Below are 230,686 nucleotides of genomic sequence, written 5' to 3'. Positions count from 1 at the left end.
AAGTATTCTATGAAAGTAGCAAGAAGTTACGGGAATAATACAATTTATTTTTATGTCATTAATATTGTTAAAATAAATAGCACTCTTAACTGTTTGGGTTTTAATACTAAGGGTAGGAGGGTTTGAAAAATACAAATGCTTAGAAGATGGGCAATTTAGAATTATGTCTTAGTTTTGCGGAATGCTTGAAGGTGACGAGCGGTAGCCAAATATTATTTGGTTGCCAAAAGTGCAAAATAACATCCTGCTTTTTGGGTTCATTCACGACCTATATTACTCGACTAACCAGTCATTTGAGTATGTTATAATCAAGTAAAAATTTATTAACCAAATATTTGAATAGTTTAATGGAAGAACGTCAAAAAATAATCCTTGAAGCCTGGGATAACAGAGAATTATTAAAGAGTGAGCATGTAATTACTGCCATTAATGATGTAGTGGAAGCGGTAGATAAAGGAGAGTTAAGGGTAGCGGAACCATTAGAAGATGGTTCTTGGCAAACCAATGAGTGGGTAAAAAAAGCAATTATTCTTTATTTCCCTCTGAGAAAGATGGTTCCTACAGAGGTTGGAATATTTGAATTCCATGATAAAATGGATTTAAAAACGAATTATGCTGAATTGGGTGTAAGGGTTGTTCCTCCGGCGGTTGCTAGATATGGTGCTTATTTAGCCCCTGGTGTAATTTTAATGCCTTCTTATGTCAATATTGGAGCATTTGTAGACTCTGGAACCATGGTGGATACCTGGGCCACAGTGGGTAGCTGTGCTCAAATTGGTAAGAATGTTCATTTGAGCGGTGGAGTTGGCATAGGAGGAGTTTTAGAGCCTGCTCAGGCATCGCCAGTTATTATTGAGGATGGTGCTTTTATTGGCTCTAGGTGTATTGTAGTAGAAGGTGTTCATATTGGTAAACGTGCTGTCCTAGGAGCTGGAGTAACCATTACTAAAAGCTCAAAGATAATAGATGTTACTGGGGATGAACCCGTTATTTATAAAGGTTATGTTCCTGCAGATTCTGTGGTTATTCCTGGGACTCAGGTTAAGTCATTCCCTGCCGGTGATTACAGTGTCCCTTGTGCTTTAATTATTGGTAAAAGAAAGGCCAGTACCGACTTAAAGACATCTCTCAACGATGCACTTCGAGAGAATGACGTAGCGGTTTAAGATGTAGAAAGGAACCTAGAATGATAAAAAGCAAATAGCCACACTTTAAAAAGTGTGGCTATTTTATTTTAAGACAATCTCAAAGGATTAACGTCTTAAAGTTTTATTTATATTATTGGAAAGTTACACGTAGTCGGAATCTCTTTTCGCGACTTATTATATTCAAAGGTAGCATATAATAAATGTTAATTCCAAAGACTATTTCATTTATTTTTGAAAATTTATGAAATGCTATGAGTCGCCAAACCTTCTTTTCTCTCACAAATATTTTGATATAACTACTTAGTATAGAAGAAAGTCTGAATTTACAATCATAAACACCCAACAACAGAAATGTAAATTTACTAAGTTTAGTAATGTAAGTTGACTATTTGGAAATGTAAACCAATTGACATATATTTGTAAACGATGAATTGATATTTCTATAAGAGAACGATTATAATAAGATGACTTTAAACCAGAAAATTGAAATAATTATTAAAGAGCTAGGCTTTAGTAGTTCTAAATTTGCTGATCATATTGGTGTTAGTAGGCCCATCATTAGCCATATTATTGCCGGAAGAAATAGGCCAAGTTTAGAAATTATTCAAAAAATTCTTATGCAATTTCCACAATTGGGTGTGCAATGGACTTTTGATGAGCATGCGTTGAATCTAGATTTGTTAAAAATAATAGCAGAAGACGCTCATACAGAAAATGAGGATATAAAAGAAGCACAAGCGGATCTATTCTCAGCGAATGCTGCTTCAGCAGGTGAGAAAGAGATAGTGAAGATAGTCGTCTTTTACGATGATAATTCTTTCACTGATTTTAAGTCGTCTAATGTTGGGGCAGCTATGGCTTCAAATTCGGTGTCTTCGTCTTTAAACAACGATGCTAAATATGTTCATCAGAAAATGATTAGTAAAATTGTTCTATTCTATAACGATAATTCTTTTTCTGACTTTAAACCTGCCTAAAAGCATTCTTTCTATGAGTACTAGAAAATTAGCATACTTCTATTTACCAATCTTGGCCATTCTCTTAATTCTTGTGGCCACAAGCCTGGATTATTATTATGGAAGACCTATTCGTGTCTTAGGAGTTGTTTTTGTAGGTTTTATGGGCCTTTTGCTGATAGTTGGTATAAGAAATAAGGTTTGGCGGGATTAAACCCGGTTTATGCCTTGGAGAATCGCAAAGAGTTTTAAGTGGAATAAATCAGACATTTAAACGAGATAAGCATAGCAGTTTGCCCTGAGCTTTTTGTCGAAGGGTTCTGGTGATTAAGTTTAATTGAGTTTACGAACTGATTTAAGGCAATTTAGCTAGGGTATTGATAAAATCGGGAGATTTTCTAATGAATAAAGCGTGTTAAATGCTAACTATTATGGGTTAGAAACCTCCAGGGCTCACCGTTCTTGGTTTGGATAAACGGCCTTCGTATATAAAGGTTAGTTAAATCAAGAACTTTAACCATGCTTTGTAATTTAACTGCTAATAGGATTATCAAATGTAAAAGGTTGTTTTAAAGGCGGAATTCTGAGTTGTGAATATGTTATATAATATATATTATGTTAAATAGGGTTCTGTAAATTAAGGCCATTCTTTCAAATGGCCCTAAATTATAAAGTATGAAGTCTACTTACACTGACTTAAAATATTGGTAAGACTTTTTAGGTTTTCTTCAATTTCAGGCTCGCCTGGCTTAATTCTAGAACATGCTTGGAAATAAGGCTGAGAACTTCTGAATTTTTCACATGCTTTGGCTTCAATAGCAGCACCTTCTTTTTGGTAGGTCTTCATATCCATGGCGTCTACTTCTTTCTTAATTTGTACAGCATCGTTGAAATAGAATACTGCCAAGTTAAAGTTACAGTCATAGTTATCAGGATCCATTTTCAAGACACGCTTATAAATTTCTAAAGCTTTCTCTTTTTCGCCTTGATTATCGTAAAGGATACCAAGGTTTAAAAGATTATTGGTATTCGTAGGATCCGAGTCTACTAACTTTTCCATATCACCTACGGCATCACCTAGCATATCGTTATTGATATATGTATTGATCAATTCTCCTTGAAGATCTTTATCTCCAGTATCTACTACACCTTTTTTCAACCATTTGATGGATTCGTTCAAATCTCCTTTTTCTTTTGCAATAGTACTTAGGGTGTAGTAAGAGGCTGCGTCTCTCCCACCTGCTACTTCAATATATTGCTGAAAAGCTTTTGCTGCATCGTCAAAATTACCCAATTGGTTAGAAACGATTCCTGCATAGAATGTAGCCAAGGTATCTGTAGGTATTACTTCTGTACCTATTATAAATAACTTAACAGCTTCTTCTAAGCTTCCCACATTATAGTGAGCCACGCCTTGATTCATCACTGCACTGTACATTAATTCACCGTTCTTCACCGCTTTAATGTCTTCTGCAGATTCACCATCCGTGTCTAATTCTACGGCTTTATTAATCGCATTCCAGGCTTTTAAAGCAGAGGTTGAATCTTTACCACAAGATGTGGTATAATTAGCATATCCTTCCGCTAGTTTTATCCATGTACTAGCTTTAATACCTCTTTTCGCATGTTCAGAGTTCTTTATCATTGGTTTTAAAAGACTCTCTTGCGTTTGGCACTGTGCGTCATTTGCTAAATCTAAAACACTCTGACTCATGGAGAGCTGAGCGGTTAGTAAAAACGATAATGCAAAAACTACTTTTTTCATTTAGGTCTATTTTTGTTTATTTATTACTGAAACTATTTGGCCTTTTGACTACAAAATCCAAAGGATGTTTGGTTTACAATAGGCAATTAACACCAATTTAACATTTATTCTTCCGTAGTAGGTTCATTTTCAGCACCTTCAGTTAACTCGTCACCTTCTATGGGCTCTACTTCATCATCCTTAACCACTTGAGTTACTGAAGCAATGGCATCATTCCCACTGAGTTTAATAAGCCTTACACCTTGAGTCGCTCTTCCCATTACTCTCAGATCTGCTACATTCATTCTAATGGCAATACCTTTGATGGTAATAATCATTAAATCATCTTCATCAGAAACCTCTTTGATAGCCACTAACTTACCAGTTTTCTCCGTAATATTTAAGGCTTTCACACCTTTAGCACCTCTAGAAGTAATTCTATATTCGTCAATGTTAGAACGTTTGCCATAACCATTTTCAGAAACCACCATTAACTGGGTATCTTCTCTACTCACGCATACCATGCCTATGGCATGATCGTTTTCTGCTAACTTTATTCCCCTTACACCGCTGGCACCTCTACCCATGGCTCTAGCAGCAGATTCATGGAATCTGACAGCTTTCCCAGCACTTGCTGCGATAATGATATAATCATTTCCGTTTGTTAGAGAAACATCTAACAGCTGATCACCATCCTTGATGTTAATTGCAATAATACCATTAACCCTAGGTCTAGAATAAGCCTCAAGTAATGTCTTTTTAACCGTACCGTTTTTGGTACACATGATGATATAATTATTATTTATATAATCTTCATCTGTTAAAGTTTTAACATTGAGAACGGCTCTAATTCGATCGTCGGATTCGAGGTTGATTAAATTCTGTATGGCTCTTCCTTTGGCCGTTTTGCTTCCTTCTGGCACTTCAAAAACTCTTAACCAGAAAAGCTTTCCTTTTTCTGTGAAGAACAAAAGGTAATTATGGTTGGTTGCAGAGAAAAGATGCTCCGTGTAGTCGGTATCTTTAGTTTTCACTGCTCTAGAGCCCACTCCTCCTCTATTCTGAGATCTATACTCTTGAAGAGCGGTTCTTTTTACGTATCCTTCATTTGAAACCGTAACTAGCATTTCATCATCAGGGATCATATCCTCAATATTGAAATCACCACCAGCCATTTCTATCTTAGATCTACGCTCATCACCATATTTGGCTTTGATATCATCCAGATCTTCTATTACTAATTCTTCCTTAATAGTTTCAGACGCAAGAATTTCTCTTAGCCTGTCCATCAATTTCTTGATTTCTTCGTATTCTGTAATAATCTTATCTCTCTCAAGTCCCGTAAGACGTTGAAGCCTCATATCCAAAATAGCCCTAGCTTGAATTTCGGATAGTTCAAATTGGGTCATAAGACCACTTCTAGCTTCATCTGGGTCTTTAGACCCTCTAATTAAAGCAATAACGGCATCTAGATTATCTAGAGCAATCAATAAACCCTCTAAGATGTGGGCTCTTTTTTCAGCTTCTTTTAGGTCGTACTCTGTTCTTCTTGTGATAACCTCAATTCTATGTGCCACATAGTGCACAATCATATCTTTAAGGTTAAGCGTATAAGGGCGACCCTTTACCAAGGCCACGTTGTTTACACTGAAAGAAGACTGTAATTGCGTATACTTGTAAAGATTATTAAGAACTACATTAGGTACCGCATCTCTTTTTAAGTCATATACGACACGAAGCCCGTCTCTATCAGATTCGTCCCTTAGGTCAGAAATACCCTCAATTTTCTTGTCGTTAATTAGAGCTGCAGTTTTTTCAACCATGTTGGCCTTATTGACCATATATGGAATTTCTGTAATTACAATCTGCTCTTTTCCAGTTTTTGTTTGTTCAAAACTAGCGACAGAACGAATGACTATTCTTCCACGCCCAGTTTCAAAAGCAGATTTTACGCCAGAATAACCATAGATTATTCCACCTGTAGGGAAATCAGGAGCTTTTATAAACTCCATTAAACCTTCGATGTCGATGTCTTTATTTGCGATGTAGGCTTTTATACCATCTACCACCTCTGTTAAATTATGAGGGGCCATGTTAGTGGCCATACCTACTGCAATTCCAGAAGTACCGTTTAACAGTAAATTAGGGATTCTTGCTGGAAGTACGGATGGCTCTTGAAGAGAATCATCAAAGTTCGGCTGATAGTCAACCGTTTCTTTGTTAATATCTGCCAACATTTCTTCGGCAATACGCTTCAAACGGGCCTCCGTATAACGCATTGCTGCTGGAGAGTCACCATCCACTGAACCGAAGTTTCCTTGGCCATCTACTAATGGATATCTTAATGACCATTCCTGAGCCATACGCACCATTGTGTCGTAAACAGATGAGTCACCGTGAGGGTGATACTTACCTAGAACCTCCCCCACAATACGGGCAGATTTCTTATGGGCTCTGTTATGATAAACACCTAATTCTGACATGCCGTAAAGCACGCGTCGGTGAACTGGTTTAAAACCGTCTCTTACATCGGGAAGTGCACGTGAAATGATAACAGACATTGAATAATCAATGTATGCACTACGCATTTCATCTTCAATATTGATTGGAATAATGTTCCCGGATGGACTTGATTCAGGTATTGGATTATCGTTTTCCTCTGCCATAAATTAGTTTGAGAAGAAGATTAAGTTTAATAGATTTTAAAAGTGAACTTTTCACTCTTTTATAAGTTCAAAAATAGCTTTTTTTAGCCTCTTTTACAATGTTTTCTTCCATAAATCTGGCCTCCTTTCCTTGGTGCGTTCCAGAGCTTTTTCGCTACGCCAGTCTTCTATTTTTTTGAAATTACCTGAAAGTAAAATTTCAGGAACCTTAAGTCCTTGAAAATCAGCAGGTCGAGTGTATACAGGAGGAGATAATAAGCCGTCTTGAAAGGAATCTGTAAGGGCCGAGGTTTCATCATTCATGGCTCCCGGAACGAGTCTAATAATGGCATCTGTAAGAACTGCGGCTGGTATCTCTCCCCCACTCAAAACATAATCTCCAATAGATATCTCTCTGGTAATGTATTTTTCTCTTACTCGCTCGTCGATTCCCTTATAATGTCCACAGATTATAAGCAAGTTTTCTGTCAAAGAAAACCTATTTGTGCTTTGCTGATTCAATAATTCACCGTCGGGAGTCATGTAAATGATTTCGTCATAAACACGTTCTTTTTTGTAGTGCTCAATGGCATTTACCAACGGTTCCATCATCATAACCATTCCTGCTCCACCACCAAAGGCGTAGTCATCAATTTGTCGGCTCTTGCCCACACCAAAATCCCTAAGGTCAATGATGTTAACTTCAACTGTTCCGGCATCCATGGCCCTTTTAACTATAGACTGAGAAAAAAAGCCTTCGAGCAGCCCAGGCAAGCAAGTAATAATATCAATTCTCATATAATGAGTTTCAATTAATTTTCAGTATAAATTTCAATCAGTCCCTCTGGCAGATTTACATTCAGGATATTATTATCTCGTTCGATGTCTTTTACAATATCGTCTGAAATAGGAATTAATATCTCAATTTCATTGAGATTAAAAGCAATTAAATCTTGTCCAGCACCTTCGTAAACCTTCGTGACTATACCGATAATTTCTCCCGTCTTTTCTTCCTTTAATTGATATCCTGGGAGTTCATGATAGTAAAAGGTTTTGGTATCAAGTTTTGGTAAATTATCAATAGGTAAGAAAACTTCACAGTTGATAATTCCTTCTGTTTCTTCTATGCTCTCAATATCTTCAAACTTGGCAATAGATTTTTTGCCTCTTATTTGAAGTTCTTCAAAAAAGTAAGGTACTAATTCGCCTTTAATGTCTAAAAAAACAGAATCCAGCTCTTTATATAGCTCTGGTTCATCTACATCCATCCATAATGTAACCTCGCCTTTTAAGCCGTGAGGTTTTGTTATTTTACCAAGAAAGTAACACTCTTCTTTCGTCATGATTCATTTGTTGAGTTCCATTTTTATGAATTTTCTAAACGCAAACATTCATAATGTTCAAAGGTATTGAATTGATGGAATATTATTAAAAGGCATTTAAACAAAAAAACCCCACTTTGAATAAAGTGAGGTTTTTTTAGAAACTATAATAAATTATTCTGCAGCAGGAGTCTCTTCAGTAGCATCTGCTTCTGGAGCAACTTCTTCAGTAGCATCTTGAACCACTGGCTGAGAAGCAGCTAACTTTAATGCAGCTTCTGCGTCAGCAGCAGCTATAAGAGCTTGTTCTGCTTCTACTTTCTTAGCTATTACACCTTCTTTTTTCTTAGTTTCAGCCGCTAATGCAGCTTTCTTGATGTCTGCTTTACTTAAAGCTAATTTAGAAATTCTTTCTTCTCTAGCTTTAGCTTTGTTATCTAACCAAGTTTGGTGCTTAGCATCTGCATCTTCTTGAGAGATAGCACCTTTAACCACTCCAACTTGAAGGTGTTTTTGGAACATCAAACCTTCAACAGATAAGATTTTTCTTGTCGTATCAGTAGGCAATGCTCCTACCATTAACCAATGTAAAGCTCTTTCGTTATTAAGAACTAAACCTGCAGGAGTTGAATTTGGATTGTATTGTCCTAATTTCTCGATGAACTTACCATCACGTGGTGCTCTTGCGTCTGCTACAACGATGTCGTAAATTGCTCTTTTCTTACGACCATGTCTAGCTAATCTGATTTTAACAGCCATTATTTAAATGTTTGTGAGGGAACCCGTCCCTCGGTTATTTTTGGACTGCAAAAGTACGTCTTTTTAAATACAAAGACTAAAACATTTTAAAATTAAAAAAGAAATAAGCCTATAAGCCGAATTCTGTATTCCAAATACATGGAACTCTTATCATTTATCTAGGATTTCAATCACTCGAAACCTCTATCGATTTACCCATCCTGACCACCCGTAGGTATTTCACCGAGCAAGTGAAAATTCAGAACTTATTTAATCTTTCAGCTCATGAGGTTTACATTGCCATTGACATCGCTGCCAATGCGGTGAGCCCTTACCTCACCTTTTCACCCTTACCTTTTATTACCCTAAAGAACAAATGGCGGTATATTTTCTGTTGCACCGGCTGTAAGCAAACGGTCACCCATTTACTCCCTACCCGTTAGGTAGCATGATGCTCTATGCTGTTCGGACTTTCCTCTCCCTTATTCTAGGCAGCGATAAGACAGCTTATTTCTTTGGCACAAAACTACTCAATTTTACTTCTAAATCTCCTTTTGCTTTCACAGTTGTCATTAATCCTTCCGCTTTTAAATAAACTTCGCCAGGAGTCAGTTCTTGTAATTTTCCTTTTAAGCTTATTCCACTTTTAAAATCTGAATTAAGAAAACCATCTATAGAGGATATGGCACCTTTAAAAATAGGATCTACAGGTAGTCCAAAATTGTTTTCTACTTGGCGTGTAAGGCTGCCTGACATCATCCAGGCTGCGGTTTTCATGAGTAAACTTTTCGTTTTTACGTCAAAATCTACATTTTTTAAGACTATTTCGCGTCTTTTTGTATCGTAGACAGGATCGCCCTTTAAAAAGATTACACCGTTTAAATCACCGCTGGTGTTGACTTGGATAATGACTTTGTTGTTTTCTCCACCATATATTTTCATGCCCATAATTTCAATTTCCTTCCCGCTTCCAAGAGCCATCTTTTGCCCCAGAAACATTCCTTTGGCTATTTTCTCAGCTTCACTGAAAGTAACCAAATTGTAGAGATGAATCTCAAAACCTTTGGGAAGATAGTTTGCAAATTTTATTGGGGGCAAATGTGTAGAAATTTTCACTGGAACATTTATTTTACCCACACTAGAATTAACGAAAGCCTTGATGGCTACAGAAGTTTTGATATTATAATTATCAAACTTCAATTCAGTCATTAAAATGTCTTGGGGAATGGCCCTCACCCATAAATTATACTCTGTAGAAATATTTACAGGTTCTTTAATGCTATTCCATATTTTTAATACCGGATTTATCAGATCTATTTCATCAGATATTTTATCGTCTATTAGTCTGGCAATACTGGTTTGATAATTATCAATGATGCCGCCTATAATGCTGGAGACAGGAATTGAAAAACCAGCAAAACTTAGTTTAGGCTGACTTACCCACTCGAAACCTTCGGCGTTCGTAACCGTTTTAAGTTTCCAATCGGAAGATATAAAAGGTTTAGAGGAAAAGTTCGCGACTATCTCAAACTCGGTAGAAGGTGTTTTGGTCATACCTAAAACCGTAACTTTTTTCTCAACCCATATTTTTAAAGGCACCTTAAATTCAAATACTCCCCCACCTCTGTGTTTAAATTTAAGATCGGTGTTTTTCCAGATTTTATATTTTAGATCGTCTTCATTGAAGGTTGTATCCGAATAAATCAAGCCCTTGAAGTTTTGATTTATTTGACGCTCAATCTCCCTGATATCAATGTTCAAAGGCACAGTGATATAAGAGACCTTATTGGTAAGGCTATCTAAACCTGCCGTGCTATAAGACTCCGAAGGGGCTTCTGCTGTATACTTTTTACTACAACTTAAAGAAGTTGCTAAAATGCTAAGGCTTAAAATGAACAAGTGTGGCACCGTAGCCAAACTTCTCTTTCTGAGCCTCTTTAAACCATTCCACATGATCATGCGATGCTAAATATTTATGAATGAAGTTTTTAAGATGTCCGTTTCCAACGCCGTGAATAAGAGTTAACTCCATCACGCTTCCGGCCACAGATGTATCTATTTCGTTTATGAAGTAACTCTTTTGCATGTCAAATATTACATCGGTGTTTTTAGTAGTAATACCAATTTTATCTGCATGCAGGTCTACCGTCTTGGTTTTATTGAACGCATAGATATCTACGAATGGGCTTTCTATTTTTTCCTTAGCTTGATTCATGTCCTCAGGCTTAGCGTCTAAGGATAAGGTTCTTAAAAATCCAGAACGTTCAGAAAAAGGAAATTCTATTTTGCTTTTGAATAGGTTTGCCGCCTTTAATTTAAACTCTATGGTTCGTAGCGGTTGATTGGGTTTATCTTTTTCAAAGAAAATCAAATCTATCTTCCACTTTGACCAAGAATCAAATTCCTCTTTCTTTAAATCCTCATATATCCTTGCTTCTGTTTCTGAAGGAGCTTGTCCAGAAACAAAATTTATAAAAGCTCCATTTTTAAAGACAGAAAGGACAAAAGAGACCTCTTTAGACGTTTCATTGATAAAATATGGTCTAAATAAATAATCGTTGATTTGATCAAAAGCCAGCGAAATTTGATTCTTAGCAATTTTCTTACTCTCTAAAATCTTATCTAAAGCCTCGGCAGACTTTTTACTTTCTGCTACGTTGAAATATTGTTTTTCCGCTTCTGAGATCCGGACCAATTCCGAAGCCATTGTAGGTAAATCAAACCCATCTGTAGTTTCAATATCAATAAAATCTCCTTTGACCTTTACAACCACACCCTCTTCTGAAGAACGGAGCATTCTTACCTTATCCCCTACTTTAAATATTGACATTCTTGCTTGTTCTTTAGTTTGTTTTAGGAAATCTATTTCTTAAAATGAACATCCTTGAAGATGCTCGATTTTTTCAAGTTGATTAAATTTTAAGCCCCGACCTTTTAAAAATTTATCCACCACTTGGCTACGTCTATTTGGCTTGACTTTAAAAGTATCGACTTCATCTTTTAACTTCCATATAAAACCCTTGCTTTGTTCCGCTAGTTCATTTGTTTGCTGGAACCGCCATCATTATCGGGTCTCCCCTTATTACGCCTACATTTAGATCTCGGCCATTTAGAACTCCTTATCAAGATTTCTTACAGAAACCTAATAATGGATTAGTAAGTACCAAAATACTTTCTGAAAGCCCATTCTAAGGAAGCCAATAATAGTAAAAGAGGTAATAACCATTTTAAATTAATGATTTCTCTCAGATCTTCGGTATTCACAAGTTTTGACGGGGCTTTGGCATCTTTAAGTTTTTGTGCTAATAAACCAAATTCATCTGAATGATAGAATTGCCCACCATTTTTGGAGGCGAGCGTTCTTAAAAAGTCAAAGTCAGCCGTGGTACTGAGGAATTCAAGGTCTTTATCTTTAATGACAAACTGTCCTGCACTGGATTGTGATTTTCCTAAGACTATTCCTTCTGCCTTATAATTATAAACACCCGGCTCTAAACTAGAAATTTCAAAAGTGTTGCTTTGCTCGCTCACTTCATAATTGAAAGTTTTAGCATAACCTCCTGGACCACTAATAGCGAGGTTAACCTTTACATTTTTAATTCTTTCATACAAATCGTCATAGGCTTCAGTAATAAAAACGACAGATTCATCTATGTCTATTTCATTTTGACTGGTATAGACCCTAAGTTTTTCTTTGTCTGCCTTTACAGAAATTAACTGTAATGACTTTAAGATGAAGTCGTCTACGGCTTCGTGGTTGTCGTTTATATAGTATTCTTCCATCCTCCACTGCCAAATACCCTCTGCAGAAAATACGGCTGCCTTTCTGTTGGCATTGGTGTTGACTGCTAGTAATGGTCTATCAGTAAGTACGCTACCCACTTTTTGGTAAAGTATGATATCAGAGCCAGGAAAGCTTCTGTATTCTCCAAATGGAACAATAACTGGAGGCAACTTGGCGATAATATTCCGTAAATTTTCTTCAGATATAAACCTTGCAAAAGAGGCATTATAAGCGGCTGTTACTTGGTCTGTTTTTCCTGCTTGACCAGCGATGCCCAAAACTTCTTGCATGCCATTAAAGCGACTAATGTCAGTTTGAGCACCTAAGACAAAGAATGTTGGTTTCATCTTGGCCAGCAACCTTGATGTTAAATCCACATATTCTGCCTTAGAGTCTGGCAGCTGATGTAAAATGAGAATATCAAAATTTTTGGCTAGAATGTCACTGGCTTTATCGGTTTGGACAATATCAACGTCCAATTCGAACAGGGGATTTTTTTCAATGATAGATTTCAAAGCCTTAATATCTGGATGCGGAGCCAATCCTACTAAAAGGATCTTTTCTTTTCCATCTACCACATCTATCACTAAATCTCTGTAATTGTTTCTTGTATTGCTCTCTCCTTCTAAGGGTAAAAGCAGGATGGTGTATCTTTGCTTCCCAATATCCTTAGCGTTTAATTGAAAAGAGATGGTTTTGAAGTCGTCGTCAGAATTAAATGCTACTATTTTTCTTTCTATAACCTCGTCTTCTCTCTTAATTAAAACTGTGGTTTGCTTTCCATTATAAAGCTTAGCCAGAATATCTACTTGTACAGGAAATGAGTTTCCTAGATAGGCTAGTTTATTAGCTGTTAACCCTTTAATAGATAAATCTCTCTTAATGGTACTGTCGCCCAAACCTATCGTTTCAATCTCAAAAGGAAATGGTCGAAGAAGTGGAGAAAGACCGGAATTGGCAATTCCATCAGATATCAACACTACTTTTTTGAGGTTTTCACCACTGAATTCTTCATTCAGATTTCTAAAAAACGAGCCAAAGTCTGTTTTCTTCGACTTAAAAGTAAGAGAATCTATAGCATTGAAAGACTTTTCCGTATTTAACAAACGTATTTCAGTTTGATAATCAGAATCTGTCAATTCATTATAAAAAGCTTCTAAATTTCTTTTAAGTGTTGCTATTCCATCTTTTCCAAGCTCAGAAATGGAGCCAGAATCATCTATTCCTATAACCAAAATAGGTTTAAGTGTTCTGACGGTGTTGGATCTTAAAAGAGGGTTTAACAGTAAAAAACAGACTAAGGCTACTATGATGGCTCGTACTCCAGCTAGGATGGCATTATTTCTTTTATTCAGCGTAGTTTTTTTTGAATATAGCAGCCAAGCATAAGCTATACCAATAACTATACACCATAAAACAAGCCAAGAAGAGTTCTGAAAAACGAGTTTAGAATTCATTAATTATTATTAATTACATCACCATTCCACCGTCCACCACCAAGGTTTGACCCGTAATGTAAGTAGACATATCAGAACCTAAGAATACGCAGGCATTAGCGATGTCGGTGCCTTGGCCAGCTCTTTTTAATGGAATTCCTGATAGCCATGTTTTCAAACTATCTTCATCTAAAGCATGTGTCATTTCTGTTTCGATAAAACCAGGGGCAATGGCATTGCATCTTATACCTCTAGAGCCTAGCTCCTTAGCTACCGATTTAGTCAATCCAAGGATACCTGCTTTAGAAGCAGAGTAGTTTACTTGACCTGCATTTCCTGTAAGACCTACAACGGAAGTCATATTTATGATAGAACCACTTCTGGCTTTAAGCATAGGTCTGGTAATGGCTTTGGTTAAATTGAAAATAGATTTCAGATTAACTCTGATAACCTCATCCCAATTGTCCTCACTCATTCTCATAAGCAGGTTATCTCTGGTGATTCCTGCATTATTTATTAAAATATCTACTTTACCAAAATCCTCTAACACATTCTTAATAAGCTCTTCAGCTGCATTGAAATCTGAGGCGTCAGATTGGTATCCTTTAACTTTTATGCCTTCAGCGGCTAGTTCTTTTTCTAAAGCTTCACCCTTTTCTACACTAGATAGGTATGTAAAAGCAATGTCTGCACCTTGTTTCACAAATTCTCTTGCAATGCTATTTCCGATTCCGCGTGAAGCACCAGTTATAAGGGCTACTTTTCCTTTTAATAAACTCATTTAGATTTTTTTCTATTAGTTCCGTCTATAATAATAACTATCTCTCCTTTTATGGAGCGTTCAGCAAAATTAGCAAGAATTTCGGATAAAGTGCCACGCACATTCTCTTCATGAATCTTGGTCAATTCTCTTGATACGCAAGCTCTTCTGTCAGAGCCAAATAACTCAATAAATTCCGCTAGAGCTTTTAGCAGCCTATGTGGAGATTCATAAAATATCATGGTTCTGGTTTCCTCCTGAAGACTTTCTAGTTTAGTTTTTCTTCCTTTTTTTGGCGGTAAAAAACCTTCAAAAACAAAGGAATCTGAGGGCAAACCAGAATTAACAAGAGCGGGCACAAAAGCCGTAGCTCCAGGTAAACATTCTACATCAACCTCATTTTCAATACATTCTCTAACCAGCAAGAAACCAGGGTCCGAAATGGCCGGAGTGCCGGCATCAGAAACCAATGATATCACACTGCCGCTTTTAAGCATTTCAATGATATTTTTCAATTGCTTATGCTCATTAAAGATATGGAAGCTTCGCATTGGTTTCTTAATTTCCAAATGCTTCAAAAGTATGCCTGTTTTTCTGGTATCTTCCGCCAAAATCAAATCAGAACCTTCTAATACTTTAATGGCTCTTAAGGTTATGTCATCCAAATTTCCGATAGGTGTCGGTACTATTTTCAAAGACATATTCTTGTTTTTTTCAAATTATCTAAAATATTTTAAGCGATTTTATCAAAAAAACGCTTTTAGGCAGAGTTTTTGGTGAATCGATGTTATAACTAATCTCAATTTATAAAAGCCATGATAATAATTACTTTAACCACTGTTGCATTGATTCTTATACTTTTATCTAAAATTCAAGAAGAGGATGTGTTAAAGGCTCCGAAGAGCTACGTAACAAAATTAAGAAGCCGTCCGAGATCAACAAACTATTAGTGTTTATCAGGGCATAATTGTGGATAAAGATGATTTAGTTCCTGCTACTTGATTTAGAATAAGTCAAAATTTAGCATAACAGCCTATTAAACTTTAAAAAGCATGATTATAGTCGCTCGTTGCTTAGCTTTTAAAAGAAGCTTTTTTTCAGGGAGGATATAAACATTAAATTCTCTTTATCAACAATTTACCGCTAAAGCAACTTGTCAATGGCCTCGGCAAGTTTTCTGTCCTTTTCCGTTACAGTATTACCTTCGCTATGCGTTGATAGTTTTATTTCCACCTTATTCCATTCGTTATTCCATGACGGATGATGATTTTGCTTTTCTGCCAAAAGTGCTACTCTTGACATGAAGGCAAATGCCTCACTGAAGTCTTTAAATGTGAATGTTCTGCTGAGTGTATCATTTTTCTCTTCCCACATAATATTTTTTTTCTAAAGTTAGAATAAAAATTGGACAAGAAAAAAGCCTTCCCAGTTTCCTGAGAAGGCTTTTTCAGCAGAGGGAGAGGGATTCGAACCCCCGGACCTGTAACAGTCAATAGTTTTCAAGACTACCGCATTCGACCGCTCTGCCATCCCTCTGTTTTAACTTTGAATGTTCGTGTTATTCAAAATCGAGGTGCAAAGGTATTCTACTTATTTGAATTGTCAAGGCTTTGACTAAAGTTTTTTCATGTTTTTTTCTGCTGTTATTCTTCTAAGTTTTCATGCTTAATTATAAAGGCATGATTACGAATTAGTTGCACAATATCGCTCTTGATATTTAGAAAGTGGATGGCTCAAAAAAAAACTATTATCTGTTACAAATGGTTTTGAAAGAACAGTATTCACAGTTTTTTAAGTCTTCTGTTTGACTAAAAGGAATGTCTATATCTAGTATTTCTTTCACCAATGTATCTAGAGCTTCCTCGGTTTGGCTTAGGAGTTCTTCCTTACCAAAAGATTCTTGCTGTAAGAACTCCGATAGGTCTCTGAAAGAATACATTCCCGAAATGACCTCGGCATGCTCTGGAACGACAAAGCCTTTTACTTCACCAAAACTAAATATATGATTATAAATGAGGTATTTGTAAATAATTAACTGCCTGAATTTGGCTTTATTGGCATTAGAAAATGTTTCTAGGAAATTTGATCTGCTAGAAATATTTAAATCACTGGAGCTTACTTGACCCGTTTTAAAGTCAATCAAGTACAAAGCATTTTCGGTAAACTCAATGCTGTCAATAAGTCCCGCTATTTTGTATTCAATTTTCTCTTCACCAAGAAAGGTGTAAAGCTCTTTGAAAAATTTATCTTCCACAGACACTATTTGCCTTTCTTTACCATCAAAAATGCATTTTTCGTAATACTGCTTTAAAAGCTTTTCAGCCATTTTCCTATAAATAAGGTTAATGCCTCTATCTACCTGATAACCTTCAAAGTGCTCTTGAAAAACGCGATCTAAAACCCACGGAATGGCGGCTAAAACATTGGGCTGTGTTTCTGGTTTTATGGCCATTTGTAAGCCTATAGTTTCTTTGGATACTATTTCAATGCTTTCGTGAATCCAGTTACCAAAAACATCCGCTCCAAAGGTTTCCTCAATTTCATCAGCCTCTTTTAAGCCTAGAATTTTGGAATAATAAAATTGTAAGGTACAATTATAGTATTGGGAAATAGAGGAAGCAGACAAGCCCCTATTTTTCAAATAAGTCTTGATTTTTTCTTTAAGCTCTGGTTCTTTAAAGATGACAATTTCATCTAATTTCCGGTCTAAACTTTCTTTCGGGAAATCAATGAGCTTTTCTTCTATTTTGATCAGAGGGTTTTCTTTGGCAAGTCCATTAATAAGCTGAAGTACAAAACGGCTGGCGTCTTTACTCCCTCCTATTCCCGTAGATTTGGCATTGGTAAAAATGATATCGACTTTCTTTGCTCTCATCAGCAAACGATAAAAGTGATAGGCCATAATGGAATCTTGGTCAGAAAACACAGGAATACCATAGGCCCTGCAGGCTTCAAAAGGTATAAGAGAATTATTCTTGTTTGACGATGGGATAACCCCTTCATTGAAGGAGAAAAGCACCACATGTTCAAAATCCAAACATCGGGTTTCGAGCAAACTCATGATTTGTAAAGGAGCAATAGGCTCCCCAGTAAAAGGTACTCTTTCGAGTTTAGATAGCTCTTTGAAAAGTAACTTTATGGCAAGTAGGCTGAGTTGTGAATGTTTTCCCAATTCATCTTGAATCCTATTTAAAACAGAATAAAACAACATAAAGAACTCCTTCTCCATACTGTCTAAATCTTCGAATATTTGCTCTCTTAAAATCTCTGTTACCGTTTTTAAGGCTCTGACTGCTTTAGCGGCGTCGCCATTCCAAGAGGTGAAAAGTGGCACAAGTAGTGCTTCGTTAGGTATAAAATCTGTCATTTCTCGCTCAGAAATGAAGACCTTGTTTTTGAGAATTATATCTTGTTTTTTAAATGTGAAAGGTTGCTCTGATTCGTAAACTTTTACTTCATATTTTTTAAGAAGTGGATCGGTTAAGATCTTTTGAACGAAAGCGTGGCTATAGCGTGTCCCTTGTTGATTTTTTAAAGAGCCTATACCTTGTAGTTCAAATATGGTGCTGATAAGCGACGACAGTTTAGACTGGGCCATTCCTAAACCCATCGTAATGTTATAATCTTCTACCTCCTGTCCTAAAGAGAATAATAGAGGCTGAATGAGGTTTTCATCAGGCACTACAAAAACGGTATTGTCTTTGGTTAAAAACTGTGCTCCTACTTTGGTTTGTAAGGAGTTAAATGGACTTTCATAAATGTTAACTTCTTTCTCAGATGTGGATAAGAGGGTTTTGGGTTCGTTCCACTCTCCAAATAAATGTGTCTTTCTATATCTTCTTAAAACATCTCCGGCTTGATGGTTGGTATTCATAAACCATGTGTCGGTATCCCAAAGGCAAGTGGCTGTTTTAGCTTTTACTAAAGTGCTTATAATTTTCTCCTCAGATTTACTAAGAGCATTTAATCCTATGAAATAGAAGTGCTTATAAGTCATATCTTCCAACACTATTTGTTCCAGATCTTCAGCGAGTAAGCGATACGCCATCCCTCTATATGCTTTGTTTGCATCTCCTAGCTGCTTCCTAAACTCGAAATAAACCTTGGATAGGTTTTCGTATAAATCGAAATAGGAATGTGTGTGTGCTGTTGACTCAATGGTTTTATGGCTATCTGGCTCCCATCTTTTTAAAGCCTCGGCTTCACTCATGTAGTTAAACAAGGCTTTAGGGTCTTCTACTAAGTATTGATCAATTAAATCGAAATCTTTAAGAACCGTAGGAGACCAAGAAATAAAATCTTCGAAATTTATAGCCTTGTCAATTTTCTTATAACATTCATAAAGATCAAAAATTAAGGATACCTGATCCGAAATCTGGAGACCAGAGAGCTTACAAACGAAATCGTCGATAGCAAAAACCTCTGGGGAGACGAAAGGGATTTCTGATAATTCAGAAAGCTCCTTCTTAAAGAAAAAGGAAGCCCTCCTACTCGGTAATACGACGCATACATCTCTTAGTTCTTTTAAGGAATGTTTTCCAAAAACTGTTGAAGCGGCGTCTGCTAAAAAAGTTGTCATTGATTTCAATTGATTATTATCGAAGATAGCGGATTTAATATTTTAATCCTTTTAGGATTTCAAAGATGGGTTAAGAATCATTTTTATGGAACAAAACCTAAGTTTATAATTCAAATTCTATCATCCTTTATATTTTTGCATCAAAATAGGAATTATGGCATACCGTTCGGAAATAAAAGTTGGGATATTAGGTGGTGGACAGTTGGGCAGAATGCTCATCCAGTCGGCTATAGATTTTGACATAAAAATCAAAACTTTAGATCCGGATAAAAACGCTCCTTGTAAGGCCATTTCTCATGTTTTTGTTCATGGAGATTTTAAAGATTATGAAACGGTTTTGGCTTTTGGTCAAGATTGTGATGTCATCACGATTGAAATTGAAAATGTCAATCTAGAAGCCTTGGAAGAATTGGAAAATCTAGGCAAAAAAGTTTTCCCTCAACCAAGTATTCTTAGAAAAATTAAGAATAAAAGAGTTCAGAAACAGTTTTTTAAAGATAATAACCTTCCTACTGCTGATTTTAAATTGACAGATAACCCTACAGCGGTTAAAAACGCTGGCTGGAAACTACCATTTGTTAATAAAGTAGGTGAAGGCGGTTATGACGGAAAGGGCGTTCAGATCATAAAAACGGAAGGGGATTATAACAAATCCTTTACCGAGCCCTCTTTAATAGAGGAATTGGTTGATTTTGAAAAAGAACTAGCCGTGGTGGTGGCAAGGTCAGAAAACGGTGAGGTAAAATGTTTTCCTGTAGTGGAAATGGTTTTTCACCCAGAGGCCAATTTGGTTGAGTATTTATTCTCTCCTGCTCACATAAATGAAGAAGTTACGGCTAAGGCATTTGATTTGGCGGAAAGAACAGTGAATTGTTTCGGAATCGTGGGTTTGTTGGCTGTAGAGATGTTTTTAACAAAAGATGGCGAGATACTTATTAACGAAGTGGCACCAAGACCTCATAATAGCGGTCACCATACCATAAAAGCTAACCTAGTTTCACAGTTTGAACAGCATTTGAGAGCAATTCTTAATTTACCATTGGGAGACACCGAGCAGATAGCTCCAGCTGCTATGGTTAATATTCTGGGTGCAGAAGGATATGAAGGAATGGCAATTTATGAAGGCATGGAAAAGTTGCTTTCAGAAGAAGGTATACATCCTTTTTTATATGGAAAGGCCATCACTAAGCCTTTCAGAAAAATGGGACATGTGACTGTGATAGAAAAGGATTTTGATAAATTGATAGAAAAGGTGAATTTTGTAAAAAAGAGCTTAGTCGTAAAAGCAGATTAAGTTTAAAACCACAGTAAATGATAGGAATCATAATGGGTTCTAGCTCGGACCTGAAAGTAATGCAGGGAGCTATAGATATTTTAGAAGAATTTGGAATTCCTTGCGACATAGATGTGGTTTCTGCACATAGAACACCGCAAAAAATGATCAGCTATGCCGAAAATGCCAGAAAAAATGGTCTTAAGGTGATTATTGCTGGTGCTGGCGGAGCGGCACATTTACCGGGAATGGTGGCTTCTTGTACCTCTTTACCCGTTATAGGTGTACCTGTAAAGTCTAGTAATTCAATAGATGGGTGGGATTCTATTTTGTCTATATTACAAATGCCAAATGGGGTACCTGTAGCCACTGTGGCTCTTAACGCCAGTCAAAATGCGGGCCTGTTGGCTATTCAAATATTAGGCACTTCAGATGCCAATATTGCGGAGCAGTTAGATATTTATAAGGAAAAATTAAAAGAAAAAGTGGCTAAAATGAGCCACGATGTACGTGCTAAATAATAAAAACTATGGAATTCGAAGACAGAAACAAAAAACCAGAAGAACCTGCTAAAAACCTTCCTATGGCAGTGCTGATCACTCTTGTTGGGGTGGTTTGTTTATTACTTTATGTGGGTTGGCAAATGATTTCGGATGATGCTTCCAATGTGAGTGACCTCACACCACAGACAGAGATTATTGCAGAGCCAGAAAAAATAAGTGCGGAAGAATTTGAAGAAGCTACTCAGATAATTGAAGAAGAAAGTATTCCTGACGTGGCGGTTGCGGTGACTGAACCTGCAAAGAAAGAAACGGCTAAAGAAGTAGAGATTCCTGCTGGAGGAAAAACAGCCTCTCACGCTATTGCCAAAGGTGAAACGCTTTTTTCTATAGCCAACAGATATAATCTATCGCTGAATACTTTAAAAGCAGCAAATCCAAATACAAGTGCAGAGAGTTTGAAAGAAGGAGCAAAACTCAATATTCCAGTATTAGCTATTCACACCGTAGGCCCAGGAGATATTTTAAGAGTAGTTGGTGGAAAATATGGTGTTACCGTTAAAGCTATTATGGCCGCAAACGGCAAAACCAAGAACTATGCTGCAAGAGGTGAAAAGTTAATTATCCCTTTTAAAGAGACTAAGTAAATTCTTACTTAGATCCGTAAACATATACCATTAGGCCAATGGCCAAAACACTCAGGGCTAGTAAAATATAGCTCTGAGTTTTTTTTGTTCTATCAGATGTTATAAAAAGAACATACACCTGTAGCAAAACAGAAATCCCACCTGTTATAGCGATTATAATCTTTTGAATAAATGGAAAGGCTATTTGTGCTGGTAAGAATATCATGACAAAAGTCAATATGATTATGGAAGCACTTATTCCTTTAATTTTTTTATCTGTAGTTGTCATTTGTTGTCAGTCAAAGAGTCAATTATTTCTGAATTATTTGTTTCCTCAAGCTCAGGGCCGTTGGAATGGTTTTCTATTGTATTATCAATAAAAGATTTTTGGAAAATTAAAATGGCTACAACACCGCAGAAAATACAGGCATCTGCAAAATTGAAAATCGGTGTATTATTATATGTGCCACCAAGAACAGGAATCCAATCTGGCCAATATCCGTCTAAACCGTAAGCGTAAAACATGTCAATCACTTGACCATGAAACCAAGGTGTGGAAGCGTCAAAAGGTGCATTGTTTAAGAAAACACCATAGAACGTACTATCTAGAACATTTCCTATAGCTCCAGCAAGAATAGCCGCTAGGCACCATAATAAACCTTGGTGCGTATTTTTCTTAGATAATTGTGCCAAATACCAAGCAATGACACCCATCGCTACCAATCTGAACAAGGTTAAAGCAAGTTTGCCATATTCTCCTCCTAATTCCATTCCAAAAGCCATGCCTTTGTTTGTAATGTAGTGAAGTTTAAAAAATCCAGGAATGATGTCAATCTCACCGAAATGATTTGGAATGACCTCAAAATGCATCCAAAGCTTAATGGCTTGATCTACAATAATGAGAATAAATGCGAATAAAAAGTACTTTAATGCTGATTTCATGTATTGCTTATAATCCGTGATTCCATGCTTTTCTTTAAAACAAACGCAAAATAAATGTTTTTCCTGCTAGTAACATAGTTTTTTGAATTGCATTAGGATTTATTTTGGTTTTAATATCTTAACTTTACGACCTTAAAATTGATAGAGACAGAAATATACTCTGTTGGTTATAATAGGAATCTAGATAAGCGTAAGCTTGACAAACGAAAAATGAACGTAAAATTAAACACCGAGCCTCTAGAAAGTTGGATTGACACTGGAGGGAAACCATTAATTATTGCTGGACCTTGTAGTGCTGAAACTGAAGAACAATATCTTCAAACGGCAAGAGAGATTGCAAAAGAAGGCTATGCCCATGTTTTAAGAGCAGGCGTATGGAAACCACGTACACGTCCAGGTTCTTTTGAAGGCGTAGGTGAGGCCGCTTTACCTTGGTTGCAACAAGCAAAAAAGGAAACTGGGATGAAAACAGCTATTGAAGTAGCTACTCCAGAACACATTGAATTAGCATTGAAATATGATGTTGATATTCTTTGGTTGGGAGCAAGAACGACAGTAAACCCTTTTAACGTACAAGCTTTAGCGGATGCTTTGAAAGGAGTAGATGTACCTGTACTGATCAAAAACCCTATCAATCCAGATTTGGCTTTATGGGTTGGTGCTTTTGAGCGTATCAATGGTGCAGGTATTACTAAATTAGGTGCCATTCACAGAGGTTTTTCTAATGCTCAGGAAACGAAATATAGAAACTCTCCAATGTGGCAAATAGCGGTAGAATTTAAGTCTATTTTCCCTGACATTCCAATGATTGGTGACCCTAGTCATATTGCGGGTAAGCGTTCTTTATTGGCTGAAATTACACAGCGTTCTATGGATTTGAACTATGACGGTCTTATTATAGAGTCTCATAGAAATCCGGATGAGGCGTGGTCTGATGCTTCTCAGCAGCTTACTCCTGCAGCTTTGGGCGAAATGCTTAAAGGAATTGAATTTAGAAATGCTACTTACGGTGCAGATTTTCAAGATCAATTGGAAACACTTAGAGGTAGATTAGATAATATAGACAGAGAACTTTTAGAGGTTTTAGCTTCTAGAATGGCTGTAGTAGAGCAATTAGGAGATTACAAAAGAGAAAACAACACTGCTGTTCTTCAGTTAGACCGTTGGAACCAAGTTCATGATTCTCGTGCTAAATGGGGAAAAGCTTTAAATCTTTATCCAGAAACGGTTGAAGAACTTTTCAAATTGATTCACATGGAGTCTATTAGAAAGCAAACGGAAGTAATGAATCAAACTGCGGTTTAATTCATCCGTTTTTAAGAAATATAAAAGGCTGCCTCATTTTGAGACAGCCTTTTGCTTTTTAAGAAGATTAGTTTAGGGCTTAGGCCCTTAATATTCGCTTAAAAGTTTGTTAAAATCTTCTGCCATTTCTTTAAAACGTTGAATAACGCTGGCATAAAAGGCATCTGTCAACATGGAAAGAACCTCTTCATCTCCACTGACATCCATTTCAGACACTTTAAATACCTGCTCTAAAAGGCCAGCTTCAAACTTTATAATATATTTGTTGTTAAACACATAAAGGGAAGTTTTACAATAGGAATTCGGTATATCTTTTACAAATCTCATAATATGAATTGGTTTCAAAAGAGCCTGAGAACAGGCACTTTATTAATTATATTAGGCTCCATTTTAGCCTGTGGCAACAAAAATAAGACAGAAGCCTCGGAGTTTTTTGAACGCGGCAATTTTCATTTCAAAAAAAATGAAACAGAAAGAGCTTTAGAGCTATTTACAGAGGCCATAGAAAAAGTCCCTGATTTTGCAGATGCATATAATAATCGTGGCTTATGTTTTGAAAAACTAGGGAATATAGAAAAGGCTAGAAATGATTATAGGAAAGCAGTAGAATTAGATGATACCTTTTCACAAGCCAAATTAAACTTGGCTGCTGCACAAATTAATTTAGGTGAACTGAAGGAGAGTGAGCAGATACTGCAAAATCTGGCTCCCTCCTATGCAGATTCCTCAAAGTTTTATGATTTAAGAGGCAAGTATTATATTCAGGCTTATAACCCTGATGCCGCGATTAATGATTTTCAGAAATCTTTAGAATTGAGTCCTTTTAATTTTGAAACATTAACTAATCTAGGTTACGCGTTCTATCAGAAAAGAGATTTTGATAACGCCAAAGAGGCTTTTATTTCCGTCATTTCTGAGCAGCCAGATTTTGCGTTTGCTTTAAATAATCTCAGTGCCACTTTTGCTCAATTAGCCGACTGGGATGAAGCCTTAGTTTACTCTCAAAAAGCCATTAATCTTCAAGCCAACGAAGTTACATTTATCAATACGCATGCATTAAACTTATTAGAAAATAATAAAGTGAAAGATGCTGCTGCTTTTGTGGAACAGGCTTTGAAGCTTCAGCCAGACAATGCCTATTCTTTGCGTAATTCAGCAATATTGGATATTAAAACGGAAAACTTAAGCAAAGCCAAGACCATTTTAACTTCCGTTGAAAAAAGTAATCCTGAAGTTGAGTTTCTTTATTATTATCTAGGGATCTTGGAAGATAAGATGGGAAATAAAAGTGCAGCTTGCTCCTTTTTTAAAAGAGGAGCTCTATTAGGAGATCTAAGATCAGAAAATGAATACAAGCGTTGTCCTTAAACCCGCTTTATGCATTAAGCAATCTCCTGATTTTATCGGGACCGGAGCTAAATTGCTTCAAATTAGTATACTTTGTCAGGCTCAGCACAGGCTACACCCATTTAAACTCAATCACCATAGCCCTTCGACATTAGCTCAGGGTAAACGCTATGCTAATTACCTTTAATTATCTGATTTATTGTACTTTAAATACTAATAACGATTCCCCAACGCATAATCCAGGTTAAAATTAGCTTTTACTCAATATCTTTTCTTGTTCCACCACTTTTATGAGCCAGAAAGATAGCATAACAGTCAGAAGGCCTAAGGCACTTATGATACCGAAATTTATGGCGTAGCCATATCTGGAAACCATGTCTAAGCCAAGTTTTGGACTTATTATATGTGCTAATGCAAACGACATAGAATATAGAGCCATGTATCTGCCTTCGTTTCCTTTCTTGGCTCTTTTCATGGCAAAGGCGTTGGTGTAAGGAAATCCTATCATTTCTCCGAGCGTAATCAAAATCATACTTATCACCAATATTCCTGCCCAAGCTTTTACCAAAAGTACCAGGAAACTCAGCATAACCAGGATAGCACTGATATAAATGAGTTTAGTTTCTGGAATTTTCCTTTTTTCAATCCAATTTACCATAGGCATTTCAAATAGCACTATCAGGAGTCCGTTTAGGAAAAACAATAAGCCGGTATCAAACTCCGTAAGGTTAAACTGCTCTTTATGGTAGAGTGGCATGGTGGTGAAAATTTGAAAAAAGATAACACCGATTAGAAAGCTAATACTTAGAAAAATCCAATAAGGCTTATCTTTATAAACGGCTGCTTCGATGTCTAGAAGCTTAATTTCTTCTTTGGTTTTTCTTCTCCCCACCTTTTCTTTAACCAATATCCTGAACAGAACGATAGATACAATGCATGTAAGCCCGTCTATCCAGAAGAGCATATCATATCCACTGGCAATAATGATAATACCGGCCATGGTTGGACCAATTACAAAACCCAAATTAATGGCTAGTCGTATTAAAGTCAAAGAGCGTGTACGGTTTTCAGGTTTACTGTAAGTATTTAGCGAAACAAACATGGCAGGCCTAAACATATCGGCTACGCTCATCACCAAGAAAATACTAGCACATAAACCCCAAAATGAATCAACAAACTGAAGGAAAATAAATAGAACTCCAGAGATGAGTAAACTCCAGATCATAACTTTATAGAAACCAATTCGGTCTGTTAATTTACCTCCAAGCCATGCTCCTACAAAAGAACCAATACCAAAGCAGACCATAATCCATCCTACTTCTCCATAAGAAAAATGCAAATCTTCTTTTAAGTATTTTGAAAGGAAAGGTAAAATCATGGTACCTGCTCTATTGATAAAAGTTACCAAAGCCAGCCACCATACCTCTTTAGACAATCCTTTAAATGCTTCTAGATATAAATCCGTCGTTTTCTTTAACATGGTATTAAACTAAAAAATCCAGCTGTGAGCTGGAATACATAAAAACAAATACAATATTTTTAATATCATCCTCGCATATAGTTATCCCTAATATTCTTGACAGAATATTTTTTGCAGGTCTCCATAAGTTTAGATTGATTTTTCACGCTTCAAAGCTAAAGGAATTTAATAGACTAAATGAAAGGTTTAGCTGAAAAGTTTATAGGGGAGGGAATTACAATGCAGCATCCAATTTCCCATAAAAGATTTAGTCTTGCTGGAACAACTATTTTCTACTTTTAAGCATCCTTATAAAAACAACACAAGCACATGAAATCACTCCTTATCGTACTACTTGGAATTCTAAGCACTTCATCTTTATTTTCACAGGATCTGCTTGTGAAAGAAAAACCATCCCAGATTTTAAGTTTTCAGCCTATTGTTATTGGTGCGTATGCAGAGGATGGCGTCATGGGAATTGGCGTTTCCTATGAAAGGGAAATTACTTCTAAAATGGCATGGCAACTGCCCATTCAATATTATTTTGCAGAAGTTGGCTATGAAGGATTTGGTATCTCCCCTACTTTAAAACTTTATCCATTTGGAATGGATAGAACGGTTTCTTGGAGTATTGGACCTGGTTTAAGATATTCTTTGGTGAAGGGCAACTATTATTATTATGATGGATATTATGATCCAAATTATCCTCCTTCTTATCAGTCAGACGATTATCAGAGCGTTTTTGGTTTTGAGGTTCAAAGTGGACTAGGTATTAATATTGACCGCTTTAACTTTGGTATAAACTCTTCTTTAGGCCTGAATTATACGCAAGGTATTACAGGGACTTTTATCAATACCATGACTTTGGGTATTAGGTTTTAATTATAGTACTCTTCGTATAAAAAGGAAAGACTTCTAGAAATGGAGGTCTTTTTTTGTTCCAATGCATAAACCGGGATTAAAATAGAGCATTTACGGATTTTTTGATGTGTTACAATCTCTAATTTGAATTTAATTAAAAAAAGATTTAAAAACCTTCACATTGTTATCATAATCCGTAAAAACCTCCAAAATAGATGTATCTTTTGTATTCAAGAATTCAGAAAGCTTCAAGGCTATTTCTTCTTGATTTTTGATACTGAAATAAGTTAAACCGTATTCTTCTGCTATTAAATCAGCCTTGTTTGGTTGTTCCGTTCTGAAAAAGTCTTTAAAAGCGTCTTGCTTTTGAGGTCCATCTATCATGTTGAAGATAATTCCTCCAGCATTATTAAGGATGATGATTTTAAGATTCACTGGCAAATACCTGTTCCACAGAGCATTTTTGTCGTATTGAAAGCTTAAGTCGCCCAAAATACAATAAACGTTTTTATCTGTAGTCAAAGCCTGCCCTACTGCGGTGCTTAAAGAGCCGTCTATGCCGCTTGTCCCTCGGTTACAGTAAATCATAACACTTGGGTCTATAAATGTCTGTAAAGCATTAATATAGCGTATACTCATGCTGTTTCCAGCGTGGATAACGCTTCCTTCTGGAATTTGGGCTAAGACTTCTTTTAATACATGAAATTCAGAGAATACAGGCTTTTCGAAAAAGGACTTGATATCCGTATTGGCCTTATTTTCTAAGGTGTGCCAAGCGTTTTGATAAGAGTTATCTACTGCAACGAATGGACTTAAGGACAATTGTTCAAAAAATGTCTGAGGAGCCATTTCAACTTTCTTCGTCAGAGACCTAAAGGGATCAATAAAAGCAGGATTATCCTGAATATGCCAGTGTTCCTTTATTTCTCCGTTTCTTAAAAGCAATTTCAAAGATTTTGAAATCAAAGACATATCAGTACTTAAAAGTAAATCGGGTGCTAGGTGCTCCTTTTCAGCATGCTTTAAAAATTGATCATGATTTTTAATTCCATCATCTACATTGGCAATGGTGTCTGCCACTAAAACAAAACCAAACTTTTCTGCAAAAGCTACCGCCTGCTTTTTTACAGTTTCATTATGCTGCTGGCCTATAACTAAAAGTCTCTTCGGATACTTTAATAAAGTTTCCGTAAAATTCGGCAAGTCTATGGTATTATTTGATTTTAAAGCTGGGCTTAGCTCCCATTCTTGTTTTATTTCGGAAATGGAATCTGGATAAAATGGCTCCCGAATAGGAATATTGATATGAACAGGACCCAGTGGCCTAGACTGACAAATGTTTATAGCCCTATTACTGATTTTTGCGGCTGCAGTCAATGCTTCTTCATTTTGGTCGGGAGACCATGAAAAAGAACCTTTAACATGCTTTCCGTACAAGTTTTCTTGAAAAATAGTCTGCCCATCGTATTGATGCACCCATTCTGGTGGTCTATCAGCCGTGAGTACCAATAAAGGAATTTCTTGAAAATAGGACTCTGCCACGGAGGGGGCAAAATTTAATGCGGCTGTTCCAGAAGTACAAATGATGATACTCGGCTTTCCCGATTGTAAAGCCATCCCCAAGGCAATATAGCCCGCAGAACGTTCGTCTGAAATACTGTAACATTTTAGACCTTTTTGCTTGGTAAAAGCTATGGTAAGAGCGGCGTTCCTGCTGCCTGGACAAATGATTACGTTTTCTATGCCTTTCTGAAGGCATAATCTAGCGAGCTGCTGAAAAGGTTCTAGTTTGGTCATAAAAAAAAGGCACTCGAAACGAGTGCCTTCAAATTTAGCTATTATGTTACTTAGACCGAAGATTGATTATAAAATCTTTAATCTCGAGTCTTTTGTCTTTAGGTTTAATTAACCCAAATAGGCTTTTAAAGCTTTACTTCTAGAAGTTTGTCTTAAACGTCTGATGGCTTTTTCTTTGATCTGACGAACACGCTCACGAGTTAAATTGAATTTTTCACCAATTTCCTCAAGCGTCATCGCCTGCTCACCATTCAGTCCGAAATAATACATAATTACTTCTGCTTCTCTCTGCGTAAGTGTAGAAAGGGCTCTTAAAACCTCCCTTCTTAAAGAATCTGCCATTAGTTCAGAATCCGGCTTTTCCTCCATATCATTCTCCAATACGTCTAAAAGGCTATTTTCTTCACCTTGAACGAATGGAGCATCTACTGATACGTGTCTACCAGAAATCTTCATGGTATCTACCACTTCTTTGGCAGTAATCTCTAAAACTTCAGCCAATTCTTCTGGAGAAGGCTCTCTTTCGAAGTGTTGCTCTAGTTCAGAGTACTTCTTAGAGATTTTGTTCAATGAACCTACACGGTTCAAAGGCAAACGAACAATACGAGATTGTTCTGCCAAAGCCTGAAGGATAGACTGACGAATCCACCATACAGCGTAAGAAATAAATTTGAAACCTCTTGTTTCATCGAATCTTTGGGCTGCTTTTATTAAGCCTAAGTTACCTTCATTAATCAAATCGCCTAATGAAAGGCCTTGATTTTGGTACTGTTTTGCCACCGAGACAACGAAACGCAAGTTTGCTTTAGTAAGCCTTTCAAGAGACAGTTGATCACCTTCACGAATTTTCTGAGCCAGCGTTACTTCCTCATCAGGAGTAAGCAAGTCCACTTTACCAATTTCTTGTAAATACTTATCAAGAGATTGGCTCTCGCGATTGGTAATCTGTTTACTGATTTTTAGTTGTCTCATATTGCTTTATTTGTTTCAATCCTACTTATATATTTAGCGATTGTATAAAAGAACAACACTAATTGCCCTTTTATTGTTCGCTTAATTTTTGCTATTTAGATTCAGCTCTTTCTGGTCTAGGAAGTAAAACCTTTCTAGAGAGTCTGTACTTACCTGTTTTTCTGTCTACTTCTGTAAGCTTAACCTGAATTTCTTCGCCAGACTCCAAAACACCATCCATAGAAGGAAGACGCTCCCAAGAAATCTCAGAAATATGTAGTAAACCTTCTTTACCAGGTAAGAACTCCACAAAAGCACCAAATGGCTGAATAGATTTAACTTTAGCATCATAAACTGTACCAACCTCAGGTACCGCTACTATGCCTTTAATTCTATTTACCGCATCGTTCATGCTATCTCCACTTGTCGCGAAAATAGAAATGACACCTTGGTTACCTACTTCTTCAATATTGATAGTAGCACCCGTTTCACGCTGCATTTCTTGAATCACTTTTCCACCAGGTCCGATAATGGCACCGATAAATTCTCTATCGATAGTCATTTTATGAGCACGAGGAGCATGAGATTTCATCTCTTCTCTTACGCCACCCATAGCTTCTTTCATCTTTCCTAAGATATGAAGTCTACCGTCTTTGGCTTGAGCCAATGCTTGCTCTACGATTTCAAAAGAAAGACCTTCTACTTTAATGTCCATTTGACAAGCCACGATACCTTTTTCAGTACCTGTAACTTTAAAGTCCATGTCTCCTAAATGATCTTCATCACCTAAAATATCAGATAAAACCGCCCATTTTCCAGAAGCCGTATCTGTAATAAGACCCATGGCAATACCAGAAACTGGAGCCTTAATCTTAATACCAGCGTCCATAAGCGATAAACATCCAGCACATACCGTTGCCATAGAAGAAGAACCATTAGATTCTAATATGTCTGAAACGATACGAACAGTGTATGGGTTTTCCTCTTCAGAAGGCATTACTTTAGCCAATGAACGTTGAGCCAAGTTACCATGACCAATTTCACGACGAGATGCTCCTCTGTTTGGTTTTACTTCACCTGTAGAGAAACCTGGGAAGTTATAATGTAAATAGAACTTAGAATAACCAGAAAACATGGTCTGGTCAATCAACTGCTCATCTAATTTTGTTCCTACTGTAGTGGTAGAAAGAGATTGAGTTTCTCCTCTAGTGAAAAGAGCAGAACCATGAGCACCCGGAAGGTAATCTACCTCACACTCAATAGGTCTAATTTCAGTTAAAGCTCTTCCGTCTAATCTTTTTCTCTCGTTTAATACAAGGTCTCTAGACGCTTTGTACTTAACTTCAGAGAAATATTTTCCAACTAAGTCTAAATTAACTTCTTCTTCTGCCTCTTCAAATTTGGCGATATAAGCATCCAAAATAGCTTTATAGCCATCTCTTCTACCATCTTTTCCTGTTCCTAAAGCTCCTACAGCATAAACCTGATCATAAAGGTCTGCCATTACTTTGGCTTCTAGAGCTTCATCGTTAGTCTCATGAGAGTATTCTCTTTTAACTGTGGCACCTACGGCTGCAGCTAAGGCAATTTGAGATGCACAATGAACTTTGATAGCATCGTGGCCTACTTTGATGGCTTCAATCATTTCAAGTTCTGAAACTTCGTCAGCTTCTCCCTCTACCATGTTGATATTATCTGCAGTACCTGCAATAATCAAATCCAAAGTAGCACCTTTTAATGCAGAAATATCAGGATTGATAACATAAGCACCATTGATTTTCGCAACTCTTACTTCAGATACAGGACCATTAAATGGAATGTCTGAAACAGAAAGTGCTGCAGAGGCTGCTAAAGCCGCTAAAGCATCAGGAGATACTTCAGGATCCGAAGAAATCATAGAGATCATTACTTGAACGTCTGCATGATAATCTTTCGGGAATATTGGACGTAAAGCCCTATCTACTAATCTACAAATAAGTATTTCATTATCTGAAAGTCTTCCTTCTCTTCTTTGGAAGCTACCTGGAATTTTACCAGCAGCGGCAAACTTCTCTTGATAATCTACAGATAATGGGAGGAAATCTACGCCTTCTTTAGCCTCTTTTTTTGCAACTACAGTGGCTAGAAGCATGGCATTTCCACAACGTAAAACTACGGAACCGTCTGCTTGACGAGCTAATTTCCCTGTTTCGATTGTGATGTCTTTACTACCCGGCAATTGGATAGTTTGAGAATGTATTTTAAACATCTATTAATTTTTATATCGCATTTTCCGCTTTCTGATGCGATGATTTTATCCTATTCGTATTCCGCGGGGATAGTTAACACGTGTTAAAACAAAAAATGGGGAACCCCAATATAATTGGAGCCCCCTATTTTTTTTACTTACGAATTCCTAATTCAGCTATTATCGTTCTGTAACGATTGATATCTTTTTTCATAAGATACTTCAAAAGGCTACGACGCTTACCTACTAAGCCTAATAAGCCTTTCTGAGTGGAGTAATCCTTTTTGTGTTTCTTAAGATGCTCTGTTAAATGAGCGATTCTGTAAGTGAATAATGCAATTTGAGATTCCGCAGAACCAGTATCATTGCTTTTCTTTTGGAAACCTTTCGATTCGAAAATTCCCTCTTTCTTCTCCGAAGTTAAATACATAAGATGTTAACCTAGATTTAATGGTAATAAATAAAACAGCCGCAAAGATAGGCATTTTTTCACTTTAACCCGCTGATGGATTCGCTTTTATTTTATTTCTTCCGAATGCCAAATATGGTTTCAGTTTATCCCAATACTGTCTATATATATCTGAATCAAAGAGTCTTGCATCTTTGGTGGCTTTATTGAGCAGAAATAGACCCATTGTCATGAGGACCGCATCTGGTATCCATACCGCTATCACAACGGGCATTAGACCTTCTTTTGCATTTTTATCGGTAACCTGCATCATCACATAATAGAAAATGAAAAAGCTGATAGCAATAAGAACGGGCACACCAAAACCTCCTTTTTTAATAATGGTTCCTAAGGAAGCACCAATCAAAAACATGGCTAGACAAGCCACTGCAAAAGTGTAATTATGCCATCGCTCCACATCTGCACTGTACATCTCTCGCCTTTTTGAGCTTAACATAGCCGAATTGGTAGACAACTGGCTTTTGAAGCTTCTGGCAGAAGAAATGGCCACCGACCAGATTTCATTCATCCTGTTTCCGCTCTCTAGGGCTTTTATTTTTTCATCTATCCAAGGACCAGGAATTATCACTTTCAAGGTACTATCCCCAGAAACAGAATCTATATCATATTTAGCGGGGATTTTTTTAAACTGATAGTTGCTAAGGTTTTTAACCGAGGCAACTTGTGTTATGCTTTGCTTTTCAATTAATAATTTTGTGGAATCTATTTGCTCTTCAAGTTCCCTGACATTTTTCATGTAAGCGTGATACTTGAACTGATTTTCACTGGTTCTCTTCAAGTTGAAAGACTCCATGGAGAAAACCATCCTGTTTTTCTTGAATTTGTTCTTCATGAATGGCGTGTCGTTCATGCTTTGATCGCTCTTTTGCTCAGAATAGTTATAGCCATCATAAAGTTCTAAAACCAGATAAGATTCATCATGCATCATGTACATTCTACCAGAATCTGCCGTTGTAACGTTTTTGTTGCCATTTCTATCGGAGTGATCGTAAATGATTAAACCTTTCAAGGTTTCATTGTCCGGAAATTTTTCTTTGGCTTTAATGCTATAACCCGGTATTTCTCTATAAAAAATACCCTCTTGGATATTTAAAGCCACTTTCGTAGTTCTAATATCCCAAAGCAAAGAATAACCTTTTAGATTGGCCCATGGGGTCATTCTGTCGTTATAGAAGAAAGAAAAGATAGAAATCCCTACGGTGAAAACAAAAACAGGAAGTATAATCCTAGAAACAGGTACTCCAGCAGATTTTAAGGCAGTGAGTTCGGTATGCTCTCCCAAGTTCCCAAAGCTCATTAAAGCAGCCAGAAGGATAGAAAGAGGAAGTGCTGTGGGTACCGTAATTAAAGAAAAATAGGTGAAAAGTTTTCCAAAAGTGCTCATTTCTAGGTCTTTTCCTACAAAATCCTCAAAATATAGCATAAGAAACCTAAGCAAAAAAATAAACACTACTATTAGGGTGGTGAGTATAAATGGCCCAAGGAAATTCTTGATTACGAGTTTATCTATTTTAGTCATTCAAAACTTTCTAGATCTCAAAAGTCCGATAGAAAAACAGCACCTACAAGTCAATTTTGATTTTTTAAGAATATCAACCGCCAACGATGTCTTTTAAGTCTGCAATAAGACCGTCCCAAAGCTCCTGAAGCTCTTCCTCGTCTTCATTGTCTGACGTATCCGTTACTTCCAAATAGGTAGACCCATCCATTTCTCCCAAAACAAGCTTTAGCTCTAGGGAGTTGCCTTCATCATTTCCTAAGAAGTCGTATCTAGCAGATTTGTTTAACTTTTTATTTACTTGAGCAACATGTTTTACCCCGTCCCATACAATAATAAAGTTATGATTGGAGTCAATGGAAACATTGGTCGCAAACCACTGCTGCAACCCACCAGGAGTGCTGATATAGTTATAAATTACTTTTGGAGAAGTCTTAAAGGAGAATTCCGCGACAAACTTGTGTTTCGACATATGACACTCATATTTAATTTTTGACTAGTTAGCTTTTTAACATTAAGAATACAAGTTTCACAGGTTTTTTTTCTTTTTAAGATTTATTTCCAAAAGGTTTTGGTGGTAAAAAATCATTTCCTACATTTGCAGCCGGATTTGAAATGGCGGGGTAGCTCAGTTGGTTAGAGCGTCGGATTCATAACCCGGAGGTCAGGAGTTCAACTCTCCTTCCCGCTACAAAAAAAGCTTCCAAATTTTGGAAGCTTTTTCTTTTAATAAAGTATCTCATTTATTAAATCTTTATAGAGATCATCTGCCGTCTTTGTACCTACTTCAATCCCCTTAGAATACTTGTCTGCATTTCTTAAAGCAGCGATAATTTGCATCAATTTCCAGACAGGATAATTTTGGGCCGCTGTGGAGTAATCCTTTACAAAATAAGGATTTACCTTTAAAATCGTGGCTAAATTTGTCCCAGGTACAGTCTTACTTCCATGCACTAAAAGCACCTTGGAAAAGAAGTTATAAAGGATTAAAATAACCGGCTGTATAGGGTGATCTTTGGTGTTAGCAGAGAAGTAATTTACGATCTGAAAACTTTTTTTGACGTCCTTTATGGTGAGCGATTTTTGCAGCTCAAAGACATTATAATCCTTACTGATGCCTACATATTTCTCAATGGCATTGCCATCAATTTCTGCCCCTGCAGGTAAATTGATCAGCATCTTTTCTATCTCTTTTACTATCGCTTCGAGGTTATTGCCGATATGTTCAAAAAGTAATTGGGCTGCTTTTGGAGAAATTTTGTGTTTTTTTTCATTACAAATACCCTGGATAAAGTCGGGAACTTGGTTGTCGTAGAGCTTTTTAGCATTGACCATAAGACCATTTTTCTCAAAAGCTTTAACAAAAGCTTTCCTAACGTCCATGGCTTTCCCAAAAACCAACACTAAAATGGTACTCTTAAGCGGCTCGTTGGCATAGCTAGTGAGCATAGCCTGGGCGTCTTTATTTCCTATATCTTGAATTTGATCGGCATCTTTTATTAAAACCAGCTGCCTTTCTGCCATCATAGGAAATCTCCGGGCATTATTAAGTACCGCACCTACGGTTAGTTCTTTTCCAAAAAGTACAAATTCGTTAAAACCCTTTTCGTGCTCTGGAATAGCGACCTCAGAAATACGTTTGGCAATGGCATTGGGATAATAGGATTCTGCACCGTGCAGAAAATAAAGCGGTTGAAGATTTTCTGATTTGATATCAGCAAGTTCTTGTGAAAGTGATTTGGCCAAGGTTATGAATGACTGGTAATGTAATTTTGACAATAAATCTGCATGATGCTAAAAAAATCTTTGAATTTACCATCCAAGAAATCATAGTTTTCATGCATTAAAGGAATGCTCTTTAACATATCTGGACCCGATTTAATTCTAGCATTAAGCCCAGAGAATGATTTTTCTAAACCTTCATCAAATTCGTAACATTTTAACCAATCATGTTTTACCATGGAGTTAAAAAGCTGAATAAGATTTGGAGGCATAGCCGTTCTATACTTTTCAAGACTCAGATACACACGTTTTCTGAACAATTCAAAATCTTCGTCTGTAAACAGCTTCCAATTTTTTATCAAGAAATGGTCAAAAAGCACATCGACTACGATAGAAGCATATTTACCAAATTCCGGGTAGAAAAGGCTTTTACAGTCTTTAACAAGCTCATGTGTATCTGTTAAAGTGTCTATTCTTCTGTGAAGTTTAATGCCCACCTTAACGCGTTCGGAAAGGTGATTGTTTCTAGGGTGCTCCACCCTACCATGCATAAAGTCTTCTAATAAATTTCCAAAAAGTATGTCTTCGTCTTCTCCTGATAAAAATAAATGAGCTAGATAGTTCATGCGGCCTTAGGACTGTACTTCACTACTTCAATACCAAATTTTCTTAGAAACTCCACACCCTCATCTTCAGGAATGCCTTTGTATTCGGCATAAGAATCTAAGAAAAACACTTTCTTGATTTTCATGGAATAAATCACTCGGGCACAGGCAATGCAGGGAGATAGCGTAACATACATGGTAGCTCCTTCTACTTTTGCTCCATTTTTGGCAGCATAAAGAATGGCGTTCTGCTCTGCGTGCAATGCCAAAGAGCAGCTTCCCTTGGAGTCTCTTGGGCAGCCTTCGTCACCAAAGTCAGTATCGCAATTATGGGTTCCACTCGGAGGACCATTATACCCAATAGATATAATTCTGGTCTCATTGGTTAAGACGGCACCTACTTGTGCTTTCACGCAATGCGACCTTTGAGCCAAATTAATGGCCAATTCCATAAATATATCGTCAAAGTCTGGTTTAATTCTTCCTTTCATTCTAAAACACCATTATTCGTTTTATAATCTCTGTATTGGTAGACGTCATTTTCAGAATGAGCGTCCCCTTGGGTAAGTTAAGATCAGAAGCCCGCACTACGGTACTGGGATAATCTTTAAATGTCTTTGTCACTACCTGCCTTCCAAAAAAATCGTAAAAGCTTAAAGTGAAATCTTGGAAATCTGGTAGAAGAATTTGAAAAGCCATATCTTCTCTGGTTCCTGGGTTGCTCAATACATTAAGAGCTACCACGTCATTATTGGGCAGGAGAAATTGACTATTTAAAATTAACCTCCTTCTTCTTGGACTGAGCTCTAAAACCGCCCTTACTCTGGCCTTTTGGTCTTTGGTAAACACATTCATGCAGGAGTCTGGCGTGTAGTCCATATAATTCTCTATCATATTTCTAGAGCTTATGCCCGAACATCTCGAATAGATATCCCTACAGGTCTCCGAGTCATTTTCTTTTTCGGCTTGAGGTGTGTCAGCACAGTAATCATCTCCGCATCTTTCGTCTCCCCAAGTATGAATCAAGCCTAACCAATGCCCCAACTCATGTGTGAGTGTTCTGCCATAGGAATAGATTCCTGAATCGGCGGTTCCTATTCTTTTTCCAAAAACTTTATAGTCCACATATATACCATCTGTTCTAGCAGGTGGATCTGTTAATTCTAAACCGTCTATAGCCCCTCCTGGAAACTCACCGTACCCAAGATAAACGCCAGCCAAATCCACTACCCATATATTGAGGTATTTGTTGGAATCCCAATAAGCTAAACTTGAAATAAAGTCTAAGTCTCTAAAGACACTATAAGATGGTCTGTTCTGGTAAGTTCTGGTGATTCCAGAGCTGGGGTTTCCAAACTCATCTTCCTGAGCTAAAAAGAATTCGATTTCCATATCTGCTCCTACCTCAAAGGTATTAAAACCCATGGTTCCGGCAGCCCTTCTAAAGTCTTCATTCAGCACTTTTATTTGGCTGAAGATCTGCTGGTCAGATATGTTGGTGCTTCCAGAGGCTCCTATTTCTCCATCTAATTGATTATGGATAACGTGTACTACTACAGGTATCTTGATGATTTCATCGTGAACTTTGAATTTTGCCCCACCTTCCTTCTGATAGTTCTCTAAAACTTTTTGAAAGTCATCATGCCTTTGCTTTAATTCTGGACTGGCCAATACGCCAACCGCACATCGCTGTGAAAGGGCAGGGAAGAAAATTAAACAAAACAAAATACTATTTACTAGCCTCATCATAAGCTTTTAGGATATCTACCACTAAAGGATGGCGTACAACGTCGCGGGCATCCAATTCTATAAACTTAATTCCTTTTATTTTACTGAGTTTCTGAATGGCATCTTCTAAACCAGATTTTTGTCTTGCAGGTAGATCTATCTGGGTAATGTCTCCTGTTATGACAATTTTAGAATTAGGTCCCATTCTGGTAAGAAACATTTTCAACTGCATGGGTGTGGTGTTTTGAGCCTCATCCAAGATGATAAATGCATTATTTAACGTCCTACCTCGCATATATGCCAATGGAGCTATTTCTATGGCATTTCTCTCTTGGTAGTCTTTCAATTTCTCTGAATGTATCATATCATTCAAAGCATCATAAATAGGCATTAAATAAGGATCGATTTTCTCCTTTAGATCTCCTGGAAGGAAACCAAGGTTCTCTCCTGCTTCTACCGCCGGTCTAGTGATAATGATTTTCTTTACCAGTTTTTCTTTCATGGCTTTTACTGCCAAAGCCACGGCTGTGTAGGTTTTACCCGTTCCGGCCGGACCAACTGCAAAAACGATATCATGTGTAAAACTGGCTTCTACTAGTTTTTTTTGGTTCATGGTTTTGGCTTTTACCACCAAACCCCTGTTGCCATGAACGAGTACATCATCTGGAAGAGAAAGGCTTTCTTTGATTTCCTGCTCATTTTCAAGGAAATTCTTGACCAACTCCGGCGTAAGCTTTCCAAATTTATGATGATGCTCTAAAAGATTTTCTAAAAAATCACTCAATCTAAGGACTTCTTCTGCCGGCCCTCTTAGATGTATCTCATTACCACGAGAAACTAACTTACAAGTTGGGAAGAACTTAGCCACTTCCTTGATGTTTTTATTTTGAACCCCCAAAAAATCTAATAGAGATACGCCCTCTAGCTTTATTATTTTCTCAGTCAAACGCGGTATATTTTTATGTTCATCAAAAATCAAGAAAATTATTCACAACTACACCGAATTAGTTCACAAAAAGTATCAAAACAATTCACATTTGATTGACAAATAGTTCAGATATTACTTTTAAAAGGCAGTAAAAAAGAAGAGCTTTGTATCGCGTTTTTTTATATCAATTTTGAATGGTAGCATTGCATATTGCAACCTAAAAATATGATGAAAGTTTTATAATTCTGAATGAACCTAAACCAGACACTTGTTAGACCGAATACTTCTTCCACTAGGATGGAAAATGGTAAAATATTGCCATATTCTACGGAAATGGAAGCTGCCGTTCTTGGGGCTATATTGATAGACAAAGATGCTCTAGCAAGAATCAAAGACCTGATTAAGCCTAGGTCGTTTTATTCGGAATCTCATAAGCTTATTTATGGAGCTATGATGAGCATGTACGAAGCATCAGAACTCATTGATTTAATGACCATTACGAGGTATTTGAGAAACCAAAATAATATACGTGAGGTAGGCGGAACTAAATACTTGGCTCAGCTTATGGGTAAGGTCAATTCCGCATCAAATATTGAGTATCACGCTTTAATAATGTCTCAGCTGAGCATTAAGAGAGAGATGATAGATGCGTCTGAAAAGCTTATGAAGGATGCTTTTGAAGAGTCTAATGACATCTTCTCTGTTTTGGATAGAACAGAGCAATATTTCTTCGAAATTTCAGAGCAAAGCATAAAAAAGAACTACCAAAGTTCTGCTGAAATTATGCGAGCCACGATAGATGAGTTGGAGCATAAAAAATTGAATAATGGGGACGGAATTACGGGCGTTCCTAGTGGGTTTAAAGATCTGGATGACTTAACTGGTGGATGGCAGAAAACGGAATTGACCATTATTGCGGCTAGACCGGGTATGGGAAAGACGGCTTTTGTGGTTTCTTCTATGCGAAATGCCGCCGTAGACCATGGTGCAGCCGTAGCCATGTTTTCTTTAGAGATGTCTGCCACCCAACTGATGCTTAGGATGATTTCTGCAGAAGTGGAGATTGAAAGTAAGAAATTAAGAAAAGGAATTTTAGAGCCACACGAGTGGCAGCAGCTGCATACCCGATTAGATAAACTATCTGCGGCTCCTATTTTTATTGACGATACTCCTGCCCTATCTGTATTGGAATTAAGGGCAAAATGTAGACGTTTAAAAGCCCAGCACGACATTCAAATGGTCATTATTGATTATTTGCAGCTGATGAGTGGTGATGATGGCTCTGGCGTAAATACGAACCGAGAGCAGGAGATTGCCACCATTTCCAGGTCCTTAAAGAATCTTTCTAAAGAACTGGATGTACCTGTAATTGCTTTGTCACAGTTATCAAGAGCGGTAGAAACCAGAGGTGGCGATAAGAAACCACAGCTGTCAGATTTGAGAGAGTCTGGATCTATCGAGCAAGATGCAGATATGGTTATGTTTCTTTATAGACCTGAATATTATAAGATTACCGAAGACGAGAATGGTAACTCTACAGAAGGGTTAGGTGAATTAATAGTAGCTAAAAACCGTGCGGGTACTTTGAAATCTATCATGCTACAGTTTCATGGTGCATATACCAAATTCACCGATGTAAACACTTTAGGAGGAAATCTTACCGATTATGGGAAAATAACGCTTCCTGGAGGTGCTGGAGACACCAGTCATTTTGATAGCTGGTCTCCTCCAACCATGTTAAGTAAGGCTAATGAGCTTTCAAAAGACGATCCATTGAAAAAAGTTGGGCCAGATGATGACGTACCTTTCTAAAATTAAGGCCTTCATTTAGAACGATTTACTTAAAAACACCTATGTGGATACCTCATTTGTGGGTAAACTACGTATATACCTTAGATTTCAGGCAAAAGATGGAACTTATCCACTGTGGATTAACACTATTTTATCTGTCCGTTTTCTGGAATTAGCTGAGTTCAACTTAGAGGATATAGTTGAACCTTTATGCACCAATACTTTAAGTAATCGTTAGTCTTGATTTTGCTTTAAAATCAAGACCAACGAATTTTAGCTGGGAGCAACTAAGAGATTTCTTATACCTAGGTTATGCGTTGGGGAATTATTATAAATAGTTTAATTGGGTTTACGCCTACATTGAGCTTGCCGATAGGAAGCAATATAGCTACTACGGTCCCGATAAAATCGAGAGATTGCCTAATGCATAAAGCAAGTTCACACCAAAAATCTATTTTCTTAAAGTAAGCTTGATGATATTCTCCACGTGATGGGTATGCGGAAACATATCTACAGGCTGAACCACGGCTACATCGTACTTTTCTGATAAAAGCTGTACGTCTCTGGCCTGTGTAGCTGCATTGCAACTCACATAAACGATTCTGTCTGCTGCTATACGTAATAAAGTTTCCACCACCTCTTTATCCATTCCTGCTCTTGGTGGATCTGTGATGACAACGCTAGGCAATCCCTCTTTTTTAATAAAGGCCTCATTAAGAACGTCTTTCATGTTTCCTGCATAGAAAACTGTATTTCCTATGCCATTTTCACGAGAATTAACTTCGGCATCTTTGATGGCATCTTCTACATACTCCACACCTACCACTTTCTTAGCGTTTTTGGCTACGAAGTTGGCTATCGTGCCCGTTCCGGTATAAAGATCATAAACCACGTCTTCTGGGCCTATATCGGCAAAAGTCCTTGTGGCTTTATAAAGCTCGTAGGCTTGCTCTGAATTGGTCTGATAAAAAGATTTCACGCCTATTCTAAACCTCAAGCCCTCCATCTCTTCTTCTATGTATGGCTTTCCGTAGAAAAATACAGCGTCCAAGTCTTGGTAACTGTCGTTTCTTTTCTGGTTGATGAAATAGTTGACAGAAGTTAAATTTGGGAATTTCTCTACCAGAGCTGCTAAGCAGGCTTCTATTAAACTGACATCGTCTTTGGCAAACTGCATTACCACCATGGTTTCTCCGGTAGATGATGTTCTTATCATCAAAGTTCTGAAAAAGCCCTCATGCTTGACATGATCATAGAAGGCCTCATCGCTGTTTCTGGCGTATTCGTCAAAAAAGCGTCTGATGTCGTTAGAAGGGTCATCTTGTAGATAACAAGTATCTATTGGTAAAACCTTGTCGAAACGCTTAGGGATATGGAAGCCAAGGGCGTCTCTATTGCCTAAATCGTTGCTAGAACTTATTTCATTAGCCGTTAACCACCTGGTATTGGAAAACGTAAATTCTAATTTATTTCTATAAAAACGGGTTTTTTCTGAAGCTAAGATCGGTTTGAAGTTAGAGACGTCAATTTTACCGAGCCTAACCAGCTGATCTTTAACCTGTTTTTCCTTTTGGGCAAGCTGAGCCTCATAAGGGATATGTTGCCATTTGCAGCCGCCACAAACTCCAAAGTGAGAGCAAAACGGTTCAATACGTCCAGGAGAGTCTTTGATTCTCTCCAGCACGATGGCTTCCGAAAATGACTTTCTTTTTCTGTTAACCTGAAGTTTAACAATGTCTCCAGGGGCTACATTGGGCGTGGTTATAAATATGACCTCACCATCGTGTTTGGTAAGACATTTTCCTTCCGCTGCGAAATCGAGAACTTCAATTTCGTTAATGACTTTTCTTGTTTTCTTTCTTGCCATAACTTAAAGTGCTATATAACAAAAAAAGCCACCGAAATGGTGGCTTTTGTGATCCCGCTGGGGCTCGAACCCAGGACCCATACATTAAAAGTGTATTGCTCTACCAACTGAGCTACGGAATCAATTTTTTCTCTTTACATTTGCAGAATCTCATACCGTTTCCCTCAAATGCGATGCAAAAGTATAACGTTCTGTTTAAACATCCAAGTCCGTCTGTGAAATATTTCATACTTTTTTTTATACTCATAATACAAGTGGCTGACAGTAAAGGACAAGGGCAATTTACAAAGAAAGCAGATTCATTATTTAAGAATAAAAACTACGATGAGGCTGCTATCCTTTATGAAGAGTTATTGGCCAAACATTCCATAAACAGGAGCAATTGTTTCTTAAAACTGGCATTCATTAACGAGCAAAAAGGAGATTTTCCAAGGGCCATCTATTATTTAAGCGAATATTTTCACCTGAACCCGTCGGAAAATACTTTTTCTAAAATAAATAAAATGGCGGAAGAAAACTCTTTTAATGGTTATGGAAGAAGCGATCTTAATTTTATCTTACTCATTTATGAAAGATACTATTTATGGATCAGCATGGCCTTTATATTGATAGTGAGTTACAGTTTTTATGTATTGCTGCTGAAAAGATTTAAAGGAGAAGAAACCGCTTTAAGACATAAATTGAGCTTCGTCTTTTTGGTCTTTGGGAGCTTTGCCATTCTAAACTTAGACGGCTACTTTAGACATGGTATCGTGAAACACCAAAACATTTACTTGCGGGAGGCTCCATCTGCGGGTGCAGACGTGAGCTCCAACCTGGCAGAAGGCAGTAGAGTAAATGTGATAGGAGAAAAGGATATTTGGTTGAGATTATTGATCAACGGGAAAATACAATTCGGCAAAAAGAGTGATTTTTGGATAATTGATAAGAATTGATAGAAAACTTATTAAATGATTTTTTAGATTTGCAGCCTCTTCGGCGATGTGGTGGAATTGGTAGACACGCCAGCTTGAGGGGCTGGTGGGCTTAGCCCATAGGAGTTCGACTCTCCTCATCGTCACAAAATCCCGTATGTTCTTGATATTCAAGAAATACGGGCTTTTTTATGCCCATTTGATAAAGTACATTTCAAATGAATCAGAGCTCTCGAATGCTAGCGGCGTAGTTTAAGGCTTTCAAACCTCTGGTTTGAAAGAATGTTCTTTTTGTCAAATTAAGGCTGATGAACATTCCTGCTAAGTTAAAAGCCGAGCCAAGTGAGATTTAATATAAATGTGATGCCGCTGGGGCTCCAAACCAGGACCCATACATTAATAGTGTTTTCCAGCTCTTTTTACTTCCGTCTTTTCAGCCAATCTTTCAAACTAAAACTACTTTCTTGAAGAACAGGGCAGTCCATAAGTTTGTTTTTAGGACGTTTATGACCTAAAAATAGGCTTAATCCAGCATGTACAGAAAGGCCTCGAGGTTTTCCTAAACCCAAGACACCTGTCACATTATCAAAACCAAAGAACAAGGGTCCTGCTCTCAGTGAAGCTCCAAAATTGAAGTTTTGGTAGTCGTTATCTAAGGATACAGGAAAACTGACTTCGAGGTTTTTCTTTTCAAAACGAGGAATGATACTTAAGCCAGAAAACCCCACAGGGCCTAGCTTGCTTTTACCCAGAAGAAACTGCCGTAAAACAGCACTGACATAAAATCCTTCTCTCACTAGATAGTCGCCATGAATAACCAGAGTAGCGGGCATAAAAATCCGGTAAGAATTCAAGTAGGTAGATGGGTCTAGTGAGTACACTTCTTCTAAGTCTTGGATAAACTCGTCTGTAGAAGTTAGTTGATAAAAAGTAGCCGGCGGAATAAAGTCATTTTGGCTGTCTACCTGCCCTACCTGCACCAGTTGTGGGTCGGCATATTTTACAAAACCGATGTCCTGAAGTGCTACCCCTATTTTATAACTGTATTTATTGATGTTTGGGTCTGGAATGTAAGCCCGCTTGTACTTATATCTTTGTCTGGAATAATTCGGTCTTTTTTCAAAAACAAAACCAATATCACCCGCAAAACCAGCTCCTACTCCATTGAGCGAGGTCATTTCGTTCAGCATCCAAGAAAAAGACGGAACGGCATTTTGCGAGGCATGGAAAAATGTCCCCTTGGTTTTATCTACCGTAATATTTTGATATTTATTACTCGGTGGAGCAGGCTCAATCAAATAATCCACGCCTTCGCCCACCAGATTTAAGCTTAGGTTACTGGTGACCCTTTTAAGGGTAGCTCCTACTTTAAGAAAATTCTCATTATCCTGTCTTATGACTTTACCAAGACTCACAAAGAACTCATTAAAAGCCCCTACGTTCATTTGAAAGGTCTCATTACGGAACGTCTGGTTGTGCAAGACTGGATTTTTAGTTCCTGTTAAAATGGCTGTGGCAATGTTCGTCGAAGTATTTCCAAAGGAATTTAGGAGTCTAAACCGTACGCCAGCGGCTATACCTACACCGTGTTTTGGCGAACTAAACTGAATAGCAGGCCCGCGTATCTCGGTATTGATATAAGCTTTGGCACTATTGGCTTTGGTGAATTTATAATAGTCTGGTCGCCAGATGGGTTTACCAGAAATATCAGAGCGGTATTTGGCATTCACCGTTCCGCTACTTAACCTAAATAAGGAATAGGGAGCGTTCCATCTGGCATAGTTATTATGTATTTCTGTACCCGCGGCTGCCAGGTTGATATAGACCTGATATCTGGAATCTACGGCATTGGCGGGATTTAACATCACGCCATGCGTTCCAGCATAATTGCTAGAACCAATGCCTAAAAAGTTCTGAGCTTTAAGTTGCTCAAAAGAAGTTAGGAGAATAAAAAGAGCATAGAATTGTTTCGACAAAGCTTCTCTCAATGAGTTTGATTACAAATATAATTAAATGCCTCTAGCTTGAATACTTGATTTCTCATAATACAAGTACTATTTTTGTGCAAACGTGAATAATGATGAAAAATAAACAACTTATTATAACTGCTATTTGTTTGGTGGTGTTTGCAGCCCTATCAAGATTGGTGTCTCATCCAATGAATTTTACTCCTATAACGGCTGTAATACTATTTTCTGTATTTGCCTTTGAGGGTAAATGGAAGATAATTGTTCCTTTGATAGCGATTGTTTCTAGTGATGCCCTTATTCACCTGAATACAGGATACGGCTTTCATTCTGGTACTTGGTTAGTTTATTCTGGTTATTTATGCATTGCTTTAATAGGGTTTGCTCTTTTAAAGAAGATATCCTTACTAAAGATTGTATTTAGTTCTGTAGCTGGTGCCGTTGCATTCTTTTTACTAACCAATTTCGCTTTTTTCTATCCTGTGGCTAGTGCCGCAAACGATTTTCAAGGATACACGCATAATATGACGGGTATTTTGGCTTCTTATACCGCTGGAATTCCTTTCTTCAGAAACATGCTGTTTGGTGACATTTTATACACTTGTATTCTTTTTGGTGCGTATTTCACTGCGGAGCATATTATTCTTAAGCCAGCTCCAATCAAATAATATCATTGATTTTATCAAGTTTTACTTTTAGCGTAGAGTATTCACATGCTCTTTTGTTTGAGCGTAGCTTAAAACAAGATGTTATCCCTTTCTTATTAGAGATAGAGGGTGTTAATGATGTGAAAGCATTCAAACTTATTTCAGAGATAGAGACTGGAGGACAGAATATTTCCGTTCAAATATTCCTTAAGGATATGGATATCCATAACGGTATAGAAGAGCAGCATAAAATCAAATTTCTAAGCTTGCTAGATGCTAAGTATGCTGGTCAATATCTTTACTTTCAATCTCTGTTAGAAGAAATTTAGTCGAACAGCGGCCAATCTACTTTTATAAAGAAGGTTCTGGCCATGGCCAAATAATCTGGACTGGTATAAAAGCCATTATTAGGCAGCCCCTGGTTAATGAAATTAAAGCTAAAGGCCAACTTAACTCTTTTTACTACGAAATTGGTATAGATATCTGCCACGGGCACGCCCCAAACTGGCTGCGTATCTTGCAGATAAAAGCCTCTTAAAGTCGGCGAATAAGCATCTCCTTTATAAGCAGAACGATAATATATATCAGACCCTAGATACACATGTAGTACATTGGCGTAAAAAAGATGAAATTCCAGATTGGTGTTATTGATGACACTTGGAATTCTGAACACATCCTTATTATCTGCTTGAGAAAGAATAATTTTGTTGGATACCTTGAAGTTGTTTAACTGAATACCTGCCGCCAGACTTAAGCTATATATGAAAGCCTCAGAAGACAGCTGTTTAGGGCTTAAATTTTGGTCAAAGTACAAATGATTACTCACCAGATTTATCTTGGCACTGGGTTCAAACCATGCTTTCTCGCCTTTGAAAAGGTATTTCCCTGAAGCCTCTGTATGTGTTACGTTTTTAAAATCGCTGTTTTCCCAAGACAGCATAGGGCTGCTAAAGTTCTGATAAAATAGGTATGCGGGTTTTGTGATAAATTTAAAACCCAAGTCAAATCCTTTGAATCTAAGTTTTGAGTGTAAGTAAATATTAGGTTTATCACCAAAACCCAAATAGAAATCTGTATTTAGATAATTGCTACTGTCTGCAAACCAGTATCCTGCGTTTCCGCCCACCAAAAACTCGGTTTGAGGCTCCGCCTTATCCCCATTATGCAGGGCGGCATAACTATAAATTCTGTTTGTAATGCCTACATTGTATTTAAAACCTTTGTAAAAGCCCTTAAAGCCAAACCTGTTTTGAATATTATTGAACAGGTAGTAGGTTCTGCTCTTTTCTGCTAAAACGGTGTCTGGATAAAGACCCGCTTCATAATTTTGACTAATCAGCGTATCTGAATGAAAGTATTTCTGCCTTTCTAAGTCAAAGGTGTGAAAGACCTGAATTTCCTTAGAAAGCTTGTACTGGTGATAAACATGATAGTTATTCCATCTTTCACGAGACTCCACACCACTTAAAAGCTGCTGATAACTGGTATTATAATTTCTGTCCAAGTTAGACTTGTCAATAAAATCTACGCCGTCACGGGGCTGAATACCACCTTGCTCTTTTTGTTTGTGGTTAAAATGAATAAAGGCACCTAGAAAGGTATACTTTTTATTTTCTGAGGTATAATTGGTACTAAAGGTAACATCCCAGTGGTCTATCAGCCTATCTTCACTGGTGCTGGCAGAATACTGCTTGGAAGACGCTATTCTATGAGAGCTTAAGGCGAGGTTCCAGTTTGGTTTAATATTTTGAGTATGTGTAAAGCCTACATTCATAAGCCCGTTAGAGCTTTGAAGGTACGCCATATCGGTGTATGGAGATCTGGTATTATAATATTTTATTTCCGAGACCTTTGGGGCATAAAAATCACTAAAAGCTTTTAAACCCGTTTCTGTGAAGGCATTGGTAGGCGATACGAATAACATGGATCTTGCTGCGGTGCCTTCGTTTCCAAGGTCCTGCCATAAAAAGCCATTGGCCTTATTGATGGTCATGAACCTAAATCCATCTATTAAGGTATCTGGATGAATAAGAGTGGTATCGTCTGCAAGAAAGTTTCTTTCAAACAAATAACCGGTGCTCGTTGGTCCGTAAACCTGTTTGGTACTATCATCCAAAATTTGTGAATGTCCTAAAGCAGGAATTAAAAGCCCAAGAAACAAAAGAATGCGACTGCTATTCATTAAGTATTATTGATTTCGAGGCAAATTTAGCCATTATTTAAAGAACCCTTTCTGTCTTGAAAGCTTTTAAAATCTGTCATAATTTTTCTTAAAAACTCAGATTCTTTTTCAGAAAACTTTGAAGTAAGTTTCAAAACATAAAATAATGCTAATTGTTCCACCGATAAGAGGAATTTGATTTTGACGAAATCCTTTTCTGTAGTGACAATAGGCATAGACGGTTCGGCATGAAGAATAGCCAGTATTTCCCCTTTTTGATAATGATGATGATCAGCATAGAAGTGTTTTTCTGCTAGCTGATACTGTTTACTCAGTTCAAAAGCGAAAGATTCATTGTCGGCGATTCCTGATATAACCTTCACATTTTCACCGCTTTTTAGCTTTTTGTCGAAAATGTTAGACGGAGCGTCAAATGCTTGATAATTAAAATATACAGGGGTATGTTCTGGAATAAATTGGACGATTTTCTGCTCAAAGCCTTTTTTTGTTTCAGTATCAGCCCGTTGCGATTTGGTCACCACCACCAGATCTGCTCGTCTTGCTCCTTTTCTAGCCTCTCTTAATCTACCAAAAGGCAGGAGGTAATCTTTAAAAAATGGGGCGGCGTAGGTGGTTAATAATATGAGTAATTGTGGACTTACATGCCTGTGTTGGAAGACGTCATCAAAAAGAATAATTTTTGTATCTGGATAGGCGGCGAGTAAGTTTTCTACGCCCGTTTTTCTGTTTTCACAAACAAAGAACCTGGCCGCACTTTGATGCTTTTGAAAGAGCATGTACATTTCGTCTCCCACGGTATCTGGAGTGGCCTCTTTATTTATGGCGAGGTAGCCTTTGGTGTTTCTTCCATAACCGCGACTAAGCACCGCTATTTTTTGTCCCTCAAAGGCCTCAATTAAAAAAGAAATGAAAGGCGTTTTCCCTGTGCCGCCAACGCTTAGGTTTCCAACTCCTAAACTGAAAACTGGAGGCACATAAGTTTTGAATAATCCTTGATCGAAAAGAAAATTTCTGATTCTGGTGATGACATCATAAAGAATGGCAAATGGGAACAAGAAAGTCTTAAAAAACCTTTTCAATTATGTAATTTCGATTTTTGATAAAATATGACACTCAAAGCCAGCTATTGCAAACATACGTTAAATTTTAAATTTGACGCCGGTACTTCTCGTGGTATTCTTAAGACCAAGGATACTTACTTTATAAAATTGTTTGATGAAAGCAATCCAGAAATATTTGGTTTAGGCGAAGCAGCACCTTTGCAGGGTCTCTCGGTAGATTATAAACCGCAGTTTGAGGATTATCTTAAAATCTTTATAGATAAGTTTAATGGCGAAAGCCTTACAGAAAAAGAGCTTATAGAAGCCATTCATTCGGAGTTATTTCATCGCTGGCCTTCTATAAGGTTTGCTTTTGAAATGGCCCTTTATGATTTAAGAAACGGTGGTAAACGCTTACTTTTTGACAATGCTTTCAGTCAGGGTAAAAGCGACTTAGAAATAAATGGGCTTATTTGGATGGGTGATGAGGCTTTTATGAGTCAGCAGATAGTGTCAAAGCTTAAAGCAGGCTTTAGAACCCTAAAAATGAAGATTGGTGCCATTGACTTTGATACGGAGTATAAACTCCTTCAAAGTATCCGTTCCAACTTCCCCAAAGACGAGTTGACCTTAAGGGTGGATGCCAACGGCGGTTTTGAAGAAAGTGAAGCACATGAAGTTTTAAAAGTCCTGTCGAAACTCGATATCCATTCCATAGAACAACCTATAAAAGCCAATCAATGGGAAAAAATGGCTGCCTTATGTGGTTCTACGCCTGTTCCAATAGCCTTAGACGAAGAACTTATTGGCATAAATGGAAATTCTAGAAATGAGTTATTAAACTTGATAAAGCCTCAGTTTCTGATTTTTAAACCGACCTTATTAGGAGGATTTAGAAATACTGATGAATGGATGGGGCTTTGTGAAAAGAAAAACATTGGTTGGTGGATTACATCTGCTTTAGAGTCCAATGTAGGCTTAAACGCCATAGCTCAATATACCGCGACCAAAGACAGTCTTTTACCTCAAGGCTTAGGCACTGGGCAGTTATTTCATAATAACATAGAAAGCCCTTTATCAATAGAAAAGGGCTTTCTTTATTTAGCACCCAGCCAAAGCTGGGATTTGTCTGCTTTAAACTTTAATTGAGTTGCTTATACCCAGTTGATACCTTTTTTTAAGGCGTTCAGTGTTAACTCTTCATGAGATCCACTTTCTACTTCATGGCAATACTCCCAATTGGCTTGCGGTGGAAGGCTCATTAATATGGATTCTGTTCTGCCTCCGGTCACTAAACCAAATTTGGTGCCTCTGTCCCACACAAGATTAAACTCTACATACCTACCACGACGTAAGTATTGCCAGTCTTTGTTTTTCTGGGTAAAGGTCTTTTCGGCGTTCATGGCCATGAGATGTGTGTATATAGGAGCAAAAATGCGTCCCACATCCTTTACAAATTTGAATATCTGCTCTTTACTCATCGCTAGACTTTTTTCGTTGAGATGGTCAAAGAAAATACCTCCAACGCCTCTGGTTTCTTCTCTATGAGATAAATAGAAGTAGTCGTCGGCTCTATTTTTAAAGTCTGCGTAAAAGTTTAGGTCGTGCTTATCACAAACTGTTTTTAGCTGCTCGTGAAACCATTTGGCTTGGTCGGCATCTAAATAATGTGGTGTCAGGTCTATCCCCCCACCAAACCAGTATGTTCCGTTAGAAAGTTCAAAGTACCTTACATTCATGTGAATGATGGGAACCATAGGGCTGTTAGGATGCTGTACGATGGAAACGCCAGTTGCAAAGAAGTCGGCGTCATCTTCTATTTTTAAGGCCTTTTTCATATCCTCCCCCAGTGGTCCTTCAACGGCCGAAAAGTTAACGCCCCCTTTTTCTAAAATATGACCGTTCTGAATTAAGCGAGTTCTTCCTCCCCCACCCGTTTTATGGCTCCAAATGTCTTCTTGAAACTTCGCTTTTCCATCCGTTTTTTCTAAAGATTGACATATTTCGTCCTGTAAATCTTTAAAAAAGTCCTCTATTTCTTTTCTATCCATCATTGTCAGTATTTTTGCAGCACAAAATTAGAAAAAGAATTCACAGGGCTTTGTATGTTTGCACATGATGTTTGTCACGCTCGAGTTATGAGCATAATCATTTAATATGTCGATAATAAATCTTTTGGTAAGAAAGCACCTTTTAGAGCTTAAACCGTACAGTTCTGCACGAGATGAGTATACAGGAAAGGAAGGTATTTTTCTTGATGCCAATGAAAATCCATATGGTTCGGTGGCTGGTAAAAACCTAAATAGGTATCCAGATCCTTATCAAAGGGAAATTAAAGTAAAATTGGGTAGGCTTAAAGGAGCCAGACCTGAGCAAATATTTCTAGGAAATGGCTCCGATGAGGCCATAGACCTTATTATTAAAACTGTTTGCGAGCCGAAAGAAGATAATATTTTGCTGCTACCGCCTACCTATGGTATGTACCAAGTATGTGCAGATATTCAGCAAGTAGAGGCTCGAAAAAGTAATTTAACGCCAGACTTTCAGTTAGATTTGGAGGATATTGCTTCCAAAGTAGATGATAAAACCAAAGCCATATGGGTTTGTTCGCCTAATAATCCAACGGGCAATCTTATTAATGTCAGTGCTATTGAAAGCCTTTTAAGAGCTTATCCAAAATGTCTGGTGATCATAGATGAGGCCTATATCGATTTCTCTACGCAGCCATCTTTTATTGGACGCCTAGGTGAGTTTGAGAATCTGGTCGTACTCCAAACTTTCTCAAAAGCCTGGGGCATGGCTGGATTAAGGGTAGGAATGGCTTTTGCTCACGAAGATCTTATTAAGATTTTAAATAAGATTAAATATCCTTATAACTTAAACTTAGTATCTCAAAAACTTATTTTAGAGGTTTTAGATAACGAAAGCAAAAAAGATAAGTTTGTAGAGAAAATACTAGAAGAGCGATTTAAACTCTACAAGAAATTGATAGAGTTGGAGTCTGTAAGACATATTTATCCATCAGATTCAAACCAATTGCTCGTTAAATTTAAGGATGCAAAATCTATCTTTAACTATCTGATTGAGAAAAAGATAATTGTTAGAGACAGAACAAATGTGGTACTCTGCGATGACTGTTTAAGAATAACCGTAGGGAAAGGAAAAGAGAACAATGCTTTAATTGAGCAATTACAGGCCTATAGATAGGTTAAAAAAGCAGGTCTCATCTAAAATGGGACCTGCCTTTTTTAATCTGACATTTCTCAATTGGGCGTCAAAATGGCATACTTGCTTTCAAAAGTAGGTTTGTATGTTTTCTCTAAAATCAAAATCTTGTCGTATTCATAAGCTGTAAAACGTAAAAATTCCGTTACCGAGGTTTCAAAACACGTATCTAGCGTTCCGTTTTTACCTGAAACTTCGTTCTTATTATTAATGCTCACGGAGTGCACCAGTGAATTATCTAAATAGAGCAGTAAGGCATCACAGTTGTTATTTTCTGGATTGAATTCGGAATATTTATACTCCTCATTTACTATCTGTTCCACCATCTCTGGTTTATCTAGCCAAAATTCTGAATCACAAAAGGTTTTACCGTGACAGTTAAAAGAGAAATGCCTGTTTTGCGGTATTTCGTCAAACTCATAGTCGACAAAATTCTTGTAGACCAAATCACCACCCTTTTTTGAATCCATTTCTAAATAAAGGGCATTGCTCTCCACATACTTTAAAGCTTCTATTTCGGTGCCTTTGTCGGTATAAAGTGTTACTATTTCATAAGGCACAAAAAACGTGTCTACCCGAGATGGAGAACTCAGGTCGTGCTGAAGCAGTTTAAATTTACTATTCGAAGTAAAAATTAGCGAACCGTCTTTGTTTCTTTTCATAGGGATGTCGGTGAAGTTACTATTCCTGATTTACTATCATTATAGTTATAACGAAACAATAGGCTATATTAAAAAAAAACTCACCACGAATTAACCATGGTGAGAATAAAAAAAAATCACGCTGACCAGGTCATAGGTGATAGGTGTGGAGAATACAGGAATCGAACCTGCGACCTTTTGACTGCCAGTCAAACGCTCTAGCCAACTGAGCTAATTCCCCAAATATGTGTCAAACGCCTGCCTCCCGATAACTATCGGGAGAGCTAATTCCCCAAATATGTGTCAAACGCCTGCCTCCCGATAACTATCGGGAGAGCTAATTCCCCAAATATGTGTCAAACGCCTGCCTCCCGATAACTATCGGGAGAGCTAATTCCCCAAATATGTGTCAAACGCCTGCCTCCCGATAACTATCGGGAGAGCTAATTCCCTTTTAAAACGACACTTTCTAAATCTTTAAAAGAGTAGTTTCTCTATTACGGTCGCAAATATAATAGAACTTTTAAAATTACCATCCAGGAATCATAAAGTTTACTCCAGTAACGACAGGTTTTTTTCCGCCATTATAAAATGGTAAAGCAAAATAAGGTTCAAGAATGAGATAACCCAAGACGTTAATTCTTAAACTAAGTCCCGTGGTTACGATTAAGTCGTTCTTAAAATCTATGACGGAGTTTCCTATGGTTGGGAATGTGCTGACCTCTCCTATTTTCTTTTCTTTGGACCAAACCATTCCAGCATCCATAAAGAAGTTTAAATCGCTAGGAACAAAATTGAACGGGATTAAGGCAATTTGCTCAGGTCCTGTAAATGGTAGTCTAATTTCAAAGTTAGCGACGGCCAGTTGCTCCCCAGAAAGTGCTTGTTGGGTAATTTGGCCGTCTGCCTGCTGTTTTGAAAAGGCTTTACCATAAAACCCATGCATGTACCATGGATAGCCCAGATACAGTGGATTTATTTGATTTAGTAAATCGAGATTATTGGGGTTCAATCTTCCGTTATATTGAAACTTCGCCGCTAATGTTACTGGTTTCAGGAACTGATATTTTCTAGCGTCAATGAGTACATCTGTGTAACTGGTAGAACCAAAATACTGCCCAACCTGAAATCTATATCTATGTCCATTAAGTGGAGCAACTGTCCCGAAAGTGGCATTATCTCCTACAAAAGCAGCGTATACACTATTTAAATTAAATGGCTCAAACTGAAAATTGTCGGGATATTCTGACCTATTTAGTTTTACCGGTCTATCGGACCCTAAAGAGTAATAATCAGCTAAATAACCTGTTGGGCTTAAACCTATCCTGGCATATTCTGGATATTCTTTAACACTGGCAGAATAGAATGCCACTGAGCCCCCTATTTCTAACCTTTTTGTTTTACTTAAAGGTCTAAAAGCGAAAACAGAAAAATCATCAATGAATATTCGGGCTATTTGCCTATTTAATATGGCGTTATAGTAATCTATGTTTCCACTTTGTCCTAACGTATCCAAAATCTCAGTTTCATATCCTATCAAAAACTGATAAGGAATGTGTGATACAGAAGCTCCAAATTGTAAAGGATTTTTCTGGTTCAAATAGAAAAACTGCCCTCCAAAGTCTTGTATTTCTCCATTGAGAGCTACGGTGGCAGAAAGTTGGTTATTGTTTAGCATATCACTGAAAAGGGCGGTAATTCCGCCTCCAACTCCCGTACCAAATCTTGATGTAGAAACCCCAAGACCAGAATTGGCCAAATAATCGAGCTTGAAATATGGCTTGTAGGATTTCTCAAGAAGCGTACTTGTTCTTGTCCTCGAAACCAAACCCTGTTTGTTCAGATTCGTTTGAACCAAGTCTCTCCCATCTTTCCAATCTAAAGGTGCCAACTTTCCCGCCAGTTTGTTAACCGTATTTTCAACTGGTTCATTGAGCAAATCGCTAGGTTTGGCTTTTAAAATGCTGTAAGAGCCATCTAAGAAGTAAGAATAGGCAATATCGCCATTTTCGGAGGCCATGCTTAAAGCAGGCGAAAACATGGTGATACCACTAACGCCCGTATAGAAATTAGTAAGCTTAGTCAGATTTCTAGAGGCAATATTGTACTTATATAAGTTCCTAAAACCATCTCTGTCGGATAAGAAAACAATGTTTTCGCCGGTGGGGTCAGAAACTGGATTGAAATTATCTGCTCCTTTAAAAATGTCGAAATTTTCCACTTTTCTTGTGGACATTTCAATTCTATTAATGCTTAGGTTGGCTTTCTCTAATCTTATATATCCATCATTTCTGTCAGAAACGAAATAAACGTATCTTCCATCTGCCGACCAGCTGGGTTGAATATCTGAAAACTCGTCATTGGTCAGATTTACCACTTCTTTAGATTTCAGATTAAATGAATATAAATCTGAATTACCTTCTACTAGACCAGAAACCACGATGGTATTTCCGTCTGGAGACCACGCTGGATTAGAAAAGGCGTCTACCCCTTTAATGCCATAGGTCTTTTTGCTCCCGTTAGCAGCATTTATAATACTCAGTTTATTTTGCCCTTTGGATTGAACTACGATAGCCAAGTTTTTACTATCTGGTGACCATGTTCCGGCTGTTTCTATAAAACTGTAAGAATCTACATGACCAGCAAAAGAGTTCGAAGAGATTTTCTTAATGGTTTTGCCCGTTTCAGCATCCACTATAAAAATGTCTAGGGAAAGTACATTTTTAGAAGAAATATAAGCAATATACTTGCCGTCAGGGCTTATGGTAGGAGAAACGTTCATTTCACCTCCCGTTTTTTCTGAGGCTAAAACGGTTCCCCTAGGTGCTATCTCTGTTCCTTCTCTAAGGGGTTTGTAAGCATCGATTAAAGACTGCTTAAACTTGGCAGAGAACCTGTCTAAGTCCATACTGAGCGTTCTTTTAAAAGCGGTCTCAATACCATAGATAGCTGTTTCTTTAAACAATGGTCTGATGATATCATCTCCGTAAGTGGCTGTTACATACGCCCAAAATGCCTGACCCCATCTATAAGGGAAATACTTATACTGTTTGGTAACTAATTCTTCAATAGTCGGAATGTCGCCACTTTCTACGGCATCCCTCATCCACATAGCGGTATGGGAGTCGTCTCTACCAATAGACATATACTCTGCCAGACCTTCTACCATAAATAAAGGTAAATTTCCGATGCTGGACAATGAGGTGGAATCAGAGCCATAGGTCATGGTCTTATACTGAAAAGCATGAACCAACTCATGTCCTAAAACATGATCCGTTTGTCTTTTGGTATACATCATGGGCATGACAACCCGGTTTCTCAAACCCTCTGTAACACCACCAGTCCCCTCGCCTATTTGTCCGCCAATGGCAGTTGTTTCCTGGAAATCAGGATGATTCTTGTATATTATCAAGGGATTAGGCTCAATAAAAGCCAGTTTGAAAACCTCTTGATGCAGTTTATACCAATGCTCAGAGTTTATCATCAATTGATTCGCCTGCTCTTTATCATCAAAATAATGGTAAAGCTCGTAATGTGGACTTTGAAGAACTCTAAAATCTATTTTCTTGTAGCGTGGCTTATTCTGACCAAAATACTGCGACTGTGCAAATGCACCATAAGACAATAAAGTGAGGACTAGGCCTATTTTTACTCTTTTAATCATTGGTTAAAGTTTGATAAACATCTCACATCTGATGGTACCTATTTCGAATATTCAATGGGTCGGGTGATCTTAACAAATTTAGGTTCCCAATATTTGGAACGCAAATTATCTATTCTCACCCCACCAGAAGTGGATGCATGTAAAAACATCAACTTCTTTTTACCCCTTTTCTTAATCACCACGCCGGTATGATTTATTCTACTTCCTGCGGTTTTGAAGTAGAGCAAATCTCCTTTTCTAGCTCTATTAAGCTTTATGGTTCTAAAAACTTCTGCCTGCTGATAGGATACCCTAGGGAAAGAAACGTCTAAAGCGGTAAAAGCATTGTGAATTACTCCTGAACAATCTATACCACGTTTATCATTACCTCCAAATTTGTAGGGCGTTCCTTTATATCTCTTACATTCCTTAACGAAAGTTCTGGGTGAAAAGTTGGTTTGGGCCAAGCAGCAATTGGCCATTAAAATAGCAGAAAGCAGTAATATCTTTTTCAATTCAAGTTATGGTTAGTATCAGTTCTTAGAAAAAATGGTTTCCAGTTGTTTAATTAATCCTCTTCCCTCATCAAAAGAAGGCTCTATAAGTTTGTCCTCCGACCAGTTTCCATTTTGGTCAATTAATACATAACTAGGAATGGTATTAATGCCGTAGTTTTTAAGAAAAACACTGTTAGGGTTTACTCTGGTGGTTCTGCTTGCGGCTTTTCCTTTTGAAACCACAAGGGCAAAATCTTCTGGTGTATCCACAGCAATATTTAACAAACTCAAATTTTTTCGGTCTTTAAAATAATTTTCTACAATGGGTAAGTATGTCAGATCTTTGAGGCAAGGATCACACCATGAAGCCCAAAAGACCATTAATAGGTTTTTTCCTTTATAATCCTTCAACGAAAAATTTTGCCCATCAGTATCTGTCAAAGTAAAATCTGGGGCAGGGCCTCCCAAAGCTTTGCCTTTAAAAATTGACATTTTATTAGATAGGAATTTTTGGTATATCTCAATTTTTCCAAATCCCAAAAAATCTCTAAGGGCAGTCTCGTTTTCAGTGGTATAACCATTGATATCTAAATCTGCATTTATTTTATGGGCAATGAGCCTTTCGGCAATGGGCTTACCTATTAAATCCTTGGTAAAAGAGTACTTCAAAAAAGTATAGTCGTTTAGGATGCCATCATCCTGTTTACTATTTATACTTATCTTATAAGCTTCTAAAAGACTTTCAACAAAAAAGCCATATTCGAAAGACTTGTTTTGCAGATCTTGGTTGATGGTTTTTAATTCAAAATTATTCATGACCATATTGAGCATGTCATTTGAAATGAGGTAGTCTAAATAAAATTGGTCTATCCTGCCCGTTATATCCGCCCTTCTAAGCCTGAAAAAGTCCTCTGATATATTCGGTCTAAAATTATCTAGTAGGGCTAACTGCTCTCGCTGAAGCTTTTTAAGCTTACCACCATAGACTTCTGGACCTTCTTTTAGGTATGAATACAATTCTTTCTCAGCGTCGGTTACTAATTCAAATTTTTTCCGATGGTTCAAATAATACATCCATTTACCACTTCCAACTCCTGAGGGTAAAAAAGTCTCGTAGAAATCTTGAGCATCGCATTCTATTAAAATTTCATCTCCAGGCTCTATCACTTGAAACAACACCCCGTTTAAGCCGTAGTTTATGTCTATATAGGCCATTTCACTCAAAACCATTTCAAAAGAAAATCGATTATTTTCGTCAAGAATGAGATTATAATCTTCTGGGTCTTCTACCCAATTTCTATAAACGGTAAGCACCACCTTTCGCTCGTTGGGGTTTGTTATCTCTCCTTTGAGCTTAAAGGATTGTTGTGATTTTGAACCCAATGGAATAAGTAAAAGTGCTAAAAGAAATATTCTCATATAGTATTGTCCTCTGTGAACTCAAATGTAAAGTAATTACTGCTCAAAATCCACCAAGAGAGCACAGAAATGGAAACAGCAAAACATATGATGGGTACTTTAAAGGTTATTAGCATACAAATGGCAATAGCTCCAAAATAGATGCCTTTCATAGGCGTGTCTTCAAAAGCTCTGGGAGCATAATTATAGATAAGCCAAAAGAGCATACTAGACCAAATAAAAAAGACAGAAGAAATCAGGTGAATTGAGTCAACTTTATCATACCAGTAATACCCAAGAAATAACGAGTCAATAATAATTAAGCTACTTGCAGTCCAGATTCTTTGTGTAAGCAAGTTTGAAATATTGAAGGGCATGTTCCGCTCAAAAGGCATATAATTGGCTGAGAACAGCCCAAACTCCTTACCTAAAGGAAATTGACCTGCCACGGTGATTAAGCAACAAATGAATAGTAGTCTTTCGTCGTATTCGTCGCTAAAGTATAGTTTAGCTCCGCCAATGATGAAGAACAAACCATACAACTTAGTACTAAAGAATAAGATGGGTTGTTTCAGTAATAGATGCCTTAAAAAGTAAAGGACGGGCCAGTTAGGGAAAATGCTTCTGCTGCTAGCAAGTGCATCTATCTTGAAGTCGAAAATGAAATGGTGCAATCTATAATACTTTAGAGCAATGGGTAATACAAGTAAAATCAGATTGGCTACTGTCACAGCTATAATTCCTAAAAAAGCTCCTTCTTTTAATGCCACAGCCACCATAAAACAAGAATACGCTATGAATGGAGCGTTTAAGTTTAGCTGTAAAATTGATAGGTTAAAGAGCTTTTTAGACTTAGGCAAGAGGGTGAAATCTTGCAAAAAAGCATATTCAGGAAGTTTTAAAGTCCGATGAAAGAAAAGACTGGTTTTTACAACATGAAGTAGCCAGAAAAGGCTAGCCCATAAAAGTAAAATGGCATTGCCCATAAAGAGTTTAGCAAAAGCTACATGCTCGGTTCCTCTCAAGAAACCAAAGGCAAAGAGCAAGATGAACAGGTAAAACGCAATGTTTTGCTTGAAGTATTGTTTTGATATGGTTTTTAGGAGTATCAATTATTTTTCTGTCTGGTGTTTGTTGTCAGATGCTCGATGTCTGTTTTTTTTGCAATGTTTTAGCTCCAGAGGAGCGATATGTTAATAATAATAGAGGAATACACCATTTGTTTTCGTTTGGCGGGGTTTTGGATTTTCAAAAATCATGACAAACGTTTCTTTATAATTCTTAGTTTTTGCAATTACTAATTCTTGTTCTTCCGTTGCTCCTGCCGCCTGCCTGTCCTCCTTACGGCAGATAAATCAGCAGACAGGGGTGGGCCTGTCTTTTTGTTTGGGCAAAAACCCGAAACGTCGGACCGAATCAAAAACCATGTACCAAAATAAACATGCACAATGAAAATTCTTTATCTTCTTGAGGTTGTATTAAATCATCGGTTTTAATGAGTTTTCATCGTGCTTCAGGCAGTATTTGGGTGATAAGGTTTATTAATTTTGCTTTATAATCGTTTGACTTTCTACTAAAAAATGATGTTCCACTTTAAGGTCGCTTTCTGGTAGCTTATGGTGGGAGGCTATTAGGATGTTGACTTCTTGGCTTACTTTCTTGGCCAGAATCTCTAATAATTTCTCTTGCGATTCTTTGTCTATGGTGGTTAGTGGCTCGTCTAGGGTTAAAATCTTGGCTTCGCCAATTAATGCGGCTATCAGGCTTATTTTCTTCAACATACCACTAGAATACGTTCCTATGGCTGTTTTGTAGAATGCTGCCACACCAAACAGCTCGACCAATTCCTCTATTTCTGAACTATCTGGTTTGTAGATTTTCTGATAATAGTCTAAAATGTCTTTTCCAGACAAATAATCAGGAAAACGGGGTTCTGCGAAGCTATAATTGATAATTCGACGGAATGCTACGGGAGACTTCTGTAAATCTAAATGACCATCAAAAACCACGGCTCCTTCAAAAGGAATAATACCCGAAATGGCTTTAAAGAAAGTTGACTTCCCAGAACCATTCACACCCTGAAACCAGGAAACGCCTTCAGGAATATCTAAAGAAGGAATATCAAGAATCAAATGACCCTTATATTCCTTCTTGAAGCTTTTAATTTGAAGCATGTGCAAATATAGATTCGATATTGAATATTAAAACTACAAATCCATAGCTGGTGATGCAGAAAGATGGGTGGTGCAAAGAGTTAATGCTTTTAAAATAGATTGTTGAATGGTAATCTTGCTATAATTAAACTATAAGGTCAAATTATACGAATTGAACTCATGAAAAATATCATTACGCTAAGTCTTTTTTTACTAATACCTTTTCCACTTCATGCTCAAATTGGGCTGGAAGATAAGCTAATAGGCATATGGAAAGTAGTAGAAGTACGTTCTACTTTAGAAAGCTTTGATGACCTAGATGAAAAAGAAATAGAAGAGGCAAAAGCAGCACTAGAAGCCTTTGAAGAAAGTGTATTTCACTTTGATTTGAATAATTCTTTTCATTTAGATATCGAATATCCAGAATTTAATAGTCAAAATTTAAAATGGGAGTTGGATAAATTAAAGGGCCGCATCATTATAGAAGATGTAATTGATTTAAAGAACGCTATCTACATAGAAATAGAGTTCATGGAGAAAGAGGAAGACTTATTTTTTAGAATTTTGGATACCCCTATTAACTTAAGGCTTCGGAAAGAAATGCACAAGTAACATTTTTACAAGATACATTTACAAAAGAAACCTCTCAGTAAAGATTAAACTTCACTAAGAGGTTTCTCATTTTTCGTAAATATCTTAGTCTACCTAACCCTCAAAACCCCCTGCATCAGCGTATAATGCCCTGGGAAGGTACAGACAAAAGTATAATCTCCTTTTTCTAAAGGTGCCGTGAAATAGATACTTTCTGAGCTTTCTGGTTGCATTAAACCTGTATGGTAAAGCACATTGTCAGAGTCTGGGATATAGCCTTTATTTGCACCATCAAGTCCCATGTTTTGAGCACTCTGCCCCACTAAATCCACCGTATTTGGTTTCACTATCACCAAGTTGTGCAGCATGTCATCATTATTATTGAAGGTAATTTTGACCGTACTTCCAGCTTTAACTTGAATTTTGGTTTGGTCAAACTTTAAACCTGGTTTAGTGCCCAAAGTAATGTTTACATCGGCTTTGCCATTCCAGCTTAGAGGCATTGTATTTACGCGTTTCTCAGAAATTATCTCCACCACCTTAGTCGGCATATCCATTTTGTGATGCTCATGACTAGTAACGGCGTATTTGCTTAAATCTAAAGCAGCAACAGCCTTGTTTACCGAATTAAGTGTAAAGTAGCCTACCTTGTGCAATAGTTCTTCTTGTGCCACACTTTCTAAGCCAGCGGCAGTTATGCCAAATATGTAACCCAAACGCATAGAATCTACAGCCACATGAACCGACTTACCATCATCAGCAAGTGAAATTCCTTTAATGTTTACCTGTCTTTGATTGATTATTGGGCTTCCGTATGTGTGATGATACTTATAATTAAAGCTTTTTATATCGTAAGAGGCAGGGTTTAAAGCTGCTGATTTATTGGCTTCTTTAGTGAATTCAATAATGAATCCGTCCGATGCTGACTTAATGGCTTTAATTTCAAAAGGCACCTCGCCAGACCAAACTAGTCTTTGTAATCCAAATTTCGATTTCCCAGTGCTTGACCATCCACGGCTTGTCATTCCTACAAACATTGAATTATCTAGTCCCCATCGCATTCTTAAAATACCCGACATAAAACCTTCTACAAAAGGAAAACAAGCTCCTTGATAGACACCATTCACTTTTTCCATGGCCACTCGCATGATGGTAGAATGCCCTTGGTCACCCACAAAATATTGTCCTTCAAAGGGTCCAAATTTGCCTTTAGATACATCTTGAACAATATCTGAAGTAGAAATCCCCATCAATGTATGCGGAAACCAAACAGCCGGCGGTTTAATACCAGGCACACGCTGAGCTACATCAAATAATGGTTCTCCAGTATCAGGAATATCCTCCGGCTTTAATTTTACAGGAGAATTAGGCTCTCCAGACCAAACAAGACTCTCTGGGTTACCCGCAAAGTCTCCTTTTTCTAAATGTGTCATTCTGCCTGAACCTACCCAGTCACCTTGATTTTCGGCATAAAAAATATCGCCAACATCATTTACCATGTAACCAGCTGGAGACCTTAATCCTGCAGCCCAAGGTTCCATTTTTCCATTCTCGTCTAATGTCAGCATCCAGCCTCTCCATTTAGATTGTGAGGAACCATGCCCTATCCAGTCTAGATTTAATGTAAAAAGTTTTTTGCCATCTGGCATCAAAACAGGACCGTAAGAATATTGATGATAATTTCCTGAAAGCGGCCATTGATAGTATGATTGATAGACATCTGCACGGTCGTCTCCGTCCACATCTTCCAAAATAGTCACTTCTCCTCTTTGCGTCACCCAAAGCTTATTATCAATAAAATTCATGCCCAGTGGTTCGTGAAGACCTTCGGCATATTTGCTAAAAGTAGGCCGCGTGTTATTAATCATATATGGATTGTTTATCATCCATACATCGCCTCTTCTGGTGGTGGTTGCCAATCTTCCGTCTGGTAAAACGGTCATCCCTCCTACTTCCATTTCTAATCCTTCCGGAGTAGGAATGTTTTCTATCCTATAATAATCTTCTTCTGTTTTTAGAACTCCTTGAGCTATTGTTTGAGAAACAGAGCAAAAGAGCAGAAGAATTAAGCCTATATTTTTTATATACAATTTCATTTTTTTACCAGATTAATTTGAATGATTCAATAGCACTTGCCTTTCCAGAAAGTGAACTAATTCCATTTTCTGTTTTAATTTCTAAGGCAACCTTCTTTGCCAATTGAATGTAATAGTCATCTATTCTATACAGGGTATCTCCTACTTTCTCTACTTTTTTACCCATTCCCAGTAAGTAGTTGACATCCTTGTTATCCGCCGAAATAGTGTATTCGAAGCCATTTTTCACAGGCTCTATTTTTTGGCTTACAGCCGAACCATTTAAAGTATGTAGGTAAGTGGGTAGGTTTCTATCGTCAATAAAGTATTCTTTGAAAAGAACGACATCATTTTTACCCAGGAAGAAACTTGGCTTTCCTGATAAAGTAACTACCTGGCCTAAAGGTTTTAATAATTGAGGTTCACCTCTGTTAAACCACATTTCTGTTACATCAGCAAAATCTCCTTTCCAAACATAAAGCATAGAAGCATCTACCAAGTCAATAGAATAGTTTTTCTTTTCTGCTGTGCCAATAGAGAGTGTTGTGGTTTTCTTTTCCCCTTTGAAATCCATAAACGAGCGAATCATTTGAGCTCGTGTTCCAGTTGGGTTTTCAAAAATTCCTCCTGGAAGTTGTGGTGCAGGCAAGCTTTTGTAAGGATGAAGTCCATAAGGTTTAAAATCGCTACCTGAAACATAAAGTCCGAAAGCTGGTTTTTGCCATGTTCTTCTGTAGAAATACTCAAAGCTGTGCTTTCCTTTTTCCAATTCAACTAAAGCGGTTAAAGGCTGACGATTCACCATACCATCCGCTCCTAGCACTTTTTTCCCATCAATTTTCAAATAACCAAATCCTGAGTATTCTATGGTAATGGCATATTTATCTGTTTGGGCTACATCAATATCGCCAGTATAGTCTATTGAAAACCATCTGAAATCATGAGGAATATCAATACGTAACCCCTCCGATTTTCCTTTTATTGGGGCCGTTTCCGTTGGGCTCCACTCCTTTTCCCATCCATTTGTTTCTTGCAGCGTATAATTCAAATTAGATATGCTGATAGGTGTTCTGTACCCTAATTCTATGTACTTAATATTTTTAACTGCCAGCAATCCATTGGAAACGTCAAAGGCAATAGAGGTAGGTTCCAAGATTGGATTTTGAACAATATAATTTTCAAAAACTATAACATCATTTAAAACCACTTTTTCGAGTACGGCCAAGCCACCATTTATTGGTGAAGTATAGGCTAGTTCAATTTTTTGCCATAATCCGGGTAATTTACTTACTTCCTGTTTTGGCTTTTGCACTGTATTATTTGTAGTAATAATGCTCCCAAATTTGCCATTCTTTTCGTTGGCAGATTGGTCTAGATTAAGTTTTAAGCCATTTCCTAAAATAAAGGAGGCCTTTGTCTCTGGGTTTTGTAAAATCTCAAATTCAATTTTATAATCATTGAACTTTTTCTTTGATTTCAACACAGATTTACCATTCACAAATAAGATACCTGTGCCATTGGTCAGCTCCATTTTGTCTTCAAAAGGATGTACTGAAATGGCAAGTGCATCACGCCATTGAGCACCAGTAGCCTCCCAATCTGATTTATTCATGGAAGTGGCGGGGAAGTCTTGGGCATGCAAACCCACAAAAGGAAGCAGAAGGAATATCAGCTTCCAATAGGATAATTTCATAGTAGGGAATTAGATTAATTGTTTCAAATTTATAGAAGTCCGTTCTAGATTTCTATTTTTGCGTCACAATTTACGAAACCAAGAATGAGCAAACCAACTTTATTGATTTTAGCTGCTGGAATGGGTAGCAGATATGGTGGAATTAAGCAACTGGACCAATTTGGACCTTCTGGCGAGACCATTATAGATTATTCACTTTATGATGCCATCAGAGCTGGTTTTGGTAAAGTAGTCTTTATAATCAGAGAGGAACTAAGAGAAGATTTCGAGAAGACCTTCGGTCCAAAATTGACTGGTAAAATTGAATATGACTACGCTATTCAAGGCTTCCAGAGTTATGTTCCAGAATCTTTAGGAAATGTAGAACGAGCCAAACCATGGGGTACGGGTCATGCTATGCTTTGTGCATGGGAACAAACCGAAACGCCATTTGCGGTTATAAATGCAGATGATTTTTACGGAGCGGAAGCTTATAAAACAATGGCTAATTTCTTATCTACCAATACAGAACAAAACGTTCATGCGATGGTAGGTTATCAGGTTAAAAATACACTTTCTGAAAACGGAACGGTTTCTAGAGGTGTATGCGAAAAAGATGGAGACGGATTCTTAACCTCTGTGGTAGAAAGAACAAAAATATTAAGAAACGAAGCGGGTCAAATAGAATTTTTAGATAACGGTGAACCGGAAGCTTTAGGAGAAAATACACCTGTTTCTATGAATTTCTGGGGTTTTATGCCAAGTGCATTTGCCAAGACGAAAGAATACTTTGAAACATATGCCAAAGAAAATTACGATGCTCCAAAGGCAGAGTTTTATATTCCTACTATCATGAGTCAAATGATGGGTGAAGGCGTAGGAAAATGTATGGTTTTTGATACAGCTTCTGATTGGTTTGGAGTAACTTATCCAGAAGATAAGCCAGACGTTCAGGCTTCTATTCAGAAATTAGTGAATGATGGAGCTTACCCTTTGAAGCTTTGGGAGTAGGTTTTGTTCTTGATAGCACACTAGCTTAAGACCTTTCTGCCCTTAGGCAGAGATTAGACACGGATATTTTTGTCCGTGTCTTTTTTTGTTTCATTTCAACCCTTTCAAGGTTGTGACCATTACTTCGATTTTGCATTCTATTTACTTTTAACCCCTCTGGGGTTTCCTTACTTCGGATATTATTGCTTTTTGGTATGCCCGAATGGGCTAGAATATGAGTAGAAAACAAATAGATGAAGATTTTTGGAAGCCTGCAGGGCTTCAATATCCTTTTCGTCGAAATTCACATTCAACCCTTTCTGGGTTGTGACTATTACTTCGATTTTTAATTCTATTCACTTTTAACCCTTCTGGGGTTTCCTTACTTCGGATATTATTGCTTTTTGGCAAGCCCGAATGGGCTAGAATATGCATAGAAATAACAGCTTCTTTATCTTAGAAGCCTTGAGGGCTTCAACGTTCTTTTCTATTAATTTTAACCCCTCTGGGTTACTCTACTTCCGATACTATCAAATAAGCCCGAATGGGCTTGAATATGAATAGGAAGAATAGCTTTTTTATCCCAAAAGCCTGGAGGGCTTCAAGATTAAACAGACCAGACAAAAAAGACACGGATACTATTAATAATATCCGTGTCATAATATGTTCTCCAAATCTATAAAAGAGATATTACCCCTTCTTCACTTCCTCAATAACCCTAATCTGCTCTGCTATTTCTTCTGGTTTAATGATGGCTTCGGCCCCGTTTAGAATAACATCAGCTAAGTTATTATAGAGCTGCATCCAGTCGCCACCAAAAGTATCAATTTCGCCTTTCATCTCCATTCCAGCAAGATTAGCGGTTAGTTGACCATTATATTCTATCGCCTCAAAACCAAAGTCAGGATCAACACCAGGAAGCATTCCTGCTTTCAAATGGTCTTCTTGAGGGTCTAAACCGTATTTGATAAAAGAACCATTTGTGCCATGAACTACATATCTAGGCTCGGCTTCTTTCACCATCAAACTAGCACTCAGTTTGACTTTAACCTTGCCATAATCCATACTCATGTTAAAGGCATCGTCTATATTACTGTTTTCTCTTTGAATAAAAACATCACCACCTACGCCTTCTGGGTTACCGAATAAATAGATAGCTTGGTCAATCAAATGAGCTCCTAAATCATAAATTATTCCGTTGGCAGGCGTCACCGCTTCTTTCCAAGGTTTTTTATTCAAGATTGGATTATAACGGTGCCATCTTGCTTCATAAGAAAGTACTTCACCCAAAACACCAGATTCAATCACTCTTTTTACGGTCATAAAATCACCATCAAAACGTCTGTTCTGATAAACCATCAAAGTTTTGTTCACCTTTTTACAAAGTTCCACCAATTCCTTAGCCTCGTCATAGGTAGCCGTCATTGGTTTTTCTACCAAAACATGCTTTCCTGCATTTAAAGCTCTTTTACAATAGTCGAAATGCGTACTGCTAGGTGAACAAATAGAAATAAGGTCAATCTCAGGGTCGGCAATAAGTTGGTCTAAATTAGCTGCTTTTTCGGTCCCCTTAAAGAGGTCTTGTCCAATGTCCTGAGAAGTAACAATGTACTTCAATTGGAAATTTGGGTTTAATACAAAAAATGGTGCTTGTAACCATCTACCTGAGAGTCCGAATCCTACTAATCCTACTTTTATCATTTTAAATTGCTTAGTGCTATTAGCTTTGAGCCTTTAGCCTATTTTTGGTTGAATACTATTATAAAATCTTGTCACAAGGTAATACCTTTTAGACAATTGTTTGATGCTTGACGGTAGGTGTTAGATGATTTTTTCAGCTTTACTGATTTCTTCTTTCGATGAACAAAACACCGTTCATCTAACACCAATCATCTGACTTTCATTAGTCCAACTCCACCTCTATCTGATGTCTCAAAATATCTTCGAGCGTTTCTCTTTCTCTAATTAAATGCGTGTTTTGGTTATAAACTAGTATTTCCGCAGGTTTTGTTCTAGAATTATAGTTGGATGCCATGCTAAAACAGTAAGCTCCTGCATTTTTCATCGCGATGATATCTCCTGGATTAACCACTGGAAGTGTTCTGTCTTTTCCTAAGGTATCTGTTTCACAAATATATCCTACGATATCGTAAGTTTCTTTTTTAGAATCATCCAGATTGCTCACATTAAGTATCTCTTGGTAAGCATCATACATCATAGGTCTAATCAAATGATTTAGACCAGAATCAACGTGAACGAAGTTCCTAGCAGGGTTATGTTTAACCACGTTGCAGGTCATTAAAAACGTACCACTTTCACTTACCAAATATTTACCAGGCTCAAACCATAGCTGAACTGGTTTGCCATATCTTTTCTCAAATGACAAAAACTCTTTCACCACTTCCTTTCCAATCTCTTTCATTTCCGTAATGACGTCATCGGAGTGATATGCCACTTTAAAACCAGAACCCATGTCTATAAACTCTAGGTTGGGGAAATGCTTTTCGGCCACTTCAAAAGACTTTTTCATCGCCTTTATGATGACAGAACCATCTTTAAAATCGGAACCATTATGCTGATGAATACCTACTATTTTAAGCTTATAAGTATTAACCAGTGCTATCACCCTGTCAATATAATCTATTGGAATCCCAAATTTAGAATCGGCATGTCCTGTAGAAATCTTCAAATTCCCACCAGCCATTATCGCAGGATTTAACCTAATCGCAATGGGATGGGCGTTGCCATACTTTTTTCCGTATTCCTCTAAAAGGTTTAAACTGTCGATATTAAGTCTAATGCCAAGAGTAAGAGCATTTTCAATTTCAGAAAAGGCTACACCGCTGGGTGTGTATTGAATTTGTGAAGGATTATAACCCGCTTTTAAGGCTAATTGTATCTCTTCAATAGATACTACATCTATATCTACGCCATTTTTTAACATCAATTTAAGTATACTGATGTTGGTTAATGCTTTGCACGCATATTTAAGTTTGACCGTAACACCTTCAAAAGCATCTCTCATTTTTAAGATTTGCTCTTCTATTTTGTTTCCATCATAAACATAAAGTGGTGAACCAAATTCTGCTATTAAATCTGAGGGTTCACGATGCTGAATGAGATATTTCCCGTTTTCTAAAGTTATCAATGTGCCTGTAAATTAAATTTTGGCAAAGATATGGAAAGCATTGAAAGTCTATAAGTATATGTTTTAACTTTGAGAAAGGATTTCAATGTAATCCTTTAAATATCTTCTTAAACAGTTTGTTTTGCTGTTTAAACAAGAATTTCTTCAACGATTAAAAATCAAAAAATGCTAAAAAAACTATTACCCTTTGTACTATTATTTGCTTCACTGAATTCGTGGGCTCAAATAGTAGCGGGTCCCATGCTGGGTTATTCTGAAATGAGAGAGGTTATGCTCTGGGTACAAACGGAGGCATCTTCTGTGGTGAAATACAATTACTGGGTTAAAGGTGGAGATGGAACAAAATTCTCTACGGAGCCAATAATCACCCAAAAAGACAACTATTTCATTGCAAAGGCAATTGCTGAAGAAGTATTGCCAGGCAATAAGTACGAATACGAACTTATTATTGATGGCGTAACACAGAGCTTTGATTATCCATTAGCATTTCAAAGTCAAACGCTTTGGCAATATAGAACTGACCCTCCAGCCTTCAAATTTGCGGTTGGAAGTTGTGTTTATACCAATGAGCCTGCCTTTGATAGACCTGGTCGTGGATATGGTTATACCTTTGATATTTTCAATAAAATTTACGATACTAAACCAAACTTTATGGTTTGGGGTGGAGATAATATTTATCTAAGAGAAGCGGATTGGAATACTAGAAGTGGTGTTTACAAAAGATACATCGACTTTAAGAAACAACCAGAACTTCAAAAATTATTTGCCAATACACATCATTATGCCACATTGGATGACCATGATTTTGGGCCAAATGATGCAGATAGGTCTTATTGGGGTAAGTCTTGGACTTTGGATGCCTTTGAGCAAAACTGGGGAAACCCTAACTATATTTTTCCAGGAGAATCAGTAACAGGTACTTTTTTCTGGGAAGATGTACAGTTTTTCATGATGGATAATCGCTCTTTCCGAGCTCCAAATTATCTGAATGATGATGCGAAAGATTACTTTGGTGAAAAACAATTAAACTGGCTTATAGATGCCTTGACACATAGTAGAGCACCTTTCAAATTTGTGGTTACCGGTGGGCAAGTGTTAAACAAAGCTGCCGTCTTTGAAAACATGTCAACCTTTCCGGTGGAGCAAAAGAAATTGCTTGATGCCATTGAGAAGAATAACATCAGCGGCGTTATATTTATTACGGGTGATAGACACCATACTTCTCTTAGAAAAATGGAGAGAGCGGGAAATTACCCACTTTATGATTTAACTATTTCTTCTTTAACTTCTGGTATGGCAAAACCAATGGATATGGAAAGAACCGATCCTGATTTAATTCCGAATTCCATAGTGGAAGATCTTCAGAATTTCGGCATATTAGAAGTGTCTGGCGAAAGAACCAACCGTGTCTTAAAAATAAATATTATTGACAACACGGGTAAGGACAGATGGAAATATGAAATAAAAGCGAATGATTTAAGAAAGCCTAAGAAGTAGGATTTTGAATCATTGATAATCCTATTTTGAATCAATCTCGTAAGTGTAATAAAATGAAATTATGAAAAATATAATAATGGCCATTTTGGCTTTAACCATGTTTAGTTGCACGTCAAAAGCCCAAGTTCAAAACACCGATTGTCAACTAGAAAAAGTGAAGAAATCTGACAAAGAATGGAAGTCACAGCTGACAAACACGCAATATTATGTTGCCAGAAAGTCTGGAACTGAAAGAGCGTTTTCTGGGATATATTGGGACAATAAAAAGGATGGCGTTTATAAGTGTATCGGATGTGGATTGCCACTGTACTCTTCTAAAACGAAATTTAAATCTGGCACGGGTTGGCCTTCCTTTTATGAAGCGGTGGATCCATGCAATGTGAAGGAAATAAAAGATTCTTCTCTTGGAATGGTTAGAATTGAAGTAGTATGTGCTAGGTGTGAATCTCATTTAGGGCATGTTTTCAATGATGGTCCTAAACCCACTGGATTGCGTCACTGTATAAATTCTGCCAGTTTAGATTTTGAAGAAAAGATTTAAATGATTTAAGAAATCATAAAGTAATATATTTTACAATAATTTTAAATAGGGTTTGGTTTTCTTACTAGAGAGCCAAACCCTATTTTTGCTTTTAGACATATATCCAATTAAGATCAAATGGAAAAAAACATAGAATTTCTTTACGAATACCTCAATAATGCCTCTCCTACTGGCTTTGAACATCCCGGCCAACAGATTTGGTTAGATTATATCAGACCATTTATAGATGAGACTATTATTGACAGTTACGGTACGGCTGTAGGGGTTATTAATCCCGGACAAGATTACAGTGTGGCTATCGAAGCTCATGCAGATGAAATCTCGTGGTTCGTAAATTATATTACACCAGAAGGATACATATACGTTATCAGAAATGGTGGTTCCGACCATCAGATAGCTCCTTCTATGAGAGTTAACCTGCATACCCGTCATAATGGCTTAGTAAAAGGTATCTTTGGCTGGCCTGCCATCCATGTTAGAGGTGGAGAAAAGGAAGAAGCACCATCTTTAAAGAATATTTTTATAGACGTGGGAGCTTCTACGGCAGAAGAAGTGCTAGAAATGGGCATTCATGTAGGTACGGTAATTACATTTGAAGATGGTCTTACAGAACTTAATAATAAATATTACACCGGTCGAGCTTTAGACAACAGGATGGGCGGTTATGTGATAGCGGAAGTGGCTAGAAAACTGCATGAGAATAAAGTGAAGCTACCGTTTACGCTTTATATCGTTAATGCTGTTCAGGAGGAGATTGGCCTTAGGGGTGCAGAAATGATCAGTAGAAGGTTAAAGCCCAATGTGGCCATTATAACAGATGTAACCCACGACACACAATCTCCAATGTATGACAAAAAGAAGTCTGGAGATGTGGCTTGTGGTAAAGGTCCGACAGTTTGTTATGGTCCAGCGGTTCAAAACAACCTTCTGAACTTCATTATAGACACGGCAGAAGAAAAAGGAATTCCGATTCAACGTCAGGCCACTAGCCGCTCTACGGGTACAGATACGGATGCGTTTGCTTATTCTGGAGAAGGTGTTCCTTCTGCATTAATGTCACTTCCTTTGAAGTATATGCATACTACGGTAGAAACATGTTCTAAAGAAGATATTCAGGCCTGCATAAATTTGTACTATGAATTATTATTGAAATTAGAATCAGGTCAAGACTTTAAGTACATAAAATAGTCAAAAAAAACTGATTTACGATTACCCCAAGGACAGGTGTTCTTGGGGTTTCTTTTTATCTTGTGATTGAGATAAAAAAAAGAATATATCAAACCCAAACCCTATTGGATGATTCCTCGTATTTCAAACAACTCTAACTAATAGCCTCAATGCATATAGCCATCATCGGAAATGGTATAAGTGGTATTACTGCCGCCAGACACATTAGAAAGCTGTCTGACCATAAAATTACCGTTATTTCATCTGAAACCGAACATTTCTATTCCAGAACAGCCCTTATGTATATTTACATGGGACACATGAAATACGAACACACTAAGGGCTACGAAGATTGGTTTTGGGAGAAAAATAGAATTGACTTGGTTTTTAATCATGTCAGTTCCATCGACTTTGATTCTAAAAATTTGACATTCTCAAATAGATCTCAATCTTTGACATATGATAAATTAGTAATAGCCACAGGCTCTGCACCTAATAAATTCGGTTGGCCGGGTCAGGATTTAAATGGCGTTCAAGGGCTTTATTCCATGCAAGACTTGGAGAAATTAGAAGAGCTCTCGCCAAAAATAGAACATGCTGTGATAGTGGGTGGTGGTTTAATCGGTCTTGAATTAGCAGAAATGCTCAAATCCAGAAATAAAAAGGTAACCATGTTAGTGAGAGAATCTTCTTTTTGGAATGGTATTCTACCCGAGGCAGAGTCTGAAATGCTTAACGAGCATATTAAAGAGCATCATATAGATTTAAGACTTAATACCGAACTATCAGAAATTAAAGATGATGGAGAAGGTAATGCCGATGGTGTTGTCCTTAAAAATAAAGAGATTTTGGAATGTCAATTTGTAGGGCTCACGGTAGGGGTTAGTGCCAATATCTCGTTTTTAAAAGAAACAGGTTTAGAAATAGATAAGGGCATTTTAATCAATGAATATTTAGAGACCAATATATCAGATGTATATGCTATTGGAGACTGCTGTCAGCATAAAAACCCTCCTCCAGGGAGAAGGCCAACAGAGCAAATCTGGTACACAGGGAAGATTATGGGTGAAACTTTGGCAAAAAGTCTATGCGGGCAAAGAACTAAGTATGAGCCTGGTGTATTTTACAACTCGGCAAAATTCTTAGATATAGAGTACCAGACTTATGGAAATATACTGGCAAAACCTGAAGAAGATGTGGAGAGCTTTCATTGGAAGCATCCAGAAAAACACGTTTTAGTAAGGTTAAACTTTGAAAAATCAAGTAAATCCATCATCGGTGTAAACACCTTCGGTATTAGAATGCGGCACGAAGTATGGGATAAATGGCTCACAGACAAAACCCACGTAGAAGATATTTTAGTAGACCTCTCAAAAGCCAATTTTGACCCTGAATTCTATGCCACTTACGAGGCAGACATCGTTTCTCATTATAATCAGACTTACGGCACCCATTTAAAACTGAAAAAGCCTAAGAAGAGCTTTTTCTCAAAACTATTCAAATGAACATAAATCAAGTAAAAAATATAGGAACAGTAATCATCCTGAGTGCCCTTACGCTTTGGATAGGTGTGCTATTTGGGAATAGTTTTCAGCTAGATGAAGCTACCTTTAATGATACGGTATCTAGCGAACACCGTGTTTTGCTTAAAGAGAAATTAGCCCCACAGTTTGAATCAGAATCATCTAATGTTTTTTCTTTTAATAATGCCATAGAAGCTGCAGAAGCCGAGGTAAACAAATCGCTAGAAAACGAAGGAAAAGGGGATTTGAAAATCTCGAATTCCTATCAAATGTCCCTCACCAAGGCATCTGGAGTAGGCTTTGTCTCAAAATACAATACACTACTTTTCTTTTTGGTATTTGGCATGCTAATTTTTGGGACCATGCTGTTTGTCCTTCCTGATTTAAAAAAGCTTCCAGGCATCAAAAACAACGGTATTTTTACACATCCTGTCAATAGAGGAAAGGTGCTAGGTATTATTTTGGGAAGTTTATTTATATCTTTTTATATACTGCTTTACTTTTTCCCTCAATATATAGTTAACTGGCTTATCGTTTTAGACCCTTTAAGTAAGGTTATGAATGGTGGTTTGGCTAGCCAGTGGTTTTTATATGGTTTCCTTTACACGGTCGCTGTATTAACGATGGGCGTAAGAATGCTTATCAAATACCGACATAGCAAGTATCAAATGGTAAGAACTTGCTCAGTGATGTTCTTTCAGCTGATTTTTGCTTTTATGATTCCAGAAATACTCTCAAAACTGAATTTGCCATCGGCAGATTTAAAAAACATGTGGCCGCTGGACTATTCGTTTTTCTTCGATTATAGGATTGATCAAAAAATAGAGGCAGGAACTTTAGGAACCTTTATGTTCGTATGGGGAATTGTTCTTTTTGCCGTAGGTGTACCGGTCTTGACTTATTTCTTTGGAAAAAGATGGTATTGTAGCTGGGTTTGTGGCTGTGGCGGTTTAGCAGAGACTTTAGGTGACCCTTTCCGTCAGTTGTCTAACAAGAAAATCAAGGCTTGGAGATTTGAAAGGTATTCCATCCATATTGTTTTAGTCTTCGCTGTAGTAATGACTGCAGGCGTTTTGTACACTTATTTTACCGGTGAGCCAAAAGTAATGGGAGTTTTGGATACGGGAACCCTACGCTATTACTATGGCTTCGGAATAGGTGCTATATTTTCAGGTGTTGTAGGCACAGGCTTCTATCCTGTCATGGGAAACAGGGTTTGGTGTAGATTTGGCTGCCCATTAGCAGCTTATTTAGGCCTAGTACAACGTTTCAAAAGTAGATTTAGAATTACCACCAATGGAGGCCAATGTATCTCTTGCGGAAACTGTTCTACTTACTGCGAGCAAGGTATTGATGTGAAATGGTATGCACAGAGAGGACAAGACATTGTAAGGTCTTCATGTGTGGGCTGCGGGGTGTGTTCAGCAGTATGCCCTAGAGGAGTTTTAAATCTAGAAAATCTTCCAATAGTCACAAGAAAAATCTAAGTAAATCGCCTTTATGTTATAATGGCTTCTTAAAAACAAAAGTAATTCAAGTTAACACTTAGGATAAAAAACTAATCGACTTTCAAATACGTTAACACACATAGTTTTGACTACTATATGCAAATTAAAAATAAGTGAAAAAGTCGTTGTTTTTGTCCATCATAATTGGTCTATTTTCTCCAGTTATTTTGGCTCAAAGTATAAATATTAAGGGGAAAGTTTTTGACAATGTAACTAAAGAGCCCTTGCCTTTTACTTCCATTAGTTTAAAAGGAACTACGGTAGGTACTAATTCAGATTTTGAAGGTAATTTTTCGCTAAGTTTTGAAGATATTTCCCCAGATTCTCTTCAGCTGAGCAGCATGGGATATGAGACGCTGTTTTTCCCTTTAAAGAAAGACTCCTCAGGAATCGTCATGAAGGACCAATTTCTCAAAATATCTTTAAATCCAGGTGTTATTCAGTTAGCAGAAGTGGTGGTTTATGGCGGTGAAAACCCTGCTTGGCGAATTTTACGCAAAGTGGTGGACAATAGAGATGCCAACAATTTCAAGAAGCTAGATGGTTATGAGCACGGCAGTTATAATAAAGTAGAAATTGATGTCAATAAAGTGGGTTCTAATCTAGAAAAAAGAAAGATTACCCAGAAAATAAATGCTGCTATAGAAACCGTAGGAACACTTACTGATGATGATGGCGAAAAACTGCTTCCAATGTTTATCTCCGAATCAATTTCGGACTACTACTTTCTGAATAAACCCAGATTATCTAAGGAGGTTATTAAGAAAACCAATATTAAAGGTATCGCCGTAACCGATGGGAGCCTTACTTCTCAGCTTATAGGTTCCACCTTTCAGCAGTATAACTTTTACGATAATCAGTTGAATGTTCTTCAAAAGAATTTCACCTCTCCTATTGGTAATGACTGGAAATCGGCATACGAGTATTATTTAGTAGACAGTTTTGAGGTAGAAGATGGTGACTTCTATTATGAAATTCAGTTTGAACCTAAACGAAAACAAGATTTAGTTTTCACGGGTTATATGTGGCTGAGTAAGGCTAAAAGTGCTTTAGTGATGATAGATGCTACCATTACCAAAGATGCCAATTTGAATTTTATAGAAAGAATTAAAATTCAGCAAGAGTTAGAACAAGTGGAAGAGGTCTATTTTCCCATAAAAAATCGTGTGGTGGTGGATGTTTCTGAAATCACCAGCAAGTCTCCCGGACTTTTACTAAAGTTCACCAGCTATAACCAAGACATAAAAATTAATCAACCCCGTGATTTAGCTTTTTTCAAAAGTGGTGCAATAGAGCTTTCGGACAACTACAATGAAAGAAGCATGGATTATTGGCAGTCTGTAAGACCAGAACCATTTTCTGCGGACGAAAAGATGGCTTACATGATGATTGACAGCATGAAGCAGGTTCCGGTGGTAAAAAGAATTACGGGATTAATTAATTTGGCTTCTACCGGGTATGGTAAGCTATTTCATGGTGTAGATGTAGGGCCACTGATTCATTCAGCTGCTTTGAACGATTATGAAGGTTTAAGATTACGTTTTGGACTAAGGACTAATATTGATTTTAGCAAGAAATGGATTCTTCAAGGTTACGCCGCTTACGGCTTTAAAGATGAGGGCTGGAAAGGTGGGGCTAGTGTCACTAGAATTCTTACAAAAAACCCATGGACCACCATTAAAATGGGTTATGACAAAGATATAGAACAAGTGGGTTTTAGTACGGATGATATAGGTTCCAGCACCCTTTACTCGGCTGCAGTTAGATTTGGAACATTAAGAAGACCTTACTATCAGAAAAACGCCTACGCTCAGTTTCAAACCGATATCTCTAAAGGTGTAACAGCTAGAGTTAGTCTTCAGAATAAAACATTTGACCCCTTATATAACTTTGTTTACCTAGACGATTTAAGAGACGTTTCTTCTACTAGAAGCTCTTTCATAACTTCAAATATAAAAACAGAATTAGTTTTTGCTCGTGATCAACTTTCTGTAGTGAGCGATAACGACCGTCTGGATTTTGGAACAGTGAAATCTCCTACGGTTACATTGTCTTACGAGTTAGGTTTAAAAGGGGTGCTTAATAGTGATTTCAAATATCAAACAGTAGGTATTAAATATAAGCATCAGTTGAATTTTGGATATTTTGGTAAAACCTATTACAGAGCAGAAGTCAGTAAAATATTTGGCACTCTGCCCTATCCCTTATTGAAAAACCATTTGGGTAATGAAACCATTATTTCGGTTTCCAACTCTTTTAACCTGATGAATAATTCGGAATTCTTGAGTGATGAATTTGCCTATGCTCGTTATTATCACGATTTCGAAGGCTTATTATTCAATCGCTTTCCACTTATTAAAAAGTTGAAATGGAGAACTTTCACAACTGGTAAGTTCTTAATTGGTAATTTAACAGATAGAAACCTAGAAATGTCTATGCCTACAGCCGAAGAGGGTTTTATACCTTTTAAAAGTTTGAATCCTTCTAAGCCATACATAGAGTTGGGCTATGGTATTAGTAATATTTTTAGGGTATTTAGGGTGGAAGCCGTACATAGGCTTACTTATTTAGAAAATCCTAACACTAAGAGATTTGGCGTTAAGATTGCTGCAGAAATTACGCTATAATGACTTAAACCCGCTTTATGCATTGGCAATCTCCCGATAGTTATCGGGACCGTAGCTTAATTGCTTCAAATCAGTTCGTAAACCCATTTAAACTCAATCACCAGAGCGGTCTATGCTAATCTCGTTTAAATGTCTGATTTATTACACTTTAGCTACTCATTACAATTCTCCAATGCATAAGCCGGGTTTAATTGTCTGATTTATTGTATTTTATATCTCATAACGATTTTCCAACGCATATTCCGAGTTAAAATATTAGAATTGTTTTTCAAGAAGTTGTGGTTCAAATTGGTCTAAGCTTTAGTTTATCTATAATTTTAGGATATGAATTTACATGTAATAGACGCTGGAAATTTCAAATTAGATGGTGGTGCCATGTTTGGGGTTGTGCCTAAACAACTATGGTCAAAGAAGATACCCGCGGATGAACTCAATCTTTGTAGTTGGAAAATGCGATGCCTGCTCATAGAAGATGGCGATAGGCTAACGCTTGTAGATACAGGTATGGGAGACAAACAGTCTGAAAAGTGGCTTTCATACTACTATAGACATGGTGATGGCGACTTGATTAAATCAATTAGGGCAAAGGGATTTCATGAAAATCAAATTACGGATGTAATTCTGAGTCATTTGCATTTTGACCATGCTGGAGGTGCAGTGAAATGGAATTCTTCAAGAGATAAACTAGAACTTACCTTCCCTAATGCTAAATATTGGACCCATTCTGCACATTGGCAATGGGCCAATAACCCGAACGATAGAGAGGCTGCAACCTTCTTAAAAGAAAATCTTGGTCCCATTGAAGATTTAGGTCATTTGAACTTTATAGATAAGACAAAGAATGCTTTTGGGTCTAACTATGAGTTTCTTTATGCCAACGGTCATACTGAAAAAATGATTATGCCTGTCGTCAATTTAAATGGACAAAAAGTAATTTTTATAGCAGATACTGTTCCTTCTCATGCTCATATTCACGTGCCTTGGGTTATGGGATATGATGTAAGGCCCTTAGAAACCATGAGAGAAAAGGATTTTCTTTTGAACAGGATAATAGAGGAAAACATGCTGGTTTATTTTGACCACGACCCATTTTACGAAGTATGCAGCATTCAGAATACCGAAAAAGGATTTAAACCAGATTATACGGGAAACCTAGCCGACTATCTATGATTCAAACCGCAAGTCGCTTTTTAAACCTTCCTATAAACATTGACCCATCTATGTTATAAATAGGTGGCGAAGCTATGATTCAAAAAAACAATAAAAAGATAGGTTTATGCCTTTCAGGCGGTGGAGCTAGAGGTTTTGCTCATTTAGGTGTATTGGAGGCTGTAAATGAGTTAAATATTAAACTGGATATGATATCTGGCTCAAGTGCAGGTTCTTTTGCGGCCGCATTATATGCCGAAGGTCATCAGCCACATTTTATAATGGAGCAGATTTTGAAAAAGAAACTTTGGCAGTATCTTAAGTTTTCGCCCAACAGGTATGGATTTATGAAGTTAGACAATACTGCAAAGATTCTGCTGGACCTGCTGCCTCATAATTCTTTTGAAGGGTTAAAGATGCCCATTTCTATATGTGCCACTAACATTAGCCAAGGAATCCCGAATTATTTTACATCCGGAGAACTTATCAACCCTTTATTGGCTTCTTCAGCCATTCCTGTCGCTTTTAGACCTATCATTATTAACGGAGACAAGTTTTTGGACGGAGGTTTGAGCAATAATTTGCCCTTAGAACCTCTCATGGAAATGGATTATAAAATTGCCGTGAATGTCACACCTTTTAAAAAAAGATTGCCCGTAAGAAATATGAAGGATGTGATTCTGAAAACAGTCTATATTTCTGTAGACAATCAAACTCGTCAGAAAAGCCTTTTGGCAGATTTAACCATTGAGCCCGAGGGAATTATGAAGTTTGATGGATTTAAGCTTAAGAATGCCGACAAAATGTTTGAAGTAGGATATAAATCTGCTATCCTAGCTCTGCAGCATCTTTCCATTTCGTGATATTTGAGGGATAGCAGTTATTAAATATCATTTTGTCTCCTTATTGGCATTAAATTGGATAATTTTGATTTGAAATCTGCGTTTTTATTAAAAAATCGACTTACAATTTGAGAAAATTACTTCTCCTTGTTTTGATAGGCTTATTTGTGGCCTCTTGCTCTCAGTTTAGCAAATCCCCAACAAGCAAAGCTTGGCATAATATGAATGCTAAGTTCAATGCCTCTATAGATGCCCATGATTATTTTGATTGGGCTATGCACAAGATTGATTCCACCAGAACAGAAGATTTTTCTAGAATCTTACCTATTCTAGTAAAAATAGATTCCAATGAAACGATGGTTTCTAAGCCAGAATTAGACGAAGTGATAAGACTGACATCATTGGTGGCAGAAAGGCATTCAAATTCGAAACATTTAGATGATTCCTATCTTTTATTGGGTAAGGCTAGGCTTTTCAAAGGTGATTTTATCAACGCTACCGAGGTTTTCAAATACTTAAACTCCAATAACAAATCTGACGAAGCAAAAGGAAGGGCATTGATATGGCTAATGCGTTCCTATTTGGAATCGAAAGATATGGCAAAAGCCGACGAAGTTTCCAAGCTTATTCAAGGCTTAAAACTTTCTAAAAAGGACAAAGCTGACTTTTACGAGATAAAAGCCGCTTACCATCAAAAAAACGGAGAATTGGCATTGGCTGCCGTATTTTTAGAGGAATCTATAAAGTCAATGAAGAAGTCTACCCGTAAGGCCAGGGCTCACTTTATAACGGGTCAGCTCTATGCGACACTGCAGAGGGGCTCATTGGCTAGAAAGAATTGGAAGGCGGTCGTGAAAAATAGACCTACCTATGAACTAGAGTTTAATGCAGGAATAGAGCTTTTGATGCTGGGTAGCGGTTTAGGAGATAATGCCAACGCGAATTTCTTAAAAATGCTAGAAGATCGTAAAAACGTGGATTTAAAAGATAAAATCTACTATAAAATGGCCGAAAGTAAGGCTAAGAAAGGTAACTATCAAAACGCTATAAAAGACTTTAGTAAATCTATTCAATTAGCCGCTAATAAGACTTCAAAAGCCAGTGCTTATTTACAAATAGCAGAAATATACTATTCCAATCTTCAGAACTACGAATTGGCTAGTAAATACTACGACAGCACGCTTTCAAATATGAACGAGCGTTCGCCTAATTTTACGGAAATTTCTGAGAAATCTAATTCCCTTGCCAATTTTGTAAAATACCAGACCATCATACACATGGAAGACAGTCTGCAGGCATTGGCAGCCATGAATCCACTGGCATTAGAAACAAAAGTAGAGAAAATTTTGAAGGATGAAGATGATAAAAAAGTAAAGGAAATCGAAGAAGCGGCTAAACTGGAAAAAAGCCGAGCGGTTTCTGGAAATTCTGGTTCATCCAACCCTAATAAATGGTTTTTTTATGATCAAGTCTCATTAACTCGAAGTAGAGCAGCTTTTATCAGAACATGGGGCAGTAGGCCGCTAGAAGATGATTGGAGAAGAAAAGATAAAGAAATAGGAAGCATAAGTTTTGCCATTGAAAGAGGTATTGTAGGTCAGGAAGAAGTGGTGGTGGATCCGACTATTGCCGAAAAGGAAAAGGAGAATGTCAGAAAAATGGCGGAATTAGAGAAACAGGCCATGTTAAATAAAATTCCGGACACGCCTGAGAAACTAAAAGCCTCTAAGAAAAGGCAAGAAGAGGCCTATTATGAATTGGGTAAGATTTATCGTTTACAATTTAATGAGATAGAAAACGCTAGAAATACTTTTACCACATTGCTTCAAAGATTCCCAAATACAGTTTATGAGCAAGAGGTGCTTTATTTTTTAGCTTTGATGGCAGAAAATAAAAATAACAACGCTTTTAAAGCGGCTTTAATCGCCAAATATCCACTTTCTACCTACGCAAGACAGCTTAAAAGAGGGACTTTTGAGATAAATGCGGATACGGAAAGCAACGCAGAGAAAGATTATGCAGTCTTATATGAGGAATTTAAAAACGGTAACGTGGCAGTGGCATTGCAAAAAGCAGAAAAGGGATTAGATAGTTATACGGGCACCAGCTTAGAAGACAAGTATGCTATGCTGAGAATCATGCTTTTAGCTAAAACCAATAATACTGCCAACTACCGCATAGCTTTGATGGATTTTGTTAGAAGTTACCCTTCTAGCAATTTGCTCCCTCAAGTGAACAAAATGCTCACTACCCTTTCAAAAAATTAAAAATATGCCAGAAGAAAAACCACCCATTTTAGGTACTTGGAAAAACTTATACATGCTTGTTATAGGCGTATTACTTTTCCTTATTGTGGTTTTTTATTTTTTGACTAAAACTTTCTCATGACTACTTTAGACTGGATTTTTCTTTCTGCCACCATGGCATTTGTTATTCTATATGGCATTTTTAAAAACAGAAAGAACAGTAATAGTAATATTGACGGATTCTTCCTTGGAAATAAATCCCTGCCTTGGTATCATGTAGGACTTTCTGTAATGGCTACTCAGGCTAGTGCCATTACTTTTTTATCAGCACCAGGACAGGCTTTCACAGACGGTATGGGTTTTATACAGTTTTACTTTGGTTTGCCACTAGCCATGGTTGTTTTAAGTATTACTTTCATCCCTATTTTTCATAGACTTAAGGTTTATACGGCTTATGAGTACCTAGAAGGAAGGTTTGACGAAAGAGTACGCGTTTTCACCGCTTTACTTTTTCTGGTTCAAAGAGGTCTTTCTACTGGTATTTCTATTTATGCTCCCTCTATTATCCTTTCCACCATTTTTGGTTGGGACATATTTTGGACTAATGCCTTTATGGGTGGAGCAGTGCTTACTTATACCTTAATAGGTGGCACCAGAGCCATTTCTCATACGCACATACAGCAAATGATAATTGTCACCGCTGCCATGGTTTTTGCAGGGATTATGGTTGTTCAACTTTTACCTCAAGATATTGGATTGATGGATGCCGTGAAGGTGGCAGGAAAGGCTGGCAAGGTAAATATTATTAATCTGGAGTTTAATCCTAAAGAAAAATACAACGTTTGGTCGGGTCTTTTGGCCGGTTTTTTCTTGCAGCTTTCTTATTTTGGTACAGATCAATCTCAAGTGGGCAGGTATTTAACAGCCAAAAATATTACCCAGAGCAGATTAGGTTTACTTTTTAATGGTCTCCTAAAAATTCCGATGCAATTCGGTATTTTGTTTATTGGTGTTTTGGTTTTTGTTTTTTATCAATTCAATACTTCTCCCCTATTTTTTAATACGGTAGAAACAGATAAGTTACTTAAAAGCACTTATGCGAATGAATACAGGGCTTTGGAAATAGAACATAAAGCCAATGCGGAAGTTAAAAAGGCTGAAATGTACAAACTTCATGAAGCCATCCAATCTGGCAATGAAGGTCAAATAAGTGCAGCTCAAGAGGCTATAGCCATTGGCGAAGCCAAATTCAAAGCCTTAAAAGCTAAGGTAAGCGGGCTCATAAAGAAGAGCAATCCAGAAGGAGACCCTGGCGATATCAATTACATTTTCATTAGGTTTATTTTAGACCATTTACCTCATGGCTTTATTGGCTTATTGATTGCCGTTATTTTCTCAGCTTCAATGGGTTCGGTGGCCTCAGCATATAATTCATTGGCTGCCTGTACGGTGGTAGATGTATTGAAGAAGAGAAAGTCTTGGACACAGTCGGAATCTAAGGAATTGATGCTCTCAAAACTTATCACGGTCTTTTGGGCTATTTTCTGTATCGTGGTGGCTTTCTTTGCCAATAAGCTTGGCAGCAGTATGATAGAACTTGTGAATATACTTGGTTCATGGTTTTATGGTATCATTCTTGGTATTTTCTTAGTCGCGTTTTATTATAAAAAAATAGGTGCACAGGCTATTTTTTACAGTGCCATCATTTCTCAGGTTCTTATTATTCTCACTTGGAAATTCGATTTAGTAGCCTACCTTTGGTTAAATCCAATTGGCTGTGCCTTAGTATTCTCTTTTGCTTGGGTGTTTCAGCAGTTTTTGAATCTTAGAAAGTGAATAAAAACATCCTAATAGTAGAAGACGACGAGCGTATCGCCAAGACTATAAGCAAAGGCTTAGAAGAAGTGGGATTTGCTACTACTATCGCTTTCGATGGTAAAATTGGCTTAAAACTAGCTTTAAGCTCCTCTTTTGACTTGATTCTTCTTGACCTGAATTTACCCGAACTAAACGGATATCAGGTTGCGGAAGGTGTAAGAGAGGCAGGGCTAGAAACCCCAATTTTAATGTTGACGGCCTTGGGCGAAACGGACGACAAGATTGAAGGTTTTGAAAAAGGAGCAGACGATTACCTGGTTAAACCTTTTGACTTTAGAGAGCTGGTAGCTAGAATTAATGCTTTGCTCAAAAGAGCTGTTAACAGCACCTCCAACGAACTTTTAGTGGCCAATTTAAGGGTAGACTTAGATGCCAAATTAGTTTATAGAGGTGAGCAATCCATTCAGTTAACGCCAAAAGAATTTGGATTGCTAGAGTTTCTTATTCAAAATAAAGGACGCGTGGTGTCCAAAGAGGAAATTGCGGCAGCTATATGGGACCAAAACCCCGGGAAAAGCTTAAATGTAATTGAGGTTTATATCAATTTCTTGAGAAAGAAAATCGACAAAGATTTTGAACCTAAATTGATTAAGACAAAGTCTGGAATGGGCTATGTTCTTAGAGAAAAGTAATTTACACCTTGCTTTCATCATAATAATCAAATAGTCTCTTGACGATTAGAACCAAAATAGCTGTTCAATTCTCTGTGATAGTGGCTGCTATCCTAGCTATATTTTCTATTACCATCTACTATTTATCGGAGAATTATAGGCAACAGGAATTCTATAATAGCCTTAGAGATAGAGCTGTAACTACCGCAAGGCTTCTAATTAAAGAGCCACAAATAGATAAACAATTATTAAAGGTTATTGATAAAAATACCCTCAGTACGCTTTATCCTGCTCAGGTTTTGGTCTTTAATGATTCCAATGAAGTGGCCTATTATAACTATGAGGCGGATACCATTTACTATAGCCCAGAATTACTCAATAAACTAAGAGAAAAAAGGTATCTGGAAACCACTTTTGGGAATAGTCAAGTGGTGGGTACCATGTACAGCGATACACTTAATAAAACCTACGCCGTACTGGCACAGGCAGAAGATACCTATGGTAAACAGAAATTACTGAACATTCGGGAAACCATGTATACGGGATACTTCTCCGCCATTATTTTAACCGTATTATTAGGTTTTCTTTTTGCGGGGCAATCCCTTAAACCCATTTCAAAAATAAACGAAGAAATATCACAAATTACGGCATCGAGTTTAAGAAAGAAACTAGGCACAGGAAATAATACAGATGAAATAGCCACGCTGGCAGTCAATTTTAATAAGATGCTTTCTAGGTTAGATTCTTCTTTTGAACTTCAAAAAAGCTTTGTTTCCAATGCTTCTCACGAGCTGCGTACACCTTTGGCGGCGGTTAAATCTGAGATTCAAGTGGCTTTACAAAAGGAAAGAACGCCAGAGCAATATAAAAGTATATTGAACAGCCTGCTTAATGATAACCAAAGACTTATTAAACTTACCAATAGTATGCTTCAGCTGGCTAAGTCTGAAGAACTAGAGCATGGCGTGAATTTGAGACCTGTCAGAATTGATGAAATTCTGTTTGCTGTACAAGACGAGGTACTCTACTTAAATCCTGATTATGAAATAAACATTGATTTTGAAGATATCCCAGACGATATCCACTGGGTTACCATAAATGGCAAAGAAGCCTTGTTAAAAACACTTTTTACCAACCTCATAGATAACGCCTGTAAGTATTCCCAAAACCACAAAGCCGATGTTAAAATCAAAGCCAATAAAGATAACTGTTTGATATCTGTAAGTGATAGTGGCATAGGCATAAAAGAAGAAGAACAAGAACATGTATTTCAGCCCTTCTATAGAAGTAAAAGAGCCGCTTCTTATAAGGGTTCGGGTATTGGTCTATCTATTTGTAAACGTATTGTTGATTTACACCAAGGACGGCTGTCTTTAAAGAGTGAAGTAGACAAAGGGAGTTTGTTTGTGGTTGTTTTACCACATTCATAACGCTAAGAACCCGGAGGTTTGACGAAGTTGATGTTGCGAGACAAACCTTCCATTTTTGTTCGCTTTAAGGCGGATTTGCGAAAAACTTCCCTAAAGACCTCTGCGGTTATTTCCTCCCAATCATTATTCGAGAAGCCTTCCAGAGCGGGTTTTAGATTAAATTCAGTCGTTTGATGAGGTTTTGAAAATTTATTCCAAGGACAAACGTCCTGACAGATATCACAGCCAAAAATCCAGTTATCCATTTTGCCCTTTACCTCTTCAGGAATGGCAGCTTTAAGTTCAATGGTGTAATAGGAAATACACTTGCTTCCATCCACCACATAAGGCTCCACTATGGCGTCTGTAGGGCAAGCATCTAGGCAAGCTGTGCAGGTGCCGCAATGGTCTTTCACAGGTCCATCCGATGCTAATTCTAGGTCGCAGATTATCTCGCCAAGAAAAAAGAAAGAACCCGTTTGTCTGTTCAAAAGATTGCTATGTTTGCCTATCCAACCGAGGCCACTTTTGGCCGCCCAAGCTTTATCCATTACGGGTGCCGAATCCACAAATATTCTTCCCTCTACCGCTCCTATTTCTTCATGGATATAGTTAAAGAGCGTTTTCATTTTGTCTTTTAAAACTAAATGATAGTCTTGCCCATAAGCGTATTTAGAAATTTTGTAGTCTGCTTCACCTTCTGGAAGTCTTTTAGAAGGATAATAATTAAGCATGAGAGAAATGACAGATTTAGCCCCAGGAACTAGTTTTGTAGGATCAAGGCGTTTATCGAAATGATTGGCCATCCAAGCCATTTCTCCATGATAGTTTTTACTGAGCCATTGGTCTAAACGAGGGGCTTCTTCCTCTAAAAAACCAGCTTTAGATATACCACAAAAGTCAAACCCTAGTTCAGCGGCTTTTAACTTAATTTGTGCAGCGTATTTACTTGTACTGATCTCCATTGGCACAAAGTACCTTGTTTTCTTAAAAAGAAGTGGCATTGTCAGTCATCTTTTAGTTTAATTTCCTCTAAATGTGACATAATGACAGCCTTTGTGCACATGGTTTAATTATTGATTCAAATACATGCGTTGAATAAAATGATAGAACATGTCAAAAAATAATATAAAAGAAGAGAACGCTGAAGAATTGGCAGAAGACAACCTGACAAATCAAGAAGTTGAAGAAACTGTGGAACTGACAGAAGAAGAGCGTTTGACACAAGAGCTGGCAGAACAAAAAGATAAGTTTGTTAGACTTTATTCTGAATTCGAAAACTTTAGAAGAAGAAGTGCTAAAGAAAAGATAGACACGATTTTAAATGCTTCGTCAGGATTAATTAAAGAATTACTTCCTGTTTTGGATGATTTCGAAAGAGCTCAAGGTGCCTTTGATACAACCACAGATGTAGAAGTCTTAAAAGAAGGTGTAGAACTGGTGGTTTCTAAACTGAGGAAGACGCTAGAGTCTAAAGGTCTTAAGCCAATGGATTCTAATGAGGAAGAGTTTGATGTAGAATTGCATGAGTGTATTACTCAATTTGATGGAGGAGCTGACAAAAAAGGTAAGGTTATAGATACCGTAGAAAAAGGTTATTACCTTAACGATAAGGTATTAAGATATGCAAAGGTAGTGGTAGGAAGCTAAATTGCTAAAAAATAATAGGGCATTAGCTCAAAATCATTTTCAGAAAGCTCAAGGTCATTAGGACTCAAAGCAGAAATAAAAAACATGGCAAATAAGAGAGATTTTTACGAGGTTTTAGGTGTATCAAAAGATGCAACACCAGAGGAACTGAAAAAAGCCTATAGAAAATTGGCAATTAAGTTTCACCCAGATAAAAACCCTGACGATAAAGCAGCCGAAGATAAGTTTAAAGAAATAGCAGAAGCTTACTCTGTGCTTTCCGATGTACAGAAAAAAGCAAGATATGACCAGTTTGGTCATGCTGGTATGGGTGGTCAAGGATATGGAGGTGGTCAGGGAGGATTTACCGTGGATGACATCTTTAGTCAGTTTGGTGATATTTTTGGTGATGGTAGCCCTTTTGGTAGCTTCTTTGGAGGTAGCAGAGGTGGCGGCGGTCAGCGAATTAGAAAAGGTTCAGATTTAAGAATCAAGCTAACGCTAACCCTAACGGATATTGCCAAAGGCGTAGAAAAGAAAATAAAAGTTAAGAGATATACTTCTTGTAACACTTGTACTGGAAACGGCTCTAAAAATGGGACTTCATTAACCACTTGTGGTACCTGTAATGGTCAAGGTCAGGTAAAAAGAGTACAGCAGACCATGCTTGGGCAGATGGTTTCTACCAGTACCTGCCCTACTTGTAGTGGAGAAGGTAAAATGGTCTCTGAAAGATGTGAGACCTGTTTTGGAGAAGGAAGACAGCTAACAGAAGACCAAATCAATATTAAAATACCTGCTGGTGTTTCCGAAGGTATGCAATTATCTATGAGTGGTAAAGGAAACGTACCTGTGAGAGGTGGTGTGGCCGGAGACTTATTAATTGCGATTGAAGAAGAAGAGCATCCAGATCTTAAAAGAGATGGTCAAAACATCCTTTTTGATTTACCTGTAAACTTTGTGGATGCCGTTTTGGGTAAGGATTTAGAAATTCCAACGGTAGATGGTAAGGTGAAAATCAAATTAAAGCCAGGAACTCAAGCAGGTGAAGTTTTAAGACTTAGAGGTAAAGGTCTTCCAAACGTAAACGGATATGGCACTGGTGACCAACTGGTTCATGTTAATATATATACCCCGAGCACAGTTTCTTCTGAAGAAGAGAAAATGCTTTTTCAGCTTAGAGATTCTCCAAATTTTGCTCCGAGAAAAGGTGGAAATAGCAAGACCATTTTTGATAAAATGAAAGACTTTTTCCAAGGCTAATTTGGAAATAGCATGATAAAAAGAGCCTCATTATTAATTTAATGAGGCTCTTTTGTTTTAACCCGCTTTATGCATAAGGCAATCTCCCGATTTTATCGGGACCATTACTAAATTGCTTCCTATCGGCAAGCTCAGGATAAACTGCTATGTTAATCTCGTATAAATGTCTGATTTAATGCATTTTAAAACTCATTACGATTCTCCAATGCATAAACCGGGTTTAAAACTTATAACTAATTCTCAGGTTAATACTTCTTCCTAATTCGTCTGCAAAATACCTTTGTCTGTTCAAATAATCTCTGTAAATGGTGTTTAAGAGGTTTTCAGCTTTTAAACCTAATCCTAAGACATTGCTCTTTAATTGATAGGAAGTATTGAAAGACAGATTCCATAATTGATAAGTATCAGGAGGTGCTAAAAAATCTTGTTCTTCCAATAGATTATTCTGCTTGAAAACCACCTGATGCTCTAGGGAAATTGACATGGTTTTCCAATTCGGGGTATCGGTGAAGGAATAATTCAAGGTATTGCTCCAATTGTTAGATGGCATATATACCAATGGTTTATCATTGGCCACATCCATTCCTTTTAATATTGCTGCTTTACTAATCAGTCTTAAGTGTGTGGTAGGTTCAAAAGAAAGTAAAAAGTCAGCTCCAACGAGCCTTGCATCTGTTTGCTCGTAATTGAATATTGGAAAAGCTCCTCTAATGGTTAGTGTATTCTCTGTCTGAGCTTGTAAATAAATGAAATCCGAAATGTTTTGATAATAGGTTAAGACCTGAAAAAACAGCTTTTTTTGAAGAGCAATGTCTAATGCTGCGGTAAATTTCAAGGATTTTTCAGCATTTAAATCTACATTCCCTACTTCAATACTGCTCACACCTTGGTGTAAACCAAAGCTATAAAGCTCGTTGACTGCCGGTGCTCTGAGGGTGTATCCCGCATTGAGATTAATTTTAAACTCTCTGGATAAATTATACCTCAAACCAGAGGACAGACTGTAATTTTCAAAAGTACGATTATACCTTACTATTTTTCTTGGCAAATCTCGGCTAATCGTAGCGGCGTTTAATTGATGAAGGTCAAACCTTCCCCCAAATTCATAAAATATCTTGTCAATCCCTTTTTGGTAAAGGGCAAATCCAGAACCCGTTAAAGAAATATAATCTGGAATAAGCGGTAAAATACCCGTTTCAGGATTATTGGTATTGTCTTTAAAATCAAACTGTAATCCGCTTTTAAAAAAAGCACTATTCTTCAGACTTGTACTGTAATTACCCTCCAAAAAATGACTGTGCTGAAACAGACTCAAAGCCGCCTGATCTGACCTTCCTGCCCTTCTTACGTCAAACTCTTTTCTGTCGTCAATTTGACCGGCATACTGGAATGTTAAAATTGAGGATTGAGCGAAAGTCTTTGAAGTTTTAAGTTTTAACAAATGGTGATTTACCGTCTGAGAGGGAGCATTTATCTGATAAGAAAAGTTTTCTGAAGTGAAAAATGGCTCTTCTCTGTCAAAAGCTGTTTCAAGATCTGTCAAATTTCCAATATGAGCACCTCTTAAAATACCTATTTCTGTGTTGAAAGTGCTAAAGTATAAACTGCTCTTCCATTCCTTTATTTGCTTTTCCAATTGCAATGAACCGTTAGCCTCTCTCCTTCCTGAATTGGTTAGATAGTAGCTGGGGCTATGTTGATCTCCCACTCCTTTTAAGCTTGCATTTACCCGCCAACTTAGTTTTTCATTATACTTGGTCAGTTCGGTATTGAGTGTATGTCCTAGGCCGTTGCTCTGAAAAACATAATTTATTTTGCCATGTAGATGAGGCTCGTGCTTAATTTCATCAGGTTCTATTAAAACCACGCCGCCCAAAGAGCTTCCTGAAAACTCTAAAGCACTTACTCCTTTTATAACCGAAATGTGATCAGCCGAGAAAGGGTCAATTTCTGGGGCATGGTCGTTACCCCACTGCTGCCCTGACTGAGCTATTCCATTATTTAAGAGTGTAATTCTGTTACCGTAAAGGCCGTCAATAATAGGTTTTGAGATACCAGAACCTGTTTTTAAAGAACTCACACCACTGATGGTTTGAAGCAATTCTCCAAGGTTTTTGTTGCTCTCTTTGGCTATTAAATCTTTATCGATCGTATTGCTATTTTGAGTACTTAAATCACTTCTGCTACCATGAACCAGCACTTCATTCATAAGTTCTTCATGATGGTGCAAATAGAGGGTTAAAACGGTATCTTTGCTAAAAACGATGTATTGTTTTAAGGGGTCACAACTGACATGGCTAATTCTTATGTGTGTTCCACCTGCACATATGCCTTGCAATTCAAAATTACCATCGGCATCTGCAGAAACGCCCTTAGCTGCATTTTCTACATAAATGGAAGCAAATGGCAAAGTTTCACCGGTGACTTCATCAAAAACTTTTCCCTTTACTTTTATCTGGCAGTTTTGACCAGATAAAAGAAAGGGAAAGGCACTTAGTGCCATAAATAAGAATAGGCTATTTAATCTCAACATTAAAAGATACTTCTATGTCTGTTTCTCCTCCTGCGTTTGCTATTAAGCCTTCTGCTACACCCATAGCAGACTTATTAGGCTCATGTCTTAAAGTTATCATTAATTGGCCGCTAGAAGCCGCACCAGTGGTTAATTTAGAAACCAAACCAATGGCATTTCCGCTGGCGTCTTTGTCAGCATAACTAACGAGAACATTTAAACCTCCTAAACCTGAAAAGAAAAACTGATGTTCCTCTCCTTCTTCAGAAATTTCTGTAGTGATATTTTGCGAAGGGCTTACAGATTCATTCATAATACTTAGCTGACCTGTGTAAGTTGTATTTGCTAAAAGAATTCCTTCAGAAATTACGGGAGCTGTACCACCATCGCCATCAATGTCTTTAAAATTTAAAGTAACCATTTGTCCCCCACTTTCTGGCGTCAGGGTATATGTTAAAGTCGTAATCAATTCTTCTTCATTTGGAATGATAGGGTCACTTTTTTCGCAGGATAAAATTGGGAGTGCTAAAGCAAATAATAATGAAATGCTCTTAAAATTCATTTTTGGGATAGTTTTATGTGCAACAATGTTGCAAGTATACATATTAAATTGATTGCAACATTGTTGCAAGTATTAAAAAAACTAAAAAAATACCCGTCAATTTTGACGGGTATTCTTATCTATCTCATTTACAGCCTACTGAATAGACGTAATGTGTTTATCGTACACTGCCTTATATTTCGCTGCCAGAACCTGATCGTTTTGTTCGGTTATATTCGCTATCATATTTAAGTCTCTCAGATTGCTTTGAATAAAGTTTTGAACGTTATCCATTCCCCATTCTTTTACTTCACCGGTTCGCTGCTTTTTAATAAAATAAGTTAATTCCTCGTCAGCTCTTTTAACTATCACATCAGAGATTTCCTGTGCTTTTTCAGATTCGCCTATGGCATAATAGAAAGTCGCAAAATTGGCAGCGAGTTGGTCGTAAGGAATAGACTCGTTTGGCATAACCTCCATGGCCCTGTCTAAAACTTTCTTCGCTCTTTTATTATCTCCTTCTCTTACCAGCTGGTCTGCCAACCTTAAGAAAGCGAACCTGGCCGTAATAATCGGTACTTTTAGGTAAGTTTCAGAGTCATAGTAGATGTCAGGATTGTTTAAGTTTCTCCACTCAAACTTATTCATAACATTGTCATACATCACCTCTGTGTTTACTACACCATCTCTTGCACCCTGAACTTTCACAGGCATTAATCGGTATGCGTAACCTTCTAGTGCTAAGAATTCTTTAAGATTAAGATAAGAAGTTGGAGATAAAGTACCTCCAAAGTAAATAGGCCTTTCCCAGTTATTCTGAGCAATGATGTCTAAGACCATCAAATCGTTTTTCAACAGGTCTCTTTCACCAATATTCCATCTCATTTCACCAGATAAACCACCCACATATTCGCTAGGAACAAAGCCTTTAGCCTTTACAGCTTCTGGATCATAATCCAAAAATAGATTGCTAGAAGGAAGCGTATTTATCAATTCACCCGTGGAAACAGCCATTTGGATAGCTCTTTCATTATTTCTAACCAGGTTAAGGTATTGTTTCAAGTTAATACCTGCTTTAACCTGCTCATTAGGATTTTCTACATAAGGAATTTGATCGTTAATACCTTTAAGTGTTTGATCTTTAGAGAAAGATATTGGCAATGGCATAGACTCGTAAGTCTGACGTTTCATTTGGTCAATGTACCAGTCTGTACCTAATAGACTCAAGTTACAAACCCTAACGTCTGTTCTTATACCTTCTACTTCCTGTGCATACCAAAGTGGGAAAGTATCGTTATCACCACCGGTAAATAATATAGCATTAGGAGCTACAGAATTTAAAAGGTTCTTAGCAAAATCTATCTGGTGATATCTATCAGAACGGTCATGACCCTTCCAGGTTTGAGTAACCATTTGAACAGGTACCACTAAACCAATGGCTACGGCTGCAACAGACTTGGCGTTATTATTTTTTATGACTTTCAATACAAAGTCGGCTATCGCCATAACTCCTAATCCCGCCCATATGGCGAAAATATAGAAAGATCCTACATAAATATAATCCCTTTCTCTCGGTTCTACTGGCGGAGAATTCAAGTAGACCACAAGGCCTAAACCCGTTAAGACAAATAACAAAAATGTGACTAAGAAATCTTTGTCCCTTTTGAGGTATTGATAAAGCAAACCTAAGATTCCCAAAATTAATGGTAGAGCAAAGAAGTTTGTTCTGCCGCCATTGCTTCTAAGTGAACTTGGCAAATCGGCATTTGCCTCAAATATATCTGTGGCACTGGATCCTTCAATGTCTGATGCCCTACCCCAGAAATTCCACAAGAAATAACGCCAATACATATGACCAAACTGATGACTGAACATGAAGCTCAGGTTCTCGCCCATTTTAGGTTCTTGAGTCTCGTTTAATCCAAGTTTACTTTTATACAAGCTGACATGACGTGGGTCTTGACTCCAGATTCTTGGCAGAAGCATATTCCCACCCCAAACGTACTCTGGAGAGTAGTCATATATTTCATATTTATCTTCACCCATTTTATAATTAGGTGTTCCTTTATTTATGGCAGTAAGTCTTGAAGTATATATAGGACCATATGTCAATGGTCTGCTACCATACTGCTCTCTTTTAAGATAATAAGTAAAGCTTAATACATCAGAAGGGTCGTTCTCATTTATAGGAGGGTTATAATTTGATCTAATCAAGGCCAAAGAATAAGTAGAATATCCTACCAAAATAAAGGCAAATGAGAGCAAAGCTGTATTGACCCAAACTTTACTGTTTTTGCCAGACCAAATGATGCCGTAAACCAATGCCGCTATCAGAGCCAAGACAAAGAAAATCATTCCAGAACCAAATGGTAAACCGAAGGAATTGACAAATAACTTCTCGAAGAAAAAGCTGAAAGAAGGAATTCCGGTAATTACCCCTACCATGATGACTCCTAAAATGACTAAGCCAATTATTAGAGCCGAGATAATCCCTCTAAGGCTTACTTTTTTAGTCCTTTTGTAATAAACCCAAAGTCCTAAAGCAGGAATAGTAACTAAGTTCAAAAGGTGAACTCCTATAGATAGACCTACCAGATAAGCTATGAAAATAAGCCATTTGTTAGCTGCGGCTTCGTCTTCTATTAATTCCCATTTTAATACTGCCCAGATAACTATGGCGGTAAAGAAAGATGACATACCGTAAACTTCTGCTTCTACAGCAGAGAACCAGAAAGAATCTGACCAAGCATATATTAATGCCCCCACTAAGCTGGCTCCTAAAACTAAGATTCTGTCTGAACCATTCAATTCTTCACCTTTCTTGTTTAATATTTTTCTACCCAATAAAGAGATAGTCCAATACATAAAGAGGATGGTGAAAGCAGATGCCAAAACAGACAGCATATTGATACTTAAAGCTACTTTTTCAACATTACCTCCTGCAAAAAGGGAGGCTAAACGACCTAATAGCAAGAAGAAAGGTGCTCCAGCTGGGTGTGGAACTTGTAGCTTATAGGCACAGGCTATAAACTCGCCACAGTCCCAAAAACTGGCGGTGGGCTCCACGGTTAAAGTGTATGTAACAAGGGCTATCAGGAAAGCTAACCATCCGCCTATTGTATTTAATTTTTTAAAATCCATAAGTGTTTTATTAGATGCAGTATTTTATGTTAATGGGCTATTTTCGGTCAAAATAACAAAATTCAGTCCAAACCGTTTTCATGAATTACTTTAAATAGTGTTAAATGTTCCTATAATGGGATGGTTAACAAACATACAAGGTAGATTATGCCTTGTATTTGAAAGTAAAAATAGGAGTTAGGCTTATTTGGAGTAAATCAAATTTTCAATTGTTTACCCAAGTTAATATGCTTTTCAATGGCCTTTGTAATGCTCAAAAAGTCTGTCTCGTTATTCACGAAATCCATCTCATTCACGTCAATTTCAATCAGTTTCCCATGCTCATATTGGTCTGAAAATTTTTCGTACAAAACATTGAGGCTTTTTAGATAATTAGGGTCAATGCTCTGCTCGTAATCTCTTCCTCTCTTTTTAATTTGCTTCAATAGCTTTGGAATGTCAGCCTTTAAGTAAATCATTAAATCGGGCGGACTTATAGCCTGCATAATGGTATTAAAAAGACTCTCGTAAGTTCTAAAGTCGGTTTCATTCAAATGGCCTGACTCATAAAGGTTTTGAGCAAAAATATAGGCATCTTCATAAATGGTCCTGTCCTGAATGATGGTTTTTTCTTCTTGAGATTTAATTTTAAGCACTTGCTCAAATCGTGAGTTTAAGAAGAAAACTTGCAAATGGAATGACCATTTCGGCATATCGCTGTAAAATGGAGCTAAGTAGGGATTGTTATCTACGGCTTCGTAATAGACTTCCCAGCCATAGTGTTCTGCTAATTTTTCTGCTAAAGTGGTTTTTCCGGCACCAATATTTCCGGTAATGGCTATATGCATAAGGCAAGAGAGCGTATAGGTATGAACCCAAAATTAGGACTTATACTGTCAATAATCATAGAAAATGCATAGAACCTTTATTAACTTTGCATTCGCATTTTTGAATTTATTATGAAAGACTTTAGCGTTATACTTTATTATATCTATTCGCCCATCGAAAATTTGGTGGAATATAGAGACGTACATCACCAGTTTTGCCTTGATAATAATTTGCTTGGTAGAATTATAGTGGCACCTGAGGGATTGAATGGTACGGTTTCTGGCTTAAAGGCAGATTGCGAAGCATATATGGCTTGGGTAAAAGAAGACCCACGTTTTTCGGCAGTAGAATTTAAAATAGAGGCTCTTGAAACTCATGCTTTTAAAAAATTATATGTTAGAATAAAGAAAGAGATAGTTCATTCTGAGCTGGGTGTCAATCCTAATGTGAGAACAGGAAAGCACTTAGAACCCGATGAATTTAAAGCCATGATGAATGACGATGACGTGGTGTTGGTGGATATGCGTTCTAATTATGAGCATGCTGTAGGGAAATTTAAAGGTGCCGTCACTTTTGATATGGAGAATTTAAGAGATTTGCCGGATCATATGCAGGAGATTGAGCATTTAAGAGATAAGAAAATAATTACCTACTGTACGGGAGGCATTAAATGCGAAAAGGCCAGTGCTTATTTATTGGAGCAGGGATTTGAAAATGTCTATCAACTTCACGGTGGTATTATCAAGTATGGTTTAGAAGCCGGTGGAGAAAATTTTGATGGAAAATGCTATGTTTTTGATGGCAGGCTCACCACGGAGGTTAATGCTGTAAATCCAGTTGTAATTTCGAAATGTCATATCTGTGCAACAAAATCTGATAGGATGGTGAACTGTGCCAATCCTGTTTGTAATCAGCATGTGGCCATTTGTGAAAGCTGTGGGGATGAAATGCAGGGGGCTTGTTCTACTGCGTGTAAAGAGCATCCCAGAAAGCGATATTATGATGGTACCGGTTATTATCAAAAAACACTAGAAGGTTACAAACCTGAAATTGCCGCCAGAACCAGAAAAAACACAAAGAAGCTCCATATTGTGGAAGATTTAGGTTTGAAAGACTGATGAACATTTTGCTCCAAATCTGGAAAAAGCTTCTGGGCTTTGCTAAGAACTTAATACATCCCTCCTTTCCGAATACCCAAATTCGGTGATAAATCGTCATCTTTTAAGATTATCTTTTAGATTCGTCGTTTGCTTATTTAGTGTTTCCATTAGAATGACCTTATTTCAACATTGGAAAGGACTATTCAGGAGCGTTAGGATGTGTTGTTGTATCAAAATAAGTTTATGACGCATTTCAATTCAAAACTGGATAGAATTGAGGCTATGTTACATTCTGATTAAACCAACCAAGAAGTAGAGCATTCCAAGCTCATAGCATGACGCTGAAGTAAAGTTTTTGTTAATAATTAAACTTCACAAGTGCCTGACAACCTGTCGTCAACGAATACCTACATACCAGAATTGAATTAGAGCCGAGAAGCAATAGCCTTTTTTGCCTACTTTTGTTGACCAAATAAAATAGACTTTTGATGAAGCCACTGATTGTAGTAAGTAATGACGACGGCATAACCTCTCCTGGAATAGCTGTTTTAATAGATGCAGTAAAAGAAATTGGTGACGTTTTTGTTTTAGCTCCAGATAGTCCAAATTCGGGTATGGGACATGCCATAACAGTAGATAAAACTTTACACACTAAGAAATCAACTATTCACGAGGGTATAGTGGCTTATGAGTGTAGTGGAACACCTGCCGACTGTGTTAAACTGGCTAAACATCATTATTTAAATGGTAGGAAAATAGATTTGGTGGTGAGTGGTATTAATCATGGTCATAATGCATCACTTTCTGTTTTATATTCTGGAACTATGGCCGCCGCCAGAGAGGCTTCCATTGAAGGTATACCTGCTATTGGGTTTTCTATTGACGATTTCAGTTATGATTCAGATTTTTCTCATACAAAGCCTTTCATTAGAAAGATTTGTTTGGCTGTTCTAAAAAACGGAATACCGAAACACAATGCACTCAATGTTAACTTTCCCAAAAAGTCAGAAGAACCTATAAGGGGAGTTAAAGTTGTCAGACAAACTGATGGTTACTGGAAAGAGGAATTTGACGCAAGAAAAGACCCTCACGGCAGACCCTATTTCTGGATGGGCGGTGACTTTGTGAATCATGAACCTGATGCTGTAGATACAGATATGTGGTGTTTGGCAAACAATTATGTTGCTATTGTGCCTTGTCATTATGATATGACAAATTATGAAGGGATGAAAGAAATGGAAACTTGGAAATTCTAATATGGCTGTGATTGGAAACGTATTAAAAGGTGGTATTAAGTTATCAAATGCACTTCAAAAAATTCGTCAACCAAAGCCGTTTAAATGGCAAAAGAACACCTTGAAGAAGCTGTGTTCTACAGCTAGGGAAACACAATTTGGTCAGAAGTACGGTTTCAATGCCGTTCTTAAAACTTCTATAACAGGAGGAAAAAGAGATTTCTATGAAGCCTTTAAAAAGAATGTTCCTGTTTATGATTATAACAGAATTTATAAGGAATGGTGGCACAGATCTAGACATGGCGAAGTAGATGTAACATGGCCCGGAATCATCAGAAATTTTGCATTAAGTTCTGGCACCTCAGAGGCCGCATCTAAGGCGATACCTGTGAGCAATGAAATGATAAAGGCCATTCAAAGAACAAGTATAAATCAGATTATCTCTTTAGGGAATTATAAAAACTTACCTGCGGACCTATACGAAACAGGTTATTTAATGTTAGGAGGAAGCACTATTTTGAATGAAGTAGGGCATCATTATGAAGGAGATTTGAGTGGAATCACTCAGAAAACTATGCCGGCTTGGTTTCATAGATTTTACAAACCTGGTCAGCAAATAGCTCAAGAAAAAGATTGGGCTAAAAAACTGGAAGATATTACGGCAAATGCCAAAGATTGGGATGTCGGTTTTTTGGCTGGGGTACCTGCTTGGATTCAATTATTGATGGAGAAAATCATCGATAGATATGAACTCAAAAACATTCACGAAATATGGCCAAATTTAACAGCCTTTGCTTGGGGAGGCGTTTCCATTGAGCCTTACAAAAAGGATTTTGATAAGCTTTTAGGGAAACCTATCATTTACATAGAAACTTATTTGGCTTCTGAAGGTTTTCTTGCTTATCAGGTTAGACCAGAGGGGGGCTTACAATTGGTGCTGAATAATGGGATTTTCTTTGAATTCATTCCGTTCAATGAAGCCAATTTTGATACCGAAGGTAATATGCTAGCAAATCCTCAAACCTTTATGGTGGATGAGGTAGATGCCGGAAAAGATTATGCATTATTGATTTCAACCTGCTCAGGGGCTTGGCGATATCTGATTGGCGATACCATCAGGTTTACCAATGTGAAAAGAGCTGAGATTATTATTACAGGCAGAACCAAACACTTCCTGAGTTTATGCGGTGAGCATCTTTCGGTAGATAATATGAATAAGGCCGTGGATGCCGCTTCTGAGCATTTCGGTGTTTCAATCAGAGAATTCTGTGTTACTGGAATTAAACATCCTCCCCTTTTTGCTCATCAGTGGTACGTTGCCTGTGACGCAGACATTGACCCAGACGAAATGGGCAGATATATTGACCAAACGCTTTCAGAAATAAATGATGATTATGCTGTGGAACGTGGGCATGCCTTGAAGAATATTTTTTGTCGCGTATTACCACATGCGGCATTCATGTCTTGGATGAAATTAAAAGGTAAAGAAGGCGGTCAAAATAAATTTCCAAGAGTCCTTAAAGGAAATAGCCAGCAAGATTGGGAGAGCTTTGTGAAGCTAAATTATCCGCTACAGCAGATTTGAGTTTACTCAAGTTCTAAATAATAAGTTGCATTATTAGCTCCCAAGGAGTGAAATATAAGTAGAAAAATCTTCACAAAAGATGAAAATTGTTTTCGAGATTTTGCCAATGTTATCGATTCAAACCAACATCATGAATAACGGTCAAAAGGGTTTTATACCCCACTCCTCTTAAATAAAACCATCATAAGCAATTTTGGTAGCAATTATAATAAATATAATGGCGGTCAAACGTTTTATGTTACTTAAGGTTTTGGGATTCAAAAACACTTTAAGTTTACTAGCATAGTGGGCTATGACACATTCGGACAGAAAAATGGTGCTTAAGCAAATGACAAAAAAAAGGATAGTTTGATTTTGAGATAGCTGATAAGACTTTATCCCGCCAATGATAACAACCCATGTTAAAAAATTAACAGGATTTATAATATTTAACATGAAGCCTTTGGCGTAATAATAGATAAAACGTGCGGCTCTAAAATCCACAAACCGCTCTTTACTTGTTGTTTTTCTAAATTGACCCAAAGCCATCGCAAATAAAAGCACCACACAAATGGCTCTGGCGTAATTCTCAAAATTAGGAATATCGGGTAAAAATGAAGTTCCCATCAAAGCAACAGCCACTAAAACGACATCGCTACTTAAAACACCTGAGGCAATCTTAAAGCCCGCTTTTCTGCCGTATTCAATGCTGTTTTGCAGTAAAACAAAAAAAACAGAACCAAAACCGAAACTCAGGAAGATGCCCATCAAAAAAGCATAAAGACAAGCCTCTATCATTTTATAAACCCTGTAATTGGAATCGTTTTCAAAATATCTGCCATATCTAAATCCAAAATTTCATTGTCAAGTGAAGCCTCTTTACCCAGCATAATCAGCTCGGTAAAGAGGTTTTCTTTTGGTACTATTTTCTTTTCTCATTAATCCAATCATCCACAAGGGTCTCCAGCATACTTAAAGGAAGGGCTCCTGAAGTAAGTACTACTTCATGAAATTCTCTTAAGTCAAAATCCTCCCCTAATTCAGCCTGAGCTTTAGCTCGTAATTCTAGAATTTTCATCATCCCAATTTTATAAGCAGTGGCTTGTGAGGGCATTACAATGTGCCTTTCTACCATTCTTTCACAGTCTCTATCGCTACCAGCAGTATTATCTTTATAATACGCTATCCCCTCTTCTCTTGTCCATTTTTTCAAGTGAATTCCGGTGTCTACCACTAACCTACACGCACGCCAAAGCTCGGCTGCCAGTCTCCCATAGTTAGAATACGGATTAGCATATAAGCCCATTTCTTTAGGGATAAACTCACTATACAACCCCCAACCTTCTACATAGGCCGTATATCCACCAAACTTACGGAACCTAGGGAGGTTTGTCAATTCTTGAGCTATAGACCTATCCATGTGATGCCCAGGAATACCCTCATGATAAGCTAAAGCTTCCATATCATATTTTGGCATATCTTGCATATTTGCCAAATTGGCATAATAAGTTCCTGGCCTACTGCCATCTGGAGCGGGAGACTGATAAAAGGCAGAACCAGCCGCTTTTTCTCTAAAAGGCTCCACTCTTTTGACAATCATTTTTGCTTTAGGTTTTGTTATAAAAAGCTCATCTAAACGTGTCCTCATATTGTCAATTATGGCCGTAGCACTATCTAGGTAGGCTTGCCTTCCAGCATCCGTATTAGGATAGAAAAATGCTTCATCTTTTTGAAGATAGCCAAAGAATTCTTTCAAATCACCCTTGAAATTAACCTGCTTCATAACTTCTCTAATCTCATTATGAATTCTAGCCACTTCTTTCAGTCCAATTTCATGAATTTGCTCTGCCGTTAAATCTGTAGTGGTGGTTCGTTTTAAAGCAATGTTGTAATACTCCTTCCCGCCTTCCATTTTCCAAATACCGTCTTCGTCCGTGGCACGCTCATGCTGACCCTCTAGAAAAGCTATTAATTTATCGTAGGCAGGTAATACAGTACTTAACAAAGCTGCATCAGCCTTTCTTTTTAAGGCATCTTTTGAAGAAGGACTAAGCTCAAGTTTATCTATCTTATTATAAAAATCATACTGCAGAGCACTTGATTTCCCTTTGTCAAATGGGGCACCAGAAATGATATTTTTTGAAGATTCAATGACCCTCGGAAATACAAATTTCGGTGGTATAATATTCTTTTTTTCTCGAATTTCTAGATTTTCAATGACTTGGTCAAAGTAGGTACCCACCCTATTTAATCTGGCTACATAAGCCTCCGCATCACTTGAATCTGTAATAATATGCATATTTATCAAGAAAGATGCTACATCAGCATGCGGCCCAAACATCTGATTTACAGGATAATTATAATGACGCCATTTGTAATCAGATATCTCGTTTTCAGCATTTTCTTTGAATAACTTATAGCTAATAAGATCCTGTCCCTTTAAGGCATGGACATTAATAGAATCAAGCAGAAACTGTAACTCTTTTTTTGTTATTTCCAATTCTTTTGCCTTGTTGTCTTCTGAAAGGTCATTCCATTTGTCATAATCTTTTTTGATGCCTAAATAGGTTTGGAAAGACGGAGACCTATCCAACATCTCACTAAAGCTCTTTTCAAAAAAATCATTTATCTTGGTAGATTCGAGTTCTATTTCCTCTGGTGAATATATTTTGTCTTTATTGGAAGATGAACAGCTTAACAGAAAGCAAGCGAAAACAAAAAAGTATATGTTTTTTTTCATGGTATTATTTTTTAACCTTATAAGATAAGATATATTTCTTGGTGAATCCCAGTATTTTAGTCAAAAAGTAAATACTTTTCAATCAGACAATTTAAGCCTAAACGTACAACGTCACTATTGAAAACTAAATTTTCAACATTCGAGCTACTTTTAGGATGGCGGCTACGCTGAGGGAATCTGTAATTTCATTATCCATGACCATCTGAAGAGCTTCTGAGATGTGTACTTTTTTGACCTTTAGGTCTTCAGTATCTTCTGGTTGTGCGTCGCTTTGAGAAAGCCCTTTTGCTGTAAATACATAGCCCACCTCGTTACAAACAGAATTAGAAGTATGCACCTTACAAAGCATTTCAAAATGCTCCGCAATAAGACCAGTCTCTTCTTTAAGTTCTCTTTTGGCAGCTTCAGTCCACTCCTCTCCTATTGGGCAGCCACCTTCTGGGATTTCCCAAGAATACTCGTCTAAGGGTACACGGAATTGACCCACCAGCCAAGTAAAGCCTTCATTATCTAGAGGGAGCACGCCAATAGCCACATTTTTGAAGTTTACCTGACCATAAATGGCAGGATTCCCGTTCGGGTTCAGCATTTCTTTATGAACCACTTCAATCCAACTATTTTCGTATTCCGTTTTTTTGGATAAGGTCTGCCAAGGACTTTTCTGCTCTATCATGCCTGCGAAATTAGTAGAAATCGCTAAGTTTAAGCAATTGAAATAAAATTATTCTGGAACAGAATCATAGAAGTGTTAATCAAAAAGTCATAAGCCTTTCACTGGCAGTGGGTTTTGTATTAATGCTTATGAAATTTTTGGCTTACTACATGACCAATTCTAAAGCTGTTTTAACAGACGCTTCAGAATCTATTGTCAATGTGGCCGCAGCAGCCTTCGCTTTATATTCCATTTATATTTCTAATAGACCTAAGGATAGGAATCATCCTTATGGACACGGGAAAATAGAATTCTTTTCTAGCGGTGTGGAAGGAGTCATGATCGTTTTGGCGGGTGTAATCATGATCATACCTGCGGTCTATTCATTCTTTGAAAAGGCTGAAGTCAAGGCTATAAATAGTGGAATTGGGTTGATCAGCATCACCATGATTGTCAATGCTCTCTTGGGTTATTATCTGATTAGCGTTGGTAAAAAAAATGACTCTATTGCCATTTCGTCTGACGGAAAACACCTACTAATAGACAGTCTAAGTAGTGCGGCTTTAATTGCGGGTCTCTTCTTGGTGAAATGGACCGGAGAAGAAAGAATTGATGGCATTTTAGCCTTGAGTTTAGCCGCTTTTATTATTTACAACGGCCTTAAGATAGTCAGGAAGTCTATCAGTGGATTGATGGATGAACTAGACGAAGACACCTTTAGCACGCTTTTAGAAATTTTGAATCGTCATAGAAAACCCCGATGGATAGACGTGCATAATTTTAGAGTTCAGAAATATGGTGCGGATATACATATAGATTGCCATTTAACACTACCTTACTATCTTAGCCTAGAAGAAGCTCATAAAGAGGTAGGTCTTTTTGAAGACACGGTAGAATCAAACTATCCTTTTGATGTCGAAGTGTTTATACATACAGACCCATGTATTCCAGAATGTTGCAATTACTGTCAAGTGGCAGACTGCCCTGTGAGGAAAGAGGAATTTGCAGGCATAAAAAAATGGACTAGAAATAGAATTTTGTCAAATGCCAAACACTTTGAAAATTAGACTACGTTTAACCCGCTTTATTCATTAGAAAATCTCCCGATAGTTATCGGGACCGTAGCTAAATTGCTTCAAATCAATTCGTAAACCCATTATATTCAAACCAATTATCAATAACCCTATTTTAAGAATGAAAAAACTAATCTTACTCTTATCTATTTCAATGGCCTTCATGGCTTGCTCTTCCGAAACAACAATAGAAGAACCCTTGCCAAATACCCTATCGGAGCAGGAAAAGGAAGATGGCTGGAAGCTGTTATTTGACGGAGAAACCACCGAAGGCTGGCACCTTTACAATATGGGTAAAGTACCTTCTGCCTGGATTCCTGTTGACGGCATGTTGTATTGCAACCCTGATACTTTTGAAGTGGAACATGGAGATTTGCTGACAGACGCACAATACACCAATTATGAATTAACCTTCGACTGGAATATTTCAAAGGCAGGAAACAGTGGCGTTTTTATCAATGTCATGGAATCTGAAGAAAACCCGACGGCTTGGACCAGCGGACCAGAATATCAACTTTTAGATAACGCTGGCGTTCAAGCAGATTATCTTCAAGATTCAACCCGATGGGCGGCATGTTTATATGGTTTCCAGAAAATAAATAATGAAGTGACCCCTAAGCCTAGTGGGAGTTGGAACCATTCCAAAATCAGACAAGTAGACGGTAATGTTCAGTTTTGGCTAAATGATGTGCTTACTGCAGAAGAAGACTTCAACGGTGAAAACTGGAAAAAAGTGGTTGCCGAAAGTAATTTTAAGACTTTTGAAAATTTTGGAAAAGCCAGTAGTGGACATATTGCCCTTCAAGATTGGGCAAAAGGCGTTTACTTTCAAAATATCAAAATCAAGGAGCTTTAAACTCAAGTACGAACCTATAAAGAAAATTAAAAGGGGCTCTATCAAATGAATGATAAAGCCCCTTCTTTTTATATGATAGCTACCTCAGACTTACAAATCAATACTTCAACACGCCCTGTCTTAGACCCACCATTTTTATAAATTCATTTCTAGTTTCTGTTTCCATAAACTTTCCACCATAAAAAGTAGTGACCGTAGAAGAGGTTTGATCATTTATCCCCCTTGACGATACACACATGTGATCTGCATCCAAAATAACGGCTACACTTTCTGTTCCCAATACCGTTTTAAGAGCTTCCCCTATTTGAATGGTCATTCGCTCTTGAACCTGCGGTCTTCTTGCAAAATGATTTACTACCCTATGCAGTTTAGATAAACCTATTACATGCCCATTGGCTATGTATGCCACATGAGCTTTACCTACTATGGGCACAAAATGATGCTCACAGTTAGAATGGAACATGATATCACGTTCCACCAACATTTCTCTATACTTATAATGGTTCTTGAAATGTGTCAAAGCGGGTAAGTTTTTCGGATTTAATCCAGAAAAAAGCTCCTTTACGTACATTTTGGCCACTCGCCTAGGTGTCCCACTAAGGCTATCATCTGTTAAATCCAGACCCATGATGTGCATGATTTCTCTAAAATGTTCTTCTATTTTTTCCATTTTAGTATCATCATCCATGTCAAAAGCATCTGGTCTAAGTGGCGTTGAAAAAGCATTAGATGCAATGTGATCGTCGCCGATGGCATTTATTTCTTCGTCTCTATTATGCGGGGTATTCAACATAGTTTCTTTCAGTTTCATAGAGCCTTACTTTCAATTCTAGCTCTTTATTATTTAGGGCTCTTTCTAGTTTTTTGTGTATAACTATTGCAATGTTCTCTGCTGTAGGATTCAAATCCTTGAACTCAGGAACATCTAAATTTAGGTTTTTATGATCAAAGGCATCCAAAATATGCTCCTGAATTAAATCTGATAGAATCTTAATGTCTATCACATAGCCCGTTTCAGGATTCACCTCACCGGTTACCTTAATGTCTAAGTTATAATTATGACCGTGATAATTGGGATTATTGCATTTGCCGAAAACAGCAACATTCTTTTCATTAGACCAAGCAGATCTATGAAGTCGATGAGCAGCATTGAAATGCTCTTTTCTAAAAACGGCTACTTTTTTATTCAATAGTTTGAGATTTAGGATAAAGAAATTAAATGCAAAGTCTGTGCTTCATATTTCTTATCTGACATACTGTTTTGAAATTTGATAACTAAAATATGAGGGAATACGTTCATTTACGAGTGCGAGTTTCTAGAAGATTCTCGACAATTTCATTAAAGGAAAAATTGCTAAAATTTTAAGAGACCAATTAAACATAAGATAATTAAAAACTATTTGATGAGGGTTTTCGTTGGTGTAAGTGTCCTCCCTATAAAGTATTTATTTATATGAAAATATTTCAATTTTTGACCTACTTGGTTTTTCAGATTGTTCTGCTCCCAATTACTATTTTTGGGATACTTCTATCTGTCATTAAGTATTTAGCCTTAAGGAGTGCTGTAAAGCTTCCTGTTTCTGTGACGAACTCACTTTTTAATAAATGGGTGCTTCATACTTTTGGACAGCGGAAAGATACGGATGCGGTAGAGATGCTAAGCAACCTACCAGAAATGTCCATGGCTGGACTATGGTATATGTTTTTACCCGCCATACTGGCCAATAGGTTGACGGGTTATTTACCAAGTATTGCACGCATTTCTATGCCCGAAAAAGAATCCATTTATACACTTTTGGCTTCTAGAACACTGTTTTTTGATAAATTATATGAAGAAAAATTTGATGGCATAGAGCAAGTCGTACTTATAGGTGCTGGTTTTGATACACGTTTAGTAAAGTATTGTCATCATAAAAACATATCGGCTTATGAGCTCGACAATGAAGCCGTATTAAGTCAAAAACGTGTGGTGTCCCAAAGAGCAGAAATGGACCAATCATGGATTAATGCCATCTCCACAGACTTTAAAACGCAGGATTGGGTTCAAAAACTCACTTTAAATGGTTTTGATATCAAGAAGAAAACCTTCTTTCTTTTAGAGGGATTTACTGTAAATGTTGACGAAAACGAGCTGAAACAAACCTTAAAAGAGATTTCTAAAATTTGTTCTAAAGGAAGCCAATTGGCCTTCGACTTTTATTCTAAAGATTTTGATGAAAGTCGTCAAAAATCATTCAGAATTAAAGATAGGCTTATGATAAAACTAAATGGGCAGAAGCTTAAATTCGGAATTGAAATGACAGCCGCTCCCAAAGTTTACCTCGCTAATCTCATGACCTATGCAGATATGTTGCTCACAGATTTTGTGATGATGGGCGACTTCACGCCTACCAGCAAGCCACTGGGGGCTCTCGTTTTAGCTCAGAAATATTAGACAATATTCATACGAAATGTTCGATTAAATTGAAAATAATTAGTAGTTATTAAGAAATATGTAGGACCTTTTATATATTTTTAAAATAATTTAATAACTAACCTATTTGTATGACAGATAATCGTTCTAACAACAATCTGGTTCCAATGCTCATTATTGGAGCTATGTTCTTCATTTTTGGATTTGTAACTTGGATAAACGGGGTTCTAATTCCGTTTATGAAAACAATAAATGAATTAACCGACACCCAAGCCTATTTAGTAGCTACCGCTTCCTATGTTGCTTTTGTGGTGATGGCATTACCCGCTTCTTATTTATTAAAAAAAGTAGGGTATAAAAAAGGAATGTCAATAGGCTTAATGATTATGGCTGTTGGGGCATTGGTATTTATACCTGCCGCAGAAGCCAGAACGTATTGGATGTTTTTAGCTGGTATATTTATTCAAGGCACCGGTATGACGCTTATGCAAACTGCCGCTAATCCGTATATTACCATCTTAGGGCCCATAGAAAGTGGGGCAAAAAGAATAGCAATGATGGGCATTGCTAATAAGTTGGCAGGCTCTATTGGTTCCATCGTTTTTGGAACCTTATTATTGTCTGGCATAGATGATGTAAAAGATAAATTAAGTTTTGTTTCGCCCGATGAAAAATCACAATTGCTTGACACCATGGCAAATAGTGTGGTAACACCCTATATTATAATGGCAACTGTTTTGTTTTTATTCGGTTTGTTAATTTTAAAAGCACCACTGCCAGAATTAGAAGGCGATGTGGATCAACAAGTTGCAGATGGTACAACAGCTAAAACTAGTATATTCCAATTTCCTCATTTATGGTTAGGGGTATTAGCATTGTTTGTTTATGTAGGTGCTGAAGTTATTGCTGGTGATTCTATTATTGCCTATGGTTTATCTTTAGGATTACCCGCAGACCAAGCTAGTCACTTTACCTCGTATACCCTTATGGCTATGGTGTTCACCTATGCTTTAGGTGTATTATTAATACCAAAATACCTAAGTCAAGGTTTGGCATTAAAAATTAGTGCGGCTTTAGGAATTGTTTTTTCCATATGTATTTTAATTACAACAGGCTTCACCTCTGTACTTTTTGTTGCAGCATTAGGTATTGCTAATGCGTTGGTTTGGCCTGCCATTTGGCCTTTAACGCTTCATGGCTTAGGTAAATTCACCAAAACAGGATCCGCTTTATTGGTAATGGCAATTTCGGGTGGTGCCATTATTCCGCCTTTGTATGGCAGAATAGTAGACGCAGGTAAACACGACTTAATGACCAACGGCATAGCCGAAGCACAAGCATTGGCTACTTCTGCTAATAACAGTTATTGGATATTATTGCCGTGCTATATTATTATTCTATATTATGCTATTTGGGGTCATAAAGTTGGGTTTAAGAAATAAAATCATAAGTTTAATCGAGTAAGAAGAGGCCGTCTTAAAAATGTGAGACAGCCTCTTTTTATTTGGACTCCTCTGAGAAAATTTTCAAATAAGTAATTCACAGAGCTTACTTTTTACTTATGAGACTTGCTCTGCCCTCTCACACCCGCTTGGCTAATTATGATGATTGCTGGAGGAGCTATATTACCTTTAAATTATGGTCAACTGGCTGATATATGGGATACGCAAATGGCTTACCTTACGCTAATTCCTTTATATATGTTTATTCTATATTTCTCTATCTCAGGATACAAGAAAAAGAAATGGTAAAACCATTTTAACAATAGAAAAGCCGTCTCTTAATAAATTAGGAGACGGCTTTCTGCATATAGAGCATTACGATTTATCTTTCAATAACGATACCTTCAAAATCTGTCAAGGCAGGTAATGTCATTTTCAAATAACCGTTGGTGTAAGTGAAGTCTAGCTTCTCTCCTCCTTGCATGGTCCAAATTTTACTGGGTTTAAAATCCATTCTGATTTCAAATTTAATGTTCTGTTGTACATGGGGTTCAAAGTAAGTATTCCCACTAAATCCTGTCAAATTCACCAAATGAAGAATATGCCCATTTGACTTAAACGGTGTATGAATGGTCACCTTTTCGGTATTCATCATAAAATCCTGTAAGATAATCTCTACCCGTGGATGAGCTGAACTGATAGCTTCCTTAAAAGCGTTTGGGTAGATATTTTGTAAAACATCTAAAACAATGTTTTTATGCTGTTCATAGCCATGTTGATAATAGATTTTACCAATGTTCATTGGCATCAAAACGTTGACCTTATTTTTCATTCCCATGCCAAAATAACCTGTTGGTTCATGTCCACCAATCATTTCTGGTGGTCCTGGTCGGCCCTTGCTTAAAATGGGCAAGAAAGTCTCTACCCCCTCTTCGAAATTATAAAGCCCTAGGTTAAACTTGAAATGCACCATACTTTGACCTTCAAAACTTTTGAAAATGTCTTTTCTATTTGGCGTCAAATAATTCCCTGCTCCATCATTCTCTGATTGGACTATAGTAGCTCCAAAAAGCTCCCTTAAAGCCTCAGGATTATCAAAAAGGCTGGTGTTGGTCGCGATAAGCTTTACTCCTGATTTAGAAATTTCTTTTAGAGCCGTAATATCAATTTCACTTAGATAATTGATATCTGGGAGAATCAATACCTTGTATTTATGCTTTATTTTGTCTGAAAGGTTTGCCAAATGATTATCCTGAATAATATCAAACTGCACATGTGCTTCTTTCAGCATGAGCGATAGGCCACGGTATTCCTCCATTTTATCCCCTCCTGGCCAATACCCTGGAGCCACTACTGCCACATGGGCCATACTCTCATATTTTCCAAAATAGGGTTCAAACTTCTTCTGATGAGCATAAATCTTCTTCATGGTTCCGAAGTTCCTTTCGTCCTCATAGTCTCTTAAGTCGCCCATCAAACTTACATCTGTACCGCTTCCATTGGCTATATTTTCATAAAGTCTGATGCTTATTTCCTCTGGTTCTATGGCATTATATCTGCTTTGAAACGAAATCTGTTGAATACTGGCATTGCTTACAATTTTATCAGGAAAAGTTTGCTCTATATGGTTGGTGTTATCTGAAGCCGTGTACGGCCAATATGGCAAGCCATGCGTTTGACTTTCATGCCTGATAATGTCTACAGACTCTTCTAAATAGGTGCAAATGGCTATCTTCTTTCCAGAAGCACGTAATACTTTTCCATTGGACAAACGCTTTTCAGAGGAAGACTTAACTATTTTATGTAGGTTTCTAGACCACTGCTCGATGCTCGCCGTTTTAAACGCTAAATATTGATTAAAAATAGGGTCGGTTCGGTCTTCCTTGAGTGGTAATACCAGTCCACCACTCCATTCAGAAAAGGCTTTTTTATCATATTCGTTTTGGTCTATGCCTACATATATGTTTTCATAAGGATTTCTGGTTTGATAGCCCGGCATGTTTAAGAAAATACCGTCAATATCAAATTTAGAAATCACCTCTTCGACTATCCTGAAGGCCTTATCTTGTACATATGGGGCATTGATACTCACCACATACTTATCGGTATTGATGATTCTTTCTCCTTTGGCTGAAATATAAAACCAGTCTGGATGAGCTTTAAAAATGGTTTCATGTGCCCTACTAAAATCAAAACGAATGATGACGCGAATGCCGTTTTCGTGACATTTTTCTACTATTCTTCCCATTTCACCGGGCTTCATATAAGGATTGGTGTATTCAAAATCTAAGTCCGACTGGTAAAAGGACATAATGCCTGCCCCATTGATGATTAAAGTATTGGCAGAAAATGCCTTTAAGTCTTCCACGATTTCATCGGCATCAATATTGGCCGCCTCATAGTCAGGCAAATTCATTTGAATCAAGCGAAGGTTATTTCGTTTCCACCATTCGGAGTCGTCGGAAGAGACTATTGGATTTTGTGCAAAAGCACCGGAAATGACGAAAAAAAAGAGATAAGGCAACTTGAGAAATTTCATTTTTTATGGGTTGTATTCCCGAAAATTACGAGGGTTTTAAGTAAAGCCCAAAAGTAGTAGATGAAAGGATTGAAATAGACTCAAATAAGCGATTTGCAATCTATCAAACGCAAAATCCCCCACAATTCATTAGTGTTTAATCCGTGATAATTGTACCAGTTGGCAAATACTACATGAAAGTTGTCAATTATCTATGTGATTCTAACCCTTACCAATCCTTCCCGTTTAAAAAATAAACCCTTCTCCATATGCTGTTGTAATAAAGGCGTTTGACTAAGAACTAAGTTTATTTTCTGAAGTATCAGGTAAGGAAACTAGCTGGTCAAGAAAATCTACCACTTAGTCTAATATTTGTTCTAATCTATCTCAAAATCCCTACATTTATTCTTTATACCAACCCTAAAAAATAATTACATGAATCGTAGAGATTTTATATACAGTTCGTCTGCCGCCATACTTGGTGGATTAGTACTGGGCTCAAAAGCCTATGCGGGTGTTCTTAAACCAAATTCCCTTATCAATGGAGTGCAGATTGGCACCATCACCTATTCTTTTAGAAGTTTGCCAGGAAGTGCGGAACAAGTGCTTCAATACTGTGTGGATGCAGGCATTTCTGCCATTGAACTGATGGGCGACCCTGCTGAAGAATACGCAGGAAAGCCTAAAAGCCCAATTGATAACAGCACATTTTATGTCAATGGCAAAAGAAGAAAACCAACGGACGAAGAGCAAGGCAAAATGGACCAGCATAAAATGGATGTGGCTAAATGGCGTGAAACCGTCTCTATGAAACCTTTCAAGGAGTTTGCTAAAATGTACAAGAAAGCAGGTGTGAGCATTTATGCTTTTAAACCAAATGCCTTCGGAGCAGATAATACCGATGCGGAGATAGAATACGCTATGCGAGCAGCTAAGGCACTAGGAGCAAAATCTGTTACATTAGAGCTACCTAGAGATTCGGCACAGTCTGCAAGACTTGGAAAACTAGGAGAAAAAAACAAAATGTACGTGGGTTATCATCTTCATACCACGGCTACAGATACTATTTGGGACGAAGCTCTGGCACAATCTCCTTATAACTCCATGAACTTAGACTGCGGTCATTATATAGCCGCCGGTGGAGATAATACAAAGGAGAGCCTATTGAAGCTGATAGAAGCCCGTCACGACAGAATCACGAGTATGCACATCAAAGACCGCCAAACCAAAGCGAACGGTGGAGATAACTTGTCGTGGGGTGAAGGCGACACACCAATAAAAGAGATACTGAGACTGGTAAGAGACAAAAAATACGACATCCCATGTACCATAGAACTGGAGTATGCAGTTCCTGAAAACTCAGACCCTGTAACAGAAGTGGGTAAATGCTTTCAATTTGCGAAGGCGGCTCTTTCTTAAAAGTAGCATTTCAAATGACAAAACGGCTTTGCCTTATAAATTGGTGGAGCCGTTTTTTTTAGATTTATTTACTGGTAAAAGGTCAATTTCTTTTTTGACCTTTTAAAAGAATAACAAATAATTAACTGCCCTAAAAACTTATTTGTTTTAAACACTTGACCACCTTTTGTAAATATACCATGATGATTGGTACTCCCCGCCTTCCGGACGGGCAGGGACTTCGCTCGACTGACATTTAAACATTAAACAACAAGCATCTAGCAACCGACATTTAACATCAGACACAACAATAAAACCTCAATAGACAAACCCTTTCTAGACACTCTCCCACCAATTCCCTATTTTTGCCAAAATTTTAAGTTTAAAAGGCAGAAATGGCAGTTTATAATCCTTCGGAAATAGAGAAAAAGTGGCAGGCATATTGGGAAAGCAATGAGACCTATAAAGTCGATATTGACCACTCAAAACCTAAATTTTATGTACTAGACATGTTCCCTTACCCTTCTGGGGCAGGTCTTCATGTGGGGCATCCGCTGGGTTACATCGCTTCTGACATCTATAGCCGCTATAAAAAACTGAAAGGTTTTAACGTTTTGCACCCTATGGGTTTTGACTCTTTTGGTCTTCCTGCGGAGCAATACGCCATTCAAACTGGGCAGCACCCTGCCATTACAACAGAAAAAAACATTGAAACCTACATAGGTCAAATGAAGAATATTGGCTTTGGTTACGACTGGAGCAGAGAAATTCGCACTTCTTCACCAGAATATTACAAATGGACGCAGTGGATTTTTATGCAGCTTTTTAATAGCTGGTATAATAAAGACACGGATAAAGCTGAGGACATTGAAACATTAGAAGCATTATTTGCCAAAGGTGGTTCTGCTGCTGCTAATGCCGTTTGTGATGATGAATTACCAGAATTTACGGCTGCCGAATGGAATGCCCTTTCGGAAGATGAAAAATACAAAACCACTTTAAATTACAGATTGACCTATTTATCAGAGTCTATGGTAAACTTTTGCCCTGAACTGGGCATGGTGCTATCAAATGACGAGGTAAAAGATGGTGTATCGGAGCGTGGTGGTTATCCTGTGATTCAGAAAAAAATGCGTCAGTGGATGATGCGTATCACGGCCTATTGCGACAGATTAATTGATGGCTTAGAAAACGTAGATTGGTCGCATTCGCTCAAAGAGCAACAAAAAAACTGGATTGGTCGCTCACAAGGAGCTTCTGTCAAATTTCCAGTAGCTGAGACCGCTTTATTAAAAGAAAGAGGTTTTGAAGGCAAAGTAGAAGTGTTTACCACTAGAATTGACACCATTTATGGCGTGAGTTTTATGGTTTTGGCTCCCGAGCACGAATGGGTAGACACACTCACCACACCAGAGCAAAAAGAAGCCATTGAGGCCTATAAACTAGAAACGCAGAAACGTTCTGAATTAGACCGTATGTCTGATGTTAAAACGGTTTCTGGAGCATTTACGGGTTCTTACTGCGTAAATCCTGTCAATGGCGAGCAAGTTCCTATCTGGATTGCTGATTACGTGTTGGCAGGTTATGGTACAGGAGCTGTGATGGCTGTGCCAAGTGGCGACCAAAGAGATTGGAATTTTGCAAAGCATTTCAATTTGCCAATTCCTGCTATTTCTGACGCTCAGCGAAATTTAGAAGAAGCTGCTGACGCATCAAAAGAAGGAAAATACATCAATTCGGGCATGATTAACGGCATGGAATACCAAGAAGCCGTTGACACATTAATAAACTGGATTGAGGCAAATAAAGTAGGAAAAGGTAAAATCAATTACAGACTAAGAGATGCGGTTTTTGCACGTCAGCGTTACTGGGGAGAGCCTGTTCCTGTCTATTTTAAAGAGAATGGCCTACCCTATTTAGTGGACGAGTCTGACTTGCCAATAGTTCTTCCTGAAATTGACGAGTACAAACCTACAGAAACCGGTGAGCCACCTTTAGGACGTGCTAAAGACTGGAAATATGTACCCCAACCCCCAACCCCTTCCCCAGAGGGAGAAGGGGAGATTGTTAGTTATGACTACGAATTATCTACTATGCCAGGTTGGGCTGGAAGTAGCTGGTATTGGTACCGTTACATGGATGCCAAAAATGAAGATGATTTCGCATCAAAAGAAGCATTGGATTACTGGCAAGATGTTGACTTATATGTAGGCGGCACAGAACACGCTACTGGTCACTTATTGTATAGCCGCTTTTGGAATAAATTCTTGAAAGATAAAGGTTTTGTAAAACAAGAGGAGTTTGCCAAGAAACTGATAAACCAAGGGATGATTCAGGGGCGTTCTAGCTTTGTTTACAGAGTGAAGAATACCGAAGTACCAACTTTCGTTTCCTACGGTTTAAGAAAAGATTACGATACGCAAAAGCTTTATGTCGATGTCAATATTGTCGACAATGATATTTTAGATATTGAGGCTTTTAAGTCGACCAGAAATGATGTGGATGCCAATGCCATATTCATTCTGGAAAACAGTAAATATTTTTGCGGAAGCGAAGTAGAAAAGATGTCGAAGTCTAAATACAACGTCGTAAACCCTGATATTTTAGTAGACCGTTATGGTGCAGATACCCTTCGTCTTTACGAGATGTTCTTAGGACCATTGACAGAAGCAAAACCATGGGATACTAAGGGGATTGAAGGAACTTCAAGGTTCTTGAAAAAGCTTTGGCGTTTGTTCTTTGACCAGAATGGCGAAGCTCTTTTGGTAGATGAAAAAGCTACGCCAGAAGAGTTAAAAGCTTTGCATAAAGCCATCAAAAAAGTAGGTTCAGATATTGAAACATTCTCTTTTAATACTTCCGTAAGTACATTCATGATTTGCGTGAATGAACTGACTGATTTGAAATGCCATAAAAAGGAAATTTTAGAACTCTTACTAGTCATTATTTCTCCGTATGCACCGCATATCGCAGAGGAGCTTTGGGCTAAAATAGGAAACGAAGAAGGCAGCATCACCTCTCAAGAATACCCAGATTTTTCTGAGGAGTTCTTAAAAGAGGATGAAATAGAATATCCTATACAAATAGGCGGAAAAGTTCGCGTTAAACTGAGTTTCCCTGCCGAAACGGGTAAAGAAGAGATTGAAAAAGTGGTATTAGCTCATGCAGACGTTATCAAATGGATGGATGGCAAACCCTTAAAGAAAATCATAGTAGTGCCGAAGAAGATTGTAAATGTGGTGGTTTAACCCACTTTATACAAATCTTAGCATTAAAAAGTAAGGCGGCATTTTGGAAATCCAAATGCCGCCTTTTCTTATACCTTATTTTCTATAAAAAGCTATAAAGAAGCCCAGTTTTGATATACAATAGGTACCGAATAAATTTCTTTCAAGGCGTCTCTGTATTTTTCTTCTAGGGCACTTTGAATCTGGCTAAACTTGGAGGCCTCAGAGATAAAGGAAAGTTTATGTACGGTTTCTTTTATTAGCTTTTCGTTATCAAGAATATAATGCTCTCGGGTATAGTCTATTTCCACTGAAAAAGCAAAATTATCTCTTAAGAGCCATTCAGAAATTTGGCTTAAATACTCCTTATTATTGATTAATAAATGTACGAGAACCATAATTATAAATTTAATTAGTGGGTGCTAATAATCCAGCCGCCCATCTTTGTTTAAAATACGCTTTTAAATATTTCAGATTAACTTCTAATATCTTTTTTCGAGCATCAATGAGTTTGTTTTCTCTAGAAATAATCAGAAAAAGAGAACTCTCCCCTTGTGAGAATTTAAGTTCTTCATTGCGTAGCAGAAATCTGTAACTATCGGCCAGTTGACTTGCTGTACCTAGCTGATTCGCTAGTAAGTCTGTTTCAACGGCATACTGCCTAACTTTATTTTCAATATTCCAGGTTTTCTGCTCTTGAAGAAAGGTAGTCTCTTGAATTTTGAAGTTCGTTTTCGCAAACTTACCTCTTCCTTCTCTCAAAAATAAGGGAATTTTAAAATCGATACCAAATTTGTAATTGTTAGCCAAATATGGATTAACAGCATATTCCGAAGAGAAATAATCCTTCCCCAAAAGATTATATTTTAAGTCCAAAGTCGGCAGCATAGCCTGCCTGTTTAGTTGGCGTTCCACATCTAGCCCATCCAATTTGAATTGATACGTTTTAAGCTCCGGATGGTTTAATTTGGCTAAATATACCATCTCATCTACAGGCACCGCTTCTAGGTTGGTCGGCATTGGTTGTGGCCTTTCTGTTTCATTTAATAAATATGGGCTTCCATCAGTATCCCAAAGGAAAGCCGACAAGGCTATGGTGTTTTTCCTTAAATCTATATAGGCCTCTTGGCTGAGTAATTTGATATTTTGAACCTGTAAAAAAGCCTCAACCGTATCAACTCGTGCCTCAGCTCCATTATTAAATCCAAGTTTTGTCATTTCCAATCGCTTCTGGGCATTCATACCTTGTTCATTTAATAGCTCATAGCTTTGAAAAGATGCTGCCCATAGCCAATAAGCTTCAATGGCATCCAAATACATGTCATTGAGCATTTGACGCTGCTCTTCGGCACTTTGAGAAATCATCAATTCCGCCTGTTTTCTGGCTGCCCTCTGGCCATCCATCAGCAAACCCTTCAAAACAGGCAGTTCTAAACCAAAATAGGTGAGGTTACCTGAGGTCTCGCGTGGATTTAAGTATTTGCCAGAAGTATATTCATTTCCTGCTTTAAGCCGCAAGGCATAAGGAGTTTGAACCTTTAATTCTGGATTCTGTGTATTATAGTATTGGTCTCCTGCTAAAGTCTTATTATCCGATTGGTAAGCTAAAACGGGGTCAAAGACACCTTTTGTAGCCAATAAATGAGCTCTAGATTGATTGACGTTTGCCTCCGAGATCTTAAAAGCAGGATGATTTTCTTCGAAAGTTGTTAAAAAGGTCTCAAAGAACAGCATATCCTGTCCCATAGAGAGAATCGGGAAGAAAAGCCATAGGTATATTATTCTTAATGTCATTTTGCTTTCGTTTTAGCGATAGAGCTTTCTGCCTGATAATATTCTGGTGGGAAGCCATTAATATTCCGCCATAGCTCATAATAGATTGGCACATCTTTGAGCAGAGAGATGCCTTTAGCTCCACCTCCCATTCTTAACGTAGTGGGCCATTTTCTTTCTTCAGCATCCTCTGCCACCAAAACTCTAAATTTCCCATTAAGGCTGCTGGAGGTTTCTACCATGGTTATTACACCTCCAAAAGTACCATAGCTGCTATTTGGCCAACCACTAAAAACAATCACAGGAAAGCCATCAAAAACTAATCTGACTTTCTGACCTATTTGAATTAATGGCAAGTCCATGGGTTCAATAAACATCTCTACGGCATAGCTAGGATTCACAGGAACTATCTCCACGATATTCTCGCCCTCTTTTAACATCTCTCCTATTCCTGATTTTCTAGCCTTCGTAATTTGACCACTTTGCGGAGCCAAAATATAATAGAGCTCACGTCTGGCATCATAATTAGCCAACTGATTTTCTAGTTTAGCTATTTCTGCTTCACCATTTGCCGCCAAAGAAATACTGCTGTATCGTTCACCTTCCGTCTTTGACAGTTTTTCAAGGTAATCCTGAACCACGGTGTTTTTCTCAATTTGAAGATTAAGAAATTCCTGTTTGCTTTGCGTAAACTTATTTTCTGACGTATTCAGTTTTGCCAGTCCGTCTTGAAAAGCAATTCTACGTTTTTCAAAATCGGTCGTTGAAATGGCTCCACTGTCTAACATCGTTTGAGCAGCTTTAAACTGTCGGTTGTAAGCCAAGAAAGCATTATTCGCTGCTATCAGTGAAACACTATCACTCGCAATTTTCATTTTTTGCTGTCCTAACTTATTTTCTATGGATTGAAGTTTGAATTTCATGGCAGATTCTATAGCCGCCATCTGTTTTCCTGCTGTTTGAGCTTTTCCCTCGTAGGCATTAATGCTCCCCTGTTTGGCAGTTATTTGCTTTTGGGTTCTGTCTATTAGAATAGGGTCAAAATAATCCACTTTAACTTCGCCTAACTTTAAAATGGTATCTCCTTTTGACACAAAATCGCCTTCTTTCACATACCATTTTTCTATTTTACCGGGTATAATGGTGTTCAGTTCCTGAGGTCTATCTTCCTGCCTTAGTGTACTGACTTTACCCGTAGCTCTGATATTCTGTGTCCATGGCAGAAACAAAATCAAGGCAAACAATACAGCCATACCCATAAACCACTTGAACACTGAATTTTTCTGGTCTATTTTGTAAATCTCTGAAAATGCCTTTACACTTCCCCTTAAATCCTTCTTCAAGTAGGTGTTTCCTTCAAAATGATTATCCATAAGTCAATTTTCCGTTTTCGAGGGTTACGATCTGATTTACTAATTTTTCACAGTAACTGTCTTTTGATGTAAGAATTACCGTACTTCCATCCGCTTTAAGTTTGGCTGTTAATGCTTCTTTTTGCATTTGATTTAAATATCTAAACGGCTCTTCCATCAGAACAAGTCTATGTTTACATAGCAATGCTCTGGTAAGCAGAATCTGCTGCCTAATAACGGCAGGAATTCTTTTCCCTACAGGGTCTAGAACACTGTCATAACCATGAGGTAAACTTTCAATATAGCTTTGTAAGCCTGTAATTTCCGCAATGGATTTAACATCGGTCAAGCTGACACCCTTATTGTCCAGATTTAAATTCTGTAAAAGGGTTCCTTCAAAAATATTTTGCTGTCCAAGCAAAAAGCTCGTTTGATTTCTAATGGATTGCACATCATAATTTCTTATAGGTATGCCATCTATTAAAAGCTTTCCTTCAAAATTTTGAAAAGCCCCCGTCAAAAGCCTTAAAAGAGTTGTTTTTCCTGCACCACTTTCTCCTTTTATCAAAAGCCATTCTCCTTTTTTGATGTCTATATTAATATCTTTTAGCTTTAAATCAGAAGGGTAATATCCAAATGAAACATCTTCAAATTTGATAGTTACGGACTCCTTATTAGGATCTAATTTTACTGTTCCTGTGGGTTCAATATCTGCTTTAGCAACTTTATCTAACTTTTCTACAGCTGTTAGAGACTCGTAGACTTGATCCATATTTACGATCAATTTCTCTACGGAAGCTATGATGGCAATGATGACAATGTCTGATGCTATAAACTGGCCAATGTTAATTTGTTGTCTGGTAAGTAAGCTTACACCCAATATAAGCATAGCTGCGGTAATAAGCAGTTTGAAGGATATCATGCTCCAGTATTGCACTTTTAGCGTCGCAAAGTGGTCTGTTCTGGCTCTTACATATTTTGTAATGATTCCATCTGTTTTATCTAGATGTAGCCGGGTCTCTCTGGCATATTTAAAAGATTTTATACTTCTGGCCATTTCTTCAAACCAACCCAAGGTCATATACTTATAGTTGGAAGTTTCCATAGAAGTTTTAAAGCCTTTAGCTGAAGTAAATCTGATAATCAGAATGACGATCAATAGTAAAACCAAACCAAAAGCTATAAAAAGAGGGTGATAAAAGGCCAGTAAAATGGTACCCAAAAGAATCTGAATAATGGAAGCCGGAATATCCACAAGAAGCTTGTGTAAGCTTTTCTGTAAACTGCCCACATCCATAAAACGATTGACCAGTTCTGGCAAATGATAAGCATCCAATTTGGAAATATCTAATTTTGGAAGCCTATGTGCATATTCCATGGCATATCTCACAAATATTTTCTGCTCAATTTTCTCAATAATCTCTAGTTGTTTAACTTGCAGCCAACCAGTTAAGAAAGTACCCGTGAGCACCATCGCTATTAAAATACCTATAGAAGTTGACATCTGTGCGGCCATCACAAAAGTGATGATACTTTGAATACCTAAAGGAAGAGAAAGGGCAACTAAACCTGCAAAAACGGAATAAATATAAATGGCAGAGATGTCTTTCTTATCCAACCAAAGTAGTTTGAATATTTTACTTATAGCCTGACTGATAGTGGTTTCTAAGTACTTTTCTTTTTCCATTTTTATCATAATTTGCACAAATGTAGTAAAACTTTACATAACGATAGCAATACTATTACAAATAGTAAGTTTACTTTGATTATTAGCATAATTACTATTATTTTTGATTCAAGATAAATACATCAATGCAGGGAAATTTCAACATTAAATTAAACGAGAAACTCTATCTTAAGGATCCTAACAGTACTTCTATAGGTGAAAAGATAGTACAAGAAGGTTTGAAAATGCTTTCAGTGAAAGGTTATGAGCATTTTACCTTCAAAAAATTATCTAAGGAGATTCCAACTACAGAAGCCACCATCTACCGCTATTTTGAAAACAAACACAAATTACTCATTTATCTGGTGGATTGGTATTGGGCTTTTATTGAATTTCAAGTGATGTTTCACTTGAACAATATGAAAGATCCAAAGGAAAAAATCAAGAAGATTATTGACCTACTGGTATGGGAAGACCAAGAGAATGCCTTTTTCAGTACTTTGGATCCAAAATCTCTTTACAATTTGGTTATAGCCGAAGGCAGCAAGACCTACCTATCCAAAGAAGTGGATGTCAATAATCAAGAAATGCTTTTTAAGCCATATAAGGACTTATGTGGTATGATAGCTGAAACTTTCCGAACGTATAACCCTCATTTCAAATACAGTCATTCACTGGCAAGTACTTTGGTGGAAACCGCTCATTTTCAGCACTTTTTCATGGAGCATTTACCCCGACTATGTGATTTTTCTGAGAATAAGGACAGAAAAGATTTAAAGAAATTCCTAGAAAGCCTCGTTTTTGGAACAATGAGTTTGAACTAGCCACCAATGATCAAATTGATATAAGTTGACTTTAAATTAGGCAAAAACTTGTTTGGGAACCTATATCCTACCCTTAGCCCAATAGGCAAGTCAAACAAATTGAAAACGGTTTGGTCAAACAGAAACTCGGCACCAGCTGTTCTTAAATCGGTTTCCCCTCCTGAATCTTTTGCATGCGTCGTGTCAAAATAAAGGTTCATTCTTAAACGCTTTACATAGGTAATGCCATTGATCCCTAAATCAGGATATAATAGCGGCATTTTATAGTTAATGGATGTCCTATAAGCATTCTGAATACCAAAAATGCTATGTCCACGACCTAGCGAAAACGTATTTGGGAATCGGTAAAGGTTCTTGTTGCTTTCATCATAATAGGCTTGCTGAATCTCCAAACCATGATTGACACCAATTCCAGGTAACAAGATATTGGCTCCAGCCCTAAACATTTTGGCTATTCCAGTTTGAAAGGATTCTGCATAACTCAGGCTAACACTCCCCCCTAGTTTACTCTGCAGGTTTTTGTAAGCCTTTTGACGATTCACAGAAACACCACCTTTTAGCTCATAGAGCCCAAATTTAGAGTTATCGAACTCAAAGAAATTATCAGACCTAAACTGCTGAATACCTTTCCAATTGGCCACCACATTTGTATTCCAAACATAGTTGCCTTTTATCATTTCTAATGGAACATTGAGCCCTATTGTAGCTTCCTGCTCGTCAAATTCCAAAATTCTATTTCCTTTGGCGGCTTCTACTTTTCTTCCTCTATACTCGTAAGCCACATTTAATTTGGCAAAATACTTCGCCATCACGTAATCTATTCCATAAGCGTTTTCTCCTTCTGTAATGTAACGGGTATAGTTTAAGACTAAGCTATTGGCTCCCAGAATGTCATCCATATTCAGAAAAAAGTTGGAAGATGCCAAACTGGGTAAAGCACTGTTTTCTGATGAACCAAAGGCTGGCAAAACTCCCCAAGAATGAAAGTTCCAACCTCTTAAAAAGCCTTTGTAAGGCTCGGCTTGATAGTTCTGTTCTTTTATATTGTCCAGTATACTCCCATTTTCAGGTAGGTTATTGAGGTCATTAAAAAAGTCTGTATTTTCTTTAAGATTAGTGGTTACTTCTTGAAAATTAACATCCGTTAAATCCATACTTGCCAAATGGTACCCTTTATCGGTCAGATTACTAAATAAAATTGTGTTACTCCTGTTGTTAAAGGAAGGATAGCCAGCTCCCACGGGAACAGAAGAGACTTTATAAAGACGTTTATCACCTGATTTTGACACCTTGTAAATATTATCTATTCCCGTAAAATTCCCCTTGAAGTAGATGTCATCTACGGATTCACTTAATTCCACCATAATGGCATTCATCCAGTTGGTAAGAAGCTCTTTTTGGTCATTAGCCAAATCGTGCTTTACGATGGCCAATTTCCCATCTTTTCTTGCCACATAAAACAACTTCATACCATCATTACTGTAAATAGGATACGCTAAATCCCAGTTCTCTTCATTACTGAAATCATTCTTTTTCTCACCCGTTTGGGTATTGAAAGCGGTTAATTCATAAGCCAAATCCTCATTCAATATAATGGTCATAAACTCCTCAGCAGACGGACTGAGAGCGGCATAAAAATAACGGTCAGCGTCTTTTAAAATCCTTTTGGTATCTGTAGCGAAGTCGTAATAAACGACTCTTGCAAAATCGACATTCGCCCACCTTGGATTGGTTTGATTTTCTAACCATAGTGCTCCTTTTTCGGCATAGGAAATGTATGGGTTATTAGAAATACCTATACTAGAAAGCGTACTTTCCTTTCCATTTATATCCCATTTAATCAACTTTGGTGTCACAGAAAATCCAAATTTCCTAGCAATCAAACTGCCATCGGCTAAGGTTTTTGGATAAATATAATTTACGACGCTTTTTGTTTTCGCGGTACTCAGTGAATCAAAACTTATTACATCTAAATCATGGATAAGTGCCTCTGTCTTCATTTCAAAATCTGCATAAGCGGCCTTATAAAGCTTTTTGGCACTCAATCCAGTATGTCTTTTTATAGCTCCAGAAAAAGGATAAATAGGTGGTTTGAAAAAATTAGCATCATGAATAACCTTTGACCAAACGTCATCCCCGTAAGTCTTTCTAGCATAAAGGTTCAAAACATATCCAAAAGGATAATGATTAGGCATTTTAGTCTTATAAGAACCGTTCCTCGATTTGTTATAAGAGAAATGCTTTCCTGCATAGAGGTTGGCTCTTAAATCAGCGGTAAAAGATGCCATCCTCCCTCTTCCGGCCTCCGTCAATAAAGATTCTGTCATAACCGCATCTCCCTCGGCAAACCAAGCGGGGTCCGTAAATCTTAAAACAGCAGACCATCCCCCTCTTCCTGTAATAAACCTTGCTAATTTTGAGAATCCCACATCTGCGTTACTATTTTGAAGCACATGCCTGTATTCATGAATTGCGAGTGCGTCTAACCAGTTATTTTGACCCAGAATATTCCAATTAGCAATTGGTGTCGTATATATTTCGCTTCTAAATGGCACACTAGCCACAAAACCATTTCCCTCCATACTCTTGCCATGAAGTATTATTGGAATAGGAGTAACCTTTGGCCCGATGGTGGTTTTATTGTTTTTATCAAGATGGTCAATCGTGGCTGCGAATTTATTGGCATAGCTTTCTAAACCTTTAGGATAAATTATCGTTGAATTTTCATTTTTGATTTGCATCCAGCGTATACTGGGAGGATTTTCGGAGTCTGCACTTGCCTGACCATAGGTCCAATTTGCGATGCAACTAAGCATCAAACAAAAGAATAATTTCCTCATATAATTAGAATTTCAAACGATAAGTTTGAGCTAAAAACCTTTTAGGGTTACCGATTTAATGAATCCAACGATTCAAATACCACATTATTTATGAATATCTCAAACAGATTTGAAATTGTACCGCTTAATTTCGAGGTCAATTCTTAGATTGATGCTAGTGAATTTTTATATTGCGTTCAGCAAAAAATATGATGCCATGTTAAAAAAAATCTACCTACTTATAACGGTCAGCTGTTTAGGTCTATCTGCACAAAAGACGACACCATCTTATTTTACAAAGGATATTGCTGCCATAGAATCTAAAATCATTGAATGGCGAAGAGACTTTCATACTCATCCTGAATTAGGAAATCAAGAGTTCAGAACTTCCGAAATTGTGGCTAAACATCTAGAATCTTTAGGCATTGCAGTAACTAGAAATGTAGCTAAAACGGGTGTTGTAGGTATTCTCAAAGGTGATAAACCCGGGCCAGTAATAGCCTTAAGAGCAGATATGGATGCTCTTCCAGTGACTGAAAGGGTGGATGTGCCTTTCAAGTCAGAGGTTATGGTGGAATATGCCGGTCAGAAAACGGGCGTTATGCATGCCTGTGGCCATGACAGTCATATCGCTATCTTAATGGCTACAGCCGAAGTGCTCTCAAAGCATAAAAGCGAGTTAAAGGGTACTGTTAAGTTTATTTTTCAACCCGCCGAAGAGGGTGTTTTTGCTGAAGGAATAGCTTTTGGAGCTGACCTCATGGTCAAGGAAGGCGTATTGAAAAATCCAGATGTAGATGTGGCTTTTGGATTGCATATAAACTCCCAAACACCTGCGGGCACTATTCTCTACAAACCTGGCTCTGTCATGGCAGGTGTAGATCAGTTTTACATCACCGTCAAGGGCAAGCAAACGCATGGGGCTTATCCATGGTCTGGTATAGATCCCATTATGGTTTCTTCACAAATCATTATGGGTTTAAATACCATTGTAAGTAGAAACGTCAATCTGATTAATAATCCTGCTGTAGTGAGTGTAGGAGCCATTCATGGCGGGAATAGGCATAATATTATTCCTGAAAAAGTAGAGCTAATTGGTACCATCAGAACTTTGGATCTAGAGCAGCGGAAGATGATTCATCAAAGAATTAAAACCATTGCCACCAATATAGCGGCAAGTGCTGGTGCAGAAGCGGAAGTATTGATAGAAGATGGCTATCCTGTAACTTATAATGACCCCGAACTTACTTTAAAAATGCTTCCCTCTCTGGTTTCAGCCGCTGGTATTGGTCATGTAAATGAGAAAGCCGCTGTTATGGGTGCAGAAGATTTCTCCTATTTTGCGAGGGAAGTTCCTGGTTTATTCTTCTTTCTGGGAGCGATGGAAAAAGGTAAAAACCCTGAAGACGTGGCACCACATCATACGCCTGATTTTTATTTAGACGAAAGTGGCTTTAAGGTGGGCGTTCAGGCATTTTGTAATCTTGTAATGGACTATTCAAACACAAAATAATGATAGCTAAAATTTTAAAAATATATGAACACGATCCCGATCCTCAAAAGATAGATGAGGTGGTAAGGTGCCTTAAGGATGGCGGTATCATTATATATCCCACAGATACGGTTTACGCCATGGGATGCGATATTTATCAGAATAGGGCGGTTGAAAAGCTGAGTGCATTGAAAGGGCTAAAGGTTAAAAAGAATAACTTTTCTATTGTTTGTAGTGACTTAAGTAATATTGCGGATTACGCCAGGGTTTCTAACAAGGCTTTCAAAATCATGAAAAAAGCTTTTCCAGGGCCATTCACTTTTATTTTACCCGCCACTGGAAAGCTGCCAAAGCTTTTACAAACCAACAGAAAGAATATTGGTATAAGAGTGCCTGATCATCCCATACCGAAGGCTATTGTGGAAGCATTAGGAAATCCCATCATCACCACTTCTGTTAAAGACGACGTAGACGATATGTTAGAATACCCAAACGAAATTGAAATCATCATTGCACAAAACGAACACAATGCAGATTTAATCATAGATGGAGGCTGGAGTGGCATAAATCCGTCTACGGTTGTAGATGCCACTGATGACGAATTTGAAGTAATAAGGCAAGGTATTGGAGATTTTGATATGCTATGAGGAAGTTTTTACTGATTTCTCTTTTTGCTGGAATTTGTTTTTTTTCATTTGCGATTAAAATTTACGTCGCAAATTATTTTTTGGCTAACGGGCTCGGTAGTCTTCCTTTTGTAATTCTTTTATTCCTGATTTATTCACATAAGCACCAATACGAACAAACCTTCAAACACATTTTTGCAGGTTTAATCATTACTCATTTCATTTTAGATTTAAAGTCTTTTTTTGAGAGTAAATTTCTAAATAATAATATCACCGTTACCATTGATGCTCTTTATGCCTTTGTATTTTATTTAACCTTTGTCTTCCTTTTTAAGAAAAGGGGGGCGGGTTTGTATACCAAAAGAAAAAAAGACTGGCTAATTAGCTTCCCGATTGGATTTGTATCTTTCCTAAGTTTTCAATATTTCTTTAACGCGAAAATTCAAGCCAGATACGAGCCCATTCTTGTTCTGCTAAGTACGTTCATTTCCTTTTTTATTGTTTTAGGATTAAATACACCATTATCAAAAAACAGATATGTTGTTTTATGTTTTGGTCTGTTCTTTAATTTCATTGCGTTTTCTTTAGGTCTCTTGATATATCAAATAGAACCAAACGTAGAAAGTGAAATTTTAATGAAAGGTTTTTTTATGACGGGATTCTTCTGCCTTCTGGAGGCATTTTATGGCTATTTGGATGCCTTTGATAAACGAACTTAGGTGGGTCTTTTATGCTTCCATCTTCTATGACTCCACAACCAGTATTCTGGTGTATCTTTTATGTTTTGTTCTAAAATACGGGCATGCTTTTCTAGAATGTATCCTTCTGGTTCCTGCTTGGGAAATTCCGTTATTAACTCGAATGTTGACACATAATAACCTCTTTTAACGCGTGCTATCGAACAAAAAATCACTGGCATGTCAAATTTCTTTGCTATACTTTCTGTCCCATTAAAAAAAGAAGTTTCTTGGTTTAAAAAAGTCGTCCAATAGGAGCTTTTGGGTGGAGCCGATTGGTCATTCGCAAGGCCAATAATAGATGGCGATTCGAACCCTTGCATTATTCGTTTAAAGGTTTTTGAGGTAGGATACATTTCTGTGCCAAACCTTATTCTCATTTTGTAAAACAGTCTGTCGAAATACGGATTTGATAACTCATGGTATGGTCCATTGCCATTGTGCTCAAAACCGTTACCTAGTCTTTGTGCCAAGAATTCGTAATTCCCATGGTGCCCCGTAGTAAGTACAACACTTCTATTTTCTTCGTACCATTTATGCATCAATACTTTATCATATTGGCATACAAACCTTTTATTCAGTTCTTTTTCTGAGATGGTAATACATTTCAAAGTTTCCAGAAACAAATCGCAGAGGTAATGATAAAATCGCTTTTCTATGGATTTCCGCTCCGCTAATGACTTTTCCGGAAACGCATTTGCCAAGTTTTCACTAACCACCTTTTCCCTGTAACCTAGCATGAGATAGATGATAGGATAAAGTATAATATCTGAGATAAGATAAAGTACCCAAAAAGGTAAAATAGAAATAAAGTAAATGAATGGAAGTGCCAAATAATACGCTAAGGCAGAAAAATTAATTTTGGGCATCTAAATAGTTTAAATAATCCTCTTTCGTATCTAAATCAATACCAGTCCCTAAAAAACTTATTTTCTTAGTATGAGACTGGTTTTCCTTTAATATCTGTCTCGCTCCAGAATCACCTTTTAAATTCAACAGAATGGTAAAAGTCTCTTTTTTGAAAAGGACGGGTACCCCAACGGTCTTTTTATATTGAGAAGCAACAATAAATTTATCGGTCTTTTTCGCCTCCAATATCATATGTTTCAGGTATTCCGAATTTACTTCAGGCATATCAGAAGTCATCACCAATACGGCGTCAATGTTCTTATTGAGCATATAAGTTCCTGCTAAACCTCTAATGATGGAACTTGCCATGCCTGTTTCCCAGAGGGGATTCTCAACAATATTAATTGGAAGGCCAGAAAGTTTTGGCATAATAAGGTCTTTATGTGCTCCTAAAACTACCGTAACCAATACGTTATCAACACTTAAAGCTTCCTTAATAAGCTTTACGACTAGTAAATCACCTTGAACGTCTAGTAATTGCTTTGGAACACCCATTCTTTTGGATTCACCCGCAGCTAAAATTATGATTCCTACTTTCATATTTATATCTTTACACAAAATTACAAGAAATTCTCACGGTCATATAATGATTATAGACTTCTTGTCGTTTGGAATTACGTGCTAACAAAATAAAATTTAACATGAAGATCTTCAAAAGATCCGCATTATTGCGGTTGGCTACTGTTGCCATTTCCTTTTTTCTAATATCATGCGGGGGTAAGGGACCAGATCCTAAAGGTAAAGTATTTGAGATTTACCTTGATTTCTGGAATACCACAGGAAAAACGCCGGAGGTTCGTTTTGACGAATTAAACACATCAAGAGAAATTAAAATCGATTTTAGCAAAACTTTTCAAGGTAGCTCTCAAGGTTCATCTTTTACAAAAGTGGAGATTGATAACTTCAGAATTATAGATGACAATTCTAACAATTATAACATTGAAAACATCACCGCTTATGAGCTAAGAGATGGTGCATGGAAAAAAGATATCGAGTTCACGATGGACTTTGACCAATCTGAAGACATTTCTGTCGTACTGGTCTTAGACCGTTCTGAGTCTTTAGGACAAGATTTTACTACGATTAAATCTTATGCCAATAACTTCATAGATCAAGTTTTTAACGACAGAAAAGTGGTTAAAATGGGCGTTGTAGACTTTGCGGATGATGTAAAGGCACATCCACTTACTACCAACAGAGATGACCTAAAATCTTATGTTAGCAGCCTAGTTCAAGGGAAATTTACGACACTTTATAACGCCGTAGATATAGGAATAGACATGCTTCAAGATTCTAAATCTCAAAGCAAAGTATTATTCGTCTTTACAGATGGATCAGACAATAACTCTTCTCCTACGGTAACAGTAGATTACTTGTTAAACAGAATTAAATCTGACAAAAATGCCTACAAAATAACAAGTTTTGCGATTGGTCTTAACGGAGATGGTGGAGTAGACCAAACGATTTTAACTAAACTAGCTGGTAACGGAGGAACTGCCAGTTTCCCTAAAACAATTTCACAAGCTAAAGGAGTTTTTGAGAAATTCTCAAAAGTAATCTCCAATGTTTATAGCCTTGAATACCTTAGAAACCAACAGGTTATTCCAAGAAATACGCCAGCTAAACTAAAATTTGAGATTACGACTCTCAAGTAAGTGAGAAGCATAAAATAGATAGAAAAAGCTCTTTGGTTTAGGCCGAAGAGCTTTTTTTGTTTTAAAAGGTTCGATGACCAACTAATAAAAGTTAGGATCACTAGATGAACTTAACTCCCACTCCCTTAATTCGGCCATGGGAGACTCAAATCAAAACCGCATCCCCCAACATTCAAAAAAGATGATTAGAAAACTACGACGATTTAAACTCAAAACAGAAAAGAGACTTTTTTGATTTACCACTCCATAAATATTTGAAAATCAGCATTTAGTTATTATGAGTAATGGTTAAATTGAGTGTTATAGCTTATAAAAAAACTAACCATAGCCATGGATGCTAAATCAGATTTAGAGTATCTCCTCCGCGAAAAGTCAATAGAAATAGGTCATCTAAAAAAAGAATTGGAAATAGAAGCGGCTCTGGAAAGGGTAAGGAGTCGAAGTATGGCCATGCTCAAAAGTGAGGAACTGCTAGACTTGGTCAAAAAATTATATAAGGAAATTGAACCTTTTGGAGTTTCTACTTCTGGAATCACGATATCATTGTTTCGAGAGGAAGAAAACGCAATAGAGTGCTGGTTTGCCGACAATCTCCATTCCGACTTATTGCAGAGTTATAAAGTTGTAGGTCGAAAAAATAAGGTTTTTAATCAAATTTGGGAAGATTGGAAAAATAAAAATCCCCAAAGAATAGTATATCTGGAAGGAGAGGACAAAAAGGATTATGACAATTATGTTTTAGAAGAGACCGATTTTAGGAAACTACCCGAAGAATTAAAACAAAATATTCACGCTCATAATACGGTATGTTTTACCTTCAGCTATTTTAGGTATGGATATTTCGAATCCGTTGATTTAACAATGCCTAGTGAAGAGAATGCCCAAATATTGCTTCGCTTCGCCAAAGTTTTTGAACAAACCTACACCCGCTTTTTAGATCTCCAAAAAGCAGAAGCACAGGCAAAAGAAGCTGAAATTGAATTGGCTTTAGAAAGAGTTAGGGCCAGAACTATGGCTATGCACAAAAGTGAGGAACTAGGAGAAGTGGCAATTCTACTTTACAAAGAATTCAATTCCCTTGGAATTGGCAAGTTTTTCAACTGTGGTTTTGTCATAGTAAATGAAGATGAAAAAGTACAAAATGGTTGGTTGACTCAGCCTGAGGGAACTTTTATTGAAGAGTTAAACCTACCATATCCAGGTGATACAATACTAAAAAAAAGGTTAAAGGCTTGGAAAGAAAGAATCCCAGTTTTTCATCAAAAAGTAGAAGGTAAGGTACTTAAAGTGCATCAGCAATACGTGAAAGACCGGTCTCTTTCTAAAAATGCAATGAAAAGTATTATTCCTTTCATGCCAGATCCCTGCCACTTTTACTGTGGAAACTTCGATGAAGGTTACTTGCATATAATAGCAAAAGATGAATTGTTGACAGAAGCCGAAACCATTCTTTCTAGGTTTACAAAAATATTTTCACAAACCTACACCCGTTTTCTTGACCTCCAAAAAGCGGAAACACAAGCCAGAGAGGCTGAGATAGAAGTTTCTTTGGAACGTGTCAGATCAAGTTCCATGGCCATGCACTCCGCTGAAGAATTGGCAAGCGTATCCTCAGTGGTTTATATAGAATTAAATAGACTAGGAATTACCAATTTTCAGTCTTGCGGATTTCATATCATTGATGAGCCAAATGAAATCCAGGAGGTTTGGAATTTTCATATTGACCATAAGCAACTAACCCGATTTCAAATGCCTTTAAAGGGTAATGATATTTTAGAAATCAGGTATCAGGCATGGAAAAAGAGTGAAAAGTTATTTCATCAAAAAGTAGGAGGCCAGCAGCTGAATGATAATCTAGAATATATTACGTCAAAGGAAATAAAATTAGGCAAGGCTTCTTCTTGGATTGAAAAATATGGATTCCCAGATCCAGTCCACTTTCATTTCGGAAATTTCTCAAAGGGTTATTTACATGTTATTTCAGAACAAGAATTATCCGAAGAACATAGGACTATTTTAGGAAGATTCGCCAAAGTATTCGAACAAACCTACACTAGATTTCTTGACCTTCAAAAAGCAGAGGCACAAGCGAAAGAGGCAGAAATAGAACTAGCACTTGAGAGAATTCGGGCAAGAACGATGGCGATGCAAAAAACTGAGGAACTGAGTGAGGTTATTGCTGTTGTATTCGAACAACTCACCGCAATGGGATTCACTTCGGAAGGCTGTGACATTATAATTTACGATAGGGAAAAGTTAGATGCTCACTACTGGTTTGCTGGATTTGAAAAGGGAAGCGACCCCATGTCCTACCTTGTCCCCTACCATGAACACCCCTATTATCAGAGCCAGATCAAGGGCTGGAAAAACGGAGAAAAATACAAGGCGATTATATTCGAGGGAGACCTAAAGAAAAGATTTGACGATCACGTCTTTACCAAAACCGGTTTTAAGAATTTTCCGGAATCCAGAAAGAAATTATTGAAGTCTCTCAAATATACTGTTGTTCACGATGCATTTATGAGCCACGGCATCGTAGAAACTATTGACTTGAAACCAATCTCTGATGAAAAGGTGGCTATTCTTCAGCGAATTGCAAAGGTCTTCGAACAAACCTACACCCGTTTTCTCGATCTCCAAAAAGCAGAGACACAAGCGAAAGAGGCAGAAATAGAACTAGCACTAGAGAGAGTTCGGGCTAGAACTATGGCCATGCAAAAAAGTGATGAGTTGTCTGAAGTAGCGGCACTTCTCTTTAGACAATTAAAGATACTCGGAGCTGACCTCTGGACCGCAGTTATAGCTTTTTGCAAAGAAGATGAGTTATTGGTTGAAAAATGGGGAGGTAGCCCTATAACAGATCAGATGTTTGACCCTCTGTTTATTCCATACAATGCTGATCATGGTGAACAAAGCATGTATGATACATGGAAAAACAAAGTTGAACTCTACTCTTATATACAAGATGGAAAGGAACTTAAGGATATCTATGATCATCTTATGACTATACCTAGTTTCAAGGCAAGTTTTCAGAAAGTTATTGATGCCGGTAGACCACTTCCTGTGTGGCAGAAAAATCATGTTGCTTCTTATAAGTATGGTTACTTATTGATAGTTACTGAAGAGGAATTCGAGGAGGAATATGTCTTCACCAGATTCGCCAAAGTCTTCGAACAAACTTACACTCGTTTCCTTGACCTTCAAAAAGCGGAAGCTCAGGCAAAAGAAGCTGAAATTGAATTGGCATTGGAGCGAGTGCGATCCAGAACTATGGCGATGCACAAAAGTTCTGAATTAAATGAAGTTTCCGTTCTGCTTTACAAAGAACTGATGGCTTTGAGTGTTAGTGATTTTTTCAACTGTGGCTATGTAGAGCTTCTCGAAAAAGAGAAAGTTCAGTACGCCTGGCTAACACGGGATGATGGTACCTTTTTAGGTAAACTCGAACTTCCGCTCAAGGGAGATCAGATTTTAAATGCCCGGTACGGTGCCTGGAAAATGCAGAAGTCCCTTTTTTATCAAGAATTGAATTCGGTACAATTGAAAAAACACATCGCATTTATCAGTCCTCAATACAATAGCAAGGAAGCTGATGCGATTGTAAAGCGATTTCCCAATCCAACGATCTTTTATAACGCTAATTTCAAACACGGATACCTCCATCTAAATACGGGAACGTATTTAGATGACGAAGGAGAGTCAATTCTGATTCGGTTTACCCAAGTCTTTGCTCAAACCTACACTCGTTTCTTAGACCTTCAAAAAGCTGAAAAGCAGGCAAGAGAATCTCAAATAGAAGCAGCATTAGAAAGAGTGAGAAGCAGGTCTATGGCCATGCACCAATCTGAGGAACTTAATTCAGTTTTATCTACCATGTTCTCAGAGTTGACCAATCTTGATTTTGCCCTTGCAAGGTGCGTGATTTGGATATTTAATGAAGAAGATAAATCCTTTAAATGGTATTCTGCCAATCCGGAAGCTGAAATTGATATCTATCACATCCCATATAATAATTATAAAGTGATAAGTGATTATTGGGAAGCTTGGGAAAACCGTTTGTCAAGGTTGTATTATAACTTATCTGGAAAATTGAAAATAGGTATGGATGATTATCTTTTTAACCATACCGAAATGGCAAATATGCCAATGGAAGTAAAGGAAGGAATGAAGAAACCCCATCAGATTCATCTCTACAACACATGTAATGACTTTGGAGTGCTATTGGTATCAAGCGAAGTGCCACAGGATGATGAGATATTGTCGATTCTTGAAAAATTTGGCAATGTATTTAACCAAGCCTATACAAGGTTTCAAGACATCCAAAAAGCAGAAGCACAGGCCAGAGAAGCTGAATTAGAACTAGCATTGGAGAGAGTTAGAGCTAGAACTATGGCCATGCAAAAAAGTGATGAGCTGTCTGAGGTTGCTGCACTACTCTTTAAACAATTAAAGATGCTAGGTGCTGACCTTTGGTCCGTAGTAATAGCTTTTTGCAAAGAAGATGAGTTGTTGGTTGAAAAATGGGCAGGTAGCCCAATAGCAGATCAGTTTTTTGACCCTGTATTTATTCCTTATAATGCTGACCATGGAGAGCAGAGCATGTATGACACATGGAAAAATAAAGTTGAACTCTACTCCTACGTACAAGATGGAAAGGAACTTAAGGATATCTATGATCATCTTATGACCATTCCAAGTTTCAAGGCAAGTTTTCAGAAAGTAATTGATGCTGGAAGACCACTTCCTGTATGGCAGAAAAATCATGTTGTTTCTTATAAATATGGTTACTTACTAATAGTTACTGAAAAAGAATTTGAGGAGGAATATGTCTTCAGCAGATTCGCCAAAGTCTTCGAACAAACTTATACTCGTTTTTTAGATCTGCAAAAGTCGGAAGCCCAAGTAAGAGAAGCCGAAATACAATTGGCATTAGAAAGAGTTCGAGCCAGAACCATGGCTATGCAGAAAAGCGATGAATTAGGGGAAGTAGTTTATGAGTTATTCACTCAAATGAATAGTACAGGTTTTGCAGAATGGGGTGCCGCCATAGCATTGGCAGATGAAACCAAACATGGTTTTGATGTTTGGTTTTCTACACCCTACAACCCCGTTTCACCAGAACGATACTTTTACCCAAATCACGGACACGAAGTAGCCAATACGCTCTGGATGACATATGAGAATCAAAATGATCTTCAGATTATTGAATTAGAGCACGAACAGAAGACACTATATACACAGTGGCTTTTTGAAAACACTAATTTAGGAGGTATGTCGGAAGATGATAAAACAGAAATATTATCTCAGCCCTACGTAATGTTTTCTTCGGGTGCAATGAAATATGGCCTTCTAGAAGCAGTTAGCCATGTTCCTATGTCTCCAGAATTAACCAAGATTTTACCTCGATTTGCCAAAGTCTTCGAACAAACCTATACTCGTTTTCTGGACCTTCAAAAAGCAGAAGCACAGGCAAGAGAAGCACAAATAGAAGTAGGCCTTGAAAGAGTCAGAGCAAAGACAATGGGTATGCATAGTTCTAATGAATTATTAGAAATAGTGGATTTACTCTATGCCGAATTGTCTCAATTAGATGTTGAGCTTGCAAGGGTTGTATTATTAACTGTGAATCCCGAAACTTTAGGAATGCTTTGGTGGATGGCAAGTCCTGAAAAAGAAATAAAGACACATGGGTTTTTAGTGCCATCAAATGGGCTACCAATGACGTTGTCAATGATTAAGGCTTGGGAAAATAAAACAAGTGAATGGAGCTATCAATTAGTTGGAAAAGATAAAAAAACGTATGATAAGTTTCTTTTTACTTCATCAGAACTATCAAAACTGCCTGAAGAAGTTAGAATAGCGATGTCTGCTGCTAAGCAAATGTATGTTTCGGGATACTGCAATAATTTTGGATTATTAACTACATCTACAATAGAACCTCTTTCTGTAGCCAATTCAATTCTTTTGACTCGCTTTGGTCAAGTCTTCGAACAAACCTACACCCGTTTTCTTGACCTCCAAAAAGCAGAAGCACAGACCAAGGAAGCACAGATAGAGGCTGCATTGGAAAGAGTGCGAAGCAGAAGTTTGGCAATGCACCACACCTCAGAAATTCAAGCGGTTATCCACACTGTACATGAAGAGTTGCTCAAATTGAACATTTCCATTGTTGGGGGCTCTTTTGTAGTTATCAATAACGATATTGACCTAGAGCTGAGTGCATGGGGGGCAGGAGGTACAGCTGATACTTCAACAGAAGTTTTTATACCAAATTTTGGAAAACCGTTTACTACCAACTTGCTAAAGGGTATTCTACACGGTCCAGGTTTTTTTACTGAAGAATTTACAAATCAGGAAAAAATTGAATACTTCAAAGCGTTGTTTGAACTCGAACCCTGGTCGGAATTAACAACCGAACAGAAAAAAGAAGTTCTTGAAAGTAAAGGAGGATATACCAGGTCATGTTGCGTTTTGAATCATACGAGTATTTTTATCATTAATCAAACGGGGAGAAAGTTCTCAGAGGAGGACAATGACATCCTTAAACGTTTTACCAGAGTCTTCGAACAGACTTACACCCGTTTCCTTGACCTCCAAAAAGCAGAAACGCAGGCCAGAGAGGCAGAGTTAGAGGCTGCTTTGGAGAGGTTAAGAAGCAGAACTATGGCCATGCAAAAAAGTGAAGAACTATTAGACGCTGCATCGCTATTCTATAAAGAGCTTTTAAAATTTGGGATAACAAATCATACAAGTGGATATGTTTTAATGGATGCAGAAGAAAAAATTGGCTGGAGTTATATATCTAATCAAATGGATGGTACTGTATTACCAAAACCAATGGGCATACCTCATCAGGAGACTGAAGTAATGCGTTCGATTACAAAAAGCTGGAAAAGGCAAGAGCCCTTTTGTCTCATCCAGCTGAATGAAAAGGAAACCATAACCCATCAAACTTTTATTGCTGAACGCACCATTAATTTTAATCTAACAGCTGAGGAATTAATTGCAGCCACTCCTAAAAGGTTAGCCCTTCAGACATTCAACTTTAAACAAGGGTACTTATTAATTGTAGGAGCTGAACCATTATTGGAGGCTCGAATTGAAATATTAATACGTTTTGCAAAAGTATTCGAACAAACATATACTCGTTTTCTTGACCTTCAAAAAGCCGAAGCTCAGGCGAGAGAAGCACAGATAGAAGCGGCACTTGAAAGAGTGCGAAGCCGTTCTATGGCCATGCAGAAAAGTGAGGAACTGTCCGAAACCTCCTTTTTATTAGACAGCCAAGTAAGAGCATTAGGCATCAAAACTTGGGGATGTGCATTTAATATTTATCAAGAAAATGATTCCATGGAATGGTTTGGTAATGAAGCGGGAGTATTACCTAAATATATTGTACCACGGGTAGGTATTTTTAAGAAATATTATGACCATGGTAAAAAAGAAAATTCATTTTATGTACAAGAAATAGCTGGTAAAGAATGTGTGGCTCATTATGAATTTATGAGTAACCTTCCCATTATAGGAGAAGTTCTTAAACAATTAAAAGTATCAAATGGGTCCTATCCAGAATATCAGATTGACCATGTGGCCTATTTCAAATATGGTTATTTATTGTTTATAACAATAGAGCCGGTGCCTGAAGCTCACGATATTTTTAAACGATTTGCTAAAGTATTCGAGCAGACTTACACTCGTTTCCTAGATCTTCAAAAAGCGGAAGCACAAGCAAAAGAGGCTACAAAACAGGCATCCTTAGAAAGAGTTAGAGGAGAAATAGCAAGTATGCGATCTACTACAGATTTGGAGAGAATAACGCCTTTGATTTGGAACGAGCTGAAAACACTCGGTGTGCCGTTTATACGATGTGGGGTTTTTATTGTAAATGAACAAATGGAGCATGTGGTAGTTCATTTATCGTCTTCAGAAGGACAAGCACTTGGTGTTTTAGACCTAGCATTTGAATCCAACGAACTTACTACAAAAGCAATTCGGAGCTGGCGATTAGATGAAGTTTATCATCAACACTGGAATCAAGAAGAGTTTCTTAATTGGACAAAATTGATGATAAAAGCTGGGCAAGTCAAAAGTAAGAAAACATACCAGGGCATGGAGAATGCTCCTGAATCTCTAAACCTTCATTTTATTCCTTTTACTCAAGGGATGCTTTATGTTGGTTCCGTTGATGCTTTAGGAAAAAATGAAATAGACCTAGTGAAATCTTTAGCTGATTCATTTGCCATAGCCTATGCCAGGTATGACGATTTTATACAGCTAGAAAAGGCCAAAGAAAGTATTGAAATAACGCTTTCAGAGTTAAAATCCACTCAAAAACAACTCATTCAATCCGAAAAAATGGCTAGTCTAGGTGAACTCACCGCTGGCATTGCTCATGAGATTCAGAATCCACTAAACTTTGTCAATAACTTTTCAGAAGTGACCAAAGAGCTAGCTGAAGAATTAGAAGAAGAGGGAGAAAAGGGGAACGGAGAAAGGGACAAGGAATTAGAGAAAGAACTGATACACGATATTAAGGAAAACTTAGAAAAGATTAACCATCACGGAAACCGAGCCAGCAGCATTGTAAAAGGCATGTTAGAGCATTCCAGAACAAGTTCTGGTAAAAAGGAACTAACTGATATCAATGTCTTGGCAGATGAATGTTTAAGGCTTTCGTATCATGGTCTCCGTGCGAAGGATAAAGACTTTAATGCAGAAATGGTCACAAACTTTGACACTACCCTTCCCAAAATTGAAGTCATTCCACAAGATATTGGGCGAGTGCTTTTGAATTTGATTAATAATGCCTTTCAGGCCGTGTCCGAAGAAGCCTTAAAACGAAAGTTAAAGTCGAATGAAAATGCGGACAGCTATAAGCCAACAGTCTCCATCAAAACAGAGCTCACAGCCCAAGGCCAACTGCTCATAGCCATAAAAGACAACGGCCCAGGCATCCCAGATTCCATCAAAGACAAAATCTTCCAGCCCTTCTTCACCACTAAAGACACTGGAAAGGGTACGGGTTTAGGGCTGAGTTTAGCTTATGATATTGTTAAGGCTCATGGTGGGGAGTTAAATGTTCAATCAATCATAGATAGCGGTTCCAGTTTTACAGTTAAAGTCAAAATAGCATGAGAATACTACTTTATACACTATGTATTGGCTTTTTAAATTTCTCCGTTTTTGCTCAGCAAATAAAAAAGGATTTGGGCCTAGTGGTTGATAGTTTAATATTTGAAATTCAAAATACTAAAAATGATAGTCTAAAGTCGGAGTATTTATTACAGCTTTCAGAGTTAACCCAGATTTATAACCCAGATACCTCGATTTATTTTAGTAAACAAGCGTATGACTTAGCTAAAAAAGTTAATAATATTCCTGTTCAAGCGGGAGCATTGGGTTTTATATCAACTGCATATTTTTATGATGGAAATTTACCCAAAGCCGTGGAGATTGCATTGGAATCTATTGAGCTGGGTAAGCATATTCCAGGTCGCATTGGGGGAGGTGTTGGACCTGCGTATTCAATTCTTGGGACAATTTATGTACAAATAGGAGATTATGATAGAGCCTTTAAATACCTAAATAAATTAATTGCCCTCGGTGAAAATGACTTAGTGGGAGTAGCTTTTGGCTATTTTAATCTGGCCACGCTTTATGAAAAGCAGAACAAACTGGATTTAGCGAAGCATTATTTGAAAGAATCCTATGAGGTTTTTGGGGCTTTAAATTATAGCTTTTATCCAAAGGTTTATGATGCTTATCCTTTATGGTATAACTTAAGAGCAAGAATTTATTTAAAAGAAGGAAAACCAAAGCTGGCACTGGCAGATTATTTCTACACTTTAAATATGACCTTGCGTAATAATGAACACTTTTTCTCTTCTGGAAGCTACAATGATATTGCATTCTTTTATAAAGGAAATAATCAACTTGATTCTGCGGTATTTTTTGCTAAAAAGGGATTATTAGAGGCTCAGGAAAATACGATTAAGCCTGAAATTATTAGGGCATCTGAATTTCTAGCAGAATATTACGACACTAAAAATCCTGCTCAAGCCTTAACTTATATTAAACTAGCCAATGAAACTCGAAATTCATTTTATGGTGCAGGTAATATGCAGGTAATGAGAGATATAATTGAAAAAAATGATAAAAAACAAGCTGAAATAGAAGCTACTGAAAAGGCTAGTAAAAATCGCCTAATAATAGGTGGGATTTTAAGCTTTGCCATACTATTACTAGTTACGGCCATCTTTTTATATAGGAATAATCTAACGAAACAGAAAGCAAAACTTAAAATCGAAAGTGCCTTTGATCAACTAAAATCCACCCAAGCCCAACTCATCCAATCAGAAAAAATGGCAAGCCTTGGAGAGCTAACGGCAGGTATAGCCCATGAGATTCAGAACCCTCTGAACTTTGTCAATAATTTTAGTGAGGTAAGTGAAGAATTGATAGAGGAAGTTTTGGGAGAAAGGTTAAAGGTTAAAGGTGAACGGGATGAGAATCTTGAAGAAGAAATATTAGGAGACATAAAAGAAAATCTCTCTAAAATCCACCACCACGGAAACCGTGCCAGCAGCATCGTAAAAGGCATGTTAGAGCATTCTAGAACTAGTTCTGGCAAAAAGGAACTGACCGATATTAATGCTTTGGCAGATGAATATCTGAGACTTTCGTATCATGGACTCCGAGCGAAGGATAAAGACTTTAATGCTGAGATGGTAACAAACTTTGACCCTACCCTACCAAAGATTGATGTCATACCTCAGGATATTGGACGAGTGCTTTTAAACTTGATTAATAACGCATTTCAAGCCGTAGATGAACAAGCAAAAAAGGGAATTGAAGGCTATAAACCTACCATCTCCTTAAAAACGGAGCTCAAAGCTAATAGCTCATTACTCATAGCCATAAAAGACAACGGCCCAGGCATCCCGGACTCGATAAAAGACAAAATCTTCCAACCCTTTTTTACTACCAAAGACACTGGAAAAGGAACAGGATTAGGGCTGAGTTTGGCTTATGATATTGTGAAAGCTCATGGAGGGGAGTTAACTATGGAGAGCGATACAGAAAAAGGAACAATATTTAGTTTTTACTTGCCAACGGATTATCACACCTGACTAATATTCAGTGGATTGTAACTGTATTCTCAAATCATGAAACGATAAAGCCCACTCATATTTTATAAAAAACGCAGAAACTCAAAACCACAATTACTTACAATTTTCGGTCGATTGACCAACGTAGTATTACGATTATCACATGAAACTATTAATAAAATGAAAAAAGTAGTAATTATTGGAGGTGGTGTTGCAGGTATGAGTGCTGCCCATGAGCTTGTAGAACGTGGATTTGAAGTAGAAGTTTACGAGAAGAAAAAGGTCTATGTAGGCGGGAAAGCCCGTTCGGTAGATGTCCCAGGTACTAATCTTCAAAAGCAGGATAAATACTTGCCTGGCGAGCATGGGTTTAGATTCTTTCCGGGTTTTTATAAACATGTAACAGACACCATGAAACGAATCCCATATAGCAATAGTGATGGGACAAAAAACAAAAATGGAGTCTTTGACAACCTAACCCATACTACCGAGATAGAGCTCACTCGCTATGATATGCCTCCAATAAAGATTTTGGCAAACTTCCCGAAAACACGAAAAGACCTTGAATTATTAGTTCATGATATGTTTGGCGGCGTTCATAGTGGTCTTAGCCATGAGGAAAAGTCCTTTTTTGCCAAAAGAATATGGCAATTAATGATAACATCGTCAGTACGAAAAAGTGAACAATATGAAAAAAATTCTTGGTGGACCTATTTGGAAGCCGACCGTTTTTCTGACAACTATCGGCATCTTTTAGTTCAGGGGCTTACGCGTACACTGGTGGCCGCAAGAGCCGAAATAGCAAGTATGAAAACAGGTTCAAGCATTACTTTACAGCTTATGTATAATATGCTTAATCCAGGTTTGAATGTCGATAGAGTGTTAAACGGCCCAACAAATGAAAAATGGTTGAATCCATGGTATGACTATCTGTTAAGCAAAAATGTTAAGTATTTTAAGAATCATACTGGAATTGGCTTTGAAACCAACGAAGACAGAAGCATTGCCTATGCCAAAGTTACTGATGATAAAGGAAATGAAATTCAAGTAAAAGGAGATTACTATCTGCTTTGTACTCCTGTTGAAAGAGCTGTTGGGCTAATCAATGAGAAAATGAAAGCAATGGATAATCAATTTCAGTTTCTTGAAAAATTATCTGAATCTACGGCATGGATGAATGGAATTCAGTTTTACTTGAATGTAGATGTAGAAATGGCACATGGGCACGTTTGCCATAGCTATACGGAATGGGCAATAACCTCCATTTCTCAAGTTCAATTTTGGAAAGACTACGACCTTGGCGAAAGATATAATGGAAAGGTGAAAGGCGTTCTTTCTGTTGATATTTCAGATTGGCTATACACAAAATATAAATCTATTGAGGACAAAAAAGCCAAAGCTGTGTTTGCGGAAGACTGTAAGCCAAAGCAGGTAGCAGACCTGGTATGGGAACAATTAAAAAGAAGCGTAAATATTGATGGAGTAGAGTTATTAAAAGACGAAATGATTGAGTTTTGGTACCTTGATCGTGATATTAAATGGAATGATGCCCTTGGTCATGAAAACGAAGAAGAACCTCTACTGATAAACTCTGTCAACTCCTGGGCTCTTAGACCAACTACCTTTACTAATATCCCTAACTTTTTTCTAGCATCTGATTACGTCCGGACAAATACCGACTTAGCCACCATGGAAGGAGCAAACGAAGCAGCTAGAAGAGCGGTTAATGACATTATTGATGCATCTGAAAGTGATGCAAAACTTTGTGAAATATGGCCACTTTCTGAACCGTCTTTATTCAATTTGCTTAAGTGGCATGATAAAAAGCGATACCTTAAAGGACTACCATTTAGCCATAAAATTCCTCGATGGATGGAGATTTGTATGGTTGTCTATACGCCAATTTGGATATTAAATCACCTTGCTATGACATTTATAAAAAAGCTATGGAAAAGTTAAAAAGAAGGTTTAAAAGTTTCGTTGCTTGGTTAGATAGCTTGGGTGAAAAATTTCATACAAACCCCAAAACTCAACGGCAGACAAATATCCTAATAAGAGCAAGTGTGCTGGCCGGAATATTTATGTTACTCTATATTGGCAACTGTCTGATGATAGATTTCAAGCTTGGTTTGTATATACTGCCTATAGAGTCCGCTATCTTTTTCAGTCTTCCATTTTTGATAAAATTAGGGGTTAAACCCAAAATAATAGCCCACCTGTTTATCTTAAACGGAACCGCGTTTGGGGTTCTTTTGGTGGCATTTTCAGGAGGACTTCAAAGTCCAGTTACTCCTTGGTTAACTTTAATGCCAATTTGTGCAATTTTATTTATGGATGTGCGGAACGCCTTTATTTGGGCATTTATTATTTTGTTTGTGGTCATAGCCCTAGGCTTATTTTGGATTATAAATGGCCCTCTTCCCAAAAATTACAATACAGAGAACGATGCCCTATATTTTCTTAATTGCTATGCGGGTTTGATATTCATTTATTTATTTCTAAGTCTGATATTTGAAAATAGACTGAACGCCACTATTAATGAATTAGAAAGCAATAAGGAGTCTTTAGAAGTAGCTAATAGTAATTTAAATAATTCCATTGTAAACCTTAAAAAAACACAGGCCCAATTAATCCAATCCGAAAAGATGGCAAGCTTAGGTGAGCTTACTGCAGGCATAGCCCATGAAATTCAGAACCCTTTAAACTTTGTCAATAATTTTTCGGAAGTGAGTGAGGAGATGATTAAGGAGATAAAAGAGGAAAGACTTAAGACTAAAGACCAAAGAGATGAGGCTTTGGAAGATGAAATACTTACAGATATAGAACAAAACCTTCAAAAGATAAACCACCACGGGCAGAGAGCAAGCAGCATCGTAAAAGGTATGCTAGAGCATTCCAGAACTAGTTCTGAAAAAAAAGAATTGACAGATATAAACGCACTAGCTGATGAATATTTGAGATTGGCATATCATGGCTTAAGAGCAAAAGATAAAAGCTTTAATGCTGATTTTAATACAGATTTCGACCCTATCCTACCTAAAATAGAAATCGTATCTCAAGATATTGGTCGAGTACTTTTGAACTTAATTAATAATGCTTTTCAAGCTACGTCCGAAGAAGCCTTAAAACGAAAACTAAATTCATCTGAGAATGAGGCGAAGTCGGATAGTTATAAACCAACGGTAAGCATCACTACGAGCCAGGAGCCCATAGCCCAAGGCTCAAAGCAAATAGTCATAGCCATCACAGACAACGGCCCAGGCATCCCAGACGCCATAAAAGACAAAATATTCCAACCCTTCTTCACCACCAAAGACACTGGGAAAGGTACTGGTTTAGGACTGAGTTTAGCCTATGATATAGTAAAGGCTCATGGTGGGGAGTTGACTATGATATCTCATGCTATCGAAACAGAATTTGTAATTAAGTTACCGCTATGAAAAAGAAACAAAAACATAGCTCTAATACGCTTATTTTCAATAAAGTGTTCAATGCTTTAATAATATTCATTTTTGTTTTTTCATTGTCCTGTAAAGACAAAAGACAGAATGTGGCAAGAGCATTGAAAAAGCCTGAAGTTTCAGTAGCCAAACTGGTAGAAATACCAAAGGAAGGGCTCCTTCCCCCACAGGTTATAAAAGCTGGAAGTCCTGTGAAGAAACTAGCAGGTAAACCCGAAATTATACCTTATAAGGATAATGTAAAATTGACTGAATCGCCAAAGAGAATTCTTATGGGAAAGCCAACGATAAGCACTCCTGGTGAAGGGAAATACGCTTTGCCCCAAAAGGTAGAAGCTATTCACAAGCCATTTAAAGCAGGGGCACCAGATATAGTCAAGGCTGGAAAGCCTAGGATGAAAGATATTAATCCCGACAGTTTTAGTTCTTTAAGTGCCCTGCAAGGCCTTCCTTCAAATATTATTAAAGCTATAATCTCGGATAAGAAAGGCAATATTTGGTTAGCGACTTTTGGAACTGGTATAGTCAAATATGATGGAGAGTCGTTTAGCAATTATAATTCTTCTCAGGGACTTATAGCTACTACGAGTCAAGACATTCTAGAGGATAATAGCGGAAATATATGGGTGGGAACGCAATTAGGCTTGAGTAAATTTGATGGGTCTAATTTCACTAATTTCACTCTTGAAGAAGGACTAGTAGGCCTAAACATTACCAATATTACAGAAGACCATAAGGACAATTTGTGGATATGCACCAGTGACGGAGGAATAAGTATGTATGATGGTAAGCATTTTACGCAGTTCACCACCAGTGAAGGCTTGCTTTCCAATACTGTGCTTTCATCTTTTGAAGACAGCAAAGGCAATTTATGGTTTGGGACAGATAAGGGTGTAAGTCGATACGATGGCAATCATTTTTTTAATTATTCAGAAAATCAAGGACTGGTCGGGAGAATAATGGCAATTGAAGAAGATAGAGACGGTCATTTATGGCTAGGTACTGAATATAGCGGAGCTTATCTATTTGATGGTACCTCTTTATTACATTTTGAACCTGAAATTGGATTTATTCCAAGTGTTTTGGCGATAGCCGAAGATATATCAGGGAATATATGGTTTGCGGGATATCAAGGAACCCTTAAGTATGACGGTCAATATTTCACACATTATGGTGAGCAACAAGGCCTAAATGACGAAACAATCTTGAGCATTTTTGTACCTCAGGATGGCACCATTTGGTTTGGTTCAAACGATGGAGGAGTTAATATCCTAAATGGTGCATTATTTGACAACATTGATATTAAAAACATACGAGGATTAACCAAAGATAAAAATGACAATATTTGGGTGGTTACTTGGGATTATGGAGCCTATTATATTACAGAAAATACTATTTATAAATATTCGAAGGAACAAGGCCTAAGTCTTAACATATTTCATTACGTTTTTGTGGATTCAAAGGACAACGTTTGGTTTGGTACACGAGGTGGCAATTCGGGAGCAGATAAATTTGACGGCTCATCTTTTACTAATTATTCTACCAAAGAAGGACTTATACAGAACAATATAAATACTATCACAGAAGATGACGAAGGCAATATTTGGTTTGGAACAGATATAGGTGTTAGCAAATTTGACGGAGAATCTTTTACTAATTATGGCTCAGAGCAGGGTATGTGTTCTTCTTTAGTTTGGGGTTCTTTAAAAGATAAAAATGGAAACGTCTGGTTTAGTTGTATTGATGGCGGTGTCCGAAAGTTCGACGGCAAATCTTTTTATACATTCGAAGATTTTGAATCACTAAATTTAGGAGTGATTAATGATTTTGCTGAAGATGAAAAAGGAAATATATGGCTTGCATCTACTTCAGCAGGCTTAGTCAAGTTTGATGGAGCGAATTTCACCAAATTCAATTCATCAATTGGTCTTTCAAGTAATGCCATCAATAGTGTCGTCGCTACCCCTCAAGGAAATATCTGGGCAGGAGCCTCCAACGGACTTAATAATCTTTCTTTTGGAGAAAACCAAAAAACAGCTGAGCTTCCGCTAATTAATACGTATTCACATGCTGATGGTTTCCTGGCCATTGGGCCATGGTACAGAGCATTAGCTCAAGACTCTAAGGGTAACCTTTGGGCCGGTGGTGTGAATAAAGTTACGGTCTATCATCCTGAAGGTGATGTTTTTGATTCTAGGCCCATTGGGCTAGAATTAACCCGCATCAAATTGTTTAATGAGAAAATTAACTGGTTAAATCTTAAGGCTGAAAAAGATACCACCATTGTTTTGAGTAATGGTTTAACCCTTAATAATATAAAATTTGATAGTGTTTCACACTGGAATAATTTACCGCAATGGCTTTCTCTTTCGGCAGCCACCAATAATATTACCTTCGGTTTTACAGGCATAGAGATCAAAAGGCCTGATAGAATCAAATACCAGTTTTATCTGGAAGGTTTGGATGACGACTGGGGCGTGATAACAGAAACGGGAGAAGCTACATACAGCAACCTTTCTAATGGTTCTTACACATTATTGGTTAAAGCGGCTAATCCAGAAGGTATTTGGGGAGATGAAATCAGCTATTCATTTGAAATAAGGCCGTATTGGTATCAAACATGGTATGCCTATATTCTTTATTTGATTTTGGGTCTAGGTTTATTGCGGGCCTATATTGTTTATCGAGCGAGAAACTTAACTCGTGAAAACAAAATTCTGGAAGAAAAAGTGAGCCATAGAACTAATCAATTAGAGCGTTCGCTAGATAACCTCAAATCCACCCAAGCCCAACTCATCCAATCCGAAAAAATGGCCAGCCTTGGTGAATTGACAGCTGGAATAGCCCATGAGATTCAGAATCCTCTCAACTTTGTTAATAACTTTTCTGAAGTAAGTGAGGAATTGATAGATGAGGTTCTGGGTGAAAGGTTAAAGGTGAAAGGTGAAAGAGATGAAGCTTTGGAAGAGGAAATTTTAGGCGACATAAAAGAGAATTTGTCTAAAATAAATCACCATGGAAACCGAGCCAGCAGCATAGTAAAAGGCATGTTAGAGCATTCTAGGGCCAGTTCTGGCAAAAAGGAATTAACAGATATCAATGCATTAGCTGATGAGTATTTGAGGCTTTCGTATCATGCCAGCCTGTCCGGCAGGCAGGGTCTCCGTGCGAAGGATAACGATTTTAATGCAGAATTCGAAACAAGCTTTGACCCTACCCTACCCAAAATTGAAGTAATTCCACAGGATATAGGCCGAGTACTTTTGAATTTGATAAATAATGCGTTTCAAGCAGTAGACGAACAATCAAAAAAAGGCATTGAAGGTTGTAAACCATTGGTCTCTATAAAAACTGAGCTCAATGCTCAAGGACAGCTGCTCATAGCCATAAAAGACAACGGCTCAGGCATCCCAGATTCCATCAAAGACAAAATCTTCCAGCCCTTCTTCACCACTAAAGACACTGGAAAGGGTACGGGTTTAGGGCTGAGTTTAGCTTATGATATTGTTAAGGCTCATGGTGGGGAGATTGAATTGGAGTCGAAAGAAAATGAAGGTACTGAGTTCATTATAAAACTACCAATAGCATGAAATCAAAATCAGTGAAATCCAATAATCTATTGAAATCCCCCGAATATTTCGGGACAGGCGTGGTTCAGACTGGTATTGTGAGGGCACACGATGGGGAGTTGAAAGTGGAGAGCCAGCCTGCCAGACGAACTGGTCAAAAAAATATTAGTACAAAATTTATTATTTCCCTACCAAACTAAAAAAAATGAAAGGAAAATCAATTAAAGGAAAATCTACAGAAGAAATTAAATTAGCTTTAGAAAAAAGTATGGTAGATGGTTTTAAACCAACCCTAGCGATCTGTTTTATATCGGTTGCTCTCGATAGAACAGCCATTACTGCCATTTTGGATGCTGAAAATATTACTGTTTTTGGATGTACAACCAATGGCGAATTTACCGATGAAGAAACCGAAAAGTCTTCTGCCGCCATTCTTTTACTCGACATGAATAGAGATTATTTTGAAATCTATTTCGAAGAATATCCCAATAAAAATTATAGAGAGATTGCTACAAATATTGCACAAAAAGCCAAAAATAAATTTGCCAAACCCGCTTTTTTACTCGGTATTAGCAATGTCGCTGTTGATGGCGAAGAAATTCTTCATGGCTTGGAAGATGTAATTGGTATGGATGTAAATGCTTTTGGCGGTGCCGCAGGAGATGATCAGTCTTTTTCTGGGACTTTTGTTTTTACCAATGGCCAAGATAGCGGCAATGCAATGGTATGTATTGCTTTAGACGAAACTAAAATTGAGATCAAAGGAATTGCTACCTGTGGATGGAAAGCAGTAGGAACAGATAAAATTGTGACCAAAAGCGAAGGCAATCATGTATATACAGTAGATAATATTCCTGTTTTAGATATTACCGCTAAATATGGCGGAATAGAGAATTTAACACCAGGAAATACTAATTTACTTTTAGATATTGCAGCTAACTTTCCATTGCAATTACAACGTGAAAAAGGGGATCCCGTCATGCGACCAGGTTTACAAGTTGATTGGTCAGATCATTCTTTTTATACCAGTGGCTCCGTCCCTCAAGGTTCAAAAGTACGGTTTTCATTACCGCCTGATTTTGATGTAGTGGACAAAGTTGTAAAAGCTTTAGAAAAATTAAAAGCAACTGAAATGCCCCAAGCTGATGCATTAGTTGTATTTAGTTGTTTAGGCAGGATCATATCTTTAGGGCCGTTAATGACACAAGAGTTAGAGGGTGTAAAAAATGTATGGAATGTACCTATGGCGGGTATGTTTAGCAATGCAGAATTGGGCAGAGCCACAGGAGGAAACTTGGAAATGCATAATTTAACTTCTTGTTGTGTAGCTATAAAAGAGAAATAAGAAATGAAAGCAAAATCTATAAAAGGGAAATCAAACGAAGAAATTAGTGTTGCTTTAATTAAAAGCAAGGCCGACGGCTTTAATCCAACGCTTTCCATCGTTTTTATTTCCGTTAAACAAGACCGGAAAAGCTTAGTAGCATTATTGAATAAACAAGGAATAGATGTGTTTGGTGCTACTTCTTGTGGTGAGTTTATTAATGGTAATCATAGTGATGGAGAAATTGTTATTCTTTTACTTGATGTTAAAAGAGAATATTATGCAATAAGTATTGAAGATGTTGAAAATAACAATATTGATAGTGCAGCTTCATTAGTAGCAAAAAATGCATTATCACATTTTAAAAACCCAACAATGTTATTATCTAGTTGTGGTGTATTTTCAGATGGACAATTCTTTGATGGCGACAAGTTTGTAAAAGCAATGGTAATAGAATTAGGAGAGGATATCGTCTTTTTTGGTGGTACGGCCGGTGATGATTGGGCCTTACAAAACAGCTTTGTATTTACACATCAAAAAGAATCTCATAATGGCATAGTTTCATTGGTTTTTGACGGCGATAAAATTTCTTTAAAAGGGATGGCCATTCACGGATGGAAACCATTAGGAATTACCAGACGAGTGACAAAAAGTTCGGGGAATAAAGTATATAGTATTGATGGTAAACCCGCGGTAGAAATGTATTTAAAATATTTGGGAATGTCTGAAAAAAGTATTGACGAAAAATTTGATGTTTTCAGGGACATATCCGTCGATTTTCCATTTATCGCAAAACGTAAAAATGGAGAAACAATTCTTAAATCACCTCGATCAATAGATGCAAAATCCAATGCACTAATAATGGACAAAGAAATGGAGGAGGGTGATGAATTTCACTTTACCACTCCGCCCGATTTCGAGATTTCGGAAGAAATTATTTCAGAGGCTAAAGCTTTAAAAATCAACACTGAAAACAAGGCTGATGCATTACTTATTTTTTCTTGTGCTGGCAGACCACCCGTTTTAGGGCCCTTAACCGTTAATGAAAATGAAGGTTTAGCAGAAGTTTGGCAGGTGCCTATGGCTGGTTTTTATACGTATGGGGAGTTTGGAAGAATAAAAGGGGGGAAACAAAATTTTCATTCTGGTATGTGTTGCTGGGTTACATTAAAAGAAATGTAAAATGAACCAATCCTTACAATTCATAATAGAATACTTAAACCAAATCGATAATGTATCGATAGAAATAAAAGAGGAACTTATAAAAGCAGCCAAAAGGGTAAAAAGTGATTTAGAAATTGCCGAATTCAAATTAGAACGAACGGAGAAAGTAAAACGAACCACTTCAATCCTTCTCGAAGAAACAATTGAAGAACTCGAACAAAAAAGAAAGGCAATAGAAGAAACTAATGTGGCCTTAGAACAATCTCTAAAAGATTTAAAATCCACCCAAGCCCAACTCATCCAATCCGAAAAGATGGCGAGCCTGGGCGAGCTAACAGCAGGCATAGCCCATGAGATTCAGAACCCGCTAAACTTTGTTAATAATTTTTCAGAAGTGACCAAAGAGCTAGCTGAAGAATTAGAAGAAGAGGGAGAAAAGGGGAACGGAGAAAGGGACAAGGAATTAGAGAAAGAACTGATACACGATATTAAGGAAAACTTAGAAAAGATTAACCATCACGGAAACCGAGCCAGCAGCATTGTAAAAGGTATGTTAGAGCATTCCAGAACAAGTTCTGGTAAAAAGGAACTAACTGATATCAATGTCTTGGCAGATGAATGTTTAAGGCTTTCGTATCATGCCAGCCTGTCCGGCAGGCAGGGTCTCCGTGCGAAGGATAAAGACTTTAATGCAGAAATGGTCACAAACTTTGACCTTACCCTTCCCAAAATTGAAGTCATTCCACAAGATATTGGGCGAGTGCTTTTGAATTTGATAAATAATGCTTTTCAGGCGGTGTCCGAAGAAGCCTTAAAGCGAAAGTTAAATTTAAACGGAAATGAGGGGAATTCGGACAGCTATAAGCCAATAGTCTCCATCAAAACAGAGCTCACGGCTCACGGCCAACTGCTCATAGCCATAAAAGACAACGGCCCAGGAATACCAGACTCCATCAAAGACAAAATATTCCAACCCTTTTTCACTACCAAGCCTACAGGAAAGGGCACCGGTTTAGGGTTGAGTTTGGCTTATAATATTGTGAAGGCACATGGTGGGGAGTTGAAAGTGGAAACAGAAGATGGGAGTGGAAGTGTGTTTATTATAGTTTTAGATGGATAAGATAATCTTAGTTTAAAATTGAAAATGGTAAATAAAAAATATATGAAAATAATCCAATTCTTCATTTTACTGCTTTTCTTCATTTTACTGCTTTTCGTACCCTCTGTTTTACAGGCACAGTTTAATGTTAAGTTTGATATTAATGAAGAAATCAGGCTTGATAAAGATAGTATTTATCTTGCTGGGGATTTCAACGATTGGGATTATTCTGCCAACAAAGATTACAGATTAAAACCTATTGGCTCTAATAAAAAATCAATCACGCTGAACTTAAAAGCGGGAACCTATCAGTATTGCTTTTACAGAGATAGCGAGGATAAAAAAGAAGCAAGCTTTTATGGGTATGAACAGAATGATATAGGGGGCTGGAGCCGATCTGTTACCATTACAAAAGATACCCTAATACAAAATAACATCAGGGCCTGGAAAGACCATATGCCACGATTGGAAGTGTTAACAATTACACAATCTGTACTAAATGAAGTAAAGAAAATTAATCTGTCCGATATGAATGTCTGGTTTTTCAAAAAAGGCCACGACAGTCTTTATGCTCAGTCCAACCTGAATACCGACAGCTGGGAAAAATTAAAACCTGCAGATATCAAGGAGTCTTTTGCTGATTCCAATGGACGATTTGAGGGTTGGTTCCGAACAAAAATAAAGATAGATTCTAGCCTACTCAATAACCACATCAACTTTTTCACTCTAGGCTGGGCTGCCATGGATTTGTATATGGATGGAAAATTGATTCATCGTTACGGAAACACAGGCAGTGATGGGACACCATTCAAAGAAAATCTGGTAAATCATAAACGCCCTATAGTACTTAGCGTTCTTCCTGGAGCAGAACATGTCTTGGCAATTCATTATGTGGATGAACTTTCTGCTTTACCCAAAAGTGCTTTTAAAGGAAGTTCAACCTTAGGATTTATGAATGAGACTGAAAACGCAATTTGGGATAAACACATTACCGAAGAACCTATTTACACAACACTAAGAATCGTAGTTGGTATATTTTTGAGTTTGCTATTCTGGCTATTGGCATTTCTAAATCCAAAAGAAAAAAGCTTCAAAATCATTGCGGCTTATTCCACCATGTTGGCAATATTTTCAGTTGGTAGATTTATGATTCATAATCCTTTTGCATCATACGATAGCTTGATTATTTCAAAATTTTTAATGCAATTTATATCAGTTTTTTTTGAAGCAATAAGCATCCTTCTGTTTGTTATTGTTTTTAACAGGAAAATCACAAAAACCTTAAACATTATTTTTCTTTCGTTTATAGTCTACAATCTTTCTGCTCTTTTTTATCAGTCAAATGAAGTAATTGATATCCTGATTGTATTGTTTACGCTTGCCACTATTTTATACTATATTATTTCTTCGTGGAAATCATTAAAAGTAACCCATTGGGCAATAATTATAGGTTTTTTGCTTATGATAATCTGGGTGATTTTTATTGCCCTCCTTATTGGGTCAAATCAGGAAAGAGATATAATAACGGAGTCTATTTTAGTAACGGCTTTATTTCTTTCTTTTCCTATTTCCTTGTTAGTTTATGTTGCACTGCGTTTCAAAGAAATAATCATCGAAGTCCGTCAAAATGCCGATAAATTATTACTGGTTACAGAAGAAAAAAAGGAACTTTTAGAAAGTCAAAATATAATTCTTGAAAAACAAGTTAGCGAACGGACAAGAGATTTAAACCTGTCCTTAGAAAACCTCAAATCCACCCAAGCCCAGCTCATCCAATCCGAAAAAATGGCAAGCCTAGGAGAGCTAACGGCAGGTATAGCCCATGAGATTCAGAATCCACTAAACTTTGTAAATAACTTCTCGGAAGTAAGTGAGGAATTGATAGATGAGGTTCTGGGTGAAAGGTTAAAGGTTAAAGGTGAACGGGATGAGAATCTTGAAGAAGAAATATTAGGAGACATAAAAGAAAATCTCTCTAAAATCTACCACCACGGCAACCGTGCCAGTAGCATTGTAAAAGGCATGTTGGAGCATTCCAGAACCAGTTCTGGCAAAAAGGAATTGACAGATATCAATGCATTAGCTGATGAGTATTTGAGACTTTCGTATCACGCCAGCCTGTCCGGCAGGCAGGGTCTCCGAGCGAAGGATAAGAACTTTAATGCAGAAATGGTCACAGACTTTGATCCAAAACTGCCTAAGATTGAGGTAATCCCGCAGGATTTTGGAAGGGTGCTGTTGAATTTAATTAATAATGCTTTTCAGGCCGTAGATGAACAAGCTCAAAAAAGGATTGAAGGCTATAAACCAACAGTCACAATCAGCACAAAGCTCACAGCCCAAAGCCAACTGCAAATAGCCATTAAAGACAACGGCCCAGGCATCCCAGATTCCATCAAAGACAAAATCTTCCAGCCCTTCTTCACCACCAAGCCTTCTGGGCAAGGTACTGGTTTAGGGCTGAGTTTAGCTTACGATATTGTCAAAGCACATGGTGGGGAGTTGAAAGTAGATTCTGTGGTTGGACAAGGAAGTGAATTTATCATTGAGATACCTATAAAAAACCTTTAGCCAGTACGAGTAAGAGACCCAGCAATTATTTTGATTTTAATGACTATCTTGAACAGATAATTTACCCTAGATAGATTTAAAATGAAAAAATCGCGTAGAGACTTTTTGAAAGAAGGTACAGGAGGTGCCTTCTTACTTTCTTTAGGTGGAATTTTGCCAGGTTTTTCTGCAAAAACTTACGCTAATATTCTTGGTGCAAATGACAGGATATTAGCTGCCAGTATGGGCGTGAATAGTCGCGGATTAGCAGTGGCTAAAAACTTCGCCAATCAGAAAAATTGTGAAGTGATTCACATTTGTGATGTGGATGCTAGAGCATCCGAAATATGTATAGAAGCGGTGGATAAAGTGCAGGGGAAAAGACCTCATAATACACCTGATTTCAGAAGAGCCTTAGAGGATAAAGACGTTGATGTATTAATAGTTACCGCACCAGACCATTGGCATGCACCAGCTACCTTATTGGCATGTTCGGCGGGCAAACATGTTTACTTAGAAAAACCATGCAGTCACAATCCAAAAGAAGGAGAAATGCTTTTGGAATCAGGCAAAAAGTACAAGCGGGTTTTACAAATGGGAAATCAGCGTAGATCTTGGCCAAATGTAGCCATGGCCATTAAGGAACTACATAATGGTATTATCGGTAGGCCATATTATGCTAAAACATGGTATACAAATAACCGTGATACCATTGGTATTGGGAAAAATACGGCAATTCCTTCCTGGCTAAATTATGATCTCTGGCAGGGTCCTGCACCACGAAAACCGTTTAAGGATAATTTAATACACTATAACTGGCATTGGTTTTGGCATTGGGGAACAGGCGAAGCTCTTAATAATGGCACTCATATGGTAGACCTGGCACGTTGGGGTTTGGGCGTAGATTTTCCTGTGAAAGTTAATTCTTCTGGCGGTCGATTTAGATTTCAAGATGATTGGGAAACGCCAGACACTCAGATGATTTCTATAGAGTTTGCGAATAAAAGTATGATAACCTGGGAAGGTCGAAGCTGTAACGGGAAATTGGATGAAGGCAACAGTGTGGGCGTGATGTTTTATGGAGAAAATGGTTCTATGCTTATTGGGAGTGGAAATGCTTATAAGATATTTGATCTTCAAGATAGACTAGTAAAGGAAGTAAAAAACGATTTTGAGATTGACCCTAGAAATTTGCAAAATCCCTCTCAACAATTAGATGCTTTGCACATTCAAAACTTTTTTGATGGTATTAGAAAAGGTACCCCAGTAATATCAGACATTAATGGTGGGTATAAAAGCACACTTCTAGTTCAATTAGGAAATATATCTCAGCGAACCGGCCGTACCTTGAATATTGACGCTAGCAATGGGCATATTATGAATGACGAGCATGCCTTAAAGTTTTGGTCACGTACTTACGAACCAGGTTGGGAGCCAAAGATTTAAAATACATGTCAGCTAAAAAAGAAGTTTTTATCCAGTACAGACTACTTTCCTTAGATGCTTTGCGTGGCTTCGATATGTTTTGGATAATTGGTGGAGAAGAGTTGATTCATGCCATGGCAAAAATTAACCACGGGTCCATTTGGACACCATTATCTGCCCAGTTTAGGCATCCTTATTGGAATGGTTTTACTGCCTACGATTTGATTTTCCCTTTGTTTATTTTTTTGGCTGGGGTTTCCACCCCATTTTCTATTGCGAAAGCCTTAAAAGCCGGAAAAAGCAGGCGAACGCTTTTGATAAAAGTTTTAAAAAGGGGCTTGATTTTGTTTTTGTTAGGATTGATTTATAATAATGGATTGGAATTAAGACCAGTTTCAGATATACGGTTTATGAGTGTATTAGGCCGTATTGGCATTGCTTATACTATTTCTAATATCATTTATTTATATGTCAAAGAAAAGTGGCTTTTACACTGGTTTATGGGACTGTTGGTTTCCTATTACCTGATTCTGAAATTCAACGCTGCTCCTGGTTTTCTTTCAGGTGATTTAAGCATGGAGGGCAATTTTGCTTCCTATTTTGATCGCTTGGTTTTGCCAGGTAAGCTTTCAAGGGGCATTCATGATACGGTAGGGCTTTTCAATAATATCCCAGCTATTGGAAATGCTTTGGCTGGTATCATAACGGGAATATTATTGAAGAAAACCACTGTGAATCCAACAAGAAAAGCTGTGTATATGGCTTTGGCCGGGATAGTAGCCATTGTTATTGCACAGGTTTGGAATTTAGATTTTCCTATTAATAAAAACTTGTGGTCTAGCTCGTTCGTCATGCAAACGGTTGGAATTAGTTTAATACTTTTTGCCCTTTTTTATTACTTGATAGATGTATTGAATTTCAAGAAATGGACACTGTTTTTTCAGGTGATCGGAATGAATTCTATACTCATTTATGTATCGATTAAATTTATCAATTGGGAATATACTGCTGAAGCGTTTTTTGAGTGGTTATTGAAATGGATTGGTGAGCCATACTCACTCTTAGTTATGGCAGTTGGTATTCTTATTATTAAGTGGTTAGCTTTAAAGTTCTTGTATAATAAAAAGATTTTCTTACGAGTTTGACAAATGAATATTACTATAAAAAAAAACGGTTCAAGAAATGGGCCAAGCCTCTGGTGAGTTGGCAGCTCAGGAAATTAGAAGGTCCGTCCTAGAAAAAGGTTTTGCCAATATATTTTTGGCGACATCTAGTTTTCCGTGAAACAATTTTTAACCATTCACTATAAATTAATTGAATATGGCTCCAATTACCATTCCATAAAGTTTGAATGCTATTCAGCTCTTTAAAATGAAATTGCCATAAATTGGAACATATAATCTATTGCTATGAAGATAATTTGTATGAAGAAATTAATGTTTGATAATGAAAATGGGCTTAAAAAAAACAGAATGGCTGTCAATCTTCTAATTTCTTGCTTCTTTTTGTCATTTTTTGCCTTTTCCTGTTCAAACAAGAATGAGGAAATTGACCATACAAAATCATTAGAGTTTAAGACCCCAAAATCATTTCCGCTGAAGTTTTCAGAAGAGAAACCACTAAAGTGGAACATAACAAACCTAGATACCCTACCATCTCCGAAGACTTCCTATTTCGATTTGGACAAATTGCCTTCCAAGGATTTTGAACTGAATAGTTTTAAGCCTTTGAAAAAGCCTATGACCACAGTTGACTTAGATTGGGATGAGATTCCTACATCAAAAATTAACTTGGACACTTTACCTAGTAAGGCATTTATTCCTAAAATTAGCATTCTAACCGAGCCTCTTTATTCTAAAGTGGGTGTACCTATAGTTTTGGATAATGTGAGTTCAGGAATTCTAAGTATAGCAGGTTTAGAAAGTTCGCAGTCGTTCAGTGCTTTTGTAGATCGTAGTGGTATGAAATGGTTTGGTACAGATCATGGTTTGATAATGATTGATGGCCAAAATATGACCACGCATTCATCTTTCCGAAGAGTATCTGGAATAACCCAAGATAAGGCTGGTAGAATTTGGTTGGCCACATTTAATGATGGCATTATTGTCTTGGACATTGAAAATGGCTTACAACTCAAATATTCCTTTGATGGAAATGTGAACGATATATTATGTGACTTTAAGAATAACATTTGGATATCCATTGGTAAAGGAGATGGAAATGGATCCTTGCATAGAATAAGTACAGATTTTAGAACAATTACTCAAATAGTTCTTCCAGAAAAATTGGATGGTAAGAGTATCAGTCTAGTGGAAGATCTCTCTCATAATTTATGGATTGGGCAGCACCATTCTATTAGTATGTTAGATTCTAGCCGTACTAATCTTAAGACTTTTGGCTCAAAAGAAGGCCTAGAAATAAATTTTTCCATGAATCTTTACATGGATAGTCAAGGCGACGTTTGGTTCGGTTCTTTTAACAATAGGCTAAATGCCATTTCTTCCGAAAAGAAAACCCTCAAAACCCTGTCATTTGAAACAAACGCGAACATGGAGCTCCAAGAAGATAATGAAGGGAGATTGTGGATTATGGCTCAAGGAGGTCAAATAAATGTATTAGATAAAGATAAAACCAAAATAATGACGGTCAATTCCGATGCCCTAGTTTACGGGCAAGGATTGAGTGGTTCTCTCGTAGACGAATTGGGGAATTTATGGATTGTTACTCAAAATCATGGAATAATAATTATTGACGCGAGTGTACCATTTACAGAGCATTTTAATGAAAACTTAGGACTAGTAGATGGCAATGTCTGGTCCATTTGTGAGGATTCGGAGAGTAATATTTGGATGGGAACCTACAATGGACTTAACATATTTAATCCTAAAACTAAAAAGTTAATGAGATATGGGGCTTCTCAAGGGTATCAGAAAGAAGTAGATGAAGATAATAGACATACAAATACAATTCTAGAATACGAAAAGGATAAAATACTTTTAGGAGGTTCTGGAGGTTTTAATCTAATTGACAATAAAAAACATAGCATTAAAAACTATGGTAGAAACCAAGGAATTAGAAATATTAGTAAGGCAATTCAAGACGATGCAAAGAACATTTGGATTACCGAAGGCAGCTCTCGTGTGAGTATGTTCAATTATAAAACAAACGTGCTAAAAGTTTTGGACGAATCCCTTGGTCTCACTTCCAGTTCCACAATTCCATTACTGAATGACAAAAAGGGCAATATTTGGGCCGGCACTACAAAAGGAATATTTGTAATAAATCCTCAAAAAAACACATATAAAACGTTGTCAAATGGCGATGGATTGATTTCCAATGAAATAATGACAATGGAGCTCAACATGAATGGAGATATTTATATAGGGACTACTATAGGGATTAGTATTATTAATCCTGTTGATAAAAGTATAACCAACATTGGAGAATCTGAAGGTTTAGTTCCAGAAATGACTTTTGATTTGATAAGCTTGGATAGTACTGTTTATGCTGGTTCATTAGACGGATTGATAGAAATAAAAAAACCAAGTGCTGAAAATGAAAATTGGGTTTTTAATAACTTCAATACTCAAAACGGTCTATCTAATGTTGATTTTAATCAAGACGTAAGTATAAGTCTTAAGAATGGAGAGCTATGGTTAGGTGTTTATGGGCTGACACCCAATTTGACAGTTTTTAGAAAGAAACCTGAGGTAAAAATAATACCATTAAAAACCAATATCACAGGTTTGAATATAATGGATGAAAGAACCCAGTTTAAAAAGAACGAGCGGTTTATGACCTATTTGATCAAAGGAGATAGCATTTGGAAGCCAAATGGAAGAGACTTCTTTACGGAAAGTACCTTACCAAAAGAGGAAGGCTATTTATCAGTTAATAATATAAAATGGGATAGTACCTATGGCTATTATTCTCTACCGGCAAATTTGGTTTTGCCATACAATCAAAACGCCTTAAACTTTTCTTTTAATAATAATTCGGTCATTGGAGGTAAAAGCATATCATATAAGTACGTACTAGAGGGTGCAGATACAGAATGGCTTATAGGTGGTGCTGCCGCTAAATCAAAAAACTACTACAACTTAAAAGCGGGGAATTACACCTTTAAAGTAATCTCAAGGGATATAAATGGGATATGGTCTGAACCTGCAAAATTTTCATTTACAGTTTTACCACCATGGTGGCAAACCTGGTGGGCGTATTTACTCTTTGGTCTATTAATAGCAGGTCTATTAAGGTTATACATAGTTTTTAGAGCTCGAAAACTTGTAAAGGAAAATAGAATCTTAGAAGAAAAAGTAAACCATAGAACCAAAGAGCTAGAAGAATCAATTCAGAATCTAAAATCTACTCAGACCCAATTAGTCCAATCAGAAAAAATGGCGAGTCTGGGAGAATTAACAGCTGGTATTGCTCATGAGATTCAGAATCCTCTGAACTTTGTAAATAATTTTGCGGAAGTAAGCGAAGAACTCGTGGCTGAGCTTAAAGAAGAGCTAGAAAAAGGTGATATAGAGGAAGCCAAAACTATTTCTGATGATGTCATTCAAAATTTATCTAAGATAAGTCATCACGGTAAAAGGGCCAGTAGTATTGTCAAAGGTATGTTAGAGCACTCTAGAACTAACCCAGGCCAGAAAGAAATGGTTAATATTAATTTACTGGCAGATGAGTATTTTAGACTTGCATATCATGGTCTAAGAGCCAAAGACAAGAGTTTCAATGCTGAGCTAGTTTCAAAATACGATGAGGGCATAAAAGAAATAAATGTGGTGGGCCAAGATATTGGAAGAGTGATCTTAAACTTAATTAACAATGCTTTCCATGCCGTGGCTGAGAAGGCCGAAAGAATGAACAATAGTACTTTCAAACCAACGGTTACAGTATCTACACTTGGACATGATAATTCTATAGAAATTTCTATAAAAGATAATGGCTCGGGCATTCCGGAAGAGATAAAGAATAAAATATTCCAACCTTTCTTCACAACAAAAGAAACAGGTAAAGGAACTGGTTTGGGTTTAAGTTTGGCTTATGATATAGTGCAAGCACATGGCGGGGAGCTAAAGGTTACATCAGAAATTGGTGCCGGTACCGAATTTATTATTAGACTACCTAGCTAATGAGATATCGCCAATCATTTTATATTTTAGAGAAATATTTAAGACCCATCCATGTTTAGTTTTTTAATCGTACTTCTAGGCTCTATTTTTATCAGGAAACGCTTTGATTTTTCTGCTAAGTACCCACAATTAGACGGTTTCCTGAAACTATGGTGGATTCTGGCACTATTAACATTATGGTCAGACAGTTGGATTCAAAATTTAACGGGTATTGATGTAAACCCAATCTGGTGGCTTTTATTAGGATTCGTGTTTTATTGTTATTGGTTAGTAAGTGATAAACAAAAGAATGACCCTATCCTCTGGAGTGCACTTATCTTCATGGTCATAAGAATAGTTTCAGAATTAGCCGAGGCCTACTTACCTGACTTTTACGAAGCCTACTCTTCCTATATAACATTTGCTTTAACGGGCTCTTTTATCAGTTTAATTGCTTTTGGAATTGGGGTTTCAAACCAGCAAAAGGCTCTTAAAGAAGAGCAAAAAAAGAATGAAACCATCTCAAAAAAGAAGGACGAATTAGAGCATTTAGTTTCAGAAAGAACTTCTCAAATCTCAAAGCAAAAGGAAACGTTAATATCTGCCCTTAATGATTTAAAAGCCACGCAATCACAGTTAATTCAATCTGAAAAACTAGCGTCATTGGGAGAGCTAACTGCCGGCATTGCTCATGAAATACAAAACCCTTTAAACTTTGTCAATAACTTCTCGGAGTTGACAAAAGAGCTCATTGAAGAATTGGAAGAAGAAGGTGGCAAAGCTGAGGGGGAAAGAGATACGGAATTAGAAAAGGAACTCCTTTATGATATAAAACAGAACCTTGATAAAATATTCCATCACGGAAACCGAGCCAGCAGCATTGTAAAAAATATGCTAGAGCACTCTAGAACCAGTACGGGTACTAAAGAAAGTATAGATCTAAATAAAGTTTGTGACGAGTACATCAGGCTTTCTTATCATGGCTTAAGAGCCAAAGACAAGAGTTTTAATGCGGACTTTAAAACCATATTGGATCCTAAAATTGAAAGTATTGAAGTGGTACCTCAAGATTTTGGTAGAGTATTACTTAACATCTTAAATAATGCTTTTCACGCGGTTAAATCAATGTCTAAAAATAACATTGAAGGCTACAAGCCTATTGTTACCATTTCTACGACCAAATTGAAAGATAAAGTTCAAATCACCATTAAAGACAATGGGATTGGTGTTTCTGAAGAAAATAAATTAAAGATATTTCAACCCTTTTTCACCACTAAGCCATCAGGTGAGGGAACTGGCTTGGGCCTTTCTTTAAGTCATGATATTATTGTAGCTCATGGAGGTGAAATAGAACTAAAATCAAAACATAATAAAGGTTCTGAATTTATACTTACGCTCCCTATAGGTTAGAACTTATTAAATAGAATTAACTTGCATAGACATGAAAATACTGGTAGTAGATGACGAATTGGATGTAAGGGATTTATTCCTACAAAAGTTCCGTAGAGAAATAAGAAACGGTTTAATGGATTTCTCTTTTGCCCATTCCGGTGAAGACGCTTTAGTATACCTAGCCGAGCATGATTCAGAAGCAGTCTTGATATTATCTGATATTAATATGCCAGGAATGACGGGTATTGAACTGCTTAAAAATATTCGTTCGCATTATCATAAACCACCACCTGTAGTCATGATGATTACGGCTTATGGAGACGATGCTAATAGGCAGCAAGCAAAGGATTTTGGTGCTGATGATTTCCTTACCAAGCCTTTAGATTTTTCGCAATTAAAGATGAGACTGATTAAAGAGTGAAATACAGCGTTTTAAATGAATACCAAAATACTTGTTGTAGACGACGAAAGCGATTTAGAAGCACTAATTCGCCAGAAATTCCGTCGCCAAATCCGTGAAGGTAAATACGAATTCTTCTTTGCTCAAAACGGAAGAGAAGCTCTTGAAGTTTTAGAAACTAATACGGAGATTTCGCTTGTTTTAAGTGATATCAATATGCCTGAAATGGATGGACTAACCCTTTTGGTTAAAATATCCGAAAACAATCCGCTCATTCAAGTGGTGATGGTTTCTGCCTACGGCGACATGGATAACATCAGAACGGCCATGAATAAGGGGGCTTTTGACTTTGTCTGTAAACCAGTCAATTTTGAAGACCTCGAAGTGACTATGGAGAAAACCATCGTTCACATTCTTCAAATAAAAGAGACCATAGATGCCATAAAAGAGAATAACATACTTAAGATGTATGTGGACGACAGTGTTCTGAAATTTATGAGCAAACAGGAGTTTGCAAATTCTCTTACCGCTAATGAAACTATAGATGCTACTGTACTATTTGTGGACATCTGTGGATTTACAGCTATAACAGAGAAAGAAGATGCAGATTTCGTGGTAAATATATTGAACAACTATTTTGATATTATTGTCAAAGAAATCATTGCTCATAAAGGCTATGTAGATAAGTTTATGGGAGATGCCGTCATGGCCGTTTTTAAAGGTGAATATCATATAGATAGAGCCATTGATGCCGCACTTTCTTTGGTGGCAAACATTGATGCCATAAAAGAACCCGTAAAAGGAAAAGGACAAGATTATTTACCCAAGGTAGCCTTAGGTATTGCGACAGGTGAGGTTATTTCTGGAAATATTGGCTCTTCTACCCTAAAAAGGTTAGATTATACAGTCATAGGTGATATAGTTAATACTGCGGCTAGACTTCAATCTGCAGCATCGGCCAGTCAAATACTCATTCCCGAAAAGGCATATCTCCAAGTGAAAGACTCCTTTAAATGTAATGAAGTGGGAGCTTATGAACTTAAAAACAAGTCAAAGCCTATCAAATGCTATGAAGTTCTAGAGTAATTACCTTTTGACGCTTTTTAAATCCAATCCTTGGAGCTTAAGCAAATGTTGCTGCTTAAAACTCTCCTTATATCTCTGACAGAAATCCGTATGGTATTTGTGCTGACTTAAAAAGTCTATCTGAATATCATTCCATTGTTGTTTGGTAAGGCTTGGATTGAAGTGCTTTAGCTCCTTAAAAAGCATTTTACTGACTGGTTCAAAATTTTGGGTACTGAGGTATTCTAAATCGGCATCGGCCAAGATTTTCTCAAGATGGTTCCGAGGGTTTTGAGGAATCTTAGTTGCCATTATCATTCCGCAAATAGCAGCTATATCCTTCTCAGAGAAGCCATATTTCTTAAGTGCTACTTGAGCTATTTCACAGCCTTTTTCTTCATGATTTTCCATGCCCTTTATAAAACCTATATCATGAAATAGAGCAGCCACTTTTATCAGCATTACATCAGCCTCCGAGCAGCCCTCTCTCCAAGCTAGATATTCGGCCATTTTATGCACATATTTTGTATGTTCCACACTATGATAAGTCAAATAGCCGGGAAGTTGGTTTGTGAGAATATCAATTACCTCTTCATAAACATTTTCAAAACTTTCACTCATATCATTTTAGTAATGGAAAGCTAGTGTAAAACATACCCATTGACTTAAGCTTATTTTAATGACTCCTCAGTCTTTTAATTTCACCCCCTCCTACTTCTTTTATGCTTTGTATAAAAATGAAAGCCGCTGGGTCTTTTCGGAAAATGGCATTCTTTAATTTATGGATTTCAAGCCTTGTAACTATAGTGACTATAATATCTGTATCATGCTTTACCTTAAAACTGCTAGGAAGATAACCTCGCTCCCCTTTATATACAGAAATGGCTTTATTATAATCATTCACTATCATTGATTTCATCTCCTCATGTTTGGCAGATATTACAGTAAGAGAAGTATATTCCTCAAAACCATCCACCACATAACCTGAAACCTGCAATGCTGTGAAATAGGTCAAAATAGAATACATGGCCTTTTCAATGCCTAAACTATATGCTGCAATAAGAAAAAGAATGGTATTAATTACCATAATTATTTCTGCGGTACTTAGAGCAAATTTCTTGTTGGAATATTCTGCTATAACTTCTAAACCGTCTATGACGCCACCGCCTCTAATCACAAAACCAATTCCGAGCCCAATAAATAAACCACCAAAAATAGCAATTAGAACCTTGTCATTTGTAATAGGCGGAATCTCAATAAATTGTAACAGAATGGCCAACAGAATCACTGCTATAAGGGCATGAACAGCAAAGTTTTTACCAATCTTAAAATAGCCGACCAAAATAAAAGGCACATTGATAAGCACCAAAGGTATGCTGACGTCAATATGAAAAATCTCGTGAATCAATATGGAAACTCCTGTGACACCACCATCAATAAAATGGTTAGGAATCATAAAACCTTTAATGGCAATAGTGGCACAGAGGGCACCTAAAACGATATAAAGAATAGACTTCAGGGAAAAAATAGAATCCCAACGAATACTTTCTGATGCAGACAATGTAAATGCGTTTTATATTATTAATGGCTAAATCTACCTTATTTTAGCGGATTTCTCGAGTTCAACTTAAATTTAGAAAATGGTTTATCACTAAAAAAGAAATACTTCAAAATCTCATCTTTTTATCAACATTCCTATGATTCTGTTTTGTTCTGTATGCGTTGTACTTTTGTAGCTTAATTATGAACCTAAAATGAAATTAGATTTAGCGTTTTATCAAAAAAAGTTTCTCGGGATTTTTAGCCCTGATTTAATAAAGGAAATCCATGAGTTCGGCACCTATATAGAAATGGAAGCGGGTGAATATTTAATGAAACCTGGCGGCGTTATTGCATTTATTCCCATTCTGCTTGAAGGCTCCATAAAAATAATGAGACAAGACGACGAAGGCAAAGAAGTGCTACTTTACTACATCGGTGGTTTAGACAGCTGTGCCATGTCTTTAACTTGTTGTCAGGCTGGCAATATCAGTGAAATAATAGCTCAGGCGGAAGAAAATGTTAAGCTGGTTTCTATCCCAAACTATAAAGTGGATGAGTGGCTGTGTAAATATGATTCATGGAAAAACTTTGTCTTCAATACTTATCAGAAGAGATTTGAAGATATGCTTGAAACCATTGACAGTATAGCCTTTACCAAGTTAGACCAGAGATTGCTGGTTTTGATTAGAAAGAAAATTGAGATTACTGGTGGCAAAAAAATATTATACTCCACCCATGAAGAATTGGCAAATGAACTAGCTACTTCTAGAGAAGTGGTCTCAAGATTACTCAAGCAATTAGAAAAAATAGGTACCGTAAAATTATCTAGAAACAAAATAGAACTAATAAACCCTCTTCCAGATTAGTCTTCTATAAATTCCAATAATGCGTAATTGGAGGACAATTTGGAAATAGATATTTTATAGGTGTATTTTCCTTCTTCTAAGGGCATTTCACCTACATAATCGGTTGGCTGTATCGTATACGCTTTTCCATCGATTTTGAAAGAAACAAAAGCATATCTGTAAGCGGAGCTAAACCTTTTATATTCTGAACGTCTATTAGAATTCAAATTACCAAAATCGTTTTGACCGCCACTGGTGTCAACGAAAACATCGTCTAAAGCCCATGAAGATCCATTCCAAATTCTTATCTGGATATCTCCTTTTCCATCGGGCACTACGTCAGCATCTTTATGACAGCCGAAAGCCATAAAAAGTAGAAAAGCGTATATCGTTATTTTCATAATTTCCTGTATGACCCCTAAGCTAGTAACATGGTTTAAATTCAAGCGGTTATTTTCGCAAATTCTTAGTTATAGGCAATATTTTTTCTCTGAACTAATGTTATTCCTTTAGGGTTTTCATTTTCAAAGTCGAAAATACAAAATGATAGAATTTTTAAAACAACCATGGCCATGGTACGTAGCGGGCCCACTTATTGGATTAACCGTACCACTCCTTCTTATCTTTGGAAATAAGTCTTTTGGTATCTCCAGCAGTTTACAACATGCCTGTGCTGCCATTTTACCAAGTAAAATTCCATTTTTTCAATATGATTGGAAAAAAGAACAATGGCTATTTTATTTTGTAGGAGGTGTCATATTAGGTTCATTTATAGCCACAAACTTCATGAGTAATGGAGCCAATGTGGATTTAAATCCTCAAACCATCGCTGACCTTAAGGCTCTTGGAGTTACTAATTTTAATGGTTTATTACCAGCCGATATATTCAATTTTAATAGTTTAACTAACCTGAAGGGGCTGTTTTTTATAATCATAGGTGGCTTTTTAGTTGGTTTTGGAACCAGATACGCAGGAGGCTGTACTTCTGGACATGCTATTATGGGTATTTCTAATCTGCAATGGCCCTCATTGGTTGCTACTATTTTCTTTATGCTCGGCGGTATTTTCACCACCCACATTATTTTCCCTATCATCTTCAAATTGTTTTAAAACATGGCAAAAGATATTAATACAGCCACTAATTCTCCCTTATCTAATTTCAAATATATTCTAGGCGGACTACTTTTTGGAGCTGTGCTTATTAAAAGTGAAGTGGTTTCTTGGTTTAGAATCCAGGAAATGTTCCGGTTTCAGAGTTTTCACATGTACGGTGTCATAGGTTCCGCCATAATTACAGGCATCATTTCTATTCTCATCTTGAAGAAGTTAAAAATCAAAACTATTGAAGGTGGAGATATTTCTATAGTGCCAAAAACATTTTCAAAAGGACAGATAATCGGTGGTTTTCTTTTTGGTTTAGGATGGGCCCTTACAGGTGCGTGTCCTGGCCCTATCTATGCTCAAATTGGAGCTGGGTTTTTAACAACTTTTATTACCTTACTTTCTGCTTTAGTAGGCGTTTGGATTTACGGAAAGTTCAGAAATAAATTACCGCATTAAATGAAGCAAAAAGCCGAGAATTTCATCTCCCATCTTATCTCTAGCATTGGTCATCCCATTCTACTGGGGAGTATGGCGGCTATTTATGTTAATTTTAAAGAGTTTCATACCGAGAGGGCTTGGAAGTTGACGCTGACCCTAATTATAGGATGCGTCCTTCCCTTGGTTGCCTTTTTAGTTTATAAAATGAGAAAAGGTGATTACGAAAATTTTGATGTTTCCAATCAGAAAAAGCGAAATAGCTTATATATCTTTTCCATAGTTCTTTTGGTCCTTTTCATGGGCTATTTATTTTATGCAGACAGTACATGGCTAATCAAATGTGGTATTATTCCTGTTTTTCTATTGTCGCTCTCCTCCTACTTTATAAATAAGAAAATCAAAGTTTCGCTGCATACTTCTTTTTCCTTTCTTTTAGCAACCATGATGATTCAAGTAGAAACTTCTGCAGCCTTTACCATGTATTTGTTTGCCATCATGATAGGTTATTCTAGACTACATCTTAAAAGGCATACCATACCAGAGGTGGCATTGGGAGCTATTTTAGGAATTGGAATAGGCTTTATTTTCCATTTTGTTTATAAATTGGGTTTATGAAAAAACTAATTTTCCTGCTCACCTTTCCTTTTCTGGTTCAAGCTCAGTTTTTCAAACAAAATGACGGACTGGCTCATACGTTCTCTATTGTTGCCATTGACAAAGAGGCTGGAGAAATGGCTATTGCCGTTCAAAGCCATTGGTTTTCTGTAGGTAATGTTGTCGCTTGGGCAAAGTCTGGTATAGGCGTGGTAGCTACGCAATCTTTTGTCAACAAGTCGTTCGGAATTAGAGGCCTAGAGATGATCAAATCAGGTAAAAATGCGAAAGAAACTTTATCAACACTCCTCTCGGATGATGAAGGAAGAGAAGTTAGACAGGTAGCTATAATTGATGCTGATGGTGTTATATCTGTGCATACTGGCAATAAATGTGTGGATTATGCCGGACATATTAAAGGACAGAATTATAGTGTTCAGTCTAATATGATGCTAAATAATACGGTGCCTCAAGCTATGTCAAAGGCATTTGAAGCCCATCACGACTTACCATTAGCCGAAAGAGTTTTAGAAGCTCTTAAGGCAGCTCAGGCGGCTGGGGGTGACATTCGTGGTAAACAATCTGCAGCTATTAGAGTCGTCAAAACTAAAACCAGTGATGAGCCATGGAATGATGATTTTGTTGTCGATTTACGTGTAGACGACCATGATGATCCTATTAAAGAAATAGGTCGCTTGCTTAAAGTGCAGCGAGCCTATGAATTCATGAACGAGGGCGACTTAATGGTAGAAGTAAATGAAATGGAAAAAGCCATGAACGCATACAATGCTGCCATGCAAATGTTTCCAGAAAACTTAGAAATGAAATATTGGACGGCCATTACACTAGCAAATAATGGAGAAACCATTAAAGCCACTAAAATGCTTCAGGAAATTTATTTGGAAGATAAAAACTGGCGTGAACTAACCGGAAGACTTCCTAAAGTCGGTTTACTCACCGTTGATAAAAATACACTTAAAGCTTTACTGAAATGATAACATTTCAATCGCAGGACATCAAATTTGACTTAAAAGGGAAACTTAAAACAAAAGCTTGGCTAAAAGAAGTTACAAAAAAAGAAGGTTTCAAAATTCAAGATTTGAACTACATTTTCATGTCGGACGAAGGTCTTCATAAAATCAATCTAGAATACCTCAATCATGATACCTATACAGACATCATCACTTTTGATAATTCAGAAGAAGAGGGCATTATAGAAAGTGACATCTTCATTAGCATCGACCGAGTTAAAGAAAACGCAGAAAGCTTCAAAACCACTTTTGACAACGAATTAAGAAGAGTTTTAGCCCATGGCGTACTTCATCTTTGCGGATATAAAGATAAATCTGATGAAGATGCGAAACGGATGCGTGAGATGGAGGACTCTTCTCTTAGCTTATATAATATGGATTAACATGACTGTCTTTCCTCCTAACGGAGGAGAAGTCGGCAGACAGGGATTTAAGGCATAACTCATCTCAATCCGGCAAAAAACGATTATCGTTCTTAATCTCGCCCATCACAAAAATGCTTTGCGTACTTCCTATGTTTTCAAGCGAGGCCAGTTTATTCATGATGAAGCTTTGATATTCTCTCATGTCATTAACCACCACTTTTATGAGGAAATCGTAGTCACCAGAAATATTCAAACATTCTACCACCTCTGGTAATTCTATAATTTGTTTGACAAACTTTGCTCCAGCTATTTGTTCATGTTCTTTTAAACGAATATTGCACAGTACCATCAGGTCTTTTCCTACTTTTTCGCGGTCAACAAGGGCTACATACTTCTTAATAACGCCGTCATTCTCCAGACGTTTTACGCGTTCATAAACAGGTGTAGGAGATAAATTAAGTCTTCCGGCCAGTTCCTTTGTCGTAAGTTTTGCATCTTGCTGCAAATACATTAAAATATCTTTATCGGTCTGATCAAATTTAGTCATAAGCTTATATTTTGCTCAATTTTAGATAATTCAACACCGAAAAGCAATATTTGACAGATAATTTATCTATTCTATGTCAAAATCACTTCGTTTTTTATCTTTTATATTATCTTTGCGTAGCTCAATAGAAGAACTGATTAAAAGCAGTTTTTAGGATGTCAAAGTCTGCTTGGTTTGTGATACGTTTAGTTATTCGAGGATTGTTCCCGACGGTAAACTTCACAGCTTTACTTTGACAAGAATAGTTTAAAGAACAGTAAAGGTCAACAAATGCCCAACATACAGAAAGAACTTGCCAAAAGAATACTCATTTTAGATGGTGCCATGGGTACCATGATTCAGCGTTACAAGCTGACCGATGAAGATTATCGTGGCGAAAGATTCAAAGATTTCCCACATGATGTTAAAGGAAATAATGATTTACTTTCTTTGACTCGACCAGATATTATCTCTGCCATTCATAAGGAATACCTCGAGGCCGGAGCAGATATCATTGAAACGAACACTTTCAGTGCCAACTGGGTCTCTATGGAAGACTATAAAATGGAGCACTTGGTTAAGGAGATAAATTATGAAAGTGCCGTTTTAGCTCGTAGAGCATGTGATGTGTATACCGCCAAAAATCCTAACAAACCTAGATTTGTAGGTGGTTCTATGGGGCCAACAACCAAACTCGCTTCCCTTTCTCCTGATGTAAACAATCCAGGCTTCAGAGCCATTACTTTTGACCAGTTGGTCAACTGCTTCAAAGAACAAGCCGAATCACTTATTGAGGGTGGAGCAGACTTGTTGATCATGGAGACTTCAACGGATACTTTGAACAGTAAGGCGTCTATTTATGCGGCTAAATTGGTGATTGCTGAAAAGCGAAAAACAGATCCTGACTTTGATATTCCTATCATGATATCGGGAACCATCACAGACCAATCTGGTAGAACCTTAACAGGACAAACCACAGAAGCTTTCTATAACTCTTTAAAACATGGCGAATTATTGGCCATAGGCCTAAACTGTGCTCTTGGAGCCAGAGCTATGAAACCATATTTGGCTGAAATGTCAAGAGTGGCTTCTTGTTACGTAAGTGTATATCCTAATGCTGGTTTACCAAACGAAATGGGTGCCTATGATGAGTCTCCTGAATTTATGGGAGAGCAGGTTCGTGAGTTTTTAGAAGAAGGGTATGTCAATATTTTAGGAGGCTGCTGCGGAACGACACCAGAACACATTGCCGAATTTGCCAGAATAGCCGCCGAATATGAGCCACGAAAAAAGTCACATCCAGAGCAATTATTAAGACTAAGTGGTTTAGAACCTATGACATTGACCAAGGAATTGGGATTTGTCAATGTAGGTGAAAGAACCAACGTAACGGGTTCAAAGAAATTCTTACGTCTTATAAAAACAGAGAAATTTGAGGAGGCTCTTTCTGTGGCTTTAGACCAAGTGGAAGGTGGTGCCAATGTGATTGACGTCAATATGGACGAAGGTATGCTAGACGGTGTAGAAAGTATGACTACTTTCTTAAACCTGATGGCTTCTGAACCTGATATTTCAAGAATTCCTGTCATGGTGGATTCCTCTAAGTGGGAAATCATTGAGGCCGGATTAAAATGTATTCAAGGAAAAGGAATTGTCAACTCTATCTCTCTTAAAGGTGGAGAAGAAGAGTTTGTGCGTCAAGCCACCATTTGTAAAAACTTTGGGGCAGCCGTTATCGTCATGGCTTTTGATGAAGATGGCCAGGCAGATACCACTGAAAGAAGAATAGAGATTGCGAAGCGTTCTTACGACGTTTTGGTAAACAAAGTGCGTTTCCCTGCAGAAGACATCATTTTTGACTTAAATATATTTCCTGTAGCTACAGGAATAGAAGAACATAGAATTAACGCCATTTCATTTTTTGAAGGAACAAAATGGGTGACAGAAAACTTACCTCATGCTCATGTGAGCGGTGGTGTAAGTAATGTTTCTTTCTCTTTTAGAGGAAATGATAAGGTAAGGGAAGCCATTCATTCCGCTTTTTTATACCATGCTACCAAGGTGGGTATGGATATGGGAATTGTAAACCCAGCCTTGCTGGATATTTATGATAACATTCCTAAAGACCTTCTAGAAGCCGTTGAAGATGTCCTTTTAAATAGAAAAGACGACGCAACAGAAAGACTTTTAGATATAGCGGAATCTCTGAAAGGCACCAATGTGGAAACCGAAAAAGCCATTCAAGAATGGCGTAGCTTACCCGTTGCAAAGAGAATTGAACATGCATTGGTACGTGGTGTGGTAGAGTTTATTGAAGAAGACACAGAAGAAGCAAGGGCTTCTTTTCCATCTCCGCTACAGGTTATAGAAGGTCCATTAATGGATGGAATGAATGTGGTCGGCGATTTGTTCGGTTCTGGTAAAATGTTTTTGCCACAGGTGGTCAAATCTGCTAGAGTAATGAAAAAGGCCGTAGCTTATCTACTACCTTACCTAGAAGAAGAAAAACTTAGAACAGGAAATACGGCGAAGAACAATGGTAAAATACTGATGGCGACTGTAAAAGGTGATGTCCATGATATTGGAAAAAACATTGTAGGCGTGGTATTGGCTTGTAATAACTTCGAAATCATTGACCTTGGCGTGATGGTAGCAGCCGATAAAATCTTGGATGCTGCCGTTGAACATAATGTGGATATAATTGGCTTAAGTGGTTTGATTACGCCTTCGCTTGACGAAATGGTTTATGTGGCCAAAGAAATGGAAAAAAGAGGGATGAAAATTCCGCTTTTAATAGGTGGAGCTACTACTTCCAGAGTGCATACTGCGGTAAAAATTGATCCTTACTATTCTGGCCCAGCTATTCACGTTTTAGATGCTTCTAAGTCTGTACCAGTAGCCAGTAGCTTATTAAGTAAAGGACAAGAAGAGGCTTTCAAAGCTAAATATAAAGCAGATTACGCTGTATTTAGAGAGGAATATTTAAACAGACAAACGGTAAAAACTTATATCACGATAGAGCAAGCAAGAGCTAATAAAATGGCGATTGACTGGTCAACTACAGAAATTAAGAAACCTACTTTCTTAGGTCAAAAGGTGTTTGAAAGCTATAATTTAAGCGAAATAGTAGATTATATAGACTGGACCCCATTCTTCCAATCGTGGGACTTGCATGGTAGATACCCTAAAATATTAGAAGACGAAGTCGTAGGAACAGAAGCAAAGAAACTCTTAGCAGATGCTCAGGCTATGCTGAAGAAAATCACAGCGGAGAAATGGTTAACCGCTAAAGCGGTGATAGGTTTTTGGCCATCAAATACCGATGGAGCTGACGCTCAAATAGTATATGATTTCACGGTCAATGAGGAAGGTCATTCAAGTTCGTGTTCGCCTTTAACGCATGACCACAAGGTTTATATTCCCGATAACACTAAGGAGCTGGCTATATTCCATCATTTGCGTCAGCAGGGTAAAAAGGGTAAGAATATCCCAAATTTATCTTTAGCGGATTTTGTGGCACCTAAAGAAAGTGGAAAGCAAGATTATTTCGGTGGCTTTGCAGTAGGCATTTTCGGTGCAGATGAAAAAGCTAAGGAATTTGAGGCGGATTTTGACGATTATAATAGCATTATGGTAAAAGCCTTAGCAGATAGATTTGCAGAAGCCTTTACGGAATTATTACATGAGAAAGTAAGAAAACAGTATTGGGGATATGCCGCAGAAGAAACGCTAGCAAGTGAAGAACTTATCAAAGAGAAATACGCTGGAATAAGACCTGCTCCAGGATACCCTGCATGCCCAGACCATACCCTTAAAAGGCCTTTGTTTGAGCTATTAGACGTAGAAAACAGTATTGGTCTGACTTTAACAGAAAGCCTAGCCATGTGGCCTGCTTCTGCGGTGAGTGGCATGTATTACAGCCATCCAGACAGTAAGTATTTTGGTTTAGGTAAAATCACCAAAGACCAAATAGAAGACTATGTGGCCAAAAAGGGCGTAACGATTGAAGAAGCGGAGAGATGGTTATCGCCAGCTTTGAATTATTGATTGTAAAGGCACATTTACTGCCAAAATGACAGGATTGCTGTATTGCTATTTCCACGGAGTTTAGCATCGTTGATTCTACTTTTTAATAACGTCTTTTTGGCAGGTAAATGCATTTTGGCAGAATTTATGAGATCTTGTCTACAAATGTATATAACAAATGAAAGACCAATACCTATTTGAAAAAGCCAATAAAGAATCAAACAAATTCTATCAGAGTAAATTAAACAATCTAATTTTCGCTGATGCCTATTGCAATTTTTATATTCAAAAATGCTACGATTCTAGCTGTGGTAATCAAAGTACTGAAAGAAGAGATGGATGCCTGATAGACGCTGTTAAATTTCCGGATTTGTTGGAAATTAGTAAAAGCACATTCATAGCTATTTGGAAAAGTTGTGACGAACAAGCAATAAATGATATTAATGCTGACTGTCCTAATTGTCCTTAAATTAATTTTGGCCACCTTCTTTAAACAAAAACCACAAACTTTCAACTATGAATATAGCTGTCCTCAAATCAAAACTAAAGCAACTAGACTTTAAATTATTAGTACTCGCTTTTGTGAAAACTTCTAGCCTAGAAGAGCTGTATAGAATAACAGAATTACCTAGAGTCGTAAATACTCTTAATTGGATTTCGGAGAATTTTGAATTTCTCAAACCAGAAGTTAATCAGGTATTTAAAACTTTGGGAGACGTCTCTCTGCCCAGCTTAATTTCATTTAAAGTAAATCAAATTAAGGAAATTGAAAATTCAATGAATACTTTAAGAATTTCAACATTAGCACTTTATAATTTAACAAACCATATAATTAACGATGAACCAGAGAATTCGATTCGAATAAAACTCCCTCCAATAACTGACTTTGAGGATATGAGTAAAATCATGAATGACTTAAAAATTGCCGTAAGCATGCCTATCACAGGTGATAAAGTTGGAGGGACTACTCAAATTATTAGGACTGAACAAGGCTCAATTTGGTTATATGTGGCTTTGGGTACACCTATTGCCCTGAAATTAATCGCTGAACTATGTTGGTCAGCTGCCGTAATAAACAAGAAAAATGCAGAATCTAAATTTGTAAACGAATCAGTAAAAGATTATCAATTGACAAATGAATTAAAAGAGGCATTCGTGATTGCACAAAAAACATTGATAAAACAAACTATTGAATCTGAGGCTCTTCACGCCCAAAAAACTTATCTAGACAATTCCGACCCAGAAGATACTCAGAGATTAATTCTGTCTATTACTAAATTGAATGAATTGATGAATAAAGGGGCAGAGTTTTTACCCGCAGAGTCGACTCCTGAAAATGTCAAAAACCTTTTTCCTGCCAATACTGCAACCGCACTTTTGGAATCAAGAATAAAGGCTTTATCTGAAAAAAATGAGAATACGAATTGAAGCCCGTCAGGCTTCCTAATTCTTGAATTCCTTTTCCTTCTATTCACTTTCAAGCCCATTCGGGCTTGGATTTTCTATGAATCAATCCAAAAATATGAACCCAGAAGGGGTTAACAATATCGAAAGAAGTACAACCATGAAGGTGTTGAATATAATTCTTTCAAATTAATATTGAAGCCCGTTAGGCTTCAAGGCTCTCTGATTTCCATTCTCTTTCTATTCATATTCAAGCCCATTCGGGCTTGCCTTTTCTTAAGAAAATTCCGGTCAATTAGAACCCCAAAGGGGTTAAATGTGAATAGTAAAGATAATATGGACAAAAGCACAACCCTGAAGGGGTTGAATTTAATTATGGACAAATTAATATTGAAGCCCCTCAGGCTTCCTTCTCCTTCGACATCGGTTCTTTTTCTATTCACATTCAAGCCCATTCGGGCTTGCTTTTATTAAGAAAAGCTCGATTAATAAGAACCCCGAAAGGGTTCAACATGAACAGAAACACAACCCTGACAGGGTTGACTAAAATCATAGCAAATACTTCTCATCAAATTCAATCTCAAATTCATCCAAAAGAGAAATTAATTCCTCTTTAAAAGTGACTTTCTTATGATGCTCTTCTTGATTCTTGATGTATTCTATCAAATTATCTTTAGCATCAAAAGAATAGGTAAATGCTGAATAGCCCTCTTGCCAAGCTGTAAAAGGAAACAACTTTTCTTCTTTTATCATTATAGAGGAAGCCAATTTTATATCTTTTACCAAAGCAGCTAAAGAAATAGTAGGATGTAGGGAGAAAACAATATGAATATGGTCTTCAACACCATTAATTCTATATAAATGGCACTTTTTTTCCTTTAATATACCCCAAATATATTTGAACAAAATAGGTCTACCTTCAGATTTTAAACTCGTTTCTCTATTTTTTGTTGAAAAAACTATATGATACAAAATTTTGGTATACGTGCTCATTTTTACTTGAATTTCATTCGATATACCTTAGGCCACAGTTTACCAGTTAACAAAAACTCATCCTTTTCTTTGTCATAAGCTATACCGTTCATTTCTAACAAGTTTGGGTTCCCCTTTTGAGCGTCTAAATATAGCGTTCCAAAATCTGACTTAGAAACCACGTTTCCATTCTGAGCATCTATTTTCAAGATCACATTGGTACCATAAACATTGGCATAAATAAAACCATTGACATATTCCAGTTCGTTGATGTTCTCCACGCCGTAGCCGTTTTCTTGTACGTTTATTTCACGCACTCTAGAGAAGTCTGCAGGATTGATAAAAGTGACTTTAAAGGTTCCGTCGCTCATAATGAGATGAGTTCCATCTGTGGTCATCCCCCAGCCTTCGTTGTTTGGAAACTTGAAAGTTTCTAACTTCTCAAAAGTATTTTTATCATATACAAAACACTCCTGACTTACATAAGTCAGCTGATAAAGCTTATCACCTAGAATAGTTATGCCTTCCCCAAAATATTTGTTTCTATCCAACTTCACTTTGACCTCCAAACTACCATTGGTGGTATCTAAAATACCTACCACAGACTCTGTGAAAGAAAGATTTGCTGGAGAGCCCGTACTTTCATAAATCTTTCCATCATAGACAAAGAGCCCTTCTGTAAAAGCCTCTGTACTATGTGGATATGTTCCTACTTGGGTATATGCAATGCTGGCAGTTTTAGTTTCTTCTTGATTATTTGTACCCTCCGAATCGCAGGATAGAAAACCAACGGAGATGCACAAGCAAAAACTGGCAATTTTAATACTTTTATTTTTCAATGAATCGCTGAATTTTATCTCTTAAAACCTCATTTATTTTCACATAAGACTCGGTACTCCAGCCTGCTACATGAGGCGTAAGTATCACATTATCTTGGCTGGCAAGGTAATCGAAAGTGCTTTTTTGTTCGGTCGTGAGGGTTTTTAACTTCTCATTTTCTAAAACATCTAAACAGGCTCCTCTTACCTTTCCTGTTTTCAAAGCACTTACCAAATCTTTTAAAACGACAATTTCTCCTCTAGCAATGTTGCAGAAGAATATAGTTTTTTTGAATTTCTCAAAAAAGGCCGAATCAATCCATTTATCCGTGTCTTTGGTCAAAGGAATATGTAAACTCACAACATCTGCCCTTTCGAAAATAGCATTCAGGTCGCACTCTTCAATAAGATGATTCCCAAACCCATATTTTAATTTATCATAAGCTAGAATCTTACATCCAAAGGCCGCCAGTCTCTCTGCGGTAGCTTGCCCGTTATTTCCATAACCTATTATCCCTACTGTTTTTCCTAAAAGCTCTTCTCCTCTATTAGCTTCTCTTTTCCATAAGCCTTGTTTTACTTCTCTGCTTCCCGTATTTATCTTATGGAAAAGTGTCAACAGCATTCCTATTAAATGTTCCGCCACAGCCACTTTATTGGCTTCATTTGCTCCAAAAACCGTTACACCTGCCTTTTTGCACGCTGGCAAATCTATTAAGTCTAAGCCTGCTCCTGCCCTACCAATAAATTTCATTTTGGTAGCGTGCGAGAGAAAGTCGGCGTTTATGGAAAACTTACTTCGTATAATGAGACCCTCATAATCTCCCACACGTTCCAAAACTTCCTCAAATGCAATATTGGGAAAGTAATCTACCTCTAAACCCAATGCTTTTGGCATCTCTACTATAGAGTGATGCATTTCATCCACAATTAGAATTCTCATTTTAATACTACCTGTTTTAATCTACTTCTAAGTTTAATTATATATCATGCCCTTAAAACCACTTTTCAGTCTTTAATTCATCATCCGAATGAATCAAAAACCTTCCTTAACCTGACATTTTATATTAACTTTGGCAATTTAGAAATAACCGTAAAATTTACCCCTATGGATGGTGACAACATTCCAAGAATTGGAATTAGTATTGGAGATATGAATGGTATTGGTCCGGAAGTGATTATAAAAGCACTTTCCAGTACCAGAATTAACAAAATCTGCACCCCAGTGATTTATGGTTCTGGAAAACACCTGAGTAAGTATAAGAATTTATTAGGTTATAACGACTGGCTGTTTGCTACCGTCCAAAACACAAAACAACTAAACAAGAAGCAATTTAATCTCGTTAATTGCTATCAAGGTCCTCTTTTTGATTTGGCCTTAGGTACCGTACAAAAAGAAGCGGGTCAATTGGCTTTTCAAGCACTAGAAAGAGCCACACAAGACTTAAAAAATGGTTATATAGAAGCTTTAGTTACTGCCCCTATATCTAAAGACAATACGCAAAGCGAAAGCTTCAATTTTCCAGGTCATACAGAATATCTGGCTGAAGTTTTTGAAGCAGAAGAAGCTCTAATGTTTTTAGTTAGCGAAGAGCTTAGGCTGGGTGTTGTTACGGGTCATATTCCCATAGAACAGGTCAAAAAGAACATCAATAAAAAGCAAATTAAGTCTAAGTTAGACTTAATGATGAAAAGCTTAAAAATTGATTTCAAGATTCAGAAACCTAAAATAGCGGTCTTGGGTCTTAATCCTCATGCAGGAGAAAATGGCCTTTTAGGCAAAGAGGAAACAGATATTATTGAGCCTTTGATAAACGAATATCGTCAAAAAGGAAACTTGGTTTTTGGACCTTTCCCTAGCGATGGTTTCTTTGCTACGCAGCAATGGAAGCAGTATGATGCCGTTTTAGCCATGTATCATGACCAAGGTTTAACGCCCTTTAAAATGCTTTCTTTTGATTCTGGGGTAAATTTCACAGCTGGTTTATCTGTTGTAAGAACATCACCAGATCATGGTACCGCTTTTGACATAGCAGGAAAAGACGAAGCTAACCCTGGTTCTATGCTACATGCTATTTTTACTGCCGCGGAAATCTATAAAAACCGTGCAGAATATAAGGACTTGACAGACAATGCCATTTCTACCGTAAAAATTCAAAGAATCATTAAATCTAGTAAGGAGAAAAAGTAAATTCTCCTTCATTCAGATTAATATCTTGAATAGGATTTCTAATGGTACTGGCATCTACATTGGCCATTTGATTATAAATGGATGTAGTCTGAAGAAATCTATGCCCTAAAATATACTGTAACAAATGTATGTCCATACCTGCTTCTAAGGCATGAACAGCATAACTATGTCTAAGAGTATGAACCGTGGCATTCTTCTCAATAGAAGCCTTTTTTAAGGCAGATTGAAAGAATAACTGTACGTTTCTGGAACTGTAAGGTTTTCCATTTTCTCCAGGAAACAAAACCGCAATGGGTTTCTCTTTTACAAAATATCTTTTGACAAAATCAATAATATTTGGGGAGATAGAAAGCTCCCTTTTTGTTTTTTTCCCTTTATCCACTATCCTGATTATGCCTTTTCCAAGATCTAAATCATCCACATTCAGGTTTATAACTTCACTTATTCTTAAACCTGTATTATAAATTAATAGTAATACCGCTTTATGCTTGATATTGGTAACGGTATATAATATCCTCTTTATCTCTTCTTTAGAAAGTGTTTCTGGTAGTTTTTGTTCTTTTGCTTCGCCGGTAGACTTTATGCTAAGTTTTCTTCCAAAAATTACCTCATAAAAAAGCTTTAGTGCTTTTCCAGCTTGTATCGCTTCTGCTTTGTCCTTTTTTTCAGCTAATTCTTTAAGGTAATTACCAATATATTCATCCGTGATTTTACTCTGAGGCATATCACGCACTTGATTATAGAAAACGAAGATAGCATTACGATAAGCCGCCACGGTCATGCTATTATATTTACCAGATTTTAAGTGTTCGGTAAATCTCTCTATTAGGTGGGTCATTTACTTTTGTTTCGCTATATATTAAAAACAAAGATAAATGTTTGAAGCGTTCTTACTATAACATTTGGATTAATAATTTAATGCGAATGTATCAAAAGCTTTAAGTCCTTGAGTTTCCTATGGCCCTAGCTACATGCCATCCCCCAGTCCAAGCCGCTTGAAAATTAAAACCACCTGTTATCGCATCAATGTCTATAACTTCGCCAGCCACATAAAGTCCTGAGTATTTTTTAAGCTCAAAGGTATCAGCATTTACCTCACTTAAGTCAATGCCACCAGCCGTAACAAACTCTTCTTTAAAGGTACTTTTTCCGGTGACTTCAAAGGGCATTTTTTTTAAATTATCCTGAAATTGTTTAAAATGCTTTTTTCCCGTTTCACTCCAATTCTGAAATTCCCCTACATTAGACTTTTTACATATATATTCCCAAAATCTTTTTGAGAAATCGAAAAGTGGTGTGCTGACAACTTTCTTTTTGGGATGTAATTCCTGATACGCCTTTAGGGTTTGTAGGATCTGCTTTTCCGTTATTTCGGGAAGGAAATCCATTTTTAGATTAAAACAGTAATTCTTTTTCTCTAAAGCCCTAGCCGCAAACGCAGAGAGTTTTAAAATGGCCGGACCAGAAAGCCCCCAATGTGTAATCAAAGCAGGTCCTGAGGTTTTAAACTCAGGTATACTTGCCAAAGCATTCAAAAAACTATTGCCTGCTAAGGCATGCAATTCTTTGTCCTCTATTTTAAATGTAAACAATGAGGGTACAGGAGCCACGAGATTAAGCTCCATGGTTTTCAATTTTTCCCAAATGGTTCTGTCGCTACCTGTGGCCAACATTAAGTTTTGTGAAGAAAGCTTTTCGCCACTTTGTAGGGCTATTTCCCATATATTATTGACGAAGTTGAAATCTACAACACGCTGAGAAGTCTGGAGTTTTATGCCTAAATGATTTATTTCTTCCGTAAAAAGGTCAATGATGGTTTGAGAAGTATTAGATACCGGAAACATTCTTCCGTCGGCCTCTTTTTTAATCCCGACCCCTCTTTTCCTAAACCATTCTATGGTTTCATTTGGGCCAAATCTTTCAAAGGGTTTTAAAAGGAATTCATTACCTCTAGGGTAATTCTTAACCAATTCCGAAGCTTGAAAACAGAAATGGGTCACATTACACCTACCACCGCCCGAAACTTTCACTTTCTGTAAGGGTTCTCTGTTTTTTTCAATAATGAGGATTTTGAAAGCGGGATTTAATGTAGCCGCATTTATGGCCGCAAAGAAGCCTGCGGCACCGCCGCCTACTACAATAAGGTCATAATCTAGTTCGATGGCAGATACTTTTTTGATAAGGCTGTTCTTTGATTGCGGAGCAAAATTATCAAATTTTCAATGCCTTTTACTTCATCTCCGTATTCAAATGTAACCTTATAGGTGCCGGACCTATCAGAAATTTCTAACCACTCCGCACCGCCGTCTGCACAGTCTGGGCATCCATATACTTTCTTAAGCTTCCTAAAGGCCCTGGTATTAAGCTCGGCTAGTATATTTTTCCAAATCTCCTCATCTAAGGCATCTGTAAAAGTTTTTCTTTCATTTTTGAAATCTATAAAATTTGGTTGTGAAATAAACTGCACATCAGGAGTCTGAGCGGTTAACCTTAAATACTGCGTACATTCACCTGAGCACATGCCAAAACGCTGCCCACTAACTATAACTAAATCAGAATTAATCTTTGGAGCAACATGACCACAAGAACTTATGATAAATGTGGAAAACATTGCAAAAATGACGAGGGCTTTCTTCATAATTATTGAGACTTTTGCTTTTACAATATCAAATAAAATTTGATAAAGAATGGTTGTATCGGCAATCCGTTTCTTTTTCGAAAGTTAGATTTATACTTCTATACAAACTATGCTAAATAATTCTCAGATTTCTTATATAACGCAATCTATTAACGTTTCCTCCAATTCGGTTAACCAAACCATTCAACTTTTGACCGAAGGTGCCACGGTACCCTTTATATCAAGATATAGAAAGGAAAAAACAGGTGGTTTAGATGAAGTTCAAATCGCAGATATTAAAAAGGCTTACGAGAAGTTTCTGGAAGCAGATAAAAGAAGAGCAGCCATTATTCAGTCTATTGAGGAGCAAGAAAAGATGACTCCTGAATTATTGAAAAAGCTTCATGCGGCTTTGCATCTTAAGGAGCTAGAAGATTTATATCTGCCTTATAAACAAAAAAGAAAAACCAGGGCAGTCATTGCCATTGAAAAGGGTTTGGAGCCTTTGGCAAAAAGAATTTTTGAGCAAAAAGAAAACAGCTTGGATGGCCTTATCGGTCAGTTTTTAAACAAAGACGTCAAGTCTAAAGAAGAAGCCTTACAAGGTGCCAGAGATATTATTGCTGAATGGATAAATGAAAACCTAGAGTCTAGAAATAAACTCAGGGTGATTTTTGAGAAGGAAGCCATCATTTTCTCAAAAGTGAAAAAAGGGAAAGATACCGAGGGAATTAAGTATAAAGATTACTTTGAATTTGAACAAAAGCTGAGAGAAGTTCCATCCCATAGACTGCTGGCGATGAGGCGTGGAGAGCAGGAAGGCTTCTTAAAAGTTGGTATTGAAATAGATGCTGATAAAGCTTTAAACATGCTAGACAGACAATATTTACGTGGATTACAAGCTTGTAAAGAGCAAGTAGAATTGGCTATAGAAGATGCTTATAAGCGATTATTGAACCCTTCTATTGAAAACGAGTTTAATGGAATTAGTAAAGAAAAAGCGGATGAGGCCGCCATTCAGATTTTTGCTACGAATCTAAGACAGCTTCTCCTTTCGGCACCATTAGGCCAAAAACGCGTTTTAGCCCTAGACCCAGGATTTAGAACGGGTTGCAAAACCGTGGTTTTAAACGAATTAGGCGATTTACTTTACGACACCGTGGTTTATCCTACTTTTAAGAAAATGGAAGCGGAGATTACCATAAAGAAACTTGTGGCGGATTATAAGATTGACGCCATCGCTATTGGCAATGGCACGGCCAGTAGAGAGACAGAGCAGTTTGTAAAATCAATAAAAACGGATGTAAAAGGTATATATGTAGTCTCGGAACAGGGAGCCTCCATCTATTCTGCCTCTGCCGTGGCTAGAGAAGAATTTCCGGACAAGGATGTGACCGTAAGAGGTGCCATTTCTATAGGAAGGAGATTAAAAGACCCTTTAGCAGAATTGGTGAAAATTGATCCTAAGTCTATAGGTGTAGGTCAGTACCAACATGACGTCAATGCCAAAATGTTAAAGGAAAGCTTAGATACCGTAGTGGAAAGTTGTGTAAACTCCGTTGGCGTAGAATTAAATACGGCCTCTAAACATTTGCTTTCTTATGTTTCTGGTCTTGGGCCTACCCTAGCACAGAATGTCGTGGATTATAGAATGAAGAATGGTAAATTTTCTTCTAGAAAGCAGCTATTAAAAGTACCTAGACTAGGCGATAAGGCTTTTGAACAAGCGGCAGGTTTTTTAAGAATTCATGGGGCAAAAGACCCATTAGATAATTCTGCCGTACATCCAGAAAGGTATGATTTAGTAAAGCAGATTGCCAAAGATAAAGGTGTTACCATTGATAATTTGATAGAAGATTCGCTGGTCAGAAAGTCAATTGACCTTAAAAAATATGTTTCCACGGAAGTTGGTTTGCCTACCTTAAATGACATTATGTCTGAATTGGCCAAACCTGGTCGTGACCCTAGAGAGCAGTTGGAGGCTTTTGAGTTTGGCAATGTGCATACCATGGAAGATTTAAAGGAAGGTATGGTACTGCCAGGGATTGTTACCAATATAACGGCATTTGGTTGTTTTGTAGACATTGGGGTACATCAAGATGGTCTTGTGCATTTATCACAACTGGCTAACAGGTTTATAAAAGACCCTAACGAGGTTGTTAAAGTACACCAAAAGGTTCAAGTTAAGGTCATGGAGGTAGATGCTGCCAGAAAACGTATAGGGCTCAGTATGAAAGATGTTTAAAGTGATTTTCTTAAGCCCTAAATCATCCAAAATCAATCTTTTATCGATTAATTATTTTCGTTTCAGTTCAATTGGTTAATTTTCAGTTCAATATTCAACCCAATGTTATAATGAAATTTAGTTCTCTAGGCATATTAGCCGTCATAGCAGTATCTTTTACTGCTTGTAGCTCTTCAAATACTTCTGAAGAAAAGCTAGAAATAGCCCAAAAAGCTTGGACCGTTCTTTTTGATGGCACTTCTACTGATCAACTTAGAGGTTATGGTATCAAGGAATTCCCAGAAGGTGTTTGGACCGTAGAAAACGGAGCTTTGGTGGCCAATCCAGATACGGCCAACCTTGATCTTGTTTCAAAATCTAGATATGAGAATTTTGAATTGGAATATGAATGGGCGGTAGATACCGCAGCAAACAGCGGTGTATTCTTCCACGTTCAGGAAATAGCTCCAATGGAGTCTGGCAATGGAAACAGTCAAAACTGGTTGAACAATTTTGAAATTCAGATTTTAGATGACATCAATTTTAATGATACTGCGGCTATCAGGTCTGCAGGCTCTTTATATGATCTGATTGTTCCAGTAAATAAGGTCTTAAAGCCTATAGGTGAGTTTAATAAAGCAAGGTTGACCCATAAAAACGGACATGTGGAGCACTGGCTAAATGATGCTAAAGTTTTGGAGTTTGAGATTGGTAGCCCCGAGATGAAAGAAGTGCTGGCAAATAGTAAATTTAAAGATAATCCGAAATATCATTCGGATAAAGAGGGACATATCATGTTTCAGCATCATGGACAAAGAGCCTATTTCAAAAACATCAGAGTTAGAGAATTGTAGTCCGTTAATTTCTTAATAAATAATTTTAGGGTACCAAATTCAGAATTTGGTACCCTTTTTTATCAGCTTAATTTTCTCAATAGCTCGTAAACAGATTGAGTATTATTAATCCTAAACTTGGCCACTGTCGGCTTATTTCCTACTTTAATTGTTGTAGATGAATTTGGCAAATCCTTAAACATATACTCGTCTGTCCAGTCGTCTCCCATCGCCAATATAAACTCTGAAGGTTGGTCTGCTAGATACTTACTAGCCGCCTTGCCTTTGTTTACACCGCTTACTTTAATCTCCAAAACTTTATCGCCTTCCATTATCTCTAAGCTGTGGTTGGCTATTAAGGGCTGTATGGTGCTTTTAAGTTCATTGGCTCTCACTTCACCTTGAATAGGATCTACCCTCCTGAAATGGAAGGCCATAGAGAAGTTCTTAATTTCTATCTGAGAACCGGGAGTTCTATCCACAAAACGCTCTAGAATAGGAAAAATAACAGAAAACCACCTATTATTGACTGCTTCCAATTGTCTCCACGCTGTACCTGCACCATCTTTTTGCCAAAGGCCATGTTCCGTAATTAAGGTATAGGGTTTATCTCCAAACCATTTATCAAAAGTTTCTCTATCACGACCCGTAATTAGAACAAGTTTATTTTTATTATCGGCGTATAAATTATCCAAAATTTCATACAGCTCCTGTGTTGGTGTGGCATCTTCAGGTCTATTGGTAAACGCTGCCAAGGTGCCATCATAATCTAAAAACAGTACCCTTGAATTTGCCGCCTTAAAACTCTTAATAATTTTATCTTGAACTTCTCCTTTCACCGTTAAGGCAGAAACCTCTGGCTGATTTGTAATGAGATGTGTGAGACTATGTAGAAATTCCTTAGCCCAACGTTCTACGTTATATCGCTGAATTCTATCCTTCATAATCACGTTAGCCTTGATCTGTTTGCTCTCCGGCATTTCTAGGGCTTCTTTAATAGCATCAGCTATTTGATCCAAATTATTCGGGTTTATAATCAGGGCTTCATTCAACTCCTTTGAAGCACCTGTCATCTCGCTTAAAATCAGTACGCCTGTATTATCAACACGGCTAGCGATGTACTCTTTAGCCACTAAGTTCATTCCGTCTCTTACCGGAGTAAGAAGAGCTATTTTACAAGAACAGTACAGATCTATCAGGTTTTCAAAAGGCATAGACCTATAGAAATACCAAATAGGTGTCCAGTTTACCTCCGAGAACTTACCATTCACTCTACCTACCAATTGATCAATTTCATTCTTTAAATCTTGATACTGTGGTACATTTGATCTACTGGGTACAGCCAACATTACCAGCCTAACTTTACCCAGATATTGGGGATATTTCTCTAAAAACTGTTCGAAAGCTAAAATTCTTTTGGCTATGCCTTTGGTATAATCTAACCTATCAATACTTAAAATGAACTGGGTATCGCCTTTTATTTCTTTATGCTTATCTATACTTTCTTGAACCTCAGATTTCTCCTTGCTTTTGGAATGTGCTATGGCAGCGTTATGAAATTTGTTATAGTCAATACCCATTGGGAATGAGTCTACTTTTACTATTCGTGTATCATAAAGTAGATCATTGAAGTTTACATCACATAATAATAATCGCTGAACCGAGCTTAAAAAATGTCTTTCGTAATCATAGGTGTGAAATCCTATCAAATCTGAGCCCATTATGCCCCTCAAAATTTCCTCTCTCCATGGCAAAGTTCTAAATACCTCATAAGACGGGAACGGGATATGAAGGAAAAAACCGATTTTGACATCGGGCCTTTGAGATTTTATCATCTGAGGTACTAAAAGAAGCTGATAGTCGTGTACCCAAACCACATCTCCCTCTTCAATATGCTTTAAAACTTCGTCCGCAAACTTCTGATTAACCAGTTTATAAGTTTCCCAGTCTTGTTTATTAAATTCTGCAAATTCGGTGAAATAGTGAAACAAAGGCCATAAAGTTCGGTTGCTAAAGCCGAAATAGAAGCCATCTACCTCTAATTGTGATAAAGAAACCGACCTGCACTTTTGATTTTCAAGAGCTTTTTCTACTTTAGGCTTCAAGGAAGGATTAACCTCTTCTTCTATGAGCCCGCTCCACCCTATCCAGATACCGTTACCCTCGGCATGAACAGATTTGAGACCCGTAGCAAGTCCCCCAACACTGGGAGTTGCTATAACCTCATTTTGGTTTATTTCTAAGGACAAGGGAAGCCTATTGGATACGATGATAGTTTTACTCATGGATTACTTTAATGAATTATAAAAAAAATAATGAGAAATTTAGATTATGGAATGATAGGTAATTGTCAAAGTGCTGCTTTGGTCAACTTAAACGGTAGCATTGACTGGTGCTGCTTACCTAAATTTGATTCCCCCTCAATGTTTGCAAAAATCTTAGATGAAAACAAGGGTGGTTCTTTTGAAATAATAGTTGATTCCACATATATCTCTACTCAAAAATACATTTATAAAACCAATATTCTTGTAACAAAATTCGATAATGGCACCGACTGTTTTGAGATTATTGATTTTATGCCACGTTATATTCCTGATAAAGAGGTTTATCAATCTCCGGCAGAAATAGTAAGATATGTGAAGCTAATTAGCGGTAAACCAAAGTTTTCTGTCAATTATGATCCAAAATTGGGCTACGCCAAACAAGAGCAAATAACACAGGATAAAAGGGAGTATATTAAAACCAAAACTACTTCAGGAAATTACGATTCCGTTTACCTCTACTCTTCATTTAAACATTCAGATATTCTAGAAGGCAATGAATTAACCTTAGAAGAAAACCAATACTTTTTGTTTAGTTATTTTGAAAAACTGCTTCATCAAGATGTAGAAAGACAGTATCTTAAAATGCAAAGAACGAGGGTTTACTGGTTAAATTGGTCGGAGAAAACGACTTCTTATAAACTCTATAATGATGAAATCTTACGTTCTGCTTTAACTTTAAAGATGCTTACATACGAGCGTTCAGGGGCTGTTTTGGCTGCTGCCACCACTTCTCTTCCAGAAACCATAGGAGAAGTAAGAAACTGGGATTATAGATTCTGCTGGATTAGAGATGCCAGTATGGTTATCAAAGTGGTCTCTGGCTTGGGTCATGAAAGAATAGCCAAGAAATTCTTAGAGTTTATCGTTAAAATAGTGCCCCAGAAGGATGAAAAAATGCAAATCATGTATGGCATAGACGGGCAGAAAAAACTAACAGAAGAAATCCTTGACCACCTGGATGGCTATGAAGGAAGTAAGCCTGTAAGGATAGGTAATGCTGCATATCATCAGAAACAGAATGACATTTACGGTATTTTAATGGATGTACTCCATCAACAATACTTAAGATTTCAAAATAGTCTTTTTTACAGCGAAGAACTCTGGACCATCACAAAATCGACGGTGGATATCGTGAAGAAAAACTGGCAAAAAGCAGATAAGGGCATCTGGGAATTTAGAACAGAGGAACGTCATTTTACTTTTTCAAAACTGCTTTGCTGGGTTGCAATAGACAGAGGGGTCAAAATAGCAGAACTACTTCAAAGAAACGACAAGATTGAAAAGTGGAAGGTTCTAAGAGATGAAATTAAAGCAGATATAGAATTAAATGCCTGGAATGAAGAAAAACAAGCTTATGCACAGTCGTATCATTCGGCAGATTTGGATGCTTCTACCTTACTAATGGAAAGTTACGGGTTTATTGAGGCTAAAGACCCACGATTTGTAAGCACCGTTTTGGCCACTCAAAAAGAGTTATGTAAGGATGGTTTAATGTACAGATACATCAATAAGGATGATTTTGGCACGCCTTCTTCTTCATTCACCATCTGTACTTTCTGGTTTATAAATAGCCTGTTTAAAATAGGAAGACAAAAAGAAGCTAAAAAGCTTTTTGACCAAGTTTTAAGCTATAGCAATCATCTCGGGCTTTTTAGTGAAGACATTGACTTTAAAACTAAAAGACTCTTGGGTAATTTCCCACAGGCCTACTCCCATTTGGCATTGATAGAAACTGCCGTCAATTTCTCAGGCTTAAGTGAAGAAGACCAAGTGATGTCTGCCATTAACCATGAAAGTCAGCCAGAAGCTTCGTTAAAAGTTAATTAACAAAACACACTTAAAGCAAAAAGGCCAGCTTGTTTAGTAACAAACTGGCCTTTTAATATTCTAAGAAAACTACTTAGGTTTAATAATTTTCATCCAAGTTAATAGTTTAATAACAGGATATGTAGGGTCTATTTCAAACCACTTTTTAGCAAAGTTGATAGACATCGGATGTTTATGGTGATTATTTTGAAACAACTCACCCATCATTAGAAAATCAAAGAGTAAACTGTTTTTAGATTCGTCTCTATTGTCAAAGTTTTGATAACCATATTTATGACCACTCCAGTTTACGATAGCACCATGAATTGGTCCCATTAAAAAATGAATTGGTAATAAGAAGAAGAAACCCCAGTGGATATCAAAATAGAAGTAACCAACCACATAGAAAGAGATATAAGCCAATCCCCAAAGGGTTCTAGATATCCAAGATTCTCCGAACTTATCTAGAGCTTTCCACTCTGGGAAATTTCTATCAAAACGCTCTTCTATCTTAAATTTATAATCTACTAAACCCGTATACAGATCCTTGGTTTTCCACATCATGGTAAAAAGGTTCTTAGTATGGTGTGGAGAATGTGGGTCTTTATCTGTATCAGAAAAAGCATGATGCATTCTGTGCATTACCGCATAAGCTCTAGGATTTAAATAAGATGACCCCTGCGTTATATAAGTAAATATATAAAAGAACTTCTCCCAGAATTTGTTCATTTGAAACATTTTGTGGGCCGAATAACGATGTAAAAAAAAGGTCTGACTAAAAAGAGACAAATACCAATGTCCAATAAAAAAAGAAAGGGCTGCTACCATTTATTAAGTTTTGCTTTAACAAAAAAATACTTCTACGCCACAAGAACGTGCGTTTAACTAAAAAGTTCAATTGATTTTGGGGGAAAAATCACCCAATATTGATTTTCTTAAAATAATGCAATGAATGCCCTCAAGAAAATACAACATATAAATTAATAAGATGTAAACGCAAAAGACACGATATTCGCCCCCATTTTCAACGCAGATGTTCTTATTGCCTGAGAATCTCCATAAACGGATTGGTCTTCCCAGCCATTTCCTAGGTCACATTCGTAGGTAAAGAAACAGACCAACCTACCTTCATGAAATAAACCAAAACCCTGTGGGGCTTTGTTGTCGTGCTCATGAACTTTGGGTAAGCCTTGGTTGAACTCAAACTTCTGATGATAAATGGGATGGTTAAAGGGTAATTCCACAAATTCTGCATCTGGGAAAACTTTTTTCATTTCTCTCCTGATATACTTGTTCAATCCGTAATTATCGTCTACGTGTAAAAAACCACCAGAAAGCAGATACTTTCTTAGGTTATCAACTTCAGAATTGGAAAACACCACATTCCCATGCCCTGTCATATGTACAAAAGGGTATTGAAAAAGCTCAGGGCTTCCCACTTCCACGATATCTTCATCACGGAAAAGGTTCATTTTCAAATTCGTATTACAATAATCTATTAGGTTTGGTAAAGCGGTTTTATTGGCATACCAGTCTCCACCACCACCATATTTTAACTTCGCAATTTTAAGCGTTGGACTTTGAGCACTTAATGCCAAAGAGCTTGCAAAAAACACAAACAACAAAATCCTTTTCATGCTGATCAAATCATATTTAAAAGTGTAACGGCCACTACACCTGCCGTTTCTGTTCTCAATCTAGAATTCCCCATGCTCACCATTTGGAAACCGCATTTCGCGGCAAATTCAATTTCAGAAGGGTCAAAATCTCCTTCAGGCCCAATCATAATAGAAACTTCATTCCCTATCGCTTTATTTAAAATATTTTCAGAATCTTCATTTAAATGTGCCATGAGCTTTAGGGCCGTCCTGTCGTTTTCCATAAAATCTTTCACAGGTGTAAGCTCCACCAACCTAGGCAAATAAGCTTTCAAGGATTGTTTCATTGCCGAAATAGCAATTCTATTTAAACGATCTAACTTTATTTGCCTCCTTTCTGAATTCTGAGTTAGGATAAATGTCACCTCCGAAATTCCGATTTCCACCGCTTTTTCTATGAAGTACTCTATCCTGTCCATATTCTTAGTTGGAGCTATGACCACTTTAATATATCTTTCAGGCTTCTCAAACGCTCTTTGGATTTCTATAATGTTCAGCGGCGTCTTTTTGGGATGAGCCTCTGCAATTTTGCAATTGAAAAGATTACCGATTCCGTCTGTTACATTTATTTCATCACCAATTTTCTTTCGTAGTACTTTGATGCAATGTTTTGAATCAATTTCATCTAAGAAAGTCTCCTGTTCGAAATTCTCCTTATAAAAAAGCTGCATTATTCCCCTCCTAAATCTTGCTTAAAGCTGAATCTGTTATTATCGATAATGAGCGTCCCAGCATTAAAATCTTTAATAAAATTTTCTATATCTTCCGGATAAATCTCTTCTACATTTATGGCTATTTCCAGCCCGATGCCGAATTCAAAATCCAAATCTTTGGTAACGAATTCACTAACTTTCATGTCGTCATCATCTTCCATCTCCATGATAAACTCTTCAATGAGCTCGTCGGCCTCTGGATTTATAACGTAGTCGTCGTCTCTTTCGCCAATCGGCACAAAGTCCTTATGAATGGCGGCTACCCTCTTCTCTGCTTCCTCTAACACCAAGCTATTATAATGTAGCTCCAGTGTATATATTGCGGCATCATAAATAACATCTTTGCCATCATGGGTTTTTCCGACAAACTGGAATTGAAAAAACTCTCCACTATCAGAAAGTTCTTGCTCATCTTCCACTAAAACATAACTTTGACCCTCTTCCTCGCATTCCTTGCGAAGCTGGGCTATTTCATTTTCATCAAATCCTGGATTCATTAACATTTAAGTTTATTTCTATCTTTGACCCAAAGGTCACAATTTACTGCTGAATGAAAGAAAGAATACAATTTTTGTTTATATATTTTGGTTTCTGGGTTGCCTATTTTCTGGCTGCCAGACTAATTTTTCTTGGCTACCATATCAATGAGGCCAAATTGCTCACTTTGGAAACGCTATTTGGCGTTTTCTGGAACGGTATCCGGATGGACATGTCCATGGCGGGCTATTTCAGCATTTTCCCTTTTTTCTGGGTGGCATTTTCCAATTTTATCAAAAAAAGTATTTTTGAAAGAGGACTCTATGGCTACACCCTAATTTTAGTTTTTCTAGTGACACTTATTACCGTAGTTGATCTTGAAGTATATCATGTTTGGGATTATAGGCTGGACGCCACACCTCTGCAATATCTAAGTACGCCTAAAGAGGCTTGGGCCTCGGTTAGATCTTCACCGATTTTTAGGTTGATTTTGAGTTACATCCTTTTAATTATCATAGCCAGCTTTTTTGTTTACAGGATTATTGGCAAAAAAATCAATGCCTGGAATAGTATCAAGAAGTGGCCATTTATGCCTATCTGTATATTCATGGCATTCCTTCTTATTGTGCCTATTAGAGGTGGTTTTGGAATAGCTCCGATGAACCAGAGTACGGTATACTTTTCTGAGAATAATTTTGCCAATATCTCTGCAGTTAATGCCTCATGGAATTTTTTCAGTTCACTGGTGAACAATAGAAATGAGAAGGTAAATCCATATACTTACCTTCCAAAAGAGGAGATTTCTGCTTCTATGTCGCAGTTATACCCTAGTGAAAATATTTCTGATATTGTTATAGATGAGCAAATTGAAAAGCCGAACGTGCTTATTATCGTTTGGGAGAGTTTTACAGAGAAAGTGGTTGATAAGTTTGTCAATGGCATTGAGGTAACTCCAAATTTCAATAGACTTAAAAAAGAAGGTGTTTATTTTTCAAACACCTATGCTTCTGGAGACAGAACGGATAAAGGATTGGTGGCTATTTTGAGTGGTTATCCTTCTCAGCCAACACAGTCTGTTATTAAGGAGCCAAAGAAGACCGCTAAAATGCCAATTCTCACGAAAGACTTCCAACGTGCTGGATACAGAACTTCCTTTTATTACGGAGGTGAAACAGAATTTGCCAACATCAAAAGCTATCTATATGCTGGAGATTTTGAAAAAATAATCGATTTAAATGATTTTCCAGATGACCTTTTTATAACCAAATGGGGCGTTCATGATGAAGTGATTTTCAACAAATACTTGGCAGACCACAGTTACCCTAAAAAGGATCCATTCTTTGAAACGCTGCTTACCCTCAGTAGCCATGAGCCTTTTGATGTGCCATTGGATTCGGCAAGAATTGCAGGAGATTCAGAAGAAGACCTCTTTCTAAATTCCCTTTATTATACAGATAGAGAATTTGGACGATTCATAGATTCTGCCAAAACTCAGCCATGGTGGAATAACACCGTAATAGTGATTTTGGGAGACCACGGACATAGACTTCCTGAGTCTATCAAGAAATCCAACAATTTCAGAATCCCAATGCTTTGGACTGGTGGAGCTATTAAATCACCAAAAGTAGTTACGGAGATCGTATCCCAAATAGACCTGTCTAAAACACTACTGAATAACCTGAAATTGCCATCCGACAAATATATTTGGAGTAAAGATGCCCTTCTAAAAAAAGACAAACCTGAATGGGCATACTTTAGTTTTAGTGATGGATTTGGCTTTATTCAAAAGGGTAAAGAGCTTCTATTTGACAATATCGGGAAAAAATTAATTTCGTCGGAAGGCCCAATCACCAAAGAAGATATCAAGAATGCTAAAGCTCTCCAACAAAAAACCTATCAAGATTATATTGACAAATAGATCGCTTAGAACATATCTATACTTTATTGTACTATTCTAACAAAGTAGAAGAATAAACTTCAAAATTGCCTTTTGGGTATATAATATACTGACTTTTCATATATATTTGTTCTATAATTTTCTGAATTAATCAATTTCAACAATTAATCACAATCATGGCAAAAATTAAGTTAGAATACCTTTGGCTAGACGGTTATTTCCCTACTCAAAACATTAGAAGCAAGACTAAAGTAGAGGAGCACGAAGATTTTAAAGGTACTTTAGAAGAGATTGGCAATTGGTCATTTGACGGCTCTTCAACGCAACAAGCAGAAGGAGGTTCTTCTGACTGTTTATTAGTTCCTGTAGCGATCTATCCAGATCCTGAGAGAATTAACGGATGGTTGGTTATGAATGAAGTAATGAATGCCGATGGAACACCTCACGTTTCTAATGGTAGAGCTACTATCGACGATGATGATAATGATTTTTGGTTTGGATTTGAGCAGGAGTATTTTATTATGGATACTGCTACTTTGCTTCCTTTAGGATTCCCAATTGGTGGCTATCCTGCTCCACAAGGAATGTATTACTGTTCTGTAGGTGGTAAAAATACTCACGGTAGAGAATTGGTAGAAAGACACGCAGATTTATGTATTGAAGCTGGCCTTAACTTTGAAGGTATTAACCAAGAAGTGGCTTGTGGACAGTGGGAATTCCAATTGTTTGCCAAAGGTGCTAAATTAGCTGGAGACGAACTTTGGATCGCAAGATATTTATTAGATAGATTAACAGAGCAATACGGCTACTATATAGAGTATCACCCAAAACCTCTTGGAAAAGATATGGATTGGAATGGTTCTGGTATGCATGCCAACTTCTCTAACAGCGTATTAAGAACATGTGGAGACAAGGAAGTTTATGCAGCTATCTGTGAGTCTTTCCGTAGTGTTGTGCCTGAGCATATAGCCGTTTATGGAGAGTTTAACGACCAACGTTTAACTGGTAAGCACGAAACTGCTTCTATTCATGATTTCTCTTGGGGAATTTCTGATAGAGGAGCATCAATTCGTATTCCTTTAATAGCAGTTCAAAAAGGCTGGAAAGGATGGTTAGAAGACAGAAGACCTGCTTCTAATGGTGATCCTTACAAGATTGCTGGTAGAATTGTTAAAACTGTAAAAAGTGCTAAAATCTAATTAGATTTTAAACAGATATTCTTAAAACTCTCAGACTAGTTCTGAGAGTTTTTTTTTATTATCGCAGTTTTAAATATTACCCAAATTTTGCATTAGAAAACCGCTCGATATCATCACGATTTCCTTAAACCCGGATTATGTGCGTTGGGGAATCGTTATGAGACGTTAAACTGCAACAAATCAGACAATTAAACGAAATTAGTATAGTTGTTTAACTTGAGCTTTTTGTCGAAGGGCTATGGTGATTGAGTTTAAATGGGTTTACGAACTGATTTGAAGATTTAGCTAAGGCCCCGATAAAATCGGGAGATTGCCTAATGCATAAAGCGGGTTAAATCCAATACCCACAGCAGTATGTTTTTCGAATTAAAATGCCTGCTATATGGCTGTTAAAAATCTCATTACGATCGTCTGATAAATAATTCGGGTTAAACTGCTTACCTTTGTGGCTGAAATGAAAAAAGTAGCGTTTTACACTCTAGGCTGTAAGTTAAATTACTCAGAGACCTCTACCATTGGTAGAATGTTTGAGGAGAAGGGATATTCAAAAGTAGACTTTTCGGAATCCCCCGATATATTTATCATTAATACCTGCTCTGTTACAGACAATGCTGACAAAAAGTGTAGAAAGATCGTAAGGGAGGCGAATGCCATAAATCCAGATGGCTATGTGGCCATAATAGGATGTTATGCCCAACTAAAACCTAAAGAAATTTCCGAGATTCCAGGAGTGGACGCTGTTTTAGGTGCCGCAGAGAAATTTCGTTTGTTAGACTTATTAGGTGATTTTGTCAAAGAGCCTTCAATAGCAAATGTGCTACCTGTAGGCAAAGTTTTTGCTTCCAAAATAGACGAACAGAAATTAGAATACCATACCTCCTACTCTTTAAACGATAGAACACGTACTTTTTTAAAAGTACAAGATGGGTGTGATTATCCTTGTACCTACTGTACTATTCCGCTGGCACGCGGAAAAAGCCGCTCTGATACTGTGGCCAACATTGTTAAAGCAGCAGAGGAGATTGCGGCTAATGATGTTAAAGAAATTGTTTTAACAGGTGTTAATATTGGAGATTTTGGTCTAAGAAACGGAATTAAAGAAGAGACGTTCTTAGATTTAATTCAGGCACTAGACCGAGTGGAAGGTATTGAAAGGTTCCGTATATCTAGTATTGAGCCTAACCTTTTAAGCAATGAAGCCATTGATTTTGTGGCTTCTTCAAAGCGTTTTGTTCCGCATTTTCATATACCGCTTCAATCTGGAAGTCCAGAAGTTTTGAGACTGATGAAACGGCGTTATAAGAAAGAGTTATACATTGATAGAGTGACTCAAATCAAGTCGCTCATGCCAGATTGTTGTATTGGTGTAGATGTTATTGTAGGGCATCCAGGTGAAACAGAAGAGCGTTTTCTAGAGACCTACAACTACCTGAACGAACTAGATGTAAGCTATCTACATGTTTTTTCATATTCCGAAAGAGCAAACACGGAGGCCGTGGCTATTCATCCCAAAGTGAGCAAGCAGGACAAAGCCAAGCGTTCAAAAATGCTTCATATTCTTTCTGAGAAAAAGAAAAGAGCTTTTTACGAAAGCCAAGTTGGCAAAACAAAGAACGTCTTGTTTGAAGACGATGTAGAAGAAGGTCAAATGCATGGATGGACAGAAAACTACGTCAGAATAACGGCCAAATACGATCCACTGCTTATCAATACCACCAAAGAAGTTTCTTTGACTGGTTTTAGCGAAAATGGATTAGTAGAAGTTTCTGAAACTGATTTAGTTTTTGAGAAGCACTAATTGCCTCTCAAAACGCTATCTTTTTTTAGTTTATTTTATCTGAATACGTCACAAATACCAGTGACTTTCCATCAGCACTCCAAGCGTAATTATCAAAGCTTCCTTTACCGCCAAAAATGTAAGCCACTGTTTTAGGTGCACCGCCATCTGTCGCCATTACTTTAATGGATGCCTTTTGATAGGAACCCAGTGCACTAGGGTTTGACATGTTTGACATGGAAAGATATGCGATGTACTTTCCGTCTGGCGATAAATAAGGATTCCAAGCATGGTCTAAATCATGAGTCCATTGCATTTCAATATCTCCCCTTTTACGCCAAATTTGATTGGTGCTATTCTTCCCTTTTGAATAATAAGCGTACATGCCATCCGACTGTCTTGAGTCCGTTGATGTAGCCGTTCTTATTTCATTAACTTTACCTCCATTCACGGGAATATTGAAAGATTTACCCTCCTTTTGAAAGATAATATGGCTATTTCCTGCAAATACAGCTGAAGTGTTATGCTCATGCGATTCTAATAAAACTTTTCTTTCTCCAGTGTTTACATTTAAGGTTTCTATCCTACTTCCATATTTTACGCCTTCATGTGATATGGTTTTAATCAGCCTGTTTGGATGCCAGTCGGGCTCAATGGGTGTAGAAATTCTAACATTCCAAACCTTCACTTCTTGTATGTCCTCTGGGTCATGAGCTAATGAATATAAGCCCAAAAGAAGCTCTTTGTTTAGTTCAGGAAAGTAAGCGGAGCCCACTTCTTCTAAAGGCTCACCTGGATGTGCCATACGCATGGTCAAATAATCGCCCTTTCTTTCGAGCTGAATAATACTTTCACCAAAATATTGTTTTGGAAAAAAGACTTCCTCTTCTGGGTCCCGCATATAAGCTCCTCTCATAAGTCTCCATTGCATCACCACTAGGCCATCGCCATGGATACAAGTATTGACACTTTTGGCGTCATGGTCGGTGTTTTCTCTAAGCATCCATCCCGTTTTACGGTGGGCATTACCATTTTCATTTCCTATCAATTCAAAATTTGCGGTGGCAATGAAATCACCTTTAATATGCTTAAAGAGATAATGAAATTCGTCATGATTAAACCAGATATTACTTCCACCGCCTTTTAAAGTGTAGGCTTGAGTAGTTTCATTATAAACGGAAGAGCCTTTCATCTGAGGTTCTCCAATATCTAAACCATTTTCGAACTGTCCGATTTGAGCCCATAAAAGGGTCGGAAAAAGTAGCATTAAAGCTACATGAAAGTATTTTTTATTCATATTAGGGTTGTATTAAGTTTTACTGACACTTTCTATTAAACCACGTATATAGCCAATGGCATATAAGGTTCCAATGGTACTATAACCAGCATGATCATTACTGTCACCATACATGGTGGGTACGTGGTCTGGTCTCATAGGTCCTTTGAATCCAATGTTATAATAGGCATGCATAGCGGCGTACATATCTGTTTTTCCGTCATCGTGAAAAGTCTCTTCGAATTTATTTTTTGAGCCTCTTACATCTCTAAAATGCACAAAATGTATGGCATCTCTTTTTCCGAAATACTCAATAGCAGCAGGAATGTCTTCCCCTTCACCCTCACTTCCCATAGAAGCGAAACTTCCTTGACAAAACGTGATGCCATTGCTAGGACTAGGGTATAAATCTAACATCCTTTTAAAGGCCGAAACAGAAGTCATAATTCTGGGAATTCCTCTTATGCTATCAATCGGTGGGTCATCAGGATGAAGAGCAAGCTTTACGCCTGCCTTTTCCGCTTCTGGAATTACGGCGTTCAGGAAATACGCCATATTATCCCACATCTTCTCATGCGTTAAATCCCCATATTCGGTAATTATCGGTTCGTCTTTTACATCATTAATATCAAAGGCACTTACTAAAGCCCCACCCCTACTGGATTTTGCAATATCTGACCTAGCCCAACTTATAACAGGCATCCAGTTATGGCAAACAGTGTCGATCCCTACAGCTGCGATATTTTTTATAAAAGTTATGAAGTTCTCAATTTCTTCATCTCGTCCTTCTAAACCTAATTTTGTTTTGGTGTTTAATGAAGGCGGGCCTTCAATAACTTTGAGTTGAAGCCCTTCTTTATCCCAGGCCTCTTTTATAGCCTTTATAGCCTTGAATTCATAGTTCTTTTCTCCACTTAAACCTACCATACCAGGGTTTATGCCACCTACGGCTCCATAGACAGCCATTTGCTTGGCTAAAGCAACTTTTGCGGGCTCAATGCCCCAGAAATATGCAAGGCTGAGCTGAATGCCAGCATCTTTGCTTAAATCATCTGCGGTTTTTTTAGCATAATAAAATGCTCGGGAACTAGGTGCTGAAGAGACCAATGCACCTGCAGCAGCTAGAGCCACAGACTTTTTGATAAAATCTCGACGTTTGTTTTTCATTTCAACAGGAACGTTTTTAGGGTATCAAGCTAATCCTTTTCAGGTAAAAATATTAAAAACATAGACCAACCATCCAAAAGGGTCTTTATTAAATGGAAATAGGTATCTCAAAAGCCGTTTACATAGAAGAATGGCAGAATTTCTCAAAGTTCGAGCCCTAGTCAAGAACAGTTTCTAAAAGAGAGAAGACTTCATTTGATCTAACATTCATGTTGACTGTTTAGGTAAACAATAGAATGAACCATTTTAGCCTAGATCCTTATCTCATTTCTAACGTTTTATAATTGGGCTCTCAAGATAAATAGAAAATCAAAAATGGCCTATCTAGCTAGGTCAAACAAGAAAGACAAAGGCACCCATGTCTAAATTCGAAATCAAGGCTGTCAATAAAAATTTAAGGGAGCAATTTGTATATTAGATACCACAAAAGCATGAAATCTATCAAAAGTAACTCAAATCGGTTAATATCGTCTAAAAAAGGATGCCCAAGGTTTTTCCTACTAACATTGGTATTGCTTTCCTTTTCCTGTCTAACTTTTGGACAAATTAGCACAAAGAATTCCATTAAAATCAGTAATATACAGTCTTTCAAGACAAATGAAGACTTACATTTAGAGCAAGCACTAGCTCAAGATTTTATAAGTTTTGACCAGCTCACTATTTCAGCAGACACCTCCTATTATTGGCTAAGCTTTACACTTCAGAATTTAGAAAATTTCACACAAGAGTCCAGACTTAAGCTTTTTAACGAGTGGTGCGAACTGGCTATAATATACTCCAGAACCATTGGAGATAATCAATGGTACATTCAAAAAGCCGGCTATTCGGTTAAGATAGATGAGCTTGACGTTAATCCAAAGGTCACATCCGACATTTTAAAAATGCCCAATGCTGTATCACTAAGCTTTATACCGTCCGAAAAGAAAGAAGTTGTGGTGAAATATACCAAAGTGATGCGGCCTGGAATAATGATAAAGCCTCAAATTTATACTATGGCTGAAATCAGTTCTGACATATTAAAAGATAAAAGATTTGATTTTAGGACTGCTGGTTTTATGGCCATGCTCATCATTATTTCAGTATTCCATTTGTTTTTCTTTTTCGTTCAGCGAGACAAAGCCTATCTGTACTACGCCTTTTATGCTTTTTGTGCGGCTTTTGCCACCACGGTAATGGATTATTATGGTCTATTTACCTATCATCTTTTCTATAGTCAATACCCGCAGCTACAACCCTATGTTTTCTTTTGGATTGGTTCATTGACCATTATTGCTTACTCCTTATTTACCCGTACTTATTTACATACCAAAGAACGTTTTCCTCAAATAGATAAGGTCATTCTCATTTTAATTTATTTGGGTTTACTCATGTGTATAGCCAACACCATAAACTACACACTAACAGGCAGACAATACATTAAAGGAATGCCATTTTCGGCGTATATGATGCTATTGGGGCTCACATTTTTAATCACGATTTTGATGGTTTGGCGAAAGCGGACTAAAGCCGACCTGTTTTTTTTTGCTGGGGTGGCTATTCTAGTATTCATATCATTGCCTTTCCATTTCTTCTCTCTTTTGGGCATCGAACATACAGACACTTTTCTAGGCGAGTTTAGACTTTCTGATGGCATGCAAATAGGAATGCTAGCAGAGCTTGTTATTTTCTCGATGGGTTTAGGTTATAGAACCAATAAAATCCATTCTGATAATAGATACTTTAAAGAACTAGATTCTTTAAAATCAAAATTCTTTGCCAATATAACGCATGAGTTCAGAACGCCACTTACCTTAATTAAAGGACCACTAGAAACGATAAAAGAGAAATTGCATGAGCCGCAGGACCGTCAAATGCTTGAAATGGCTCAAAAACACAGCAATAAAATACTAGATTTAGTTAATCAGGTGATGGATCTTTCTAAACTTGAGTCTAACAATATGGCACTGGAATACTCACAAACAGATTTTGTGGTCTTCGCCAAGGGTTTATTTTATTCTTTTGAATCAATTTCCAGCCAGAAAAACATTGAGCTTGTCACTCAAATTGAACCAGATGAAATACTCCTTGATTTGGATTATTCAAAAATGGAAATGGTTCTCAACAATTTATTTTCTAACGCTCTTAAGTTTACCTCAGAAGGAGGAAAAATAACACTCAAAATAACTGGACATAAGGAACTGCTAGAAATTCAAATTATAGATAATGGCATAGGCATAAAACCAAAACATCTGCCATTTATATTTGACCGCTTTTACCAAGCCGACCATCAAAATGAAATGCAGGGAAGCGGGATTGGACTTGCCTTGGTCAAGGAGCTCATTACTTTACATAAAGGGACCATAAAAGTCTTTTCTGAACTAGGAAAAGGTATGCGTTTCAACATAACATTACCTGCTTCAAAGCATAAAAACACACCCGTTTATTATTCAGATTTGAAAACTAAAATCCCTGAGATAATTACTGAAAGTGATTTTGATAATGCTGATACACAGGCTACGGTACTCCTAATTGAAGATCACCCAGAGGTTCGGTCTTTCATTAAATTACAACTGAGTAAAAATTATAAAGTAATAGAAGCAAAAGATGGTGAATTAGGCGTAAAAAAAACCTTGAAATTTATGCCTGATATGGTAGTTTCCGATGTTATGATGCCAGGACTGAATGGCTATGAGGTTACAAAAATTCTTAAAGAAAACATTTTGACCAGTCATATTCCTGTTATCCTATTAACCGCCAAAACAGCAGTAAAAGAGAAAATGGAAGGACTAATGTCTGGTGCTGATGATTATTTATCCAAACCTTTTGACTTTGCAGAGTTAGCCATTAGAATCAATAATTTATTAAGGATTAGACAAGAATTAAAGGTTCGTTTTTCCAAAGCTATTCAGATTAAACCGGAAGAAGTTTCTGTCAATTCCTTAGATCAAGACTTCATAATTAAGGCTCTGGCCATCGTGGAAAAACACATTGACAATGAGCACTTAAATCTAGAACTTTTCTCAAAAGAAATAGGCATTGGAACCACCCAACTAAACCTGAAACTGAGAAACTTAATTGGTCAATCCACCAATCAGTTCATTAAATCTATCCGACTCCAAAGAGCCGCTGAATTATTAATTAAAGAAGTAGGAACCGTTTCAGAAATAGGTTTTCAAACTGGTTTTAGCAGCACTGCTTATTTTGTTAGTTCTTTTAAAAAACATTTCGGTGTTTCTCCAGGAGCTTATAAAGCAAGTCTTTAGCGTTCAATTTTGAAAATCTTCCGTTCAAATTTGATACCCTCCCCAGCAGTTCTTGAGTGAAATTTGTGGTATAACTAATCTAAAGCTAAGGCCATGAAAAACTCATTGATTTTAAAAAAGGGGCAATCCAAAAGAAAGAAAATAAACAATAATTTTCAAATGCTTTCTATCGTTTTCTTTTCTGTCCTTATTGTATCCTGTTCAAAAAATAATCCCGCTCTTGATGTAGCTCCGGCGAAAGAAATACCAGAAGTAGTTAAAATAACTTCCAGAACCACCGCTTCAACGGAAATCTATATCAGAGCTATTCCAGCAAGAAATACTAAAATAAAAGACGGTGTTAACTTGCAAAAAGTCATTGACTTCGTTGACATAAGAAGCAATGATGGAAATATGACCATTGGCAACTACTTCCCCACTGGCTTAGCATTAAACGTCTATTTTAACAACGTTTCTGATTTTACCCTTGATTCGGGTGGTAAGAAATCTTTAGCACCTGAGGGTACCAAGGGGAAACTCTTCATCATGGCTTCCGATGGCATAAACCAAATAAAACAGGGAGACATTTATTCAGATACTTTAATTGTAGAATTCACTTCGCTGAATATAGAATCATCTGATTTATCGGAAGAGTCCATATTGGATAATCAAGTATTCGCGAAAAATCATCATTGGACCTTGGATCAACTTCAAAAATCTTTGACCCTTCTTCTGGAAGAAGATAAGGGAACATATTTGGATAAAGATGGAAATGTCGTTTCAAATGAATTTAGGTCACTATAATTCTAAGTTCCGAGTTCAAAACTTATACAGAACAGTTGGAATTCGAAATACTTCATCAAATATTTATTGAAGATTGCATGCATATATTGTTTCATCCTCCAAACCAATATTTAATACCATGAAAATTAAACTATTAACCCTCTTAAGCCTAGGATTAATTTCATTTGAAGCTTTCTCTTGTATTCAAATGTGTAAGGAACCTTACTGTGGCAGCACACCTTTTGTAAGAATAGCATCGAATTCAAAAAGTAGTTCTAACTACCATCGTCAAAGTCTAAAAAATGGAGGTTTTGATGCCCTAAATGTTAAAACTGTGGCGGCAGAAAGAATTAAACTAGCGGCACAATCTACCAGCAAAAAATTAAGTAACGCTGCCACTCCCATTACGATTGAGAAAGCGGATGTAGAGCAAATTTCTGCTCCCAGAAATACTTGGCTGACATTTTTCGGCATTTTAGATCCTATTTCCATGGATATAGGCGTTGCCGATATGGTCTCACCACAAACTTGGACACTTCCGGCAGGGCTTTTGGATTCCTTCACCTATTATTATAATGATGACTTCATACCAATTGCAGAAGTGCCCACAGATTTGATTTTCCCCGATGCGAATAAAGTCTTAAAATCACAATATCTCGATGACGAAGAAAATGTAATTGACCTTTATGAGCAATACGAAGTATCTGACGATTCTGTCACATTTTTAGGTTCTAGTTATTATTATTATTTGGAAGGCGATGACGAGGCCATTGATTTTACAGACTTTAAATTTACTGATATTCCATTGAGTTTAGGAGATTCGTATCAATTCCGCCAAGATGACGATGGTTCAAATAAAGGGCTTAAGTATTACATTAGAACCAAAACAGTGGATGCTTTCGGTACTTTGCAAACCCCTTATGGTAATATAGAATGTCTTAGAATAAGCATCACCACAGACCAATATGTTCGCTCCGACTCATCAAGTGCTTATACGCAAGAGGGATCTTTCTATGGGGTTGGTTTTGTATCCAAAGAAGGCATCTATTTCAGTGGAATTACTGATGGTGTTTCAGGAACGGTGTCCATTGAAGCAGTAGAGTTAAAAGTAGTCGCACCTACCGGAATTTTGAGCCCTCAATCAGAGGTTCAGATAAATAATGATGGCGATGCTGTCTTAATCAGCAATACCGGTGTATACATTGATGTCCTCAGCAAAACCGCTGATCCTAATGCAATATTAGACCTTGAAAGCGATGATAAGGGAATAATGATTCCGAGACTAGAAGAAGCTAACAGACCAGAATTCCCAAATGAAGGCTTACTCATTTATCAGATAGACAACAGCCCAGGTTTCTACTATTATGATGGTTCATCTTGGACGAGGCTCGACAATACGACCTCGGCACCATCTGCAAGAGCTGCCATATCTGACCAAAATGAGCATGCTAAAATCAAAAAGAAAGGCATAAACAAATTGGAAAATGGTACAGCATTTATTCCATTAAATACCAGCAAAGGATTTAGCCCTGACGAATTCCTGATCCATCTTCAAGCAGAAGGCCAATGCAACGGTCTTTATATTTCAAAGAAAACTTCAGAAGGTTTTGAGGTAAAAGAACAAAATAATGGCAAATCAAACATTCAGTTCTCTTGGACATTAAATCAACTATAATCATGAAGAAAATAATAATCGCATTCGTTTTAAGCATTATTACATTTAATGTTTCAGCCCAAAGAGTAAGCTATTTCGGTGTTTTTGCAGGAGGAGCCGGACCTGATGCAGCTCATTTACAGAGAGCTTCGGCTCTAGGCTATAATGCCAGAGTTTCTGTCAACGACGGCCTTGTTTTAGGTGACACTACGCTGGTGAAAGTAGGTATCGGTATGTCAAACCCTCAATATCGTCTAGATGTTAAAGGCGTATTTAATATGCGTGTAGCCTACAATGCTCCTACCATGAAGATAAACGACCGTAACTTTATTGAATTAGACAATAAGGGTCACTTTGTGCTTAATGAATTTAAAATTAAATATGCCAATGAGGGGCTTTGGTCTGATAAAGTCTTTGAAAATGACTATCCGCTTATGCCCCTATCAGAGGTGAAAAGTTTTATTGAGACAAATAAACATCTGCCCAATATACCTTCCGCTAATGACGTAGTGCAGAATGGTGTGGTTGTAAATCAAATGGTTTCGAAACTGTTAGAAAAAGTAGAAGAACTAACCATTTACACCATTCAGCAACAAGCAGAGATTGAAGCATTGAAGGTACTAATGGCAACTAAAAATTAAGAAAACATGCGTTTAAACAAAGGAATAGGACCTTGGATACTTTCAGCATGTCTTCTGGGGCTTTCTTATCCTTCTTTTGGTCCAAATATTCCTAATGGTATTCTAGCTTGGTTTGCTTTTGTTCCAGTTTTATTGGCATTGGCTGAGCTACCTTCTTTTAAGAAGCTATTGATTTATAGCCTTATTTTCAATGCGATTTTTCTGTTTATAGATACCTGGTGGTTAGGTCATTTTAGTATTTGGAAGGCGGCTATAGTTATTTTGAGTCAAGTTCCCCTTTTAAGTGTTCCATGGATTGTGTTTTACTATATCCATAAAAAATGGGGTTGGTTTACAGCCCTATTTTCATTCCCATTTCTTTGGACACTTTCTGATTTTATGCACCATTTGATGCCACATGGCATGCAAATCTACTTATTGCCTTATACGCAAAGCCATCATATATGGTTAATCCAATTTATTGACATTTTTGGCATGTATGGCATTTCATTTTGGGTATGTTTAATGAATGTACTTTTAGTCTTATTTTTGAGCAAAGTCAGTTTTAAAAGAGCACTTATTCCTCTAATATGGTTGGCTTTGCCACTTTTTTATTCTTTCTGGTCAATTTCCCTGAACCCAAAAGGCATAACAGGACTAGGTCATAAACAAACAAAAGTGTCCATTATACAAACCAATCAGGATTCTTATGCCGAAAGGGACTCGCTGCACTTTCAGAGCGTTTTGGATGAAATAGTTAATCTATGTGATTCGGCGGTACGAAAAGACCAGCCTGATTTAATGGTTTTACCAGAAGGTGCGGTTCCTATACATTTGCTGCAAAACGTTCAGATTCTTGATATCACTAGGAATTTAGTTAATCATTGGCAGACCTCATTAGCCATTGGTTTTCATAATAAACCCGACAGTACTAAACCCTATGAATTTGAGAATGATGCTCTGATTTTTACACCACAATTAGCTATGTTTTGGGATTCTTTGAGGATTCAGCCTGAGGATGTAAAAGTTTATCAAAAAGAGCATGGCTTACCATTTGTAGAAATTTCGCCTTTCTTCAATGAAACGCCAACGCTGGCAAATCAAATACTAATCAGCAATAAAGAAATTTACACATTTAATTACCAAGACTTTGATAATCAATCATTCAAAGCCGCAATAAGTATTTGCTGGGAACAACTATTTCCAGAAAAAATTGCTGCTTTGATTAATGATGGTGCTCAGTTTATTGCTCTTATGAACAATGATTCATGGTTTGGCAAAACACCTGGAGCCAAGCAATTAAGAGCTTTCACAAGGCTTCGGGCAATTGAAAACAGAAGGTCTATTGTAAGAAGTAGCAATGGCGGCATATCCTGCTTTATAGACCCTTTTGGTAGAATATATGGTGAGATTCCATGGTTTACATCTACCATTAGCACCGCAGAAGTCCTTTGTGTAAATAAAAAGAGCTTTTATACCCAACATCCGGATTGGTTCATAAAAGCACTCCTCGTATTGTTTTCTGTTTTTATCATATATAAGAAACTACTCACCAAAGGCGAGTAGTTTGCTTTCGGAGTACAACAAAACCACAATAAATTGTGTTTTTGACATACATATTCCCTTACCTAACTTTATTTCCTGAATTCTATATTTAGCAATATTTTATATCGTTAGACCTAGTGCGTTAATTTGACACAAATATAGAGCTTGCATATATTTCCTTCTGCATCAACCGCACTATATTAAGGAAAAAGACACATATTTCACTGGATCTTAATATATTTCTGTCAAATAATTAAATTAATTTAATAATTAAACACCATTTACATATTTGGCATTAATTGATTTTTTCAGAATATTAATGAAGTACTATTAGAATTATCCAAAACTAAAAAAAGCCATTCCTTCAAAGAATGACCTCCATTAAAAATCATGGTTTCTATATAATTTTAGCGTTCAAGCTAGAGAACTTAGATAATTAGGCCAGCCAAATATTTGTTTTGTGCTTTTTACTACGCTCTTTTTCTATCGACCCAAAAGGCAGCACCTGCTAATAAAAAATAAACAAAGAGTGCCGAAGCAACCAAAGAAGCGATATTCTCCTCTTGTGGTAAAACATAAAAATTTAAATAATTTACGAGGATGAGTAAGAGGACAAAGACGATAGCGGCATACTTGCCCATGGAAGCATGAGCTTTGGTTTTCCTTAGATAATAAAACAATGAAGCTGTCAATAAAACCCCTTCTAATAGGAATGTCAATGTCTTATAATTCCATAAACCGAATCCAAGCTTAGGTGCTCCATAAATAAGCGGTAAATCTGGTGTATGAACCAATAAATCTGCAAACCAATGAGACAATACCCCCAGTCCCATTACGATGGCAATACTTTTCTTGTTTGTATTATTTTTCTCCAAAATGAAGAAATAAAGTAGATATATTAAGCCAGCCCACACCACAGATGCTAAAAGACCATGTGTGTAAGGCATAAATTCTAAATCAAAATTATTGACTGCCGTGAAATTCTCTACTAAATTTAAACGCTCTATCCCTAAAAGCGTTAATGGAAAAAACAAAATATCAACAAACTGTGTGGCTATAAAGAGCATTCCTAAAGAAGCGGTTCTTTCTTTTCCTTTTAATGCAAATGCAGCCGCATAATGACCTACAAACATGTGGTTCCTTTTTTAAGTTATATATGGCAGTTTTGGAGGTACTTCAATGCTAAGAAAGCTCTCTTAGGCAACCAGCTTTTTTTCATTAAATAGTCTTAATTCAAAATCTGCCAAACTCTTTTCTCCCTTAAGCTTTTCGCCCAGTTTGATAATGTTAAGGTACTTTTCAACCGTATCTATAGCTGTCCAAGACAGTACTTCTGTTGCCGGAATACCCATGGAACGCTGCAAGGTTCTGTCGACAGGAAAATGTGGTGGTTCATTAATTTCGCCAAGGCACCAAACGTACTTTAAATAAAGATTTAGAAATTTCTGTGCGATTCCAAAGGCAGGAATGGCTTCATCAAGCACTTCTGAAGACTTAAAAAAGGCGGCCAATTGTAAAATATTCTCAAGATGACCTTCTGAGGAAACCTCTTTTTTATAATGCTCCTCCTCCAATGAAATCACAAAGATTTTCAGCTGCTCTTCAAAAAATTTTATGTCATTTTCGGAAAGCTCATCTTTATAGATTTTCACTCTTTGATAAGCACCATTAATCGTTAAATACCAAATTTCGCTTTTGATAAAGTTGTTATCCATGATTTTAATGGCATTATTAAGCCATCTCCTGAACTAAATATATCCTAAATCAAAATAAGAACAAATTAATATTTCACATATTTTGGATTAACCAAATATAATAAAAGAAGAATTAGAAATAATAGAACTTTTCCGTTAGCAGTGTTTATGGTAGAAAACAAATGCCTAAAGCCACACTTTTAGACCTCTGGATGAACTGATTTTAAGGCCGTTAATTCAGAGTAAGCTTATCCTTGTTGTCGGGCTGAACAAAGTTGAGCTTCCAAATGTAAATCACCTGTTATCAACTTTGTTCAATCTGACTTTATTATTTATACTTTAAATTCGCTCAAAGTTTAAGCTTTGCGATCAACCAACCGATGCCAAAAATCAGTATGGTTCCAAAAACGACCACCCAATTAGAGTGAATCAAAGGCTCAAGTCCGATTAATGGAATGATGCTGGTCCAAACAATAAAAATTAAACCCACTGCAACCGCAATCATCGCCGCCTTTGGCGTTATGTTTTTTATCAAAAGCCCAAGCAGGAATAAACCCAAAATACCACCACTGAATATGGATGCCAGTGCCCACCAAGTATCCAGAGCACTACTTACACCATTAAAGGCCAGTGCCACGATAATACTAAGTAGCCCCATAGCCAAAGAAGACAACCTTAGAAAGCCTATTGAAGCTTTTTCTGATACTTCGGTTTTACTGAATTTCCTATAGTAATCTGACAATAATACCGTAGCAGAGCTATTAATACTTGTACTTAGCGTACTCATACCCGCAGAAAAAATAGCGGCTATTAAAAGACCTGTAAGCCCAGCGGGTAGCTGATTGACAATAAAATGAGGAAAAACCTTATCTGAGGCCATACCATTCGGCAATAAATCCGGATAGGTTTGATAAAAAACCCACAGAGCGGTTCCTATCATAAAAAACACCACAGAAACAGGAACATATAACAAACTTCCCATCCAAACAGACTTGGCAGCATCTTTGTCATTTTTGGCTCCTATATACCTTTGAATATAACTCTGATCTGCACCAAAATTCTGAAGGTTAATAAAGAAGCCATAAACCAAAATTAACCAAAAGGAGGGCTGGGTTAAACTCACATTTAAGTCTCCTAAACTAAATTTCTTACTTGCTGAGGCTGCTTCTACAAATCCGCCAAAACCTCCTGGGATATCAATAATAAGCATCACAAGGCAAGTTAAAGCTCCAGCAATAAGTATTATACCTTGAATAGCGTCTGTCCATACTACGGCTTCTATTCCCCCTAAAGTGGCATAAATCATCACCAATAATCCCGTAAAAATAATAATGGAAGGTATGCTCCACCCCATCAGGGTATGCATCGGCAATGCCAACAGATACAAAATAGCTCCCATTCTGGCCAATTGGGTTAGCAAATAACACGCGGATGCATAAATTCTAGCCCAGACGCCGAATCGCTGCTCCATAAAAAAATAGGCCGATTCGCTCCCAAGCTTTCGGTATAAGGGAACAAAAAACTTCACAGAGATAAACGCAGCTAAAGGTATGCTTAAGCTAAAAACCAATCCGTTCCAATCTTTAAAAAAAGCATTGCCCGGAAGGGCTAAAAAACTAATACTACTTACATAAGTAGCAAATACAGACATGCCCAACGCCCAAGCGGGTAGCCGGCCTTCACCCGTAATAAATCCCTGAGCCGTTCTCTTTTTCCTGTAAAAAGATAGTCCAAAGGCTACGACTAAAATGAGGTAAAAGACAAAAATGCCGATATCAATAATGCTCGTTTTCAAAACAGTGACTTTAAGTTTTCTATAAGCTCTTCTCTTTTATTTTCAGACATCTGCTGCAATGGCGGAGCCAAAGTGTCTTCACATAAACCATTCACGTTCATGGCTGTTTTAAGCCCTTGAAGGTAAGAATTAGGGCTGCTGGTCATATTATATAGTCCATCGCTTAGCTTTTGTATCTGCTTCTGAAGTTTTTCAACTTCTTTCAATTCCTTGTTTTTAAAGGCATCAAATGCCGCTACATAAAGCTCAGGAAATAAATTTGAACCTCCATTAACACCGCCTTTAGAACCTAAACTTAAAGACTCACTTAGGCTTTCTTCTGGTCCCACAAAAAGGTCAAAATCCACTCCTTTTAAGATATTATTCAAGTCCGAGAAGTACTTCATATCACCAGAACTGTCTTTAAGCCCCAAAATATTAGGGTGTCCAGATAGACTCTTAACTGTTTCTGGTTCAATATGCATTTTAGTCATCCCAGGCATATTATAGAGATACAGTGGTAATTTCACTTTGTCTGCCATATTGCTGAAATATATCTCCATTTCCTCCTGCGTCATGGTATAATAAAAAGGTAGCGTGGACACTACAGCATCTGCTTTAAATAGAAATGCCATTTCCGCTAATCTTAGGGAGTCTTCAAGGCTACATGAACTTATGCCCACTAAAACAGGAACCCTGCCTTTTACGGCGTCACAAACGTGCTGCATGATCTCTATCTGCATGCCTAAAGGGAAGCTAGAAAACTCTCCTGTAGTACCTAATGGAAAAACGGCATGCACACCACCTTTAATCACGTGCTCCACAATGCCCTTTAGAGCAGCTATATCAAGTGAAAAGTCCGAATTTAGTGGTGTTACCAAAGGGGTAATGATACCCGAAAGTTTCAATTTTGTATTATCAGTCATCTTTAATTTAAAGTCTTTTTGGGTCTACTTTTACGTATTTAATTAACTCACGGTTATAGGTATATGTAATATGTACCGTGCCGTCTTTTGCTTGAATAATAGCGGGGTAAGAAAACTCCCCTTTTTCAGTTTCTAAAGTCAAGACTGGCTTCCACTCCTTACCATCCGTAGAAGTGGCAAGTTGTAGCGGAGAGCGTGGTCCGCCCCATTTTCCTGGGAAGTTTACGGTAGGGTTATAAATCAATAACTGACGACCATCTTTAAGGGTCACAGCGTCTGTTCCCGAGTTAGGATTGGGAATATTAGTTATTTCTATCTCAGACCAAGTTTTACCATTATCAGAAGACCATAAGTTCATAAGTCTACTTTCTTTACTTCTACATATCATTTGCAACCTACCGTCTGGATAAGTCAAAATACTTGGCTGAATGGCATTGGTTTTAACACCATCGTTTAATGGACCAGAAATGCTCCAGGTTTTACCCCAGTCTGTAGTTTCTTCTAAATAAACCTGCCAATGGTCCACATCATCTATTTCCACTTCCTTGCTGGTAGGACAAAGTAAGCGGCCATCTGCTAATAAAACTGGCTTGTTCTTAACAGGTCCAAATATATCTTCAGGCAATCTTCTAGGCGTAGACCAAGTTTTTCCACCATCGTTACTTTCGGTCATTTCTCCCCACCAAGTTCTAGGGGTAGGTCCGACTTTAAAAAACAATAATAATGGGCCATTCGGCACTTGAAATAAAACTGGATTCCATGTAGGGTACCTTTTGGTGCTATGTTGAATTCCGTTCGCTACAGACATAGGAGCTGTCCATTTGTTGTTTACCAAACGGCTCACATAAATTTCTACGTCTTTGTCTCTTTCTTCAGTTCCACCAAACCATGAAGCTACGAGCCCTGTGGGGGTTTCCTCAATGGTGGATGCATGGCAACTCGGAAATGGAGCTTTTTCATAAATAAACTCAGATTTCAGTATGGCTGACTTCTGAGCCTGTATGTTCATTAAAGTACTGAGCATCAATGCCAGTAAGGCAATTTTAGTTTTCATTTTTACGATTTATAAGGTTGAATAGAATGGAAAAATATGAAAATGTTCCTGATTTCCTATCCTAGATCGAGCAATTAAATTTTACTCATACTACTCTTTTTAACACTATTAAGGCTATTGATCTTTTTAATTTATTCTCGGCAACCAAAAAATTAGCAATAGCAGCATTTCATATCTTCTTTACAAAATACGGAGCATCGTTTACTGGCTCTTTGATGCCATCCTACTGTATATGAGGCAGCTCTTTCCCAAATTTGATAAACAATCAATAAATCTTTCCGAACCCGTCCTTTTTCTCCATATTAGAAACCCTTAAACCTTTCGTACCGTCTATTTGCTTCGCAAAATCGAGTATGGTCTTATCCATGCCTGCTCCCACTATTTTGATGTTGTTTTTACCTTCAATAGAAAGTGTGGAATTGATAAAAAAATGCATTTCGGCAATATTCATAACGTCACCATCTTCTGCCTGAATCATTTCGGTTTGAAGAGCTTTCTGAAAATCCGCCTGAGCCAAAATAGGAATAAACGGCAAAAAAGGCTGTTGCAGTGAGTAGGGTTTTTCTAAAACATAGATTTTTCTCAATATAGCGGTCTAATCTAAAAATATTTTTTCTTTGCATTCGTCTTATACCTAATAAAACCTTTCAAAATATTTTCCTTAAATTGGTATAAATCTTTGTCTTATGTCAATGATTCTAATATCCCCTTAGAAAGTATTTTTAGCGTTGTTTTTACACTTCAAGTGGAATTGTGTGTTTTTTGTGAAAAATAATTTCATCAGTACTAGCCACATTTTCAGCATGGTTTATGAACTGATAAAAAAATATTTGGTCACATCGTTTGCATATGTCCGCTAATTCAAATTTACTTAGCAGAAATTTTCAATAAAAGACTGTCACTTATGAGTCAAAATATCAGTAAGCCTAGGGTTATCAAAGATTTCGATAAATTGGAGGAAACCATTCAAGAACAAATTAAACTGTCCTACCCATTTGGTTTTGCAGATCACCTTATCCGTTTCACTAATAAAGATGGAGCCTATGTTTCTGCTCTTCCTTTTGAGACGGATGAAAGATATTATCTGGTAAGGATGACTGTGGAGAAAGCAGAATCCATTATTGAGGATGATGATGATTTTGACGATGATGGTAACCTTAAAGAAGAAATCAAAGAAGAATACGCGGACAAGTTTAGCGATCTTGATTATATCAATACCGACGTGGAAAATGATGAAGATAGTGATTCAGATGACGATGATGAAGATTAAGGTCTGAGTCAATATTTGAGATTGGCTTAATCTTTGTAAAATGATTATTGACGAAAGTTTCGTCTAAAAACAAACCAAACACGGTATAAACTCCGTTAATTGATAAAATACAAAGACTACGAATGAAAAAAATCGCTATACTTTCCTTATTTCTTGGCTTTATGAGCTTGGCTACCATGGCACAAAGCGGAATAAAGTTTGAAGAAAATTCATGGGCAATGGTTGTTTCGAAAGCTAAAGCTGAGAACAAACTTATTTTCCTAGATGCTTATACCGCTTGGTGCGGGCCATGTAAATTGTTACAGAACAATGTTTTCCCAAATGAGGAATTAGGAAAATATTTCAATGAGCATTTCTTAAGTACTAAGATTGACATGGAAAAAGGAGAAGGTCCATCAATAGCCAAAAAATATATTGTGAGGGCATACCCTACGCTTTTATTTATTGACCCTGAAACTCAAAAAGTGGTTCATCAGGCATTAGGATATAGAACTCCAGAGCAATTAAAGCAGGTGGCTAGTGCTGCTATCATTCATGCTGCCGGAGCAAAAGGTAAAACCAAATAAATATATTTGGTAAGCATACAGAGAAGACTCCATGATTAAATTCATGGAGTCTTTTTTATGTCTAAGCTAAGCGTTAAAAGCCCAGTCTAAAAAATGCGGCATAGCCCCATGCCAGGTTTCCTGATTATGTTTTCCACCTAGGACTTCCAGATACTTTATATCCGAGTCTAATTTGAAACCTTTTTGAATCAATAGCTCCATCAGGTCTTGGGTGTCGTCTATGGCATCTATAATGCCGTTATTATTCCTGTCGGCGGTTTCGTCTTCTGTGCCACACTGAAACCAGAAATTAAGGTTACGTTTATAGGGGATGGACTTCACTTTCTCATGGATGATTCTGTGTTTGGAGTCTTGGTATTGTGCCCCATAATCTACACTTCGCCACCATAATGCACCACTAAAAACCCCAACCTTAGAGAAAGTCTTTGGGTTTTCTATGAGCATATCAAAAGCCGACAAACCTCCTAAAGAAAAACCACAGAAAACATGATCGGCATCTTTGAGACTGACTTTAGATTTTAGCTCAGGCAATAATTCCTTTAAGATAAAATCTTGGTAGAAAATAGCTTTATCTCCCCTGCCCTTAAAATCTAAAACACCCGCTGTTCCATATTCCGACAGCCTGTTTTCATTACAGTGCACCCCCACAAAAATAAAGGCTGAACCATTAGTTTTCCAGAATTTCTCTAGCACTTCACCCATCCTTAATCGCTCAAAATCCTGCCCGTCGTTCATTAAAAGTAGGGTGTATTTCTTGCTATCTGAATAGCCTGGTGGAAGCACCAAATCATAGATAACAGTTCTCTTAAGAAGACCAGAGACCAAAGAGGCCTTTTTAAATAACTTCATGCTTAGCTTTTAAACGGATGAAAATCGAAAATTGTTAAACCTAAATGTTTCTTTCTATCTGTTTTCGACTAATTTGTTACAAAATTAATTCATCCATTCATTAACAACAGAATCAAGTGCAAGAAAATCACACCGCGTTTTATTCCCATGCCTTGGGTAGAGATATAGAATTGATGACTTATGGACACTGGGGTTTTCCAGTTTTACTATTCCCAACCTCTATGGGAGACGTTTTTCAAAATAAAAACTTCGGATTAATAGACAGTGTGGCCGACAAAATTGACCATGGTGATATTAAAATATATTCCGTGGCCAGTATTGACCACGATAGCTTTTATGCCAAACACCTCTCTGGCCAAGAACGAATTGCCAATTATACTAAATACACCCATTTTTTAAAGTACGAACTTGTTCCATTCATTCAGAAGGCATCAAATACACACAGAATAGGCATAGCCGGCTGTAGTTTTGGTGGATATCATGCCACGAATTTTGCCTTGAAAAACCCCGATGTGGTCGCATTTCTCATTTCTATGAGTGGGTCTTTTAACATCCGTAACTTTTTAGATGACTTTTTTAACGACGAGGTCTACTTTAATAACCCTGTTGATTTTTTACCTCATTCAGACAGTTGGATTTATAATCACATGAATATAGTTTTGGGCACTTCAGATTGGGACATTTGTCGGGATGACAATATTAGTTTGTCTAAACTCATGGGCGACAAGCAAATAAACCACTGGTACGATGAGAAAAAATGGATAACCCATGATTGGCCTCTTTGGAACATGATGTTCCCTGAATATATTTCTGCATTTTTACATTGAAAATAAAGAAGTACTTAGTCTATTTGAAACAGTATTTGTTTTCTCAAAAGTCTCTCATAACTTTTGAACTTTAAAATATCTAAAATGAAAAAAATTGGTATTCTCTTCGGAATGGAAAACACCTACCCGCATGCATTTGTGGAACGGGTAAATGAACTTACAGGCAAAAAAGACATCATAGCCGAGCAAGTTCAGATAGGAAAAGTAGAACAGGGTGTAGAAACGGAGTATGACGTTATCATTGATCGTATTTCTCAAGATGTACCTTTTTACAGGGCCTATCTTAAAAATGCCGCTTTATGTGGCACTGCGGTTATCAATAATCCTTTTTGGTGGAGTGCAGATGAGAAATTCTTTAATAACTGCTTGGCCGTAAAACTAGGAATACCGGTTCCTAAAACCATGCTGCTTCCTTCTAAAGAGAGACCCACCGATACCTCGGAGACCAGCTTTAGAAACCTTAAATTCCCGATGGAGTGGAACGAAATGTTTTCGAAAATAGGATTTCCTGCTTATCTAAAACCGCATGACGGTGGTGGCTGGAAAAGCGTTTATAAAGTCACCGGCGAGTCTGACCTTTGGCATAAGCATGAAGAAACAGGACAGTTGGTCATGATGCTGCAAGAGGAAATAGATTTCACAGATTATTACAGATGCTACATTCTTGACGGTAAAAACGTCCTTATCATGCCTTATGAGCCTAGAAATCCTGCTCATTTGCGTTATGCGACGCAACCAAAAACCACAGGACCCGAACACAAAAAACTAATGACACTCATTACGAAATATGTGATACAGCTAAATCAGGCATTGGGTTATGATTTCAATACGGTGGAGTTTGCCATTAGAGACGGTATTCCATATGCCATAGATTTTTGTAATCCTGCTCCAGATGCGGATGTGTACTCTGTAGGTCAAGAGAATTTTGACTGGGTGGTAGAAAATTCTGCTAAAATGGCGATTGCGAGAGCAAAGAGTAATAAACCAGGTGTAAATAACTGTACTTGGGGTACTTTCTTGCAGTCTTCTATTACCAAGGAGGATATTTTGAAAGTTCAACAATGATAGCATATGTTAGAAGTTATTGGTTAATGGTTAATGGTTACAATGATTTAATGATTCAATGTTTTAATGATTCAATGATTTAATTATTCTTTTTCCAATGATTCAATGGGTTATTGGTTGAAGGTTAATGGTTAAAATGATTCAATGCTCCAATGGGTTATTGGTTAATGGTTACAATGATTCAATGTTTTAATGGTTCAATGATTTAATTATTCTTTTTCCAATATTTCAATGGGTTATTGGTTAAAGGTTAAAGGTGAATGATTCAATGCTCCACTGACTTAAGAATTTAATATTTCTTGGACTTCTTTATATATATCTAAATTTTAAACGCTATTAACAAATCAATGTCATTATTCACCCTAGGCATAGAAGAAGAATTTCAGATTATAGACCCGGAAACACGGGAATTGAAATCTCATATGTCGCAGATTGTAGACAGAGGTCAGGTGATTCTGCAGGAGCGTATCAAACAAGAAATGCACCAGGCCGTGGTGGAAACGGGTACCAACATCTGTCAGAACATTGCGGAAGCTAGAGAAGAAGTGCAGTTTCTAAGAAATAATGTGATCAGCCTCGCCGAAGAAAAGAACTTCAAAGTGGCGGCGGCTGGTACACACCCGTTTTCTGACTGGGTGAACCAACTCATCACCGTGGATGAACGCTACGACGAAATCATCAATGAAATGAGAGACGTGGCTCGTGGTAACCTCATTTTTGGTCTGCATGTTCATGTAGGTATAGAAGACCGCCAAGAAGCCATAAAAATCATGAATGAGGTAAGATATTTCCTTCCGCATATTCATGCTTTGAGTACCAACTCGCCTTTTTGGTGTGGCAGAGACACCGGTTTTATGTCTTATCGCTCCAAGGTTTTCGACAAATTTCCGAGGACAGGAATTCCAGATTACTTCGGTTCTGCAGCCGAATATGATGATTATGTGAATCTTTTGGTAAAAACCAATTGCATTGACAACGGCAAGAAAATCTGGTGGGACATCAGGGTGCACCCCTTCTACCCTACCATAGAATACCGTATCTGTGATGTGCCCATGAGGTTAGACGAAACCATCTGTTTGGCGGCCATTATGCAGGCACTCATTGCGAAGCTGCACAAAATAAGACAAGAAAATCTTAGCTTTAGAAGCTACAGACGCATACTGATAGCCGAGAATAAATGGCGTGCTGCCCGAGACGGCATTCATGCCAATTTGATAGATTTTGGAAAGGAAATAGAAGTACCTTTTAAAGATTTGGTACATGAGCTCCTTCATTTTATAGACGATGTTTTAGACGATTTAGGCTCTAGAAAAGAAGTGGAATATGTACACCAAATTATGAAAAATGGTACAGGTGCAGACAGGCAACTGGCTGTGTATAATGAAACCGGAGATCTTAAAAGTGTAGTGGACTACATAATAGACGAAACCAAATTCGGTCTTTGAACCAAAAATAACGACCTTTGTAGCGTAACAGAATTAAGAGCTTAAATCAATGTCTACCGAAGTAAAAATAGCCATACTCGACCTTTACGATGGCTACCCCAATGAGGGAATGAGATGCATTAAGATGCTTTTAGGAGCATTTCTGTCTCAAGAAAATATAAAGGGAAACTACGATATCTTTGATGTAAGAGGAGATGCAGCACTTCCAGAAATAGAGGCTTACGACATCTTTATCTCTACCGGAGGCCCTGGAAGTCCGATAATCCAAGGTTTTCAATGGGAAACCAAATTTTTTAATTTCTTAGATGCCGTACTAAATCACAACAAAGTCAACGACCATAAAAAGCACTTGTTTCTTATCTGTCACTCGTTCCAGTTGATGGTTCAGCGTTTTGGTTTTGGACTGGTATGTGAAAGAAAATCTACCTCTTTTGGCGTTATGCCTATTCATCAAACGCCAGAAGCCAAAGGCGAGGTGTTGTTTGAAGGACTAGAAGACCCTTTTTGGGCCGTGGACTCTAGAGATTATCAGGTCATTCAGCCCAATACAGAGCAGCTGGAAAAAATGAATGCCAAAATACTGGCATTGGAAAAGATAAGACCGCACATTCCGCTAGAAAGAGCTATTATGGGTATTAGGCTCACAGATGAGGTGGTGGGCGTTCAGTTTCATCCAGAAGCAGATGCCGAAGGCATGCAGCGTTATTTTTTACAATCAGACAAGAAATTAGCAGTGGTAAATGAGCACGGAGAAGAAAAGTATGAGGAGATGATAGTGCAACTTGACGACCCAGACAAAATACTATTGACGGAATCCGTCATTATTCCAAGATTTTTAAATCATGCTTTGCAGAGCATCAAAAATGTTCCGCAGCTCATTATATCTAGTCAGCAATAATGCATCTAAAAGAACGCGAAAGCTTTAACGCCTCTTTCTCTACAGAGAAATATGAGAGCATGATTTCGGAGATCAACAGCGAGTTTCCGGGAGCCTTAGATTTTAGAATAGCCGAAAGTCCCATTTTCATTACCAGAGAACTTAAGTCTAAGTTTTTAATGGCGGCAAACGACGTCATCAATGGTATCAAAAAAGACGACTTTATAGCCAAAACTGAAAAGGCCATTCCTGCAGAATACCGCTTTAACGGAGAATCTAAAAATCCTCATTTTTTGTCCATAGATTTTGCCATTGCGAAATCTGCAGACGGAGAGCTAGAACCGCAACTGATAGAGCTGCAAGGCTTCCCAAGCCTGTTTGCCTACCAGAGTTATTTGGCAGGTAAATACAAGAAGTTTTTTGCTATATCCAACAGCTTTTCTCCTTATTTCAATAAGTTAAACGCCTTTTCTTATATCAATGAAATGGAGAAAATCCTAAAGGGAAAATCTTCAGAAAATACCATTTTACTGGAAGTTTACCCCAGTAAGCAAAAAACCAAATTGGATTTTGAAATCACGAAAACCTACTGGGGCATAGACACCGTTTGCCTGAGCCAAGTTTTCTTAAAAGGGAAGCATCTTTACTATAAAAACAGCGAAGAGGAAATCAGGATAGACCGGATATACAACAGGATTATTTTTGACGATATTGAGCAAAATTACCCTGAGCTAAAAGTCCGTATTGACTTCTTAAAAAAGGCTAAATTAAAATGGATTACGCATCCAAACTGGTTTTATAGGGTGAGTAAGTTTTGTATGCCTTTGCTTAAAGGAAAGTACATCCCCGAAAGCAAATATTTGGATGCTTTAAAAGCATACCCAGAAGATCTGAACAACTATGTGCTTAAGCCACTTTTCTCTTTTGCGGGACATGGCGTAGACCTACACCCTACGGAAGAAAAACTAGACAGCATAAAAGACAAGGAGAACTACCTGCTTCAAAGAAAAGTACAATACGAGCCGATTGTTAAAAAGCCAGATGGCACCCTTATAAAAGCAGAAGTTCGCCTACTTTACATTTGGCCAGAAGATAAAGGAAACCCAAGGCTAATGACCAACTTGGCTAGGCTAAGCCAAGGAGAGATGATTGGAGTAGATTATAATAAAGATTTTGACTGGGTAGGCGGCAGCTCCGCATTTTTTGAAACAGATTAGACGACCATGCACTTAAGACAAGTCTTCTTAGAAAATATGGCTCAAACGAGCGACTTTCCGCTGGCACTGGAATTTACCAAAGCCGAGGGGGTTTATTTGATAGACAAGTCTGGAAAAAAGTACATTGACCTCATAGCGGGAATAGCCGTTAGTAATGTGGGCCACAGGCACCCAAAAGTGGTACAGGCCATTAAAGACCAAGCAGACCAATATCTGCACCAGATGGTGTATGGCGAATATGTGCAAAGCCCGCAAGTGCTATTAGCCAAAGCCCTTACCGACACACTAAGCCATTTTAAAACAAGCAGTGGTTTAAGCATAGACAATGTATATTTTACCAACTCTGGCACAGAAGCCGTAGAAGGTGCCATGAAACTGGCCAAAAGATATACGGGAAGAACAGAAATTATAGCTTTTCATAATGCCTACCACGGCAGCACTCAAGGGGCACTCTCCCTAGGAGACGAGGCCTTTAAAAGAAACTTTAGACCTACCCTACCCGATATACGCAAAATAGCCCGTGAGCAGTTTGAGGATTTAAACCTCATTACCGAAAGAACCGCCGCTGTGTTTTACGAACCTGTGGGTGGTGAAAGCGGCGTAAGACCTGCCTCGCAAGCCTATATTACGGCATTGGGCAAACGCTGTAAGGAAACAGGCACTTTGCTGGTTTTTGATGAAATACAGAATGGCTTTGGACGTACGGGTTCTTTTTGGGCTTTTGAGCAATATGGCGTAGTACCCGATATTTTACTGTCTGCCAAAGGCATGGGCGGCGGCATGCCGATAGGTGCTTTTATGGCTCCTAAAGCAATTATGAGTGTGCTGACCGATAATCCTATTTTGGGGCATATTACCACTTTTGGTGGGCATCCTGTGAGCTGTGCGGCTTCACTGGCCACGGTGAACATCCTACATGATGAAATAGACCACAGCGAAACCCTACGCAAAGGCGAGCTTTTTAAAAGCCTGCTGGTACACCCCGAAATTAAGGAAGTACGTGGCATGGGACTTATGCTGGCCGTACAGCTTTCTGACTTTGAATACATGAAAGCGGTGATAGACCGCACCATAGAAAATGGCGTAATAACCGACTGGTTTCTCTACTGCGACAACGCCATGCGAATAGCCCCTCCCCTAACCATTTCCGACGAACAAATTCATGTGGCTTGCGAGGTGATTTTAGAGGCTTTGGGGAGTTAGGATTTATACATTTAAGTTTATCAGATTTAAACCCTTTTGACAATTTTCAATAGGTGGGTATATTTTGCTTGATTCTACTCATAATTTTGCTAGTTTTGGGTAGAAGTAGATATACGACAACTAAATGGGTAGAATTTCTATAGAACCATAAAACACACCTTTCAGTCAAACTTTCATATATATTAATTTTATACCCACATGGTAACAAACTCTTAATATTCATTAAAAAGCTATTAGATTCGTGCGGATTTAGAAATAGTTTAAACACCTTTTGTTCGGATACATAAGCTGAAAACATTTTTTTATGAAATCAAAAATACTCTTAGGAATTATCATAACAATTGGAATTTTGACTTCGTGTGAAAATTCTCAAAAAAAACAAAGCATAAGAATACAAACTGTTGACTACTCAAACAAAACATTACTTGATAGTCTGATTAAAACAACACCTCATTCTAAAGACACCCTATTTCTAGGATTTACAATTGGAATGAATAAATCTGATTACAAAAATCATATTCAAAAATTAAGGAAAGAAGGTAAGACTCTTGAGTATTCTAACTCGAATAGAATGTCAGTTTATGCTGAAACTTTTAACCTTGGTTCAGGTTACACTTTTAACACAAGTATTTCGACAGAAAAATCAGGAAAAACAATAACTGGAGAAGGAAAATATTTTATTAAACCCTTTTACAACAAAAATGGAGTTTTAATAAAATTAAATATTGTTCCGTTTGAAAAATGGAACGGAGTTTATGGAAATAATAAATCGAATTGGCTTGAGGATAAAATAAAAGAGAATTCAGAACAATTAAAAGATGAGGGTCTAAAACAAGCTCTAATTAACAATAATTTCATCGATAAATATGACTTTGTAAGACGAAAAGGGAATTTGATAATTTATGAAACTACGCTATCTGTCAATTACATCGACCTTAAAACATTACTGCTTGAATTACTAATAAAAGAAACCCAAAAAGATATTATTAAAGAAAAAAGTGAAGACATTAAATTTTAAAAATCCATTCTCCTAAGCTTCCAGCTTAGGTTAGGCGTTTTAAAAGCCTCTGGCTTGACATCATTATTGTATTTCCCACTCTGTAAGGTGTTCTGTCTGCCAATTTATCCGCCGATAGGAGGACAAAATGGTTAGACCTCAAAGAGCGGATTCCATTAGACTTCATGGAGAATTTCAATATTTTTGATAATAAGTTTTCAAGTTTGAACTACAAGAAGTCTGGACAATAACATCCCGATAGTTATTGGGAGACGCTACTTGGACAGAAAATTTGTCTAAACTAATGTTCGTCACAATCTAAACCTATCATTCAAAATATGTCGTTTGAGAGAACAATAAAAGTAGCCTATGACAAAATATCAGGCGAAATTCTTGAAGCAAATGAGGTTTTTGAGACTGCAAAAAGTGGGTTTGAAGTCCGTAGACAATTTCACAAAGATGAAGTTGAATTGTACTGTTGCGAATGCTCGCAAAAACTAAATGTTTCTACAAGTAAATATGACCGACTTCATTTTAAGCATCAACCCAATGCTGATTATTGCCTATTAAAAGACACAAAGCTTTCGCCTAAAGAAACTGAGGAATTAACAAAAATCTATAAATCAAAAGAAAGTGATAGACATAAAGAGCTAAAAAATAAAATTGCTCAAAGGATTTCAAAAATAGACGGAATTTCTTCGATAAATGTGGATGATAGATTTATCATTGATAATAATGAGAAACGAAAACCAGATGTCTTCTGCATTTATAAAGGCAAAAAGCTTGTTTTTGAAATCCAACTTTCCGATTTATCATTAAGATATATAATTAGTCGTTATAAATTTTATAAGCGTAATGGAATGTATCTAATATGGATTTTGGACAATTTTAATGTTCAAGGTCAAAATCAAACTGAACGAGATATAAAGTACTTAACTGAATATCAAAACTTTTTTAAATTAGACGAAAGCACAAATGACTTCAGACTTCTTTGCACATATAAATTCCCGTTTTTAGTTAATGACAATAAGCTACTAACTAAATGGATTGAAAAATCAATCGGTCTTTCTCAATTGAAATTTGATAAAGAATCTTACCAAGCTTATTTTTTCGACTTTAGAATGAAGTTGGAGTTAAAAGACAAAGAGAGATTAATAAACATTGAGAAATCTAAAAAAGAAGAAACTGAAAGAATAAAAGCAAGAAAGTTAAGTGACGCAAAGGAAAAATCAAATGAAATAATTGACGATTTAAGATATTTATGGAAAACCGAATCCTTCAATTTTAAACCCATAAAAGAAAGAATTTTTAAACTAAGTGAATATGAATTAAAAATACTTAATGAATCAAACGCATTTAAAGATGATAAAGATGAGCCTAAAATTCATAAATGGTTTTCAATCGCAAAAAGAAATAATTATCCGTTTTTAGAATTTATGCTTAATTGCCACTTACTTGAGATAGACGTAAATAAAAAGTCTAAAGAACAAAAAAGCCTTTTCCAAACCCTATTTGGAAATAAAGAAATTAAACACGGAAAGTATTTATCAAAACTTATACTCAAAAGAGGTTATATTTTCACAAAAACAGACGAATCAATTATTAAAGAATGGTATCCAATAGAGAAAGAAAAACAATCGGAAATATTACTACATTATTTATCCACTAAACTTAACAGCAAGTATCTGATAGACAAATTATTTGAACATCGGAACTTAATCTGCACAATTGAAAGTGCGAAAATAAATGAAATTATTGGGTTTGGATATAAATCGAATCAATGGATTGCTTTTGCGAATAACGCAGTTCATTCATATCAAGAATATTGGGATTATATAGAATTGGCATTTAAACATTACGGAATTTGGAACAAATTAATCGAATTAGACAGAAAAGGAACATTTAGAAAAAAAGTAACTGCTTTTTATGAAGAAAGACCCAACGCAAAATTTGACTGTGATTTACTAATTCAAATTTTATATCCTGAATTGAATACTGAAAATTACTGCAGCTAACAATTAGGACCGAATACAGCGAAGTAGGGCTTCGGTTCATCTGAGCCTATGTTGAGCTCAAGCACCCAGATATTTGCTCCCGATAGCTATCGGGAGGGATTCAATTGAACTCGTTTGTTATTTGTGTTTTAAGAAGGAGTTTCTGCAGCTATAATTTTCAATTTTCCCACACTGTAAGGCCTTCTGTCTCCACCGTTAGGAGGACAAACTTCCTAGACCTCAAAAAGCGGATGCAATTAAACTTCATGGATAATTTCGATATTTTTGATAATAAGTTTTCAAATTAGAACTAAAAGAAGTCTGGACAATAACATCCCGATAGCTATCGGGGGACGCTACTCGGACAGAAAATGCATCTACACAATGTTATAGCCAATGACAAACAACAAGAAATTACAACGAATGAATAAATCATCAAAATTCTGGGATAGTGCTTCAAAAAACTACGACAAAACAGAAGAACGTTTTGAATATATTCATAGCAAGTCTCGAAAAAACGCTAAAAAGTATTTAGAAAAAAGTAATGTTGTTTTAGATTATGGCTGTGGAACGGGTACAGTATCTTGTGAAATTGCCGACTATGTTAAAGAAATACACGCCATTGACATATCATCAAAGATGATTGAAATTGCTAAAGCAAAGGCAGTCGATAAAAAAATTGAAAATGTAACTTTCTCTCAAACGGATATTTTTGATGAAAAACACAAAAAAGAATCTTATGATAGAATACTAGCTTTCAATATGTTGCACACTATTCCTAATCCCAATGATGCTGTACAAAGAATACACGAATTATTAAAACCTGATGGTTTGTTTATTTCTGTGACACCTTGTTTAGGAGGTAAATTGTCTTTTTTAGTTGGTTTGCAAATTCGACTTGTTCAAATAATGTGTGCAATTGGAATAATCCCAATTCCTATAAGAAGACTTAAAAGTTCTGATTTAGATGACTTAATCACAAATGGAAATTTTCAGACTGTTGATTCCGAGAAGATTTATAAAGGTGCATCTAGTTATTTTATCGTGGTTAAGAAAAACGGTAAAAAATAGGCCAGATAAAGTCAAAGCTTTTGACTCGAGTTTACTTAACTGAAAATCACAAGCTTCTACTTTTCACATACTAACCTTTGACAACAATTAAAAAATCTATTTATGAAAAAAACATGGAGTATTGTCATATTAACTCTTGTAGTGGTTTCTAGCTTATTTTTTAGCTGTCAATCCAAATCAAATAAGACCGAAAAGGTGGTAGAAGGTCCCACCTGGAATCCAGAGGAACTAGAATTAATAGCCCTTGTAGAAAAACTCTTGTTTGCAGTAGGTAATTCTGACTTTAAGACCTTGGATTCCATAGTTTCAGACAAAGCAAACTTGGCAAGTGCCATAATACGAGATGGTGTTTCGAAAAACTCCGTTATCCCAATTGCCGAATACTTTGAAACACAAAAAAAACGAGGCCAAGAACGCAAGCCCTTTTACGAACCCGTGAAGGAATACAAAATCCTTATAAATAAGGGCGAAATTGCTTTTGTTTGGGCTGATGCTACACTACATAAATATGGTGTCCCTCGGACAAATAACATAGACAATTTCACCTTAATAAAGGAAGATGGTGAATGGAAATTCATTAATATCTCATTCACTAATACAGCCTTACCAGAAGAACTTCAAAAATTTGATATAGCCATTTTTGCCAAGAGTTATGCACAGGTATGGTGTAGCCAAAGACCTGATTTTGTTTCCTCTTTTTTCGCTGAAGATGGAGTTCTACAGATAAATGAGGACTCACCAGCAAAAGGTACTGCCGCAATTACAAATGTTGCGAAAGGATTTATGGAAGCTTTTCCGGATATGGTTGTTTCAATGGATAGTCTAGTTACAAAATCGGACAAAACACGATTCTATTGGACACTCACTGGCACAAATGATGTACCAAATGGAACTGGCAAGAAAGTTAAAATTAGTGGATTTGAGGAGTGGACTATAAATAAAGGATTAATTCAAAAATCAAACGGATATTTTGATGAAAAAGAATACCTGCGACAACTTGAATTTGGAACAGATAAATAAAAACTGCAGCCAGTCTGCTCTCCTAAGCTTCCTTCTAAGGCGGATAAATGTAGCTTAAGTTAGACGTTTTAAATCCTCTGGCTTGACATCCATTATGGTTTTTCCCACTTTGTGAATTGTTTCTGTCTGGCAAAAAGTAGGTTAGACCTCCCAAAACTTAATTATCCAGTTTCCATAACAGTTTTCACTATTCTACATTCTATAATCCGCACAAGTATTCATAATTAAATAGATATCTGAACTTAGATTTGAATATAGTTTCTAATGGTAACAAAATTAACCATAAGCGGTTTGAAGCGTAAGGTACACAGTTTTGCGGTCAAGAAGACCTCAAAGAGTCGGGGTATCCACTCCCACGCTTATAGGACGGCGACGCCCAGTCTTCCACCCTTTGGATTGTTCCGCTAAAGAACTAAATTCGCCATTCAAGGCTCACACAAGCGATATGCGTCACGCTATGAAACACCAAGTGTAAATGAACTATCAGACATATGAACCACATAAAGACTTAAAATCCATAGTAAAATTTTATTGGACTTTGGAAGTGCCTTTTGACCCAAAAAATCAAAAGCAAAAAATCGTACCTGACGGCTGCATAGAAATGACTTTCAATTTTGGCGACAAGATTAAAAGATACACTTCGGAAACAGACTTTATCCTTCATCCCAATGCAATGGTCATGGGACAGAGAACAAAATCATATTACATTTTACCCGTTGGTAATGTTGACACTTTCGCAATCTGTTTCTATCCTATTGGATTTGTAAACTTTGTAAATACACCACTGGAAAAATTGGTTGACAAGGAAACACCTATTTCAGAACTTTTCGGACAAGCAGAAGCCTATGAATTAGAGCAACAAATGATTCAGGCTATAGATTCTGAACAAAGAATGAATATTATCGAAACCTTTCTACTAAAGAGACTTTACGAAAAAAATACGATTAGTACTATTGTAAAATCAACCGTTGATGCTCTTCTCAAAACAAACGGAACGACTCCCATAAATGTTATTTTGAAAGATGACGTTTCAAAGAGAAGACAGCTTGAAAGGCATTTTAGAAAACAAATTGGCATCAGCCCAAAGCAGTTAGGCAAAGCTATTCGACTGCAAACAACTTTAAATTTGTTGCTCAACAAAAAATCAGAAACACTGACAGACATTGCTTACGAGCGTGAATATTTCGACCAAAATCACTTCATAAAAGATTTTAAAGACCTTGTTGGGCTTACACCAAAGGAGTTTTTAGACAATGAACATATGGCTCTATCTGCCCTTTTCTATAAATAGGTTTTGCAGTGTCGCATTTCTACTATTTCGGCTTCTTTCTAACATTTAATTTTGAATTAAAATTAGATAGTCAATGGCAGTCAAAGAAATAATTTTAGCTACGTTGGTTTCTGCAATTTGTTTTGTTTCATGCTCCAATTCGGACAAAACAAATTCTGAAGGAACGAGAAAAGACACATTAACAAATTCAGAAGTAGAAAATATGAAAAGTTACATTTCCATGTTTGAAATTCCAGCGACGGATATTTCACGAGCAATTAATTTTTATCAAGCATTGTTGGACATCAAAATAGAAAAAATGGATGTTGAAGGAATGCAAATGGGAATATGGCCTTATGAAGGACAAATGGTTACAGGGGTCATAATTCATGCAGACGGATATAAGCCATCAGCAGACGGAGTAACAATGTACTTGAATGCAGGAGAAAATCTCCAATTAGTACTTGACAAAGTAGAGAAAAATGGCGGGCAAATAACAGTGCCTAAAACCGCTCACGCAGACGGAAGTGGCTACTTTGCAATATTCCTTGATTCGGAAGGAAACAAAATGGCTCTTAACTCACCGAACTAACTGAGAAAAGAAAAGAGTGAACGCATAACAGCGGTTTTGCGTCAGACGAGGTTACCTGCTTCGTTTGACACATTTTACGTATATTTAAGTTCGGTTCTTCGTATCAATTGTTGTGCTAAAAAGTCCACATGAACGGAAAGCGGCAAAACGTTGTAGCTAAATAAAATGTGACATCGAAATTTGTCCGATAATCCTAAGCTAGGAATGGCAACAGACCCAATCTAATTTATATGAAAAAACTAAAAGAACTAACCGATGCTAAAATTGAATCAGGTAGAAAGGCTAATCCTGAATTCATGAAAGGCGTTGATGATATTATTAACCAAGCAAAAGCTTTCCAACAAGGTAGTGACGCCATTAAAGTTGGCCAAAAAGCCCCAAAATTTGAACTCCCAAATCCTGATGGAAAATCGATATCCTTAGAAACCTTATTAGATAAAGGCCCTGTTGTGGTCACATTTTATCGTGGTGATTGGTGTCCCTACTGCAACCTTCAACTTAGGGCTTTGCAAGCTAAACTAGATGACATTCATGCATTAGGTGCTACATTAGTTGCTATCAGTCCACAAGTACCTGACGGCTCCATGAGCAAAAGTGAAATTAGTAATATGGACTTTACGGTATTGTCTGACCAAGATGCCAAGGTGGCTTCAGAGTATGGAGTTGCTTGGGAAGTACCAGAGTTTTTGATGGAACATATGCGAGTAGATAGAAATCTTGATTTAGAAACAATCAATAATGGCAATGGTAGCATATTACCTATTCCAGCCACATTTATTTTAGGACAGGACGGCGTAGTAACATGGAGCTATGTTAACGTAGACTATAGAACTCGTTCTGAACCTGATGAAATTATTGAAGCTTTGAAAAAGCTATCTTAAGAATTAGCTTGATTTAA

182 protein-coding genes, 5 tRNA genes and 1 other RNA gene are annotated in these 230,686 nt (G+C 37.3%); 100 read left to right on the top strand and 88 right to left on the bottom strand.

Annotation, left to right across the window (positions count from 1 at the left end):
- Positions 1 to 347: 347 nt before the first annotated feature.
- The 3 genes from ACSBFT_RS06445 (at position 348) to ACSBFT_RS06435 (ending at position 2,318) form a co-directional block, all read left to right on the top strand.
- Positions 348 to 1,166, top strand: coding sequence for a 2,3,4,5-tetrahydropyridine-2,6-dicarboxylate N-succinyltransferase (locus ACSBFT_RS06445; protein WP_463046232.1), 819 nt, complete (start codon positions 348 to 350; stop codon positions 1,164 to 1,166).
- A 446-nt stretch (positions 1,167 to 1,612) separates the two neighbouring features.
- Positions 1,613 to 2,125: a helix-turn-helix transcriptional regulator gene (locus ACSBFT_RS06440; RefSeq protein ID WP_463046233.1), complete on the top strand. Its 513-nt coding sequence runs from the start codon at positions 1,613 to 1,615 to the stop codon at positions 2,123 to 2,125.
- Between the two features lie 13 nt (positions 2,126 to 2,138).
- Positions 2,139 to 2,318, top strand: a complete 180-nt coding sequence (locus tag ACSBFT_RS06435) for a hypothetical protein (RefSeq protein ID WP_489603965.1) — start codon at positions 2,139 to 2,141, stop codon at positions 2,316 to 2,318.
- A 468-nt stretch (positions 2,319 to 2,786) separates the two neighbouring features.
- Here the strand turns inward: ACSBFT_RS06435 and ACSBFT_RS06430 are convergent, their stop codons facing one another.
- The 14 genes from ACSBFT_RS06430 to ACSBFT_RS06365 all read right to left on the bottom strand — a co-directional run bounded on the left by ACSBFT_RS06430 (position 2,787) and on the right by ACSBFT_RS06365 (position 19,112).
- Positions 2,787 to 3,869: a tetratricopeptide repeat protein gene (locus ACSBFT_RS06430; RefSeq protein ID WP_489603964.1), complete on the bottom strand. Its 1,083-nt coding sequence runs from the start codon at positions 3,867 to 3,869 to the stop codon at positions 2,787 to 2,789.
- Positions 3,870 to 3,973: 104 nt separating this feature from the next.
- Positions 3,974 to 6,514, bottom strand: coding sequence for a DNA gyrase subunit A (gyrA, locus tag ACSBFT_RS06425; RefSeq protein ID WP_463045768.1), 2,541 nt, complete (start codon positions 6,512 to 6,514; stop codon positions 3,974 to 3,976).
- Between the two features lie 93 nt (positions 6,515 to 6,607).
- Positions 6,608 to 7,291, bottom strand: a complete 684-nt coding sequence (gene trmD, locus ACSBFT_RS06420) for a tRNA (guanosine(37)-N1)-methyltransferase TrmD (protein ID WP_463045769.1) — start codon at positions 7,289 to 7,291, stop codon at positions 6,608 to 6,610.
- A 14-nt stretch (positions 7,292 to 7,305) separates the two neighbouring features.
- A complete protein-coding gene (gene rimM, locus ACSBFT_RS06415) occupies positions 7,306 to 7,836 on the bottom strand; it encodes a ribosome maturation factor RimM (RefSeq protein ID WP_463045770.1) in 531 nt (176 codons plus the stop codon).
- A gap of 153 nt (positions 7,837 to 7,989) precedes the next feature.
- On the bottom strand, positions 7,990 to 8,574 hold the full coding sequence (locus ACSBFT_RS06410) for a 30S ribosomal protein S16 (RefSeq protein WP_463045771.1): 585 nt from the start codon (positions 8,572 to 8,574) through the stop codon (positions 7,990 to 7,992).
- 96 nt (positions 8,575 to 8,670) lie between these two features.
- An RNA gene (rnpB, locus tag ACSBFT_RS06405) (RNase P RNA component class A) lies at positions 8,671 to 9,067 on the bottom strand.
- Complete coding sequence (locus ACSBFT_RS06400) at positions 9,061 to 10,512, bottom strand: DUF4403 family protein (RefSeq protein WP_489603963.1); 1,452 nt, start codon at positions 10,510 to 10,512, stop codon at positions 9,061 to 9,063. Before ACSBFT_RS06400 ends, rnpB begins: the two co-directional genes overlap by 7 nt.
- The gene (locus ACSBFT_RS06395) at positions 10,433 to 11,383 is read right to left on the bottom strand and encodes a Smr/MutS family protein (RefSeq protein WP_463045773.1); all 951 of its coding nucleotides are present in this window, start codon (positions 11,381 to 11,383) and stop codon (positions 10,433 to 10,435) included. Before ACSBFT_RS06395 ends, ACSBFT_RS06400 begins: the two co-directional genes overlap by 80 nt.
- Before the next feature lie 323 nt (positions 11,384 to 11,706).
- Complete coding sequence (locus tag ACSBFT_RS06390; RefSeq protein WP_489603962.1) at positions 11,707 to 13,794, bottom strand: vWA domain-containing protein; 2,088 nt, start codon at positions 13,792 to 13,794, stop codon at positions 11,707 to 11,709.
- Positions 13,795 to 13,807: 13 nt separating this feature from the next.
- Positions 13,808 to 14,554 carry a 3-oxoacyl-[acyl-carrier-protein] reductase gene (fabG, locus tag ACSBFT_RS06385; RefSeq protein WP_463045775.1) on the bottom strand — a complete coding sequence of 249 codons (747 nt, stop codon included), beginning with the start codon at positions 14,552 to 14,554 and terminating at the stop codon, positions 13,808 to 13,810.
- Positions 14,551 to 15,234, bottom strand: coding sequence for a 16S rRNA (cytidine(1402)-2'-O)-methyltransferase (gene rsmI, locus ACSBFT_RS06380; protein ID WP_463045776.1), 684 nt, complete (start codon positions 15,232 to 15,234; stop codon positions 14,551 to 14,553). Before rsmI ends, fabG begins: the two co-directional genes overlap by 4 nt.
- A 442-nt stretch (positions 15,235 to 15,676) precedes the next feature.
- A complete protein-coding gene (locus ACSBFT_RS06375) occupies positions 15,677 to 15,907 on the bottom strand; it encodes a 4a-hydroxytetrahydrobiopterin dehydratase (protein ID WP_463045777.1) in 231 nt (76 codons plus the stop codon).
- Between the two features lie 77 nt (positions 15,908 to 15,984).
- Positions 15,985 to 16,069, bottom strand: a tRNA-Ser gene (locus tag ACSBFT_RS06370).
- 211 nt (positions 16,070 to 16,280) lie between these two features.
- On the bottom strand, positions 16,281 to 19,112 hold the full coding sequence (locus ACSBFT_RS06365; RefSeq protein ID WP_489603961.1) for a PD-(D/E)XK nuclease family protein: 2,832 nt from the start codon (positions 19,110 to 19,112) through the stop codon (positions 16,281 to 16,283).
- A 154-nt stretch (positions 19,113 to 19,266) separates the two neighbouring features.
- Here ACSBFT_RS06365 and ACSBFT_RS06360 point away from each other — a divergent pair, with 154 nt between their 5' ends.
- Genes ACSBFT_RS06360 through ACSBFT_RS06350 form a run of 3 tightly spaced genes read left to right on the top strand, consistent with a single transcriptional unit; the run spans position 19,267 to position 21,532 of the window.
- Positions 19,267 to 20,406 carry a 5-(carboxyamino)imidazole ribonucleotide synthase gene (locus ACSBFT_RS06360; RefSeq protein WP_489603960.1) on the top strand — a complete coding sequence of 380 codons (1,140 nt, stop codon included), beginning with the start codon at positions 19,267 to 19,269 and terminating at the stop codon, positions 20,404 to 20,406.
- Positions 20,407 to 20,423: 17 nt separating this feature from the next.
- Complete coding sequence (purE, locus tag ACSBFT_RS06355) at positions 20,424 to 20,906, top strand: 5-(carboxyamino)imidazole ribonucleotide mutase (RefSeq protein ID WP_489603959.1); 483 nt, start codon at positions 20,424 to 20,426, stop codon at positions 20,904 to 20,906.
- An 8-nt stretch (positions 20,907 to 20,914) separates the two neighbouring features.
- A complete protein-coding gene (locus ACSBFT_RS06350) occupies positions 20,915 to 21,532 on the top strand; it encodes a LysM peptidoglycan-binding domain-containing protein (RefSeq protein WP_489603958.1) in 618 nt (205 codons plus the stop codon).
- Positions 21,533 to 21,536: 4 nt separating this feature from the next.
- On the opposite strand, the gene ACSBFT_RS06345 is transcribed toward ACSBFT_RS06350, so the two are convergent.
- Positions 21,537 to 21,800, bottom strand: a complete 264-nt coding sequence (locus ACSBFT_RS06345) for a hypothetical protein (RefSeq protein ID WP_463045782.1) — start codon at positions 21,798 to 21,800, stop codon at positions 21,537 to 21,539.
- The gene (locus tag ACSBFT_RS06340; RefSeq protein WP_463045783.1) at positions 21,797 to 22,453 is read right to left on the bottom strand and encodes a lipoprotein signal peptidase; all 657 of its coding nucleotides are present in this window, start codon (positions 22,451 to 22,453) and stop codon (positions 21,797 to 21,799) included. The genes ACSBFT_RS06345 and ACSBFT_RS06340 overlap by 4 nt, the downstream gene beginning before the upstream one ends.
- A 210-nt stretch (positions 22,454 to 22,663) precedes the next feature.
- Between ACSBFT_RS06340 and ACSBFT_RS06335 the strand changes: the two genes are divergently transcribed.
- Positions 22,664 to 23,758, top strand: coding sequence for a chorismate mutase (locus tag ACSBFT_RS06335; protein ID WP_463045784.1), 1,095 nt, complete (start codon positions 22,664 to 22,666; stop codon positions 23,756 to 23,758).
- Positions 23,759 to 23,845: 87 nt separating this feature from the next.
- Here ACSBFT_RS06335 and ACSBFT_RS06330 read toward each other — a convergent pair whose 3' ends face one another.
- Entirely contained in the window at positions 23,846 to 24,085 is a 240-nt protein-coding gene (locus ACSBFT_RS06330) for a hypothetical protein (protein WP_463045785.1), read from the bottom strand.
- Positions 24,086 to 24,088: 3 nt separating this feature from the next.
- Between ACSBFT_RS06330 and ACSBFT_RS06325 the strand changes: the two genes are divergently transcribed.
- A complete protein-coding gene (locus tag ACSBFT_RS06325) occupies positions 24,089 to 25,126 on the top strand; it encodes a tetratricopeptide repeat protein (protein WP_489603957.1) in 1,038 nt (345 codons plus the stop codon).
- Between the two features lie 229 nt (positions 25,127 to 25,355).
- On the opposite strand, the gene ACSBFT_RS06320 is transcribed toward ACSBFT_RS06325, so the two are convergent.
- Positions 25,356 to 26,585 (bottom strand): MDR family MFS transporter, encoded by a 1,230-nt coding sequence (locus ACSBFT_RS06320; protein WP_489603956.1) that lies wholly within the window; start codon positions 26,583 to 26,585, stop codon positions 25,356 to 25,358.
- 309 nt (positions 26,586 to 26,894) lie between these two features.
- Here ACSBFT_RS06320 and ACSBFT_RS06315 point away from each other — a divergent pair, with 309 nt between their 5' ends.
- On the top strand, positions 26,895 to 27,446 hold the full coding sequence (locus ACSBFT_RS06315; protein ID WP_463045788.1) for a hypothetical protein: 552 nt from the start codon (positions 26,895 to 26,897) through the stop codon (positions 27,444 to 27,446).
- Positions 27,447 to 27,575: 129 nt separating this feature from the next.
- Here the strand turns inward: ACSBFT_RS06315 and menD are convergent, their stop codons facing one another.
- The 6 genes from menD to ACSBFT_RS06285 all read right to left on the bottom strand — a co-directional run bounded on the left by menD (position 27,576) and on the right by ACSBFT_RS06285 (position 34,839).
- Positions 27,576 to 29,222 (bottom strand): 2-succinyl-5-enolpyruvyl-6-hydroxy-3-cyclohexene-1-carboxylic-acid synthase, encoded by a 1,647-nt coding sequence (gene menD, locus ACSBFT_RS06310; RefSeq protein WP_489603955.1) that lies wholly within the window; start codon positions 29,220 to 29,222, stop codon positions 27,576 to 27,578.
- A 108-nt stretch (positions 29,223 to 29,330) separates the two neighbouring features.
- Positions 29,331 to 30,194 carry a sigma-70 family RNA polymerase sigma factor gene (locus tag ACSBFT_RS06305; RefSeq protein ID WP_111369981.1) on the bottom strand — a complete coding sequence of 288 codons (864 nt, stop codon included), beginning with the start codon at positions 30,192 to 30,194 and terminating at the stop codon, positions 29,331 to 29,333.
- Between the two features lie 91 nt (positions 30,195 to 30,285).
- On the bottom strand, positions 30,286 to 32,421 hold the full coding sequence (gene pnp, locus ACSBFT_RS06300; RefSeq protein WP_463045790.1) for a polyribonucleotide nucleotidyltransferase: 2,136 nt from the start codon (positions 32,419 to 32,421) through the stop codon (positions 30,286 to 30,288).
- 133 nt (positions 32,422 to 32,554) lie between these two features.
- Positions 32,555 to 32,830, bottom strand: coding sequence for a 30S ribosomal protein S15 (rpsO, locus tag ACSBFT_RS06295; RefSeq protein ID WP_463045791.1), 276 nt, complete (start codon positions 32,828 to 32,830; stop codon positions 32,555 to 32,557).
- Positions 32,831 to 32,894: 64 nt separating this feature from the next.
- Positions 32,895 to 34,388: an LptF/LptG family permease gene (locus tag ACSBFT_RS06290; protein ID WP_489603954.1), complete on the bottom strand. Its 1,494-nt coding sequence runs from the start codon at positions 34,386 to 34,388 to the stop codon at positions 32,895 to 32,897.
- Between the two features lie 73 nt (positions 34,389 to 34,461).
- Positions 34,462 to 34,839 (bottom strand): START-like domain-containing protein, encoded by a 378-nt coding sequence (locus tag ACSBFT_RS06285; RefSeq protein ID WP_463046090.1) that lies wholly within the window; start codon positions 34,837 to 34,839, stop codon positions 34,462 to 34,464.
- Positions 34,840 to 34,984: 145 nt separating this feature from the next.
- Here ACSBFT_RS06285 and ACSBFT_RS06280 point away from each other — a divergent pair.
- A tRNA-Met gene (locus ACSBFT_RS06280) sits at positions 34,985 to 35,058 on the top strand.
- Between the two features lie 35 nt (positions 35,059 to 35,093).
- On the opposite strand, the gene holA is transcribed toward ACSBFT_RS06280, so the two are convergent.
- From holA to ACSBFT_RS06255, 5 genes are read right to left on the bottom strand one after another with little or no spacing between them, the layout of a single operon-like run.
- On the bottom strand, positions 35,094 to 36,113 hold the full coding sequence (holA, locus tag ACSBFT_RS06275; RefSeq protein WP_463046091.1) for a DNA polymerase III subunit delta: 1,020 nt from the start codon (positions 36,111 to 36,113) through the stop codon (positions 35,094 to 35,096).
- 2 nt (positions 36,114 to 36,115) lie between these two features.
- Positions 36,116 to 36,715 (bottom strand): acyl carrier protein phosphodiesterase, encoded by a 600-nt coding sequence (locus ACSBFT_RS06270; protein WP_489603953.1) that lies wholly within the window; start codon positions 36,713 to 36,715, stop codon positions 36,116 to 36,118.
- Complete coding sequence (locus tag ACSBFT_RS06265; protein ID WP_463046093.1) at positions 36,712 to 37,185, bottom strand: deoxycytidylate deaminase; 474 nt, start codon at positions 37,183 to 37,185, stop codon at positions 36,712 to 36,714. Before ACSBFT_RS06265 ends, ACSBFT_RS06270 begins: the two co-directional genes overlap by 4 nt.
- A gap of 1 nt (position 37,186) precedes the next feature.
- Positions 37,187 to 38,443, bottom strand: a complete 1,257-nt coding sequence (locus ACSBFT_RS06260) for a M43 family zinc metalloprotease (protein ID WP_489603952.1) — start codon at positions 38,441 to 38,443, stop codon at positions 37,187 to 37,189.
- The gene (locus ACSBFT_RS06255; RefSeq protein ID WP_489603951.1) at positions 38,424 to 39,368 is read right to left on the bottom strand and encodes a PhoH family protein; all 945 of its coding nucleotides are present in this window, start codon (positions 39,366 to 39,368) and stop codon (positions 38,424 to 38,426) included. The genes ACSBFT_RS06260 and ACSBFT_RS06255 overlap by 20 nt, the downstream gene beginning before the upstream one ends.
- Positions 39,369 to 39,599: 231 nt before the next feature.
- Between ACSBFT_RS06255 and dnaB the strand changes: the two genes are divergently transcribed.
- Positions 39,600 to 41,162: a replicative DNA helicase gene (gene dnaB, locus ACSBFT_RS06250; protein ID WP_489603950.1), complete on the top strand. Its 1,563-nt coding sequence runs from the start codon at positions 39,600 to 39,602 to the stop codon at positions 41,160 to 41,162.
- A gap of 430 nt (positions 41,163 to 41,592) precedes the next feature.
- Here dnaB and rlmD read toward each other — a convergent pair whose 3' ends face one another.
- Both rlmD and ACSBFT_RS06240 read right to left on the bottom strand, forming a co-directional pair.
- Positions 41,593 to 43,008: a 23S rRNA (uracil(1939)-C(5))-methyltransferase RlmD gene (rlmD, locus tag ACSBFT_RS06245; RefSeq protein WP_489603949.1), complete on the bottom strand. Its 1,416-nt coding sequence runs from the start codon at positions 43,006 to 43,008 to the stop codon at positions 41,593 to 41,595.
- 49 nt (positions 43,009 to 43,057) lie between these two features.
- A tRNA-Lys gene (locus tag ACSBFT_RS06240) sits at positions 43,058 to 43,130 on the bottom strand.
- A 132-nt stretch (positions 43,131 to 43,262) separates the two neighbouring features.
- Here ACSBFT_RS06240 and ACSBFT_RS06235 point away from each other — a divergent pair.
- Both ACSBFT_RS06235 and ACSBFT_RS06230 read left to right on the top strand, forming a co-directional pair.
- On the top strand, positions 43,263 to 43,943 hold the full coding sequence (locus ACSBFT_RS06235) for a hypothetical protein (RefSeq protein ID WP_489603948.1): 681 nt from the start codon (positions 43,263 to 43,265) through the stop codon (positions 43,941 to 43,943).
- Positions 43,944 to 43,985: 42 nt separating this feature from the next.
- Positions 43,986 to 44,068: transfer RNA gene (locus ACSBFT_RS06230), tRNA-Leu, on the top strand.
- A 273-nt stretch (positions 44,069 to 44,341) separates the two neighbouring features.
- On the opposite strand, the gene ACSBFT_RS06225 is transcribed toward ACSBFT_RS06230, so the two are convergent.
- A complete protein-coding gene (locus ACSBFT_RS06225) occupies positions 44,342 to 45,898 on the bottom strand; it encodes a hypothetical protein (protein ID WP_489603947.1) in 1,557 nt (518 codons plus the stop codon).
- A gap of 101 nt (positions 45,899 to 45,999) precedes the next feature.
- Here ACSBFT_RS06225 and ACSBFT_RS06220 point away from each other — a divergent pair, with 101 nt between their 5' ends.
- Together ACSBFT_RS06220 and ACSBFT_RS06215 are read left to right on the top strand one after the other, a co-directional pair.
- The gene (locus ACSBFT_RS06220; RefSeq protein ID WP_463046529.1) at positions 46,000 to 46,557 is read left to right on the top strand and encodes a DUF6580 family putative transport protein; all 558 of its coding nucleotides are present in this window, start codon (positions 46,000 to 46,002) and stop codon (positions 46,555 to 46,557) included.
- A 5-nt stretch (positions 46,558 to 46,562) separates the two neighbouring features.
- Positions 46,563 to 46,865 (top strand): DUF4286 family protein, encoded by a 303-nt coding sequence (locus ACSBFT_RS06215; protein ID WP_489603946.1) that lies wholly within the window; start codon positions 46,563 to 46,565, stop codon positions 46,863 to 46,865.
- On the opposite strand, the gene ACSBFT_RS06210 is transcribed toward ACSBFT_RS06215, so the two are convergent.
- Together ACSBFT_RS06210 and lpxK are read right to left on the bottom strand one after the other, a co-directional pair.
- Positions 46,862 to 48,718 (bottom strand): putative porin, encoded by a 1,857-nt coding sequence (locus ACSBFT_RS06210; RefSeq protein WP_489603945.1) that lies wholly within the window; start codon positions 48,716 to 48,718, stop codon positions 46,862 to 46,864. The genes ACSBFT_RS06215 and ACSBFT_RS06210 overlap by 4 nt on opposite strands.
- 26 nt (positions 48,719 to 48,744) lie before the next feature.
- Positions 48,745 to 49,797: a tetraacyldisaccharide 4'-kinase gene (gene lpxK / locus ACSBFT_RS06205; RefSeq protein ID WP_489603944.1), complete on the bottom strand. Its 1,053-nt coding sequence runs from the start codon at positions 49,795 to 49,797 to the stop codon at positions 48,745 to 48,747.
- Between the two features lie 27 nt (positions 49,798 to 49,824).
- Between lpxK and ACSBFT_RS06200 the strand changes: the two genes are divergently transcribed.
- Entirely contained in the window at positions 49,825 to 50,907 is a 1,083-nt protein-coding gene (locus ACSBFT_RS06200) for an o-succinylbenzoate synthase (protein WP_489603943.1), read from the top strand.
- A gap of 5 nt (positions 50,908 to 50,912) precedes the next feature.
- Here ACSBFT_RS06200 and hemF read toward each other — a convergent pair whose 3' ends face one another.
- Positions 50,913 to 51,812: an oxygen-dependent coproporphyrinogen oxidase gene (gene hemF, locus ACSBFT_RS06195; RefSeq protein WP_489603942.1), complete on the bottom strand. Its 900-nt coding sequence runs from the start codon at positions 51,810 to 51,812 to the stop codon at positions 50,913 to 50,915.
- A 103-nt stretch (positions 51,813 to 51,915) separates the two neighbouring features.
- Here hemF and hisC point away from each other — a divergent pair, with 103 nt between their 5' ends.
- Entirely contained in the window at positions 51,916 to 52,965 is a 1,050-nt protein-coding gene (hisC, locus tag ACSBFT_RS06190; protein WP_463046523.1) for a histidinol-phosphate transaminase, read from the top strand.
- A 56-nt stretch (positions 52,966 to 53,021) separates the two neighbouring features.
- Here hisC and ACSBFT_RS06185 read toward each other — a convergent pair whose 3' ends face one another.
- The 7 genes from ACSBFT_RS06185 to ACSBFT_RS06155 form a co-directional block, all read right to left on the bottom strand.
- Positions 53,022 to 53,645, bottom strand: coding sequence for a hypothetical protein (locus ACSBFT_RS06185; RefSeq protein ID WP_463046522.1), 624 nt, complete (start codon positions 53,643 to 53,645; stop codon positions 53,022 to 53,024).
- Between the two features lie 146 nt (positions 53,646 to 53,791).
- Positions 53,792 to 53,865: transfer RNA gene (locus ACSBFT_RS06180), tRNA-Ala, on the bottom strand.
- Between the two features lie 288 nt (positions 53,866 to 54,153).
- Positions 54,154 to 57,288 carry a BamA/TamA family outer membrane protein gene (locus ACSBFT_RS06175; RefSeq protein ID WP_489603941.1) on the bottom strand — a complete coding sequence of 1,045 codons (3,135 nt, stop codon included), beginning with the start codon at positions 57,286 to 57,288 and terminating at the stop codon, positions 54,154 to 54,156.
- 38 nt (positions 57,289 to 57,326) lie between these two features.
- Positions 57,327 to 57,782: a C40 family peptidase gene (locus ACSBFT_RS06170; RefSeq protein WP_463045564.1), complete on the bottom strand. Its 456-nt coding sequence runs from the start codon at positions 57,780 to 57,782 to the stop codon at positions 57,327 to 57,329.
- An 18-nt stretch (positions 57,783 to 57,800) separates the two neighbouring features.
- Entirely contained in the window at positions 57,801 to 59,183 is a 1,383-nt protein-coding gene (locus ACSBFT_RS06165; protein ID WP_489603940.1) for a TlpA family protein disulfide reductase, read from the bottom strand.
- Positions 59,180 to 60,274 carry a hypothetical protein gene (locus tag ACSBFT_RS06160; RefSeq protein ID WP_489603939.1) on the bottom strand — a complete coding sequence of 365 codons (1,095 nt, stop codon included), beginning with the start codon at positions 60,272 to 60,274 and terminating at the stop codon, positions 59,180 to 59,182. Before ACSBFT_RS06160 ends, ACSBFT_RS06165 begins: the two co-directional genes overlap by 4 nt.
- Positions 60,275 to 60,703: 429 nt before the next feature.
- Complete coding sequence (locus tag ACSBFT_RS06155) at positions 60,704 to 61,336, bottom strand: ABC transporter ATP-binding protein (RefSeq protein ID WP_489603938.1); 633 nt, start codon at positions 61,334 to 61,336, stop codon at positions 60,704 to 60,706.
- A 159-nt stretch (positions 61,337 to 61,495) separates the two neighbouring features.
- Here ACSBFT_RS06155 and ACSBFT_RS06150 point away from each other — a divergent pair, with 159 nt between their 5' ends.
- Positions 61,496 to 61,927: a hypothetical protein gene (locus ACSBFT_RS06150; protein WP_489603937.1), complete on the top strand. Its 432-nt coding sequence runs from the start codon at positions 61,496 to 61,498 to the stop codon at positions 61,925 to 61,927.
- A gap of 89 nt (positions 61,928 to 62,016) precedes the next feature.
- Here ACSBFT_RS06150 and ACSBFT_RS06145 read toward each other — a convergent pair whose 3' ends face one another.
- Positions 62,017 to 64,002 (bottom strand): plastocyanin/azurin family copper-binding protein, encoded by a 1,986-nt coding sequence (locus ACSBFT_RS06145; RefSeq protein ID WP_489603936.1) that lies wholly within the window; start codon positions 64,000 to 64,002, stop codon positions 62,017 to 62,019.
- A gap of 4 nt (positions 64,003 to 64,006) precedes the next feature.
- Positions 64,007 to 65,674: a 3-keto-alpha-glucoside-1,2-lyase-like domain-containing protein gene (locus tag ACSBFT_RS06140; protein WP_489603935.1), complete on the bottom strand. Its 1,668-nt coding sequence runs from the start codon at positions 65,672 to 65,674 to the stop codon at positions 64,007 to 64,009.
- A gap of 84 nt (positions 65,675 to 65,758) precedes the next feature.
- Between ACSBFT_RS06140 and ACSBFT_RS06135 the strand changes: the two genes are divergently transcribed.
- Entirely contained in the window at positions 65,759 to 66,664 is a 906-nt protein-coding gene (locus ACSBFT_RS06135) for a nucleotidyltransferase family protein (RefSeq protein ID WP_489603934.1), read from the top strand.
- Positions 66,665 to 67,333: 669 nt separating this feature from the next.
- Here ACSBFT_RS06135 and ACSBFT_RS06130 read toward each other — a convergent pair.
- Positions 67,334 to 68,344 (bottom strand): Gfo/Idh/MocA family oxidoreductase, encoded by a 1,011-nt coding sequence (locus tag ACSBFT_RS06130; RefSeq protein ID WP_489603933.1) that lies wholly within the window; start codon positions 68,342 to 68,344, stop codon positions 67,334 to 67,336.
- 202 nt (positions 68,345 to 68,546) lie between these two features.
- On the bottom strand, positions 68,547 to 69,791 hold the full coding sequence (lysA, locus tag ACSBFT_RS06125) for a diaminopimelate decarboxylase (RefSeq protein ID WP_463045551.1): 1,245 nt from the start codon (positions 69,789 to 69,791) through the stop codon (positions 68,547 to 68,549).
- Between the two features lie 165 nt (positions 69,792 to 69,956).
- Between lysA and ACSBFT_RS06120 the strand changes: the two genes are divergently transcribed.
- The 12 genes from ACSBFT_RS06120 (at position 69,957) to ACSBFT_RS06065 (ending at position 86,810) form a co-directional block, all read left to right on the top strand.
- The gene (locus ACSBFT_RS06120) at positions 69,957 to 71,288 is read left to right on the top strand and encodes an alkaline phosphatase D family protein (protein ID WP_489603932.1); all 1,332 of its coding nucleotides are present in this window, start codon (positions 69,957 to 69,959) and stop codon (positions 71,286 to 71,288) included.
- A gap of 61 nt (positions 71,289 to 71,349) precedes the next feature.
- Positions 71,350 to 71,829 carry a peptide-methionine (R)-S-oxide reductase MsrB gene (msrB, locus tag ACSBFT_RS06115; RefSeq protein ID WP_463045549.1) on the top strand — a complete coding sequence of 160 codons (480 nt, stop codon included), beginning with the start codon at positions 71,350 to 71,352 and terminating at the stop codon, positions 71,827 to 71,829.
- Between the two features lie 117 nt (positions 71,830 to 71,946).
- The gene (locus tag ACSBFT_RS06110; RefSeq protein WP_489603931.1) at positions 71,947 to 73,017 is read left to right on the top strand and encodes a M42 family metallopeptidase; all 1,071 of its coding nucleotides are present in this window, start codon (positions 71,947 to 71,949) and stop codon (positions 73,015 to 73,017) included.
- A 149-nt stretch (positions 73,018 to 73,166) separates the two neighbouring features.
- Positions 73,167 to 74,501 (top strand): NAD(P)/FAD-dependent oxidoreductase, encoded by a 1,335-nt coding sequence (locus ACSBFT_RS06105; protein ID WP_489603930.1) that lies wholly within the window; start codon positions 73,167 to 73,169, stop codon positions 74,499 to 74,501.
- The gene (locus ACSBFT_RS06100; protein WP_463045546.1) at positions 74,498 to 76,006 is read left to right on the top strand and encodes a 4Fe-4S binding protein; all 1,509 of its coding nucleotides are present in this window, start codon (positions 74,498 to 74,500) and stop codon (positions 76,004 to 76,006) included. Before ACSBFT_RS06105 ends, ACSBFT_RS06100 begins: the two co-directional genes overlap by 4 nt.
- 134 nt (positions 76,007 to 76,140) lie before the next feature.
- Positions 76,141 to 78,654 carry a DUF5686 and carboxypeptidase-like regulatory domain-containing protein gene (locus tag ACSBFT_RS06095; protein ID WP_489603929.1) on the top strand — a complete coding sequence of 838 codons (2,514 nt, stop codon included), beginning with the start codon at positions 76,141 to 76,143 and terminating at the stop codon, positions 78,652 to 78,654.
- A gap of 324 nt (positions 78,655 to 78,978) precedes the next feature.
- A complete protein-coding gene (locus ACSBFT_RS06090) occupies positions 78,979 to 79,824 on the top strand; it encodes an MBL fold metallo-hydrolase (RefSeq protein ID WP_463045544.1) in 846 nt (281 codons plus the stop codon).
- Positions 79,825 to 79,898: 74 nt separating this feature from the next.
- Positions 79,899 to 80,666, top strand: a complete 768-nt coding sequence (locus ACSBFT_RS06085; protein WP_489603928.1) for a patatin-like phospholipase family protein — start codon at positions 79,899 to 79,901, stop codon at positions 80,664 to 80,666.
- A gap of 107 nt (positions 80,667 to 80,773) precedes the next feature.
- Positions 80,774 to 82,912 carry a type IX secretion system periplasmic lipoprotein PorW/SprE gene (porW, locus tag ACSBFT_RS06080; protein WP_489603927.1) on the top strand — a complete coding sequence of 713 codons (2,139 nt, stop codon included), beginning with the start codon at positions 80,774 to 80,776 and terminating at the stop codon, positions 82,910 to 82,912.
- Between the two features lie 117 nt (positions 82,913 to 83,029).
- On the top strand, positions 83,030 to 84,727 hold the full coding sequence (locus tag ACSBFT_RS06075; protein ID WP_489603926.1) for a sodium:solute symporter family protein: 1,698 nt from the start codon (positions 83,030 to 83,032) through the stop codon (positions 84,725 to 84,727).
- Complete coding sequence (locus ACSBFT_RS06070) at positions 84,724 to 85,401, top strand: response regulator transcription factor (RefSeq protein ID WP_463045540.1); 678 nt, start codon at positions 84,724 to 84,726, stop codon at positions 85,399 to 85,401. The genes ACSBFT_RS06075 and ACSBFT_RS06070 overlap by 4 nt, the downstream gene beginning before the upstream one ends.
- Positions 85,402 to 85,439: 38 nt before the next feature.
- A complete protein-coding gene (locus tag ACSBFT_RS06065; RefSeq protein ID WP_463045539.1) occupies positions 85,440 to 86,810 on the top strand; it encodes a sensor histidine kinase in 1,371 nt (456 codons plus the stop codon).
- Between the two features lie 2 nt (positions 86,811 to 86,812).
- Here the strand turns inward: ACSBFT_RS06065 and queG are convergent, their stop codons facing one another.
- Complete coding sequence (queG, locus tag ACSBFT_RS06060) at positions 86,813 to 87,754, bottom strand: tRNA epoxyqueuosine(34) reductase QueG (RefSeq protein WP_463045538.1); 942 nt, start codon at positions 87,752 to 87,754, stop codon at positions 86,813 to 86,815.
- Positions 87,755 to 87,902: 148 nt separating this feature from the next.
- Between queG and ACSBFT_RS06055 the strand changes: the two genes are divergently transcribed.
- The gene (locus ACSBFT_RS06055) at positions 87,903 to 88,439 is read left to right on the top strand and encodes a nucleotide exchange factor GrpE (RefSeq protein ID WP_489603925.1); all 537 of its coding nucleotides are present in this window, start codon (positions 87,903 to 87,905) and stop codon (positions 88,437 to 88,439) included.
- Positions 88,440 to 88,523: 84 nt separating this feature from the next.
- Positions 88,524 to 89,681 (top strand): molecular chaperone DnaJ, encoded by a 1,158-nt coding sequence (gene dnaJ, locus ACSBFT_RS06050; RefSeq protein WP_463045536.1) that lies wholly within the window; start codon positions 88,524 to 88,526, stop codon positions 89,679 to 89,681.
- A 220-nt stretch (positions 89,682 to 89,901) separates the two neighbouring features.
- Here the strand turns inward: dnaJ and ACSBFT_RS06045 are convergent, their stop codons facing one another.
- The 4 genes from ACSBFT_RS06045 to ACSBFT_RS06030 all read right to left on the bottom strand — a co-directional run bounded on the left by ACSBFT_RS06045 (position 89,902) and on the right by ACSBFT_RS06030 (position 96,702).
- Complete coding sequence (locus ACSBFT_RS06045) at positions 89,902 to 92,184, bottom strand: TonB-dependent receptor (protein WP_489603924.1); 2,283 nt, start codon at positions 92,182 to 92,184, stop codon at positions 89,902 to 89,904.
- A 13-nt stretch (positions 92,185 to 92,197) separates the two neighbouring features.
- Positions 92,198 to 92,755 carry a hypothetical protein gene (locus ACSBFT_RS06040; protein ID WP_489603923.1) on the bottom strand — a complete coding sequence of 186 codons (558 nt, stop codon included), beginning with the start codon at positions 92,753 to 92,755 and terminating at the stop codon, positions 92,198 to 92,200.
- 135 nt (positions 92,756 to 92,890) lie between these two features.
- Positions 92,891 to 95,875 carry a protein O-mannosyl-transferase family gene (locus ACSBFT_RS06035; protein WP_489603922.1) on the bottom strand — a complete coding sequence of 995 codons (2,985 nt, stop codon included), beginning with the start codon at positions 95,873 to 95,875 and terminating at the stop codon, positions 92,891 to 92,893.
- 197 nt (positions 95,876 to 96,072) lie between these two features.
- Positions 96,073 to 96,702 carry a deoxynucleoside kinase gene (locus tag ACSBFT_RS06030; RefSeq protein WP_463046681.1) on the bottom strand — a complete coding sequence of 210 codons (630 nt, stop codon included), beginning with the start codon at positions 96,700 to 96,702 and terminating at the stop codon, positions 96,073 to 96,075.
- A 111-nt stretch (positions 96,703 to 96,813) separates the two neighbouring features.
- Between ACSBFT_RS06030 and trhO the strand changes: the two genes are divergently transcribed.
- The 3 genes from trhO (at position 96,814) to ACSBFT_RS06015 (ending at position 100,602) form a co-directional block, all read left to right on the top strand.
- Positions 96,814 to 97,800: an oxygen-dependent tRNA uridine(34) hydroxylase TrhO gene (gene trhO, locus ACSBFT_RS06025; RefSeq protein WP_463046682.1), complete on the top strand. Its 987-nt coding sequence runs from the start codon at positions 96,814 to 96,816 to the stop codon at positions 97,798 to 97,800.
- Between the two features lie 470 nt (positions 97,801 to 98,270).
- Positions 98,271 to 99,038: a 5'/3'-nucleotidase SurE gene (gene surE, locus ACSBFT_RS06020; RefSeq protein ID WP_489603921.1), complete on the top strand. Its 768-nt coding sequence runs from the start codon at positions 98,271 to 98,273 to the stop codon at positions 99,036 to 99,038.
- Position 99,039: 1 nt separating this feature from the next.
- Positions 99,040 to 100,602, top strand: coding sequence for a GH3 family acyl-acid amido synthetase (locus ACSBFT_RS06015; protein WP_463046683.1), 1,563 nt, complete (start codon positions 99,040 to 99,042; stop codon positions 100,600 to 100,602).
- Between the two features lie 168 nt (positions 100,603 to 100,770).
- On the opposite strand, the gene ACSBFT_RS06010 is transcribed toward ACSBFT_RS06015, so the two are convergent.
- From ACSBFT_RS06010 to ACSBFT_RS06000, 3 genes are all read right to left on the bottom strand, one after another.
- Complete coding sequence (locus ACSBFT_RS06010) at positions 100,771 to 101,379, bottom strand: LysE family translocator (RefSeq protein ID WP_463046684.1); 609 nt, start codon at positions 101,377 to 101,379, stop codon at positions 100,771 to 100,773.
- A gap of 124 nt (positions 101,380 to 101,503) precedes the next feature.
- On the bottom strand, positions 101,504 to 103,321 hold the full coding sequence (locus ACSBFT_RS06005) for a DUF885 domain-containing protein (protein ID WP_489603920.1): 1,818 nt from the start codon (positions 103,319 to 103,321) through the stop codon (positions 101,504 to 101,506).
- A gap of 124 nt (positions 103,322 to 103,445) precedes the next feature.
- Positions 103,446 to 103,994, bottom strand: a complete 549-nt coding sequence (locus ACSBFT_RS06000) for an NUDIX domain-containing protein (protein ID WP_463046686.1) — start codon at positions 103,992 to 103,994, stop codon at positions 103,446 to 103,448.
- Positions 103,995 to 104,041: 47 nt separating this feature from the next.
- Between ACSBFT_RS06000 and ACSBFT_RS05995 the strand changes: the two genes are divergently transcribed.
- Both ACSBFT_RS05995 and ACSBFT_RS05990 read left to right on the top strand, forming a co-directional pair.
- Positions 104,042 to 105,040 carry a cation diffusion facilitator family transporter gene (locus ACSBFT_RS05995; RefSeq protein WP_489604869.1) on the top strand — a complete coding sequence of 333 codons (999 nt, stop codon included), beginning with the start codon at positions 104,042 to 104,044 and terminating at the stop codon, positions 105,038 to 105,040.
- A gap of 127 nt (positions 105,041 to 105,167) precedes the next feature.
- Complete coding sequence (locus tag ACSBFT_RS05990; protein WP_489603919.1) at positions 105,168 to 105,902, top strand: 3-keto-disaccharide hydrolase; 735 nt, start codon at positions 105,168 to 105,170, stop codon at positions 105,900 to 105,902.
- 97 nt (positions 105,903 to 105,999) lie between these two features.
- Here the strand turns inward: ACSBFT_RS05990 and folE are convergent, their stop codons facing one another.
- Both folE and ACSBFT_RS05980 read right to left on the bottom strand, forming a co-directional pair.
- Positions 106,000 to 106,713, bottom strand: coding sequence for a GTP cyclohydrolase I FolE (gene folE, locus ACSBFT_RS05985; protein WP_463047563.1), 714 nt, complete (start codon positions 106,711 to 106,713; stop codon positions 106,000 to 106,002).
- Positions 106,676 to 107,092: a 6-pyruvoyl trahydropterin synthase family protein gene (locus ACSBFT_RS05980; RefSeq protein WP_463047562.1), complete on the bottom strand. Its 417-nt coding sequence runs from the start codon at positions 107,090 to 107,092 to the stop codon at positions 106,676 to 106,678. Before ACSBFT_RS05980 ends, folE begins: the two co-directional genes overlap by 38 nt.
- A gap of 263 nt (positions 107,093 to 107,355) precedes the next feature.
- Here ACSBFT_RS05980 and ACSBFT_RS05975 point away from each other — a divergent pair, with 263 nt between their 5' ends.
- The 3 genes from ACSBFT_RS05975 to ACSBFT_RS05965 all read left to right on the top strand — a co-directional run bounded on the left by ACSBFT_RS05975 (position 107,356) and on the right by ACSBFT_RS05965 (position 110,066).
- Positions 107,356 to 108,336 carry a class I SAM-dependent methyltransferase gene (locus ACSBFT_RS05975; RefSeq protein WP_489603918.1) on the top strand — a complete coding sequence of 327 codons (981 nt, stop codon included), beginning with the start codon at positions 107,356 to 107,358 and terminating at the stop codon, positions 108,334 to 108,336.
- A gap of 110 nt (positions 108,337 to 108,446) precedes the next feature.
- A complete protein-coding gene (locus ACSBFT_RS05970; protein WP_489603917.1) occupies positions 108,447 to 109,757 on the top strand; it encodes a sugar MFS transporter in 1,311 nt (436 codons plus the stop codon).
- 159 nt (positions 109,758 to 109,916) lie between these two features.
- Positions 109,917 to 110,066: a hypothetical protein gene (locus ACSBFT_RS05965; RefSeq protein ID WP_489603916.1), complete on the top strand. Its 150-nt coding sequence runs from the start codon at positions 109,917 to 109,919 to the stop codon at positions 110,064 to 110,066.
- A 73-nt stretch (positions 110,067 to 110,139) separates the two neighbouring features.
- Here the strand turns inward: ACSBFT_RS05965 and ACSBFT_RS05960 are convergent, their stop codons facing one another.
- On the bottom strand, positions 110,140 to 112,296 hold the full coding sequence (locus ACSBFT_RS05960; RefSeq protein ID WP_489603915.1) for an alpha-amylase family protein: 2,157 nt from the start codon (positions 112,294 to 112,296) through the stop codon (positions 110,140 to 110,142).
- A gap of 414 nt (positions 112,297 to 112,710) precedes the next feature.
- Between ACSBFT_RS05960 and ACSBFT_RS05955 the strand changes: the two genes are divergently transcribed.
- Together ACSBFT_RS05955 and leuS are read left to right on the top strand one after the other, a co-directional pair.
- Complete coding sequence (locus ACSBFT_RS05955; protein ID WP_489603914.1) at positions 112,711 to 113,694, top strand: sugar phosphate isomerase/epimerase family protein; 984 nt, start codon at positions 112,711 to 112,713, stop codon at positions 113,692 to 113,694.
- A gap of 374 nt (positions 113,695 to 114,068) precedes the next feature.
- Positions 114,069 to 116,921, top strand: a complete 2,853-nt coding sequence (gene leuS, locus ACSBFT_RS05950) for a leucine--tRNA ligase (RefSeq protein WP_489603913.1) — start codon at positions 114,069 to 114,071, stop codon at positions 116,919 to 116,921.
- A gap of 92 nt (positions 116,922 to 117,013) precedes the next feature.
- Here the strand turns inward: leuS and ACSBFT_RS05945 are convergent, their stop codons facing one another.
- Genes ACSBFT_RS05945 through ACSBFT_RS05930 form a run of 4 tightly spaced genes read right to left on the bottom strand, consistent with a single transcriptional unit; the run spans position 117,014 to position 121,712 of the window.
- Complete coding sequence (locus tag ACSBFT_RS05945; protein WP_463047555.1) at positions 117,014 to 117,298, bottom strand: hypothetical protein; 285 nt, start codon at positions 117,296 to 117,298, stop codon at positions 117,014 to 117,016.
- 10 nt (positions 117,299 to 117,308) lie between these two features.
- A complete protein-coding gene (locus tag ACSBFT_RS05940; protein WP_489603912.1) occupies positions 117,309 to 118,694 on the bottom strand; it encodes a TolC family protein in 1,386 nt (461 codons plus the stop codon).
- Positions 118,691 to 120,046 (bottom strand): HlyD family secretion protein, encoded by a 1,356-nt coding sequence (locus tag ACSBFT_RS05935; RefSeq protein ID WP_463047553.1) that lies wholly within the window; start codon positions 120,044 to 120,046, stop codon positions 118,691 to 118,693. Before ACSBFT_RS05935 ends, ACSBFT_RS05940 begins: the two co-directional genes overlap by 4 nt.
- Entirely contained in the window at positions 120,039 to 121,712 is a 1,674-nt protein-coding gene (locus ACSBFT_RS05930) for a peptidase domain-containing ABC transporter (protein ID WP_489603911.1), read from the bottom strand. The genes ACSBFT_RS05935 and ACSBFT_RS05930 overlap by 8 nt, the downstream gene beginning before the upstream one ends.
- A gap of 125 nt (positions 121,713 to 121,837) precedes the next feature.
- Between ACSBFT_RS05930 and ACSBFT_RS05925 the strand changes: the two genes are divergently transcribed.
- Positions 121,838 to 122,515, top strand: coding sequence for a TetR/AcrR family transcriptional regulator (locus ACSBFT_RS05925; RefSeq protein ID WP_463047551.1), 678 nt, complete (start codon positions 121,838 to 121,840; stop codon positions 122,513 to 122,515).
- Here the strand turns inward: ACSBFT_RS05925 and ACSBFT_RS05920 are convergent.
- Positions 122,512 to 125,355: a TolB family protein gene (locus ACSBFT_RS05920; protein ID WP_489603910.1), complete on the bottom strand. Its 2,844-nt coding sequence runs from the start codon at positions 125,353 to 125,355 to the stop codon at positions 122,512 to 122,514. The genes ACSBFT_RS05925 and ACSBFT_RS05920 overlap by 4 nt on opposite strands.
- Before the next feature lie 196 nt (positions 125,356 to 125,551).
- On the opposite strand from ACSBFT_RS05920, the gene ACSBFT_RS05915 reads away from it, so the two are divergent.
- The 3 genes from ACSBFT_RS05915 to ACSBFT_RS05905 all read left to right on the top strand — a co-directional run bounded on the left by ACSBFT_RS05915 (position 125,552) and on the right by ACSBFT_RS05905 (position 128,171).
- The gene (locus tag ACSBFT_RS05915; protein WP_489603909.1) at positions 125,552 to 126,847 is read left to right on the top strand and encodes an amidohydrolase; all 1,296 of its coding nucleotides are present in this window, start codon (positions 125,552 to 125,554) and stop codon (positions 126,845 to 126,847) included.
- The gene (locus ACSBFT_RS05910) at positions 126,847 to 127,473 is read left to right on the top strand and encodes an L-threonylcarbamoyladenylate synthase (RefSeq protein ID WP_463047548.1); all 627 of its coding nucleotides are present in this window, start codon (positions 126,847 to 126,849) and stop codon (positions 127,471 to 127,473) included. The genes ACSBFT_RS05915 and ACSBFT_RS05910 overlap by 1 nt, the downstream gene beginning before the upstream one ends.
- Before the next feature lie 80 nt (positions 127,474 to 127,553).
- The gene (locus ACSBFT_RS05905) at positions 127,554 to 128,171 is read left to right on the top strand and encodes a hypothetical protein (RefSeq protein WP_463047547.1); all 618 of its coding nucleotides are present in this window, start codon (positions 127,554 to 127,556) and stop codon (positions 128,169 to 128,171) included.
- Here the strand turns inward: ACSBFT_RS05905 and ACSBFT_RS05900 are convergent.
- Both ACSBFT_RS05900 and ACSBFT_RS05895 read right to left on the bottom strand, forming a co-directional pair.
- Positions 128,168 to 129,058, bottom strand: a complete 891-nt coding sequence (locus ACSBFT_RS05900) for a lysophospholipid acyltransferase family protein (protein WP_489603908.1) — start codon at positions 129,056 to 129,058, stop codon at positions 128,168 to 128,170. The genes ACSBFT_RS05905 and ACSBFT_RS05900 overlap by 4 nt on opposite strands.
- Positions 129,045 to 129,638, bottom strand: a complete 594-nt coding sequence (locus ACSBFT_RS05895) for a nucleotidyltransferase family protein (RefSeq protein ID WP_489603907.1) — start codon at positions 129,636 to 129,638, stop codon at positions 129,045 to 129,047. Before ACSBFT_RS05895 ends, ACSBFT_RS05900 begins: the two co-directional genes overlap by 14 nt.
- A 101-nt stretch (positions 129,639 to 129,739) precedes the next feature.
- Between ACSBFT_RS05895 and ACSBFT_RS05890 the strand changes: the two genes are divergently transcribed.
- The 17 genes from ACSBFT_RS05890 (at position 129,740) to ACSBFT_RS05810 (ending at position 164,451) form a co-directional block, all read left to right on the top strand.
- Positions 129,740 to 130,753 (top strand): vWA domain-containing protein, encoded by a 1,014-nt coding sequence (locus ACSBFT_RS05890; protein WP_463047544.1) that lies wholly within the window; start codon positions 129,740 to 129,742, stop codon positions 130,751 to 130,753.
- A gap of 330 nt (positions 130,754 to 131,083) precedes the next feature.
- Positions 131,084 to 139,888, top strand: coding sequence for a sensor histidine kinase (locus ACSBFT_RS05885; protein WP_489603906.1), 8,805 nt, complete (start codon positions 131,084 to 131,086; stop codon positions 139,886 to 139,888).
- On the top strand, positions 139,885 to 141,882 hold the full coding sequence (locus ACSBFT_RS05880; protein ID WP_489603905.1) for an ATP-binding protein: 1,998 nt from the start codon (positions 139,885 to 139,887) through the stop codon (positions 141,880 to 141,882). The genes ACSBFT_RS05885 and ACSBFT_RS05880 overlap by 4 nt, the downstream gene beginning before the upstream one ends.
- A gap of 159 nt (positions 141,883 to 142,041) precedes the next feature.
- On the top strand, positions 142,042 to 143,820 hold the full coding sequence (locus ACSBFT_RS05875) for a hydroxysqualene dehydroxylase (protein ID WP_489603904.1): 1,779 nt from the start codon (positions 142,042 to 142,044) through the stop codon (positions 143,818 to 143,820).
- On the top strand, positions 143,808 to 145,301 hold the full coding sequence (locus ACSBFT_RS05870; RefSeq protein WP_489603903.1) for a sensor histidine kinase: 1,494 nt from the start codon (positions 143,808 to 143,810) through the stop codon (positions 145,299 to 145,301). Before ACSBFT_RS05875 ends, ACSBFT_RS05870 begins: the two co-directional genes overlap by 13 nt.
- On the top strand, positions 145,298 to 148,912 hold the full coding sequence (locus ACSBFT_RS05865) for a sensor histidine kinase (RefSeq protein ID WP_489603902.1): 3,615 nt from the start codon (positions 145,298 to 145,300) through the stop codon (positions 148,910 to 148,912). The genes ACSBFT_RS05870 and ACSBFT_RS05865 overlap by 4 nt, the downstream gene beginning before the upstream one ends.
- Positions 148,909 to 149,091 carry a hypothetical protein gene (locus ACSBFT_RS05860; protein WP_489603901.1) on the top strand — a complete coding sequence of 61 codons (183 nt, stop codon included), beginning with the start codon at positions 148,909 to 148,911 and terminating at the stop codon, positions 149,089 to 149,091. The genes ACSBFT_RS05865 and ACSBFT_RS05860 overlap by 4 nt, the downstream gene beginning before the upstream one ends.
- Positions 149,092 to 149,096: 5 nt before the next feature.
- Positions 149,097 to 150,236: an FIST signal transduction protein gene (locus tag ACSBFT_RS05855; RefSeq protein ID WP_489603900.1), complete on the top strand. Its 1,140-nt coding sequence runs from the start codon at positions 149,097 to 149,099 to the stop codon at positions 150,234 to 150,236.
- A gap of 3 nt (positions 150,237 to 150,239) precedes the next feature.
- Positions 150,240 to 151,397: an FIST signal transduction protein gene (locus ACSBFT_RS05850; RefSeq protein ID WP_489603899.1), complete on the top strand. Its 1,158-nt coding sequence runs from the start codon at positions 150,240 to 150,242 to the stop codon at positions 151,395 to 151,397.
- Position 151,398: 1 nt separating this feature from the next.
- On the top strand, positions 151,399 to 152,499 hold the full coding sequence (locus ACSBFT_RS05845; RefSeq protein ID WP_489603898.1) for a sensor histidine kinase: 1,101 nt from the start codon (positions 151,399 to 151,401) through the stop codon (positions 152,497 to 152,499).
- A gap of 42 nt (positions 152,500 to 152,541) precedes the next feature.
- Complete coding sequence (locus ACSBFT_RS05840; protein WP_489603897.1) at positions 152,542 to 155,049, top strand: ATP-binding protein; 2,508 nt, start codon at positions 152,542 to 152,544, stop codon at positions 155,047 to 155,049.
- Between the two features lie 81 nt (positions 155,050 to 155,130).
- Positions 155,131 to 156,474 (top strand): Gfo/Idh/MocA family protein, encoded by a 1,344-nt coding sequence (locus ACSBFT_RS05835; RefSeq protein WP_489603896.1) that lies wholly within the window; start codon positions 155,131 to 155,133, stop codon positions 156,472 to 156,474.
- Positions 156,475 to 156,479: 5 nt separating this feature from the next.
- Positions 156,480 to 157,598, top strand: coding sequence for an acyltransferase family protein (locus ACSBFT_RS05830; protein WP_489603895.1), 1,119 nt, complete (start codon positions 156,480 to 156,482; stop codon positions 157,596 to 157,598).
- Between the two features lie 264 nt (positions 157,599 to 157,862).
- On the top strand, positions 157,863 to 161,594 hold the full coding sequence (locus ACSBFT_RS05825; RefSeq protein WP_489603894.1) for a sensor histidine kinase: 3,732 nt from the start codon (positions 157,863 to 157,865) through the stop codon (positions 161,592 to 161,594).
- 51 nt (positions 161,595 to 161,645) lie between these two features.
- Positions 161,646 to 162,983 carry a sensor histidine kinase gene (locus ACSBFT_RS05820; protein WP_489603893.1) on the top strand — a complete coding sequence of 446 codons (1,338 nt, stop codon included), beginning with the start codon at positions 161,646 to 161,648 and terminating at the stop codon, positions 162,981 to 162,983.
- Between the two features lie 31 nt (positions 162,984 to 163,014).
- On the top strand, positions 163,015 to 163,386 hold the full coding sequence (locus tag ACSBFT_RS05815; RefSeq protein ID WP_463047018.1) for a response regulator: 372 nt from the start codon (positions 163,015 to 163,017) through the stop codon (positions 163,384 to 163,386).
- Between the two features lie 15 nt (positions 163,387 to 163,401).
- Entirely contained in the window at positions 163,402 to 164,451 is a 1,050-nt protein-coding gene (locus tag ACSBFT_RS05810) for an adenylate/guanylate cyclase domain-containing protein (RefSeq protein ID WP_463047017.1), read from the top strand.
- Here the strand turns inward: ACSBFT_RS05810 and ACSBFT_RS05805 are convergent, their stop codons facing one another.
- Both ACSBFT_RS05805 and ACSBFT_RS05800 read right to left on the bottom strand, forming a co-directional pair.
- A complete protein-coding gene (locus ACSBFT_RS05805; RefSeq protein ID WP_463047016.1) occupies positions 164,452 to 165,051 on the bottom strand; it encodes an HD domain-containing protein in 600 nt (199 codons plus the stop codon).
- 55 nt (positions 165,052 to 165,106) lie between these two features.
- Positions 165,107 to 165,991, bottom strand: coding sequence for a YitT family protein (locus ACSBFT_RS05800; RefSeq protein WP_463047015.1), 885 nt, complete (start codon positions 165,989 to 165,991; stop codon positions 165,107 to 165,109).
- A 193-nt stretch (positions 165,992 to 166,184) separates the two neighbouring features.
- Here ACSBFT_RS05800 and ACSBFT_RS05795 point away from each other — a divergent pair, with 193 nt between their 5' ends.
- Complete coding sequence (locus ACSBFT_RS05795) at positions 166,185 to 166,838, top strand: Crp/Fnr family transcriptional regulator (RefSeq protein ID WP_463047014.1); 654 nt, start codon at positions 166,185 to 166,187, stop codon at positions 166,836 to 166,838.
- Here ACSBFT_RS05795 and ACSBFT_RS05790 read toward each other — a convergent pair.
- A complete protein-coding gene (locus ACSBFT_RS05790; RefSeq protein ID WP_489603892.1) occupies positions 166,835 to 167,218 on the bottom strand; it encodes a hypothetical protein in 384 nt (127 codons plus the stop codon). The genes ACSBFT_RS05795 and ACSBFT_RS05790 overlap by 4 nt on opposite strands.
- 142 nt (positions 167,219 to 167,360) lie before the next feature.
- On the opposite strand from ACSBFT_RS05790, the gene ACSBFT_RS05785 reads away from it, so the two are divergent.
- Genes ACSBFT_RS05785 through ybeY form a run of 5 tightly spaced genes read left to right on the top strand, consistent with a single transcriptional unit; the run spans position 167,361 to position 170,367 of the window.
- Complete coding sequence (locus ACSBFT_RS05785) at positions 167,361 to 167,927, top strand: YeeE/YedE family protein (RefSeq protein ID WP_463044466.1); 567 nt, start codon at positions 167,361 to 167,363, stop codon at positions 167,925 to 167,927.
- A gap of 3 nt (positions 167,928 to 167,930) precedes the next feature.
- A complete protein-coding gene (locus ACSBFT_RS05780; RefSeq protein ID WP_489603891.1) occupies positions 167,931 to 168,377 on the top strand; it encodes a DUF6691 family protein in 447 nt (148 codons plus the stop codon).
- The gene (locus ACSBFT_RS05775) at positions 168,378 to 168,974 is read left to right on the top strand and encodes a phosphatase PAP2 family protein (protein ID WP_489603890.1); all 597 of its coding nucleotides are present in this window, start codon (positions 168,378 to 168,380) and stop codon (positions 168,972 to 168,974) included.
- Positions 168,971 to 169,948 carry a DUF1028 domain-containing protein gene (locus ACSBFT_RS05770; RefSeq protein WP_489603889.1) on the top strand — a complete coding sequence of 326 codons (978 nt, stop codon included), beginning with the start codon at positions 168,971 to 168,973 and terminating at the stop codon, positions 169,946 to 169,948. The genes ACSBFT_RS05775 and ACSBFT_RS05770 overlap by 4 nt, the downstream gene beginning before the upstream one ends.
- Positions 169,945 to 170,367, top strand: coding sequence for an rRNA maturation RNase YbeY (gene ybeY / locus ACSBFT_RS05765; protein ID WP_489603888.1), 423 nt, complete (start codon positions 169,945 to 169,947; stop codon positions 170,365 to 170,367). The genes ACSBFT_RS05770 and ybeY overlap by 4 nt, the downstream gene beginning before the upstream one ends.
- Positions 170,368 to 170,431: 64 nt before the next feature.
- Here ybeY and ACSBFT_RS05760 read toward each other — a convergent pair whose 3' ends face one another.
- Complete coding sequence (locus ACSBFT_RS05760; protein ID WP_463044471.1) at positions 170,432 to 170,896, bottom strand: Lrp/AsnC family transcriptional regulator; 465 nt, start codon at positions 170,894 to 170,896, stop codon at positions 170,432 to 170,434.
- A gap of 270 nt (positions 170,897 to 171,166) precedes the next feature.
- On the opposite strand from ACSBFT_RS05760, the gene metH reads away from it, so the two are divergent.
- The 3 genes from metH (at position 171,167) to ACSBFT_RS05745 (ending at position 176,329) form a co-directional block, all read left to right on the top strand.
- Positions 171,167 to 174,922, top strand: a complete 3,756-nt coding sequence (metH, locus tag ACSBFT_RS05755) for a methionine synthase (protein WP_489603887.1) — start codon at positions 171,167 to 171,169, stop codon at positions 174,920 to 174,922.
- Between the two features lie 157 nt (positions 174,923 to 175,079).
- The gene (locus tag ACSBFT_RS05750) at positions 175,080 to 175,370 is read left to right on the top strand and encodes a hypothetical protein (RefSeq protein ID WP_489603886.1); all 291 of its coding nucleotides are present in this window, start codon (positions 175,080 to 175,082) and stop codon (positions 175,368 to 175,370) included.
- A gap of 47 nt (positions 175,371 to 175,417) precedes the next feature.
- Positions 175,418 to 176,329: a hypothetical protein gene (locus ACSBFT_RS05745; RefSeq protein WP_489603885.1), complete on the top strand. Its 912-nt coding sequence runs from the start codon at positions 175,418 to 175,420 to the stop codon at positions 176,327 to 176,329.
- 525 nt (positions 176,330 to 176,854) lie between these two features.
- Here ACSBFT_RS05745 and tnpA read toward each other — a convergent pair.
- Genes tnpA through ACSBFT_RS05730 form a run of 3 tightly spaced genes read right to left on the bottom strand, consistent with a single transcriptional unit; the run spans position 176,855 to position 179,038 of the window.
- The gene (tnpA, locus tag ACSBFT_RS05740; RefSeq protein WP_489603884.1) at positions 176,855 to 177,298 is read right to left on the bottom strand and encodes an IS200/IS605 family transposase; all 444 of its coding nucleotides are present in this window, start codon (positions 177,296 to 177,298) and stop codon (positions 176,855 to 176,857) included.
- Positions 177,299 to 177,300: 2 nt separating this feature from the next.
- Entirely contained in the window at positions 177,301 to 178,116 is an 816-nt protein-coding gene (locus ACSBFT_RS05735; RefSeq protein WP_489603883.1) for a glutaminyl-peptide cyclotransferase, read from the bottom strand.
- Positions 178,106 to 179,038 (bottom strand): NAD(P)-dependent oxidoreductase, encoded by a 933-nt coding sequence (locus ACSBFT_RS05730; RefSeq protein WP_489603882.1) that lies wholly within the window; start codon positions 179,036 to 179,038, stop codon positions 178,106 to 178,108. The genes ACSBFT_RS05735 and ACSBFT_RS05730 overlap by 11 nt, the downstream gene beginning before the upstream one ends.
- A 165-nt stretch (positions 179,039 to 179,203) precedes the next feature.
- Here ACSBFT_RS05730 and pdxA point away from each other — a divergent pair, with 165 nt between their 5' ends.
- Positions 179,204 to 180,286: a 4-hydroxythreonine-4-phosphate dehydrogenase PdxA gene (gene pdxA / locus ACSBFT_RS05725; RefSeq protein WP_463044476.1), complete on the top strand. Its 1,083-nt coding sequence runs from the start codon at positions 179,204 to 179,206 to the stop codon at positions 180,284 to 180,286.
- On the opposite strand, the gene ACSBFT_RS05720 is transcribed toward pdxA, so the two are convergent.
- The 3 genes from ACSBFT_RS05720 to ACSBFT_RS05710 all read right to left on the bottom strand — a co-directional run bounded on the left by ACSBFT_RS05720 (position 180,267) and on the right by ACSBFT_RS05710 (position 182,924).
- On the bottom strand, positions 180,267 to 181,124 hold the full coding sequence (locus ACSBFT_RS05720) for a tyrosine-type recombinase/integrase (RefSeq protein ID WP_489603881.1): 858 nt from the start codon (positions 181,122 to 181,124) through the stop codon (positions 180,267 to 180,269). The two genes, pdxA and ACSBFT_RS05720, sit on opposite strands and share 20 nt — an antisense overlap.
- A gap of 100 nt (positions 181,125 to 181,224) precedes the next feature.
- Positions 181,225 to 182,427 carry an aminoacetone oxidase family FAD-binding enzyme gene (locus ACSBFT_RS05715; protein ID WP_489604868.1) on the bottom strand — a complete coding sequence of 401 codons (1,203 nt, stop codon included), beginning with the start codon at positions 182,425 to 182,427 and terminating at the stop codon, positions 181,225 to 181,227.
- A gap of 11 nt (positions 182,428 to 182,438) precedes the next feature.
- Positions 182,439 to 182,924, bottom strand: coding sequence for a hypothetical protein (locus ACSBFT_RS05710; protein ID WP_489603880.1), 486 nt, complete (start codon positions 182,922 to 182,924; stop codon positions 182,439 to 182,441).
- 109 nt (positions 182,925 to 183,033) lie between these two features.
- On the opposite strand from ACSBFT_RS05710, the gene ACSBFT_RS05705 reads away from it, so the two are divergent.
- Positions 183,034 to 185,148, top strand: a complete 2,115-nt coding sequence (locus ACSBFT_RS05705; RefSeq protein WP_489603879.1) for a Tex family protein — start codon at positions 183,034 to 183,036, stop codon at positions 185,146 to 185,148.
- 110 nt (positions 185,149 to 185,258) lie between these two features.
- On the top strand, positions 185,259 to 185,981 hold the full coding sequence (locus ACSBFT_RS05700) for a 3-keto-disaccharide hydrolase (RefSeq protein ID WP_489603878.1): 723 nt from the start codon (positions 185,259 to 185,261) through the stop codon (positions 185,979 to 185,981).
- Between the two features lie 62 nt (positions 185,982 to 186,043).
- Here ACSBFT_RS05700 and ACSBFT_RS05695 read toward each other — a convergent pair whose 3' ends face one another.
- The gene (locus ACSBFT_RS05695; RefSeq protein ID WP_489603877.1) at positions 186,044 to 188,245 is read right to left on the bottom strand and encodes a bifunctional alpha,alpha-trehalose-phosphate synthase (UDP-forming)/trehalose-phosphatase; all 2,202 of its coding nucleotides are present in this window, start codon (positions 188,243 to 188,245) and stop codon (positions 186,044 to 186,046) included.
- Between the two features lie 30 nt (positions 188,246 to 188,275).
- On the opposite strand from ACSBFT_RS05695, the gene ACSBFT_RS05690 reads away from it, so the two are divergent.
- Complete coding sequence (locus tag ACSBFT_RS05690; protein ID WP_463044482.1) at positions 188,276 to 190,111, top strand: glycoside hydrolase family 15 protein; 1,836 nt, start codon at positions 188,276 to 188,278, stop codon at positions 190,109 to 190,111.
- Between the two features lie 69 nt (positions 190,112 to 190,180).
- Here the strand turns inward: ACSBFT_RS05690 and ACSBFT_RS05685 are convergent, their stop codons facing one another.
- The 4 genes from ACSBFT_RS05685 to ACSBFT_RS05670 all read right to left on the bottom strand — a co-directional run bounded on the left by ACSBFT_RS05685 (position 190,181) and on the right by ACSBFT_RS05670 (position 192,958).
- Positions 190,181 to 190,918 carry an acyl-CoA desaturase gene (locus tag ACSBFT_RS05685; protein WP_463044483.1) on the bottom strand — a complete coding sequence of 246 codons (738 nt, stop codon included), beginning with the start codon at positions 190,916 to 190,918 and terminating at the stop codon, positions 190,181 to 190,183.
- 152 nt (positions 190,919 to 191,070) lie between these two features.
- The gene (locus ACSBFT_RS05680; protein ID WP_489603876.1) at positions 191,071 to 191,727 is read right to left on the bottom strand and encodes a DUF4159 domain-containing protein; all 657 of its coding nucleotides are present in this window, start codon (positions 191,725 to 191,727) and stop codon (positions 191,071 to 191,073) included.
- 5 nt (positions 191,728 to 191,732) lie between these two features.
- A complete protein-coding gene (locus tag ACSBFT_RS05675) occupies positions 191,733 to 192,419 on the bottom strand; it encodes a 16S rRNA (uracil(1498)-N(3))-methyltransferase (RefSeq protein WP_489603875.1) in 687 nt (228 codons plus the stop codon).
- The gene (locus tag ACSBFT_RS05670) at positions 192,419 to 192,958 is read right to left on the bottom strand and encodes a hypothetical protein (RefSeq protein WP_489603874.1); all 540 of its coding nucleotides are present in this window, start codon (positions 192,956 to 192,958) and stop codon (positions 192,419 to 192,421) included. Before ACSBFT_RS05670 ends, ACSBFT_RS05675 begins: the two co-directional genes overlap by 1 nt.
- Before the next feature lie 53 nt (positions 192,959 to 193,011).
- On the opposite strand from ACSBFT_RS05670, the gene ACSBFT_RS05665 reads away from it, so the two are divergent.
- The 3 genes from ACSBFT_RS05665 (at position 193,012) to mtaB (ending at position 197,832) form a co-directional block, all read left to right on the top strand.
- Positions 193,012 to 194,856 carry an LTA synthase family protein gene (locus ACSBFT_RS05665; protein ID WP_489603873.1) on the top strand — a complete coding sequence of 615 codons (1,845 nt, stop codon included), beginning with the start codon at positions 193,012 to 193,014 and terminating at the stop codon, positions 194,854 to 194,856.
- Positions 194,857 to 195,011: 155 nt separating this feature from the next.
- Positions 195,012 to 196,034: a glutamine synthetase beta-grasp domain-containing protein gene (locus tag ACSBFT_RS05660; protein WP_489603872.1), complete on the top strand. Its 1,023-nt coding sequence runs from the start codon at positions 195,012 to 195,014 to the stop codon at positions 196,032 to 196,034.
- A gap of 454 nt (positions 196,035 to 196,488) precedes the next feature.
- A complete protein-coding gene (gene mtaB / locus ACSBFT_RS05655; protein ID WP_489603871.1) occupies positions 196,489 to 197,832 on the top strand; it encodes a tRNA (N(6)-L-threonylcarbamoyladenosine(37)-C(2))-methylthiotransferase MtaB in 1,344 nt (447 codons plus the stop codon).
- 25 nt (positions 197,833 to 197,857) lie between these two features.
- On the opposite strand, the gene ACSBFT_RS05650 is transcribed toward mtaB, so the two are convergent.
- Entirely contained in the window at positions 197,858 to 199,108 is a 1,251-nt protein-coding gene (locus ACSBFT_RS05650; RefSeq protein ID WP_489603870.1) for a TolB family protein, read from the bottom strand.
- A 12-nt stretch (positions 199,109 to 199,120) separates the two neighbouring features.
- Positions 199,121 to 200,254 (bottom strand): mannonate dehydratase, encoded by a 1,134-nt coding sequence (locus ACSBFT_RS05645; protein ID WP_489603869.1) that lies wholly within the window; start codon positions 200,252 to 200,254, stop codon positions 199,121 to 199,123.
- A 431-nt stretch (positions 200,255 to 200,685) separates the two neighbouring features.
- On the opposite strand from ACSBFT_RS05645, the gene ACSBFT_RS05640 reads away from it, so the two are divergent.
- The 5 genes from ACSBFT_RS05640 (at position 200,686) to lnt (ending at position 208,098) form a co-directional block, all read left to right on the top strand.
- On the top strand, positions 200,686 to 203,496 hold the full coding sequence (locus tag ACSBFT_RS05640; protein ID WP_489603868.1) for an ATP-binding protein: 2,811 nt from the start codon (positions 200,686 to 200,688) through the stop codon (positions 203,494 to 203,496).
- A gap of 93 nt (positions 203,497 to 203,589) precedes the next feature.
- Positions 203,590 to 204,279: a hypothetical protein gene (locus tag ACSBFT_RS05635; protein ID WP_489603867.1), complete on the top strand. Its 690-nt coding sequence runs from the start codon at positions 203,590 to 203,592 to the stop codon at positions 204,277 to 204,279.
- Between the two features lie 118 nt (positions 204,280 to 204,397).
- Positions 204,398 to 205,933 (top strand): hypothetical protein, encoded by a 1,536-nt coding sequence (locus ACSBFT_RS05630; protein ID WP_489603866.1) that lies wholly within the window; start codon positions 204,398 to 204,400, stop codon positions 205,931 to 205,933.
- Between the two features lie 2 nt (positions 205,934 to 205,935).
- The gene (locus tag ACSBFT_RS05625; RefSeq protein WP_463047482.1) at positions 205,936 to 206,553 is read left to right on the top strand and encodes a hypothetical protein; all 618 of its coding nucleotides are present in this window, start codon (positions 205,936 to 205,938) and stop codon (positions 206,551 to 206,553) included.
- Between the two features lie 6 nt (positions 206,554 to 206,559).
- Positions 206,560 to 208,098 carry an apolipoprotein N-acyltransferase gene (gene lnt / locus ACSBFT_RS05620; protein WP_489603865.1) on the top strand — a complete coding sequence of 513 codons (1,539 nt, stop codon included), beginning with the start codon at positions 206,560 to 206,562 and terminating at the stop codon, positions 208,096 to 208,098.
- 449 nt (positions 208,099 to 208,547) lie between these two features.
- Here lnt and ACSBFT_RS05615 read toward each other — a convergent pair whose 3' ends face one another.
- From ACSBFT_RS05615 to ACSBFT_RS05590, 6 genes are all read right to left on the bottom strand, one after another.
- Positions 208,548 to 209,210 carry a hypothetical protein gene (locus ACSBFT_RS05615; protein WP_489603864.1) on the bottom strand — a complete coding sequence of 221 codons (663 nt, stop codon included), beginning with the start codon at positions 209,208 to 209,210 and terminating at the stop codon, positions 208,548 to 208,550.
- 63 nt (positions 209,211 to 209,273) lie between these two features.
- Positions 209,274 to 209,792, bottom strand: coding sequence for a hypothetical protein (locus tag ACSBFT_RS05610; RefSeq protein ID WP_463047480.1), 519 nt, complete (start codon positions 209,790 to 209,792; stop codon positions 209,274 to 209,276).
- A gap of 328 nt (positions 209,793 to 210,120) precedes the next feature.
- The gene (locus tag ACSBFT_RS05605; protein ID WP_489603863.1) at positions 210,121 to 211,566 is read right to left on the bottom strand and encodes a sodium:solute symporter family protein; all 1,446 of its coding nucleotides are present in this window, start codon (positions 211,564 to 211,566) and stop codon (positions 210,121 to 210,123) included.
- Entirely contained in the window at positions 211,563 to 212,471 is a 909-nt protein-coding gene (locus ACSBFT_RS05600; protein ID WP_489603862.1) for a dihydrodipicolinate synthase family protein, read from the bottom strand. The genes ACSBFT_RS05605 and ACSBFT_RS05600 overlap by 4 nt, the downstream gene beginning before the upstream one ends.
- 7 nt (positions 212,472 to 212,478) lie before the next feature.
- Positions 212,479 to 213,525 (bottom strand): sialidase family protein, encoded by a 1,047-nt coding sequence (locus tag ACSBFT_RS05595; protein WP_463047477.1) that lies wholly within the window; start codon positions 213,523 to 213,525, stop codon positions 212,479 to 212,481.
- Positions 213,526 to 213,790: 265 nt separating this feature from the next.
- A complete protein-coding gene (locus tag ACSBFT_RS05590) occupies positions 213,791 to 214,111 on the bottom strand; it encodes a hypothetical protein (protein ID WP_489603861.1) in 321 nt (106 codons plus the stop codon).
- A 318-nt stretch (positions 214,112 to 214,429) separates the two neighbouring features.
- On the opposite strand from ACSBFT_RS05590, the gene ACSBFT_RS05585 reads away from it, so the two are divergent.
- Together ACSBFT_RS05585 and ACSBFT_RS05580 are read left to right on the top strand one after the other, a co-directional pair.
- Positions 214,430 to 214,795 (top strand): hypothetical protein, encoded by a 366-nt coding sequence (locus ACSBFT_RS05585; protein WP_463048609.1) that lies wholly within the window; start codon positions 214,430 to 214,432, stop codon positions 214,793 to 214,795.
- A gap of 122 nt (positions 214,796 to 214,917) precedes the next feature.
- Entirely contained in the window at positions 214,918 to 215,361 is a 444-nt protein-coding gene (locus ACSBFT_RS05580; RefSeq protein WP_489603860.1) for a thioredoxin family protein, read from the top strand.
- Positions 215,362 to 215,427: 66 nt separating this feature from the next.
- Here ACSBFT_RS05580 and ACSBFT_RS05575 read toward each other — a convergent pair whose 3' ends face one another.
- The gene (locus tag ACSBFT_RS05575) at positions 215,428 to 216,210 is read right to left on the bottom strand and encodes an alpha/beta hydrolase (protein WP_489603859.1); all 783 of its coding nucleotides are present in this window, start codon (positions 216,208 to 216,210) and stop codon (positions 215,428 to 215,430) included.
- A 116-nt stretch (positions 216,211 to 216,326) separates the two neighbouring features.
- Here ACSBFT_RS05575 and ACSBFT_RS05570 point away from each other — a divergent pair, with 116 nt between their 5' ends.
- The 13 genes from ACSBFT_RS05570 (at position 216,327) to ACSBFT_RS05510 (ending at position 230,669) form a co-directional block, all read left to right on the top strand.
- Positions 216,327 to 217,037 carry an alpha/beta hydrolase-fold protein gene (locus ACSBFT_RS05570; protein WP_489603858.1) on the top strand — a complete coding sequence of 237 codons (711 nt, stop codon included), beginning with the start codon at positions 216,327 to 216,329 and terminating at the stop codon, positions 217,035 to 217,037.
- A gap of 84 nt (positions 217,038 to 217,121) precedes the next feature.
- The gene (locus ACSBFT_RS05565; RefSeq protein WP_489603857.1) at positions 217,122 to 218,102 is read left to right on the top strand and encodes an ATP-grasp domain-containing protein; all 981 of its coding nucleotides are present in this window, start codon (positions 217,122 to 217,124) and stop codon (positions 218,100 to 218,102) included.
- A 347-nt stretch (positions 218,103 to 218,449) separates the two neighbouring features.
- The gene (locus ACSBFT_RS05560) at positions 218,450 to 219,547 is read left to right on the top strand and encodes a carboxylate-amine ligase (RefSeq protein WP_489603856.1); all 1,098 of its coding nucleotides are present in this window, start codon (positions 218,450 to 218,452) and stop codon (positions 219,545 to 219,547) included.
- Positions 219,548 to 219,596: 49 nt separating this feature from the next.
- Positions 219,597 to 220,445 (top strand): type 1 glutamine amidotransferase, encoded by an 849-nt coding sequence (locus ACSBFT_RS05555; RefSeq protein ID WP_489603855.1) that lies wholly within the window; start codon positions 219,597 to 219,599, stop codon positions 220,443 to 220,445.
- Positions 220,445 to 221,641, top strand: coding sequence for a hypothetical protein (locus ACSBFT_RS05550; RefSeq protein ID WP_489603854.1), 1,197 nt, complete (start codon positions 220,445 to 220,447; stop codon positions 221,639 to 221,641). Before ACSBFT_RS05555 ends, ACSBFT_RS05550 begins: the two co-directional genes overlap by 1 nt.
- A gap of 6 nt (positions 221,642 to 221,647) precedes the next feature.
- Complete coding sequence (locus tag ACSBFT_RS05545; RefSeq protein WP_489603853.1) at positions 221,648 to 222,844, top strand: aspartate aminotransferase family protein; 1,197 nt, start codon at positions 221,648 to 221,650, stop codon at positions 222,842 to 222,844.
- Positions 222,845 to 223,148: 304 nt separating this feature from the next.
- Positions 223,149 to 223,862 carry a hypothetical protein gene (locus tag ACSBFT_RS05540; RefSeq protein ID WP_489603852.1) on the top strand — a complete coding sequence of 238 codons (714 nt, stop codon included), beginning with the start codon at positions 223,149 to 223,151 and terminating at the stop codon, positions 223,860 to 223,862.
- 317 nt (positions 223,863 to 224,179) lie between these two features.
- Entirely contained in the window at positions 224,180 to 225,856 is a 1,677-nt protein-coding gene (locus ACSBFT_RS05535) for a DUF6035 family protein (protein ID WP_489603851.1), read from the top strand.
- 402 nt (positions 225,857 to 226,258) lie between these two features.
- Positions 226,259 to 226,906: a class I SAM-dependent methyltransferase gene (locus ACSBFT_RS05530; RefSeq protein WP_489603850.1), complete on the top strand. Its 648-nt coding sequence runs from the start codon at positions 226,259 to 226,261 to the stop codon at positions 226,904 to 226,906.
- A 102-nt stretch (positions 226,907 to 227,008) separates the two neighbouring features.
- Positions 227,009 to 227,926 (top strand): ester cyclase, encoded by a 918-nt coding sequence (locus ACSBFT_RS05525; protein ID WP_489603849.1) that lies wholly within the window; start codon positions 227,009 to 227,011, stop codon positions 227,924 to 227,926.
- A 475-nt stretch (positions 227,927 to 228,401) separates the two neighbouring features.
- Positions 228,402 to 229,217: an AraC family transcriptional regulator gene (locus ACSBFT_RS05520; RefSeq protein WP_489603848.1), complete on the top strand. Its 816-nt coding sequence runs from the start codon at positions 228,402 to 228,404 to the stop codon at positions 229,215 to 229,217.
- Between the two features lie 73 nt (positions 229,218 to 229,290).
- Positions 229,291 to 229,788 carry a VOC family protein gene (locus ACSBFT_RS05515; RefSeq protein ID WP_489603847.1) on the top strand — a complete coding sequence of 166 codons (498 nt, stop codon included), beginning with the start codon at positions 229,291 to 229,293 and terminating at the stop codon, positions 229,786 to 229,788.
- A 230-nt stretch (positions 229,789 to 230,018) separates the two neighbouring features.
- Positions 230,019 to 230,669: a peroxiredoxin-like family protein gene (locus ACSBFT_RS05510; RefSeq protein WP_489603846.1), complete on the top strand. Its 651-nt coding sequence runs from the start codon at positions 230,019 to 230,021 to the stop codon at positions 230,667 to 230,669.
- The last annotated feature ends 17 nt before the right edge of the window (positions 230,670 to 230,686 follow it).

It is taken from the genome of Arcticibacterium sp. SM2516 (genome assembly GCF_057914865.1).
Note: the sequence above shows the minus strand (reverse complement) of the source record. Positions and strands in the feature narration are given on the sequence as shown.

What these genes read in the sequence shown, in the direction of transcription:
- ACSBFT_RS05975 (WP_489603918.1), top strand. Translation starts at nt 107,356, where the DNA reads ATGAAAATATTTCAATTTTTGACCTACTTGGTTTTTCAGATTGTTCTG.
- ACSBFT_RS06130 (WP_489603933.1), bottom strand. Translation starts at nt 68,344, where the DNA reads ATGATAAAAGTAGGATTAGTAGGATTCGGACTCTCAGGTAGATGGTTA.
- ACSBFT_RS06155 (WP_489603938.1), bottom strand. Translation starts at nt 61,336, where the DNA reads ATGCTTCAAATTAAAAGCTTCAAGAAGGAATATAAGGGTCATTTGATT.
- ACSBFT_RS05855 (WP_489603900.1), top strand. Translation starts at nt 149,097, where the DNA reads ATGAAAGGAAAATCAATTAAAGGAAAATCTACAGAAGAAATTAAATTA.
- ACSBFT_RS05790 (WP_489603892.1), bottom strand. Translation starts at nt 167,218, where the DNA reads ATGAAAATAACGATATACGCTTTTCTACTTTTTATGGCTTTCGGCTGT.
- ACSBFT_RS05630 (WP_489603866.1), top strand. Translation starts at nt 204,398, where the DNA reads ATGAAAATTAAACTATTAACCCTCTTAAGCCTAGGATTAATTTCATTT.
- ACSBFT_RS05965 (WP_489603916.1), top strand. Translation starts at nt 109,917, where the DNA reads ATGATGATTGCTGGAGGAGCTATATTACCTTTAAATTATGGTCAACTG.
- mtaB (WP_489603871.1), top strand. Translation starts at nt 196,489, where the DNA reads ATGAAAAAAGTAGCGTTTTACACTCTAGGCTGTAAGTTAAATTACTCA.
- ACSBFT_RS05660 (WP_489603872.1), top strand. Translation starts at nt 195,012, where the DNA reads ATGGCAAAAATTAAGTTAGAATACCTTTGGCTAGACGGTTATTTCCCT.
- ACSBFT_RS06345 (WP_463045782.1), bottom strand. Translation starts at nt 21,800, where the DNA reads ATGACAACTACAGATAAAAAAATTAAAGGAATAAGTGCTTCCATAATC.
- ACSBFT_RS06305 (WP_111369981.1), bottom strand. Translation starts at nt 30,194, where the DNA reads ATGAGACAACTAAAAATCAGTAAACAGATTACCAATCGCGAGAGCCAA.
- ACSBFT_RS05615 (WP_489603864.1), bottom strand. Translation starts at nt 209,210, where the DNA reads ATGTTTGTAGGTCATTATGCGGCTGCATTTGCATTAAAAGGAAAAGAA.
- metH (WP_489603887.1), top strand. Translation starts at nt 171,167, where the DNA reads ATGCCCAACATACAGAAAGAACTTGCCAAAAGAATACTCATTTTAGAT.
- ACSBFT_RS05710 (WP_489603880.1), bottom strand. Translation starts at nt 182,924, where the DNA reads ATGAAGAAAGCCCTCGTCATTTTTGCAATGTTTTCCACATTTATCATA.
- ACSBFT_RS05560 (WP_489603856.1), top strand. Translation starts at nt 218,450, where the DNA reads ATGTCATTATTCACCCTAGGCATAGAAGAAGAATTTCAGATTATAGAC.
- ACSBFT_RS06210 (WP_489603945.1), bottom strand. Translation starts at nt 48,718, where the DNA reads ATGAATAGCAGTCGCATTCTTTTGTTTCTTGGGCTTTTAATTCCTGCT.
- ACSBFT_RS05940 (WP_489603912.1), bottom strand. Translation starts at nt 118,694, where the DNA reads ATGACATTAAGAATAATATACCTATGGCTTTTCTTCCCGATTCTCTCT.
- ACSBFT_RS05535 (WP_489603851.1), top strand. Translation starts at nt 224,180, where the DNA reads ATGTCGTTTGAGAGAACAATAAAAGTAGCCTATGACAAAATATCAGGC.
- ACSBFT_RS06145 (WP_489603936.1), bottom strand. Translation starts at nt 64,002, where the DNA reads ATGAAATTGTATATAAAAAATATAGGCTTAATTCTTCTGCTCTTTTGC.
- ACSBFT_RS05900 (WP_489603908.1), bottom strand. Translation starts at nt 129,058, where the DNA reads ATGCCCAAAATTAATTTTTCTGCCTTAGCGTATTATTTGGCACTTCCA.
- ACSBFT_RS05815 (WP_463047018.1), top strand. Translation starts at nt 163,015, where the DNA reads ATGAAAATACTGGTAGTAGATGACGAATTGGATGTAAGGGATTTATTC.
- ACSBFT_RS05510 (WP_489603846.1), top strand. Translation starts at nt 230,019, where the DNA reads ATGAAAAAACTAAAAGAACTAACCGATGCTAAAATTGAATCAGGTAGA.
- ybeY (WP_489603888.1), top strand. Translation starts at nt 169,945, where the DNA reads ATGATAACATTTCAATCGCAGGACATCAAATTTGACTTAAAAGGGAAA.
- ACSBFT_RS05685 (WP_463044483.1), bottom strand. Translation starts at nt 190,918, where the DNA reads ATGGTAGCAGCCCTTTCTTTTTTTATTGGACATTGGTATTTGTCTCTT.
- ACSBFT_RS06360 (WP_489603960.1), top strand. Translation starts at nt 19,267, where the DNA reads ATGGCATACCGTTCGGAAATAAAAGTTGGGATATTAGGTGGTGGACAG.
- msrB (WP_463045549.1), top strand. Translation starts at nt 71,350, where the DNA reads ATGAAAAATATAATAATGGCCATTTTGGCTTTAACCATGTTTAGTTGC.
- rlmD (WP_489603949.1), bottom strand. Translation starts at nt 43,008, where the DNA reads ATGGCAAGAAAGAAAACAAGAAAAGTCATTAACGAAATTGAAGTTCTC.
- ACSBFT_RS06330 (WP_463045785.1), bottom strand. Translation starts at nt 24,085, where the DNA reads ATGAGATTTGTAAAAGATATACCGAATTCCTATTGTAAAACTTCCCTT.
- ACSBFT_RS06100 (WP_463045546.1), top strand. Translation starts at nt 74,498, where the DNA reads ATGAACATAAATCAAGTAAAAAATATAGGAACAGTAATCATCCTGAGT.
- ACSBFT_RS05610 (WP_463047480.1), bottom strand. Translation starts at nt 209,792, where the DNA reads ATGGATAACAACTTTATCAAAAGCGAAATTTGGTATTTAACGATTAAT.
- ACSBFT_RS05810 (WP_463047017.1), top strand. Translation starts at nt 163,402, where the DNA reads ATGAATACCAAAATACTTGTTGTAGACGACGAAAGCGATTTAGAAGCA.
- ACSBFT_RS05650 (WP_489603870.1), bottom strand. Translation starts at nt 199,108, where the DNA reads ATGAATAAAAAATACTTTCATGTAGCTTTAATGCTACTTTTTCCGACC.
- rsmI (WP_463045776.1), bottom strand. Translation starts at nt 15,234, where the DNA reads ATGTCTTTGAAAATAGTACCGACACCTATCGGAAATTTGGATGACATA.
- ACSBFT_RS05770 (WP_489603889.1), top strand. Translation starts at nt 168,971, where the DNA reads ATGAAAAAACTAATTTTCCTGCTCACCTTTCCTTTTCTGGTTCAAGCT.
- rpsO (WP_463045791.1), bottom strand. Translation starts at nt 32,830, where the DNA reads ATGTATTTAACTTCGGAGAAGAAAGAGGGAATTTTCGAATCGAAAGGT.
- ACSBFT_RS05910 (WP_463047548.1), top strand. Translation starts at nt 126,847, where the DNA reads ATGATAGCTAAAATTTTAAAAATATATGAACACGATCCCGATCCTCAA.
- ACSBFT_RS05575 (WP_489603859.1), bottom strand. Translation starts at nt 216,210, where the DNA reads ATGAAGTTATTTAAAAAGGCCTCTTTGGTCTCTGGTCTTCTTAAGAGA.
- dnaB (WP_489603950.1), top strand. Translation starts at nt 39,600, where the DNA reads ATGAACCTAAACCAGACACTTGTTAGACCGAATACTTCTTCCACTAGG.
- ACSBFT_RS05695 (WP_489603877.1), bottom strand. Translation starts at nt 188,245, where the DNA reads ATGAGTAAAACTATCATCGTATCCAATAGGCTTCCCTTGTCCTTAGAA.
- ACSBFT_RS06335 (WP_463045784.1), top strand. Translation starts at nt 22,664, where the DNA reads ATGAACGTAAAATTAAACACCGAGCCTCTAGAAAGTTGGATTGACACT.
- menD (WP_489603955.1), bottom strand. Translation starts at nt 29,222, where the DNA reads ATGACCAAACTAGAACCTTTTCAGCAGCTCGCTAGATTATGCCTTCAG.
- ACSBFT_RS06325 (WP_489603957.1), top strand. Translation starts at nt 24,089, where the DNA reads ATGAATTGGTTTCAAAAGAGCCTGAGAACAGGCACTTTATTAATTATA.
- trmD (WP_463045769.1), bottom strand. Translation starts at nt 7,291, where the DNA reads ATGAGAATTGATATTATTACTTGCTTGCCTGGGCTGCTCGAAGGCTTT.
- ACSBFT_RS05820 (WP_489603893.1), top strand. Translation starts at nt 161,646, where the DNA reads ATGTTTAGTTTTTTAATCGTACTTCTAGGCTCTATTTTTATCAGGAAA.
- ACSBFT_RS05600 (WP_489603862.1), bottom strand. Translation starts at nt 212,471, where the DNA reads ATGACTGATAATACAAAATTGAAACTTTCGGGTATCATTACCCCTTTG.
- ACSBFT_RS05675 (WP_489603875.1), bottom strand. Translation starts at nt 192,419, where the DNA reads ATGCAGCTTTTTTATAAGGAGAATTTCGAACAGGAGACTTTCTTAGAT.
- ACSBFT_RS05595 (WP_463047477.1), bottom strand. Translation starts at nt 213,525, where the DNA reads ATGAAAACTAAAATTGCCTTACTGGCATTGATGCTCAGTACTTTAATG.
- ACSBFT_RS05550 (WP_489603854.1), top strand. Translation starts at nt 220,445, where the DNA reads ATGCATCTAAAAGAACGCGAAAGCTTTAACGCCTCTTTCTCTACAGAG.
- ACSBFT_RS06365 (WP_489603961.1), bottom strand. Translation starts at nt 19,112, where the DNA reads ATGACAACTTTTTTAGCAGACGCCGCTTCAACAGTTTTTGGAAAACAT.
- queG (WP_463045538.1), bottom strand. Translation starts at nt 87,754, where the DNA reads ATGGAGATCAGTACAAGTAAATACGCTGCACAAATTAAGTTAAAAGCC.
- ACSBFT_RS06265 (WP_463046093.1), bottom strand. Translation starts at nt 37,185, where the DNA reads ATGAAAGGAAGAATTAAACCAGACTTTGACGATATATTTATGGAATTG.
- ACSBFT_RS05530 (WP_489603850.1), top strand. Translation starts at nt 226,259, where the DNA reads ATGAATAAATCATCAAAATTCTGGGATAGTGCTTCAAAAAACTACGAC.
- ACSBFT_RS05690 (WP_463044482.1), top strand. Translation starts at nt 188,276, where the DNA reads ATGAGAAATTTAGATTATGGAATGATAGGTAATTGTCAAAGTGCTGCT.
- ACSBFT_RS05515 (WP_489603847.1), top strand. Translation starts at nt 229,291, where the DNA reads ATGGCAGTCAAAGAAATAATTTTAGCTACGTTGGTTTCTGCAATTTGT.
- trhO (WP_463046682.1), top strand. Translation starts at nt 96,814, where the DNA reads ATGAAAGACTTTAGCGTTATACTTTATTATATCTATTCGCCCATCGAA.
- ACSBFT_RS05880 (WP_489603905.1), top strand. Translation starts at nt 139,885, where the DNA reads ATGAGAATACTACTTTATACACTATGTATTGGCTTTTTAAATTTCTCC.
- ACSBFT_RS06120 (WP_489603932.1), top strand. Translation starts at nt 69,957, where the DNA reads ATGCTAAAAAAACTATTACCCTTTGTACTATTATTTGCTTCACTGAAT.
- ACSBFT_RS05840 (WP_489603897.1), top strand. Translation starts at nt 152,542, where the DNA reads ATGAAAATAATCCAATTCTTCATTTTACTGCTTTTCTTCATTTTACTG.
- ACSBFT_RS06375 (WP_463045777.1), bottom strand. Translation starts at nt 15,907, where the DNA reads ATGTGGGAAGAGAAAAATGATACACTCAGCAGAACATTCACATTTAAA.
- ACSBFT_RS05730 (WP_489603882.1), bottom strand. Translation starts at nt 179,038, where the DNA reads ATGAGAATTCTAATTGTGGATGAAATGCATCACTCTATAGTAGAGATG.
- ACSBFT_RS05795 (WP_463047014.1), top strand. Translation starts at nt 166,185, where the DNA reads ATGAAATTAGATTTAGCGTTTTATCAAAAAAAGTTTCTCGGGATTTTT.
- purE (WP_489603959.1), top strand. Translation starts at nt 20,424, where the DNA reads ATGATAGGAATCATAATGGGTTCTAGCTCGGACCTGAAAGTAATGCAG.
- ACSBFT_RS06055 (WP_489603925.1), top strand. Translation starts at nt 87,903, where the DNA reads ATGTCAAAAAATAATATAAAAGAAGAGAACGCTGAAGAATTGGCAGAA.
- ACSBFT_RS05775 (WP_489603890.1), top strand. Translation starts at nt 168,378, where the DNA reads ATGAAGCAAAAAGCCGAGAATTTCATCTCCCATCTTATCTCTAGCATT.
- ACSBFT_RS05520 (WP_489603848.1), top strand. Translation starts at nt 228,402, where the DNA reads ATGAACTATCAGACATATGAACCACATAAAGACTTAAAATCCATAGTA.
- ACSBFT_RS05885 (WP_489603906.1), top strand. Translation starts at nt 131,084, where the DNA reads ATGGATGCTAAATCAGATTTAGAGTATCTCCTCCGCGAAAAGTCAATA.
- ACSBFT_RS05540 (WP_489603852.1), top strand. Translation starts at nt 223,149, where the DNA reads ATGAAATCAAAAATACTCTTAGGAATTATCATAACAATTGGAATTTTG.
- pnp (WP_463045790.1), bottom strand. Translation starts at nt 32,421, where the DNA reads ATGTTTAAAATACATTCTCAAACTATCCAATTGCCGGGTAGTAAAGAC.
- ACSBFT_RS05845 (WP_489603898.1), top strand. Translation starts at nt 151,399, where the DNA reads ATGAACCAATCCTTACAATTCATAATAGAATACTTAAACCAAATCGAT.
- ACSBFT_RS05545 (WP_489603853.1), top strand. Translation starts at nt 221,648, where the DNA reads ATGCACTTAAGACAAGTCTTCTTAGAAAATATGGCTCAAACGAGCGAC.
- ACSBFT_RS05640 (WP_489603868.1), top strand. Translation starts at nt 200,686, where the DNA reads ATGAAATCTATCAAAAGTAACTCAAATCGGTTAATATCGTCTAAAAAA.
- ACSBFT_RS05990 (WP_489603919.1), top strand. Translation starts at nt 105,168, where the DNA reads ATGAAAAAACTAATCTTACTCTTATCTATTTCAATGGCCTTCATGGCT.
- ACSBFT_RS06260 (WP_489603952.1), bottom strand. Translation starts at nt 38,443, where the DNA reads ATGATGAGGCTAGTAAATAGTATTTTGTTTTGTTTAATTTTCTTCCCT.
- ACSBFT_RS06350 (WP_489603958.1), top strand. Translation starts at nt 20,915, where the DNA reads ATGGAATTCGAAGACAGAAACAAAAAACCAGAAGAACCTGCTAAAAAC.
- ACSBFT_RS05585 (WP_463048609.1), top strand. Translation starts at nt 214,430, where the DNA reads ATGAGTCAAAATATCAGTAAGCCTAGGGTTATCAAAGATTTCGATAAA.
- ACSBFT_RS06015 (WP_463046683.1), top strand. Translation starts at nt 99,040, where the DNA reads ATGGCTGTGATTGGAAACGTATTAAAAGGTGGTATTAAGTTATCAAAT.
- ACSBFT_RS06135 (WP_489603934.1), top strand. Translation starts at nt 65,759, where the DNA reads ATGAGCAAACCAACTTTATTGATTTTAGCTGCTGGAATGGGTAGCAGA.
- ACSBFT_RS06175 (WP_489603941.1), bottom strand. Translation starts at nt 57,288, where the DNA reads ATGATTAAAAGAGTAAAAATAGGCCTAGTCCTCACTTTATTGTCTTAT.
- ACSBFT_RS05745 (WP_489603885.1), top strand. Translation starts at nt 175,418, where the DNA reads ATGAATATAGCTGTCCTCAAATCAAAACTAAAGCAACTAGACTTTAAA.
- ACSBFT_RS06410 (WP_463045771.1), bottom strand. Translation starts at nt 8,574, where the DNA reads ATGGCTGTTAAAATCAGATTAGCTAGACATGGTCGTAAGAAAAGAGCA.
- ACSBFT_RS05750 (WP_489603886.1), top strand. Translation starts at nt 175,080, where the DNA reads ATGAAAGACCAATACCTATTTGAAAAAGCCAATAAAGAATCAAACAAA.
- ACSBFT_RS05720 (WP_489603881.1), bottom strand. Translation starts at nt 181,124, where the DNA reads ATGACCCACCTAATAGAGAGATTTACCGAACACTTAAAATCTGGTAAA.
- ACSBFT_RS05785 (WP_463044466.1), top strand. Translation starts at nt 167,361, where the DNA reads ATGATAGAATTTTTAAAACAACCATGGCCATGGTACGTAGCGGGCCCA.
- ACSBFT_RS06440 (WP_463046233.1), top strand. Translation starts at nt 1,613, where the DNA reads ATGACTTTAAACCAGAAAATTGAAATAATTATTAAAGAGCTAGGCTTT.
- ACSBFT_RS05875 (WP_489603904.1), top strand. Translation starts at nt 142,042, where the DNA reads ATGAAAAAAGTAGTAATTATTGGAGGTGGTGTTGCAGGTATGAGTGCT.
- ACSBFT_RS05635 (WP_489603867.1), top strand. Translation starts at nt 203,590, where the DNA reads ATGAAAAACTCATTGATTTTAAAAAAGGGGCAATCCAAAAGAAAGAAA.
- ACSBFT_RS06085 (WP_489603928.1), top strand. Translation starts at nt 79,899, where the DNA reads ATGATTCAAAAAAACAATAAAAAGATAGGTTTATGCCTTTCAGGCGGT.
- ACSBFT_RS05925 (WP_463047551.1), top strand. Translation starts at nt 121,838, where the DNA reads ATGCAGGGAAATTTCAACATTAAATTAAACGAGAAACTCTATCTTAAG.
- ACSBFT_RS05865 (WP_489603902.1), top strand. Translation starts at nt 145,298, where the DNA reads ATGAAAAAGAAACAAAAACATAGCTCTAATACGCTTATTTTCAATAAA.
- ACSBFT_RS05915 (WP_489603909.1), top strand. Translation starts at nt 125,552, where the DNA reads ATGTTAAAAAAAATCTACCTACTTATAACGGTCAGCTGTTTAGGTCTA.
- ACSBFT_RS05960 (WP_489603915.1), bottom strand. Translation starts at nt 112,296, where the DNA reads ATGAAATTTCTCAAGTTGCCTTATCTCTTTTTTTTCGTCATTTCCGGT.
- ACSBFT_RS06435 (WP_489603965.1), top strand. Translation starts at nt 2,139, where the DNA reads ATGAGTACTAGAAAATTAGCATACTTCTATTTACCAATCTTGGCCATT.
- folE (WP_463047563.1), bottom strand. Translation starts at nt 106,713, where the DNA reads ATGAAACTGAAAGAAACTATGTTGAATACCCCGCATAATAGAGACGAA.
- ACSBFT_RS05580 (WP_489603860.1), top strand. Translation starts at nt 214,918, where the DNA reads ATGAAAAAAATCGCTATACTTTCCTTATTTCTTGGCTTTATGAGCTTG.
- ACSBFT_RS05830 (WP_489603895.1), top strand. Translation starts at nt 156,480, where the DNA reads ATGTCAGCTAAAAAAGAAGTTTTTATCCAGTACAGACTACTTTCCTTA.
- ACSBFT_RS06315 (WP_463045788.1), top strand. Translation starts at nt 26,895, where the DNA reads ATGAAATCACTCCTTATCGTACTACTTGGAATTCTAAGCACTTCATCT.
- ACSBFT_RS06040 (WP_489603923.1), bottom strand. Translation starts at nt 92,755, where the DNA reads ATGAATTTTAAGAGCATTTCATTATTATTTGCTTTAGCACTCCCAATT.
- ACSBFT_RS06030 (WP_463046681.1), bottom strand. Translation starts at nt 96,702, where the DNA reads ATGCATATAGCCATTACCGGAAATATTGGTGCCGGAAAAACCACTTTA.
- tnpA (WP_489603884.1), bottom strand. Translation starts at nt 177,298, where the DNA reads ATGAGCACGTATACCAAAATTTTGTATCATATAGTTTTTTCAACAAAA.
- ACSBFT_RS05700 (WP_489603878.1), top strand. Translation starts at nt 185,259, where the DNA reads ATGAAATTTAGTTCTCTAGGCATATTAGCCGTCATAGCAGTATCTTTT.
- ACSBFT_RS05625 (WP_463047482.1), top strand. Translation starts at nt 205,936, where the DNA reads ATGAAGAAAATAATAATCGCATTCGTTTTAAGCATTATTACATTTAAT.
- ACSBFT_RS06075 (WP_489603926.1), top strand. Translation starts at nt 83,030, where the DNA reads ATGACTACTTTAGACTGGATTTTTCTTTCTGCCACCATGGCATTTGTT.
- dnaJ (WP_463045536.1), top strand. Translation starts at nt 88,524, where the DNA reads ATGGCAAATAAGAGAGATTTTTACGAGGTTTTAGGTGTATCAAAAGAT.
- ACSBFT_RS06400 (WP_489603963.1), bottom strand. Translation starts at nt 10,512, where the DNA reads ATGATCATGTGGAATGGTTTAAAGAGGCTCAGAAAGAGAAGTTTGGCT.
- hisC (WP_463046523.1), top strand. Translation starts at nt 51,916, where the DNA reads ATGTCGATAATAAATCTTTTGGTAAGAAAGCACCTTTTAGAGCTTAAA.
- ACSBFT_RS06110 (WP_489603931.1), top strand. Translation starts at nt 71,947, where the DNA reads ATGGAAAAAAACATAGAATTTCTTTACGAATACCTCAATAATGCCTCT.
- ACSBFT_RS05920 (WP_489603910.1), bottom strand. Translation starts at nt 125,355, where the DNA reads ATGAGGAAATTATTCTTTTGTTTGATGCTTAGTTGCATCGCAAATTGG.
- ACSBFT_RS06220 (WP_463046529.1), top strand. Translation starts at nt 46,000, where the DNA reads ATGATGAAAAATAAACAACTTATTATAACTGCTATTTGTTTGGTGGTG.
- ACSBFT_RS05895 (WP_489603907.1), bottom strand. Translation starts at nt 129,638, where the DNA reads ATGAAAGTAGGAATCATAATTTTAGCTGCGGGTGAATCCAAAAGAATG.
- ACSBFT_RS06395 (WP_463045773.1), bottom strand. Translation starts at nt 11,383, where the DNA reads ATGTCAATATTTAAAGTAGGGGATAAGGTAAGAATGCTCCGTTCTTCA.
- ACSBFT_RS06445 (WP_463046232.1), top strand. Translation starts at nt 348, where the DNA reads ATGGAAGAACGTCAAAAAATAATCCTTGAAGCCTGGGATAACAGAGAA.
- hemF (WP_489603942.1), bottom strand. Translation starts at nt 51,812, where the DNA reads ATGATGGATAGAAAAGAAATAGAGGACTTTTTTAAAGATTTACAGGAC.
- ACSBFT_RS05935 (WP_463047553.1), bottom strand. Translation starts at nt 120,046, where the DNA reads ATGGATAATCATTTTGAAGGAAACACCTACTTGAAGAAGGATTTAAGG.
- rimM (WP_463045770.1), bottom strand. Translation starts at nt 7,836, where the DNA reads ATGACGAAAGAAGAGTGTTACTTTCTTGGTAAAATAACAAAACCTCAC.
- ACSBFT_RS06090 (WP_463045544.1), top strand. Translation starts at nt 78,979, where the DNA reads ATGAATTTACATGTAATAGACGCTGGAAATTTCAAATTAGATGGTGGT.
- fabG (WP_463045775.1), bottom strand. Translation starts at nt 14,554, where the DNA reads ATGAGTTTATTAAAAGGAAAAGTAGCCCTTATAACTGGTGCTTCACGC.
- ACSBFT_RS06270 (WP_489603953.1), bottom strand. Translation starts at nt 36,715, where the DNA reads ATGAACTATCTAGCTCATTTATTTTTATCAGGAGAAGACGAAGACATA.
- ACSBFT_RS06320 (WP_489603956.1), bottom strand. Translation starts at nt 26,585, where the DNA reads ATGTTAAAGAAAACGACGGATTTATATCTAGAAGCATTTAAAGGATTG.
- ACSBFT_RS05860 (WP_489603901.1), top strand. Translation starts at nt 148,909, where the DNA reads ATGAAATCAAAATCAGTGAAATCCAATAATCTATTGAAATCCCCCGAA.
- ACSBFT_RS05680 (WP_489603876.1), bottom strand. Translation starts at nt 191,727, where the DNA reads ATGAAAAGGATTTTGTTGTTTGTGTTTTTTGCAAGCTCTTTGGCATTA.
- ACSBFT_RS06165 (WP_489603940.1), bottom strand. Translation starts at nt 59,183, where the DNA reads ATGAGAATATTTCTTTTAGCACTTTTACTTATTCCATTGGGTTCAAAA.
- ACSBFT_RS05945 (WP_463047555.1), bottom strand. Translation starts at nt 117,298, where the DNA reads ATGGTTCTCGTACATTTATTAATCAATAATAAGGAGTATTTAAGCCAA.
- lnt (WP_489603865.1), top strand. Translation starts at nt 206,560, where the DNA reads ATGCGTTTAAACAAAGGAATAGGACCTTGGATACTTTCAGCATGTCTT.
- gyrA (WP_463045768.1), bottom strand. Translation starts at nt 6,514, where the DNA reads ATGGCAGAGGAAAACGATAATCCAATACCTGAATCAAGTCCATCCGGG.
- ACSBFT_RS06430 (WP_489603964.1), bottom strand. Translation starts at nt 3,869, where the DNA reads ATGAAAAAAGTAGTTTTTGCATTATCGTTTTTACTAACCGCTCAGCTC.
- ACSBFT_RS06000 (WP_463046686.1), bottom strand. Translation starts at nt 103,994, where the DNA reads ATGATAGAGCAGAAAAGTCCTTGGCAGACCTTATCCAAAAAAACGGAA.
- surE (WP_489603921.1), top strand. Translation starts at nt 98,271, where the DNA reads ATGAAGCCACTGATTGTAGTAAGTAATGACGACGGCATAACCTCTCCT.
- ACSBFT_RS05825 (WP_489603894.1), top strand. Translation starts at nt 157,863, where the DNA reads ATGAAGATAATTTGTATGAAGAAATTAATGTTTGATAATGAAAATGGG.
- ACSBFT_RS06035 (WP_489603922.1), bottom strand. Translation starts at nt 95,875, where the DNA reads ATGGATTTTAAAAAATTAAATACAATAGGCGGATGGTTAGCTTTCCTG.
- ACSBFT_RS05705 (WP_489603879.1), top strand. Translation starts at nt 183,034, where the DNA reads ATGCTAAATAATTCTCAGATTTCTTATATAACGCAATCTATTAACGTT.
- ACSBFT_RS06390 (WP_489603962.1), bottom strand. Translation starts at nt 13,794, where the DNA reads ATGAATTCTAAACTCGTTTTTCAGAACTCTTCTTGGCTTGTTTTATGG.
- ACSBFT_RS05665 (WP_489603873.1), top strand. Translation starts at nt 193,012, where the DNA reads ATGAAAGAAAGAATACAATTTTTGTTTATATATTTTGGTTTCTGGGTT.
- ACSBFT_RS05870 (WP_489603903.1), top strand. Translation starts at nt 143,808, where the DNA reads ATGGAAAAGTTAAAAAGAAGGTTTAAAAGTTTCGTTGCTTGGTTAGAT.
- ACSBFT_RS06340 (WP_463045783.1), bottom strand. Translation starts at nt 22,453, where the DNA reads ATGAAATCAGCATTAAAGTACTTTTTATTCGCATTTATTCTCATTATT.
- ACSBFT_RS05835 (WP_489603896.1), top strand. Translation starts at nt 155,131, where the DNA reads ATGAAAAAATCGCGTAGAGACTTTTTGAAAGAAGGTACAGGAGGTGCC.
- ACSBFT_RS06045 (WP_489603924.1), bottom strand. Translation starts at nt 92,184, where the DNA reads ATGGCACTAAGTGCCTTTCCCTTTCTTTTATCTGGTCAAAACTGCCAG.
- ACSBFT_RS05645 (WP_489603869.1), bottom strand. Translation starts at nt 200,254, where the DNA reads ATGAAAAACAAACGTCGAGATTTTATCAAAAAGTCTGTGGCTCTAGCT.
- ACSBFT_RS06140 (WP_489603935.1), bottom strand. Translation starts at nt 65,674, where the DNA reads ATGAAATTATCCTATTGGAAGCTGATATTCCTTCTGCTTCCTTTTGTG.
- ACSBFT_RS05805 (WP_463047016.1), bottom strand. Translation starts at nt 165,051, where the DNA reads ATGAGTGAAAGTTTTGAAAATGTTTATGAAGAGGTAATTGATATTCTC.
- ACSBFT_RS05760 (WP_463044471.1), bottom strand. Translation starts at nt 170,896, where the DNA reads ATGACTAAATTTGATCAGACCGATAAAGATATTTTAATGTATTTGCAG.
- ACSBFT_RS06010 (WP_463046684.1), bottom strand. Translation starts at nt 101,379, where the DNA reads ATGATAGAGGCTTGTCTTTATGCTTTTTTGATGGGCATCTTCCTGAGT.
- ACSBFT_RS05525 (WP_489603849.1), top strand. Translation starts at nt 227,009, where the DNA reads ATGAAAAAAACATGGAGTATTGTCATATTAACTCTTGTAGTGGTTTCT.
- pdxA (WP_463044476.1), top strand. Translation starts at nt 179,204, where the DNA reads ATGGATGGTGACAACATTCCAAGAATTGGAATTAGTATTGGAGATATG.
- ACSBFT_RS06185 (WP_463046522.1), bottom strand. Translation starts at nt 53,645, where the DNA reads ATGAAAAGAAACAAAGACGGTTCGCTAATTTTTACTTCGAATAGTAAA.
- ACSBFT_RS06290 (WP_489603954.1), bottom strand. Translation starts at nt 34,388, where the DNA reads ATGACTAAAATAGATAAACTCGTAATCAAGAATTTCCTTGGGCCATTT.
- ACSBFT_RS06285 (WP_463046090.1), bottom strand. Translation starts at nt 34,839, where the DNA reads ATGTCGAAACACAAGTTTGTCGCGGAATTCTCCTTTAAGACTTCTCCA.
- leuS (WP_489603913.1), top strand. Translation starts at nt 114,069, where the DNA reads ATGGCAGTTTATAATCCTTCGGAAATAGAGAAAAAGTGGCAGGCATAT.
- ACSBFT_RS06150 (WP_489603937.1), top strand. Translation starts at nt 61,496, where the DNA reads ATGAAAAATATCATTACGCTAAGTCTTTTTTTACTAATACCTTTTCCA.
- ACSBFT_RS05565 (WP_489603857.1), top strand. Translation starts at nt 217,122, where the DNA reads ATGAAAAAAATTGGTATTCTCTTCGGAATGGAAAACACCTACCCGCAT.
- ACSBFT_RS05780 (WP_489603891.1), top strand. Translation starts at nt 167,931, where the DNA reads ATGGCAAAAGATATTAATACAGCCACTAATTCTCCCTTATCTAATTTC.
- ACSBFT_RS05890 (WP_463047544.1), top strand. Translation starts at nt 129,740, where the DNA reads ATGAAGATCTTCAAAAGATCCGCATTATTGCGGTTGGCTACTGTTGCC.
- ACSBFT_RS06200 (WP_489603943.1), top strand. Translation starts at nt 49,825, where the DNA reads ATGACACTCAAAGCCAGCTATTGCAAACATACGTTAAATTTTAAATTT.
- ACSBFT_RS05955 (WP_489603914.1), top strand. Translation starts at nt 112,711, where the DNA reads ATGAATCGTAGAGATTTTATATACAGTTCGTCTGCCGCCATACTTGGT.
- ACSBFT_RS06105 (WP_489603930.1), top strand. Translation starts at nt 73,167, where the DNA reads ATGCATATAGCCATCATCGGAAATGGTATAAGTGGTATTACTGCCGCC.
- ACSBFT_RS06005 (WP_489603920.1), bottom strand. Translation starts at nt 103,321, where the DNA reads ATGAAAAAAAACATATACTTTTTTGTTTTCGCTTGCTTTCTGTTAAGC.
- ACSBFT_RS05670 (WP_489603874.1), bottom strand. Translation starts at nt 192,958, where the DNA reads ATGAATCCAGGATTTGATGAAAATGAAATAGCCCAGCTTCGCAAGGAA.
- ACSBFT_RS05970 (WP_489603917.1), top strand. Translation starts at nt 108,447, where the DNA reads ATGACAGATAATCGTTCTAACAACAATCTGGTTCCAATGCTCATTATT.
- ACSBFT_RS05930 (WP_489603911.1), bottom strand. Translation starts at nt 121,712, where the DNA reads ATGGAAAAAGAAAAGTACTTAGAAACCACTATCAGTCAGGCTATAAGT.
- ACSBFT_RS05555 (WP_489603855.1), top strand. Translation starts at nt 219,597, where the DNA reads ATGTCTACCGAAGTAAAAATAGCCATACTCGACCTTTACGATGGCTAC.
- ACSBFT_RS05850 (WP_489603899.1), top strand. Translation starts at nt 150,240, where the DNA reads ATGAAAGCAAAATCTATAAAAGGGAAATCAAACGAAGAAATTAGTGTT.